This window comes from Anaeromyxobacter sp. K, from assembly GCF_000020805.1.
GTDB lineage: Bacteria > Myxococcota > Myxococcia > Myxococcales > Anaeromyxobacteraceae > Anaeromyxobacter > Anaeromyxobacter dehalogenans.
In genome coordinates this window covers 728,232-956,076 of sequence record NC_011145.1, presented here as the reverse complement: position 1 = coordinate 956,076, position 227,845 = coordinate 728,232, and the positions used below count along the sequence as shown (strand labels likewise).

The 227,845-nt window shown below is 74.6% G+C and carries 195 protein-coding genes, 1 tRNA gene, 1 pseudogene and 2 CRISPR repeat arrays (2 of these 199 only partly in view); of the genes and pseudogenes, 87 read left to right on the top strand and 110 right to left on the bottom strand.

Annotated features, from left to right (window positions below; translation table 11 throughout):
* Together ANAEK_RS04190 and aat are read left to right on the top strand one after the other, a co-directional pair.
* Positions 1–566, top strand: partial view of a hypothetical protein gene (locus ANAEK_RS04190; RefSeq protein ID WP_012524904.1) — the 3' portion only. 172 nt of this gene lie to the left of the window's left edge; the window shows 566 of its 738 coding nt (coding positions 173–738); its start codon lies beyond the left edge, outside the window; it ends in the stop codon at positions 564–566.
* A 130-nt stretch (positions 567–696) separates the two neighbouring features.
* Entirely contained in the window at positions 697–1,398 is a 702-nt protein-coding gene (gene aat, locus ANAEK_RS04185) for a leucyl/phenylalanyl-tRNA--protein transferase (protein WP_012524903.1), read from the top strand.
* 21 nt (positions 1,399–1,419) lie between these two features.
* Here the strand turns inward: aat and ANAEK_RS04180 are convergent, their stop codons facing one another.
* The gene (locus tag ANAEK_RS04180; protein ID WP_012524902.1) at positions 1,420–3,375 is read right to left on the bottom strand and encodes a prolyl oligopeptidase family serine peptidase; all 1,956 of its coding nucleotides are present in this window, start codon (positions 3,373–3,375) and stop codon (positions 1,420–1,422) included.
* Positions 3,376–3,505: 130 nt separating this feature from the next.
* Between ANAEK_RS04180 and ANAEK_RS04175 the strand changes: the two genes are divergently transcribed.
* Complete coding sequence (locus tag ANAEK_RS04175; protein ID WP_012524901.1) at positions 3,506–3,832, top strand: ATP-dependent Clp protease adaptor ClpS; 327 nt, start codon at positions 3,506–3,508, stop codon at positions 3,830–3,832.
* A gap of 2 nt (positions 3,833–3,834) precedes the next feature.
* On the top strand, positions 3,835–6,117 hold the full coding sequence (gene clpA / locus ANAEK_RS04170; RefSeq protein ID WP_012524900.1) for an ATP-dependent Clp protease ATP-binding subunit ClpA: 2,283 nt from the start codon (positions 3,835–3,837) through the stop codon (positions 6,115–6,117).
* Between the two features lie 180 nt (positions 6,118–6,297).
* On the opposite strand, the gene ANAEK_RS04165 is transcribed toward clpA, so the two are convergent.
* Positions 6,298–6,729: an Hsp20/alpha crystallin family protein gene (locus tag ANAEK_RS04165; protein WP_012524899.1), complete on the bottom strand. Its 432-nt coding sequence runs from the start codon at positions 6,727–6,729 to the stop codon at positions 6,298–6,300.
* Positions 6,730–6,940: 211 nt separating this feature from the next.
* On the opposite strand from ANAEK_RS04165, the gene hrpB reads away from it, so the two are divergent.
* The 5 genes from hrpB (at position 6,941) to ANAEK_RS04140 (ending at position 13,701) form a co-directional block, all read left to right on the top strand.
* Positions 6,941–9,523 (top strand): ATP-dependent helicase HrpB, encoded by a 2,583-nt coding sequence (gene hrpB / locus ANAEK_RS04160; RefSeq protein WP_012524898.1) that lies wholly within the window; start codon positions 6,941–6,943, stop codon positions 9,521–9,523.
* A 76-nt stretch (positions 9,524–9,599) separates the two neighbouring features.
* Complete coding sequence (locus ANAEK_RS04155; RefSeq protein ID WP_012524897.1) at positions 9,600–10,208, top strand: hypothetical protein; 609 nt, start codon at positions 9,600–9,602, stop codon at positions 10,206–10,208.
* A 92-nt stretch (positions 10,209–10,300) separates the two neighbouring features.
* A complete protein-coding gene (locus tag ANAEK_RS04150; RefSeq protein ID WP_012524896.1) occupies positions 10,301–10,873 on the top strand; it encodes a hypothetical protein in 573 nt (190 codons plus the stop codon).
* Positions 10,874–10,975: 102 nt separating this feature from the next.
* Complete coding sequence (gene ligD, locus ANAEK_RS04145; protein WP_198137458.1) at positions 10,976–12,955, top strand: DNA ligase D; 1,980 nt, start codon at positions 10,976–10,978, stop codon at positions 12,953–12,955.
* Positions 12,952–13,701, top strand: coding sequence for a DUF72 domain-containing protein (locus ANAEK_RS04140; protein WP_012524894.1), 750 nt, complete (start codon positions 12,952–12,954; stop codon positions 13,699–13,701). The genes ligD and ANAEK_RS04140 overlap by 4 nt, the downstream gene beginning before the upstream one ends.
* 19 nt (positions 13,702–13,720) lie before the next feature.
* Here the strand turns inward: ANAEK_RS04140 and odhB are convergent, their stop codons facing one another.
* Positions 13,721–15,031, bottom strand: coding sequence for a 2-oxoglutarate dehydrogenase complex dihydrolipoyllysine-residue succinyltransferase (gene odhB, locus ANAEK_RS04135; RefSeq protein WP_012524893.1), 1,311 nt, complete (start codon positions 15,029–15,031; stop codon positions 13,721–13,723).
* An 18-nt stretch (positions 15,032–15,049) separates the two neighbouring features.
* Positions 15,050–17,869 carry a 2-oxoglutarate dehydrogenase E1 component gene (locus ANAEK_RS04130; RefSeq protein ID WP_012524892.1) on the bottom strand — a complete coding sequence of 940 codons (2,820 nt, stop codon included), beginning with the start codon at positions 17,867–17,869 and terminating at the stop codon, positions 15,050–15,052.
* A gap of 58 nt (positions 17,870–17,927) precedes the next feature.
* On the opposite strand from ANAEK_RS04130, the gene ANAEK_RS04125 reads away from it, so the two are divergent.
* Complete coding sequence (locus tag ANAEK_RS04125) at positions 17,928–19,076, top strand: methyltransferase (RefSeq protein WP_012524891.1); 1,149 nt, start codon at positions 17,928–17,930, stop codon at positions 19,074–19,076.
* A gap of 88 nt (positions 19,077–19,164) precedes the next feature.
* Here the strand turns inward: ANAEK_RS04125 and ANAEK_RS04120 are convergent, their stop codons facing one another.
* On the bottom strand, positions 19,165–20,298 hold the full coding sequence (locus tag ANAEK_RS04120) for a hypothetical protein (protein ID WP_012524890.1): 1,134 nt from the start codon (positions 20,296–20,298) through the stop codon (positions 19,165–19,167).
* A 220-nt stretch (positions 20,299–20,518) separates the two neighbouring features.
* Here ANAEK_RS04120 and ANAEK_RS04115 point away from each other — a divergent pair, with 220 nt between their 5' ends.
* Complete coding sequence (locus ANAEK_RS04115; protein WP_083779867.1) at positions 20,519–21,838, top strand: hemolysin family protein; 1,320 nt, start codon at positions 20,519–20,521, stop codon at positions 21,836–21,838.
* A gap of 55 nt (positions 21,839–21,893) precedes the next feature.
* On the opposite strand, the gene ANAEK_RS04110 is transcribed toward ANAEK_RS04115, so the two are convergent.
* The 5 genes from ANAEK_RS04110 to ANAEK_RS04090 all read right to left on the bottom strand — a co-directional run bounded on the left by ANAEK_RS04110 (position 21,894) and on the right by ANAEK_RS04090 (position 26,823).
* Positions 21,894–22,919 (bottom strand): NAD-dependent epimerase/dehydratase family protein, encoded by a 1,026-nt coding sequence (locus tag ANAEK_RS04110; protein WP_012524888.1) that lies wholly within the window; start codon positions 22,917–22,919, stop codon positions 21,894–21,896.
* A gap of 43 nt (positions 22,920–22,962) precedes the next feature.
* Positions 22,963–23,331, bottom strand: a complete 369-nt coding sequence (locus tag ANAEK_RS04105; protein ID WP_012524887.1) for a response regulator — start codon at positions 23,329–23,331, stop codon at positions 22,963–22,965.
* 104 nt (positions 23,332–23,435) lie between these two features.
* Positions 23,436–23,975, bottom strand: a complete 540-nt coding sequence (locus tag ANAEK_RS04100; protein WP_012524886.1) for a hypothetical protein — start codon at positions 23,973–23,975, stop codon at positions 23,436–23,438.
* Between the two features lie 175 nt (positions 23,976–24,150).
* The gene (locus ANAEK_RS04095; RefSeq protein ID WP_012524885.1) at positions 24,151–26,010 is read right to left on the bottom strand and encodes a molecular chaperone DnaJ; all 1,860 of its coding nucleotides are present in this window, start codon (positions 26,008–26,010) and stop codon (positions 24,151–24,153) included.
* A 15-nt stretch (positions 26,011–26,025) separates the two neighbouring features.
* Positions 26,026–26,823, bottom strand: a complete 798-nt coding sequence (locus ANAEK_RS04090) for a prolipoprotein diacylglyceryl transferase (protein ID WP_012524884.1) — start codon at positions 26,821–26,823, stop codon at positions 26,026–26,028.
* A 134-nt stretch (positions 26,824–26,957) separates the two neighbouring features.
* On the opposite strand from ANAEK_RS04090, the gene ANAEK_RS04085 reads away from it, so the two are divergent.
* From ANAEK_RS04085 to ANAEK_RS04075, 3 genes are all read left to right on the top strand, one after another.
* On the top strand, positions 26,958–28,070 hold the full coding sequence (locus tag ANAEK_RS04085) for a phosphotransferase (RefSeq protein ID WP_012524883.1): 1,113 nt from the start codon (positions 26,958–26,960) through the stop codon (positions 28,068–28,070).
* Positions 28,067–28,576, top strand: coding sequence for an adenylyl-sulfate kinase (locus ANAEK_RS04080; RefSeq protein ID WP_012524882.1), 510 nt, complete (start codon positions 28,067–28,069; stop codon positions 28,574–28,576). The genes ANAEK_RS04085 and ANAEK_RS04080 overlap by 4 nt, the downstream gene beginning before the upstream one ends.
* Positions 28,577–28,642: 66 nt before the next feature.
* On the top strand, positions 28,643–30,454 hold the full coding sequence (locus tag ANAEK_RS04075; RefSeq protein WP_012524881.1) for a DUF294 nucleotidyltransferase-like domain-containing protein: 1,812 nt from the start codon (positions 28,643–28,645) through the stop codon (positions 30,452–30,454).
* A 561-nt stretch (positions 30,455–31,015) separates the two neighbouring features.
* On the opposite strand, the gene ANAEK_RS04070 is transcribed toward ANAEK_RS04075, so the two are convergent.
* Positions 31,016–31,873 carry an EAL domain-containing protein gene (locus tag ANAEK_RS04070; RefSeq protein ID WP_012524880.1) on the bottom strand — a complete coding sequence of 286 codons (858 nt, stop codon included), beginning with the start codon at positions 31,871–31,873 and terminating at the stop codon, positions 31,016–31,018.
* A gap of 114 nt (positions 31,874–31,987) precedes the next feature.
* Here ANAEK_RS04070 and ANAEK_RS04065 point away from each other — a divergent pair, with 114 nt between their 5' ends.
* Positions 31,988–32,608 (top strand): 3'-5' exonuclease, encoded by a 621-nt coding sequence (locus ANAEK_RS04065; RefSeq protein WP_012524879.1) that lies wholly within the window; start codon positions 31,988–31,990, stop codon positions 32,606–32,608.
* A gap of 20 nt (positions 32,609–32,628) precedes the next feature.
* On the opposite strand, the gene ANAEK_RS23115 is transcribed toward ANAEK_RS04065, so the two are convergent.
* The 4 genes from ANAEK_RS23115 to ANAEK_RS04050 all read right to left on the bottom strand — a co-directional run bounded on the left by ANAEK_RS23115 (position 32,629) and on the right by ANAEK_RS04050 (position 35,633).
* Entirely contained in the window at positions 32,629–32,766 is a 138-nt protein-coding gene (locus ANAEK_RS23115) for a hypothetical protein (protein WP_012524878.1), read from the bottom strand.
* 387 nt (positions 32,767–33,153) lie between these two features.
* Entirely contained in the window at positions 33,154–33,711 is a 558-nt protein-coding gene (locus ANAEK_RS04060; RefSeq protein WP_012524877.1) for a DUF3501 family protein, read from the bottom strand.
* A 19-nt stretch (positions 33,712–33,730) separates the two neighbouring features.
* Complete coding sequence (locus tag ANAEK_RS04055) at positions 33,731–35,098, bottom strand: heterodisulfide reductase-related iron-sulfur binding cluster (RefSeq protein ID WP_012524876.1); 1,368 nt, start codon at positions 35,096–35,098, stop codon at positions 33,731–33,733.
* Between the two features lie 115 nt (positions 35,099–35,213).
* Entirely contained in the window at positions 35,214–35,633 is a 420-nt protein-coding gene (locus tag ANAEK_RS04050) for a rubrerythrin family protein (RefSeq protein ID WP_012524875.1), read from the bottom strand.
* 260 nt (positions 35,634–35,893) lie between these two features.
* On the opposite strand from ANAEK_RS04050, the gene ANAEK_RS04045 reads away from it, so the two are divergent.
* Positions 35,894–36,220: a hypothetical protein gene (locus tag ANAEK_RS04045; protein ID WP_232288366.1), complete on the top strand. Its 327-nt coding sequence runs from the start codon at positions 35,894–35,896 to the stop codon at positions 36,218–36,220.
* A gap of 8 nt (positions 36,221–36,228) precedes the next feature.
* On the opposite strand, the gene ANAEK_RS22595 is transcribed toward ANAEK_RS04045, so the two are convergent.
* Genes ANAEK_RS22595 through ANAEK_RS04030 form a run of 3 tightly spaced genes read right to left on the bottom strand, consistent with a single transcriptional unit; the run spans position 36,229 to position 38,403 of the window.
* A complete protein-coding gene (locus tag ANAEK_RS22595; protein ID WP_232288365.1) occupies positions 36,229–36,873 on the bottom strand; it encodes a diacylglycerol kinase in 645 nt (214 codons plus the stop codon).
* Between the two features lie 46 nt (positions 36,874–36,919).
* On the bottom strand, positions 36,920–37,906 hold the full coding sequence (locus ANAEK_RS04035) for a dihydroorotate dehydrogenase-like protein (RefSeq protein ID WP_012524872.1): 987 nt from the start codon (positions 37,904–37,906) through the stop codon (positions 36,920–36,922).
* A 35-nt stretch (positions 37,907–37,941) separates the two neighbouring features.
* Positions 37,942–38,403, bottom strand: coding sequence for a universal stress protein (locus tag ANAEK_RS04030; RefSeq protein ID WP_012524871.1), 462 nt, complete (start codon positions 38,401–38,403; stop codon positions 37,942–37,944).
* A 117-nt stretch (positions 38,404–38,520) separates the two neighbouring features.
* On the opposite strand from ANAEK_RS04030, the gene rarD reads away from it, so the two are divergent.
* On the top strand, positions 38,521–39,426 hold the full coding sequence (gene rarD, locus ANAEK_RS04025; RefSeq protein ID WP_012524870.1) for an EamA family transporter RarD: 906 nt from the start codon (positions 38,521–38,523) through the stop codon (positions 39,424–39,426).
* Between the two features lie 125 nt (positions 39,427–39,551).
* Complete coding sequence (locus tag ANAEK_RS04020) at positions 39,552–40,628, top strand: 4Fe-4S binding protein (protein ID WP_012524869.1); 1,077 nt, start codon at positions 39,552–39,554, stop codon at positions 40,626–40,628.
* Here ANAEK_RS04020 and ANAEK_RS04015 read toward each other — a convergent pair.
* Positions 40,625–41,146, bottom strand: a complete 522-nt coding sequence (locus ANAEK_RS04015) for a hypothetical protein (protein ID WP_232288364.1) — start codon at positions 41,144–41,146, stop codon at positions 40,625–40,627. The genes ANAEK_RS04020 and ANAEK_RS04015 overlap by 4 nt on opposite strands.
* 153 nt (positions 41,147–41,299) lie before the next feature.
* Here ANAEK_RS04015 and ANAEK_RS04010 point away from each other — a divergent pair, with 153 nt between their 5' ends.
* The gene (locus tag ANAEK_RS04010) at positions 41,300–41,770 is read left to right on the top strand and encodes an aminoacyl-tRNA deacylase (RefSeq protein WP_012524867.1); all 471 of its coding nucleotides are present in this window, start codon (positions 41,300–41,302) and stop codon (positions 41,768–41,770) included.
* Positions 41,771–41,780: 10 nt separating this feature from the next.
* Here the strand turns inward: ANAEK_RS04010 and ANAEK_RS04005 are convergent, their stop codons facing one another.
* Both ANAEK_RS04005 and ANAEK_RS04000 read right to left on the bottom strand, forming a co-directional pair.
* Positions 41,781–42,260: a YbhB/YbcL family Raf kinase inhibitor-like protein gene (locus tag ANAEK_RS04005; protein ID WP_012524866.1), complete on the bottom strand. Its 480-nt coding sequence runs from the start codon at positions 42,258–42,260 to the stop codon at positions 41,781–41,783.
* Between the two features lie 31 nt (positions 42,261–42,291).
* On the bottom strand, positions 42,292–44,055 hold the full coding sequence (locus ANAEK_RS04000) for an ATP-binding protein (protein ID WP_012524865.1): 1,764 nt from the start codon (positions 44,053–44,055) through the stop codon (positions 42,292–42,294).
* Positions 44,056–44,211: 156 nt separating this feature from the next.
* Between ANAEK_RS04000 and ANAEK_RS03995 the strand changes: the two genes are divergently transcribed.
* The 9 genes from ANAEK_RS03995 to ANAEK_RS03955 all read left to right on the top strand — a co-directional run bounded on the left by ANAEK_RS03995 (position 44,212) and on the right by ANAEK_RS03955 (position 51,886).
* On the top strand, positions 44,212–44,715 hold the full coding sequence (locus ANAEK_RS03995) for a MarR family winged helix-turn-helix transcriptional regulator (protein WP_012524864.1): 504 nt from the start codon (positions 44,212–44,214) through the stop codon (positions 44,713–44,715).
* Positions 44,716–44,803: 88 nt separating this feature from the next.
* The gene (gene surE, locus ANAEK_RS03990) at positions 44,804–45,568 is read left to right on the top strand and encodes a 5'/3'-nucleotidase SurE (protein WP_012524863.1); all 765 of its coding nucleotides are present in this window, start codon (positions 44,804–44,806) and stop codon (positions 45,566–45,568) included.
* Entirely contained in the window at positions 45,565–46,449 is an 885-nt protein-coding gene (locus tag ANAEK_RS03985; protein WP_012524862.1) for a M23 family metallopeptidase, read from the top strand. Before surE ends, ANAEK_RS03985 begins: the two co-directional genes overlap by 4 nt.
* Before the next feature lie 105 nt (positions 46,450–46,554).
* On the top strand, positions 46,555–47,073 hold the full coding sequence (locus tag ANAEK_RS03980; RefSeq protein WP_012524861.1) for an adenine phosphoribosyltransferase: 519 nt from the start codon (positions 46,555–46,557) through the stop codon (positions 47,071–47,073).
* Between the two features lie 53 nt (positions 47,074–47,126).
* On the top strand, positions 47,127–47,993 hold the full coding sequence (locus tag ANAEK_RS03975; protein ID WP_012524860.1) for an MBL fold metallo-hydrolase: 867 nt from the start codon (positions 47,127–47,129) through the stop codon (positions 47,991–47,993).
* On the top strand, positions 47,990–49,222 hold the full coding sequence (locus ANAEK_RS03970; RefSeq protein WP_012524859.1) for a glycosyltransferase family 2 protein: 1,233 nt from the start codon (positions 47,990–47,992) through the stop codon (positions 49,220–49,222). Before ANAEK_RS03975 ends, ANAEK_RS03970 begins: the two co-directional genes overlap by 4 nt.
* A 28-nt stretch (positions 49,223–49,250) precedes the next feature.
* Positions 49,251–49,958 (top strand): oxidoreductase, encoded by a 708-nt coding sequence (locus tag ANAEK_RS03965; RefSeq protein ID WP_012524858.1) that lies wholly within the window; start codon positions 49,251–49,253, stop codon positions 49,956–49,958.
* Between the two features lie 18 nt (positions 49,959–49,976).
* Positions 49,977–51,071 (top strand): AI-2E family transporter, encoded by a 1,095-nt coding sequence (locus ANAEK_RS03960; RefSeq protein ID WP_012524857.1) that lies wholly within the window; start codon positions 49,977–49,979, stop codon positions 51,069–51,071.
* Positions 51,072–51,187: 116 nt separating this feature from the next.
* On the top strand, positions 51,188–51,886 hold the full coding sequence (locus ANAEK_RS03955; protein WP_012524856.1) for a hypothetical protein: 699 nt from the start codon (positions 51,188–51,190) through the stop codon (positions 51,884–51,886).
* Positions 51,887–51,910: 24 nt separating this feature from the next.
* Here ANAEK_RS03955 and ANAEK_RS03950 read toward each other — a convergent pair whose 3' ends face one another.
* The gene (locus ANAEK_RS03950; RefSeq protein WP_012524855.1) at positions 51,911–53,572 is read right to left on the bottom strand and encodes an HNH endonuclease signature motif containing protein; all 1,662 of its coding nucleotides are present in this window, start codon (positions 53,570–53,572) and stop codon (positions 51,911–51,913) included.
* A 337-nt stretch (positions 53,573–53,909) separates the two neighbouring features.
* On the opposite strand from ANAEK_RS03950, the gene ANAEK_RS03945 reads away from it, so the two are divergent.
* Both ANAEK_RS03945 and ANAEK_RS03940 read left to right on the top strand, forming a co-directional pair.
* Entirely contained in the window at positions 53,910–54,125 is a 216-nt protein-coding gene (locus ANAEK_RS03945; RefSeq protein ID WP_012524854.1) for a hypothetical protein, read from the top strand.
* 124 nt (positions 54,126–54,249) lie between these two features.
* Entirely contained in the window at positions 54,250–54,441 is a 192-nt protein-coding gene (locus ANAEK_RS03940; protein ID WP_012524853.1) for a hypothetical protein, read from the top strand.
* Positions 54,442–54,528: 87 nt separating this feature from the next.
* On the opposite strand, the gene ANAEK_RS03935 is transcribed toward ANAEK_RS03940, so the two are convergent.
* From ANAEK_RS03935 to ANAEK_RS03865, 15 genes are all read right to left on the bottom strand, one after another.
* Positions 54,529–55,377 (bottom strand): sigma-70 family RNA polymerase sigma factor, encoded by an 849-nt coding sequence (locus tag ANAEK_RS03935; RefSeq protein ID WP_012524852.1) that lies wholly within the window; start codon positions 55,375–55,377, stop codon positions 54,529–54,531.
* On the bottom strand, positions 55,374–55,922 hold the full coding sequence (locus ANAEK_RS03930) for a hypothetical protein (RefSeq protein ID WP_012524851.1): 549 nt from the start codon (positions 55,920–55,922) through the stop codon (positions 55,374–55,376). The genes ANAEK_RS03935 and ANAEK_RS03930 overlap by 4 nt, the downstream gene beginning before the upstream one ends.
* A 295-nt stretch (positions 55,923–56,217) precedes the next feature.
* Positions 56,218–57,040: direct repeats of the CRISPR family, unit length 29 nt; unit sequence GGGTCGATCCCCGCGCACGCGGGGAAGCC.
* Positions 57,041–57,083: 43 nt separating this feature from the next.
* Positions 57,084–57,863: an IS21-like element ISAnsp4 family helper ATPase IstB gene (istB, locus tag ANAEK_RS03925; RefSeq protein ID WP_012524850.1), complete on the bottom strand. Its 780-nt coding sequence runs from the start codon at positions 57,861–57,863 to the stop codon at positions 57,084–57,086.
* Positions 57,860–59,092: an IS21-like element ISAnsp4 family transposase gene (gene istA / locus ANAEK_RS03920; protein WP_012524849.1), complete on the bottom strand. Its 1,233-nt coding sequence runs from the start codon at positions 59,090–59,092 to the stop codon at positions 57,860–57,862. The genes istB and istA overlap by 4 nt, the downstream gene beginning before the upstream one ends.
* Positions 59,093–59,211: 119 nt before the next feature.
* Positions 59,212–63,279: direct repeats of the CRISPR family, unit length 29 nt; unit sequence GGGTCGATCCCCGCGCACGCGGGGAAGCC.
* A gap of 64 nt (positions 63,280–63,343) precedes the next feature.
* Positions 63,344–63,673: a type I-E CRISPR-associated endoribonuclease Cas2e gene (gene cas2e / locus ANAEK_RS03915; RefSeq protein WP_012524848.1), complete on the bottom strand. Its 330-nt coding sequence runs from the start codon at positions 63,671–63,673 to the stop codon at positions 63,344–63,346.
* On the bottom strand, positions 63,645–64,529 hold the full coding sequence (gene cas1e, locus ANAEK_RS03910; protein ID WP_012524847.1) for a type I-E CRISPR-associated endonuclease Cas1e: 885 nt from the start codon (positions 64,527–64,529) through the stop codon (positions 63,645–63,647). Before cas1e ends, cas2e begins: the two co-directional genes overlap by 29 nt.
* Positions 64,530–64,532: 3 nt before the next feature.
* On the bottom strand, positions 64,533–65,237 hold the full coding sequence (locus tag ANAEK_RS03905; protein WP_232288363.1) for a type I-E CRISPR-associated protein Cas6/Cse3/CasE: 705 nt from the start codon (positions 65,235–65,237) through the stop codon (positions 64,533–64,535).
* A gap of 16 nt (positions 65,238–65,253) precedes the next feature.
* Positions 65,254–65,994: a type I-E CRISPR-associated protein Cas5/CasD gene (gene cas5e / locus ANAEK_RS03900; RefSeq protein ID WP_012524845.1), complete on the bottom strand. Its 741-nt coding sequence runs from the start codon at positions 65,992–65,994 to the stop codon at positions 65,254–65,256.
* Positions 65,994–67,223, bottom strand: coding sequence for a type I-E CRISPR-associated protein Cas7/Cse4/CasC (gene cas7e / locus ANAEK_RS03895; protein ID WP_232288362.1), 1,230 nt, complete (start codon positions 67,221–67,223; stop codon positions 65,994–65,996). Before cas7e ends, cas5e begins: the two co-directional genes overlap by 1 nt.
* A gap of 25 nt (positions 67,224–67,248) precedes the next feature.
* Positions 67,249–67,722, bottom strand: coding sequence for a type I-E CRISPR-associated protein Cse2/CasB (gene casB, locus ANAEK_RS03890; RefSeq protein ID WP_232288361.1), 474 nt, complete (start codon positions 67,720–67,722; stop codon positions 67,249–67,251).
* A gap of 49 nt (positions 67,723–67,771) precedes the next feature.
* On the bottom strand, positions 67,772–69,370 hold the full coding sequence (gene casA / locus ANAEK_RS03885; protein WP_232288360.1) for a type I-E CRISPR-associated protein Cse1/CasA: 1,599 nt from the start codon (positions 69,368–69,370) through the stop codon (positions 67,772–67,774).
* 13 nt (positions 69,371–69,383) lie between these two features.
* Positions 69,384–72,050 carry a CRISPR-associated helicase/endonuclease Cas3 gene (locus ANAEK_RS03880; RefSeq protein WP_012524841.1) on the bottom strand — a complete coding sequence of 889 codons (2,667 nt, stop codon included), beginning with the start codon at positions 72,048–72,050 and terminating at the stop codon, positions 69,384–69,386.
* A 114-nt stretch (positions 72,051–72,164) separates the two neighbouring features.
* Positions 72,165–72,578, bottom strand: a complete 414-nt coding sequence (locus ANAEK_RS03875; protein ID WP_012524840.1) for a thioesterase family protein — start codon at positions 72,576–72,578, stop codon at positions 72,165–72,167.
* Positions 72,579–72,629: 51 nt separating this feature from the next.
* Positions 72,630–72,878 carry an Lrp/AsnC ligand binding domain-containing protein gene (locus ANAEK_RS03870; protein ID WP_011419797.1) on the bottom strand — a complete coding sequence of 83 codons (249 nt, stop codon included), beginning with the start codon at positions 72,876–72,878 and terminating at the stop codon, positions 72,630–72,632.
* 81 nt (positions 72,879–72,959) lie between these two features.
* A complete protein-coding gene (locus ANAEK_RS03865) occupies positions 72,960–73,796 on the bottom strand; it encodes a DNA-3-methyladenine glycosylase (protein ID WP_232288359.1) in 837 nt (278 codons plus the stop codon).
* 250 nt (positions 73,797–74,046) lie between these two features.
* Between ANAEK_RS03865 and ANAEK_RS03860 the strand changes: the two genes are divergently transcribed.
* Positions 74,047–75,273, top strand: coding sequence for a BamA/TamA family outer membrane protein (locus ANAEK_RS03860; protein WP_012524839.1), 1,227 nt, complete (start codon positions 74,047–74,049; stop codon positions 75,271–75,273).
* A 95-nt stretch (positions 75,274–75,368) separates the two neighbouring features.
* Here the strand turns inward: ANAEK_RS03860 and secA are convergent, their stop codons facing one another.
* Entirely contained in the window at positions 75,369–78,206 is a 2,838-nt protein-coding gene (gene secA / locus ANAEK_RS03855; protein ID WP_198137457.1) for a preprotein translocase subunit SecA, read from the bottom strand.
* A gap of 260 nt (positions 78,207–78,466) precedes the next feature.
* Between secA and ANAEK_RS03850 the strand changes: the two genes are divergently transcribed.
* Positions 78,467–79,153, top strand: a complete 687-nt coding sequence (locus tag ANAEK_RS03850) for a CHAP domain-containing protein (RefSeq protein WP_012524837.1) — start codon at positions 78,467–78,469, stop codon at positions 79,151–79,153.
* A gap of 94 nt (positions 79,154–79,247) precedes the next feature.
* Here ANAEK_RS03850 and ANAEK_RS03845 read toward each other — a convergent pair whose 3' ends face one another.
* From ANAEK_RS03845 to ANAEK_RS03830, 4 genes are all read right to left on the bottom strand, one after another.
* Entirely contained in the window at positions 79,248–80,165 is a 918-nt protein-coding gene (locus ANAEK_RS03845; protein WP_012524836.1) for a M23 family metallopeptidase, read from the bottom strand.
* A 194-nt stretch (positions 80,166–80,359) separates the two neighbouring features.
* Complete coding sequence (locus ANAEK_RS03840; RefSeq protein WP_012524835.1) at positions 80,360–81,202, bottom strand: Stp1/IreP family PP2C-type Ser/Thr phosphatase; 843 nt, start codon at positions 81,200–81,202, stop codon at positions 80,360–80,362.
* A gap of 97 nt (positions 81,203–81,299) precedes the next feature.
* Positions 81,300–83,120, bottom strand: coding sequence for a DNA repair protein RecN (recN, locus tag ANAEK_RS03835; protein WP_012524834.1), 1,821 nt, complete (start codon positions 83,118–83,120; stop codon positions 81,300–81,302).
* Between the two features lie 69 nt (positions 83,121–83,189).
* Positions 83,190–84,029: an NAD(+)/NADH kinase gene (locus tag ANAEK_RS03830; protein ID WP_232288358.1), complete on the bottom strand. Its 840-nt coding sequence runs from the start codon at positions 84,027–84,029 to the stop codon at positions 83,190–83,192.
* A gap of 24 nt (positions 84,030–84,053) precedes the next feature.
* Here ANAEK_RS03830 and ANAEK_RS03825 point away from each other — a divergent pair, with 24 nt between their 5' ends.
* Positions 84,054–85,367 carry a replication-associated recombination protein A gene (locus tag ANAEK_RS03825; RefSeq protein ID WP_012524832.1) on the top strand — a complete coding sequence of 438 codons (1,314 nt, stop codon included), beginning with the start codon at positions 84,054–84,056 and terminating at the stop codon, positions 85,365–85,367.
* A gap of 34 nt (positions 85,368–85,401) precedes the next feature.
* On the top strand, positions 85,402–86,043 hold the full coding sequence (locus ANAEK_RS03820) for a YqiA/YcfP family alpha/beta fold hydrolase (RefSeq protein WP_012524831.1): 642 nt from the start codon (positions 85,402–85,404) through the stop codon (positions 86,041–86,043).
* 179 nt (positions 86,044–86,222) lie between these two features.
* On the opposite strand, the gene ANAEK_RS03815 is transcribed toward ANAEK_RS03820, so the two are convergent.
* A complete protein-coding gene (locus ANAEK_RS03815) occupies positions 86,223–86,864 on the bottom strand; it encodes a hypothetical protein (RefSeq protein ID WP_012524830.1) in 642 nt (213 codons plus the stop codon).
* A gap of 72 nt (positions 86,865–86,936) precedes the next feature.
* On the opposite strand from ANAEK_RS03815, the gene priA reads away from it, so the two are divergent.
* The 3 genes from priA to def all read left to right on the top strand — a co-directional run bounded on the left by priA (position 86,937) and on the right by def (position 92,754).
* Positions 86,937–89,147 carry a primosomal protein N' gene (priA, locus tag ANAEK_RS03810; protein ID WP_012524829.1) on the top strand — a complete coding sequence of 737 codons (2,211 nt, stop codon included), beginning with the start codon at positions 86,937–86,939 and terminating at the stop codon, positions 89,145–89,147.
* Positions 89,148–89,774: 627 nt separating this feature from the next.
* Entirely contained in the window at positions 89,775–92,102 is a 2,328-nt protein-coding gene (locus tag ANAEK_RS22590) for a DUF4388 domain-containing protein (RefSeq protein WP_232288357.1), read from the top strand.
* A gap of 94 nt (positions 92,103–92,196) precedes the next feature.
* A complete protein-coding gene (gene def / locus ANAEK_RS03795) occupies positions 92,197–92,754 on the top strand; it encodes a peptide deformylase (protein ID WP_012524828.1) in 558 nt (185 codons plus the stop codon).
* Positions 92,755–92,841: 87 nt separating this feature from the next.
* Here the strand turns inward: def and ANAEK_RS03790 are convergent, their stop codons facing one another.
* From ANAEK_RS03790 to hisD, 15 genes and pseudogenes are all read right to left on the bottom strand, one after another.
* Positions 92,842–93,486: a GPR1/FUN34/YaaH family transporter gene (locus tag ANAEK_RS03790; RefSeq protein WP_012524827.1), complete on the bottom strand. Its 645-nt coding sequence runs from the start codon at positions 93,484–93,486 to the stop codon at positions 92,842–92,844.
* 332 nt (positions 93,487–93,818) lie between these two features.
* Positions 93,819–94,580 carry a ribonuclease HI family protein gene (locus ANAEK_RS23595; RefSeq protein ID WP_012524826.1) on the bottom strand — a complete coding sequence of 254 codons (762 nt, stop codon included), beginning with the start codon at positions 94,578–94,580 and terminating at the stop codon, positions 93,819–93,821.
* A gap of 2 nt (positions 94,581–94,582) precedes the next feature.
* Positions 94,583–95,326: a zinc ribbon domain-containing protein gene (locus ANAEK_RS03780; protein WP_012524825.1), complete on the bottom strand. Its 744-nt coding sequence runs from the start codon at positions 95,324–95,326 to the stop codon at positions 94,583–94,585.
* A gap of 36 nt (positions 95,327–95,362) precedes the next feature.
* Positions 95,363–95,435 (bottom strand) — tRNA-Ile (locus ANAEK_RS03775).
* A gap of 53 nt (positions 95,436–95,488) precedes the next feature.
* Positions 95,489–97,906: an RNA polymerase sigma factor RpoD gene (gene rpoD / locus ANAEK_RS03770; protein ID WP_012524824.1), complete on the bottom strand. Its 2,418-nt coding sequence runs from the start codon at positions 97,904–97,906 to the stop codon at positions 95,489–95,491.
* The gene (gene dnaG / locus ANAEK_RS03765; protein WP_012524823.1) at positions 97,903–99,846 is read right to left on the bottom strand and encodes a DNA primase; all 1,944 of its coding nucleotides are present in this window, start codon (positions 99,844–99,846) and stop codon (positions 97,903–97,905) included. Before dnaG ends, rpoD begins: the two co-directional genes overlap by 4 nt.
* A gap of 33 nt (positions 99,847–99,879) precedes the next feature.
* Positions 99,880–100,329: a GatB/YqeY domain-containing protein gene (locus ANAEK_RS03760; RefSeq protein WP_012524822.1), complete on the bottom strand. Its 450-nt coding sequence runs from the start codon at positions 100,327–100,329 to the stop codon at positions 99,880–99,882.
* Between the two features lie 14 nt (positions 100,330–100,343).
* Entirely contained in the window at positions 100,344–100,538 is a 195-nt protein-coding gene (rpsU, locus tag ANAEK_RS03755; protein WP_012524821.1) for a 30S ribosomal protein S21, read from the bottom strand.
* Positions 100,539–100,665: 127 nt separating this feature from the next.
* Entirely contained in the window at positions 100,666–100,998 is a 333-nt protein-coding gene (gene hisE / locus ANAEK_RS03750; RefSeq protein WP_012524820.1) for a phosphoribosyl-ATP diphosphatase, read from the bottom strand.
* 32 nt (positions 100,999–101,030) lie between these two features.
* Positions 101,031–101,270 (bottom strand): annotated as a pseudogene (gene hisI, locus ANAEK_RS23110) (phosphoribosyl-AMP cyclohydrolase); the annotation flags it as partial.
* 68 nt (positions 101,271–101,338) lie between these two features.
* Positions 101,339–102,103 (bottom strand): imidazole glycerol phosphate synthase subunit HisF, encoded by a 765-nt coding sequence (gene hisF / locus ANAEK_RS03745; protein WP_012524819.1) that lies wholly within the window; start codon positions 102,101–102,103, stop codon positions 101,339–101,341.
* An 18-nt stretch (positions 102,104–102,121) separates the two neighbouring features.
* Positions 102,122–102,838: a 1-(5-phosphoribosyl)-5-[(5-phosphoribosylamino)methylideneamino]imidazole-4-carboxamide isomerase gene (gene hisA, locus ANAEK_RS03740; protein ID WP_012524818.1), complete on the bottom strand. Its 717-nt coding sequence runs from the start codon at positions 102,836–102,838 to the stop codon at positions 102,122–102,124.
* A 9-nt stretch (positions 102,839–102,847) separates the two neighbouring features.
* A complete protein-coding gene (gene hisH / locus ANAEK_RS03735; RefSeq protein ID WP_012524817.1) occupies positions 102,848–103,462 on the bottom strand; it encodes an imidazole glycerol phosphate synthase subunit HisH in 615 nt (204 codons plus the stop codon).
* Complete coding sequence (gene hisB, locus ANAEK_RS03730; RefSeq protein ID WP_012524816.1) at positions 103,459–104,085, bottom strand: imidazoleglycerol-phosphate dehydratase HisB; 627 nt, start codon at positions 104,083–104,085, stop codon at positions 103,459–103,461. The genes hisH and hisB overlap by 4 nt, the downstream gene beginning before the upstream one ends.
* The gene (hisD, locus tag ANAEK_RS03725; protein ID WP_012524815.1) at positions 104,082–105,482 is read right to left on the bottom strand and encodes a histidinol dehydrogenase; all 1,401 of its coding nucleotides are present in this window, start codon (positions 105,480–105,482) and stop codon (positions 104,082–104,084) included. The genes hisB and hisD overlap by 4 nt, the downstream gene beginning before the upstream one ends.
* Before the next feature lie 274 nt (positions 105,483–105,756).
* Here hisD and ANAEK_RS03720 point away from each other — a divergent pair, with 274 nt between their 5' ends.
* Both ANAEK_RS03720 and ANAEK_RS03715 read left to right on the top strand, forming a co-directional pair.
* Positions 105,757–106,287, top strand: a complete 531-nt coding sequence (locus tag ANAEK_RS03720) for a response regulator transcription factor (protein WP_012524814.1) — start codon at positions 105,757–105,759, stop codon at positions 106,285–106,287.
* Between the two features lie 60 nt (positions 106,288–106,347).
* Entirely contained in the window at positions 106,348–107,466 is a 1,119-nt protein-coding gene (locus ANAEK_RS03715; protein WP_012524813.1) for a VIT1/CCC1 family protein, read from the top strand.
* Positions 107,467–107,571: 105 nt separating this feature from the next.
* Here ANAEK_RS03715 and ANAEK_RS03710 read toward each other — a convergent pair whose 3' ends face one another.
* The gene (locus ANAEK_RS03710) at positions 107,572–108,888 is read right to left on the bottom strand and encodes a flavohemoglobin expression-modulating QEGLA motif protein (protein ID WP_012524812.1); all 1,317 of its coding nucleotides are present in this window, start codon (positions 108,886–108,888) and stop codon (positions 107,572–107,574) included.
* A gap of 139 nt (positions 108,889–109,027) precedes the next feature.
* On the opposite strand from ANAEK_RS03710, the gene ANAEK_RS03705 reads away from it, so the two are divergent.
* The 11 genes from ANAEK_RS03705 (at position 109,028) to ANAEK_RS03655 (ending at position 117,109) form a co-directional block, all read left to right on the top strand.
* Positions 109,028–109,465, top strand: coding sequence for a hypothetical protein (locus ANAEK_RS03705; protein ID WP_012524811.1), 438 nt, complete (start codon positions 109,028–109,030; stop codon positions 109,463–109,465).
* Between the two features lie 10 nt (positions 109,466–109,475).
* Positions 109,476–109,832 carry a hypothetical protein gene (locus ANAEK_RS03700; protein ID WP_012524810.1) on the top strand — a complete coding sequence of 119 codons (357 nt, stop codon included), beginning with the start codon at positions 109,476–109,478 and terminating at the stop codon, positions 109,830–109,832.
* A 9-nt stretch (positions 109,833–109,841) separates the two neighbouring features.
* Positions 109,842–110,561: a secretion protein gene (locus tag ANAEK_RS03695; protein WP_012524809.1), complete on the top strand. Its 720-nt coding sequence runs from the start codon at positions 109,842–109,844 to the stop codon at positions 110,559–110,561.
* Positions 110,558–110,884, top strand: coding sequence for a hypothetical protein (locus ANAEK_RS03690; RefSeq protein ID WP_012524808.1), 327 nt, complete (start codon positions 110,558–110,560; stop codon positions 110,882–110,884). The genes ANAEK_RS03695 and ANAEK_RS03690 overlap by 4 nt, the downstream gene beginning before the upstream one ends.
* Positions 110,885–111,007: 123 nt before the next feature.
* Positions 111,008–111,982, top strand: coding sequence for a FliM/FliN family flagellar motor switch protein (locus tag ANAEK_RS03685; RefSeq protein ID WP_012524807.1), 975 nt, complete (start codon positions 111,008–111,010; stop codon positions 111,980–111,982).
* Positions 111,979–112,338 carry a flagellar biosynthetic protein FliO gene (locus ANAEK_RS03680; protein ID WP_012524806.1) on the top strand — a complete coding sequence of 120 codons (360 nt, stop codon included), beginning with the start codon at positions 111,979–111,981 and terminating at the stop codon, positions 112,336–112,338. Before ANAEK_RS03685 ends, ANAEK_RS03680 begins: the two co-directional genes overlap by 4 nt.
* Complete coding sequence (sctR, locus tag ANAEK_RS03675; protein WP_012524805.1) at positions 112,335–113,012, top strand: type III secretion system export apparatus subunit SctR; 678 nt, start codon at positions 112,335–112,337, stop codon at positions 113,010–113,012. Before ANAEK_RS03680 ends, sctR begins: the two co-directional genes overlap by 4 nt.
* Positions 113,013–113,017: 5 nt before the next feature.
* Positions 113,018–113,284, top strand: a complete 267-nt coding sequence (gene sctS / locus ANAEK_RS03670) for a type III secretion system export apparatus subunit SctS (protein WP_012524804.1) — start codon at positions 113,018–113,020, stop codon at positions 113,282–113,284.
* Positions 113,281–114,057, top strand: a complete 777-nt coding sequence (locus ANAEK_RS03665; RefSeq protein ID WP_012524803.1) for a flagellar biosynthetic protein FliR — start codon at positions 113,281–113,283, stop codon at positions 114,055–114,057. Before sctS ends, ANAEK_RS03665 begins: the two co-directional genes overlap by 4 nt.
* Positions 114,054–115,085, top strand: a complete 1,032-nt coding sequence (locus ANAEK_RS03660) for an EscU/YscU/HrcU family type III secretion system export apparatus switch protein (RefSeq protein ID WP_012524802.1) — start codon at positions 114,054–114,056, stop codon at positions 115,083–115,085. Before ANAEK_RS03665 ends, ANAEK_RS03660 begins: the two co-directional genes overlap by 4 nt.
* Complete coding sequence (locus ANAEK_RS03655) at positions 115,082–117,109, top strand: flagellar biosynthesis protein FlhA (protein ID WP_012524801.1); 2,028 nt, start codon at positions 115,082–115,084, stop codon at positions 117,107–117,109. Before ANAEK_RS03660 ends, ANAEK_RS03655 begins: the two co-directional genes overlap by 4 nt.
* A gap of 69 nt (positions 117,110–117,178) precedes the next feature.
* Here the strand turns inward: ANAEK_RS03655 and ANAEK_RS03650 are convergent, their stop codons facing one another.
* The 8 genes from ANAEK_RS03650 to ANAEK_RS03615 form a co-directional block, all read right to left on the bottom strand.
* The gene (locus ANAEK_RS03650) at positions 117,179–117,526 is read right to left on the bottom strand and encodes an HU family DNA-binding protein (RefSeq protein WP_012524800.1); all 348 of its coding nucleotides are present in this window, start codon (positions 117,524–117,526) and stop codon (positions 117,179–117,181) included.
* Between the two features lie 145 nt (positions 117,527–117,671).
* Positions 117,672–118,991, bottom strand: a complete 1,320-nt coding sequence (locus ANAEK_RS03645) for a YhjD/YihY/BrkB family envelope integrity protein (RefSeq protein ID WP_012524799.1) — start codon at positions 118,989–118,991, stop codon at positions 117,672–117,674.
* An 8-nt stretch (positions 118,992–118,999) separates the two neighbouring features.
* Positions 119,000–121,582 (bottom strand): Rne/Rng family ribonuclease, encoded by a 2,583-nt coding sequence (locus ANAEK_RS03640; RefSeq protein WP_012524798.1) that lies wholly within the window; start codon positions 121,580–121,582, stop codon positions 119,000–119,002.
* A gap of 186 nt (positions 121,583–121,768) precedes the next feature.
* Positions 121,769–124,465 (bottom strand): TIGR03960 family B12-binding radical SAM protein, encoded by a 2,697-nt coding sequence (locus ANAEK_RS03635; RefSeq protein WP_012524797.1) that lies wholly within the window; start codon positions 124,463–124,465, stop codon positions 121,769–121,771.
* A 168-nt stretch (positions 124,466–124,633) separates the two neighbouring features.
* Entirely contained in the window at positions 124,634–124,915 is a 282-nt protein-coding gene (locus tag ANAEK_RS03630) for an acylphosphatase (protein WP_012524796.1), read from the bottom strand.
* Positions 124,916–124,920: 5 nt separating this feature from the next.
* Positions 124,921–126,984, bottom strand: coding sequence for an NAD-dependent DNA ligase LigA (gene ligA, locus ANAEK_RS03625; protein WP_012524795.1), 2,064 nt, complete (start codon positions 126,982–126,984; stop codon positions 124,921–124,923).
* 81 nt (positions 126,985–127,065) lie between these two features.
* Positions 127,066–127,587 carry a prepilin-type N-terminal cleavage/methylation domain-containing protein gene (locus ANAEK_RS03620; protein ID WP_012524794.1) on the bottom strand — a complete coding sequence of 174 codons (522 nt, stop codon included), beginning with the start codon at positions 127,585–127,587 and terminating at the stop codon, positions 127,066–127,068.
* Positions 127,584–129,062 (bottom strand): hypothetical protein, encoded by a 1,479-nt coding sequence (locus tag ANAEK_RS03615; protein ID WP_012524793.1) that lies wholly within the window; start codon positions 129,060–129,062, stop codon positions 127,584–127,586. The genes ANAEK_RS03620 and ANAEK_RS03615 overlap by 4 nt, the downstream gene beginning before the upstream one ends.
* 253 nt (positions 129,063–129,315) lie before the next feature.
* Here ANAEK_RS03615 and rho point away from each other — a divergent pair, with 253 nt between their 5' ends.
* The 16 genes from rho (at position 129,316) to gspN (ending at position 146,940) form a co-directional block, all read left to right on the top strand.
* A complete protein-coding gene (rho, locus tag ANAEK_RS03610; protein ID WP_041450427.1) occupies positions 129,316–130,629 on the top strand; it encodes a transcription termination factor Rho in 1,314 nt (437 codons plus the stop codon).
* 142 nt (positions 130,630–130,771) lie between these two features.
* Positions 130,772–131,134 (top strand): 50S ribosomal protein L31, encoded by a 363-nt coding sequence (gene rpmE, locus ANAEK_RS03605; RefSeq protein WP_012524791.1) that lies wholly within the window; start codon positions 130,772–130,774, stop codon positions 131,132–131,134.
* Between the two features lie 148 nt (positions 131,135–131,282).
* Complete coding sequence (locus ANAEK_RS03600) at positions 131,283–131,486, top strand: hypothetical protein (RefSeq protein ID WP_012524790.1); 204 nt, start codon at positions 131,283–131,285, stop codon at positions 131,484–131,486.
* A 36-nt stretch (positions 131,487–131,522) separates the two neighbouring features.
* The gene (locus ANAEK_RS03595; RefSeq protein ID WP_012524789.1) at positions 131,523–132,950 is read left to right on the top strand and encodes a sigma-54 dependent transcriptional regulator; all 1,428 of its coding nucleotides are present in this window, start codon (positions 131,523–131,525) and stop codon (positions 132,948–132,950) included.
* A 186-nt stretch (positions 132,951–133,136) separates the two neighbouring features.
* Positions 133,137–134,120: a type II secretion system protein GspC gene (gene gspC / locus ANAEK_RS03590; protein WP_012524788.1), complete on the top strand. Its 984-nt coding sequence runs from the start codon at positions 133,137–133,139 to the stop codon at positions 134,118–134,120.
* Between the two features lie 19 nt (positions 134,121–134,139).
* Positions 134,140–136,854 carry a type II secretion system secretin GspD gene (gene gspD / locus ANAEK_RS03585; protein ID WP_012524787.1) on the top strand — a complete coding sequence of 905 codons (2,715 nt, stop codon included), beginning with the start codon at positions 134,140–134,142 and terminating at the stop codon, positions 136,852–136,854.
* 33 nt (positions 136,855–136,887) lie between these two features.
* Positions 136,888–138,687 carry a type II secretion system ATPase GspE gene (gspE, locus tag ANAEK_RS03580; protein WP_012524786.1) on the top strand — a complete coding sequence of 600 codons (1,800 nt, stop codon included), beginning with the start codon at positions 136,888–136,890 and terminating at the stop codon, positions 138,685–138,687.
* Between the two features lie 31 nt (positions 138,688–138,718).
* The gene (gene gspF / locus ANAEK_RS03575) at positions 138,719–139,948 is read left to right on the top strand and encodes a type II secretion system inner membrane protein GspF (protein WP_012524785.1); all 1,230 of its coding nucleotides are present in this window, start codon (positions 138,719–138,721) and stop codon (positions 139,946–139,948) included.
* Between the two features lie 2 nt (positions 139,949–139,950).
* Positions 139,951–140,364, top strand: a complete 414-nt coding sequence (gspG, locus tag ANAEK_RS03570; RefSeq protein WP_012524784.1) for a type II secretion system major pseudopilin GspG — start codon at positions 139,951–139,953, stop codon at positions 140,362–140,364.
* 10 nt (positions 140,365–140,374) lie between these two features.
* Positions 140,375–140,986, top strand: a complete 612-nt coding sequence (locus ANAEK_RS03565) for a type II secretion system protein (protein ID WP_012524783.1) — start codon at positions 140,375–140,377, stop codon at positions 140,984–140,986.
* Positions 140,983–141,609 carry a prepilin-type N-terminal cleavage/methylation domain-containing protein gene (locus tag ANAEK_RS03560; RefSeq protein WP_012524782.1) on the top strand — a complete coding sequence of 209 codons (627 nt, stop codon included), beginning with the start codon at positions 140,983–140,985 and terminating at the stop codon, positions 141,607–141,609. The genes ANAEK_RS03565 and ANAEK_RS03560 overlap by 4 nt, the downstream gene beginning before the upstream one ends.
* Positions 141,606–142,268 (top strand): type II secretion system protein J, encoded by a 663-nt coding sequence (locus ANAEK_RS03555; RefSeq protein WP_012524781.1) that lies wholly within the window; start codon positions 141,606–141,608, stop codon positions 142,266–142,268. Before ANAEK_RS03560 ends, ANAEK_RS03555 begins: the two co-directional genes overlap by 4 nt.
* Complete coding sequence (locus tag ANAEK_RS03550; RefSeq protein WP_041454023.1) at positions 142,268–143,722, top strand: type II secretion system protein GspK; 1,455 nt, start codon at positions 142,268–142,270, stop codon at positions 143,720–143,722. Before ANAEK_RS03555 ends, ANAEK_RS03550 begins: the two co-directional genes overlap by 1 nt.
* Positions 143,723–143,726: 4 nt before the next feature.
* Positions 143,727–145,364: a pilus assembly protein PilM gene (pilM, locus tag ANAEK_RS03545; protein ID WP_012524779.1), complete on the top strand. Its 1,638-nt coding sequence runs from the start codon at positions 143,727–143,729 to the stop codon at positions 145,362–145,364.
* A gap of 1 nt (position 145,365) precedes the next feature.
* Complete coding sequence (gene gspM / locus ANAEK_RS03540) at positions 145,366–145,923, top strand: type II secretion system protein GspM (RefSeq protein ID WP_012524778.1); 558 nt, start codon at positions 145,366–145,368, stop codon at positions 145,921–145,923.
* Between the two features lie 3 nt (positions 145,924–145,926).
* Entirely contained in the window at positions 145,927–146,940 is a 1,014-nt protein-coding gene (gene gspN, locus ANAEK_RS03535; RefSeq protein ID WP_012524777.1) for a type II secretion system protein GspN, read from the top strand.
* Between the two features lie 28 nt (positions 146,941–146,968).
* On the opposite strand, the gene ANAEK_RS03530 is transcribed toward gspN, so the two are convergent.
* The gene (locus ANAEK_RS03530; RefSeq protein ID WP_012524776.1) at positions 146,969–149,452 is read right to left on the bottom strand and encodes a methyl-accepting chemotaxis protein; all 2,484 of its coding nucleotides are present in this window, start codon (positions 149,450–149,452) and stop codon (positions 146,969–146,971) included.
* A 199-nt stretch (positions 149,453–149,651) separates the two neighbouring features.
* Between ANAEK_RS03530 and smc the strand changes: the two genes are divergently transcribed.
* The 4 genes from smc to ANAEK_RS03510 all read left to right on the top strand — a co-directional run bounded on the left by smc (position 149,652) and on the right by ANAEK_RS03510 (position 156,204).
* A complete protein-coding gene (gene smc / locus ANAEK_RS03525) occupies positions 149,652–153,251 on the top strand; it encodes a chromosome segregation protein SMC (RefSeq protein WP_012524775.1) in 3,600 nt (1,199 codons plus the stop codon).
* Between the two features lie 218 nt (positions 153,252–153,469).
* Positions 153,470–154,879: a signal recognition particle-docking protein FtsY gene (gene ftsY, locus ANAEK_RS03520; RefSeq protein ID WP_012524774.1), complete on the top strand. Its 1,410-nt coding sequence runs from the start codon at positions 153,470–153,472 to the stop codon at positions 154,877–154,879.
* A complete protein-coding gene (locus ANAEK_RS03515; protein ID WP_012524773.1) occupies positions 154,876–155,571 on the top strand; it encodes an HAD family hydrolase in 696 nt (231 codons plus the stop codon). Before ftsY ends, ANAEK_RS03515 begins: the two co-directional genes overlap by 4 nt.
* 93 nt (positions 155,572–155,664) lie before the next feature.
* Complete coding sequence (locus ANAEK_RS03510; RefSeq protein WP_012524772.1) at positions 155,665–156,204, top strand: GNAT family N-acetyltransferase; 540 nt, start codon at positions 155,665–155,667, stop codon at positions 156,202–156,204.
* Positions 156,205–156,290: 86 nt separating this feature from the next.
* On the opposite strand, the gene ANAEK_RS03505 is transcribed toward ANAEK_RS03510, so the two are convergent.
* The 8 genes from ANAEK_RS03505 to ANAEK_RS03470 all read right to left on the bottom strand — a co-directional run bounded on the left by ANAEK_RS03505 (position 156,291) and on the right by ANAEK_RS03470 (position 164,575).
* Positions 156,291–157,796: a cellulose synthase family protein gene (locus ANAEK_RS03505; RefSeq protein WP_012524771.1), complete on the bottom strand. Its 1,506-nt coding sequence runs from the start codon at positions 157,794–157,796 to the stop codon at positions 156,291–156,293.
* Between the two features lie 318 nt (positions 157,797–158,114).
* Positions 158,115–159,428, bottom strand: a complete 1,314-nt coding sequence (locus ANAEK_RS03500; protein ID WP_012524770.1) for a S41 family peptidase — start codon at positions 159,426–159,428, stop codon at positions 158,115–158,117.
* 42 nt (positions 159,429–159,470) lie between these two features.
* Positions 159,471–160,592, bottom strand: coding sequence for a murein hydrolase activator EnvC (locus ANAEK_RS03495; RefSeq protein ID WP_012524769.1), 1,122 nt, complete (start codon positions 160,590–160,592; stop codon positions 159,471–159,473).
* A 9-nt stretch (positions 160,593–160,601) separates the two neighbouring features.
* On the bottom strand, positions 160,602–161,486 hold the full coding sequence (locus ANAEK_RS03490) for an ABC transporter permease (RefSeq protein ID WP_012524768.1): 885 nt from the start codon (positions 161,484–161,486) through the stop codon (positions 160,602–160,604).
* A 3-nt stretch (positions 161,487–161,489) separates the two neighbouring features.
* A complete protein-coding gene (gene ftsE, locus ANAEK_RS03485; protein WP_012524767.1) occupies positions 161,490–162,194 on the bottom strand; it encodes a cell division ATP-binding protein FtsE in 705 nt (234 codons plus the stop codon).
* A 40-nt stretch (positions 162,195–162,234) separates the two neighbouring features.
* A complete protein-coding gene (locus ANAEK_RS03480) occupies positions 162,235–162,780 on the bottom strand; it encodes a hypothetical protein (RefSeq protein WP_011419724.1) in 546 nt (181 codons plus the stop codon).
* Between the two features lie 95 nt (positions 162,781–162,875).
* Complete coding sequence (murI, locus tag ANAEK_RS03475; RefSeq protein ID WP_012524766.1) at positions 162,876–163,655, bottom strand: glutamate racemase; 780 nt, start codon at positions 163,653–163,655, stop codon at positions 162,876–162,878.
* Between the two features lie 119 nt (positions 163,656–163,774).
* Positions 163,775–164,575, bottom strand: coding sequence for a hypothetical protein (locus ANAEK_RS03470; protein ID WP_012524765.1), 801 nt, complete (start codon positions 164,573–164,575; stop codon positions 163,775–163,777).
* A 322-nt stretch (positions 164,576–164,897) separates the two neighbouring features.
* Here ANAEK_RS03470 and ANAEK_RS03465 point away from each other — a divergent pair, with 322 nt between their 5' ends.
* From ANAEK_RS03465 to ANAEK_RS03430, 8 genes are all read left to right on the top strand, one after another.
* Complete coding sequence (locus ANAEK_RS03465; RefSeq protein WP_011419721.1) at positions 164,898–165,641, top strand: MotA/TolQ/ExbB proton channel family protein; 744 nt, start codon at positions 164,898–164,900, stop codon at positions 165,639–165,641.
* Between the two features lie 16 nt (positions 165,642–165,657).
* On the top strand, positions 165,658–166,110 hold the full coding sequence (tolR, locus tag ANAEK_RS03460; protein ID WP_011419720.1) for a protein TolR: 453 nt from the start codon (positions 165,658–165,660) through the stop codon (positions 166,108–166,110).
* Positions 166,107–166,877, top strand: a complete 771-nt coding sequence (locus ANAEK_RS03455) for an energy transducer TonB (RefSeq protein ID WP_012524763.1) — start codon at positions 166,107–166,109, stop codon at positions 166,875–166,877. The genes tolR and ANAEK_RS03455 overlap by 4 nt, the downstream gene beginning before the upstream one ends.
* Before the next feature lie 16 nt (positions 166,878–166,893).
* A complete protein-coding gene (locus tag ANAEK_RS03450) occupies positions 166,894–168,198 on the top strand; it encodes a protein TolB (RefSeq protein WP_012524762.1) in 1,305 nt (434 codons plus the stop codon).
* Positions 168,199–168,209: 11 nt separating this feature from the next.
* On the top strand, positions 168,210–169,127 hold the full coding sequence (locus ANAEK_RS03445) for a Ppx/GppA phosphatase family protein (protein WP_012524761.1): 918 nt from the start codon (positions 168,210–168,212) through the stop codon (positions 169,125–169,127).
* On the top strand, positions 169,108–169,770 hold the full coding sequence (locus tag ANAEK_RS03440) for a class I SAM-dependent methyltransferase (protein ID WP_232288356.1): 663 nt from the start codon (positions 169,108–169,110) through the stop codon (positions 169,768–169,770). The genes ANAEK_RS03445 and ANAEK_RS03440 overlap by 20 nt, the downstream gene beginning before the upstream one ends.
* A 335-nt stretch (positions 169,771–170,105) precedes the next feature.
* Positions 170,106–170,966, top strand: coding sequence for a C-GCAxxG-C-C family (seleno)protein (locus ANAEK_RS03435; RefSeq protein ID WP_012524759.1), 861 nt, complete (start codon positions 170,106–170,108; stop codon positions 170,964–170,966).
* Positions 170,967–171,086: 120 nt separating this feature from the next.
* On the top strand, positions 171,087–171,740 hold the full coding sequence (locus ANAEK_RS03430; protein WP_012524758.1) for an HAD-IB family phosphatase: 654 nt from the start codon (positions 171,087–171,089) through the stop codon (positions 171,738–171,740).
* A gap of 981 nt (positions 171,741–172,721) precedes the next feature.
* Here the strand turns inward: ANAEK_RS03430 and ANAEK_RS03425 are convergent.
* From ANAEK_RS03425 to ANAEK_RS03335, 19 genes are all read right to left on the bottom strand, one after another.
* On the bottom strand, positions 172,722–175,796 hold the full coding sequence (locus ANAEK_RS03425) for an outer membrane protein assembly factor (protein WP_012524757.1): 3,075 nt from the start codon (positions 175,794–175,796) through the stop codon (positions 172,722–172,724).
* Positions 175,793–179,719: a translocation/assembly module TamB gene (locus ANAEK_RS03420; RefSeq protein WP_012524756.1), complete on the bottom strand. Its 3,927-nt coding sequence runs from the start codon at positions 179,717–179,719 to the stop codon at positions 175,793–175,795. Before ANAEK_RS03420 ends, ANAEK_RS03425 begins: the two co-directional genes overlap by 4 nt.
* A gap of 137 nt (positions 179,720–179,856) precedes the next feature.
* Positions 179,857–180,777 (bottom strand): ExeA family protein, encoded by a 921-nt coding sequence (locus tag ANAEK_RS03415; protein WP_012524755.1) that lies wholly within the window; start codon positions 180,775–180,777, stop codon positions 179,857–179,859.
* A gap of 8 nt (positions 180,778–180,785) precedes the next feature.
* Entirely contained in the window at positions 180,786–183,437 is a 2,652-nt protein-coding gene (locus ANAEK_RS03410; protein ID WP_012524754.1) for a tetratricopeptide repeat protein, read from the bottom strand.
* A 220-nt stretch (positions 183,438–183,657) separates the two neighbouring features.
* Positions 183,658–185,040 carry an acetyl-CoA carboxylase biotin carboxylase subunit gene (accC, locus tag ANAEK_RS03405; RefSeq protein WP_012524753.1) on the bottom strand — a complete coding sequence of 461 codons (1,383 nt, stop codon included), beginning with the start codon at positions 185,038–185,040 and terminating at the stop codon, positions 183,658–183,660.
* A 16-nt stretch (positions 185,041–185,056) separates the two neighbouring features.
* Complete coding sequence (gene accB, locus ANAEK_RS03400; protein WP_012524752.1) at positions 185,057–185,596, bottom strand: acetyl-CoA carboxylase biotin carboxyl carrier protein; 540 nt, start codon at positions 185,594–185,596, stop codon at positions 185,057–185,059.
* A gap of 53 nt (positions 185,597–185,649) precedes the next feature.
* Positions 185,650–186,222 carry an elongation factor P gene (efp, locus tag ANAEK_RS03395; protein ID WP_012524751.1) on the bottom strand — a complete coding sequence of 191 codons (573 nt, stop codon included), beginning with the start codon at positions 186,220–186,222 and terminating at the stop codon, positions 185,650–185,652.
* A gap of 96 nt (positions 186,223–186,318) precedes the next feature.
* On the bottom strand, positions 186,319–186,678 hold the full coding sequence (locus tag ANAEK_RS03390) for a hypothetical protein (RefSeq protein ID WP_012524750.1): 360 nt from the start codon (positions 186,676–186,678) through the stop codon (positions 186,319–186,321).
* Positions 186,679–186,805: 127 nt separating this feature from the next.
* Positions 186,806–187,459 (bottom strand): hypothetical protein, encoded by a 654-nt coding sequence (locus tag ANAEK_RS03385; protein WP_012524749.1) that lies wholly within the window; start codon positions 187,457–187,459, stop codon positions 186,806–186,808.
* A 9-nt stretch (positions 187,460–187,468) separates the two neighbouring features.
* Positions 187,469–190,132 (bottom strand): type IV pilus secretin family protein, encoded by a 2,664-nt coding sequence (gene pilQ, locus ANAEK_RS03380; protein WP_012524748.1) that lies wholly within the window; start codon positions 190,130–190,132, stop codon positions 187,469–187,471.
* Positions 190,129–190,662 carry a pilus assembly protein PilP gene (locus ANAEK_RS03375; RefSeq protein WP_012524747.1) on the bottom strand — a complete coding sequence of 178 codons (534 nt, stop codon included), beginning with the start codon at positions 190,660–190,662 and terminating at the stop codon, positions 190,129–190,131. The genes pilQ and ANAEK_RS03375 overlap by 4 nt, the downstream gene beginning before the upstream one ends.
* Entirely contained in the window at positions 190,659–191,288 is a 630-nt protein-coding gene (locus tag ANAEK_RS03370; protein WP_012524746.1) for a type 4a pilus biogenesis protein PilO, read from the bottom strand. The genes ANAEK_RS03375 and ANAEK_RS03370 overlap by 4 nt, the downstream gene beginning before the upstream one ends.
* An 8-nt stretch (positions 191,289–191,296) precedes the next feature.
* Positions 191,297–191,878 (bottom strand): PilN domain-containing protein, encoded by a 582-nt coding sequence (locus tag ANAEK_RS03365; protein ID WP_012524745.1) that lies wholly within the window; start codon positions 191,876–191,878, stop codon positions 191,297–191,299.
* Between the two features lie 2 nt (positions 191,879–191,880).
* Positions 191,881–192,939, bottom strand: coding sequence for a type IV pilus assembly protein PilM (gene pilM, locus ANAEK_RS03360; RefSeq protein WP_012524744.1), 1,059 nt, complete (start codon positions 192,937–192,939; stop codon positions 191,881–191,883).
* 99 nt (positions 192,940–193,038) lie between these two features.
* Positions 193,039–193,308 carry a helix-turn-helix transcriptional regulator gene (locus ANAEK_RS03355; protein WP_012524743.1) on the bottom strand — a complete coding sequence of 90 codons (270 nt, stop codon included), beginning with the start codon at positions 193,306–193,308 and terminating at the stop codon, positions 193,039–193,041.
* A gap of 183 nt (positions 193,309–193,491) precedes the next feature.
* A complete protein-coding gene (locus ANAEK_RS03350; RefSeq protein WP_012524742.1) occupies positions 193,492–194,865 on the bottom strand; it encodes a sigma-54 dependent transcriptional regulator in 1,374 nt (457 codons plus the stop codon).
* Positions 194,866–194,874: 9 nt separating this feature from the next.
* Positions 194,875–195,996: a sensor histidine kinase gene (locus ANAEK_RS03345; RefSeq protein ID WP_012524741.1), complete on the bottom strand. Its 1,122-nt coding sequence runs from the start codon at positions 195,994–195,996 to the stop codon at positions 194,875–194,877.
* Between the two features lie 3 nt (positions 195,997–195,999).
* Complete coding sequence (locus tag ANAEK_RS03340; RefSeq protein WP_012524740.1) at positions 196,000–196,899, bottom strand: A24 family peptidase; 900 nt, start codon at positions 196,897–196,899, stop codon at positions 196,000–196,002.
* Between the two features lie 2 nt (positions 196,900–196,901).
* A complete protein-coding gene (locus ANAEK_RS03335; protein ID WP_012524739.1) occupies positions 196,902–197,858 on the bottom strand; it encodes an ABC transporter ATP-binding protein in 957 nt (318 codons plus the stop codon).
* Between the two features lie 259 nt (positions 197,859–198,117).
* On the opposite strand from ANAEK_RS03335, the gene ANAEK_RS03330 reads away from it, so the two are divergent.
* From ANAEK_RS03330 to ANAEK_RS03290, 9 genes are all read left to right on the top strand, one after another.
* Positions 198,118–198,690: a type IV pilin protein gene (locus tag ANAEK_RS03330; protein ID WP_012524738.1), complete on the top strand. Its 573-nt coding sequence runs from the start codon at positions 198,118–198,120 to the stop codon at positions 198,688–198,690.
* Positions 198,691–198,765: 75 nt separating this feature from the next.
* The gene (locus ANAEK_RS03325; protein ID WP_012524737.1) at positions 198,766–199,686 is read left to right on the top strand and encodes a hypothetical protein; all 921 of its coding nucleotides are present in this window, start codon (positions 198,766–198,768) and stop codon (positions 199,684–199,686) included.
* The gene (locus ANAEK_RS03320) at positions 199,683–200,444 is read left to right on the top strand and encodes an ABC transporter permease (protein ID WP_012524736.1); all 762 of its coding nucleotides are present in this window, start codon (positions 199,683–199,685) and stop codon (positions 200,442–200,444) included. Before ANAEK_RS03325 ends, ANAEK_RS03320 begins: the two co-directional genes overlap by 4 nt.
* An 8-nt stretch (positions 200,445–200,452) precedes the next feature.
* On the top strand, positions 200,453–202,153 hold the full coding sequence (locus tag ANAEK_RS03315) for a tetratricopeptide repeat protein (RefSeq protein WP_012524735.1): 1,701 nt from the start codon (positions 200,453–200,455) through the stop codon (positions 202,151–202,153).
* 184 nt (positions 202,154–202,337) lie between these two features.
* Positions 202,338–202,994: a prepilin-type N-terminal cleavage/methylation domain-containing protein gene (locus ANAEK_RS03310; RefSeq protein WP_012524734.1), complete on the top strand. Its 657-nt coding sequence runs from the start codon at positions 202,338–202,340 to the stop codon at positions 202,992–202,994.
* Positions 202,991–203,593: a hypothetical protein gene (locus ANAEK_RS03305; RefSeq protein WP_012524733.1), complete on the top strand. Its 603-nt coding sequence runs from the start codon at positions 202,991–202,993 to the stop codon at positions 203,591–203,593. Before ANAEK_RS03310 ends, ANAEK_RS03305 begins: the two co-directional genes overlap by 4 nt.
* A 4-nt stretch (positions 203,594–203,597) precedes the next feature.
* The gene (locus ANAEK_RS03300) at positions 203,598–204,869 is read left to right on the top strand and encodes a prepilin-type N-terminal cleavage/methylation domain-containing protein (RefSeq protein WP_012524732.1); all 1,272 of its coding nucleotides are present in this window, start codon (positions 203,598–203,600) and stop codon (positions 204,867–204,869) included.
* A 12-nt stretch (positions 204,870–204,881) separates the two neighbouring features.
* Entirely contained in the window at positions 204,882–205,385 is a 504-nt protein-coding gene (locus ANAEK_RS03295) for a type II secretion system protein (RefSeq protein ID WP_012524731.1), read from the top strand.
* Positions 205,386–205,395: 10 nt separating this feature from the next.
* Positions 205,396–210,564 (top strand): pilus assembly protein PilY, encoded by a 5,169-nt coding sequence (locus ANAEK_RS03290; RefSeq protein WP_012524730.1) that lies wholly within the window; start codon positions 205,396–205,398, stop codon positions 210,562–210,564.
* An 18-nt stretch (positions 210,565–210,582) separates the two neighbouring features.
* On the opposite strand, the gene ANAEK_RS03285 is transcribed toward ANAEK_RS03290, so the two are convergent.
* From ANAEK_RS03285 to ANAEK_RS03215, 15 genes are all read right to left on the bottom strand, one after another.
* On the bottom strand, positions 210,583–211,965 hold the full coding sequence (locus ANAEK_RS03285; protein ID WP_012524729.1) for a sigma-54 dependent transcriptional regulator: 1,383 nt from the start codon (positions 211,963–211,965) through the stop codon (positions 210,583–210,585).
* A 12-nt stretch (positions 211,966–211,977) separates the two neighbouring features.
* Positions 211,978–213,555, bottom strand: a complete 1,578-nt coding sequence (locus ANAEK_RS03280; RefSeq protein ID WP_012524728.1) for an ATP-binding protein — start codon at positions 213,553–213,555, stop codon at positions 211,978–211,980.
* Between the two features lie 10 nt (positions 213,556–213,565).
* The gene (locus ANAEK_RS03275) at positions 213,566–214,819 is read right to left on the bottom strand and encodes a type II secretion system F family protein (RefSeq protein ID WP_012524727.1); all 1,254 of its coding nucleotides are present in this window, start codon (positions 214,817–214,819) and stop codon (positions 213,566–213,568) included.
* A 68-nt stretch (positions 214,820–214,887) separates the two neighbouring features.
* On the bottom strand, positions 214,888–215,988 hold the full coding sequence (locus ANAEK_RS03270; protein ID WP_012524726.1) for a type IV pilus twitching motility protein PilT: 1,101 nt from the start codon (positions 215,986–215,988) through the stop codon (positions 214,888–214,890).
* Positions 215,989–216,001: 13 nt separating this feature from the next.
* A complete protein-coding gene (pilB, locus tag ANAEK_RS03265) occupies positions 216,002–217,708 on the bottom strand; it encodes a type IV-A pilus assembly ATPase PilB (RefSeq protein WP_012524725.1) in 1,707 nt (568 codons plus the stop codon).
* A 182-nt stretch (positions 217,709–217,890) separates the two neighbouring features.
* On the bottom strand, positions 217,891–218,862 hold the full coding sequence (gene ribF / locus ANAEK_RS03260; protein WP_012524724.1) for a riboflavin biosynthesis protein RibF: 972 nt from the start codon (positions 218,860–218,862) through the stop codon (positions 217,891–217,893).
* Between the two features lie 73 nt (positions 218,863–218,935).
* Complete coding sequence (locus ANAEK_RS03255) at positions 218,936–219,340, bottom strand: cytidine deaminase (protein WP_012524723.1); 405 nt, start codon at positions 219,338–219,340, stop codon at positions 218,936–218,938.
* Positions 219,341–219,344: 4 nt separating this feature from the next.
* Positions 219,345–219,698: a PilZ domain-containing protein gene (locus ANAEK_RS03250; protein WP_012524722.1), complete on the bottom strand. Its 354-nt coding sequence runs from the start codon at positions 219,696–219,698 to the stop codon at positions 219,345–219,347.
* A gap of 47 nt (positions 219,699–219,745) precedes the next feature.
* Positions 219,746–220,594 (bottom strand): purine-nucleoside phosphorylase, encoded by an 849-nt coding sequence (locus tag ANAEK_RS03245; protein WP_012524721.1) that lies wholly within the window; start codon positions 220,592–220,594, stop codon positions 219,746–219,748.
* Complete coding sequence (locus ANAEK_RS03240) at positions 220,591–221,898, bottom strand: thymidine phosphorylase (protein WP_012524720.1); 1,308 nt, start codon at positions 221,896–221,898, stop codon at positions 220,591–220,593. Before ANAEK_RS03240 ends, ANAEK_RS03245 begins: the two co-directional genes overlap by 4 nt.
* Before the next feature lie 94 nt (positions 221,899–221,992).
* Entirely contained in the window at positions 221,993–222,376 is a 384-nt protein-coding gene (locus tag ANAEK_RS03235) for a PleD family two-component system response regulator (RefSeq protein WP_011419675.1), read from the bottom strand.
* A gap of 35 nt (positions 222,377–222,411) precedes the next feature.
* Positions 222,412–223,914 carry a CheR family methyltransferase gene (locus ANAEK_RS03230; RefSeq protein WP_012524719.1) on the bottom strand — a complete coding sequence of 501 codons (1,503 nt, stop codon included), beginning with the start codon at positions 223,912–223,914 and terminating at the stop codon, positions 222,412–222,414.
* Positions 223,911–224,936, bottom strand: coding sequence for a chemotaxis-specific protein-glutamate methyltransferase CheB (gene cheB, locus ANAEK_RS03225; protein ID WP_012524718.1), 1,026 nt, complete (start codon positions 224,934–224,936; stop codon positions 223,911–223,913). The genes ANAEK_RS03230 and cheB overlap by 4 nt, the downstream gene beginning before the upstream one ends.
* Positions 224,933–227,203: a hybrid sensor histidine kinase/response regulator gene (locus ANAEK_RS03220; RefSeq protein WP_012524717.1), complete on the bottom strand. Its 2,271-nt coding sequence runs from the start codon at positions 227,201–227,203 to the stop codon at positions 224,933–224,935. The genes cheB and ANAEK_RS03220 overlap by 4 nt, the downstream gene beginning before the upstream one ends.
* Positions 227,204–227,233: 30 nt before the next feature.
* On the bottom strand, positions 227,234–227,845 hold the 3' end of the coding sequence (locus tag ANAEK_RS03215) for a methyl-accepting chemotaxis protein (protein ID WP_012524716.1). The gene runs 648 nt beyond the window's last position; only the last 612 of its 1,260 coding nucleotides appear in the window; the start codon falls outside the window, past its right edge; the stop codon is at positions 227,234–227,236.

Sequence of the window (227,845 nt, the reverse complement as noted above, 5' to 3'; positions counted from 1 at the left end):
AGGCGCAGCCCGCGCCGCCGCCGGCGGCGAGCGGGACCGGGGTGGCGCCCTCGTCGTCGGCGCCGTCCTCGGCGAGCTCGGGCGCGGCCCCGTCGTCGTCTTCCTCCGCGACGTCGGGCAACAACACGCCCGGCGGAGCGGCGTCGCAGCAGGTGGTCGTGAACCCGCCGCAGGGGACGGGCTCCGGCGACCAGCCGCCCAGCACCACGGTGGTGAACCCTCCGCCCGCGTACGGCAGCCCGGTGGTGGTGGACCGGTACACCCGCGAGCGCCGGAACCCGCTCGCCACCATCGTCACCGACGCCGCGTACGGCGGCGTGGGCGGGCTCCTGGTCGGCACCGGCGTGGCGCTCGTGAACGACTGGGACCACTGGGAGCGGGACCTGTCGATGGGGGCCGGGATCGGCATCATCGTGGGCGCCGCGTTCGGCGCGGTCCACGCCACCCTGGACGCGCGCGAGGACAGCGAGGTGCGCCGCCCGGTGGCGTTCGACGGGCTGGGGAGCCCGGCGCGCGATCCGGTGATCAAGACGCCGCCCACGGTGGCGTTCTCCGGCCGGTTCTGATCCCACGCGGCTGCGCCCTCGCCCCGCGGCGGAGCCGTCGGGGCCCCACCCTGCTCCGCGAGGCCCGTGACCTCGCGGCGCGCCTGCCGGCGCGGCGCACGCGGGGCCGCGGCTCGCATACAATCCCGGCGTGCCCATCTTCCGCCTGCCCCGCGAGCCCGCGTTCCCGGACCCCGCGCTCGCCGAGCCCGACGGGCTGCTGGCGGTGGGCGGCGACCTCGAGCCGGAGCGGCTCCTCACCGCCTACGCCGAGGGGATCTTCCCTTGGTTCGACGCGGAGAGCCCCATCCTCTGGTGGTCGCCGGATCCGCGGCTGGTGCTCGACCCCGCCGCGCTGCACGTGCCCCGCTCGCTGCAGCGGACGCTGCGGCGCGGCGCCTACCGCGTGAGCGCCGACGAGGCGTTCGAGCGGGTCATCCGCCGCTGCGCCGAGCGGGACCGCCCCGGCCAGCAGGGCACCTGGATCACCGGCGAGATGGTCGACGCGTACGTGCGCCTGCACCGCTTGGGCGTCGCCCACTCCTTCGAGGCGTGGGAGGGCGACGCGCTCGCCGGCGGGCTGTACGGCGTCTCGCTGGGCGCGGCGTTCTTCGGCGAGTCGATGTTCGCCGACGCGCCGGACGCGTCCAAGGTCGCGTTCGTTCGCTCCGTCGAGTGGCTCCGGTCGGCGGGCGTCGAGCTGGTGGACTGCCAGGTCCGCACCGAGCACCTGGTCCGCTTCGGCGCGCGCGAGATCCCGCGCGCCGAGTTCCTGGCCCGGCTCGCCCGCGCGCTGGAGCAGCCCACGCTGCGCGGGCGGTGGCAGCTCGGCGGGGCGGGCCCCCCGTCCTAGGCAGCGCGCCGCGCCGCGCGCTCAGCGCGCCCCGGCCCCCGCCGCGGCGGCGGGCCGCGCGCCGCCCAGCATCCGCTGCAGGAACGCCACCGTGACCGCGTCGGCGTGGTCGCGGTTCTCCTTCTTCTTGAAGCCGTGCCCCTCGTCGAGCGCGACGAGGTACCAGACCTCCTGCCCGTTCGCGCGGACCGCCCGGACGATCTGCTCGGCCTCGGAGCGCGGGACGCGCGGGTCGTTCGCGCCCTGGATGACGAGCAGCGGCACGCGGATGGCGCCGGCCCGGCCCAGCGGCGAGATCCGCTCCTGGACCGCGCGCACCTCCGGCACGCGCTCGTCGCCGTACTCGGCGCGGCGCAGGTCGCGCCGGTACGCCTGGGTGCTCTCGAGGAAGCTCGGCAGCGAGGAGATGCCCACCACGTCCACGCCGGCCCTCGCCAGGCCCGGAAACAGCGTGAGCGTCGCGAGCACCATGTAGCCGCCGTAGGAGCCGCCCCACACCACCGCGCGCGAGGCGTCGAGGTCGGGCCGCGAGGCGATGAACTGGAACGTGGCCGGGACGTCCTTCAGCGCCTCCTCGCGGCGCACCCCGTCGTCGAGCGCGAGCCAGTCCTTCCCGTAGCCGGCGGAGCCGCGCACGTTCGGCTGGAGCACCGCCACGCCCAGCTCCGCCACCAGGAACTGCACCATGGGGCTGAACGCCGGCCGGTGCTGGCCCTCCGGGCCGCCATGCCAGTTCACGACCACCGGCACCCGCCCGCCGCCGCGCGGCCGGTACAGCAGCGCCGGCACCTCCGCGCCGCCGGCGCTCGGGTAGCGGACCAGCTCCGGCTCCACGAACCCGGCCGGATCGAGCCCGCCGACCTCCGAGCGCGTCCAGCGCACCGCCTTCCCGCCGCGGAGCTCGACCGTCCAGGCGTCCCAGGGCGAGGTGGCGCTCACCAGCCCGACCGCGAGGAGGTCGCTCCGCCCGGAGGGGAACCGGAGCGTCGCGACGCCCCGGCCCGGGAGCGCCACGCCGCGCAGCCGGCCGGTGCGCGGGTCCACCACGTGGAGCAGCGAGACGCCGTCCGCGTTGGCGGTGAAGGCCACGGTGCCGTCGCGCGCCACCACCACCTGCTCGACGTCCCAGGCCACCCCGGGCGCGACCGGGCGCGGCGCGGCCTCCGGGTGCCCGAGGTCCACGCGGACCAGCGCCGCATACCCGGCGCCGCGGTCGGTGATGGCGTACGCGTGCCTGCCGTCGGCGGAGAACGCGGCCCCGCCCACCGAGCCCTTGCCGGCGAGCAGCGGCGTCCGCGCGCCGGTCGCGAGATCCACCAGCTCGAGGTCGGCGTCGGAGGCGGCGCGATACCGGCGGACCAGCAGCCGGCGCCCGTCGCGCGAGAAGTCGAGCGGCGACCAGCTCCCCTCCGCCTCCACGACGCGCCGCGCGGCGCCGGGTCGATCGGCCTCGGCCACGTACACGTCCGCGTCCTTGCCGTTGCGGCCCGTCCCCGAGTACGCGAGGCGCCGGCCGTCCGGCGAGACCACCAGGTCCGAGTGGCGGCTCCGGCCGTCGGTGAGCAGCTCCGAGCGGCCGGTGCGCCGGTCCAGGCGGTAGAGCTGGAAGAACTCGCCGCCGCCCTGGTCCTGCAGGTAGAGCAGGCTCTCCGGCCGGCCCGGCAGGAACGCGGCGTCGGACACCGGCTCGTCGCCGAACGTGAGCTGCTCGCGCATGCCCAGCGGCGCCCGCACGAGGTGGAGCTGGGCGGTGCTGCCGAAGCGCGTGGTCACCAGCATGGCCCGGCCGTCCGGCGACACGTCGCGGAGGACCGCGGCGCGCGCGTTCTCGTACTGCTCGAGGCGGGCGGACACCTCCGGGGGGACCTCGGGGACGCCGAGCTGGAGCAGGTTGGGGCGGCCCGGGACCGGGGCGAGGTCGAGCGGGGCGGCCACGGCGCCGGCCGCGGCGAGGCATGCGAGGAGGAGGGCGTGCATTCCCCACCTCTAGGCGAGGCCGGGGAAGAAGGCGAGCAGCCGGCTCGGTCCTGCGGGGGAGCCCCGGGCCCGCGCGCAGGGGGCCTGCGGGTGCGCGCCGGGTCCGCCGGACGCATTAGAATGGACGGCCATGGCTGAACGAACCCGTCCCGGGGGCGATACCGAGGTCGTCGTCCCCAAGACGCGCGCGGAGCGGGAGACGAAGCGCCCGCCGCTGTACAGGGTGCTGCTGCACAACGATCATTACACGACGCAGGAGTTCGTCGATTTCGTCCTGATGACGGTCTTCAACCACGACCCGGAGTCCGCCCACCGGATCATGCTCCACGTTCACATGCACGGGGTGGGGGTCGCCGGTATCTATCCCTACGAGATCGCCGAGACGAAGGCGCGGAAGACGATGGACCTGGCGCGCGAGGCGGAATACCCGCTGCTCGTGACGATCGAGCCGGAGTAGCGATGGTGACGGTGTCCAAGGAGCTGCAGCAGACCCTCCAGGCCGCGGTGGGCGAGGCCCGCCGCCGGCGCCACGAGTACGTGACGCTGGAGCACCTGCTCCACGCCATGACCAAGGACAAGGTCGCGTCCGAGGTGCTGCTCGCCTGCGGCGCCGACCTGAAGCTGCTCGAGCGCGAGCTGGAGGAGTACCTCGACCGGACGCTCGAGTCGGTGGCCGCCGGCCAGGATCCCGAGCAGACCGCCGCGTTCCAGCGGGTGCTCCAGCGCGCCGCCTGGCACGTGCAGGGGTCGGGCCGCACCGAGCTGAACGCGGGCGACGTGCTCGTCGCCATCACGCGCGAGCGCGGCTCGCACGCGGTCTACCTGCTCGAGAAGCAGGGCGTCCGCCGCCTCGACATCCTCCAGTACATCTCCCACGGCGTGAGCAAGGACGGCGAGGACTCGCCGGGCGGCGCCGAGGGCGAGGGCGACGGCGACGAGGGCGCCCCGCGCCCGGTGAAGGATCCGTTCCGCACGTTCACGGTGAACCTGGTCGAGCGCGCCGCGCAGGGCCAGATCGACCCGCTCATCGGCCGCGACGCCGAGATCGAGCGGACCATCCAGGTGCTCTGCCGCCGCCGCAAGAACAACCCGGTGTTCGTGGGCGAGCCGGGCGTGGGCAAGACCGCCATCGTGGAGGGGCTGGCGCTCCGCATCCACGAGAAGAAGGTCCCGGCGGTGCTGGAGAAGGCGGCGATCTACTCGCTCGACATGGGCGCGCTGCTCGCCGGCACCAAGTTCCGCGGCGAGTTCGAGCAGCGGCTGAAGGGCGTCATCGCCGGGGTGAAGAAGACCCCCAACGCGATCCTGTTCATCGACGAGATCCACACCATCGTCGGCGCCGGCGCCACCACCGGCTCCTCGATGGACGCGTCGAACCTCCTCAAGCCGGCGCTCGCCTCCGGCGAGCTGCGCTGCATCGGCTCGACCACGTTCCACGACTACAAGCAGACGTTCGAGCGCGACCACGCGCTCGCCCGCCGCTTCCAGAAGATCGAGGTGCACGAGCCGTCGGTCGAGGACACGGTCAAGATCCTGCGCGGCCTGAAGAAGGTCTACGAGGAGCACCACGGCGTGGAGTACACGCCGCGCGCGCTCCGGGCCGCCGCCGAGCTGTCGGCGAAGCACATCAACGACCGGCAGCTGCCGGACAAGGCCATCGACGTGCTCGACGAGGCCGGCGCGCGCGACCGGATGCGCCCGGAGGCCCGGCGGCACCGCCGCATCACCGGCCGCGACGTGGAGCGGGTGGTCGCGAAGATCGCCAAGATCCCCGAGCGCACCGTCTCGGCGGACGACCAGGCGCAGCTCCGCAGCCTCGTGCCCGAGCTGCGGAAGGTCATCTACGGGCAGGACCAGGCCATCGACGCCATCGCCAGCGCCATCAAGCTCTCGCGCTCGGGCCTCGCGTCGCCCGAGAAGCCCATCGGCAGCTTCCTGTTCTCCGGGCCCACCGGGGTGGGCAAGACCGAGCTGGCGAAGCAGCTCGCCCGCATCCTCGGGGTCGAGTTCCTGCGCTTCGACATGACCGAGTACCAGGAGAAGCACACCGTCTCCCGGCTCATCGGCGCGCCCCCGGGCTACGTGGGCTTCGACCAGGGCGGCCTGCTCACCGACGCGATCCGCAAGACGCCGTACGCGGTGCTGCTGCTCGACGAGATCGAGAAGGCCCACCCGGACATCTACAACCTGCTGCTCCAGGTGATGGATCACGCCACGCTCACCGACAACAACGGGCGCAAGGCCGACTTCCGCCACGTGGTGCTGGTGATGACCACCAACGCCGGCGCGCACGAGCTGGCCGCCCGCCGCGTCGGCTTCGGGACCGACCAGTCGGATCCGGGCAACGCCCGCAACGCCATCGAGCGCACCTTCACGCCCGAGTTCCGCAACCGGCTCGACGCGTGGGTGGCGTTCGACTCCCTCGCCCCCGAGGTGATCCTGCGGGTGGTGGACAAGATGGTGAAGGAGCTGGAGGGGCAGCTCGCGGAGAAGAAGGTCCGCATCGAGCTCACCGCCGAGGGCCGGGCCTGGCTCGCCGAGCACGGCTTCGACCGCAAGATGGGCGCCCGCCCCATGGCGCGGCTCATCCAGAACGAGCTGAAGAAGCCGCTCGCCGAGCGGATCCTGTTCGGCGACCTCGCCGCCGGCGGCACGGTCCGCGTGGACGTGGACGCGGAGGGCGCGAAGCTGGTGCTGACGGTCGCCGCCCCGGCGCCGAAGCCGGTGCCCGAGCCGGCGTAGCGCCGCCATCCGACTCCGTCCGCTCGCCCCGAGCGTGGCGCGGGCCACCGGGCCCGCGCGGAGTCGAGGGACGCTCACGGCAAGCGGGCCACCCCGCTCGCAGCGAAGCCGCAAGACGCAACAGCCCCTGCCGTCACCGCGACGGCAGGGGCTTCGTGCTTCCGGAGGCTCGGGCCAGCGCTACTTCACCTGCACCGCGATGGTCCGCGGCTTCGCCTCGTCGCGCTTCGGCAGCGTGACGGTCAGGACGCCGGCGTCGTAGCGCGCCTCGACGCGCGCGCCGTCCACGGTCTTCGGGAGCGTGAACGCCCGGAAGAAGGTGCCGAAGCGCCGCTCGCTCCGGTGCAGGGTCGCGCCGTCGGCGAGCGCGGGCTGCTTGCGGTCGGCCTGCACGGTGAGCGTGTCGTTCTCGATGTCGAGCTTGATGGCCGCCGGGTCGAGGCCCGGCAGGTCGAGCACCACCTGGAAGCCGGCCTCGGTCTCGACGATGTCCGCGCTGGGCGCCAGGCCGTAGCCCCGGGCGCCGGGCTGGGTGATGTCGTTCATGAGCCGGCTCACCTCGGCAGAGAGCGCGGCGAAGCCGGGATCGGGGTTCCTGAGCAGGGTCAGCATGGTCGTGTCCTCCTCGCGCGGACGGATCGCGGCCGCGCGCTGGTACGTGGTGGTCGGAATGGCCCGGGCGTGCGGCGGCGGGGCTCGGAACTCGGTGCGCCGCCTCGCGCCCTCGCCCATTCACGTAAGTCCGCGCCCGGAGCTGTCAAGCGCGCCCCCCGGCGCCCCCGGAACGGTTCTCCTCCTCCCCGCGCCGGGTTAGAAGGGGCCGGTGCAGCCGCTCCCCATCGACCCGCTCCTCCCCGAGGTGATCGCGGCGCTCCGCGCCGGCCCGTCGCTCGTGATCGAGGCGCCCCCCGGCGCGGGGAAGACCACCCGCGTGCCGCGCGCGGTGCACGAGGCCGGGCTGGCCGGCGCGGGCGAGGTGGTGGTGCTCGAGCCCCGGCGGCTCGCGGCCCGCATGGCCGCCCGGCGGGTGGCCGAGGAGCTGGGCGAGCGGCCGGGGGAGACGGTCGGCTACCAGGTGCGCTTCGACGAGGTGGCCGGCCCGCGCACCCGCATCCGCTACGTGACCGAGGGGCTGCTCACGCGGCGGCTCCTGTCCGAGCCCGCGCTCCCCGGCGTGGGCGCGGTGGTCCTCGACGAGCTGCACGAGCGGCACCTGCAGGGCGACCTGGCGCTCGCGTTCCTGCGGCGGCTGCAGCGCACCACCCGCCCCGACCTGAAGCTGGTGGCCATGTCGGCGACGCTCGACGCCGGGCCCGTGGCGGCGTTCCTGGGCGCGCCGGCGCTCCGCTCCGAGGGGCGCCGCTTCGAGGTCGCGGTGGAGCACCTCTCGCCGGAGGAGGCGGCCGCGCCGGACCTGCGGCTCGAGGAGCGGGTGGCGCGGGCGGTGCGCCGGCTGCACCGCGAGGGCGTCGACGGGGACGTGCTCGTGTTCCTGCCCGGCGCGGCCGAGATCCGGCGCGCGAGAGAGGCGCTGGCGGCCTGGGCCGCGACCGCCGACGTGGACGTGCTGCCGCTGCACGGCGACCTGCCGCCGGACGAGCAGGATCGCGCCGTCCGGCCCGGGCCGCGCCCGAAGGTGATCCTCTCCACCAACGTGGCCGAGACCTCGATCACCATCGACGGCGTGGTGGCGGTGGTGGACTCGGGCCTGGCCCGCATCGCCTCGCACTCGCCCTGGTCCGGCCTGCCCACGCTCGAGGTGAAGAAGATCAGCCGCGCCTCGGCGGCGCAGCGGGCCGGGCGCGCCGGCCGCACGCGGCCCGGGCGCGCGGTGCGGCTCTACACGCGGCACGACCACGACGCCCGGCCGGAGTTCGAGGTCCCGGAGGTCCTGCGCGAGGACCTGTCGGAGACGCTGCTGGCGCTGGCCGGCCTGGGGGCGGCCGCGGACCTCGAGTGGCTGGAGCCGCCGCCCGCCCCCGCGCTCGAGGCGGCGCGCGCGCTGCTCGCGGACCTCGGCGCGGTGGACGCCGCCGGCGCGCCCACCGCGGCCGGCCGCGCCATGCTCCGCTTCCCGCTCCACCCGCGGCTCGGGCGGCTGCTGGTGGAGGCGGCCGCGCGCGGCGTGCCGGACGACGGCGCGGTGCTCGCGGCGCTGCTCGGCGAGCGCGACCTGCGCGAGCGCCGCGCGCTGGAGGGGTCGGCGCTCCCGCCCACCGGCCCGTCCGACCTGCTCGAGCTGGCGCAGGCGTTCGAGGAGGCGGCCCGGGCGCGCTTCGATCCCGACCGGCTGCGGCGCATGGGCGTGAGCCCGGGCGCGGCGCAGGCGGTGGAGCGGAGCCGCCGCCAGCTCCAGCGGCTGGCCCGGTCGCTGCCGCGCGCCGCCCCCCCGCCCGCCCCCGGCGACGCGCCGGCCCGCGAGGCGGCGCTGCTGCGCGCCACGCTGGCCGCCTACCCGGATCGCGTGGCGCGCCGGCGCGCGCCGGGCTCGGACGAGGTGGTGCTGGTCGGCGGCGGGAGCGCCCGGCTCGACCCGGCCAGCGTCGTGCGCGAGGCGCCGCTGCTGGTGGCGGTGGACGCGGAGGCGCGGCGGGGCGACCGGCGCGCGCCGGGCGCGCGGGCGGCCGAGGCGCGGGTGCGGCTCGCCAGCGCGGTGACGCAGGAGCTGCTGCTCGACCTGTTCCCGGAGGCGCTCCGCTACGACGAGGCGGTCCAGTGGAACGCGCAGGCCGAGCGGATCGAGGTGGCCGAGCGGCTGCTCTACCGCGACCTCGTGCTGGAGGAGGCGCGCGCGGCGCGGCCGGATCCCGACGCCGTCGCGGACGCGCTCGCCGCGCAGGCGCTGGCGCGGGGCGCGCGGACGTTCGCGCCGGAGGGCGCGCTCGACGCGCTGGTGGCGCGGATGGCGTTCGCGGCGGAGCACGCGCCGGAGGCGGGCCTGGCCGCGCCGGGCGAGGCGGAGCTGGCCGCCGCGCTGCGCGAGGCGGCGCGCGGCCGGCGGAGCTTCGCGGAGCTGCGCGAGGCGGATCTCCCCGGCGCGCTGCTCGGCCGGCTCGAGCCGCGGGCGCGGGCGGCGCTGGAGCGGCTGGCGCCGGAGCGGGTGACGCTGCCGGGCGGGCGGACCGTCCGGATCCACTACGAGGCCGGCAAGCCGCCCTGGATCGAGAGCCGCCTGCAGGACTTCTTCGGCCTCGCGCAGGGCCCCGCCGCGGCGGGGGGACGCGTCCCGCTGGTCCTGCACCTGCTCGCGCCGAACCAGCGCGCGGTGCAGGTCACCACCGATCTGGCCGGCTTCTGGGATCGCCACTACCCGGCGCTCCGGCGCGAGCTCTCGCGGCGCTACCCGCGCCACGCCTGGCCCGAGGACCCGCGGACCGCCGCGCCCCCGGCCCCGCGACGGCGCTGATCCGGCGACCAGGGACCCGGTCCGACCGGGCTGGGCTCCTTCCCCTCGGTGAATACGCCGCGGTAAGCTCCGCCGCATGCGCACCCACCTGCCCGCCGCCGCCGCCGCCCTCCTCGCGCTCTCCTGCGCGGGCATGGGCACGAAGCCGCTCCCCCTCTCGCCGCTCCCCCAGGGCACGATCCCGGTGGACTACGCGCCCACCGGCGAGGTGCTGACCCGTGGTGAGAGCACCTCGTTCAACGCCTGGCAGGTGGTGGGCCCGCGGGTGCAGATGAGCCGCCGCGCCGACGGGAGCTGGGCCGGGACGCTGGTCGGCCGCAACTACATCCTGAAGCCGGGCGCCGACGGCAGCCTGACCGCGCCGGGCGCGGACCTGCACTTCGTGCGGTGGGGCGAGGAGCTCGCCGTGCTCGGGAACCTCGGCGACCTGCGCGTGCGCGTGCGCTTCCACCCGGGCCCCGGCGTGCCGACGGTGCGCGGCAAGACGTGCCAGTTCCGCGGGAACCTGGTGGACTGCCGCGAGAAGGAGTCGCGCGAGATGCCCGGCATCCGGCTGCACGGCGAGGCGGCGAACCTGGACGCGCCGGTGATGCCGCAGCTCGGGCTGGCGCTGCTCTCGATCATGTACATCGAGGGCGTCAGCGCGCCGTCGGAGCACCTCCAGGTCCGCGACCCGAACCCGTAGCGCACGTCCCCGCGGTGGCGGCTGCGCCACGCCGCCGCCGATCCGGCGGGCGGGCTTCCGCGGAGTGAAAACGGCGAGGTAAGCTCGCGGGCATGCGCCCATCCGTCGCCGCCGCCGCCGCCGCCGCGCTCGCGCTCTCCTGCGCCGGCGCCTCCACCCAGCCGCTCTCGCTCTCCCCGACGCCGCCCGGCGAGCCGCCGGAGGAGTACGTGCCCACCGGCGAGATCCAGACCCGGGGAGAGAGCACCTCGTTCAACGCCTGGCGCGTGGTGGGACCGCGGGTGAACATGACGCGGCGGCCGGACGGCACCTGGGCCGGCACGCTGGTCGGCCGCAACTACATCCTCAAGCCGGGGGCCGACGGACGCCTGACCGCCCCGGGCGCGGACCTGCACTTCCTCCGCTGGGGCAAGGAGCTGGCGGTGCTCGGGAACCTCGGCGACCTCAAGATCCGCCTGCGCTTCCGGCCCGGCCCCGGCCTTCCCGGGCCCGGCGGCAAGGTGTGCCGGTTCAACGGCAACCTGATCGACTGCCGCCTGGAGGAGGCCCGGGCCCAGCCCGGCGTGCGGCTGCGCGGCGAGGCGGCCGACCTCGACCAGCCGGTCATGCCTCAGCTCGGGCTGGCGCTCATCGCCATCACGTACCTCAGCCCGATCGACGGCTGACGCTCCGGCGCGGCGGCGCGCCCCTGGATGCCGGCCCGCCCCGCCGGCGCCCGCCGGGGGCGCCGCTTGCCCCGCCACGCCGGGGGTGGTGAGCTTTCCCGCGTGGCCCGCGCGCCCGTCCCGACCTACCGCGCCCAGCTCGCGACGCTCGTCGCGGCGCCGCCGGCGGGCGGCGGCTGGGTCCACGAGACGAAGTACGACGGCTACCGGATCGGCTGCGCGCTGGAGGGCGGGCGCGCCACGCTCTGGAGCCGGCGCGGCAACGACTGGACCGCGCAGTTCCCCGAGGTGGCGCGGGCGGCCGAGGCGCTGCCGGCGCGGAGCGCGCTCCTCGACGGCGAGGTGGCGGCGGTGCTGCCCGGCGGCCGGACCAGCTTCCAGGCGCTCCAGCAGGCGTTCTCCGGCGGCCGCCGCTCGCTCGCCTACTTCGTGTTCGATCTGCTCTGGCTGGACGGCGAGGACCTGTCCGGGCGGCCGCTGCGCGAGCGCAAGGACGCCCTGCGCCGGCTCCTCGGCGCGCGCGGCGCCGTGCTCCGGTACGCGCCGCACGTGGAGGCGCCCGGCGCCGAGGTGCTCCGCGAGGCGTGCCGCCTCGGCCTGGAGGGGATCGTCTCGAAGCGCGCCGACGCGCCCTACCGGCCCGGGCGGAACACCACCTGGACGAAGGCGAAGTGCCTCGCGCGCCAGGAGCTGGTGATCGGCGGGTTCACCGATCCCGAGGGCAGCCGCCAGGGCATCGGGGCGCTGCTGGTGGGCTTCCACGAGGGCGGCGCGCTGCGCTTCGCCGGGAAGGTCGGCACCGGCTTCACCCAGGCGTCGGCGCGGGCGCTGCGCGCGCGCCTCGACCGCCTGGAGCGCGCCGACCCGCCGTTCACGCCGCGGCCGCCCGGCGCGCTCGGGCGGATCGCGCACTGGGTGCGGCCGGAGCTGGTGGCCGAGGTGGCGTTCACCGAGTGGACCGACGACGGGAAGGTGCGCCACCCGTCGTTCCAGGGGCTGCGCGAGGACAAGCGCGCCGCGGACGTGGTGCGCGAGGTCCCCGGCGCCGGCGCGCCACCGGCGCCGCCGGCCCCACCGGCGCCTGCGCCCGCGCCGACCGCCGCGGGTCGCGCCCGGCGCCGCGCGGCGGCGGGCGCCGCCGGCGAGGTGGTGATAGGCGGCGTCCGGCTCTCGCACCCGGAGCGCACCATGTTCCCGGGCGAGGGGCGGGCCGCGCTCACGAAGGCCGACGTGGCCCGGTACTACGACGCGGTGGCCGGCGCGATGGTGCCGCACCTGCGCGGCCGCCCGCTCACCCTGTTCCACTGCCCGGAGGGCATCACCGGCGCGTGCCGCTTCATGAAGCACTCGAAGACCTGGGCGCCGCCCGCCGTGCGTCGGATCCGCATCCAGGAGAAGACCAAGGTGGGCGAGTACCTGATCGCCGACGATCGCGCCGCGCTGCTCGCGCTCGTGCAGATGGACGTCCTCGAGCTGCACACCTGGAACTCGACGGTGGAGGCGCTGGAGCAGCCGGACCGGATCGTGCTCGACCTCGACCCGGGACCGGAGGTCCCGTGGCGCGAGGTGGTGCGCGCGGCGCGGCTGCTGCGCTCGGCGCTGGAGGCGCTGGGCCTCGCCGCGTTCGTGAAGACCACCGGCGGCGCGGGGCTGCACGTGGTGACGCCGCTGGTGCCGCGGCGGCGCTGGGAGGACTGCCTCGCGTTCGCGCGCGGGCTCGCCGCCACGGTGGCGCGCCACGAGCCGCGCGCGTTCACGGTGGCGTTCGCGCGCGCCGGGCGCGAGCGGAGGATCCTCCTCGACTACCTGCGGAACAACCGGACCAACACCTCGGTGGCCGCGTTCTCGCTGCGCGCGCGGCCGGGCGCGCCCGCCTCGGTGCCGGTGGCCTGGGACGAGCTGGGGCCGCGGCTGCGACCGGAGCGCCTGGACGCGCGGACCGTCCCGCGACGGCTGGCGCGGCTCGGCGCGGATCCGTGGGCCGGCTGGGCGCGCGCCGCCCGGCCGCTCGGCGACGCGCACCTCGCCGCGGTGGGCGCCGCGCCGGTGGACGAGCCGGCGCGGGGCGGGGGGCGGCGGTGATCCGGGTCGGCACGAGCGGCTTCCAGTACCGCCACTGGCGCGGCGTGCTCTACCCGGACGACCTCCCGGCCCGCGCCTGGCTCCCGCGCTACGCCGCCCTGTTCGACACGGTCGAGCTGAACGCCACGTTCTACCGGCTCCCCACGGCCGAGGCGGCGGCGCGCTGGCGGGCGGTGGTGCCGGCCCGGTTCCGCTTCGCGGTGAAGGGCTCGCGCTACCTCACGCACATGAAGCGGCTGCTCGACACCGAGCGCGGGCTGGACCGCTTCTTCGCGCCGCTCGCGCCGCTCGGGCCGAAGCTCGGGCCGGTCCTGTGGCAGCTCCCGCCCGGCATGAAGCCGGACCTGGAGCGGCTGGACCGCTTCCTCTCGCGCCTGCCGCCGGGGCGGCACGCGCTGGAGGTGCGGGACGCGCGCTGGTACGTCGAGGAGGCCTGCGCGGTGCTGGACGCGCACGGCGCCGCGTTCTGCGAGCACGACCTCCTGCCGAGCCCTCCCCCCCGCCCGACCGGCGGCTGGCGCTACCTTCGCTTCCACGGCACCACCGGCAGGTACCACGGCCGCTACGGGCGCGAGGCGCTGGCGCCGGTGGCGCGCGACCTGCTCGGCTGGTCGGCGCGCGGGCGCGCCGCGTGGATCTACTTCAACAACGACCTGCACGGCGACGCCGTGCGCGACGCGCTCGCGCTGCTCGACCTCGTCGGACAGGGCCGGCCCGCGGCCGACGCGACGCTCCACGCGACGTGACGCCGCGCGGGTGCGCGCGTCACACCTCCAGCAGCATCCGCTCCGGATCCTCGATGCACTCCTTCACCTTCACGAGGAACGAGACCGCCTCGCGGCCGTCCACCAGCCGGTGATCGTACGAGAGCGCCAGGTACATCATCGGGCGGACCACCACCTGGTCGTCGGCGTCCACCACCGCGCGCTTCTGGATCTTGTGCAGGCCGAGGATGCCCGACTGCGGCGGGTTGATGATGGGCGTCGAGAGCATCGAGCCGTAGATGCCGCCGTTCGAGATGGTGAACGTGCCGCCGGCGAGGTCCTCCATGGTGATGCGGTTCTCCTTCGCCTTCTTCGCCAGCTCGCCGATGGTCGCCTCGACCTCGGCGAAGGAGAGCGCGTCCGCGTCGCGGATCACCGGGACCACCAGGCCCTTGCCGCCGCCCACCGCCACGCCGACGTCGTAGTGGTCCTTGTAGACGATGCTGTCGCCGCGGATCTCGCCGTTCACGCCGGGGTAGGCGCGCAGCGCCTCGATCGACGCCTTCACGAAGAACGACATGAAGCCGAGCTTCACGCCGTGCTTCTTCAGGAACGCCTCGCCGTGCTGCTCGCGGAGCGCGAGCACGCGCGACATGTCCACCTCGTTGAAGGTGGTGAGCAGCGCCGCGGTGTGCTGCGCCTCGACCAGCCGGCGCGCCACCGTGCGGCGCAGCGGGGTCATGGCGACCACGCGCTCGCGCGGGCCGGCCACGACCGGGGCCGCGGGTGCGGGTGCGGGGGCGGCCGGGCGCGCCTCGAGCGCGCGGGCCACGTCGTCCCTGCGGATCTGCCCGCCGGCGGCGATCGCCTCCACCTGCCCGGCCGTGACGCCCAGCTCGGCCATCCTGCGGCGCGCCGAGGGCGACGCGCGGAACCCGCCGGCGGCAGGCGCGGGGGCGGCCGGCGGCGGCGCGGCGGGCGCGGGCGCCGGGGCGGCGGCCCGGGCCGGTGCGGGAGCGACGGGTGCGGGTGCGGGAGCCGGGGCCGGAGCGCCGTCGCCGCGGGCGGCGGGGACGGTGCCTCCGGGCACCGGGCCGGAGCCGAACGGCGAGGCCCCCGCGGCCTGGGCGGCGCCGCCCTCGTCCAGCTCGGCGATCACCTCGCCGATGGCGACGGTCTCGCCGGACTGCCGGAGCACCTTCCGCAGCACGCCGGCGGCGGGCGCCGGGACCGCCACGGTGGCCTTCTCGCTCTCCACCTCCACCACGGGCTCGTCGGCCTGGACCGGCTCGCCCTCCTTCTTGAGCCACGTGCCGATGGTGGCCGTCTGCACGGATTCGCCGATGTTCGGGACCTTGAGCTGGATGGACATGGTGTTCTTCCGGGTGGATCAGTGCTCGTGCGCGGCGGCGCGCGTGTCGGTGCGGTGGATGCGGGGGACGGGGTCCCCGAGCGCCTCGGCCACGAGCTGCTGCTGCTCCAGCTTGTGGCGCGTGGCGGAGCCGGACGCCGGGCTGGCCGACGGCGGGCGAGAGACGAGGTCGAGCCGCGACGGCAGCCGCGGCGAGAGGTGCAGGTCCACGTAGTCCCAGGCGCCCATGTTGGACGGCTCCTCCTGCGCCCAGACCATCTCGGCGCCGGGCCGGAACGCGGCGATGGCGTCGAGGATGTCGTCCGCGTGCAGCGGGTAGAGCTGCTCCAGCCGGATCAGCGCCACGTGCCGCGCGCCCTGCGCCTCGCGGGCGGCCGCGAGGTCGAAGTAGAGCTTGCCCGAGCACAGCACCACGCGGGTGATCTCGCTCGGGTCTGCGACGGGATCCGCGATCACCGGGCGGAAGCGCGCCTCGGCGAGCTCGCCGAGCGGCGACACGGCCTTCGGGTGCCGCAGCAGGCTCTTCGGCGACATGACCACCAGCGGCTTGCGCCAGGGCGAGTACACCTGGCGTCGCAGCGCGTGGAAGTACTGCGCGGGCGTGGTGACGTTCACCACGTACCAGTTGTCGTCCACCGACAGCTCGAGGAAGCGCTCCAGCCGCGCCGAGGAGTGCTCCGGCCCCTGCCCCTCCATGCCGTGGGGCAGGAGCAGCGCGAGGCCGGAGAGCCGGTTCCACTTCGCCTCGCCCGACGAGAGGAACTGGTCGATGATCACCTGCGCCGCGTTCACGAAGTCGCCGAACTGCGCCTCCCACAGCGTGAGCGCGTCCGGCATCTCCAGGCTGTAGCCGTACTCGTAGCCGAGCGCGGCGGCCTCGGAGAGGAGGCTGTCGCGGATCTCCACCGCGCCCTGCCCCTCGCGCAGGTGCGAGAGCGGCGAGTAGGGCGTGCCGGTCTGGTGGTCGTACAGCACCGCGTGGCGGTGGCTGAACGTGCCGCGGCGGCTGTCCTGGCCCACCAGGCGCACGCGGCGGCCCTCCAGCGCCAGCGTGGCGAACGCGAGCGCCTCGGCGGTGGCCCAGTCCAGCGGCCGCGCGCCCCGGCCCATCTCGGCGCGCGCCTCGAGCACCTTGGCGAGCTTCGGGTGCACGTGGAAGCCCTGCGGCACCTGGGTGAGCCCGGCCGCGGCCTGGGCGAGCACCGCCTCGGCCACCCCGGTCTCCGGCTCCGGGCCGGTGATCGCGCCGCCCTTGATGCCGGCCCAGAAGCCGCCTGCCTCCTGCGCGCCCGGCTGCACCGCGATCTGCGCCGACGCCTGGTAGGCCGCGTCGAGGCGGGCGCGGTACTCGGCCGCCATCGCGTCCACCTCGGCCCGCGTGACCGAGCCCTCGCGCTCCAGCGCCTCGGCGTAGAGCTGCCGGAGCGTGGGGCGCTTCGAGATGGCGCGGTACATCACCGGCTGCGTGAACGACGGCTCGTCGCCCTCGTTGTGCCCGTGGCGGCGGTAGGCCCACAGGTCGATGACCACGTCGCGGTGGAAGCGCTGGCGGAAGTCGGCGGCGAGCAGCACCGCCTGCGCCACCGCCTCCAGGTCCTCCCCGTTCACGTGGATGATGGGGATCTGGAGCATCCGGGCCGGGCCGGTGCAGTAGGTGGTGGAGCGCGCGTCGCGCGGCGAGGTGGTGAAGCCCACCTGGTTGTTCACGATGACGTGGATGGTGCCGCCCACGCCGTAGGCCTCGAGCTGCGACATGTTGAGCGCCTCGGCCACGATGCCCTGGCCGGCGAACGCCGCGTCCCCGTGCACCAGCACCGGCAGGGAGCGGACGCGCTCGAAGTCGTGGTAGCGGTCCTGCTTGGCGCGCACGCGCCCCTGCACCACCGTGTCGATCCACTCGAGGTGGCTCGGGTTGAACGCGAGCGACAGGTGCACGAGCACGCCGTCCGGCGTCTCGCGGTCGGTCGAGTGGCCGAGGTGGTACTTCACGTCGCCGCCGGTCGCGTTGACGATGGCGTTGTCGCGGAACTCGGCGAAGATCTGGCGCAGCGGCTTGCCGACCACGTTCGCGAGCACGTTGAGGCGCCCGCGGTGCGCCATGCCGATCACCACGTTGCGGACGCCGTGGCCGACGGCCCGGTCCACCAGGAACTCGAGCAGCGCCACGAAGCCCTCGGCGCCCTCCACGCTGAAGCGCTTCGCGCCCAGGAACTTCGTCCCCAGGAACTGCTCCAGGCTCTCCGCCTCGACGATCTTGCGGAGCAGGAGCTTCTTCACGTCCGGCGCGAGCGAGAGCCGGTTCCTGGTGCGCTCCATCCGCTGCTCGAGCCAGCCGCGCAGGTCCTGGTCGTGCATGTGGGCGAGCTCGACGCCCAGGGTCCGGCAGTAGGTCTCCTCCAGCCGCGCCACCAGGTCGCGCAGCGTGCGATCGCCGCGGCCGTCCGCGTCGGCGCAGGGCCGGTCGAGGTCCGCCGGCCCGAGGCCGAACGCGTCCAGCGCGAACGGCTCGGCGGGGCGGACCAGGCCGAGCGGGTCGAGGTTGGCGCGGAGGTGCCCGTACTCCCGGTACGCCTGCACCAGCCGGTCCACCTTCGCCTGGAACGCCGCGTCGCCGCCCGCGCCCGCCGAGGGCTGCGGGCCGGCGGCGCCGTCCGGCCGGCGCCGGGGAAAGGACGCGGGCGCGGGGGCGGCGCCCGGCGCGGCGGGCAAGCCCTCGAAATACGTGCGCCAGGATCCGTCCACCGACCTGGGATCGGCGAGCCACGCGTAGTAGAGGTCTTCGGCGAAGGAGAGGCTGGGCGCGCTGGGCAGCGCCTGGGGTTCCGGCGGCGATGACATGGCGCGCTCTTCTTAATCCAGACACCCCCCGCCTGGCCGCTCAACCGCACGCGATCCGATGACGCGCACCGAACCGACCGCCGGGACGCCGCCCCGGGAGCTGGTGTGGCGGGATGCCACCGGGGAGCACAGGGCGCGCTGGGCGTCCGGCGCGGCGCCCGCGCCCGCCCGCCTCGGCACGGCCGGCGACGCCACCCGCGCCGGCGAGGCGCTGGCCCGGGCGCGGCGCGGCGAGGGGCTGGTCTACGCCGGCGACTACCACAACGCGCGCCAGCTCCTCGCGGCCATGGGCCGGCGCCTCGAGCACCCTGCGCCCAGGGGCGCAGGCCTGGGGGCGGCCTTCCGCGCGGAGCGGGAGCGGATGCGCCTCGAGCACGAGGTGCTGGCCCGGCTGCTCGTGCCGGTCGAGCCAGGGTGGCGGATCGCCCTGCGGCGCGCGCCGGACGTGGCCGCGGCCTGCGCCGAGGCGCTGGGGCCGCCGCCGGACGGGCCCGCGCTGCTGCCGCTGCGGGAGCTGCTCGGGCTGGTCGCCGCGCACGAGTGGCGGCGGCGCGGGGTGGAGGTCCCGGCGCTCGGGGCGCGGGTGCACCCGTTTCACGGAGTGTACGCACCCATTCGGGGCGAGTACGTGGACCTGGTCGCGTCGGCGGCCGCGGAGCGGCCGCTGGATGGCCAGCGCGCCTTCGACGTCGGGACCGGCACCGGGGTGCTCGCGATGGTGCTGGCCCGGGCGGGCGCCCGGGTGATCGCCACCGATCTCGAGCCGCGCGCGGTGGCCTGCGCCCGGGAGAACGCGGCCCGGCTCGGGCTGGCCGGACAGGTCGAGGTGGTGGAGGCGGACCTGTTCCCGGAGGGCCTGGCGGACGTGGTCGTGTGCAACCCGCCCTGGATCCCGGGCCCGGCGCACGGCCCGCTGGAGCGGGCGGTCTACGATCCGGGCGGCGCGTTCCTCGAGCGGCTGGTGCGCGGGCTCCCGGCGCACCTCGCCCCGGGCGGCGAGGCGTGGATCGTCCTCTCCGACCTGGCCGAGCGGCTCGGGCTCCGCCCGCCGGGCGAGGTCGAGCGGCTGGCGCGCGCGGCCGGGCTCGAGGTGGTGGACGTCCGCGAGGCGCGCCCGGCGCACCCGCGCTCGCGCGACCGCGCCGACCCGCTGCACGCGGCGCGCGCCGCCGAGGTGACGCGGCTCCACCGGCTGCGCCGGGGCTGAAGAGGAAAGACCCCCTCCTCCCGCTCCCTGGCGCGGGAGGAGGGGGAGCGGCGGACGCACCCGCGCGGCCCGCCCGCCGCCAGCCCTGCTACGCCGGAGGCCCCGGCGCGATCGCGGCCGCCGCCGGATCCACCATCGGTGACATGGGCGGCGCGCGACGGAGCACGAGCGGCGCCGGGCGCGCGGCGGCGGCGTCGAGGCGCCGCAGCACCTCGTCCACGGTCCGGCGCGGCGTGGGCCGCACCTCCGGCCCATAGCCGAGCCGCAGCAGGAGCTGCGGCATGCCCGGATCGCCCACCGCCTCGCGGAGCGGCCCGCGCAGCGCGTCCTGCTCGATCGGCTGGTTGAAGAAGGCGGCGGTGAGGCCGGCCGCGGTGGCGCGCAGCAGGATGCGCTGGAGCGCGATCCCGGCGACCATCCACTCGGCGAGGCCGTCGTGCGCGGTGGAGAGCACGAGCAGCGACTTCGAGGCGAGCGCGCGGCGCCGGTCGCGCTCGGCCTCGGCGCGGGCCGGGTTGGAGAGCCGGGCCACCAGCGGCTGAAGGCGGGCGGCGGCGTCGCTCATGCCCACCGCGTACGCCGGCATCCCGTCGCGGCGGCCGTTGCCGCTCGGGTGGATCCAGCCGGCCAGCTCGGCGCGGAAGCGCGGGTTGGTCCACTGGCGGCGATCGCCCTCCGCCACCAGCTCGGCCACCGCGCGGCGCTGGTGCGCCTCCACCGGCCGCAGCCAGGCACCCTCCCCGCGCGCCTCGCGCAGCAGCCGCGTGACCAGCCCCTCCGGCGGCTCGCGCCCGTCGAGCGGCAGCCGGTTGGTGCGGCGGCGCGGGATGGCCTGGAACAGCTCCTCGTCCTCCGGCGACAGCGCGCGCTGCTCCTCCAGGCGCACGCGGGCCACCAGCCCGTCGCGCCGGTGCGTGCCGATGATCTCCGCCGAGGTGGCGTGGCCGAAGTGCGCCGCGGCGAGCCGCAGGTTCGCGAGCGCAGCGCCGCAGGCCATCACCAGCTCGCGGCCGTCCGGATCCACCTCCGGCAGCGCGCGCGCGCCGTCGGCGTGGATGCCGACCTCGCCGCCGCGCACCTCGAACCACCACGGCTGCGTGTTGTGGCGCGACGGCGCGAGCACGGCGTACGCGAGGAGGAAGCGGAGTCGCTCGGCGGGGCCGCCCCATGACGGGAAGGCCCGCGGATCCGGCGCGGGGAGCGCCTGCGCATCGACGAACATGGGTCCCTCCCGAGCCTCGGGCACACGGGGCAGCGGCGCTGCGGGAGCGTTTCAGGTAAACCTCTCCTTCGCACGCCGGGAGTCCCCGCCCGGGCGGACCCCTGCCGCGTGCGCGGCTGCGCGCAGGCGCGGCCACGCACGCGAGCGGCGGCGGCCCCGGGGCGGCCACCCGGGGAGGGAACGCCACCTGTACGACACGGCCGTCGAGCTCCTGATCGTCCTGGCCCTCGTGGTCGCGAACGGCGTGTTCGCCGGCGCGGAGATCGCGGTCATCGCGATGCGCAAGACGCGGCTCGCCCAGCTGGTCGAGCAGGGGCGCGCCGCCGCCGGCGCGGTGCTCCGGCTGCGCGACGCCCCCGAGCGCTTCCTCGCCACGGTCCAGGTCGGCATCACCGTCATCGGCGCCAGCGCCGCGGCGTTCGGCGGCGCGTCGATCGCCGGCCGCCTCGCCCCGGTCCTCGAGCGGATCCCGCCGCTCGCGCCGTACGCGCACCAGCTCTCGCTGGCGCTCGTGGTCGCGCTCGTGTCCTTCCTGTCGCTGGTGCTGGGCGAGCTGGTGCCGAAGTCGCTCGCGCTCCGCGCCCCCGAGCGCTACGCGCTCCTGGTGGGCCGGCCGCTGCTCGGCCTCTCCCACCTGGTCCGCCCGGTCGTGTGGCTGCTGACCGCCTCGTCCAACCTGCTGCTGCGCCCGTTCGGCGACCGCACCACGTTCGCGGAGGCGCGGCTGTCCGCCGAGGAGCTGGAGCAGCTCGTGGACGAGGCCGGCCGCGCCGGCGCGCTCGACGCGCCCACCGCGGAGATCGCCTCGCGCGCGCTCGCGTTCCGCGACCTCACCGCCGGCGACGTGATGGTCCCGCGCAGCCGGGTGAAGGCGCTGCCCGCCGACGCGGACCAGGAGGACCTGAAGCGGCTGCTGCTCGAGGAGGGCCGCGCCCGCATGCCGGTGTACGACGGCACGCTCGACGACGTGATCGGCTACGTGATGGCGAAGGACCTCGCCGCCATGGCCTGGGAGCGCGAGCTCATCGTGCTCGCCGATCTGGTGCGGCCGGTGCACTTCGTGCCCGAGGGCGCCAAGGCGGTGCACGTGCTCCGCGACATGCAGCGGCGGCGCTCGCAGATCGCGGTGGTGGTGGACGAGCACGGCGGCATGGCCGGGATCCTCACGCTGGAGGACCTGGTCGAGGAGCTGGTCGGCGACATCCTGGGCGAGGCCGAGGAGCCGCAGCCGCTGTTCGAGGTCGAGCCCGGCGGCGCCGCGGTGGTGCGCGGCGACGCGCCCATCCGCGAGGTGAACCGCGCCCTCCACATCGACCTGCCCGAGGGCGAGGGGTACACCACGGTGGCCGGCCTGGTCATCGCGGTGGCCGGCGCGATGCCGGAGCGCGGCGCGCGCCTTCGGCTCGCGGACGGCACCGAGGCCGAGGTGGTGGAGGCCACGCCGCGGGTGGTGCGGCGGGTGCGGCTCGTGCCGCCGCCGCCCGGCGAGGCCGGCGCGGGCGCGAGCGAGGGGAACGGCGCGGCCGGGCCGGAGGCGTGACCCGCGCCCGCGGAGCAGCCGAGGACGTGACCCGCGACACGGAGGGGTTCGCGGCTCACGGCCTGTCGTTCTCGTTCAGCGCCTTCAGCTCGGGCGTGTCCGGCCGCAGGCGGCCGGTGGCGATGGCCCAGCGGTAGGTGTCGCGGACCATCTCCTCGAACGGGCGGACGCGGTAGCCGAGCTCGCGCTCCGCCTTCGCCGACGACGCGAACGTGTACAGCGCGCTGGCGCGGACGAGGCCCCGGCTCGTCCGCGGCCGCCGTCCGGCCGCGCGCGCCGCCAGCTCCTGCACCGCGGCGAACCCGAGCGCCAGCGGCACCGGCACGCGCGGCGGGGGCGGGACGCCGGCGATGGCGCAGGCGCGCCGGATCATCTCCGACATGGCGAGGTTGTGGCCGGCGAGCACGTACGCCTCGCCGGGGCGCCCGCGCTCCAGGGCGGCCACGTGCCCCTCCGCGACGTCGCGCACGTCGCAGAAGGACGCGCCGCCCTCCACGTAGGCGGGGATGCGGCGCCGCGCGAACGCGAGCAGGATCGACGCCGACGAGCCGTGGACGTCGCCCGGCCCGAGCACGTAGGCCGGGCGGACCACCACCAGCGCCAGGCCCCGCGCGGCGAGCGCCCGCGCGGCCCGCTCACCCCGGAGCTTCGAGACGAAGTAGGGCATCCCGAGCGCCTCGGCGTTGCCGGCGCTGGCCTCGTCGGCCACCTCGGGCGCGGCGGTGCCGCCCATCACCGCCGTGGACGAGGTGAGCACGGCGCGCGACACCCCCGCGTCCAGCGCGGCGCCCAGCACCGACTCGACGGCGCGCACGTTGACCGCCTCGAGCGCCGCCTCCAGCCCCGGCCCGAAGCCCACCACGCCCGCCGAGTGGACCACCGCGTCGCGGCCCGCCAGCGCCGCGCGCAGCGCCGCCCGGTCGTCCAGCTCGCCGCGCGCCACCTCCGCGCCGGCCGCCTCCAGCGCGGCCGCGTCGCTGGAGGCGCGGGCGTACAGCCGCACCGAGTGCCCGCGCGCGAGCAGGGCGCGCGCCACCGCGCCGCCCACCAGGCCCGTACCGCCGGTGACGAGGACGTTCACCGGGCCGGTCTACCCCGGCCCCGCGGCCGCGACAAGGACCCGGTCACCGGCGCCGCGCGTGGCGGGCCACCGTCTCGAGGAGCTGCTCCAGCTCGAACGGCTTCGTGAGGTAGCCGTCCGCCACCGGCACCGGGAGCTGCGCCGAGGGCAGCGCGGCGGTCATGAGCACCACCGGCAGGTCCCGCAGCGAAGGGTCGCCGCGGACGGCCTCCAGGAACTGGGCGCCGTTCATCACCGGCATGACGAGGTCGAGCACGACGAGGTCCGGCCGCCCGGACCGGCGGAGCCACTCCAGGCCCGCCACGCCGTTCTCCACCGTCGCGACGGCGTAGCCCTCCGCGTCGAGGCACTCGGCCACGCTCTCGCGGATGGCGTCGTCGTCCTCGACGAGCAGGATGCTGCGACCGTTCACGGGATCCCCCACACCGGCCGTTCTAGCACCCCGGCCGCCGGCGCGGCAGTCGCCCGGCCTGCTCCGCCCCGCCTGTGCCCGGGCGGAGGTCCTGGCGGTGGGGGCTAGATGGTGAGCGACGAGGGCGCCTGGAAGATGGGCGGCGCGGGCGTCGCCGGGACGGGCGGGTGGCCCGGCGGGAGGCGCCGGTCCGGCGGATCCAGCGCCGGCGCCGGGCGGGAGGCGTCGGCGGAGGCGCAGCCGTAGGCCTCGCGCACGTGGGCCACCAGGGCATCGAGGTGCGCGATCGCTCCGCCGCGCCCACCGCGCAGCGCATGGCGCAGCTCGGCCGCGAGCTGCGGGTCCTCGAGCATCTTCGCCGAGGTCATGTTCTCGCAGACGTAGTCGGGCGTGAGGCAGGCCCGCGCCATGGCGACGTGCCAGTCCGCCCAGCTGTGCGGCTCGCAGTTCCCGCCGCGCACCCGCCCCAGCACCGGCAGCGCGAGGGCCCCGAGCACCGCCAGCCCGGCGAACGCGACCACGCTCGCCCGCGCGGTGCGCGCGAGCCGGGACGGCCGCCGGGCCTGCGGCACGGCGATCCCGCAGTTCGGGCAGGCGCTCGCGCCGGCATCGAGGGTCGAGGCGCACAGGGTGCAGGTCTTCATCGGAGCCTCCGCGGCGGGCGGTCGCACCCGCTCCCTCCGATGTAAGCAATGCCCGGCGCCGCTGCCGTGGCCGCCCGCCCCCCCGTCGGGCAATTGCCGGCCGCACCCGCCCACCCGCCCTGCGTCCTTGGGGGCAGCAGCCCGGCGCCGGCCGGCCCGCGCCCCACCTTCGCCGTCAGCGCCGGAAGCGGCGCTCGATCCGCGAGCGCAGCAGCTCGAGCAGCTCCTCCGCGGTGGTGCCCGCCCCCGCGGCGACCGCGAGGCGGAGCGGACCGCGCCCGCGCACCCGCGCGCCCTTGCCGAGCGGACCGCCGTCGGCCAGCACCTGCACCGCCGCCGGCGCGAGGTCCACCTCGCACGGCCCCAGGTACAGCTCGGCGAAGCGGCGCCGCAGCCGCTCGGCGGTGAGCGCCTCCGCCTCGGCGGGCAAGAGCTGGAAGCCGATGGCGGTGCCGGCGAGCGCGGCGGTGACCTCCGCCACCAGGCCGAGCCGGAGCGCGTGCGGGGCGAGCGCCTCGAGCCCGTCCACCTCGCCGTACCGCCAGTAGCTGCGCAGCACCGCCCCGCACGCGGCGCAGGCGATGCCGTGCAGCGCGTCGAGACCGCGGGTGCGATACAGGTGGCGCGCCGGCCCGCGCGCGCGGCAGCGCGGGCAGGTCTCCTCGGGCCCGAGCGCGGCGAGCACCGCCCGCGCCACCTCCGCCACCGCCGGCCGGTCGAGCGCGATGCGGACGCCCGCCGCGAGGTCGGCCGCGGCGAGCTGCACGCCCGCGTGGACCTCGCCCCCGCCCTCTCGCGCGCCCACCATGAGGTGCCTCGGGAGCCGCGCGAGCATGCGCCCCAGGTCCGGCGCCCCGGGCCACCCGGCGCGCAGCGCGTCCCAGCGCGCCTCCAGCGCCGCGGCCGTGGCCATCGCCTCCGGCACGCGCCGGCCGCCCTCCTCCGCGAAGAACGCGAGGCAGGTGAGGGCCACCTCCCACGGCGCCGCGCGCGCCGCGTCCTCCAGCGCCCGCGCCAGCGCGCGCGCCTCCGCGCTCGCGCTCCGCCGCTCCAGCCGCGCCGCGCCCTGGCGCACCAGCGCGCTCTCGCCCAGCGGGTCGAACGCGCGGCGCGCGCCGGTGGGCCCCCGCCGCTCGATGCCGTCCATGGCCTTCCTCCTCGCGCGCGACAGCTCCGCCGCCGCGGCCGCCGCCCGCGACAGGCGCGCCCGGGCGTCGGCGCGCGCCGCCTCCGCGTCGGCGGCCAGCTCGGCGCGCGTCTCCTCCACCAGGTCGCCGCCCGCGGCGCGCCGGCGCTCCGCCTCGGCGCGGAGCCGCTCGGTGTCGCTGGCGCGCAGCCGGTCGCGCTCGCGCGCGAGGGACGCGGCGATGCGCCGGAGCGTCTCGATGCGCCGCTCGATGCGCGCGAGCCGCTCGGCCTCGTCGATCCCCTCCACCACCTCGCCGGCGCCGAGCCGCTCCGCGATCACCTGCAGGCCGGCGAGGTCGCCGCGCGCGTAGGCCGCGTTCACGTGGGCCATGAGCCCGGAGCGCCGCGCCTCCTCGCCGGCGTCGCGGGCGAGGTCGGGGTGGAGGAGCCGCGCCAGCCGCCGGTAGAGCCGCTTCAGCGCGGCGGCCTCGTCCTCGAGCGGCTCGAGCTCGCCGCCCTCGCCGGCGCCGGCCGGCGCGCGCCCGCCCGCGTCCCACGGGTCGCCGCCCGGGGGCGGCGGCGCCGCGGCCCGCCGGCGATCGCGCCGCGGCGGCTCCGGCGGCGCGCCCGAGCGGAGCCGCTCGGCGAGCGCGGCGAGCCCGTCCTCCAGCGCCTGGAGCGTCCGCACCAGCCGCTCCGCGGCCGCCAGCTCCGCGAACGCGTCGCCCAGCGCGCGCTCCCAGCGGTGCGCGAACGCCGCCAGCTCCGCCGAGCACGCCTCCAGCTCGCGATCCAGCGCGCCGATGTCGTCGAGCAGCGCCCGCAGCCGGGCCTCGGCCGCGTCGGCTGGTCCGGGGGGCGGGGCGGGGAGCCGGGCGAGCCCGAGCGCTCGCTCGCGAGGGGACATGCGCCCCCGGTTCTATCACCGGCGGCCGACGCCGGTGGAGACCCGGACCCGCTCCTCGTCGGACGTCCGCCGCGTGAAGCCCCACACCGCGTACGCGACGAGCGCCACCGCGAAGTACTGCGCGAACGTGAGGCCGAGGTGGCGCGCGTCGGCGTAGGACACGTCGGTCGCGCGCAGGAAGTCGAGCAGGAACCGCCCGATCCCGTAGACGAGCGCGAGCAGCGGGAGCAGCCGGCCGCGCAGCACGTCGCGGCGGTGCAGCGCCCACAGCACCGCCCCGAGCGCCAGCAGCAGGATGGCCTCGTAGAGCCCGAGGTCGTGGCGGGGGCCGTCCGGGAACCGGACCGCGAGGAAGAAGTCGGTGAGCCGGCCCGGGTGATCGTGCACCGTGAAGCAGCCCACCCGCGCGATCCCCCAGCCCGGCGCCACGCCCAGCGCGAACGCGTCGGCGTAGGAGGTGAAGCGCACGCGCTTGCGCCGGAAGTAGACCGCCGCGGCGATCATGCCGCCGGCGAGGCCGCCCATCGACGAGAGGCCCTCCCAGAACTTGAAGATGCGCAGCGGGTCCTGCAGCTCCTCCGGGTGGTAGAAGAACAGGTGTGCGAGGTGCCCGACCACCACGCCGGCCAGCACCCCCACCACCGCGAAGTCGAGGATGACCTGCGGGTCCTTGCCGAGCTGCTTCGCGCCGCGCGCGGAGAGCTGGACGGCGGCGAGGATCCCGAGCGCGGAGAGCACGCCGAAGGACTGGAGGGTGAACGGGCCGAGCGAGGCGCTGGGGAGCTCGAACCAGGGGATGATCGCGAGGGGCATCGGCGCAGCTTTACCTCCCGGACGGCCGGCGGTCCACGCGAAACCCAGCCCTCCGCGGCACCCCGCCGCGACCCGGCGGTCGCCGGCCCCGGCCCGCCCGCGCGGGCCTATCCTCGGGGCGGAGGAGGTGGGCCATGGCCCCGACCATCCCGGGCGCGGAGGCGCTGGGCGCGCTCGCCGCCGCGCTGTTCCCGGGCGGCGCGGTCTCGCGGATCGAGCCGCTCGGCCCGGACGCGGGCGGCGACAAGGCGGTCGGCTACGGCCGCCCGCTGCGCGTGACGGTGCGACTGCCCGGCGGCGGCGAGCGGCGCTTCGTGTTCCGCACGCAGGCGCCGAACGAGTTCGGCCACGACCGGCGCGCCGACCGCGCCGAAGGTGCGCTGCTCGCGTACGACCTGTTCGACCGCTTCCCGCGCCACGTGCGCGCGCTCGACGTGGGGGCGATCGCCGGCGACGGGCGGCTCGTGTCGCTGGGCGGCGCGGGCGAGTTCTGGCTCGCCACCGACTGGGCCGACGGGACGCTCTACGCCGACGACCTCCGGCGCGTGGCCGCGCACGGGGCCGGGCCGCTCGACCAGGCCCGGGCCGACGCGCTGGTGGACTACCTGGTGCGCCTGCACGCGGAGCGGCTCGACGACCCGGCGGCGTGGCGGCGCGCGGTGCGCGACCTCCTCGGCCACGGCGAGGGGATCTTCGGCCTGGTGGACGCGTACCCGGCGGACGTGCCGGCCGCCCCGCCGGCGCGGCTCCGGGCGCTCGAGGAGCGGTGCCTCGCCGCGCGCTGGGCGCTCCGCGCGCGGGCCGGCCGGCTCGCGCGGACGCACGGCGACTTCCACCCGTTCAACGTGGTGTTCCGCCCGCCGGGCCCGGGCGAGGACGGCACCGGCTTCACGCTGCTCGACGCCTCCCGCGGCGGGGCCGGCGACCCGGCCGACGACGTGGTCGCGCTCACCGTGAACTACCCGTTCTTCGCGCTGGGCCACCCCGGCGCCTGGGCGGGGGGGCTGCGCGCCCTGTGGCGGCGCGCCTGGGAGCGCTACCTCGCCGCGACCGGCGACCGCGCCGTGCTGGAGACCGCGCCGGCGTACCTGGCCTGGCGCGCGCTGGTGCTCGCCTGCCCGCGCTTCTACCCGCACCTCCCGGCACCGGCGCGCGACGGGCTCCTCGGGCTGGCGGAGCGGACGCTCGACGCCGGGCGGCTCGAGCCCGGCGACGCGGACGCCCTGTTCGCGGAGGAGGGCGCATGAGCGGCGCGGTGGTGTGGGTGACCGGGCTCCCCTCCTCCGGCAAGAGCACCTTCGGCCGGGCGCTGGTGGCGCGCGTGCGCGCGGCGGACCGGCCGGCGGTGCTGATCGACGGCGACGCGGTGCGGGCCGCCCTCTCGCCGGCGCCGGGCTACGACCCGGCCGCGCGCGCGGCGTTCTACGAGACGCTGGGGAACCTGGCGCTCCTGCTCGCGGGCGAGGGGCTGGTGGTGGTGGTGGCCGCGACCGCCGCCCGGCGCGTGTTCCGCGACCGCGTCCGGATCCGGGCGCCGCGGTTCGTGGAGGTCTGGATCGACGCGACGCCGGAGGCCTCCGCGGCCCGGGATCCCAAGGGGCTCTGGGCGCGGGCGCGCGCGGGCGGCGCGCCGGAGCTGCCGGGCAGCGGCGCGCCCTACGAGCCGCCGCGCGCGCCGGAGGTGGTGGCGCGGGGCGGCGGCGAGGACCGGGAGGCGCTCGCCGCCGCGGCGGCGCTGCTCGAGGACGGGTGAGTCCCCCGGAAGCCGCAGCGCCGGCCGGCGCGCGGGGCGGGCGTGCCGCTCTGCTATCCTCGCCGGATGGCCGCCCTCGATCCGGTCGCGTTCGTCCGCGGGACCCCGCCGTTCGACGCGCTGCCGGCGGACGCGTTCCGCGACGCCGCGCGCGCGCTCGAGATCGTGTTCTTCCCGACCGGCACGCGCGTCCTGGAGCGCGGCGGCACGCCGTCCGAGCACCTGTACGTCATCCGCAAGGGCGCGGTGCGGCTCGAGCGCGAGGGCCAGACGCTCCAGCTCCTGGAGGAGGGCGAGGTGTTCGGGTTCACCTCGCTCATCTCCGGCAAGGCGACGCTCGACGTGACCGTCGAGGAGGACCTGCTCGCGTACCGGCTGCCGCGCCAGGAGTTCCAGGCGCTCCTCGCCTACGGGCCGTTCGCCGGTCACTTCGCGTCCGGGCTGGCCGAGCGGCTCCGGAACAGCCTGGAGCGCTCGCAGGTGGCGAGCTTCCAGCCCGACCTGGCCGTCCCGGTCTCGACCCTGCTGCGCGGGCCGGCGGTGCGGATCGCGCCGGCGGCGACGGTGGGCGAGGCGGCGCGGGTGATGGCGGAGCGCGGGGTGGGCTCGCTCATCGTGGACTCGGAGCCGCCCGGGATCGTGACCGACCGTGACTTCCGCTCCCGGGTGCTGGCGCAGGGGCGCGGGCCGGAGACGCCGGTCGTCGACGTGTACACCGCGCCGCTCCGGACGGTGGGCGGCGACGTGCCGGTGTACGAGGCGTGGCGCATCCTGCTCGACTCGGGCGTGCACCACCTGCCCATCACCCGGAACGGCGGCGAGATCGCCGGCGTGCTCACCGCGACCGACCTGCTGAAGTGCACCGCGTCCGGGCCGGTGGCGGTGATGAAGCGGCTGGAGCGGCTGGGCGGCCGCGACGCCTTGCCCGGCTACGGGACCAAGGTGAGCGAGATGGTCTCGGCGCTGTTCGCGGGCGGGCTCGAGCCGACGGTGATCGGCGGGTTCGTGGCGCGGCTGAACGAGACGCTGGCCGGCCGGATCCTGCGCTGGGCCGAGGACGACCTCGGTCCGCCGCCCTGCCCGTACGGCTGGCTGGTGTTCGGCTCCGAGGGGCGCAAGGAGCAGATGATCCTCACCGACCAGGACAACGCGCTCGCCTGGCGCGACGACACGCCGGAGGCGCGGACCTACTTCGCGGCCATGGCGGAGAAGGCGAACGCGGACCTGGTGGCGGCCGGGTTCCCGCGCTGCCCGGGCGGCTACATGGCGACGCGGTGGCAGGGCTCGCTGGCCGAGTGGGAGGAGCGCTTCCGCGCCTGGCTCGACCGGCCGACGCCGCAGGCGCTCCTCGAGGCGTCGATCTTCTTCGACTTCCGGGTGGCGCAGGGCGCGCTCGACCCCGAGCCGCTGGAGGCGATCGTGCGCCGGGCGCGGAACGCCCGCACGTTCCTCGCCGCGATGGCGAAGAGCGCGCTCACCTTCCACGCGCCGGGCGGGCTGATGCTGCGGCTGCGCAGCGAGTCCTCCAAGTTCGACCTGAAGCTGAAGGGCGTGAGCCCGATCGTGTTCCTGGCGCGCGTCTACGGCCTGGAGGCGGGCGCCCGCACCTCCAACACGCTGGAGCGGCTCGCCGCCTCGGTGAAGGCCGGGCTCATCGAGCAGGACACCTGCGACACGCTCTCCGAGGCGTACCGCTACATCCTGCGGCTGCGCCTGCGCGAGCAGCTCCGGACCATCTCGGAGGGGAAGATCCCGTCGAACGTGGTGTCGATGTCCGACCTGTCCTCGATCGAGCGGAGCCGCCTGCGCGACGCGTTCCGCGCGATCGAGGTCTGGCAGGAGCGGGCGTCCTACCACTACCGGACGGACCTCTTCTGACGGGGCTGCGCCCCGCCCCGCCGAGCGGAGCTCGTCGGGGCCCCACCCGGCCACGCGGGGCCCGTGACCTCGCGCGCCCGCGTTCGCGGGCTCGCGCGAGGTCCCCGCGGGCGCGGCTGCGCCGCGCGTCCGGGGCTGCGCCCCGCCCCGCCGAGCGGAGCTCGTCGGGGCCCCACCCGGCCACGCGGGGCCCGTGACCTCGCGCGCCCGCGTTCGCGGGCTCGCGCGAGGTCCCCTCGGGCGCGGCTGCGCCGCGCGTCCGGGGCTGCGCCCCGCCCCGCCGAGCGGAGCTCGTCGGGGCCCCACCCGGCCACGCGGGGCCCGTGACCTCGCGCGCCCGCGTTCGCGGGCTCGCGCGAGGTCCCCGCGGGCGCGGCTGCGCCGCGCGTCCGGGGCTGCGCCCCGCCCCGCCGAGCGGAGCTCGTCGGGGCCCCACCCGGCCACGCGGGGCCCGTGACCTCGCGCGCCCGCGTTCGCGGGCTCGCGCGAGGTCCCCTCGGGCGCGGCTGCGCCGCGCGTCCGGCGCCGCGCCCCGGCTGATCTCGCCGCGCTGCGCTCCGCCTACCGCCCGGCCACCCGTGCGCGGTCCTTGAACAGGAAGCCCTGCACCAGGTCGAACCCGAGGTCGCGCGCCAGCACGAACTCGGCGGTGGTCTCGACGCCCTCGAGCACCGTGTGCGCGCCGACCTCGCGCGCCATCCGCGTGAGCGCCTGCACCAGCGCGCGGTAGCGCGGGTTCTCGAAGCGCGGGATGAGCGAGCGGTCGAACTTCAGCACCTCGGCCTCGGTCATCGCCTCGAAGGAGAGCAGGCCGTCCACGGCGCCGACGTCGTCGAGCGCGACGGTGACGTGGCGCGAGCGGAGCGACGAGAGCATGTCGCGCGCGGCGAGCGCCTCGGTGCGGGCCAGCGCCTCGGTCACCTCCACCACCACCTTGTTCTGCGCCGAGCCGAACAGCGCCAGGAACGGGTTCTGGTGGCGATCGCCGGCGCGGGTCCACGAGTCGGGGTCGAGGTTCACGAACACCGGCGCGCGCGGCGCGTGCTCGACCTGGTGCAGCTTCAGCGTCAGCTCGGCGCGGAGCAGGAGCGCCGGCTCGTCGCGCAGCAGCGGGAACACGCGATCCGGCGGGATGGGCCGGCCGCTGCGGTGGCGGAAGCGGGCCAGCGCCTCGAACGCGACGGTGCGCCCGGTGCGGCAGTGCACGATGGCCTGGTACTCGGTCCAGAAGCGCCCGTCGTCGAGCACGCGGCGGATCTCGTCCAGGTCGAGCGGCCGCGGCAGGCGCGGGCGCGTCTCGACGGCGTGGAGGTCGAAGGGGATCGGGGCGGCCGGGGTGGGATCCACCTCCGGCGGGACGAGACCGTGGAGCTCTGCCTCGACGCCCTCCGGACCGTACTGCCAGGCGACGGCGCTCATCGGCGGATCCCCCGCGCGATGTCCCGGCCCGGGGCGGCCAGGAAGGTGTGCGAAGCTAGGGTGTGGTAGGTGACGTCGTGCAAGCGCCTACATGCTGCCACCCGATAGCGCCTCATGCTAGGAAACGACCGCGTGTTCTGGCCCTCCCCTTCGTGGGACACCGTCGTCTACTGGGCCCTCGACCTGGAAACAGGCGGCCTGGACCCCCGCCGGGACGCGATCCTGGCCGTGGGAATGGTGCCCGTGCGCCTGGGCAGCGTCCGTCTGGGTGAGTCGTTCTCGACCCTGATCCGGCCCGAGGCGACCGCCGCCATCGACCCTGGCTCGATCCGCGCGCACCAGCTCGTCCCGCACGACGTGGCGTCGGCGCCCTCGCTCGACTCGGTGCTGGCGGACGTGGACGTGCGGGCGCGCGAGGGCGCGCTCCTGGTGCACCAGGCGTCGCTCGACGTGGCGTTCCTGAAGCGCGCCTACCAGCGCTGCGGGCGGCGCTGGCCGGACCCGCCGGTGGTCGACACCGTGGCGCTGCTCATCAAGGCCGCGAAGCGACAGCGGTTCGTCGACCCGGACGCGCCGGCCATCGAGCCGGAGCTGAACCTGCTCGCGGCCCGGCGCCGGCGCGGGCTCCCCGACTACGGCCAGCACGACGCGCTGACCGACGCGGTCGCCACCGCGGAGCTGTTCCTGGTGCTCCGGCGCCAGCTCGCGGCGCGGACCCTGCGCGACCTCCGCTGAGGAGGCGACGCGCCGCGCGGCTACAGGCCGAGGAGGCCCGCCGCGAGGAGCGCCACCGCGACGGCGGCCGTGAGCCAGCCGCTCCAGCGGTGGTCGAGCGTCTCGGGGCGGGCGAGCGCGACGGCCTGGGCGCGGGGGATGCGGGGAGCGCGGGGCATCGGATTCCTCCGGGCGGCGCGCAGCGCGCCGCCTCGGATCCTCGTAACGGCCGCGCGTCCGCTCGGCAACGCGACGGGCGCGCGGCCGGCCTCGAGCGCCGGGCGCAGCCGCGGGATCGGACCGCTCCCGGGCAGCCAGCGCGGCCCCTCGGGCCCGGCCCGCCGGAAGCCTCGCGACGGCGGATGGTGCGAGCGCATCGGTCCCCCCCCGCTCGCGCCCTCCCCGACGATCCCGGCGCGAACCTGGCCATGTTGCGTCGCCGAGGCTGTGGGCGGAACTCGCACGACGGGGGGACATGCAGGCGGGTGTGGCCTGCGGCCGCGCACGCCTGGTCGGCCCGGCGCCGGGCGCGCGGGGCGGGAGGCCCGGGGACGCGACGTCTGGCCTCAGTCCGCCTTCAGGTCGGCCGCGAGCGCCTCGCGCTGCGCCTCGTCGAGGCGGGTCTCCACGCTGAAGGCCGGCAGGTCGCACCCGACCGCGACCGGCGCCTCGCCCCGCACGTCGAACTTCAGGTACTGCACCGAGGAGAGCCGGTCGGTGCCGACCTGCCGCGGGTCGTAGGTGGCGCGCACCTTCTCGCCGGAGGGGAGGAGCAGGTACAGGTGCTCCGGGAGCTGCAGCCACTCGCGCAGCCGCCGGTCGCGCTCCTCCGGCTCGGCGATCTCGATGAGCAGCGACACGCCCAGCTCGCCCGGGCCGCCCAGCAGCTCGTTGTACGTGTCGAGCTCGTGCCGGACGTCCTCGTCGCGCGTGATCCGCTCGGCGCGCACCATCTCCTGGATCTGGTAGCGGACGGTGGCGGTGTTCTCGAACAGGAACGTGAGCACGCCGCCCACGTGCACGCGCCGCCGGGCCTTGGCCTGCAGCACCGCGGCGCGGACCTCCTCGCGCGACCGCTCGTAGGTGGACGGGTCGAGGATCTCCTCGCGCCGGACCTTCCTCATCGCTCGCCTCCTTCGCTCCTCATCGCTCGCCTCCCTCGCGCTTCGGCCCGAACCCCTCGCCGCGGTACGCCCGCGCCAGCAGGGTGATCGGGTGCAGTGGCTTCTTGCCCGCGTGCTGCTGGAACTGCACGGCCGCGAGCGGGCAATCGGTGGCCCACACCTCGGCCTCGGCGGCCTTCATCCCGTCGAACGCCTTCTTGCCCACGCGCTGCGAGGGCTCGAAGCCCTCCACCGTCATCGCGAACGTGCCGTCGTGCCCGCAGCACTCCATCACGGTGGACGCCACGGTGACGCCCGGGATCTTCCGCAGCAGGTCGCGCCCCTTGAAGCCGATCCCCTGCGCGCGCAGGTGGCAGGGCGCGTGGTACGCCACCTTGCCGCCCGGGGGCACCGACGCGAAGCTCGCGTCGAAGCGCGGCTCGTTGCGGATCGACCAGAGGTACTCCGACACGTCCATCACCGCCGGCGCGAGCTTCTCGGCGCGGGCCCGGTCCTCGCCCTCGAGCAGGTGCGGCCACTCGCGGCGCATCATCATCGAGCAGGTGGGGTTCACCACCAGCACCTTCGCGCCCTTCTCGACGTACGGCAGCAGGAGCTCGAGGTCGCGGTGCGCCCAGCGGCGGAGCGACTCGAGGTCTCCCGTCTCCCAGGCCGGCATCCCGCAGCACAGCAGCCCCTTCACGACCCGCACGTCCACGCCGTTGCGCTTCAGCACGTAGAGCGCGTCCTTGCCGAGGTCCGGCTCGTTGTGCTGCACGAAGCAGGTCTGGAACAGCACCGCCTCGCCGCCCGGCTCGGCCTGGACGTGCCCGTGCTTCTCGGCCCAGGCGTCGAACGGCTCGGCGGCGAACTCCGGCAGGAGCTTGTCGCGGTGCACGCCGACCACCTTCTCCATCAGCACGCGCAGCGGCCGGGTGCGGTTCGCGACGTTCGCCATGCCGAGCGACAGGCGCGCCAGCTTGCCGGCGGCGTCCGGGTCGTTCAGCACGCGCTGGCGCAAGGTGGGCGCCTTCCCGCGCCGGTTCACCCCGCGGTAGCGGTGGACCAGCTTCGGGAAGTCGAGCTGGAACTCGTGCCCGTCACGCGGGGTGTACGGGCACTGCACCTCGCACAGCTTGCACTGGAAGCACGCGTCCATCACCTCGCGGGTCTCGGCCTCGGTGACGCGGGTGACCTCGCCGTCGTGCCGGTCGTCCACGAAGGAGAACAGCTTCGGGAAGCTGTCGCAGTACTTGAAGCACATGCGGCAGCCGTTGCAGATCTCGAACGCGCGCAGCACCTCGCCGTCGAGCGCGGCGCGGTCCCAGTAGCGCTCCTCGGTGGGATCGTAGGAGAGGCCCGGGGTGGGCTTGAAGGAGACGGTCTTTTCCTGCGTCGGCGTGCTCATGGCGCGGAGTCTCCCGCGGGATCGGTGGGGACGAAACGACCCGATGCACTCCCCAATGGGGGCGCATCGGGTCGTCGCAGCGGGATCGCCGGCGGGGCCGGCGAATCCGGCGCGGCTAGCTGATGGTCTTCAGCATCTTGTCGAAGCGGCCGGCGTGCGACTTCTCGGCCTTCGCCAGCGTCTCGAACCAGTCGGCGACCTCCGCGAAGCCCTCCTCGCGCGCCGTCTTCGCCATGCCCGGGTACATGTCGGTGTACTCGTGGGTCTCGCCGGCGATGGCGGCCTTGAGGTTCGCCACGCTGTCGCCGATCGGGAGGCCGGTGGCGGGATCGCCGACCGGCTTCAGGAAGTCCATGTGGCCGTGCGCGTGGCCGGTCTCGCCCTCGGCGGTGTCGCGGAAGTTGGCGGCGACCTCGGGGTAGCCCTCCACGTCGGCGATCTTCGCGAAGTACAGGTAGCGGCGGTTGGCCTGCGACTCACCCGCGAACGCGTCCTTCAGGTTCTGCTCGGTCTTGCTTCCCTTCAGCTGGGCCATGTCACTTCTCCTTTTTCGGGTGAGGGTGATCGATCCGTGCTCGGGCGGAGCCGCGATCTCCGGGCGGGCACGCGGCGTGCCCGCCGGGAGCACCGGCGCTCGGGCCGTCGCTCGTTGCGGTGGGGGAGTGGTAGCGACGACGGGGCCGGATTCATAGACCCTGTGGGGGCCGTGCGGCGCGTCGCGCCATTCACGGTTCGTCAACCCGTCACGCAGAGCGCGGGCCCCGGCCCGCCCGCGCGCTGCGGGGAGGCTCGCCGGTGAGCACCGTCGGTGCGGAGGGCACCATGGCGGATCCCGACGAGCGCCAGCGCGACCGCGAGCTGCGCCTGCGGCGCGAGCAGGAGCTGAAGGACCTCGAGACCGAGAACACCCACGGCGAGCGGCCGCTCGAGGGGCTGTCGTCCGCGCCCACCACGTGGACGCAGGACCAGGACGACCGCGAGGCCGAGCGCGTGCACGGCGACGACGAGCCGGAGGCGCAGGCCCGATCGCTGGCGCAGATCCCGCCCGCGCCCGACGATCGCCGGCTGCCGGCGCGGACGGACCCGCCGCAGGCGGATCGCGAGGAGCCGGACCCGAGCTGAACGCCGCCTCAGCGGGCGGCGGCGCGCCGGCGGGCGGCGTCGGCGGCGAGCGCGAGGAGCAGCGCGGCGGCCGCCGTGCCGGCCTGCGCCTCGGCCGCGCGCGCGAGCGGCACGAGCCCGGCGAGGCCCCCCAGCGCGAGCGCGGCCCGGACGCCGCGGCCGCCCGGCAGCGGCCCGGGGAGCAGGCCGGCGGCGGCGGCGGTGCCGAGCGCGCCGGCGGCCGCGGGCGCGAGCGCGCCGGCGCGCGCCCACAGCGCCGGCCAGGCGGGCGGGAGGATGGCGAGGAACGCGAGCACGCTCCCCGCCGCGAGCGCCAGCACCGCGCCGGCGGCGGCGTCCTTCGCGATCCGCGCCCCCTCGCTCCGGCCCGGCGAGGCGAGGTCCACCGCCGCCTCCAGCGCCGAGTTGGCCGCCTCCGCCGCCGGGACGAGCGCCACGAGCGCCAGCAGCAGGGCCCGCTCGACCGGCGAGAGGGGCGCGGCGGCCGCGAAGGCCGCGGCGAGCACGCCGAGCGCGAGGTGGATGCGGAGGTTGCGGTCGCGCAGCGCGGTCTCGGCGAGGCCGGTCCAGGCGAAGCCGAAGCTGGCGGCGAGCCCGTGCTGGCCGCGGGCGGCGGGCGGCGGGGGCGCGGGGTGGGGCTCGCGGGCGCGCATGATCGCGCGCATGGTGCCACGGACGCGGGGCCGGGCGCGAGCGCGGCTAGATGTTCTGGGAGAGGATGAGGTGCACGTACTGGGCGCGCTCGTAGGCGCCCGGGTCCTGCGCCGCGCGCTGCGAGAGCAGCCCCCGGATCTCGTCCACGGTGCCGGTGCCGCGGCGGTCCAGCCAGTCGTCGACGCCGGCCACGATCTTGCCGAGCTGCGGGATCCCGTGCCGCACCAGCGCCGAGGCGACCTGCACCACCTGCGCGCCGGCGAGGAGCTGCTTCACCGCGCCGAGCCCGTCGTGCACGCCGGTGGTGGCGGCGAGGTGCGCGCGGACGCGGCCGTGCAGGATGCCGATCCAGCGCAGCGGGACCAGCGCCTCGGCCGGCGTGGAGAGCGACATGGTGGGCACCGCGGCCATGCGCTCCAGCGAGAGGTCGGGCTGGAGGAAGCGGTTGAACAGGACGATCCCGTTCACGCCGAGCGCGTCGAGCCGCGCGCAGAAGTGGGCGAGCGCGGTGAAGTAGGGCGAGAGCTTCACCGCCACCGGGATCGTCACCGCGTCGCGCACCGCCGAGACCGCCTCGAGGTAGCGCGCCTCCACCTCGGCCGCGCTCACCGCCGGGTCCGCCTCCACCGCGTACAGGTTCAGCTCCAGCGCGTCGGCGCCGGCCTGCTCGATGTCCCGGGCGAACTCGGTCCAGCCGCCCGCGGCCGAGCCGTTCAGGCTGGCGATGACCGGGATCTCCAGCGCGCGCTTGGCCCGCTCGACGAGCGAGAGGTACTCGTGCGGCCCGACCCGCTGCGGCGGGAAGTGCGCGCGCACGTCGGGGCTCGCCCAGGCGGCGCCGTCCAGCGCGGCCGCGATGGTCGCGCCGGCCCCCTCGAGCTGCTCCTCGAACAGCGAGCGGAGCACCACCGCGCCCGCGCCGTGCGCCTCCGCCGCCTGGAGGTTCTCCAGCCGGTTCGACAGGGCGGACGCGGCGAGCACGACCGGGCTCGGCAGGGCGAGCCCCATGTACTCGGTGACGAGGTCGGCCATGCGTCTCCCCGGGCGGCGCCGTCCGCCGCCCTGCCCTACTTCGCCGGGCCCTGCGGGTGCACCGTGACCACCGGGCAGCGCGCGCGGCGCACCACGCGCTCCGCGACGGAGCCCATCAGCGCGTGCTCCAGGCCGGTGCGCCCGTGCGTCCCGAGCACCAGCACGTCGGCGCGCTGGTCCGCCGCCCAGGCCACGATCTCGGCGGCCGGCTCGCCCACCGCGGTGGCGGTGTCCACCGCCGGCGCGCCGAGCGCCTCGGCCTCCCGGCGCCACTCGTCGAGGTGCCGCTTCGCCTGCTCCGCCAGGTCCTGCATCATCTTCGGGCTGGCCACCACCGAGCCGTCGGGGAACGTGTAGCCGGGCACCGGGTAGGCGTGGAGGAGCGTGAGCGAGCCCGCGTTCCGGCGGGCCAGGTCGGCGGCGACCTCCATCGCCGCGCGCGAGGCGTCGGAGAAGTCGATGGGGCAGCAGATCCGCTTCCAGTCGGCGTTCGGCATCGCGTCCCCTCTTTCCCGGAGGTCCGGAGGGGATCCTAACCTCGGCGCCGCCTTGCGGACAGGCCGGAGGGGGGAATCGGGTGCGCCTCGGCGCGCAGGGCTTTAGGATGCCGCCCCGTGGAATCCCGGTCCCGAGGCCTCGCCTACGCGCTCGCCGCCTACCTGCTGTGGGGCGCCTTTCCCCTGTACTTCAAGGCGCTGCACGGCGTCCCGGCCCCCGAGATCCTGGCCCACCGGGTGCTGTGGTCGGTGGTCCTGCTCGCCGGGATCGTCCTGCTGGGCGGGCGGTCCGGCCAGCTCCGCGACGCGCTCCGGCCCGGCCGGCGCGGCGTGCTCGCCGTGACCGCGGTGCTCATCGCGGCGAACTGGCTCATCTACATCTGGGCGGTGAACGCCGGCCGCGTGCTGGAGGCGAGCCTCGGGTACTTCGTGAACCCGCTCGTCAACGTGCTGCTCGGCATGGCGTTCCTGCGCGAGCGCCTCTCGCGCGTGCAGGCGCTCGCGGTGGCGCTGGCCGGCGCCGGCGTGGCGGTGCTGGTGGTGCGGCTCGGGACCGTGCCCTGGCTGCCGCTCAGCCTCGCGCTGTCGTTCGGCCTCTACGGCCTGCTTCGCAAGCGCGCCGGCATCGATCCCATCGGCGGCCTGCTGGCCGAGACCGCGCTGCTCGCCCCGGTGGCGCTCGCCTACCTGGTGCTGCGCGGGACCGGCGGCGAGGGCGCGTTCGGCCACGGCGCATGGCGCACCGCGCTCCTGGTGGCGGCGGGCCCGGTCACCACCGTCCCGCTGGTCTGGTTCGCGATCGGCGTCCGGAGCCTGCGCCTCTCGACCATGGGGCTGGTCCAGTACATCACGCCGACGATCCAGTTCCTGATGGCCGTGGCGCTGTTCCGGGAGCCGTTCACCCGCACGCACGCGATCGCCTTCGGGTGCATCTGGGTCTCGCTCGCGGCGTACACCTGGGACGCGCTCGCGCGCGTCCGGCGGGTGGAGGCAGCGGCCGCGGGGGCGGCCCGCGCCGCCTGAGGCCGCGATCCGGGCGCGGGAATCCGGCCGGGGCGCCGGGCGTTGCACCGGCCGAGCCCCCGCCCGATGGTGCTGCCGGGGCCCGCGAGGTAGGTTCGCGCCGCCCCCGCACCGCAAGGCTCCCCGTGAACCCGAAGCTCGACGTCCTCCCCACCGCGCTCCCCACCCCGCCTCCGCCCCCGCCCGCCGCCGAGCGCGGCGAGCGCTGGACCAACCCGTGGCGCAGCCTCCCCCGGGTCCGGTGGGCGGTGCAGCTGACCTACCTCGCCTTCCTCCTGCTGGTCGGCTGGCAGTTCATGCGCTTCTACGACGCCGTCCGCGGCGGCGGGCCCATCGACGTGGCGCGCCCGCCGTCGGTGGAGGCGTTCCTCCCCATCGCCGCGCTCGTGTCGCTGAAGCGCTTCGTGCTCACGCGCTACTGGGACGAGATCCACCCGGCCGGCCTCACCATCCTGCTCGCGGCGCTCGCGACGGCGTTCGTGGCGCGCAAGGCGTTCTGCTCCTGGGTGTGCCCGGTGGGAACGATCTCGCGCGCGTTCGAGTGGCTGGGGCGCAAGCTCCTGTGGCGCCGCGGCTGGCCGAGCGTGCCCCGCTGGCTGGACCTGCCGCTCGCGTCGCTGAAGTACCTCCTGCTCGGCTTCTTCGTCTGGACGGTGTTCGTCCAGATGCCGCTCGCCGCCATCGAGGGCTTCATGCAGGCGCCCTACAACGTCGTCGCCGACGCGAAGATGCTGGAGCTGCTCCTCCACCCCTCGACGACCTTCCTCACCGTCGTCGGCGTCCTCGCGCTCCTGTCGCTGGTGGTGAAGCACTTCTGGTGCCGGTACCTGTGTCCGTACGGCGCCCTGCTCGGCGTGGTGAGCTGGCTCTCGCCGGTGTCGGTGCGCCGGGACCCCGAGGCCTGCAACGACTGCCGCGCCTGCACCCGCGCCTGCCCGAACGAGATCCAGGTCCACACCAAGCTCCGCGTGCTCTCCACCGAGTGCACCGGCTGCATGTCGTGCGTCGCGGCGTGCACCACGCGCGACTGCCTGGGCGTGACGCGCAAGGGCGCGCGGACGCTCTCGCCGTGGCTCGTCCCGGCGCTGACGCTCGGGGTGATGATCGGGTTCTGGGCGATCGCCGCGGCGACCGGGTTCTGGCGGACGATCGTGCCGCCCGAGGCGTTCCGCTGGGCGTACCGGGTGATGGGGATCGGCTAGCCGCGCGAGCCCGGCGCGCGAGGCGCGGCGGCGCGCCGCCGGCTGCCCAGCCCGTGCGCGGCCGCGGAGACCGCCACCACCGCCGCCAGGGCGAGCCCCCAGCCGACCGCCACCACCCACGCCGGCCGCCCGAACAGCATCGGGAACCCGACCAGCCAGGCGAGCGCCGAGAGCGAGGACGCGGCCGCGGTGCGCGCCAGCCCGAACACCGAGACGCCGCGCCGGGCCAGCACCTCCACCGCGAGCACGCCGCCCGCGACCAGCGCCGACAGGCCGGGGCCGATGAGCAGCAGGTACAGCCCGACGAGCGCCTCGCCCGAGGTGCGCGGCACGAGCGCCTGCGCCGCGAGCGCCAGGGCGATCGCGGCCGCCGCCCCCGCCGCCCCGCCGGCGGCGCGCTGGGCGAACGCCCGCCCGCCCGCCGTGCGGACGCCGGCGAGCACCGCCGCCGCCACGGCGGCGGCGAGGACCAGCAGCACGGGCGCGAACGCGCCGGCGGGATCGGCGGGCGGGGGCACCGGCGGACTGTAGCCCATCCCGGCGCCGCGCCGCGGCAGGATGTCGCAGCGCGGCCGGGCGCCTGGCCCACCGGTGGGGTTCCACCTGGGCGCCTCCCGCCCGAGCGGCGGGCTGGATATGGGTCAGCGCGTACGAACAACAAGGAGGGCGCCATGATCCCCGAGCGCATCGACCGGTACCTGCGCGCGCACCACCCCGGCTGCGCGCACACCATCCACCTGCGCGCGGTGGCGGCGCAGCGCCTCGCCGCCGCGGAGCACGTGAGCGGGACGCGGGTCGCGAAGACGGTGGTGGTGAGCCTCGACGGCGACATGGCGCTCGCGGTGGTGGGCGCGGATCGCGTGGTGGACCTCGACGTGCTGCGGAGCGTGAGCGGCGCGGCGCAGGCCGGGTTCGTGCCGGAGACGGCGTTCGCGAACCGCTTCGAGCCGTGCGAGGCCGGCGCGGAGCCGCCGCTCGGCGTGTTCGGGCTGCCCATCTACGTGGACGCGGCGCTGGCGCAGCAGCCCTGGATCGTGATGCGCGGGGGCACGCACGAGGACGCGGTCCGCCTGCGCACCGACGAGTGGCTGCGCGAGGAGCACGCCACGGTGGTGGACGAGCTGGGCCGGGTGCGGATGTAGCGTCGGCGGGTCAGCGCCCGCGCTTCTGGTACGTGCCCATGAGCTGGGCCTGCTCGAGCACGTGCCCGCGGATCGCCTCGAGCACGCGCGCGCGGGTGGGGCGGCCCAGGTCGCCGAGCGGCGCGTCGAGCGCGTAGAGCGTGAAGAAGTAGCGGTGCCGGCCGATGGGCGGGCAGGGCCCGCCGTAGCCGGTGCGCTTCCAGTCGTTCAGCCCCTCGCGCGTCCCGGGCGGCAGCGCCTCGGGCGCGACGCCCTCCGGCAGGCCGGGGGTGGCCGGCGGCAGGTCGTGGAGGATCCAGTGCGACCACACCGTGCGCGGTGCGGCCGGATCCGGCGCGTCGGGATCGTCCACCACCAGCGCCAGCGCGCGCGCCGCGGCGGGCACGCCGGAGAAGCGGAGCGGCGGCGAGAGGTCCTCGCCCTCGCAGGTGTGGCGCGCGGGGATCTCGGCCCCGGCGGCGAACGCGGTCGAGTCGATGGCGAGCGGCACGCGGCCTCCTCCCTGCCGGCGGCGGGCGCCGTCAGCCGCGGTCGAGGGGCAGCTCGACCGTGAAGGTGGCGCCCCGGGACGGGGCGCTGTCCAGGCGCACCGTCCCGCCGTGCGCGTCCACCAGCTTGCGCACGATCCAGAGCCCGAGCCCGAGCCCCGGGTACTGCCGGGCCGGGGCGGCGCGCTCGAAGCGCTCGAAGATGCGGGCCTGGTGCTCGGGCGCGATGCCGATCCCCTGGTCGGCGATCTCCAGCACGGCCCGCCCCTCGCCGGCCCGCACCGCCACCCGCACCTCGCCGCCCCGCCCGTACTTCATGGCGTTCGAGAGCAGGTTCGTGATCACCTGGTCCAGGCGCTGGACGTCCACCGTGCACGGCACCGGCGCCGGCGCGTCCAGCACGAGCGGACAGTCCGCCTCCTCCGCCTCGTCGCCCGCGCGCGCCACCGCGTCGCGCGCGAGCTGGGCGAGGTCGGCCGGCTCGGGCTGGAGCTGGATCCGGCCCGCCGAGATGCGCGAGACGTCGAGGAGCAGGTCGGAGAGGCGCGCCAGCCGCTCGGCCTGCCGCGCCACCTTGCGCAGGCGGCCGTCGAGCGCGCTGCCCCGCTCGGCGCGCACGTCGCGCGCCAGCAGGTCCACCGCGAGGCGCAGGTTGCCGAGCGGGCCGCGCAGCTCGTGCGAGGCGACGTGCAGGAACTCCTCCCGCGCCTCGGCCCCGCGCTGCACCTCCCGGAACAGGCGCGCGTGCGCGAGCGCCAGCGCCGTGCGCCGCGCCACGTCGGCGAGCAGCGCCAGGTCGGCGGGGCCGCGGCAGCGGGAGGGATCCGCGCTCGCCGCGACGAGCGCGCCCAGGCTCCGGCCCTGCACCGACAGGCCCGCCGCCGCCACCGTCATCGGCCGGGGGTCCCCCTCGCGCGGCCCGACCACGAGCGGCGCGCCGCCGGACACCACCGCCTCGAGCCCGGCCTGCCGCTCCGCGACGAGCGCCAGGGCGCGCGGCCCCAGCCCGGCCGCATCGGCCTGCGCCACCGGCACGAGCGCGCCCCCGGCGTCCGGGAGCAGCACCGCCGCGAACTCGCACATCGTCGGCACGGCGGTCCGGACCACGCCGTCGAGCAGCTCCGCCTCGTCGAGGCGGTCCGCGAGCAGCGCCGCGAGCGCGTCCAGGAACGCGAGCCGCTGCTGCGCCGCCACCGCCGCGGCGCGCGCCACCCGCTCCGCGATCAGCAGCCGGGCCCGGTCGAGCGCCTGCGCCGCCTGGGCGGCGAGCGCCTCGGCGAAGGCGCGCGCCTCCGGCGTGAACGCCTGCTCGTCCTCGAACGAGACCGCGAGCACGCCGATGACGCGGTCGCGCACGCGGAGCGGCAGCGCGGCGAGGGCGCCCCGCGAGCCCACCTGCCGGCGCAGCTCGGCCACCAGCGGATAGCGCGCGGCGAGCTCGGCGTCGCTCTCCACCAGCACCGGCGCCGCGCTCCGCCACGCGTCCGTGGCCGGGGTGTGGTCGAGCCTGCCCGCGGCGTGCGCCACCGGCTCCGGCACGCCGGCGGACCGGAGCACGTCCAGCAGTCCGCCCGGCCCCGGCACGAGCAGGAAGCCGTGGGCGCCCCCCAGCGCCGCGATGCCCTCCCGCAGCGCCACCTCGGCCACCTCGTCCGGCGTGCGCGCGCCGGACAGGGCCGCGGTGGCGGCCTGCAGGCGCGCGATCCGCGCCGCCGCCGCCTCCGCGATCCGGCGGGCGGCGCGCTCGGACTCCCACGCCTCCGGCGCGGCCGGCTGCGGTGACTCCCGACGATCCATTGGTGCGCTCCCCCGACGAGCACCCGGTCGTCGCATTCGACACCACCCTTCTGAGGACCACAAGGCGACATGGAGCCCGGTGCGGCTGCGCCAAACGGGTGATTCGGGTGCGACTTTCGGCTTGGACGAACGCCCCGGACGGGACAGACTGACGCCATGGGTGGGAAGCCGCAGAAGGACGGCGCCGAGGCACGCGGCGCCGGGCAGCGTGATCGGCCGGACGGGGCCGACCTCGGACCGGTGCTCGAGTTCATGGGCGCGCTGTGGAGCATGGACCACGCGCTGCAGTCCGCGTCGAAGCGGATGGAGGCGCGCCACGGGGTGACCGGGCCGCAGCGGCTGGTGATCCGGATCGTCGGCCGCTACCCCGGCATCTCGGCGGGCGAGCTCGCCGCGATCCTCCACCTGCACCCGAGCACGCTCACCGGCGTGCTGAAGCGGCTCGCCGGGCGCGGGCTGCTCGAGCGCGTGGCGGATCCCGGCGACGCGCGGCGCGTGCTCCTCCGGCTCACGCGGCGCGGGCGCGAGGTGAACGCGCTGAAGGGCGGCACCGTCGAGCACGCGGTGCGCCGTGCGCTCGCGCAGGTCGAGCCTCGCACCGTGAGCGCCGCGCGGGCGCTCGCCGGCGCCATCGCGGCGGAGCTCGATCGCCTGGGCTGATCGCGGCGCCGCAGGCGGCGACGCGCTCCGACGAGATCGCGGGACGCCTCGCCTGGCGGCCCGCGGCGATGGTGGTAGATTCTCGCGCGTGCGGGTCCTGCTCTCGAACGACGACGGCGTCCACGCGGCCGGCCTGAAGGCCCTCGCCGACGCGTTCCACGGTGACGAGGTCTGGGTGGTGGCGCCGGACCGCGAGCAGTCCGCCTCGTCGCACGCCATCTCGCTCCACCGGCCGCTCCGGCTGCTCGAGGTCGCGCCGCGCTGGTACGCCGTGGACGGGACGCCCACCGACGCGGTGTACATGGGGCTCAACCTGGTGCTGCGCGACGCCCGCCCGGACGTGGTGGTCTCGGGCGTCAACCACGGCCCGAACCTCGGCAACGACGTGCTGTACTCCGGCACGGTGGCGGCGGCGATGGAGGGCGCGCTGCTGGGCGTGAACGCGGTCGCGGTGTCGCTCGCCGCGCCGCCCCCGCACGACTTCGGCGAGGCGGCCCGGTTCGCCGCGGCGCTCGCGCGGCAGGTGGTGGCCCGGCCGCCGCCCGCGCCCGTGCTCCTCAACGTGAACGTCCCGCCCGGCCCGGTGCGCGGCTACCGCTTCGCGCGGCTCGGCCGGCGCACCTACGGCAACGAGGTGGTGGAGAAGACCGATCCTCGCGGCCGCAAGTACTACTGGATCGGCGGCGAGGGGCGCGTCCACAACGAGGACATCCCCGGCTCCGACTGCAACACGGTGCTGCTGGAGCGGCTCGCGGCGGTGACGCCGCTCCACCTCGACGGCACGCACGATCCGATGTTCCAGGAGCTGCGCAGCTGGACCGTGCCCGGCTACGAGAAGGAGCCGGCCCCGTGATCCGCCGGGCGGCACTCGCCGCCGCGGCGCTCGCGCTCCTCACCGGCTGCCCCGCGAAGCCGCCGGTGATCCGCCCCTCGCCGCCCGCGGCCCGGCCCCTGCCCATCCCGCTCCAGGCGCCGGCCGGCCACGACGAGCCGGCGCTGGCCGGGATCGTCCACGTGGTGCGGCGGGGCGAGACGCTGTACCGGATCGCCCGCGCGTACGGGATCGACCCGGCCGACCTGATGGAGACGAACGGCATCGCCGATCCGCGCAACGTGGCCGTCGGGACGGAGCTGTTCGTGCCCGGCGCGAGCGCGCCCGCCGAGGTGACGCCCTACCCCGGCCCCATGCCCGCCGGCCCCGCTCCCGCGGCGACGTCCACGGCGAGGCCCTCCCCGGCCGTCGCGTCCGCCGCGCCCGCGCCCGCGCCCGCCGCGGCGCGGGGCGCCGCCCCCGGCCGCGCCGAGATCGTGGCCGCCCCGCCGCGCGACGCCGACGACGGGCCGCCGGTCGTCCGCCAGGGCGCCCCGTCGCGCCTCGGCTGGCCGCTCAAGGGCGTGCTGTACGGGCGCTACGGCGTCCGCGCCGGCCAGCGGCACGACGGCATCGACATCGCGGCGCCGGAGGGGACGCCGGTGCTGGCCGCGGCGGACGGCAGCGTCATCTACGCCGGCGAGCAGGCCGGCTACGGCGCGGTGGTGATCCTGCGCCACGACGGCGGGCTGGTGACGCTGTACGCGCACAACTCCGAGGTGCTGGTGAAGGAGGGCGCGCGGGTCGATCGCGGGCAGCCCATCGCGCGCGTGGGCCAGACCGGCCGGACCACCGGCCCGCACCTGCACTTCGAGGTGCGGGAGGGGACGCGGCCGCGCAACCCGCTGCTCTTCCTCCCTTGAGCGCACGCGAGCCCATCCCCTCCCGTCGCCGCGGCGTCGGCTCGGTCCGGGCGCTGATTCACGCGCTCTGATGGCAGCGCGGATCCCGTGGTAAGGTGCGCCCCCATGATGGACGCCGTCCGCGCCAGGATCCGCGACGTTCCCGACTTCCCGAAGAAGGGGATCGTCTTCAAGGACATCACCCCGGTCCTCTCGGATCCGCACACCTTCCGCGAGGTGATCGACGCGTTCGTCGAGCGCTGGAAGGGCGAGCGCGTCGACAAGGTGATCGGGATCGAGTCGCGGGGCTTCATCTTCGCGGCGCCCATCGCCTACGCGCTCGGCGCCGGCTTCACCATCGTGCGCAAGCCGGGGAAGCTGCCCTGGGAGACCATCCGCGAGGTCTACGCGCTGGAGTACGGCGAGGGCGCGCTGGAGCTGCACATCGACGCCATCGGGCCCGGCGACCGGGTGCTGGTGGTGGACGACGTGCTCGCCACCGGCGGCACCGCCGGCGCGGCGGGCCGGCTGGTGGTCCGGCAGGGCGCGGAGCTGCTCGGCTACGCGTTCCTGGCCGAGCTCTCCTTCCTGAACGGCGCGCGGCAGCTCGGGCACGCCAAGGTCCACTCCCTCCTGACGTTCTGATCGCGACGCGGGCCGCGCGTGCCCGCCCGCGGCCGCGCGCTTATGATCGCGGCGTGACCGCGCCCGCGCACCGCACGCTCAAGTTCCTCGGCACCGCCGGCGCGCGCTTCGCCGTGTCCACCCAGCTCCGCCACTCCGGCGGGCTGGTCTGGTCGCTCGACGGCGCCACGATCTGGGTGGACCCCGGCCCCGGCGCGCTGGTCCGCGCGCTCTCCTCCCGGCCGAAGATCGATCCCGCCAAGGTGGACGCGCTGGTGATCACGCACCGGCACCTCGATCACGCCGGCGACGCCACCGCCGTGGTGGAGGCCATGACGCGGGGCGGGTTCTCGCCGCGCGGCACCCTGCTCGCGCCGCGCGACGCGCTCGAGACCGAGCCGGTGGTGTTCCGCTACGCGCAGGCGTTCCCGGCGCGCGTCGGCCAGCTCGCGCCCGGCGTGCGGCACGCGCTCGCGCCCGGGGTGACGCTCGAGACGCCGGTCGCGCACGACCACGGCGTCGAGACGTACGGCTACCTGCTCTCCGCGCCCGGCCTCCGCGCGGGCCACGTGGTGGACACGTTCTGGATGGACGCGCTGCCGGAGGCGTACGCCGGGGTGGATCTCCTGCTGGTGAACACCACCCGCCTGCGCGGGGGCGACCGCCGCTACCTGCACCTCGGCGCGGACGACGCGGAGCGGCTGGTGGCGGCGGTGCGACCGCGCCTGGCGGTGCTCACGCACCTCGGGATGCAGCTCCCGCCGCGGACGGCGGACGCCGCCGCGCTCGAGATCTCGCGGCGCACCGGGGTGCCCACCCTGGCGGCGCGGGACGGCTGGCTGCTCGACCTCGACGACCTCCCCGCCGCCGCCGCGCGCGCCGGGTCCCGCGCGCCGGCGGCGGATGCCGGGACGGCCCCGGAGGGCGGGCCCGCCGCGTGAGCGCGCTCGTGCTCGCGCTCGCGGCGCTGGCGCTCGCGGGGTGGGCGCGGGTGGCGTGGAGCGGCCTCCGCAGCGATCGCGCGCTGGCCCGGCTCGAGGACCTCCCCGCGCCGCGCTCGGTGCCGCGCGTCTCGGTGGTCGTCCCTTGCCGCGACGAGGCCCCGCACGTCGAGCGGGCGGTGCGCTCGCTGCTGGCGCAGGACCTGCCCGGCCTCGAGGTGGTGGCGGTGGACGACCGCTCCCGCGACGAGACCGGCGCCATCCTCGACCGGCTCGCCGCCGCCGAGCCCCGCCTCGCGGTCGTGCACGTGCGCGAGCTGCCCGCCGGCTGGCTGGGGAAGAACCACGCCTGCGCCGCCGGGGCGCGGCGCGCGCGGGGAGAGTGGCTGCTATTCACGGATGGTGACGTGGTGTTCGGGCCGGGGGCGCTGCGCCGGGCCGTCGGCCACGCCGAGGCGCTCGGGCTGGGCCACCTCGCCGCGGCGCCGCGCTTCGTCGCCCCCGGGGCGCTGGAGCGCGCGTTCGTGGCCGCGTTCGCCGCGTTCGCGGCCGGGGCGTTCCGGGTGTGGGAGCTGCCGCGCGCCGGGACGCGCGGGTTCGCCGGGGTGGGCGCGTTCAACCTGGTCCGGCGCGACGCGTACGAGGCGGTGGGCGGGCACGCGCGGCTGCGGCTCGAGGTGGTGGACGACGTGAAGCTCGGGCTCCTGCTGCGCCGCAGCGGCGTGCCGCAGGGGCTGGTGAACGGCGGCGCGCTCGTGTCGGTCCGCTGGCAGCACGGCTTCGTCCCGTCGGTGCTCGGGCTGGTGAAGAACGCGTTCGCCGGCGCGGAGTACCGGGTGGCCCGAGCGCTGGGCGTGGCGCTCTGGGCCGTGTTCCTGGGCGCGGCGCCGCTCGCCCTCGCGCTCGCCGCGCACGGCGGCGCGGCCCGGGCGCTCGGCGGGCTCGCGCTCGCCGTGTCGGTGGGCGTGCTCGGGGTCACCGCGCGCCGGGTGGCGGGCGGGGGCGGCGCCGAGGGGCTGCTCATGCCGCCCTGCACCGTGCTCCTCGGGGCGGTGCTCCTCGCCAGCGCCGCCGCGGCCGCCTGGCGCGGGGGCGTGGTGTGGCGCGGCACCTTCTACCCGCTGGCGGCGCTGCGGCAGGGCTGCCTGCGGTGCGCGGACCTCCCCGAGGCCGGTGCGGCCGGCTGGCCGGACGCCCCGGCCGAGCGGGCGCGGCGGAGCGCGCCGTGACGCGGCTTCGGTGATAGGTTTCGCGCGAATGCTCGGCCCGACCATCTACACCGAGGCGTCCGTGCTCGCCGCCTGGGACGAGACGGCGCCGTTCCGCGGCATCCGCCTGGCGCTGCCGCCCGCGCTGGCGCGCGCCCACCGCGCGCCCGGACAGGTGGTGAAGGTCCGGACGGCGGCCGGCGAGGGCTTCTTCGCGCTGGCGAGCGCGCCGTCCCCCGACGCCGTGGTGGACCTGCTGGTGAAGCGCGGCGGCAAGGTGGCCGACGCGGCCATCGCCGCGGCCGCCCCCGGCGCGACGCTCGCCGTCACCGAGCCGTTCGGGAAGGGGTTCCCGGTCGAGGAGGCCGCCGGGCGCGACGTGCTCCTGTTCGCGGCCGGGTCCGGCATCGCCCCGATCCGCGCGGTGGTGCAGCACGTGCTCGCGCACCGCGACGGCTTCCGGCGGGTGACGCTGTTCTACGGCCAGCGCCACGGCGCCGAGTTCGCCTACCGCGCCGAGCACCTCGCCTGGGAGCGCGGCGGGGTCCGGCTGGTGCTCTGCCCCTCCGGCGAGGACGACGCCTGGCCCGGCGTGCGCGGCCGGGTGCAGGAGGTGGCGCGCGCGCTCGCGTTCGGCGGCACGCCGCCGGAGGAGACGGTCGCGTTCGTGAGCGGGATGACCGCCATGGTGGACGACGTGCGCCGGGTCCTCGCGGGCGCCGGCATCCCGCCGCAGCGCGTGTTCGCGAACTTCTGAAGCACCGAGGAGGTGTCGGTGACCGCGACGCCCGACAGCGACCTGCACGCCCGCCGCCTGCTGCTCGCCCTGCTGGCCATGACGCTCCTCCTCGCCGGCTGGATGGTGAGGCCGTTCTGGGTGGCGTTCTTCCTGGCCGCGGTGCTGACCGCCGCGCTCCGCCACTGGATGGAGTGGCTGTCGGCGCGCCTCCGCGGGCGCCGCGCGCTCGCCGCCGGGCTGCTCACGGTGGGCGTGCTGCTCGCGGGGGTCATCCCGGTCGCCGCGCTCGGCGCGGTGCTGATCCGCGAGGCGGTGGACGGGATCCAGTGGCTGCGCAGCGCCCTGCAGAGCGAGGGGGTCTGGGGGCTGGTGAGCCGCCTGCCGGGGCCGATCGAGGACCTCGCCCACCGCGCCGTCGCCGCGCTCGGCGATCCGCAGCGCCAGCTCCAGCAGCTCGCCGGACAGGGCGGGCAGGCCGCCGCGGCGGTGGGCGGGGTGCTCGCCGCCACCGGCACGTTCGTGCTGCAGACGGCGATGATGCTCATCGCGCTGTTCTTCTTCCTGGTGGACGGGCAGCGGCTCATCGCCTGGGTGGACGCGCGCGTGCCGCTGCGGGCCGGCCAGTTCCGGACGCTGGTGGAGGACTTCCGGCGCACCACGCTGTCGGTGGTGGCCGCGACCGCCGCCACCGCCGGGATCCAGACCGTGACCGCGCTCGCCGGCTACTTCATCGCGCGCGCGCCCAACCCGATCTTCCTGGCGGTCCTCACCCTGCTGGTGGCGCTCATCCCCGCGGTCGGCGCGACCGCCATGGTGCTGGTGGTGGCGGCGCTGCAGTTCGCCACCGGCCACACCGTGTCCGGGATCTTCCTCGCGGTCTGGGGCGCGGCGGTGGTGTCGCTCGTGGACAACGTGGCGCGCCCCTACCTGCTGAAGGGCGGGATGGCGCTGCACGGCGGCGTGGTGTTCTTCGCGCTGCTCGGCGGCCTCGCCGCGTTCGGCGGCATCGGGCTCATCCTCGGCCCGCTCGTGGCGACGTTCCTGGTGACGGTGCTGAACATGTACCGCCGCGAGTTCGGGAAGCCCTCCCAGGCGGACGAGCCCGCCGGCGCGCCGCCCGGCGCCGCCTGACGAGGGCCGCCGCTCGCACACCCGCCGCCCGGCGCGCACCTCTCGGCACCCGGCGCGACGCACGGCCCCGCCCGCCCCGTTCCCGTGAACGCGGGACGCGGCTAGAGTGCGCCGCCATGAACCCGATCCGCCTCGCCCTGGCGCTCGCCCTGGCGCTGCCCCTGCTCCCGCAGCCGGCCCGCGCGCAGGTCCGCGCCCAGCTCCGCATCGACCTGCCCATCTCCCCCCGCCTGGTGGTGATCCAGCCCGGCGTCCAGGTGGTGCCCGAGTACCAGGACGAGGTGTTCCACCAGGGCGGATGGTACTGGCTGCGCCGCGAGGACCGCTGGTACCGCGCGCAGTCGCCGCGCGCCGCGTTCGTGATGGTGGAGCCGCGCGTCGTGCCGCGCGTGCTCGTGACGCTCGCGCCCGGCCGCTACCGGAACTGGCAGCCCGTGCAGGCGGCGCCCCCGCCTCCGCCGCCGCCCCCGCAGTACCGCCCCGCGCCTCCGCCGCCGCCCCCTCCGCCGCCGCGCCATGCGCCCCAGAACGTGGTGCGGGTGAAGGAGCTGAACGCCGGCTACGTGCGCGCGCGCGTCATCTACGCGAAGGAGGTCCGCGCCTCCGAGGGCCGGATCGGCCGCATCGCGCGCGACGACGAGTGGAAGCGCGGCATGCGCAAGCACGGCGGCGGCCGCATCGACGCCGACGATCTCGAGGCCGACGTGATCTACGCGAAGGAGATCAACGCCGACTGGATCGACGCCGAGGTGATCCACGCCAAGGAGCTCCGGCTCGGCGAGGGCGAGGACGAGCGCGACGACTGGCGTCGGTGAGCGCCGCCCCGGCGCCCGGGCCGCTCAGACGCTGCGCATCCCGGTGAACGGCACGCCGCCGAGGAGCCAGGTGAGCCCGTCCGGCGCGCGCCCGAAGACGGTCAGGTGGCCGGCGTGGACGCAGCGGAGGTGGTGGAACGCACAGAGCGCCACCTGGTTCTCCGCCTCGTCCCCGCCGCCGTGCGAGCGGAACAGCACGTGGTGCGAGTGGGCGGCGCGGTGGCTGCAGCCCGGGACCTGGCACCAGCCCAGGTCTCGCTCCCGCACCCGCTGTGAGCGGCTCGAGGTGCGCTTCAGGACATCGCCCCACTGCCCCAGGAAGTGCGCGGCCAGCACGGCGAGGCAGCTTCCGGCCGGTACGAGGCGGCCGACCCGCTTCCGGACCGTCTCCAGCGCCGCCGCGACGAGCACCGCCACCCGCCGGGGCAGCGGGACCGAGACCTTTCGCTGCGCACGCAGCTGCCGCTCCCGCTGGCCCTCGACCGCGCGCCGGAGCGCGACGCAGGTCATCGCCTTCGCCCGCGGGATCCACGACGCGAGCTCGTCCTCGGGCAGCCGCGCCAGGATCCGGCGCCGCTCGTAGGAGACGCCCTGCCGGCGCGCCTCGCGCAGCCCCGCCGACCTCGCCAGCCGCTCCTCGTGCTCCGCCCGCTGCTCCACCGCGCGCGCCGGCAGGCGCAGCCGTTCCTCGACGTAGTGCCGGAAGCTGGCGAACCCGAGGCGCAGGTGCATGCCGCTCCGGCGGACCGCGTATGCGCACGCGCCGATGACGTCCTCGAGCGTGGCGCGCGCCGCCGCGAGCTCGCGGAGGCTCCGGTCGATCTCCGGCGCCGTCGCGCCCTCGTCGAAGCGCACGTCCGGCGCCGGCCAGTCCTCCACGGGCGGAAGCAGCGGCCAGCGCTCCGGCTCCGCCTCGAGCGCGGCGCGCCGGGAGCGCTCGCCCGCCACGGCTCCCCGGAACTCCGAACCGAGCACCCGAGCGCCGTCGTGATCGCCGTCCGGCGAGAACTCCGCCAGGTACTCCTGCGCCAGCGCCTCCAGCCGCTCGGCCCGGGTCGAGCCCGGCATCACCCGCCCGGCGGCCTCCAGCGCGGCGTCCACCACGATCCGCTCGGTCTCGGGCAGCTGCGTGCGCAGGGTCAGCCACGCCTCGTTTTCCTCCTCCGGGCCGCTGCGCCCCTCCCGCCGGACCGCCGCTTCCAGCTCCCGCACCGTCTGCCCGGCCGCGCGCTCCACCCAGAACGCCTCCGCGTCGCCGGTCGCCACCGCGAGCACCGTCTCCGCGGCGCGCAGCCCGACGCGTCCCGACCGCAGCGCCTCGTGCAGGCGCGGCCGTGTGCCCAGCCCGTCCCCGAGCCGCGCCAGGCCCTCCGCCGCGCGCTTGCCGATCCCGAGGACCTCGCGCGCGTAGTCATCCAGGTGGTAGCCCAGCGCCGCGAGCCGCTCGCCGCGGCGGAGCGCCGCCAGCCCCTCCGCGATCGCGACGTCGATCGCGCCGCGGCCGCGGGAGGCCCACGCCAGGATCTGCTCACACTCGTCCGCCTCCGGCTCGCCGCCACGGAACCAGCGGTCCAGCTCCGCGCGGCTGTACGGCAGCAGCTCGCGGAGCGCCAGGAGCGCGTGCTCCGCCGTGGCGGTGCCCGGCACGTCGGCGGCCCCGAGGCCGGCGATGGGAGCGGCGTCCATGCGCGAACCATCGCACGCGCGTCTGACACTATCCGTGAACCCGGAAGGAGCGTGCGCGCAGGGTCACCGAGCGGCGCCGGCGCTCGCCCCCGCTCCGCCGAGCACGGCTGACCACCGAGACGCTCGCCCGGAACCCCGCTGCTCGGCGAAGGGGCAAGCCGGTCATCTCCGTGCTGCGCCTGACGAAGACGTGGGCGGAACGTTCCGTGCCATTCGGTGTGGAATTCGGTGCGGGGCACCCCGTTCGACCCTTAAGATCACGGTGCCGCCCCTCGCCTGCGCGCCGCTCGCTCGCCCGTGTCGTGGCGCGACGCGAACCCGTGGACCGAGGTGCCGCATGCCATCGAGCTACTCCGAGCTGAAGGTTCGGACCCATGTCGTCGGCATCGAGCGGCTCGAGCCGCTCCGGTGGCGCGTCAGCGTGGACGGACGGCGGCTGTTCACGTTCTGCTCGGAGTCGCGCGCCCGGAGCGCCGGGCGCCTGGAGGCGCACCGCCTGGACCTCGCGAAGCGCGAGCGGCTCGATCCGCGGACGCGCCGGTCGGGGCCGTGACCCCCGGGACGACCCGTCGGGCGGCCGGGTAGCGCACGGCGAGCCGCCCGTGCCCACATTCAAGGCGACCGGAGCCGCCGCCGGAGCACGCCCGCTCCCGACCCGGCCGGCCGGGAGAGAGCCCATGGACGCCCAGTCGCAGACCCCAGCCTCGCTCGTCCACTTCTACGACACGCGCACGCACGCCATCGCGTGCGGAGAGCACGGTCCGGATCGCCGATCCACCAAGCATCCGCGGCAGGTGACGTGCCAGTCCTGCGTCGCCCTGTTCGACGCGCCCCGCGCGCTCGCCGACGACGCCGGCGCAGTCTCGTGATCCGGTGGGGCGCGCGCGCCGCCCGCCGCGCCGCCCCGAGCCGACGCGGGCAGGACACCGTGAGACCCGTGCGAGCCCACAGGCACGCTACGAGAGGTGGCGGAGCTTGTCCGGGTTGCGCACGGCGTAGATCCCCACCACCCGCCCGTCGCCGATCTCGATCGCCAGGGTCTCGACGCCCTCCGGGCCGTGCACCACGAAGCCCGGCATGCCGTTGATCCATGCGGGCTGGTAGGACCTCGCACCCGGGAAGGCGGGGTGCTTCACGATCTTCTCGAGGAACCGCACGATGGCGGCCCGGCCCTCGAGCGGCTGGAGCACCGCCGCGCGCTTGCCGCCGCCGTCCGCGTAGAACACCGCGTCCTCCGCGAGCAGCCGCGAGAGCGTCCCGAGGTCGCCGCTCGCCAGCGCCGCCTGGAACGCGTCGGCGAGCCGCCGCGCCTCCTCGTCGGACGCGCGGAAGCGTGGCCTCGCCTCGCGCACGTGCCCGCGCGCGCGGGCCGCGAGCTGGCGGACCGCGGGCTCGGAGCGCTCCAGCACGCCGGCCACGTCGGCGAAGCCCATGTCGAACACGTCGTGGAGCAGGAACGCGGCGCGCTCCAGCGGCGAGAGGCGCTGCAAGGTGACGAGCAGCGCGATCGAGAGGTCGTGCGCCAGCCCCGTGCCCTCCGCCTCCACCAGCGGCTCCGGCAGCCACGTCCCCACGTACTCCTCCCGCTGGGCGCGCGAGGACTTCAGACGGTCGAGGCAGAGCCGCGTGACGGTGCGGATGAGGTACGCGCGCGGCGACTCGACCCCGTCGCGCGCCGCGCCGTTCCAGCGCAGGAACGCGTCCTGCACCACGTCCTCCGCCTCGGCCACCGAGCCGAGCATCCGGTAGGCGACCTGCACCAGGTCGGCCCGGTGCGGCTCGAAGCCGCTCGCCGCGTCGGTCACGCCGCCGCCCCCCGCACCACCGCGACCGGCAGGTCGCCCACGTGCACGCGCTGGCACGACTTGCCGTGGCCCATCGCGTACTTCAGCGTCGGGTAGAGCCGGCCCGCATTGATCGCGAACGCCAGCGACACGAGCGCGCGCGGACCCCAGCGCCCCACGATCTCCTCGCGCAGCCCGTCCGCCTCGGGCGCGTGCGCGAGCACCGCGCGTGCGTAGCGGACGCCCAGCCGCACGTCCTCCGGCATCCGCGCCAGGTCGTTCGAGAGCACCGCCTGGAGCACGTCAGCCGGGACGCCGTGCTCGAGCGCCATCGTGACCCCGAGCTGCGTGCAGGGCCCGCAGTCCTCGCTCGCCGTGACGACGATGCCGACGCAGGAGTGCACCGCCACCGGCACGTCGCGCTTGTAGTACCCGAGCTTCGCCGCCCGCATGAACATGCGGAACGCCTTGAAGTCGGTGTCCAGCAGCTCGCGGACGTAGCCCGCGTCGTACCCGTACTTCGCCTCGAACGCGGAGAGTTGCCTCCGGATCAGCCACTTCAGCATGTGTCGTCTCCCGTTCCGTCGATCTACCGGGAAGACGAGCGGGGAGCGCGTGGTGTGACATGGCGACGGCGGCGAACGTGGCTCGCTTGGGGGCACCCCGTGCGCATCCGGGTGACGGTGCAGGAAGGGCGGCGGGTGGCCTCTCGGTTGCTGGCGCTGGATGGGACGGAGCGCCGTCGCGGGGACGCGCGCGTGCGGGTGGTCGGCCTTCGTCCGGCGCTGCCGAAAGTGAGTCGCGGGCGGAGCGCGCACGCATCTGCCGCGGGGGCGGAGCTTCGTCCCCCGCCCCCGGCGCCGGTTCATGCCCGTGTGCGCGGGGAAGCCGCGACCGAGGACGAGGCGGGCACCTCCACCGCGGGTCGATCCCCGCGCACGCGGGGAAGCCCCGATGCCGAGGAGGAAGACCTCCTCGTGCGTGGGTCGATCCCCGCGCACGCGGGGAAGCTTGGTTCTCCGCGAACGACGGCTGGCTCCACGGGGGTCGATCCCCGCGCACGCGGGGAAGCCAAACACGGGAGCGACGATCCTGTGCTTGCGCGGGGTCGATCCCCGCGCACGCGGGGAAGCCCGGGATGAGCCTCAGACCGGCGTACATGGTCGGGGTCGATCCCCGCGCACGCGGGGGAAGCCCAGGTCTTCCTGCCGCAGAACGTCGACGTGGTGGGTCGATCCCCGCGCACGCGGGGAAGCCCCCAGGACCGACGACCGCGAGAACATCACCGGGGGTCGATCCCCGCGCACGCGGGGAAGCCCGCGACCGGCTGCGCGAGGTGGCGCCGCTCGCGGGTCGATCCCCGCGCACGCGGGGAAGCCGTGCTGCGCATCGTCGGCCTCGTGCTGTGGCCGGGTCGATCCCCGCGCACGCGGGGAAGCCCGGCACTGGCACTGGAACAGCCACTTCCCGGTGGGTCGATCCCCGCGCACGCGGGGAAGCCCGCGCTCGGCCAGCGCCTCGAGCCGGACCTCGGGGTCGATCCCCGCGCACGCGGGGAAGCCCGACGCGGGGCGCGCGGTGAAGGTCGGGGGTCGGGTCGATCCCCGCGCACGCGGGGAAGCCAGAGAGACGATCCCGGCGGGCGAGCGGACCGAGGGTCGATCCCTGTCAAACGACAGGAAGATCTGACCCCGTTACGACACTAAAACTGACCCCCTCCCTCCCGGTCAGTTCGCCTTCTCGGCCCTACCCAGCAGGCCCGTCTTGCGCTTCTGCTTCAGTCGGTAGCTCTCGCCCTGGATCATCAGCGTGAAGCTGTGGTGCAGGAGCCGGTCGAGGATCGCGGCGGCGAGCACCTCGTCTCCGAACACGGTTCCCCACTGCGTCACGACCTGGTTCGTCGTCACGAGCATCGAACCCTTTTCGCACCGCCGCGCGACGAGCTGAAAGAACAGGTGCGCGCTGCGCTTCTCGAACGGCAGGTACCCGAGCTCGTCCACGATGAGGAGCTTCGGCTTCGTGTAGAACGCGAGCCGCTCGCCGAGCTGGCCGTCCGTCTCTGCCTTCGAGAGCGCGCCCAGAAGCGCCGTCGCGCTGGTGAAGAGGACGGCGTAGCCGGCCTCGACGGCGGCGCGGCCGAGCGCGATCGCGAGGTGAGTCTTGCCGACGCCCGGCGGGCCGAAGACGAGGACGTTCTCGGCCTGGGCGACGTAGCGGCCGACAGCGAGCTCCCGGACGAGCTTCTGGTCGACGCTCGGCTGGAACCTGAAGTCGAAGTCGTCGAGCGTCTTCACGGTCGGGAAGTGCGCGATCTGGATCCCCATCGCCACTCGCTTGCGCTGCTTGGCACCGACCTCCTCGCGCAGGATCGTGTCGAGGAAGTCCAGGTAGGTCGGCTCGCCGCGGGCGGCGCCGGAGAGGACCGCATCGAGCTGCTCGGCGATGCGGCCGAGCCGCAGACGACCGAGGTGCTCCAGCACGCGGGCGCGCACGATTTCGGTGCTCACGCAGCACCTCCGATCACGGCCGCGTAGTCGTCGAGGCTACGGCCCAGGGCCGCGAGCGGCTGCGCGAGCGGCACGACGTTCTCGACCGGCGTGCGCCGCCAGAGCCCCTCGAAGTGCGCGGGGTCGACGACGCGAGCGTGCGGCTCCTGGGACCTCGCGTGGACGGCGACGAGGTCCTGGCCGTGGTAGACGCGGACCTCGGTCGCGGTGACGAGCGCCTCGACGTGCTCGCGAACGAGCCGGTGCGGCACGCTGTAGCGAACAGTGTCGATGTCGATGAGCGCGTCGTTCGCGACGCGCCGCTGCAGGCGGCGCGCGTGGGTCGGCAGCGGCCTCGCCGGAAGCGGTCGCAGCGCCTGGCGCTCGTCGCGCTCGAACCGCTCTGCGGGGCGCTCGTGGGTCGTGCCGTGGACGCGCTGGTCGGCCGCAAGCTGCCAATCGGCGAGGTGCGCCTCGAGATGCGCGAACGACTCACACTGCCGGCCGGCGATGGCGCTGCGCTTCACGTACTTCACGCCGGACTCGGTCTTGCCCTTGGTGCGCGCCCGGTACGGCTGGCACGCGCGCGGCTGCACGTCCCAGTCGCGGCAGAAGGCGAGGTACGCCGGGTGGAACGTCACCGTCTGTGCGTCGCGGTTGCGCGCGGCGACCAGGCAGCGCGTGTTGTCGCCGAGGACCTCGGCGGGCACGCCGCCGAAGTGCCGGAACGCGGACGCGATGCCGTCGAGCCACTCCCCCTGGCGCTCGTGGAGGAACGCCTTCACGAACCCCCGGCGCGAGTAGCTGAGCACCGCGGCGAGGAAGTGCACCGTGACTCGCTCGCCGGCGATCGAGACCTTCCGCTCGCCGAACTCGATCTGCATCTGCCGGCCCGGCGCCGTCTCGAAGCGCACCGTCGCGAGGTCGGCCGCGCGCTGCTCGCGTCGCCGCCCCGCCACGGCGCGCTGCACGGTCCGGACGCTCGCCTCGACGCCTCGCGCCGCGAGCAGGTCCGCGACCACGACCGCGTTGCCCTCGGCGGTGCCGTCGAACAGCGCCACCGCCTCGGCCCGCGCCGTCTCGTCGAGGCGGCGCGCCGCGGGCCGCTCCTGGACCTCGGCTCCCGGCCCGCCGCGCAGGTAGCGGCGCACCGTGTTGCGCGCCAGACCCAGCTCGCGGGCGATGCGCTTGGCTCCCCAGCCTCGTCCCGCGAGCGCGCGCATCTCCCGGACCGCCTCCGCCTCGACCATCGGCACCTCCGCGCTCGGGGGTGCCACAGCCAGCACTTCTCTGCCCATCTCCGCCTCCGCGTTCGAGGAGGGAGGGGGGGTCAGAATTAGTGTCGCGAGGGGGTCAGTTATCCTGTCGCTCTACAATCCCCGCGCACGCGGGGAAGCCAGCGTCGCGTAGGGCGCGGCCTGCGTGCCGGGGGGTCGATCCCCGCGCACGCGGGGAAGCCAGGTACCAGTCCCGCCCCCGACCCGGAGGCGGGGGTCGATCCCCGCGCACGCGGGGAAGCCGCATCAGTCGCCAGGCCCTGGACCCCGCCAGCGGGTCGATCCCCGCGCACGCGGGGAAGCCAGCGATCTTCCGGCGCGTTGCCGACGTGGAAGGGGTCGATCCCCGCGCACGCGGGGAAGCCGCATCTGGAACGGCAGGGCCGCAGCGAGACCCAGGTCGATCCCCGCGCACGCGGGGAAGCCAGCTCGAGGAGCAGTTCACGCGCCTCGCAGTCGGGTCGATCCCCGCGCACGCGGGGAAGCCACCGGCCCGACCATCGCCGGCGGCGACAAGGAGGGTCGATCCCCGCGCACGCGGGGAAGCCACCTACACCGGCGGTCGCCTAGCACTCGATGTGGGTCGATCCCCGCGCACGCGGGGAAGCCTCGACGCGCCAGCGCGGTCCGGTCGGTTCGAGGGGTCGATCCCCGCGCACGCGGGGAAGCCTGAGTCGCCGGTAGCTCCTCGAGCTGGCCGTCGGGTCGATCCCCGCGCACGCGGGGAAGCCGGTGCCGCGATGAGCGCGTCCACGCCGCGCGGGGGTCGATCCCCGCGCACGCGGGGAAGCCCCGACCTCCCTCGCCACCGCCGCCGCCATCGGTGGTCGATCCCCGCGCACGCGGGGAAGCCCCCGAGCGCGCCAGCGACACGACGGCCATCGCGGGTCGATCCCCGCGCACGCGGGGAAGCCGCGGGGCCGGTGGGCCACGGCTTCCCGCCGAGGGGTCGATCCCCGCGCACGCGGGGAAGCCGTCGCCTACGGACCGGACCCGGACGGTCACTCGGGTCGATCCCCGCGCACGCGGGGAAGCCAGGTACCCGGCGACGGCGGCCGGCGCGGGCGCGGGTCGATCCCCGCGCACGCGGGGAAGCCAGCGCGTCCCTGACCACCCGGGCCGCCCGCACGGGTCGATCCCCGCGCACGCGGGGAAGCCCAGTACGACCGCGACGGCGAGGAGCGCTCGCACGGTCGATCCCCGCGCACGCGGGGAAGCCGGCTCGGTGTTCGCCGCGCGGTAGCGGAGCCCGGGTCGATCCCCGCGCACGCGGGGAAGCCCGCGGCAACGCGATCCTGGCGCTGTTCGGCGCGGGTCGATCCCCGCGCACGCGGGGAAGCCTGACCAAGCGCGGTGACGTGCTGGAGCTGCTCGGGTCGATCCCCGCGCACGCGGGGAAGCCACGCCCGCGGCGGCCGGGACGTCCGCCGGCAGGGGTCGATCCCCGCGCACGCGGGGAAGCCACCCCGCGGTCGCTGACCAGCTCCGCTCCCTCGGGTCGATCCCCGCGCACGCGGGGAAGCCACCGCGCGGCGGCGGCTCTCGTCCCTTCCCCTGGGTCGATCCCCGCGCACGCGGGGAAGCCCTGCGCGGGCTTTTCTTGGCCCCGTCCTTGGAGGGTCGATCCCCGCGCACGCGGGGAAGCCCGATCTCGACGCCATCCAGCTCGAGGACTCGGAGGTCGATCCCCGCGCACGCGGGGAAGCCGCGCGCGGTCACGAGAGCCTCCCGGGCTTCGGGGGTCGATCCCCGCGCACGCGGGGAAGCCATGCAGGCCTCGTCGTAGTAGTCGCCCCAGACGGGTCGATCCCCGCGCACGCGGGGAAGCCAGCCCGGCCGTCGTCAACCTGGTGGGCGCCGGGGGTCGATCCCCGCGCACGCGGGGAAGCCGGGCACCGGCCGGTGCCTGGACAGGGCGGGAAGGGTCGATCCCCGCGCACGCGGGGAAGCCGCGATCGAGAGCGCCTCGCGGACGAGGAGGACGGGTCGATCCCCGCGCACGCGGGGAAGCCGCGAACTCGACCTCGATCCCGTCCACCCTGAACGGTCGATCCCCGCGCACGCGGGGAAGCCCTCGGCGCCGTGGTGGGTTCGTTCGCGGGCGCGGGTCGATCCCCGCGCACGCGGGGAAGCCGGCATCGGTCGCCACCTTGCGCGAGCCCATGGGGGTCGATCCCCGCGCACGCGGGGAAGCCGAGAGCTGCACCAGGTCGCCGTTCTCGATGTCGGGTCGATCCCCGCGCACGCGGGGAAGCCTCGGTGCTGTTCAACGAGGTTTTGCCCAACCCGGGTCGATCCCCGCGCACGCGGGGAAGCCGCCGCGGCCGAGCGCGCCGCTCGAGCTGGAACGGGTCGATCCCCGCGCACGCGGGGAAGCCGGCTGGTACTGGCAGCCCATCACCCTCGGCGAGGGTCGATCCCCGCGCACGCGGGGAAGCCACACGCCCCTGGGACTAGAAGGGCTCCTCACCGGGTCGATCCCCGCGCACGCGGGGAAGCCAACGCTGCCTCCTCCGCGCCGGTCGCCCAGCCGGGTCGATCCCCGCGCACGCGGGGAAGCCCGTCATCGCGGCCGCGACGCCCGGGTCGGTGACCATCTCGGCGAGGGGTCGATCCCCGCGCACGCGGGGAAGCCGAGCGGTGCAAGGCGGTCGAGGACGACCCGACGGGTCGATCCCCGCGCACGCGGGGAAGCCCTCTGGTCCTCGATCTCGAGCGTGGCGAGGCAGGGTCGATCCCCGCGCACGCGGGGAAGCCCTCCACGCAGCGTCAACCCGAGGAGGCGAGATGGGTCGATCCCCGCGCACGCGGGGAAGCCCACCCGCCCGTCGTCCTCACGACCGCCGCGCCGGGTCGATCCCCGCGCACGCGGGGAAGCCGCCTCCACGCGCGCGCCGAGCTCGGGAGCCTGGGGTCGATCCCCGCGCACGCGGGGAAGCCGAACACCAGGCAGCGCCGGCGAAAGAGGTCCGGGGTCGATCCCCGCGCACGCGGGGAAGCCCCGCGAAGATCGGTCCCCAAGGCGAGATCCGGGGGTCGATCCCCGCGCACGCGGGGAAGCCTCCTGCGCACCGTGGTGCGACGTGCCCTGGACGGGTCGATCCCCGCGCACGCGGGGAAGCCCCGAGCGCCATCGGCGACAGGACCTTCGTGACGGGTCGATCCCCGCGCACGCGGGGAAGCCTTGATGTGGGCGTGCCCGCCCAGGTGCGTCGCGGGTCGATCCCCGCGCACGCGGGGAAGCCATGACGTAGGTATCCGCGGCGCCGGCCGGGGTGGGTCGATCCCCGCGCACGCGGGGAAGCCGCAGTAGCCGCGTGACGGAGCCGGCGTTGGAGGGGTCGATCCCCGCGCACGCGGGGAAGCCAACTTCTGGATGGCCGTCGCGCTGAACGCGGCGGGTCGATCCCCGCGCACGCGGGGAAGCCCATGACGCGCTCGACGTACCTCGGTGCAGCGGGGGTCGATCCCCGCGCACGCGGGGAAGCCACCTACGTCATCGGCTGGAATGGCGCCTACGTCGGTCGATCCCCGCGCACGCGGGGAAGCCCCCTTCGTCCCGCGGCTGAACCCCTCGAAGAGGGGTCGATCCCCGCGCACGCGGGGAAGCCACGCCCTCGAGGAGCGCGAGGAACTCGTCCACGGGTCGATCCCCGCGCACGCGGGGAAGCCTCGTCCGCGTCGAAGTCGCCGGCGACCCCGCTGGGTCGATCCCCGCGCACGCGGGGAAGCCGTCCCGGCCAGCCCACGGTCTGCCACTGCTGGAGGTCGATCCCCGCGCACGCGGGGAAGCCCAGGGCTCCGGCAAGTGGCGCGACCGAATCGCGGGTCGATCCCCGCGCACGCGGGGAAGCCAAGCGCGCGCTGCGGGAGCAGGCCCGGCGGGAGGGTCGATCCCCGCGCACGCGGGGAAGCCGCTCCCGCCGCGGGGTGCAGGTCGGCGAGCCGGGGTCGATCCCCGCGCACGCGGGGAAGCCGATGAGGAGCGAGTCGAAGGCGATCACCTACGGGGTCGATCCCCGCGCACGCGGGGAAGCCGAGCTCGAGACGGAGCAGTTCGGGGCGCCGCAGGGTCGATCCCCGCGCACGCGGGGAAGCCCGCGTGAACGGCCTCACGTCCCAGGAGGCGCAGGGTCGATCCCCGCGCACGCGGGGAAGCCTCTTACATGAATGGGTATAGCAGCCAGGCGCGTTCCCTGCGCGCCTGGGCTGCCTATTCGGTTGTCATGGAACGAGCGAGGGTGCGCCCGGTTCAGCCGGTACGTCGCGGCGCGCCAACACCAAGCCATCTGCGACCCAGAGGTCCCGCGGCGCATCGCCCAACACGAGCACGCGCTGCCCGCCGGGCGCGGCACCATCGGGCCACGTCATCACGACGGCTCCCTGGCTCGCGTGCCGATGCCAGCTCTCCAGCACAGTCCAGGTACGCTCGCGCACCGAGGCGGTCATCTCCGGTGCCGTGTAGACGCCAGCCGCAATCTCCAGCGCGACCGACGCAAGGAAGCCTCGAAAGCGATCCGGCACGTCACGGGTCACGATGACCGTCATCGGCATCGAACATCTCCTTGATGCGGTCGATCATCTCAGGAATGACGTCCTTCTGCCGTAGCAGGCGACCCGCAGCACGCCTCGCGGTGCGCTCGAGCGGTTGGCGGGGATCGCGCGCGCACTCGCGGACCGCCGAGAAGGCGGCCGGCAGGGCTATCGCCGAACGGAACAGGTCGGCGACGTCGAGCGCGAACGCATTCCCCGAGTCCTCGTGGATGAACCCGAGCTGCGGGACCGTCCCGGTCACCGCCACCGCGACGAGCGCGGCAGCTTCGACCGCGCTCGCCGCGTGGTTGATCGCCTGGTTCACCGGGTCGTTCTGCTCTGGGCGTTGCCGGTCATATCGCCGGCCCGACCATGGAACCCCGTACTGTTCGGCAAGGCGCCGGTAGATCTCGCGCATGCGGGCGCCCTCGATGCCGCGCAGGACGGTGATGTCTTCGTCGGGCAGAACCTCGCCGAAGCGCCAGGCGTACATGCGGCGGGCGACGCGGAGCCGGCCGTCCGCGGCGCTCGCCCACGCCGTCACCTGCCGCCGAGCGAGAGCGGACGCGTCCGGGCCGAACGGCATGCTCGCGTAGAATCGCGTGCCTTCCTCTCCGACGGCGACGAGGCCCGTCCCGTGGCGCGCGAGCAGCCGGAGCGCGTCATGGCTGACGGTGGTCCCCGGCTCGAGGAGGACGGCGGTGACCATCTGGAACGGGATGGCGTAGTCGCCAGCGGGCAGGCCAGCCCAGCCCACGGTGCGAAAGCGGAGCGTCCCGTCCTCCACGTACAGGTTGCCGCGCGACAGCCAGAGCAGTCCGTGCCGGTCGCCCTGGGGAATGCGCGCGGTCTCGAGCCCGAGCCTGCCCTTCAGCACGCGTCACTCCGGCGGCCGCAGCAGTAGCATCCCGAAGCCAAACCCTCGATGCCGCCCCACCCCGCGCGCGAGCAGCGCCGCGAACGCCTCGGGATCGGTGACGTCCAGCTCGCCCGAGAACACCGCCTCGGGCCGCTCACCGCCGATTGCCTTGCGCTCCGGACGATGGTCCCGACGAACGAGGTGGGCTCGCTGATGGCCGAGCACGCGCGCGGAAACTATCCGTGCACCTCCTCGCCGCCCGAGCTCGTCCGCCAGCCATTCCCGGTACACCGCCTCCCGCTCGACGGTCCCCTCCGTTCGCCAGCACCGCGCCAGGAACGCGTCCACCTCCGCGCCGGCCCGCCAGCGTGGACCGTCGCCCGACATGCGCACCACCGGGCAGCACCGCACCTCGAACCCTACCCGCTCGCCGGTCCGCCACTGCCCCGGCATGGGCTTCTCGTCGAACGCGTTCCAGTCGCACGTTCCGTACACGTCGGGCTGTGCGAACTGCTGGGCGTGGCGCTGCAGCTCGGCTGCCGCCCGCGTCGAGTAGGCTAGTACTGCCACCGACCGGCCGGAGCCGTCGCGAACCGCGAAAGGGGTGGGAGACTCGGGCCCGAACATCTCCCGAAGCTGACAGTGGAGCAGGTAGCCGAGGTCGGTACGCGGCGGAAGCCGGCGGCGACGGCCCAGCTCGTAGAGCCGGCCGGAATCGAAGCGCATGCGCAGCATACGAAGCTCAACGGACATTCGCGACCTCCGGAGGCATGACCGACGTCTGGTGGACGATGCGGCGACCCACGACGAGCTGGTTGGCCCAGTCGCGCTCGTCGGTGACCGGGAGCTCGCGCACCAGCGGATCGGCGGCTTCGCTCCCCGGGATCCACGCCGCGAGCGGCGCGGGCTCGCCGCCCTCCCAGCGGTCTTTGGAGACCCGCTCGAAACTGGCAAGCGCGGCGAGCAGCGACGGGATCTGCAGCCGGCCGGCCAGGATGGGAACCGACGGCAGGCACGCCTTGCGTCCGAGGAACAGCGGTCGTTCCGGCTCCCGCAGCGCGCGCTCCACCGCATCGAGACCCGGCGACTCGGCCGGCGGGTCGAGCGTCACGGCGAGCGTGTACACCGCGTCGGCCCAGTAGGCGCGATATCGGATGTGCGTCCCGTCGGAGAAGGCGCCGTCGCGTCCCTCGACCGCGCCTCGCGTTGTCCAGCCGCGCTCCAGAAACGGCTGGCCGAGCGCGACCGTCTGGAAGTCCACCAGCCGCTGGCCGGATCGATCGCGCCGCACCGCGATGCGCAGCCTGCGCTGCAGCGCCTCGAGCCTGTCGCAGTCCCGGTGATCGTATCCCAGCGCGTTCGCGATCAGGCCCGCGACCATGGAGAGCCCGGGGAAATCCCCCACCTCGCCGTGGTTGTCCACGGCGACCCCACCGAAGGCGAGAAGCGGCGCGTCGAATCGGAGGATGAGCGCGTCGAGCATCACCCGCCTCGCACCTGGTCGGCGACCCAGGTCGCCACCTCGGCCAGACTTGCGTTCGCCGGAGCGCGCAGCACATCGGCCAGGCCGTCAGCCGGACCGATGGCCGCCAGCCGCCGCTGGAAGGCTGGCCCGTACATGCGATCGAGGTCGGCCGAGTGCCGCGCGAGCGCGCGATACGCTGCGGCGACCGGGTCCGGCTGCCGTGGGCCGGTGACGACCGGTTCCAGGAACGCGTTCGCCAGCGTGCGCGGCTGCGCGTTTCCCGACTCGGCGAGCACCAGGTGAGCGTAGGCGTGCGGCGCCGTCGAGCCGAGCTTGGCGCCGGGAGAGACGGTCGCGACCAGCTTCACCATGCGCTCGGCGAGCTGGGCCGCGAGCTTTCGGTCCGCCTTCTCCCACGCCTTCCGATCTACGCCTTCGAGGTTCGAGACGAGCAGCGGCACGTCGATGACGACGTACCCGTAGAACAGGCCGGACGTGAGCTCGGCGTTGCCGATGTGTCCGCTGCCCTGCCCGTCCTCGGTCCGCGCCATCGGCAGGTCGTCCACCGCGGAGAAGTAGTCGGTCTCGGTCGCCTCCCCGTGAACGGTGAATGCATGCGCGACGTGCAACGCCGCGTCGCCCCGTGCGAGGATGTCGCTCGTCACCATCCGACCGAACATGGCGGCGTCGAGACCCGCGCCGAGGCGCAACTCGCGCAGGTTCTTGCGCCCGTCCGCCCCGAGGTGGTCCGAGACGGCCTTGGCGATCTTGGCGGGATCGGGCTTCTTGCGGCAGACCGTGCGGGCGAGCTCGAGCAGGTAGGCCACCTCGGGCCGGCCGAGCACGGTGATCTGGCCAGTCTGCAGCGTCGACTCGGTCTTGGCGTCCTTATCCTCCTCCTCCTCTTTCTCGTCGGCCCTGGCGTCCGCCTTCGCCGCCTTGGCGCTCTTTCCGAGCACCTCGCTCATGAGCGCCCGCGTGACCTCGCGCGCGAGCTCCGCCGGGACGCCCTCCCCCACGAGCGGCTGCACCACCAGCTCGTCGAAGGTGTAGCGCGAGCGGACCGACATCGGCTGCCCCAGCCCGGAGAGCGCGCCCTCGCCCTCGAACGTGCGCCAGTGTCGCTTCAGGCACTGTGAGGAGACCCGGGTCCGGGTCACGCCACCGAACGGAATCCGCTTGGCGAACCCCGCGTCGTCGCGGTTGAGGAGCGAGGCCGGGTAGGAGGTCAGCGTGTGGATCTGCACGAACCTGTTCATGGGTAGCCTCGGGTCAGTCCTGCGTGGAGCGCTGCTGGTAGAAGCTGCGCGCGAGCGAGCGGCGGGTCCGCTCGGCAGATGGTCCGCCGTCGTTGAGCACGAGAGCGGCCAGGTCGGTCCAGTCGAACTCAGCCGCCTTGGAGGCGAGGAACGCCGCGGCGGCCCGCACCTCGCGGAAGAGCTGCGGCCCCGAGGCGCGCAACAGCCGCTCGAAGCGGAGCTCGGAGAAGCCTGCCTCGGCGAGTGCGGCGCCGGCCCGGCAGCGCGGTGCGTGAAGGCCGGCCGTGAGCGCCATCCCGCACATGACCGCCGCCCAGCTCCGCTCCGCCTCTTCGCGGGCCTCACCTCCGGAGGGAAGCGCATCGTCGAGATACGCGGCCGCGAGTCTCCAGAAAGCCGGCGAGGCCGGATCCTCCGGAGCGAGCCGCCGCAGCGCAGCCACATCGCCGGGCGACGCAGCCGCGATCGCGCGCGCCAGGGCGTTCACCCGGCTCGAGAGCGTCCGCTCGTCGGAGCGCTGCGCAGAGGACTCCTCCTCAGGCTTCATGTCGTTCCTCCTTCTCCAGGTCGAATGCAACCTTCACGTGCTTTCGGGCCGAGCCTTCGAAGACCCGCTCGGCGGCGGCGATGGCGCGATAGCGACGCGCGATGGGTACGGGAGCCACCTCCAGCGCCGACTCCAGCTGCGCACGAGCCAGCTCGAGCACGGTCCTCGCCCAGTCGTTCCGGGCGCCGTCCACGTCGCGAGTGAGATCCGCCCAGAGGCGCTCGAAGAAGATCCGATCGACCTCGGCGTCGTGCGCGTCGAGCCACGGATCGGCGCGGCGGTCCTTGAACTTGAGATCGTCCGGCGCGCCCTGCAGGTACGCCAAGATCGCGGGCTTCAGCACGAGCCGCTGCACATCCGCGGCAAGCTGGACGCGCTCGCGCGCGAGCGCACCAAGGAGCGCGCGCCGCTCGTCGTCCGCGAGCCACGGCAGCACGTCTCCGGGAACCGGAAGGCGCCGCTCATGGTAGCCGCCGGTCTTGCCCATCCCCCGCGCGAGAACGGTGGCGACGAGCTCGACCTCCCGGTCTGCCCGGCGCGGGAGCTGCGTCGCACCGGGCTCGTACTCGTCCCCGAGCAGCCGCTGCAGCACGCGGTACGAGAAGCCCGCCTCGGTCGCGGTGAACGCCTTCCCCTCCGCCTTCTGGACCGGAGTCCATGGGTCCCCGGTGTTGCCCCGGAGATCGCCCGCGCTGATGCGCGCGGCCGCGGTTCCGGTGGTGTGCGCATCGATCCCGCCGTCGCTCACGTCCAGTCGGACGCGCCGGCAGACCTCGATGAAGAGCGGATCCAGCTCGCCGGGCGTGATCGCAGAATTCCCGTCCCACGGCTCGAGCCAGAGCAGCGAGATCCCTCCGTGCGCCTTGTACCCTCGGCCCGCCCGAATGGAGTCGCGAACCTCGAGGAGGACGGAGACGTCCCGCCGGAAGCGCGCGCCGAGCGCGTGGCCCGGCGCCAGACCAAGGCCCGGCCTACTCCCGGCGCCGCCGTTCATCCGCGCAATGCCGTAGTTCGCCCTTCCGGAAAAGCCCTGCATCGTCTGCAGCGAGACGAGCGCATACACCCAGTGCTCCGGCCGCGCGTTCGCGGCCCGCGCCGCCTTGACGTCGTGGTTCTTGGAGGTGACGAGCAGGTCCAGCTCGTCGGACCGTGCGAGCCGTGACTTGAAGGCGGCGAGCGTCCCCTCCGGCACGGGCGGTTGGAGGAATGCGGGGCGGGACACGTCCGGCACCACCAGCGTCCACGGCTCATGACGCCCCCTGGTGAGCGTCTCGAGCAGCTCGCGCCAGCGCGCCGCCTTGAGCTTCGGCGACCGATCTTCGCCGCGTTGCAGAGCGATCGCGGCGAGCTGGACCAGGAACGCGTGCCATGCGTGCTGCTGATGCGCCTGCAGCGCCGAGAAGCCCTCGACCTCGTCCTTCCCGAGCGCCTCAAGCACGCCGGGAAGGTCGAGGCGCCCGCGCGAGCCGTCGCCGCGCGCGATCCCGAGCAGCGGCTCGTCCAGCAAATCGTGAAGGGGCAGCGATCTCGTCGGTGGTTCGCCCCGCACGTCCCTCCCGCGTGCGCTCTTCGCGCGCTTCCCCGTCACCCCGCTCCTCGCCCTAGGCATCTGCGGCATCCTCCTCGTGCGCTGGGGCCGCGGCTGCTTCCGGGCGCAGGCCGAGCCGATCGTAGACGAATCGCTTCCCGCCGAACTGGAACCCTACGCAGGGGCCGGACACGTTCACCTCGCGTGGCACCTCGTCCGGCCCGGCCCCGCTGGCAAACCACGCCGGGATGCTCAACACCTCCACGCTCCCCGCGAACGGAGAAGGGATCCCGCCATCGAACCGGGCGATCCGGTCCCCCGCGCCGAGCCGGGTCTTCACCAGACCGTCGAACCCGGCCCCGAACGCCGCATCGCCGAGCGGCCGGTTCCAGTCGAAGACGTTCGTCGTCGCAAGGACCTGCTCGCCGAGGAGGGCTCCGGTGACGGCGCGCGCGTGGAGCGTCCAGCGCTCGCCTCCCCGCGCGACCACGCGGCCGAGCGCCTCGGGGTGGGTAGCGGCTTCGACGAAGGCCCGGTTGTTCGCCGGGATCTCGATCTCCGCGTGCTCGCCGACGAAGGACCACGTCGCCTGGAGGATGCGCAGATCGCGATACACCGTCCCGATACCCTGGGGACCGCGAGCGTCGCCACGAGCGGTGATGTACTTGCCGAGGTCCGGGTCGCACGGCACGAGCAAGGCTACCCGCGCGCGCTCGAAACCGGCAGGCCGCTTCCGGACTGCGTGGCGATGCAGCCGGCCGGCGCGCTGCAAGAGCACGTCGGCGGGGCAGAGGTCGGTCAGGAGGAGGTCCGCGTCGAGGTCCAGGCTCTGCTGGACCGTCTGCGTCGCCACGACTACCCGGCCGCCGGCGCCGGCTCGCTTCCCGAGCGCGGCCTCGATCGCCCGGTCGAGGCGTTCGCGATCCGGGGCGGCGTAGCGCGAGTGGTGCGGCGCAGCCTGGCCCTCGCACTCGAACAGGAGCGCCCGGTCGCGCGATCCCGCGCGCGCCTCGAGGTCGCGCTGCACCGCCAACGCCCCCTTGACCGTGTTCCGGATCACCAGCACCCGGCCACCCGCCCTGGCCGCGTCGAGCGCCATCCCCGCGATCGCACTCGCTTCGTCGAGAATGGGCACGGGCTCGATTGCGAGCGGCTTCGAGTCGGCCGGCCCTCCTGCGGGCCGAGGCTCGCGGTCCGCCAGCTCTGTCCCGGCGCCGCGGCAGGAGATACCGGGGTAGCGCATTTCCTCGCACGCAGCGAGAGGTGGCAGGCTCCCATCGGCGCTCGACCGGACGAACCGCTCGCGCGCCGCCGCCCCCAGGGTCGCCGACATGAGCAACGCGTGCCCTCCAGCGGCGAGGTGGCGCTCCAGCACTGTCTCGAGCAGCCGGTTCATGTAGGCGTCGGAGGCGTGCACCTCGTCGACGACGAGGAAATGGCGCAGGAGCGCCGCGGCGCGCAGGTGAGCGTGCTTCAGCGGGAGCGCGGAGAGGAGGATCTGGTCGATGGTGCCGACCACCACGGTGCCCGCGAGATAGCGCTTCCCGTGCTCCACCGCCCAGCCTCGCCACCGCATGCGCTCCTGCTCGTCGTCCGGCCAGCAGACGGCGAAGGGGGGTAGACGCGGGTCGCGCCCTCCCACCAGATCGTCAACTCGCAGGTAGCCCGGAACTGCCAGCACCACGGGCGGCCGCTCTCGCTCGTCCGGAAAGCAGCGCCGCATGGCGTCCACCAGCCGCCGGTGAATCTGCGTGGCCGATGTCCTGGTCGGGAGGGCGAAGTACATGCCGTCGACCCGCCCTTCGGCGAAGAGGCGAACGAAGCGCGCGACAGCGGCCTCGGTTTTGCCGGAGCCGGTCTCGGCCTCGAGGATGCTGAGGCCGCCCTCGGGGGCGACCGCCAAGTCGAGCACCGCCTGCTGGGCCGGACGTGGTCGCTCGACGTCGAACAGATCCGTGAACGCGGGCATCACGCCGCGGAGCGCGGCCCGTGCCGCCGACGGATCAACCCACAGTCGCCGGAGCACTTGCTGCGCGCGCTCGCGGGCGAACGGCATCCGATCCGCTTCCGGATCCGCGGCGTACGGGAAAGCCGCCTCGTCGGAACCGATCCAGTCGGCCAGAGTGACGAGGCCGCTAAACGCATGCTGGAACGGCGGCCGGTCCGGGAACGGCTCCGCCGGCTCGCGCCACGCTGGGTACCAGGAGCGCGCCGTCGTTGCCAGCGCGGCGATGCCGGCGATCGGGTCGCGGTCCTCCGTCGCGCGCCACAGCGCCGCGCGAGGTGGCCGGCTCGGGTTCCGCACGTTCTCTGGGGCGCCGTGATGTGCGAGCGCCGCCACGAGCAGGCGCGAGGCGCCCCATGCATCGATCTCGCGCAGGCCGAGCGCAGCGACCAGCGCGGCGCGCTCCGGGCTGGGGACCGCCAGGGCCCCGAAGAGCTCACCGACGTGGCCGGCGACGTCCGCGGGCGCCAGCGCTCCTTTCCGCTGGAATCCGTGGTTGAACTTTCCCGCGTCGTGGAGCGCTGCCAAGATGCAGAGTCGCGCCCGCTGCGGCGCCTCGAGGTCGCGCAGTCCGGCGAGGCGCGCCAGGCGAGACCGGATGACGGCGTCAGCGAGCAGTGCCTCCAGGCACGCTGCGACATCTGCGCAGTGAGCGACGAGCGGATGCCAACGCTCCACCGGGGATCCCGGTGTGCGTCGCAGCTTCCCCCACACTCCGGACGGCGCACCGTCCATGCACCCTCCCCGCCCCCGGAATGCGTGGAACGGCGAGTCGGGCCGATGTGACCGGCAGTGTTCCGCTGCGCCCGGGTCCGCACGGACCCGAGCGTCACCGCGCCGCCTCGCCCCCTACACCCGGTGCTTCTCGAACGCCGCCCGGATCTCCGGCGGGATGGGCGCCTTCGTCCAGCCGGGCACCTCGATGCAGCAGAGCACGATCGTGGAGCTCGCGGCCGCCTCGGCCTCGTTCGGCCGGAAGACGTCGTAGCGGATCGAGATCGAGTGCGCGCCGATGTGCAGCGTGGTGAGCTGGATCGTCACCGCGTCGCCGTGCTGGAGCGGCTTCTCGAAGTCGGTCTCGATGCGCACCACCGGCAGCGCGACCTTGAGCTGGTCGCCGAGATCCCAGAACGGGATCCCGACCTCGGCGGTGAAGAAGTCCTCGAGCGCGCGGTGGAAGAAGTCGTAGAAGCGCGGGAAGTACACGATCCCGGCGCGATCGACGTCGGGGTGGCGGACCGGCTGGCGGATGCGGAAGGCCATGGCTCCTCGTCTCCTCGTGTCCTGGCGCTGCGGGCGGCTGCGGGCGGTGCGTCAGGCGAGCGGCTTGAACGCGCGGAAGGCGAGCAGCGTCTCGGTGTCGCGGACGCCGGCCACCTTCTGGACCTGGTCGGGGATGAGATCTCCGAAGGCGTCGTACTCGGGGGCGTAGAGCTTCACGAGCAGGTCCCAGGTGCCGGTGACGGAGTGGACCTCGGACACGCCCTCGATCTCCATGAGCGCGTTCGCCACCTCCTCGATGCGGCCCAGCTCGCACTTCACCAGCACGAACGCTGCCTTCATGTCGCCTCCGGTCGAGTCCGATCTTCTACCATTTCCCCGGCCGGGCGGCGCCGCGCCGGCGGCATCCCGCGCGGGCGCGGGTCAGGGCCAGCTCGGCGCGTCCCCGTGCCAGTCGGCGGTCACCTCCAGCCACATGGCCAGCCCGGCCCACCGCCCGTACGGCGCGAACCACCGCCGCAGGGTGCGATCGGCGGGGGGCCGGCGTTTCCCCCGGAGGCGTGCGAGCTTGGGGCGCGTCCACGAGTCCAGCGCCAGGTGGTCGTGGCGGCCGAGCAGGCGGAGCAGGTGCTCGGTCGCGTAGGGGCCGAAGCCCTTCAGCTCCGAGATCCGGCGACCGAGCGCGTCGGTGTCGAGCGGGGAGCGGCGCAGCGCCTCGAGGTCGAGCGTCCCGTCCGCGGCGCCGCGCGCGAGCGCGAGCAGGAACGGCGCGCGGTACCCGGCGCGGATCTCGTCGCGGTAGAAGCGCTCGGTCCGCGCGGCCATGGCCTCGGCGGTGGGGAAGGCGCGGGTCGCGAGCGGTCCGGGCTCGCCGAGCGTCTCGCACAGGCGCGTCACCATGGAGCGGGTGAGCGCCCAGGAGCAGTTGGTGGTGCAGAGCGTCTTCACCGCGTCCTCGTACACGGTGGGTGACCGGAGCAGCCGACCCGCGCCGCGCGCCAGCGCCCAGCGCAGGTCGGGCAGGTCCCGCCCCTTCCCCGCGGCGCGCCGGCGCTCGAGGTCCGCCGCCAGCGCCTGGAACGGCGCGAGGTCCTCGTCGAGCGCCAGGCAGGCGCCGAGCAGCGCGCGCGCCTCCCGCGCCTCGGCGGCGCCGAGCCGCCCCTGCGCGAACGCGCGGAACGCGAGCCGGCCGGGCTCCCCCTCGGCCACCTCCGCGTACGCGACGCGTGCGCCGGAGAGCCGCAGGGGGCGCCCGAGCACGCGGCGGGCCTCGTCCCAGCGCCACGGCGGCAGGTCGTACCAGCCTGGCTCCGGACGGTGAGGACGAGGTCGAACGGCTCGGGCACTTGCATCGCTCACCCTGCGGGGGCCCATCCGGGCCCGCATCGTGGAACCGACCAGCGGTGCAGCTTCTACCATCGGAGGGACCGCCGAGGCGCCACGTCGAACGCGGCGTCCGCGGCGGAGATCGCGGCGCCGGGCCGGCGCCGGTGGTAGCCTCTCGCGGCCGATGCGCCTCGCCGCCCGCTCCTCGCTCGCCCTGCTGCTGCTGCTCACCGCCGCCCGCGCCGCCGCGGCCCCATCCCCCGCCCCTGCTCCCGGGCCCTCCCCCGGCGCCGCGGCGTCCGCCGAGGCCGCCGGCGCGAGCGCGTCCGACAACCCGCCGCCCGCCGCCGAGCCGGGGGAGCGCACCGCCGAGACCGCGGCGCACCCGGAGGGCCACGTGGCCGCCGCCGAGGCCCAGCGCCACGGCAACCGCTGGTTCGCGCTGCCGGTGCTGTTCTGGCTCCCCGAGACGCGGCTCGGCTTCGGCGCCACCGGCGGCCTGCACCTCGACTTGCGCGGCGCGCCCCGCCCCTCGAGCGTGTTCGTGGGCGCGGTCTACACGCTGGAGCGGCAGGGCTCGGTGGACGTCGCCGGCGAGATCTACCTGCCGAACGGCACGCTGCTGAGCGGCCGCACGCGCGTGGTCCACTTCCCGGACGTCTTCTACGGGATCGGCCCGCACACCACGAGCGAGGACCGCGAGAAGTTCACCCGCCGCGGCGCGGAGGCGGTGGTCACCGCCGAGCTGCCGGTGGTCCCGAACCTCCGCATCGGACCGCGGGTGGACCTGCGCGCCGAGGAGATCCAGGAGCGCGAGCCGGGCGGCCTGCTGGCGCGCGGCACGGTCGCGGGCTGGGACGGCTACACCGCGGCCGCCGCGGGCGCGAGCGCCACCTACGACACGCGCGACAACACGTTCTGGCCGATGCGCGGGACGGTGCTGCAGGCCTGGTACGTGTACGCGCCGGCGGCGCTGGGGCGGCGGCACGCCACCTTCGGCCGCGGCGTGGCGGAGGCGCGCCACTTCGTGCCGCTCGGCCACCGGCGCGTGCTGGGCCTGCACGCCTACGCCGAGGGCGCGCACGGCGAGCCGCCCTTCACGCTGCTGCCGAAGCTGGGCAGCACCCGGTTCCTGCGCGGGATCCGCGAGGGGCGCTACCGCGACCGCGTGGACTGGGTCACGCAGGCGGAGCTCCGCACGCCGGTGGTGGGCCGCCTGGGCGCGGCGGCGTTCGCCGCGGTGGGCGACGTGGCGCCCTCGCTGCGCGCGCTCACGCTGCAGTCGGTGAAGGCGTCCGGGGGGCTCGGCCTGCGCTGGAAGCTCACCGACGACGGCGCGAACATCCGCGTCGATCTCGCGGCGAGCCGGTTCGGCGTCGAGCTGTACGTGCTCGTGCTGGAGGCGTTCTAGCGGATCGTCCAGACCCGCTCACCCTGAGCGTCCCTCGACCTCGCGCCGCTGGCGCGGCGCTGCGCTCGGGATGAGCGGTCGGAGTCGAGGGGCCGCTAGACCGCGGCCTCGGTCGCGCCGTGGCACTTCTTGTACTTCTTGCCCGAGCCGCACGGGCAGGGGTCGTTGCGGCCGACCTTCGGGTGCTGGCGCACCACCGTCTCCTGCTTGGGCGCGGGCTTCGCGTCGCCGTCGCCGGCGGACTCGGCGTGGCTGGCGGTGATCCGCTGGAGCGCCTTGCGCTGCATGGCCAGGCGCTTCGCCTCGAGCTCCTCGGCGGTCTCCTGGCGGACGAGCTGCAGGCGGAGGAGGTTGCCGATGACCGCGCTCTTCACGCGCCAGGTCATCTGCACGAACATCTCGTAGCCCTCCTTCTTGTACTCCTGCTTCGGGTCCTTCTGGCCGTAGCCCCGCAGGCCGATGCCCTGGCGCAGGTGGTCCATCGAGAGCAGGTGGTCCTTCCACTGCTGGTCGATGGCCTGGAGGTACAGGTACTGCTCCCAGCGGCGCAGCACCGGGGTGCCCTCGGGGTCCTTCCCGAGTTCCTCCTCCTTCGCCCGGTACAGCTTCTCCACCACGTTGAAGACCTGCTCCTCGAGCGCGCGGCGCGCCTCCTGGGCGCGGCCGACCGGCGGCGTGAACTTCATCTCCACGCCGAACTGCTCGCGGATGTTCGCGGACAGGCCGTCGAGGTCCCAGTCGGCGACGCGGCTCGGGCAGCTCGCGCCGACCATCTCGACCACCAGGTCCTCCACGAGGTCGAGCATGTGCTCGCCCGCGTCGGCCCAGGTGAAGACCTGCTCGTGCCGGGTCTTCTTCTTGGTCTTGGGATCCTCCTCGTACTCGACCACCGGCACGCCCGCGCCGAAGCCCAGCACCATGCGCCGCAGCCGGTAGATCGACCGGCGCTGCTGGTTCATGACGTCGTCGTACTCGAGCAGGTTCTTGCGGATGTCGAAGTTGTGCGCCTCGACCTTCTTCTGCGCGCCCTCGATGGCCTTGGTGAGCCAGGGGTGCTCGATCTGCTCGCCGTCCTTCATGCCCATGCGGCCCATGAGCCCCTGGATCCGGTCGGACCCGAAGATGCGCATGAGCTCGTCCTCGAGGGACAGGTAGAAGATCGACGAGCCGGGGTCGCCCTGGCGGCCGGCGCGGCCGCGGAGCTGGTTGTCGATGCGCCGCGACTCGTGGCGCTCGGTGCCGACGATGTGCAGGCCGCCCAGCTTCACGACCTCTTCGTGCTCCGCGGTGGTCTGCGCCTTCAGCTTCTCCAGCGCGGCCTCGAGGCGCCGCCCCCAGTCGGCCTTGCGCTCGAGGAACGCCTGCTCCTCCTCGCCCTCCATGGGCGCGTCCGGCTCCGGGCCCACCTCGTGCTTCGCCATCATCTCGGCGTTGCCGCCCAGGATGATGTCGGTGCCGCGGCCGGCCATGTTGGTGGAGATGGTCACCGCGCCCTTGCGGCCGGCCTGCGCGACGATCTCCGCCTCGCGCTGGTGGTGCTTGGCGTTCAGGACGGCGTGGGGGACGCCGCGCCGCTTCAGCAGGGTCGAGACCACCTCGCTCTTCGCCACCGAGACGGTGCCGACCAGCACCGGCTGCCCGGTGCCGTGGCGCTGCTCGATCTCGGTGCAGAGCGCGTCGAACTTCTCGCCCTCGGTCTTGTAGACGACGTCCTCGGAGTCCTTGCGGACGTTCTTCTTGTTCGTCGGGATGACGACGACGTCGATGTTGTAGGTCTTGGCGAACTCCTCCGCCTCGGTGTCCGCGGTGCCGGTCATGCCCGCGAGCTTCGAGTACATGCGGAAGTAGTTCTGGAAGGAGATGGTGGCGAGCGTCTGGTTCTCCGCCTCGATCTTCACCCCCTCCTTCGCCTCGACCGCCTGGTGCAGGCCGTCCGACCAGCGCCGGCCGGGCATGAGGCGGCCGGTGAACTCGTCCACGATGAGGACCTCGCCGTCCTTCACGACGTAGTCCACCTCGTTCCGGTAGATGTGGTGGGCGCGGAGCGCCTGCTCGACGTGGTGGAGGGTCTCGATCTCCTCGGGCGCGTAGAGGTTCTGGACGGAGAGCTTCTTCTCCATCTTCTCCACGCCCGCGTCGGTCATCACGATGGTGCGGCTCTTCTCGTCCACCGTGAAGTCCTGGTCGCGGATCATCGACGGGATGACCCCGTTCACCCGCGCGTAGAGCTCGGACGACTCGTCCGACGGGCCCGAGATGATGAGCGGGGTGCGCGCCTCGTCGATGAGGATCGAGTCCACCTCGTCCACGATGGCGAAGTTCAGCTCGCCCTGGACGTAGTCCTGGAGCCTGAACTTCATGTTGTCGCGCAGGTAGTCGAAGCCGAACTCGTTGTTCTGCCCGTAGGTGATGTCCGAGCCGTAGGCCTCCTGGCGCTCGCGGTCGGTGAGGCCGTGGACGATGACGCCGGTGCGGAGCCCGCAGAAGCGATACAGGCGGCCCATCCACTCGGCGTCGCGCCGGGCCAGGTAGTCGTTCACGGTGACGACGTGCACGCCGCGCCCGGAGAGCGCGTTCAGCACGCACGGCAGCGTCGCGACCAGCGTCTTGCCCTCGCCGGTCTTCATCTCGGCGATCTTCCCGGAGTGGAGCACCGCGCCGCCGATGAGCTGCACGTCGAAGTGGCGCATGCCCAGCGCGCGGACCCCCGCCTCGCGCACCAGCGCGAACGCCTCCGGCATGAGGTCGTCGAGCGTGCGCCCGTTCTCGCGGACCTGCTGCTTCCACTCGGCGATCAGCCGGGGGAAGTCCTCGTCCCGGAGCGCCTTCATGCGCGGCTCCAGCTCGGCGACCCGCGCCACGAGCGGCCGGAGGCGCTTCAGCTCGCGCTCGTTCTTGGTGCCGAGGACCTTCTTCAGGACGTAGTTGAACATGATCTGCTCGAATCTCCGGTTGGCCCGGTCCCCGCGTGCGGGGGCGCGCACCTGTCCCCCTGACGAAACAGGCGCCCGCTCCGACGCGTTCCGTCGAGCGGGCGCCTCTTCCCTGGCGCGAGGTCACGCCGGACCCGGGCTCCAGGGGCCGCCGAGGCTACCTGCTTAGGTAACGCCGCGCCAGACGAAATCAAATGGGAGGCCCCACGCATGGTTGGCCGTCGTTTTGACAGCCGGAGGGGGCCCTCTACAGTGGCAGCGTGGCCCGCCTCGCCCCGCTTGCGCTCGCGGCGCTCGCGCTCGCCGCCTGCGCCGGACCGGCCCGGGTCGGCCGGCCCGATCCGGCGCGCGGCGGTGACGGCGACCTCGGCGAGCGCCTGGCCGAGCGGGCCGCGGCGCTCGTGGGCGAGCGCGGCGCGTTCCGGGCCGGCGGCGAGCGCTTCAACCCCGACTGCTCCGGCTTCGTCCAGGCGGTCTACCAGGCCGAGGGGATCCCGCTGCGCCGGCTCATGGCGCTCGCCTCGCCGCGCGAGACGTCCGGGGCCGCGGCCGCATACCAGGCGGTGCGCGCGTACGGCGTCGCCTTCGGCGGCGGCGGCCAGTGGCCCGCGCCCGGCGACCTGGTGTTCTTCCACGACACGTACGACCGCGATCGCGACGGGCGCGCCGACGACCCTTTCACGCACGTGGGCGTGGTGGAGCGCGTGCGCGGCGGGACGGTGGTGTTCCTGCACCGCGGCGGGCGCGCGGTGGTGCGGGCCGCGCTCACCCCGGGCCGGCCGGACGCGACGCTCGCGCCAGACGGCACCCGCCTCAACAGCCCGATCCGCGATCGGCGCCCGCCCCTGCGCGACGGCGCGACGCTCACCGGGCAGCTGTTCGCGGGCTACGGGCGCATCGACCCGGCGCGCGTGCCGCGCGACGTCGCGCGCGCCGCCGAGCGCTGAGGCACGGGCGCCGGCCCGCTCGCGGTTCGACGGGCTCGCCATCGGCGGATCCGGGGGGCTCACCACGGCCGCGCGCGAGCGCCGGCCGCCGGGATCACTCCAGGATGAACTTCCTCGGGTTCTCCGGGATGCCGTTCACGCGCACCTCGTAGTGCAGGTGCGGTCCGGTGGAGCGGCCGGTGTTGCCGACGGCGGCCACCTTGTCGCCGCGCTTCACGCGGTCGCCCAGGCGGACGAAGACCTCGGAGAGGTGGGCGTAGCGGGTCTTCACGCCGTAGCCGTGGTCGAGGACCAGCACCTTGCCGTACGCGCCCTCGGTGCCGGCGAACACCACCGTCCCGTCCGACGGCGTGTAGATGGGCTGGCCGTGCGGCGTGGCGATGTCGAGGCCCTGGTGCATCTTCCGCTCGGCCGTGTACGGGTCGATGCGGGTGCCGAAGTCGGAGGTCACCCAGCCGCGCGCCGGCCAGATCGACGGCGTGGAGGCGAGCAGCGAGCGCTGGTCGTCGAAGTACTCCTGCAGCTCGCGCAGGCTCTGCTCCTGGCGCGAGGCCTCGGTCTCGAGCGAGCCCAGCTTCCCGGGCAGCGCGGCGATGCTCGCCTCGGCGGCGGGGGCGGGCCCGGGGATTGACGGCTCGCCGTCGGCGTTGCCGACCGGCCCGATGGCGAGGTTCCGCTCCGGATCCTGGAGCTGCGTCACCGCGGTGCGGAGCTTCGCGTCGAAGCGCTCGACGCGGTCGAGCGTCGCCGAGATGTGGGCGACCTTCTCCTGGACCAGCAGGATCTGCGAGCGGAGCTGGGCGTTCTCCTCCTTGAGGACGCCGTTCTCCGAGGACGACCCGAGCAGGGAGAGGTAGTGACCGAGGGCGAGCAGCCCGACCAGCACGACGGCACCGCCGCCGTAAGCCGCCTTCTTCAGCCACTTCTGGGGGACGCGGAACTTGCGGATCGCCTGCGAGTGGTCGGAGACCACGATGACCGTGAACACCTGGGTCTTGGGCGGTACCGCCATCCGATCCACGCTCCGTTGGTCCCCAGGCATGCGCCCGAGAAGCTAGCGACGCGACGCCGCAGGATGAACGCCAGTCCCGGAGGTACGGGACCCCGAGGCAGACCGGTAACAGAGCCCGAAGTTGCCTGTCAAGAAAGGGTTTTGCCCACCTTACCCCAGCCCGGACCCGCACTCCGCGAGCGGGCGGGCAGGCGTCAGCCGGCCAGGATGGGCTCGCGGCCCGCCCGGATCACGATCACGGTGATGTTGTCGTCGCCGCCGCGATCGTTCGCGAGCTCGACCAGGCGCGCCGGCGACGCGTCGATGGGGCATTCGTCCACGATCTGGAGGATCTCGTCGTCGTCCACCAGGTTGGACAGGCCGTCGCAGCAGATCACCAGCCCGTCCCCGTCCTCGAGCTCGAGGCCCATGAGATCGACCTGGACCTGCGCCTCGAACCCCACCGATCGGGTGATGATGTTCTTGAAGCGGCTGTGCTTCGCCTCGTCGGCGCTGATGGTGCCGGCCTTGAGCTGCTCGTTGACGAGCGAGTGGTCCTCGGAGACCTGGTAGATGCGCCCCTCGCGCAGCAGGTAGCAGCGGCTGTCGCCCACGTGCGCCACGAACGCCACCCGGCCGTCGATGAGCGCCGCGGTGACGGTGGTCCCCATCCCGGCGAGCTCGGGAGCGTCCTGGGCCGTCTTGAAGATCCGCGCGCAGGCCGCCTCGACCGCGTCGCGGAGCAGGTCCGGGAGCCGGCTGTCCTCGACGCCGTTCGCCCCCTCGAACACCTCCGGCGCGCCGTCGCGCGCCGCGCGGATCGACTCCTGGATGGTCTCGACCGCGAGCCGGGACGCCGTGCCGCCGCCCGCGTGGCCGCCCATGCCGTCGGCGACCACGTAGAGCCCCAGCGCGGGATCGACCAGGAACGCGTCCTCGTTGTGATCGCGCCGCTGGCCGACGTCCGTGACGCCGTGGGCAGCGATCGTCAGGACAGGCGTGGCCGCCACGCGCGGAGCGTACCTTTCCGCAGACTGAGGGGTCAACGCGGTTGCCATCGTCTCGCCGAACGCCGCGGTCCGCGTTCGTGACCCCTCGACGGCCCGGTGCGACCACGCGGCGTCCCAGGATTCCCCGGTCGGCCGCGCGGGCGGCTCAGCCGGCCCGCGCCACCCGTCGCGCCGCGGCCCGGGCGGGCACCGCGCGCCGCCCGCGCTCGGCAGCCGCCGGCGGCGCGGCGGGCTGGCGTGCGGCCGCCATGAGGGCGGCCGCGTGCTCGAGCGCCGAGGGCGTCACGGTCACGCCCGCCATCATGCGGGCGACCTCCTGCCGCCGCCCCGCGTCGTCTCCGAGCAGCTCGACGCCGGTGTGCGTCCGCCCGCCCGCGACGCGCTTCTCGACGCGATGGTGCCGATCGGCGAACGCAGCCACCTGCGGCAGGTGCGTGATGCAGATCACCTGCCGGCCCTTCGAGACGTCGGAGAGCACGCGGCCCATGGCCTCGGCCACCGCGCCGCCGATGCCGGCGTCCACCTCGTCGAAGACGTACGTCGCCACCGGATCGCGGCGCGAGATGGTGCGCTTCACCGCGAGGAGCAGGCGCGAGAGCTCGCCGCCGGAGGCGATCCGGCCGAGCCCGCGCGGCGGCTCGCCCGGGTTCGGGGCGATGAGGATCTCGGCGCGCTCCGCGCCGGCCGGCCCGAGCAGCTTGCCGCCCACCTCGACCCCGGCCTCCGGCGGCAGCAGCGCCACCTCGAGCCGGCAGCGCCCCATGGCGAGCCCGGCGAGCTCGCGCCGCACCGCCTCCGCGAACGCCTGGGCCGCCTCCGCCCGCGCCCGGGAGAGCGCCGCGGCGAGGCGCACCGCCTCGCGGCCGCGCTGCTCGATCTCCGCCTGCACGACGGAGAGCCGCTCGCCGCCGCCCTGCAGCCGCGCCAGCTCCCCGCGCATCTGGTCGCGGCGCGCGATGGCGCCCTCCAGCGTGCCGCCGTGCTTGCGCGCGAGCGCCCGCAGCAGCTCGTGCCGGTCCTCCACCGACGCCAGCCGCTCCGGGTCGCCGCCCACCGCCTCGGCGTAGCGCCCCAGCTCGCGCCCGGCCTCCTCCAGCTCCACCGCCGCCGAGCGCAGCAGCCCGAGCGGCGCCTCCAGGCGGCGGTCGAGCAGCGACGCCTCGGCGAGCGCGCGCGCCGCCTGTCCCACCCGCTCCGAGGCGCTGCCCTCCTCGCCGTACGCCAGCGCCTCGGCGGCCCGCGCGGCCTCGCGCAGCTTCTCGGCCGAGGCGAGCACGCGCCGCTCGTCCTCGAGCGACTCCAGCTCGCCCGGCCTGGGATCGGCCGACTCCAGCTCGCGGAGCTGGAACGCGAGGTAGTCCGCCCGCCGCGCCCGCTCGCCCTCGTCCGCGGCGAGCGCTTCCCGCTCGCGGACGAGGGCGGCGAGCGCCGCGTGCGCGGCGCGGTACCGGAGGAGGGTCGGCTCCGCGCCGTTTTCCGAGATCGCGTCCAGGCCGGCGAACGCGTCGAGCAGCTCGAGGTGCACCGAGGGATCGAGCAGCGACACGTGCTCGTGCTGGCCGGAGATGTCCACCACGCCCCGCAGCGCCGTCTCCAGCATCGAGACGGTGCACAGGGCCCCGTTCACGAAGGCGCGCCCGCGGCCGCCGCGCGCCGCCACGCGCCGCACCAGGAGCTCGCAGCTCCCCGCGCCCGGCTCGGGCCGGATCGGGAGCCCGGCCGCGTCGAGGCGGCCGAACACCGGGTGCGCGGCGGGGAGCTCGAACAGCGCCTCGACCACCGCCTCGTCGGCGCCCTCGCGCAGCACGTCCGCGGTCATGCGGCCGCCCAGCACGAGGTGGAGCGCGTTCACCAGGATCGACTTGCCGGCGCCCGTCTCGCCGGTGAGCACGTTCAGCCCGGGGCCGAACCGGACCTCCACCGCGTCGACGACGGCGAGGCCGGAGATGCGCAGCGTCGTGAGCATGGGCCCATGATCCACGGGCCCCTGACACTGCGCAAATTTTCAGTGGTCGGCCCGTTCAGGGCCCGAGGCTCAGCGCTCGCCCCAGCGCAGCTTCGCGCGCAGGATCCCGAAGAAGTCGAGCGACTTGTTCCGCACCAGCAGCACGCGGTTGTACGACTGCTTCACCTGGACCCGGTCGCCGCGCTCGAGCTTCACGCCGCTCTGGCCGTCCAGCGTCATGAAGACCTCGCTGTCGTTCACCAGCAGGATCTCGATCTTCTCCTCGTCGGGCACCACCAGCGGCCGCTGCGTGAGCATGTGCGGGCAGATCGGCGCGATGATCACGCCGCGCATGGTCGGGTACATGATGGGCCCGTTCGCGGCCAGCGCGTAGGCGGTCGAGCCGGTGGGCGTCGCGACGATGATGCCGTCCGCCTTGTAGGTCGTGACGTACTCGCCGGAGCAGCGGGTGTCGAGCTCGACCATGCGCGACAGCGCGCCCTTCGCGATCACCACGTCGTTCAGCACCTCGGCGTCGAGCGCGCGCTCGGAGCTGCCGCCGCGGTGCAGGTGCACGCGCAGCTTCATGCGCTCGGACAGCGTGGCGCGCCCGGCCAGCACGTCGTCCATCGCCGCGTACATGCCGCTCTGCGGGACCTCGGTCATGAAGCCGAGGCTCCCCATGTTCACGCCGAGGATGGGCACCGGGCGGCCGTCGAGCAGGCCGGCGGCGTGGATGAGCGTGCCGTCGCCGCCGAGCACCACCACCAGGTCGGCGGACCGCGCCACCTCCGCCTCGTCGCGGAGCACCTCGACGCCCTTCCCCTCGAGGAACTGCCCCACGTACACCGCCGTCTCCGACGCCTCGGCGCTCGAGACCTTGTGCACGATCCCCACGCGCTTCGGCACGGGACACGGATGGCCGTCCATGCGGAGCATTATATAAGCGGTTTCATGGACCTCTTCGATCGCGCCGTCGCGGACGACCCGAGCGGCAAGCCGCTCGCCGAGCGGATGCGCCCACGCCGCCTGGAGGATTTCGCCGGCCAGGAGCACGTCCTGGGCCCCGGCACCGCGCTGCGGCGCTCCATCGAGGCGGACCAGGTGCCGTCGCTCATCCTGTGGGGCCCGCCGGGCACCGGGAAGACCACGCTGGCGCGCATCGTGGCGCAGCGCACCGGCGCGGACTTCGTGCCGTTCAGCGCGGTGCTGGGCGGGGTGAAGGAGATCCGCGAGATCGTGGCCGCGGCGCGCGACCGGCGCCGCATGCACCGCAAGCGCACCATCCTGTTCGTGGACGAGATCCACCGCTTCACCCGCGCGCAGCAGGACGCGTTCCTGCCGCACGTGGAGGACGGGACCATCACGCTCATCGGCGCCACAACCGAGAACCCGTCGTTCGAGGTGAACGCCGCGCTCCTGTCGCGCTGCCGCGTCGCGACGCTGCGGGCGCTCACCGAGGACGAGGTGGCGGCGCTGCTCGATCGCGCCGTGGCGGCGCCGGAGGGGCTGGCGGGCGCGGTCGCGCTCACGCCCGAGGCCCGCGACACCATCGCCCGCCTGAGCTACGGCGACGCGCGCAAGGCGCTGAACGCGCTCGAGGTGTCGGCCGCGGCGGTGCGGCTCGCCGGCCGCCCCGCGGTGGAGAAGGCCGACGCGGAGGAGGCGCTGCAGGCGCGCACCGTCAACTACGACAAGCAGGGCGAGGAGCACTACAACGTCGTCTCCGCGTTCATCAAGTCGCTGCGCGGCTCGGACCCGGACGCCGCCGTCTACTACATGGTCCGGATGCTGGAGGCGGGCGAGGACCCGCGCTTCGTGCTCCGGCGCATGGTGATCTTCGCGTCCGAGGACGTGGGCAACGCCGACCCGCAGGCGCTGCAGGTGGCGGTCTCCGCGCTGCAGGCGGTCGAGCTGGTGGGGCTGCCGGAGGGCGTGCTGCCCATGAGCCAGGCCGCCATCTACCTGGCGCTCGCGCCGAAGTCGAACACCGCCATCGCCGCCTACGGCAACGCGCGGCGCCTGGTGCGCGAGCGCGGGCCGCTGCCGGTGCCGCTCAAGCTCCGCAACGCGCCCACCAAGCTGATGGAGGGGCTCGGCTACGGCGGCGGCTACCGCTACCCGCACAACTTCGAGGGCCACTACGTGGCCGAGGAGTACCTGCCCGACGCGCTCCGCGGCGAGCAGGTGGTCCAGCTCTCCGAGAATGGCCTGGAGAAGGCGCTGGGCGAGCGGCTCCGGTCTCTGCGGGAGAAAGCCGGGAAGTAGGGCGGCGCGGCCCGTCCTCGGCTAGGCTGCCCCGATGCTCCTGTACCTGCACGGCTTCGCCTCAGGGCCCTCCTCGACCAAGGCCCGCGCGCTGGCCTCGCGCTTCGCCGACGCGGGCGTCCACCTGGAGACGCCGGATCTCACCCCAGGTGACGACGGCTTCGAGCGCTCCTCGCCGTCCTCCATGCTGGCGATCGCGGAGCGGCTGCTCGACGAGGCGGCGCCGCCGCACGCGATCATCGGCAGCTCGCTGGGCGGCTACCTCGCGGCGGTGGCGGCCTCGCGCGATCCCTCCATCGAGCGGCTGGTGCTGATGGCCCCGGCGTTCCGGCTGTTCGAGCGCTGGTCGCGCCGCCTCGGGCCGGCCGACCTCGAGGGCTGGCGCGCGCGGGGGCTCGAGGTGGACCACTTCGCCTCCGGCCGGAAGCGGCGCCTCGGGTGGCAGTTCTTCGAGGACGCGCAGGGCTGGCCGGCGTTCCCCGAGGTGCGGGTGCCCACGCTCTGCATCGCCGGCCGGCGCGACGAGACCATCCCGCTCGAGGACGTGGCCGCGTTCGTCGCGCGCACGCCGGGCGCGCGCCTCGTCGAGGTGGACGACGGGCACGAGCTGACGGCCTCGCTCGACCTCATCTTCGAGGAGGCGCGGGCGTTCCTGCGGCCGGTGACCGGACGCTAGCGGCCGGCGTCGTCGTGAGCAGGGAGGGGCCCCAGCCGCAAGGCTGGGGAGGGATGCAATCCCTCCCGCGGGGACCGCTCGCGCGCCCGCGCAGGCGGGCGCGAGCGGTCACGGGCCCCGCGGAGCCAGGGGTGGGGCCCCGCGAGCTCTGCTTGCGGGGCGGGGACGCCGTCCCCGTTCTACTTGTGCGCATGGACGCGCGCGAAGCGGGCCTCGTCGGTCGCGTGGCACTTCCGGCAGGACGCGAGGTCCGGGAGCACCAGCCCGGCGGCCACCGCCTTCGCCCGGTCGCGCATCACGCTCGCGGTCCAGTAGTCGCCGCCGTTCCCGTGGCAGCCCTCGCAGTCGAGCCCCTTCTGCGCGTGCGGTGAGGCGGACCACGACTCGAACTGCACCCGGTGGCACATCTTGCACTTCTGCGGGCCGACCTTGGCGTGCGCCGTCGCCGCGGGCGCGGGGGCGGGCGCCGGGGCGGGAGCGGCCTGCGCCGGCTCGGCGGGCTTCGCGGGCGCCGGGGCGGGCGCCGGTGCCGGCTTTGCGGTCTCGGCCGGGCGCGGCGCGGGCCGGGGCGGCGGCGTCACGGTCGGCGCGGCCGGCTGCTCTGCCGGACGGGGCGCCGGCGCAGGCTGGGCCTGCGGCGCGGGCTGCTCGGCGGGGGCAGGCGCGGGTGGCGTCACCTCCGGCGCGGGCGCCGCCGGCACGGCGGAGGGCGCGGGGGCGCTCGGGTACGCCGGCGCGGGCGCCTCCTTCTTGTCGGAGCAGGCGAGGACGGTGAGGACGCCCATCACCGCGACGGCGATGCGCAGATCGATGCGGGCCATGTGTTCCTCCGTGAGCGGGGGAGTGTAGCCGATGCACAGCGGAGAGGGGGGAGTGGCTGCTAGACTCCGCGCGTGCTCGTCGAGGTCGCCGTCGCCGCCGCGGTCCGCGGCACCTTCACCTACCGCGTGCCGTCGTCGCTCGCGGCGGAGGTGGCGCTCGGGCAGCGCGTGGCGGTGCCGTTCGGGAGGAGCCGGCGGGCGACGGGCTACGTGGTCGGCTTCCCCGCCGCGCCGCCCGAGGGGTTCGAGCTGCGCGACGTGGTCGAGGTCCTCGATCGGTTCCCGCCGTTCACGCCGAAGCTGGTGGAGCTGCTGCGGTGGGCCGAGGAGTACTACCTCGTGCCGCCCGGCGAGCTGCTGCGGGCCGCGCTGCCGCCCGGCCTGAACGCGCGCCGCGGGGCGCCGGCCCCGACGCGGCGCGGGGTGGAGTACGCCGCCCCGGCGGCCGACGCCGCCGCGTCGCTCGGCGCGCTGGGCCGCGCCGCCGCGCAGCGCGCGGTCCTCGAGTACCTGCTCGCCCGCGGACGGATCCCGGTGGAGGAGCTGCGCGCCGCGTTCCCGCGCGGGCGGCCCGCCCTCTCCGCGCTCGCGAAGCGCGGGCTGGTGACGCTCGAGACCGAGACGCCGGTCGCGACCGCGGGCGTGCTCCCCGCGAGCGCGGCCGCGCCGGCGGCGCTCACCCCCGCCCAGGCGGCGGCGCTGGCGGAGATCGACGCGGCCGCCGGCACGTTCCAGGCCTTCCTGCTCCACGGCGTCACCGGCTCGGGCAAGACCGAGGTCTACCTGCAGGCCATCGCCCGCGCGCGCGCCGCCGGGCGCGGCGCGCTGGTGCTGGTCCCGGAGATCGCGCTCACCCCGCAGCTCTCCGGCCGCTTCCGCGCGCGCTTCGGCGACGACGTGGCGCTGCTCCACTCCGGGCTGTCCGACGCCGAGCGCCACGCCGAGTGGCTGCGCCTCCGCCGCGGCGAGGCGCGGATCTGCGTCGGCGTGCGCAGCGCCATCTTCGCGCCGGTGCAGGACCTGGCGGTGCTGGTGGTGGACGAGGAGCACGACGGGAGCTTCAAGCAGGAGGACGGCCCGGCCTACCACGCGCGCGACCTCGCGGTGGTGCGCGCGAAGCGCGAGGACGCGGTGCTGATCCTGGGCTCCGCCACCCCCTCGCTCGAGACGCTGGAGAACGCGCGCCGCGGCCGGTACCGCAAGCTCGACCTGCCCGCCCGCATCGACGACCGGCCCATGCCGGACGTGGAGCTGGTGGACCTGTCGAAGCTGCGGCGCGCCGGCGTGAGCGGACTGCCCGGCCTGCTCTCGCCGCGGCTCGGCGCCGCACTGGAGGACACCCTCGCGGCCGGCCAGCAGGCCATCCTGTTCCTCAACCGCCGCGGCTACGAGACGCTGGTGGTCTGCGAGGTGTGCGGCGCCGAGGCCCGGTGCCCGGACTGCTCGGTGTCGCTCACCCACCACGCGCGCCGCGGCGTGCTCATGTGCCACTACTGCGGCCGGACGGAGCCGATGGGCGCGCGCTGCGCCGCGTGCGGCGGGGTGCGCTTCGGCGTGGGCGTCGGCACCGAGCAGGTGGAGGCGGCGGTGCGCTCGCTGCTGCCGCGCGCGCGGGTGGCGCGGCTCGATCGCGACGTGGTCTCGAGCGCCGACGACACCGCCGCGGTGCTGGCGCGGTTCGCGCGCCGGGACGCCGACGTGCTGGTGGGCACGCAGATGGTGACGAAGGGCCACGACTTCCCCGGCGTCACCCTGGTCGGCGTGGTGCTCGCCGACACCGCCCTGGCGCTGCCGGACTTCCGCGCCGCCGAGCGCACCTTCCAGCTCCTCACCCAGGTGGCCGGGCGCGCCGGGCGCGGGGCCGAGGCCGGGCGGGTGATCGTGCAGACGTTCAACCCCGCCACGCCGGCGGTCGCGCTCGCCGCCACCCACGACTACGCCGCGTTCGCGGAGGGTGAGCTGGAGCGGCGCCGCGCGTTCGGCTACCCGCCCTACGGGCGGATGATGGCGGCGCGGGTGGAGGGGACCGAGGACGGCGCGCGCCGCACCGCGGAGGCGCTGGCGCAGGCGGCCCGGCCGGCGCTCGCCGGCGAGGTGGCCATGCTCGGCCCGGCGCCGGCCGCCATCGAGCGGATCCGCGGGAAGAGCCGCTGGCACCTGCTGTTCCGCGCCCCCTCGCCGCCGCCGCTGTTCCGGGTCCACGCCGCGCTGGCGCGGGTGGCGCAGCGGCCTCCCGGCGGCGCCGCGATCCGCTTCGACATGGACCCGTACTCGATGTTGTAGGTCCGGCACGCACGCCCGCCGGCGGCGCGGCGGCGGCTTGGTCGCCCGGCGAGCCCGATCCATAATCCCCGCGCTTGCCCCGGATCCTCCTGGTCGACGACGACATCGCCGAGATATCGGCCGTGAAGCGCGTGCTCCTGCGCGCGGGGCACGCGCCGGCGCTCGCCACCAGCGCCGCCGACGCGCTCGCCGCGCTGGAGGGGGCCGCGCCCGACCTCGTCGTGCTCGCGGCCGCGTGCGACGGCGGCGAGGCGCTGGCGCTGGCGCGGCGCGTGGCGGAGGACGCGGCGACCGCCCACGTCCCGATGATCATCGTGGGCGAGGCCGACCCGCTGCCGCGCGGCGCGCGGCGCCTGCCGCGCCCCATCGACCCGGCGCAGCTGCAGGAGGAGGTCGCGGCCCGGCTCGGACCTGCGGCCGCCGCGCCCGCGCCGCGGTCCACGGCCCCGGCGGCGCCCGCGCGCCCCGCCCCGGCGGGCGCCGCGGGCGCGGATCCCGGCGCCGCCCGGCGCGCCGCCGCCGAGGCGCTGCGCGCGCGGGCCGAGGAGCTGCGCCGGAGCGGCGGCGGACCGGCCGTGCCGGCGCCGCCGCCCCGCGCCGGGGCGACCGCCGCACCGAAAGCCGGCCGTGCCGGGACCGGCCGCGCGCCCCGAGGTGCCGGCCGCGTCGCCGGCCGGGCGTGGCGCGCCGGAGCCCGCGCCGAAGCGGGCCGCCTCCGCCGCACCCGCGGGCCCGCGCGCGCCGGCCCGCGCCGGGCGCCCCGGCGCGACCCCGGCCGCCGGCGCGCGTGCGGCGTCCGGTCCCACGGACGGCCTCGACGCGCTCGCCCCGGCCGAAGCGCTCGCCGGCGCGCTGGCCGCCGGGCCGGCGACCGGGGGCGACCTCGGCCTCGCCGACGAGGACGGGCTGGACGCGCTGCTGCGCCGGCTCGAGGCGGGCGACGACGTCTCGGGGCCGGATGAGGCGTCGCCGCCGGACGCGGCCGACCGCGCCGTCCAGGCGCTGGCCGAGCTGTTCGACGACGCCCCCCTGCCCGCGCCGGCGCCGGCGCGCGCGCCGCCGTCCGCCGAGGCCCCCCGTCACCGCGAGCCGCCGCGCGCCGAGGCCGCGCCACCCCACGCCCCCGCCGCCGCCGCCCGTGCACCCACCGCCACTCCCGCCGCCGCGGCCGCCCGCGCACCCGCCGTCACTCCCGCCCCGGCCGCCGCGGCGCGCGCCGGGGCGCCCGCGCGACCGGGCGGCGAGCTCCGCGCGGCAGCGGACGCCGCGGCCGCTCGCGCCGCGGAGCGCGACGCCCGGGCCCGCGCCGAGGCCGAGCAGGAGGCGCTCCGCGCCCGCGGGGCGGAGGAGAAGGCCGCCGCCGAGGCCGAGGCCCGCCGCCGCGCCGAGGAGGAGCTGCAGCGCGTGCGCGCGCAGCTCGAGGACGAGCGGCGCAGCGCGGAGCAGCGCCTCGCCACGGTGATGGAGCGCGCCGCCGCCGAGGAGTCCGCGGCGGAGGAGCTGCGCCGCGTCGCGGAGGAGGACGCCCGGCGCCGGGCCGAGGAGGAGGAGGAGAAGCTCCGGGCCGCCATCGCGAGCGCGCGCGCCGAGATGGAGGGGCTGCGCCGCCGCGGCGAGGAGGAGGCGCGCCGCCGCGCCGAGGCGGAGGCCGAGCTGCGCCGCCTCGCCGAGCTGTCCCGCCCTCCGGCCGCCGTGCCGCCGCGGGCGCCCGCCGGGTTCCCGTTCCCACCGGCGCCGCCCGTGCCCGCGCCGGCGGAGCCGTTCCTGCCGAGCTTCGAGCCGCCCGCGCCGGCGGCCCCCGCCCCTCCCGACCCGGCCGAGGACGCCGCCCGCCGCCGCGTGGCCGCGCTCCGCGGCGCCGCCCCCGCCGCCCCCGCGCCCCGGCCCGCCGCCGCGCCCGCAGCCGACGACGACGCGGCGCCCGCGCCGCCGCCGGCCGAGCTGCGCGCCGGGACGCTCGCCGACCTCCCCGCGCCGCGCCTCCTCGCGCTCGCCGCCCGTGCTCGGCTCGCCGGCCGGCTCGACTTCCAGGGCGAGCTGGCGCGCTCGCTGTGGTTCGAGGACGGCCGCGTGGTGGGCGCCTCCAGCGCGGATCCCGCTGAGCGCGTCGAGGAGCTGGCGCTGCGCTTCGGCCTCGTCACCCGCGACCAGCACCGGCAGGTGGCGGCGGCCGCCGCGGCGCTGCCCACCCGCCGCGCCGCGCTGCTGCTGCTCGAGCGCGGCTTCCTGAAGCCGACCGAGCTCACCGGCCTCGCCCGGCGCCGCACCGAGGAGGTGGTCTCCGGCGTCTTCGCCGACGGCGCCGCCCGGTTCCGCTGGGTGGCGCAGGCGGTCCCGGCGGACGAGCGCACCGCGCTGGAGCGGGGCCCGCTGGCCCTCGCCGTGGAGGGGGTGCGCCGCCGCTGGCGCGCCGCCGAGGTGGAGGCGCTGCTGGGAGGGCCTGGCACGCTGCTCGGGCCGGCCGAGGACGCGCCGGACGAGGCGGAGCTCGGGCTCTCGGCCGAGGAGCGGCGCGTGGTGGCGCTCGCCGACGGCCTGCGCACGCTCGACGAGATCGTGCAGGAGAGCCCGCTCGACGGCCTCTCCACCCGCCAGGCGCTCGCGGCGCTGGTGGCGGTGGGCGCCCTGTCCGTGCGGCTGCTCCAGACCGGCCGGCCGGTGCCGGCCTCCGACGCGATCGATCTCGCCCGCGTCCGGGAGAAGCTCGATCAGGTCCGGCGCGCCGACTACTTCACCGTCCTGGGCGTGGGCCGACTCTGCACGCCGCACGAGGTGCGGGACGCGGCGGACCGGCTGGCCGCAGAGCTGCACCCGGAGCGCTTCGCGGCGCTGCGCGATCCCGCGGTCACCGAGGCGCTGCAGGAGATCCAGCAGGTGGTGCTCGACGCGCGCGACGTGCTGGCCGACGATCGGCTGCGCCAGGAGTACCTGCGCGGGCTCGGCGACGCCCGCTGATCGGGCGGGCGAGCGTCTCCCGGGGCCCCGATTCCGCGGGGATGCGCGGCGGCCCCTTCCCCGTTAGATGTGGGATCCGGTAGAAGGTGCTCGAATGGTTCGTGAAATCGTCATCTGGCCCGACCCCATCCTGAAGGAAGTCGCCCAGCCCGTGGACCGGGTGGACGACGGCATCCGCCGCCTGCTCGACGACATGGCCGAGACCATGTACGCGGCGGACGGCGTCGGCCTCGCCGCCCCCCAGATCGCGGTGAAGAAGCGCGTCATCGTGATCGACACGTCCCCCCGCCAGGAGGGGCAGACGCTCATCCACCTGGTGAACCCCGAGATCGTCCGCGGCGAGGGCGAGCTCACCTACACCGAGGGCTGCCTGTCGATCCCCGGCGAGGCGGAGGACGTGGACCGCTTCGCGCGCGTCTGGGTCCGGGCGCTCGACCGCCAGGGCAAGCCGTTCGAGCTGGAGGCGGAGGGGCTGCTCGCGGTGGCGCTGCAGCACGAGACCGACCACCTGAACGGCACCGTGTTCGTGGACCACCTCTCCAGCCTGAAGCGCGAGCTCATCCGCAAGCGGATGAAGAAGCTGAAGGCGCAGCGCGCCGCCGAGCCCGCCGCCGAGGTGAAGACCGCGGCGCGGCACGAGTCGGCGCTGTAGCGCGACCGGCGGCCCGCGCCGGAACGAGAGACGGCAGGCCCCGCGCGCGGGACCTGCCGTTCTCGCGTCTCGGGGGCGTGGCCCTGGCTACAGCTCGCCGATGGGCAGCACCTTCCGCCCGTAGACCTCGTTCAGGATCTGCGCCGCGCCCAGGTAGATGGCGCCCAGGCCGCAGGCGATGCCCTCGTACCCGGCGATGCGGGTGATGGTGGCGTTGCCGGTCGCGTCGCCCAGGCCGAGCAGGATGAACAGCACCACCAGCGCGAAGAAGACCAGCATGATGGTGCGGTTCATCTTGAGCGTCGCGATGAAGAGCACGATCGAGAACAGGCCCCAGATGAACAGGTAGGCGGCCATGGCGTTCTTGTCCGAGGCGTCGGCGATCCCGAAGCGCGGCATGACGATGAGCGCCACCAGCGAGATCCAGAAGAAGCCGTACGACGTGAACGCCACCATGCCGAACGTGTTCTTCTTCTTCCACTCCATCACGCCGGCGATGATCTGGGCGAGGCCGCCGTAGAACAGGCCCATCGCCAGGATCATGCTGCCGATGCCGATGACGCCGGCGTTGTGCAGGTTGAGCAGCACGGTGGTGAGCCCGAAGCCCATCAGCCCCAGCGGCGCGGGGTTCGCGGTGGTGTCCTTGATGACCGTCTCCGCCAGCGCCGCCGCCTGGCCGAGATCGATGCTGGGGATCTGGGGGATCGCCTTCGCCGTCTGCACGTCCTTCATTCCGTCGCCTCCGGGATCGGGTGGGTTCCGGAGCCCATAGCACGTGTTGCGCAATGACTTGAACGGCGGACGCACTTTTATGCGCAATCCACGTGACGCGCGTCAAATGAAATGGAAGGCTGCGGTCGACGTCTCGCCGCAGCGCACGGGATGCGCGCACGGGCTGCGGACGCGCCCCGGCGCGACGCGGGTTTCGCGCAGCCGGTGCGCCGCGGGCGCGATGGGGTGCGCGCGCGCGACCGCGCGCCGCGGGCGGCGCCGCGGGGCGCGAACGTGAACGGTAGGTGAACCGGGAGCGGCGCCCGCGCGCGGCGGGCGCCGCGTCGACGACGCTACAGCCGCTCGTCGATGGCGCGGTTCGACATCGCGTCCGCGAGCGTGTTCTCCTCGCGCGGCACGTGCCGGACCTGGATGCGGTCGAAGCCGGCGATGAGCGCGCGCGCCTCGTCGTGGAGCGGGCGGAGGTGGTCCGCCTTCACCGCGTAGTCGCCGGCGAGCTGCTTCACCATCAGCTCGGAGTCGGACAGCACCTCGAGCTCCTTGATGCCCATGGCCTTGGCGCGCTTCAGCCCGAGGATGAGCCCCATGTACTCGGCGACGTTGTTGGTGGAGTCGCCCAGGAACTTGCCGATCTTCGCCACGATGTGGCCGTCGGCGTTCACGATGACCGCGCCGGCGCCGGCCGGGCCGGGGTTGCCGCGCGCCGCGCCGTCGGTGAACAGGCGGGTGCACCGGGCCGCCTCGGCGGCGGCCGCGGCGTCGGCGGCGGCGCGCTCGGCCGCCTCGCGCTCGGCGCGCTCCTTCTTGCGCCGGTCGCGCTCCGCCTTGGAGAGGTCCATCGCCTCGTCGAGCTCGGCGGCCGCGCGCTGCGCCGCCTTCTCGACGTCGGACACCTTGCGGACCTTGATGCCCTTCGAGCCCGCGCCGGGGGCCGGCTCGCGCGCCTTCTCCGCCTCCTCCACCCGGTCGGCGGCGGCGGCGAGCAGCCGCCCGAGCGCGTCGCGGTCGTAGCCCGGGTACCGGGCGCGCGTCCGCGGGAGCTCCTCGTTGGCGGCGATGAAGCGGAGCAGCTCCGCGAGGACGGCCTTGGCCACGGCTAGGCCGGCGGCGGCGCCGGCGGGTTGACCGCCTCGGCCGCGTAGATGATGCGGTGGCAGTTCGGGCAGGTCTCGATCGAGTTCGCCCGCTGCAGGGTGATGGCGAGCTGGGGCGGGATGTGCCGGTGGCAGCCGTCGCAGGTCATGCCGATCACCTGCGCGACCGCCACGCCGGCCCGGCGCCGCTTGATGTTCTCGTACTTCGAGAGCAGCCCGGGGTCCACGCGCTTCACCGCCTCGGCGCGCCGGGCGTCGAGCTCGGCTAGGCGCTGCTGGGCGGCCGCCTGCCGCTCCTCGAGGCCCTTCAGCTCGGCCTCGTTCGCCTCCTCGCGCTCGGCCAGCGCGTCGGCCTTGCCCTCGAGCGTCTTCTGGAGCTCGCCGGCGCTCGCGACCAGCGCCTTGATCTGCTCGGACTGGCCGTCGTTCGTCTTCTTCGCGATGTCGATCTCGCGGGAGAGCGCGGCGTACTCGCGGGGCGTCCGGATCTCGCCCAGGCGGCCCTCCCACTTCTTGACCTTGTCCCGCTCCATCGCGAGGAGCGACTCGAGCTGCCGGCGCTCGCGCTCGTTCCCCTCGACGCGGGACTTTTCCTCGTCGTAGGCCCGCCGGGCCTCGGCGACCCGCTGGTCGATCTCGGCGCGCTTCGCCGGGAGGGTCTCCAGCTCAGCCCTGACCTCGTTCGAGTCGAGGTCGATCTGCTGCAACTCCTCCAGCGTCTTCAGCTTCTCACGCAGCGACGACAATGCCGTTCTCCCGTTCTCCCTGCTGGTTGCGACGAGTGGGCCCACCAGGATTCGAACCTGGATCGCATCGGTTATGAGCCGAGCGCTCTGACCGTTGAGCTATGGGCCCGAGGCCCCGGCAGGCACCCTCTATCATATTCGCGTCGCCCGAGACGGGGTCGATCAGCTCTCCACGAAGCTCTTGAGCCGCTTCGACCGCGACGGGTGGCGCAGCTTCCGCAGCGCCTTCGCCTCGATCTGGCGGATGCGCTCGCGTGTGACCTCGAAGTCCTGGCCGACCTCCTCGAGCGTGTGATCGCTCTTCTCGCCGATGCCGAACCGCATGCGGAGCACCTTCTCCTCGCGCGGGGTCAGCGTGGCGAGCACCTTCCTGGTCTGCTCGGCCAGGTTCATGTTGATGACCGCGTCCGACGGGGAGACCAGCGACTTGTCCTCGATGAAGTCCCCGAGGTGGCTGTCCTCCTCCTCGCCGATGGGCGTCTCGAGCGAGATGGGCTCCTTCGCGATCTTCAGGACCTTGCGGACCTTGTCGAGCGGGAGCTCCATCTTCTCGGCGATCTCCTCCGGCGTCGGCTCGCGCCCCAGCTCCTGCACCAGGTAGCGGCTGGTGCGGATGAGCTTGTTGATCGTCTCGATCATGTGGACCGGGATGCGGATGGTCCGCGCCTGGTCCGCGATGGCGCGGGTGATCGCCTGGCGGATCCACCAGGTGGCGTAGGTCGAGAACTTGTAGCCGCGCTTGTACTCGAACTTGTCGACCGCCTTCATGAGGCCGATGTTCCCCTCCTGGATCAGGTCGAGGAACTGCAGGCCGCGGTTCGTGTACTTCTTCGCGATCGAGACCACCAGGCGCAGGTTCGCCTCCACCAGCTCGGTCTTGGCGCGCTCCGCCTTCCGCTCGCCGTCGCCGATCATGCGGTAGGTCCGGCGCAGCTCCTCCACCGGCACCTCCGCCTCCTCCTGCACGCGCAGGATCTTGCGGCCGGCCGAGCGCAGCGTGCGGTCCAGCTCCTCCACCTCGTCGAGCGCGCAGCGGAGCTTCTTGGCGAGCTTCTTCCGCTCGGCCTCGTCCTCGCGCGTCTCGCGGAGCAGGCGCCGCAGGTCCTTCACCGGCACGCCGGTGCGGCGCTCGCAGTCGAAGAACTCGCGCTCCGCCTCCTCCACGCGCTTGATGAAGCTCTTCAGGCGCAGGACGATCCGGTCGATCTGCTTCTTGTTGAGCTGGATCGCCTCGAGGTTCTCCATCATCTCCGCCTCGATGGCGCGGATCTCGCCCTTCAGCTCCTTGCGCTTCACCTCGGAGAGCTTCTTGCCGCCCTGGAGCGTCTCGCGGACCTTGGCGACGTCGCGCTCCAGCTTGCGGATCCGGTCGATGTGCTTCAGCACGTGCTCGACCTTGCGCTCCTCCTCCTTCGGGATGCGGGGCTTCTCCGGCTCGGCGCCCTCGGCCGGCGCGGCGCCGTCGCCGGCCTCGGCCTCTGCGTCCCCCTGACCCTCCGGCGCCTCGGCGGCCTCGTCCAGCTCCTCCTCGGGCTCCTCCGCCTCGGCCTGCTGCTCGTCGCCGGCGTCCTTGATGATCTCGCGGACGCGGATCTTGCCCTTGCGGAGCCGCTCGCCCAGCTCGAGGATCTCGCGGATGGCGATCGACGACGAGAGCACCGCGCCGAGGATCTCCTTCTCGCCCTCCTCGATGCGCTTCGCGATCTCCACTTCGCCCTCGCGCGTGAGGAGGGAGACCGACCCCATCTTGCGCAGGTACATGCGCACCGGGTCGTTGGACTTGCCGTAGCCGGCGTCGTCCTCCTCCTCCTTCTCCTCCTCGGCGTCCGCCTTGGCCTCGGGCTCGGGCGGCTTGTCCGGGAGCTTCATCTTCTTCTCGGCGCCGTCCACGACCTCGATGTCGTGCTCGCCGAACATCGACATGACGTCGTCGATCTGGTCCGAGCCGATGTCCGACGGCAGCGCGTCGTTCACCTCGTCGTAGGTGAGGAAGCCCTTCTCGCGCCCGCGAGCCATGAGCTCCTTCACCTCGGACCGCTCGGTGATGTCGCTCATGTCGTCCTGCGGGAGCTCGTCGAGCTCGTCGTCGTCGTCGTCGCCGTCGTCGGCCTCGGCGCGCTCCGTCTCGGGCTCGGCCTCGTCGGCGGGGCGGCGGTGCTTGCCGGGGCGGCCCGCCGGGCGAGCGGGCTCGGCGGCCGCGGCCTCGGGCGCCTTCTTGCGGGCCTTCTCGGGCTTCTCGCCGGCCTTCTCGTGCCGGTCGGCCTTCTCGGCCTTCTCGTGCTTCTCGACCTTCTCCGGCTTCTCGCGGTCCGCCTTGGCGCGCTTGACCGGCGGCTTCGCCACCGCGCGCGCGGGCGCCCTGGGCGCGGGCTTGGCCTGGCGCTCTTCCTTGCGGCCGCCGGCCTTCGCCTTCTGCTTCGGCGCTGCCTTCTTCACGTGCTTCTTCGCGGCGTGGCCCTTCGTGGTCATCGGCTTCGGCTCCTTCGACGGCTCGGCGGCCCGGTGGTGCTCTTTCGTAACGTTTTTCGGCCGGGTGAGCCCGGCCAATGTATCCAGAATGCTTCGGAGCTTGCCTTTCATCCGGGACGTTCCAGCGAACGCAAGCGTCTCTGCAGGTCGCGGCGCTGGTTGATGAGGCGCTGGGCAGTCACGTCCAGCCCGTCCGCCGCGGCGCTGCCGGCCTTGGTGACCCGCCGCAGCGCCTCCCCGTACTCCTGGTCGAGGCGCTCCAGCGTCGCCTTGACCGCCGCCTTCCGGAGCTCGCGCTCCGCCTCCTCCGGCCTCGGCCGGCCGGGCCCCACCAGCGTGCGGAACCGCCGGGCGGTGGCCTCGTCGGCGCCGGAGGACAGCCGCGCCAGCGCGTCGTCGAGCGCGACCGGCCCGCGCACCAGGTCGCGGGCCAGGTCCGCCAGCGGCCCGGGCGGCAGGAGCTGCGGAAGGCGCTCCTCCTCCGCCACCGGCCCCAGATCGGGGAAGGCGGCCAGCAGCGCCAGCGCGTCCGCGGCCGGGCCGGGCAGCAGCACCCGCACCCTGGCGTGGGCGGGCGGCCCACCGCGCGCCGGCCCCGCGGACGGGGTGGGGCGGGATGGGGCGCCCGAGGGCCGCTCCGGGTGACCCGTCGGGGCGGGCGCCGGGACGCCCGGCCGCCGCCGCTCGGCGGACAGCTCGGTCCTGAGCGCGCCCGGGTCGAGGTCGAGCCGGCGCGCGATCATGTCCTCGAAGACGGAACGCGCGAGACCCTCCGGCATCATCCGCACGAACGGCTCGAGCTCGCGGACCGCGGCGAGCTTCCGCTCGAGCGCGGCCTCCCGCGGCCGGTCGCCGCACGCCCGCTCGACCGCCCGGTCCACCAGGAACTCCGAGAGGGGGACGGCGGCCGTCAGCAGCGCGTCCACCCCGGCGCGCCCGTTCGCGCGGGCGTACTCGTCGGGATCGCTCTTGCCCGCGGCGGACGGGAGCACCGCCACCTTGCCGGCCATGCCCGCCGGGAACAGCGCCTGCGCGGCCTTGGCCGGCGCGGCCAGGCCGGCCACGTCGCCGTCGAACAGGACGGTGACCTCGCGGCAGTCGCAGCGGGAGAGCAGCTCCACGTGCTCGGGGGTGAGGGCGGTGCCGCACACCGCCACCGCGCCGGTCACGCCCACCTGGTGCAGCCCGATCACGTCGAAGTAGCCCTCGACCAGCACCGCGCTGCGCGTCTTGCGGATGGTCTCGCGGGCCAGGTCGAGGCCGTAGAGCACCTTCGACTTCTTGTAGAGCGGGGTCTCGGGCGTGTTGATGTACTTCGCGCCCTGCTCGTCGCCGAGCGCGCGCCCGCCGAAGCCGATGACCTGCCCGTCCATGCCGGCGATGGGAAACATCAGGCGGTTGCGGAAGCGGTCGTACGTGCCGCCGCCGTCCCTCTCCCTCTCGATGACCAGCCCGGCGCGCTGCAGCGCCGCGACCCCGATGCCCTTCTCCTTCAGCCGCGGCGCGAGGTCGTTCCACGCGTCGGCCGCCACCCCCAGCCGGAAGCGCCGGACCGACTCCTCGGTGACGCCGCGCCGCTCGAGGTACGCCCGCGCCGGCGCGCCGAAGCGGCTGGCGAGCCGCGCCGCCCAGTAGCGCGCGGCGGCGTCGCTCGCGGCGAGGACCTCGTTGCGCTCCTTGCGCTTCGCCCTCGCCTCGGCCGAGTCCTCCTCGGCCGCCTCCGGGATCTCGACGCCGACCTCCTGCGCGAGCGCCCTGACCACCTCGGGAAACTCCTTCCCCTCGAGCCGCTGCAGGAACGTGAAGACGTCGCCGTACGCCCCGCAGCCGTAGCACTTGAAGTGCTTGTCCTCGGGGTAGACGTGAAAGCTCGGCGTCCGCTCCCCGTGGAAGATGCAGTTGCCCTTCCACGTCCTGCCCGATCGCTTCAGCTCCATGTGGCGGCCGATCACGGCCACCACGTCGACGCGCTCGCGGATCTGGTCGATGACCGCGTCGGGGATCAGGTTGCGCCTCCGCTGCCGCTCGCGGCACGCACGGCGCCCGGCCACCGCCGGGCGGCCGCGGCCGCCTCACCGCCCGGCCTACTTTCCGGCGAGGCGCGCCTTCACCATGTCGCTGACGGCCTTCCCCTCGGCCCGGCCCTGCACCTCGGGCAGGAGCGCCTTCATCACGGCGCCCATGTCCTTCGGCCCCTGCGCCCCGGTCGCCTGGACCGCCGCGTCCACCTTCGCGCGGAGCTCGTCCTCGGTGAGCTGGGCGGGGAGCCAGGCCTGGAGGATCCGGATCTCCGCCTCCTCCTTGTCGACCAGGTCCTGGCGGTTCCCGGCCCGGTACTGCTCGACCGAGTCGCGCCGGCGCTTGATCTCGGAGGCGATCACGCCCTGCACGCCCGCGTCGTCGAGCGGCTTCATCAGCTCGATCTCGCGGTACTTCACGGCGCTCTTCAGCATGCGGACCACGCTCAGCTTGAGCGTGTCCTTCTCGCGCATCGCGGACTTGAGGTCCGCGTCGAGCCGTTCCTTGAGCGCCATGGCGATGGCCCCGGCTAGAAGCCCTTGCGCATCTTCTTGAGCGCGCGCTTCTTGGCGGCGAGGGCCTTCTTCTTGCGCTTCACGCTCGGCTTCTCGTAGTGCTCGCGCTTGCGGATCTCCGAGAGGATGCCCGCCTTCTCGCACTGCTTCTTGAAGCGCTTCATGGCGTTCTCGAAGGACTCGCCATCCTTGACACGCACTCCGGTCATTCGTTCCTCGGTCTCGCTGATGAGGTAGGAGCTTTTGCTCGCCCTGAAACATGAGGAGCCGGACATCGCGGATGCCCGGCTCTCCACGCGGCTGAATCGCGGCTAATAGTGGAAAACCCCGCGACTGTCAAGGGTTTCCGGTCTTGGGGGCCGGGGGCTGCAGGTGCCGCCGCTCCAGCACGCCGTAGACCTCGGTCGGGGTCACGTCGGCCGACGCGAGCAGCACGTACAGGTGGTACAGCAGATCGGCCGCCTCGTGCGCCAGGTGGTCCTTCGTGTCCTTGCCGTCGAGGAGCGCCTGGTGCGCCTCGTTCACCTCGTAGGCTTCCTCGATGATCTTCCTGCGGATCCTGGCCGGCGCGGCGAGGAGCTTCTTGGTGTAGCTCTCGGCCGGCGCGGCGTCCGCGCGGCGCGACTCGATGGTGGCCCAGAGCTTCGCGAGGAAGCGTTCGTCTGCCATGGGATCTCCTCTCTCTCCGAGAAGCAGCTGCGCGTCCCGGTGTGACACGCCGGGCCGGTCTGGCGCACGACGTAGAGCACGGCGTCTCCGTCGCAGTCCAGCGCGATCGCGCGGATCTCCTGCACGTGGCCGCTCGTGTCGCCCTTGCGCCAGAGCGAGCGCCGGCTGCGGGACCAGTAGGTGGCGCGCCCGCCCTCGGCGGTGGCGACGAGCGCCTCGCGGTTCGCCCAGGCCAGCATCAGGACCGTGCCGTCCTCCTCCTGCGCGATCACCGGGACCAGGCCGCGGTCGTCGAACGCGACCCGGCCGAGCAGGCGGGCGAACGAGCGGGTGGGGCGGCTCACGGCCGCACCTCGATCCCGCGCGCCAGGAGGAAGGCCTTCGCCTCCTGCACGGTGTGCTTGCCGTCGTGGAAGATCGAGGCGGCCAGCGCCGCGTCGGCGATCTGGAGCCCCTCGGCGAGGTGCTCGAGCGTGCCCACGCCCCCGGAGGCGATCACCGGGATGGTGACGGCCGAGCAGACCTGCTCCAGCAGCTCGAGGTCGTAGCCGGCCTGCGTGCCGTCGCGATCCATCGAGGTGAGGAGCAGCTCGCCGGCGCCGCGCGCCGCCACCTCGCGCGCCCAGGCGATGCCCTCCACGCCGGTGGGCTTCGACCCGCCCGCCACGTAGACCTCCCACTCCTGGCGGCCGGCGCCGCGGGGCCGGCGCTTCACGTCGATCGCCACCACCAGCGCCTGCGCGCCGGCGATCCGCGAGAGCCGGTCCACCAGGTCCGGCGCCTTCACCGCCGAGGAGTTCACCGAGACCTTGTCGGCGCCGGCGTGCAGCAGCGCCACGAAGTCCTCCTCGCTGCGCACGCCGCCGCCCACCGTGAGCGGCGCGAACACGCGCGCGGCGGTGCGGGTGACGAGGTCGAGCAGCGTGCCGCGGTTCTCCTGCGTCGCGGCGATGTCGAGGTACGTGACCTCGTCGGCGCCCTGCGCGTCGTAGCGCGCGGCCGCCTCCACCGGATCGCCCGCGTCGCGCAGGTTCTGGAACTTGATCCCCTTGACCACGCGCCCGGCCTTCACGTCGAGGCAGGGGATGATGCGCTTCGCCGGCATGCGGTGCCCTTCCCTCTCCTACTCCGCCGCGGCGCGCACCGCCTCGGCGAGCGCGATCCGGCCCTCGTACAGCGCCTTGCCGACGATCACGCCGGCCAGCCCGGCGGCGCGGCAGGCGCGCACGTCGTCGAGGCCGGCCACGCCGCCCGAGGCGACCACCTGCACGCCGGCCTCGGCCTGCAGCCGCGCCGCGCCCTCGGCGTCCACCCCGGTGAACATGCCGTCGCGGCCGACGTCGGTGTACTCCACCAGCCCGACCCCGGCCTCCTTCACCCGGCGCGCCACCTCGGCCGCGCCGAGCCCGGTGCCCTCCAGCCAGCCGGCGATCTTCACCTCGCCGTTGCGCGCGTCGATGCCGCTGCGCACGCGCCCGGGGAAGCGGGCGCAGGCCTGGCGGACCAGGTCGAGCCGCTCCACCGCCGCGGTGCCGAGCACCACGTACCGCACGCCCAGCTCGAGCACCTTCTCGATGTCCGGCAGCGAGCGCAGCCCGCCGCCCAGCTCCACCTCGGCGCCCGGCACCGCGCAGATGGCGCGGACCGCGTCGAGGTTCACCGGCCAGCCGGCCTTCGCGCCGTCGAGGTCCACCACGTGGATCAGGCTCGCGCCGTCGCGCACCAGCTCGGCGGCCTTCTCGGCCGGATCGCGCGCGTACACGGTCTTGCGGGCGAAGTCGCCCTTCTCCAGCCGGACCACCTCGCCGCCGATGAGATCGATCGCTGGGATGACGAGCATGGCCCCCGCCTAGATGGAGACGAACCGCTCGAGCAGGGCCAGCCCCACGCGCTGGCTCTTCTCCGGGTGGAACTGCACCGCGAACAGGTTGCCGCGCTCCAGCGCCGCGCAGAAGTCGCGGCCGTGGCGCGTGAGCAGGGCCGCGCCGGGCGCCTCCGCGGGCGCGGCGTAGGAGTGCGCGTAGTAGACGTAGGCGCCGTCCATGGGCGCGAACAGCGCCGACCCGGGGGCCACCAGCCGCACCTTCGACCAGCCGATGTGCGGCAGCTTCACGCCGCCGGGCAGCCGCGCGATGCGGCCGTCCACCAGGCCGAGGCCGCGGGCCCCGCCCGCCTCCTCGCCCTCGGCGAACAGGATCTGCAGCCCGACGCAGATGCCCAGCACCGGCGTCCCGCGCTCGACCGCCTCCAGGAGCGCGCCGGCCACGCCGCTCCGGCGCATCGCCTCGGCGCAGGCGGGCATCGCGCCCTGCCCCGGCACCACCACCCGGTCGGCGCGGCGGACCGCGTCGGGATCGCGCGTGACCACCACCGCCGCGCCCACCTCGCGCAGCGCGTTCTCCACCGAGCGCAGGTTGCCGGCGCCGTAGTCCACCAGCGCGACGGTGCCGGCCGGGCGGCTCACAGCGTTCCCTTGGTGCTGGGCAGCGCGGTCCCCTCGCGCGCCGTCGCGGCGCGGAGCGCGCGCGCGGTCGCCTTGAAGATCGCCTCCACCACGTGGTGCAGGTTGCGGCCGTAGCGGACGTTCACGTGCACGCAGATGCGCGCGTGGTTCACGAGCGCCTGCAGGAAGTCCTGCGTCAGGTCCACGTCGTAGCCGCCGATGAACTTCTTGCCGCTCGGGAGCTTCGCGTTGAACGTGAGGTGCGGGCGGCCGGAGAGGTCCACCACCGCCTCCACCAGCGCCTCGTCGAGCGGCACCACCGCGTGCCCGTAGCGCGCCAGCCCGGCCTTGTCCTCGAGCGCCTGCCGCAGCGCCTCGCCCAGGCCGATGCCCACGTCCTCGACGGTGTGGTGCGCGTCCACCTGCAGGTCGCCCTTCGCCCGCACCGTGAGGGCCATGCCGCCGTGGCGCGAGATCTGGTCGAGCATGTGGTCGAAGAACGGGAGCCCGGTCGAGATCGCCGCCTCGCCCGGCTCGAGCCGGAGCTCCACCGCGACGTCGGTCTCCTTGGTCCGCCGCGCCACCGCCCCGCGGCGCGCGGCCGCACCCGCGCGCGGGGCCTTCACCGTGGCCCGCCGGCTCATCGACGCGCCCCCCCGGCCGCGGCGCGCGCGCGGGGCGCCCTCGACGCGACCTTCGCCTTCGCCGCCGCCGCCCGGCGGGGCCGCGCGGGCGCGCGCTTCGCGACCCGCACCTCCACCGCGCGCCAGTGCCCCTCCAGCCCCTCGGCCCGCGCCAGCGCCTCGACCGACGGCGCCAGCGCGGCGAGCGCCGCGGGCGTCAGGTCGAGCACGCTCATGCGGCGGCGGAACGTCGCCACCGAGAGCGGCGAGGCGAACCGGGCGGTGCCGGCGGTCGGGAGCACGTGGCTCGGGCCGGCCAGGTAGTCGCCCACCGCCTCCGGCGTGGAGCTGCCCACGAACACCGCGCCGGCGCGCGAGATCCGCTTCACGAGGCCGGCCGCGCCGCGGGCGTGCAGCGCCAGGTGCTCGGGCGCGAACGCGTCGGCGAGCCGCACCGCCTCGGAGAGGCCGCGCGTCACCACCACCGCGCCGCGCTCCTCGATCGAGCGACCGGCGATCTCCCGGCGCGGCAGATCGGCGAGCTGGCGCTCGACCGCCGTCAGCGCCGCCCGCGCCAGCGCGGCCGACGGCGTCACCAGCACCGACACGGCCCGCACGTCGTGCTCGGCTTGCGCGAGCAGGTCGCTCGCCACCTCGGCCGGATCCGCCGCCGCGTCGGCGAGCACCAGGATCTCGCTCGGCCCGGCGATCATGTCGATGTCCACGCGCCCGAACACCAGCCGCTTCGCGGCGGCCACGTACGCGTTGCCCGGCCCGCAGATCTTGTCCACCGCCGGAACCGTGGCGGTGCCGTACGCCAGCGCCGCCACCGCCTGCGCGCCGCCGACCTTGAACAGGCGCGCCACCCCGGCCACGTGGCAGGCGGCGAGCGTCCAGCGGTCCATCTCGCCGCTGCCCTTCACGCCGGGTGACGTGACGACGATCTCCCGGACGCCGGCCACGCGGGCCGGCACGGCGGTCATCAGCACCGAGGAGGGATAGCGGGCCGTCCCCCCCGGAACGTACAGGCCGACGCGCTCCAGCGGGCGGACGACCTGCGACAGCGTCGCACCCGCGGCGTCGCGACGGGCCGGCACCTGCGCGTCGGTCTCGCGGCGGTGGAAGTCGGCGATGCGCCGGGCGGCGAGCGAGAGCGCACGACGCGCCGCGGCGGGGAGGCCGCGGTACGCGGCGGCGAAGTCGGCCGGGCCGAGCGCCAGGCCGGCGGCGGAGCCCGGGTCCCAGGCGTCGTGGCGGCGGGTGTGCTCGAGCAGCGCCAGGTCGCCGCGGGCGCGGACGTCGGCCACGATGGCGGCGGCGGCCTCGCGCACCGGCGCCTCGTCCTCGTCCGACCCACGGGCGCAGACGCGGGCCCACGCTTCTTGGAAGCCAGGATCGCGGGAATCGAGCTTCAGCACGGCGGAACTCCTCGGGGAACCCGTTGGTATAGACGAAAAGGCCCTGGATGGCGAGGGTCGCGCCTGCCCCGGTCGGCCGCGACCTGCGGCGCACCTGACGGACGCATCGTCCGCATTGGCGCACGGCGTGTACGGGATTCCCCGGATAGCGAAGATCGGCGGATGGAATAGGCTCCGTTCTCGCAAATTCGCGCGAAGCCTTGGGGGGCCGCGAACGATGACCACCGTGCACGCGGGAGATCTCTCTCCCCGTGAAGTCGCTCCACCCGCTTCGATGCCTCCGCCGCCCGAGCGGCCGGAGATCTCCGCCCTCGCGACGGCCGCCCTCGACGCGGCGCTCGAGGCCATCCCCGCGCCGGCGGTGGTGGTCCGCGCGCCCGCCTCGATCCTGCTCGCGAACGCGCGCGCCCGGACGCTCCTCGCCACGGATCGCGAGCGGGTGATGGAGGTGCTCCGCGCGCCCCCGGCCGCCGACGCGCGCACGCCCGCCCGCTTCGCGGTCGAGGGCCACCCGGGCCACGCGCTGGTGGTCCTGCCGGACCTGGACGGCGACGCGCGCCATCGCGTGCAGGTGATCTCGCGACGCTGGGGGCTCACGCCGCGGCAGGCCGCCGTGCTGGCCCGCGTGGCGCAGGGCGACACGAACCGCACCGTGGCGTCGCGGCTCGGCTGCTCCGAGAAGACGATCGAGCTGCACGTGTCGGCGCTGCTCGCGAAGACCCGGTGCACCAGCCGCTCGCACCTGGTGGCGACGTTCTGGACCGACCCCTGCGACGCCGCGCGAGCCGCGGCCGCCCTGCGCTGACGGCGGTGGCGCGCCGGCCGGCTCCGCCTCCGGCGCCGGCCCTGCTACAGTCCGGCGCGCATGAACGTGCGCACCGACCTGTGGCTCCAGAACCTGCTCGACGAGCGCGACGGCGCCGCGCTGTACGAGGGGCTCGCCCGGCACGAGAAGGACCCCGCCCGCGCCGCGAGCTTCCGGGAGCTGGCCGCGGCGGAGCGGCGCCACGCGCAGGTCTGGGAGCGCAAGCTCCTCAAGGAAGGCGTGGCGGTCCCGCCGGACCGGCCCAGCTCGCGCGTGCGCGCGCTGGTGTGGCTGGCCAGGCGGCTGGGCAGCGCGGCGGTGCTGCCCATGGTCCTCGAGACCGAGGCCGGCGACGCCGACAAGTACGACCAGCAGGGCGGCGAGGCGACGGAGATCGCCGCCGAGGAGCGCGCGCACCGGCAGGTGCTGGCCGGCATGCACGGGCCGGACGCGCCGCAGGGCGCGCGGGCGCTCATCGGCGACCGCGAGCGGTGGCACCGCGGCGGCGGGCGGGCCGGGTCGATCCGGGCGGCGATCTTCGGGATGAACGACGGGCTCGTGTCCAACCTGTCGCTCATCCTCGGGGTGGCCGGGGCGGGCGTCGCGCCGGGCACCGTGCTCGTCACCGGGTTCGCCGGGCTGCTGGCGGGCGCGTTCTCGATGGCGGCGGGCGAGTACACCTCGGTCGCGAGCCAGCGCGACCTCCTCGCCCGGCAGATCGCGCTCGAGAAGCGCGAGATCGAGGAGGCCCCGGAGGAGGAGGCCGCCGAGCTCGCGCTCATCTTCAAGCAGAAGGGGCTCTCGACGGAGCAGGCGAGCCGCACCGCCGCCGAGATCCTGAAGAACCCGGAGAGCGCGCTCGACACGCTGGTGCGAGAGGAGCTGGGGCTCGACCCGGAGGACCTCGGCTCGCCCATGGGCGCGGCGGGCTCGTCCTTCGCGATGTTCTCGGTGGGCGCGCTCGTGCCCATCGTGCCGTTCCTGGTGACCTCCGGCACGCCGGCGGTGATCTCGAGCGCGATCCTGGCGGGCGGGATCCTGGCCGGCGTGGGCGGCGCGGTCGGGTTCCTCTCCGGCACGAGCGTGTGGCGATCCGCGCTGCGGATGGCGGGGCTCGCGGCGCTGGCGGCCGGGGTCACCTACGCGGTGGGGCGGATCTTCGGGGCCAGCATCACCTAGCGGGGCCCGTGACCTCGCGCGCCCGCATCCGCGGGCTCGCGCGAGATCCCGGCGGCCGCGCCTGACGCCGCGCGGCCGTCGGTCGCGACCGTGGCGCTGGCGCCGTCACTCGCCCAGATCGCCCTCGTCCGCGCCGGCGAGCCGCGCCGGCCCTTCCTCCGTGTCCGCCTCGCGCGCGCGCCCGGCCCCCTCGGCCGGCGGCCGCGTGCCGCGGCGGCGCGCGTAGTAGCGGGTCACCGAGGGCAGCGAGAAGCGGTTCATGGTCACGCTGTGCGTGGCGATCGCGTTCAGCCGGTCGATGTCGATGAACCACTCCGGCAGGTAGACCGGGCCGACGCAGATCCCCTCCTCCACCAGGTCCCGCACCAGCTCGGCGTCGTCCACGCTCATCTTGCCGGCGAGGAACGCGCGCACCAGGTCCACGTCGCGCTGCTCCAGCGCCGCGCGCAGGAAGTTGAACGTCCGGCAGTAGCCGCGCTGGTAGGCCGCGTCCTTCGTGAAGGGCGCGCCGCCCTCCAGCAGCCCGCCGCGGAAGACGCGCTCGCTCATGAGCGCCGCCTTCTCCGGCGGGAAGCGCGCCAGCAGGTACCGGTACACCTCGAGGAAGTCGGCGCCGCGCGCCGCCATGTCGATGGCGATCGTCCGCTCGCCGAGCTCGATGTAGCGCTCGTCGGTGATGTGGCCGGTGAGGAACTCGGCCACGATGCCGCCGCCCTCCTGCGACTCGGTGTGGCGGGGGAGGCCCACGCCCAGCACCGGCAGGTGCGGCTGCCGGTAGCCGTTCAGCGAGGTGAGCACGTGCCACAGCCCCTCGTGGTGCGCGAGCGCCCGCACCTGCCGCTCGGAGAAGCGCGCGCCCTTGCGGAGCGTGATGCTGGTGCCCCCCGCGGCGGCGTTGGCCGTCAGCCGGGTGCGGACCACGGCCTTCACGTGCCCGCCCAGCAGCGGGTTGCAGATCTCCGCCACGCGCGCCGCCGCCTGCTCGGCGTCGTGGACCAGCTCCTCGTCGCGCGCGCGCGGGCGCGAGGCCCACATGCGCGCGATGGCGAGGTTGTCCACGTTGTGGTCGGGGAAGCGGTCGCGCGGGTCGCCGTAGATGCGGCGGGAGAGCTCGTAGAAGCGCTTCGTCCCGCGCGCCGCGAGGAGCTGCGCCAGCGCGATGAACTCGTCGCACTTGCGGCGGAGCAGGTCCTCCACCGGGTTCTTGCCTCGCACCTGCCGGCGGATGGCGCGCAGCTCCTTGATCTTCTTCTCCGGCTCGAAGCCGAGCGGCGGGTACTCCGGCCTGGGCAGCTCGCGCGCGCCACCGCGGAAGAAGCGCTCGTGCACCGCGGGGTCCCAATTGATGGACCGCAGCACGCGGATGGGCCGCTGCGCGCGCAGGATCTCATCGCTGACGCGGCGGAACACGTCGGGCGGCACGCGCGGACGTTACCACGGTCCGCCGGCCGCCCGCCCCGGTCGCGCGCCGGCCGGCGCCCCGCGCCCGCCGCCCGCGCCGGCGGGCGCTTTCGCCGCGGCACGGCCGTTGCTGTGGGTCGCGCCGAGGAGGACGCACGCCATGAACCGAATCGAGTCGATCCACGTCGCACCGACCAGCACGCAGCGCGCGCTGCCCAGCCGCTTCGACGCCGCGCTGCGCGGCGCCGCCGAGGGGCTGGTCCGCGGGGTGGCCGCCACCGTCGAGCTCGCCGCGCCCATCGTCCCGGGCGGCACCATCCTGTCCGCCGCCATCCGCTCGGGCGCCGCGGCCGCCGGTGGATCGCCGCTCGGCGGCTCCCCGCTGGCCGGCGGGCTCACCGGGTCGCCCGGCGGCGGCGCCGGCGGCGACGTGCTCGACGCCACCCGCGCGCTGCAGCGCGAGGCCCAGACGTTCAACCTCCAGTACCTCCAGCTGCAGGAGCACATGCAGCGGGAGAGCCGCGAGTTCACCGCGGTGTCCAACGTGATGAAGGTCCGGCACGACAGCGCCCGGGCCGCCATCCAGAACATCCACTAGCGAGCGCGCCATGCCCGTCGCCCCGGTGGGCGCCGCCGCCCCGGCCCTCCCGGCCGCCGCGGTCGCGCCGCAGCAGAGCTTCGCGAAGACGCTCGAGGCGCGCAGCACCTCCGGCCCGGCCGCGCCGCCCGCGCGCGAGCCGCCGCGCCCGACCGCCGGCGCCGCCGCGCTCGCCGCGGTGGAGCGCGCCCAGGCCCGGCTCGAGGCGGTGCTCACCGCCGCCCGCTCCGGCCGGACGTTCACCGCCCAGGAGCTGCTCGGGCTCCAGGCCGAGGCGTACCGCACCGTCCAGACCGTGGACCTCGCCGCCAAGCTGGTCGAGCAGGGCGCCCAGGCCGTGAAGCAGGCGCTGAACACGCAGCTCTGAGGACCCGCCATGCGCCTCGCACCCCTCGCGCTCCCGCTCACCCTGGCGCTGGCCGGCTGCTCCGGCGAGGCGCTCCTGCACGGCCTCGACGAGCCGCAGGCGAACGACGTCCTCGTCGCGCTCGACGAGGGCGGGATCGCCGCGGAGAAGGCGCGCGAGGACGGCGCCGACGCCGGCTGGGAGGTGCGCGTCGCCCCGGCCGACGCCGTCCGCGCGCGGCGCGTGCTGGCCGAGCGCGATCTGCCCCGGCAGCGCCCGGCCGGCTTCGACGCCGTGCTCGCGAAGGGCTCGATGGTCCCGACGGCCACGGAGGAGCACGCGCTGTACCTCCACGCGCTCTCGGGCGAGCTCGCGCGCAGCATCGAGGCCATCGACGGCGTGGTGGGCGCCCGCGTGCACCTCGGCCTGCCGCAGGCGGATCCGTTCCGGCCGGGCGAGCGGCCCGCGCCGCGCGCCGCGGTGCTGGTGCGCTGCCGCGCGGCGGCCTGCGCCGCGGTGCGGGCGCTCGAGCCCGGGCTCCGGGCGCTGGTGGCCGGGGCCGCGGACGGGCTCGACGCCGCGGCGGTGTCGGTGGTCTTCGCGGAGGCGCCGCAGGCCAGCGCCCCGCCTCCGCCACCCCGCCGCGGGCGATCGCCGGTGCTGCTCGCGCTCGCGGCCGCGGCCGGCGCGGCGGCGATCGCGGTGGGCGGCGGCGCGGGGGTGCGCTGGCGCCGGGGGAAGCCGTCGTGACCGGTGCGGACCGGCGGCTCGCCGCCGCCGCCGCCGCGCTCGCGCCCGGGCGCGCGCAGGCGCTCCTCGCCCGCGGCCCGTCCCCCGCCGCCTCCGAGGAGGCCGCCCGCCTCGCCCGGCTCCCGGGCGGCGCGCGGCTGGACGCGCTCGCGGCCGCGGTCGAGCCCGCGCCGGGGGAGCGGCGCGCGCGTGCACGGGCCGTGGCCGCCGCCGAGCGCCCGCGGGTGGCCCGCCTGCTCGCCGACCTCGCCCTGGGTGGGGCTCCGCCGGCGGGCGTGGCCGGCGCCCTGGTGCGCCTCTGCCGGGAGCGGCTCGCCGGCTGACGGCGTCCGCGCCGCGGACCCCCCGCCTTCCCGGCGGACACGGGCTGACCGTCCCCCCGGGCGCAACCCCGCGCCGTCCCGGCTGATCGCGCCCTGGCACGCCGGGTGGAAATCCGGACGCGCATGGCGCTTCCGTTCGTCCTCCCCGCGGTCTCGCGCGGCCACGCAGAGCTGACGTCCGCGGCCCGCCGGCTCGGGGCCGAGGTCGCCGAGGCGGCGGCGGCCTCGCTCTCGGCCCTCGTCGGCGCCGAGGTGTCGGTGACCGGCCGCGCGGTGCCCGGCCGCGCGTGGCCCCGCCCCGCCGTCGCGCGGATCGCGCTCGACCTGCCGGCGCTGCCCGGCACCGCGATCCTGGAGGTCGAGCCGGCGCTGGTCGTACGCGTGGTGGACCGGATGGCCGGCGGAGACGGCGCGCCCGCGCCGGCGGCGTCGCTCACGCCGGTGGAGGCGACCGCGCTCGAGCTGCTCGCCCTCGCCGCGCTGGACGGCGCGTGCGGCGTCGCCGAGCTGGAGGAGCGGCTGTCGCCGCGCCTCGCCCGCGCCGACGCCGAGCCCGCGGGCGCGCTCGCCGTCGAACTGGAGGTCACGGCGGGACCGGCGCGGGGCCGCGCCCGCCTGCTGCTGCCGCCCGCGGCCGTTCGCGCGCTGCGCGGGCCGGCGGAGCTCGACCGGCAGCTCCCGGTGCCGGGCTCGGTGCGCCGCGGGCGCGCCGCGCTCACCGCGGCCGAGCTGGACGCGCTCGAGCCCGGTGACGTGCTGGTGGTGGACCCGCCCGCGGACGGGCGCGACGCGCTGGTCCTGCCGGGCGGGCTCCGGGCGCTCGGGCGGATCGACGGCGAAGGCTTCCACGTGGAGGAGACGGAGATGGCCGAACGGCATGCGCAGCTCCCGGTGACGCTCGAGGTCGAGCTGGCCCGGGTGGACGTCCCGCTCGCCGAGGTGGCGCGGCTCGAGCCCGGCTCGGTGCTCGCGCTGAACCTCGACCGCCGCGGGCTGGTGACCCTGCGCCTGGGCGAGCGCGCGGTCGCGCGGGGCGAGCTGGTGGACGTGGAGGGCGCGGTGGGCGTCCGCATCCTGTCGCTGGAGGTGGCGCCGTGACCGCCGGGCTCCGCGGCCTCCCCGCCCGGCCGGGCGCGCGCGCCGCCGCCGGGCTCGCCGCCGCCGGCGTGCTGCTGCTCCTCTCACGCGCCCCCGGAGACCTGGCCCCCACCGCCGCGCGCGGCGGGCTGGCCGCCTGCGCGGTGGGCGCGCTCGCCGTGCTGGCGCGCCGCCGCGGCGCCCCGGCGCGCCCCGCCCCGGCGCTGGTGATCGTGGCCCGCGCGCCGCTCTCGCGCGACGCCGGCCTGGCGCTGGTGGAGGTGGACGGGCGCCGGCTGCTGGTCGGGTTCGGGTCCGACCGGGTCGCGCTGCTCGACGGCGCGCCCGCGGCGACCGCCCCGGGAGACCGGCCGTGATCGCCGCCGCGCTCGCCGCCTCCGCCGGCCCGGTGGCCGACCGGCCCGCCGAGATGCTGGTGCTGCTCGCGCTGCTCGCGCTCGTGCCCGCGGCGCTGGTGATGCTCACCTCGTTCCTGAAGATCTCGGTGGTCCTGTCGATCGCGCGCTCGGCGCTGGGCGCGCCGCAGGTGCCGCCGAACACGGTGGTCACCGGCCTCGCGCTGGTGCTGACGATGCTGGTCATGGCGCCGGTGGCCGAGCGCGCGGCCGCCCTGGCGCGGCCCGCGCCCGGCGAGCGCGGCCTCGCGGCCTCGCTGGCGGCGCTCCAGCGCGGCGCCGGGCCGGTGAAGGCGTTCCTCGCGCGCTTCGCGCGGCCCGACGACCGGGCCGCGTTCCTCGACGTGGCGCGGCGGCTCCGCGCGCCGGACGCCGCCCCGCCGGCGGACGACGATCTGGCCGTGCTCGCGCCCGCGTTCGTGGTGTCCGAGCTGCGCCGGGCCTTCACCATCGGCTTCCTGGTGTTCGTGCCGTTCCTGGTGGTGGACCTGGTGATCTCGAACGTGCTGCTCGCGCTCGGCCTCACCCAGCTCTCGCCCACCTCGGTCGCGCTCCCGTTCAAGCTCCTCCTCTTCGTCGCCGTGGACGGGTGGAAGCTCCTCGCCCGCGCCCTGGCGCTCTCGTACGCAGGGTGATCGCGATGGATCCCGCCCTCCTCCACCTCGGCCGCGAGGCGCTCCTGCTCGTGCTGGTGCTCTCCGCCCCGCCGCTCGGCGCCGCGCTCCTCGTCGGCCTCGTCACCGGCGTGCTCCAGGCCGCCACGCAGGTCCAGGAGCAGACGCTGGGCGTGGTCCCGCGCCTCGTCGCGGTGGTGATCGTGCTCGCGATCACGGCGCCCTGGATCGGCGCCCGCGCGGTGCGGTTCGCCGCCGACTGCTTCGCCCTCGTGCCCCGGATCGCGCCGTGACCGAGCTCGGCCCGGAGCTCCTGCCGCGGCTCGCCGGCGCGCTGCTCCACGCGCTGCGGCTCGCGCCCGTGGTGATGCTCTCGCCGCTGCTGGGCGGCCCGATGGCCCCGCCGGTGGCGCGGGTGGGGCTCGCGCTCGGGCTGGGCGGCGCGGCGGCGCTCGCCGCGGGCGCGCCGGCCGCGCCGGCAGGGGCGATCGCCTTCGCGATCGCGGCCGCCCGCGAGGCGGCGCTCGGCCTCGCGCTGGGCCTGCTCGCGGCGGCGCCGGTGGAGGCGGCTCGCGCCGCTGGGCGCCTCGCCGACACCTTCCGCGGCGCCACCCTGAGCGAGCTCCACGTCGCGCCGGTCCGGCAGCGCGAGAGCGCCTCCGGCGACCTGCTGGCGCACTGGGTGGTGGTCCTGGCCGCGTGGGGCGGCGGCGATCGCCTGGTGCTCCGGGGGCTGCTGGCGAGCTTCGCGACGCTGCCCGCCGGGGCGCCGTTCCCGGCGGGCGCGGCCCGCGAGGTGGTCCTGCACGCGTCGGCGGAGCTGCTCGCGGCCGCGGTGGCGGTCGCGGCGCCCGCCGCCGCGGGGGTGCTCGCGGCCGACCTGGCCCTGTCGCTGGCGGCGCGCGTCGCGCCGCAGCTCGGACCGGTGAACGTGGCGCAGCCGGCGCGCGCCGCGCTCGGGCTGGCGCTGCTCGCGGCGGCCGCGAGCGCCGGCGCCGGGCGGCTGGTCTCGCTGGCCGCGCTCCCGGGCCAGCTGGTCGCCGTGCTCTCCGGGGGGCGGCCGTGAGCGGCAACCGCACCGAGCAGCCCACCCCGCGGCGGCTGCGCGAGGCGCGCCGGCGCGGCGAGGTGGCGGTCAGCCGCGAGCTCACCGGCGCCGCGGCGCTGGCGGGCGGGCTGGCCGCCCTGGCGGTCTCCGCGCCGGGCGCCACGGCCGAGCTCGGCGCCATGCTCCGCGCGGCGCTCGCCGCGGCGAATGGGGAGCCGGCGGGCCCGGCGGCCGCGCTCCAGGGCGCGGCGGCGGCGGTCCTGCGGCTCTCGCTCCCCGCCTGCGGCGCCGCCCTCGCGGCCGGCGCCGGGGCGGCGGCGCTGCAGGCGGGGCCCGGACTCTCCCTCGCCGCGCTCGCGCCGCGGCTCGAGCGGCTCGACCCGGCGCGCGGCCTGCGCCGCCTCCTCTCCGGCGCGCAGCTCGCCGCCGCGGCCCTGGGGCTCGCCAAGTCGGCGGTGCTGGCGGCGCTGGCCTGGGGCTGGCTCGCCGGCGCGGCGCCGTCCCTCGCCGCGCTCCCGCGGCTCGGCCCGGCCGCGCTCTGGCGCGCCCCGGCGGTCCTCGGCGGGCTGGCCTGGCGGCTCGCGGCCGCGTTCGCGGTGCTCGGCGCGCTCGACCTCGCCCTGGTGCGCCGCCGCCACCGGCGCGCCCTCATGATGACCCGCGACGAGGTGCGCCGCGAGCACCGGGAGGACGAGGGCGATCCGCTGCACCGCGCCGAGCGGCAGCGGCGCCACCGCGCCCTGCTCGAGGCGCCCGCGGTGGCGCGCGCCACGGTGGTGGTGGTGAACCCGACGCACCTCGCGGTGGCGCTGCACCACGACCGCCGGGGCGGCGGCGCGCCGCGCGTGGTCGCGAAGGGCGCGGGCGAGGCGGCGGCGCGCATCCGGTCCGCCGCGCGCCGGGCCGGCGTCCCGGTGGTCCGGGACGTCGCGCTCGCCCGCGCGCTGCACCGCCTCGCCGAGGTCGGCGACGAGATCCCCGAGGCGCTCTACGAGGCCGCCGCCGCGGTCCTCGCACACCTGTACGGCCTGGAGGCCCAGCCATGATCCCCGTCCACGCCCTGCTCTCGCGCCTGCGCTCCTCCGGCGAGGCCCTGTTCGCGCTCGCCGTGCTGGGACTGGTGCTGCTGCTCGTCACCCCGCTCGCGCCCGCCGTGCTCGACCTGCTGCTCGCCGCGAACCTGGCGGCGGCCGCCACGGTGCTGGTGGTGACGCTGTTCGCCCGGGACGCGCTCCGGTTCGCGAGCTTCCCGACCCTGCTCCTGCTGACCACCCTGTTCCGCCTCGCGCTCAACGTGAGCTCGACGCGCCTCGTGCTCTCGCGCGGCGAGGCCGGCCGGGTCATCGAGGCGTTCGGCCGGGTGGTGGTCCAGGGCAACACGGTGGTCGGCGCGGTGGTGTTCGCGATCCTCACGCTGGTGCAGCTCCTGGTGGTGGCGAAGGGCGCCGAGCGCGTCGCCGAGGTGGCGGCCCGCTTCACGCTCGACGCGCTCCCGGGCAAGCAGATGGCCATCGACGCCGACCTGCGCGCCGGGACGCTCGACGCGGTCGAGGCGCGGCGGCGGCGCCGGGCCCTGGAGCGGGAGAGCCAGCTCTACGGCGCGATGGACGGCGCGCTCAAGTTCGTGAAGGGAGACGCGATCGCGGGCGTCGCGATCGTGCTCGTCAACGTGGCGGGCGGCCTCGTGGCCGGCATGCTGCGCGGCATGACGGCGGCCGACGCCGCGCGCCGGTACGCGCTGCTCGCCATCGGCGACGGGCTCTCCTCGCAGATCCCCTCGCTGCTCGTCGCGGTCGCGGCCGGGATCGCGGTGACGCGGGTGGCGGGGGAGGAGGAGGGCGCGACGCTCGGCGGCGAGATCGGGCGCCAGCTCCTCGCCGAGCCCGCGCCGCTCGCGGCGGTGGCCGCGCTGCTCGGCGCGCTCGCGCTCGCGCCGGGGCTGCCGGCCGCGCCGTTCCTCGCCCTCGCCGCCGCGGGCGGCACGGCGGCCTGGTGGATCGCGCGGCGGGCGGCGCGCGCCCCGGCCCCGGCGACGCGGGCCTCGGCGGCGGGCGCGCCCGGCCCGTCCGGAGCGGACGCGGACGGCCCGGCGCCGCTCGCGCTGGAGCTGGCCGGCGATCTCCTCGCCGCGGCCGCCACGCCGGCCGGGCAGGAAGGGCTCGCGGCGCTCCGCGAGACGGTGTGGCGCACGCTCGGGGTCCGCGCCCCGCCCATCGCGCTCCGGCCGGCCCCGCTGCCGGCGGGCGGCCACCGCCTGCTCGTCGACGAGATCCCGGCCGGCGGCGGCACCGCGCCCGCCGGACAGGTCGTGGTCCTCGCCGCGCCCGACGAGCTGGCGCTCGCGGGCATCGAGGCCGCGGTCGAGCGCGATCCGCTCTCCGGAAGGCCGGTGTCGGTGATCGCGGAGGCGGACGCGCACCGCGCCCGCGCGCTGGGCGCGGTGCGCGGCCCGCTCGATCGCGCGCTCGCGGACGCCGCTGCGGCGCTGCTCCGCCACGCGTCGCACCTCGTCGGCGTGCAGGAGGTGCAGGCGCTCCTCGACGGGCTCGAGCCCGTCGTCCCCGCGCTGGTTCGCGAGGCGAGCCGACAGCTCCCGCCCGCGCTGCTCGCGGAGGTGCTGCGGCGCCTCGTCGAGGAGGGCGTCTCCATCCGGCCGCTGCGCACGATCCTGGAGGCGCTGCTCGAGGCGGGCGGCGCCGGGCGCGGACCTGCCGCGCTGGCGGAGTGCGCCCGGCGCGCGCTGCGCCGCCACCTGGCGCACGCGCACGCGGGCGAGGGCCCGCTCGCCGCGCTGCTGCTGGATCCGGCCGCGGAGCAGGTGCTCCGCGAGGGGCTCGCAGGCGACGCGCTCGCCATCGACCCGCGGGTGGCCGCGGAGCTGGTCGAACGCATCGGCGCGGAGGCGGAGCTTCAGGCGGCGCCGCCGGTGGTGCTGACCAGCGCCGACGTCCGACGGGCGCTCCGCACCCTGCTCGCGCCCCGGCTCCCGGCCGTCGCGGTGCTCGCCTACGACGAGCTGCCTCCCGAGCTCACGGTCCGGCCGCTCGGGCGCGTCGCGCTGCCGGCCTGAGGCCCGGAACGCAGCGCGGGGTCGCGGCCTCGCGGCCCGACCCCGCCACCACCGAGCAAAGCCGCGCGGTTACGCGCCCGCGGCGACCGGGGGTGTGCCCTGGCCCTCGCCTTCGGGCTGCGACGGCTTCGCCACCAGCTCCGGCCGGTTCACGCGGTCGCGCAGCTCCTTGCCGGTGCGGAACAGGATCCCGCGCTTCGGCTTCACCGGAATCACCTCTCCGGTCTTGGGGTTGCGCCCCTGGTAGCCGTCGTAGTGCTTGACGTGGAACGCGCCAAGCCCGCGGATCTCGATGTTCTCTCCCTTGCAGAGCGCGTCCTTCATCGAGTCGAAGATCGTCTCGATGGTGGCCTCGGCCTGCTTCTGGGTCACACCGCGCTTCACGACGAGGATGTTGATGAGATCCGACTTCAGCATCGGGACTCCGGCTCGCTGACGGCCCCCACCCTTGGAAAGCCGCTCGGGATGGGGAGAGCCTAGCCGAAGGCTCCGAAATCAGCAAGGGTTCCACGGGCATGCGCGTCTGGGTGGGCGGGACCCCGACCTGGGGATCCGCGCACGCTCACGCGCGTGCCGGGCCTGCGGCGGTCGGATCCACCTCTTCAGGGGCACCCGTTCCCGGGGCACGATGGCCGGCCTCGCGGGCGCGCTCCCGGTCGCACAGGTCCCGGAACGTGATCGCGTCGAGCTGCCCGGCGGCCTTCGATTCGAGATCCGTCAATATTTCCGAGAGGATGCCGCGCTCGTCCGGACGTGCCTCCCGCCCGGACACCGCCCGCCTCACGTCCAGGAGCGTGATCTTCTCCAGCGGGCGGGCGGGCACCAGGCCGCCGTCGGCCAGCGACACCACGATCGCCCTCTGCCTGAGGGCGGCCAGGGCCTCGCTCGCCTCCTCGGGGGTCGCCCCGAGCCGGGCGGCCACGTCGCCGGGGTCCGGCGCGTCCTCTCCGCGGTCGAACGCCTGCGCGACCAGGAGCAGGGTCCGGCCGGCCAGGATCTCGCGCGCGATGGCGGAGTCCGCGCGCGGCGCCGGGGACATGAGCGTCCGCGCGTACTGCACCACGTACGCGAGCCGGGCCCCGAACAGCACGATGGTCCAGGACACGAACAGCCAGAACAGGAAGATCGGGACCGCCGCCACCGAGCCGTAGATCGCGTGGTACTTGAAGATGCGCGCGACCACGAACGCGTAGCCCCACTTCGCGAGGTCCCAGGCCACGCCCGCCGCGACGCCGCCCACCACCGCGGCGCGGAGCTTCACGCGCGTGTTCGGGACGATCTGGTAGAGCGTCGCGAAGAACGCGCAGTTGAGCAGCGTGCCGCTCAGCACCACCAGCGCGCGCACGCCGGTGTTCGCGAGCAGCGTCTGCGTGTACGCGCCGAGCGTGGTCGAGGCGGCCAGCAGGAGCGGGCCGAGCGTGAGCCCGACCCAGTACGTGACCGCCTGCTGCGTGATGCTGCGCCGGCGGCGGATGCCCCAGACGTCGTTCACCGCGTGGTCCACGTTGGTGAACAGCGTCACCGCCGACCAGACCAGGAGCGCGCCGCCCACCACGCCCGCGCTGGTCGCGTGCGCGTTGCGGATGAAGCGGTCCAGGTACGGCTCGATGGACGAGCGGGCGCCCACCGCCAGGTTCTGGATGAGGAAGTCGTGGACGCGGCTGGAGATGGCGTCCATCCCGGTGAACGCCTGCACCACCGAGAACGCCACCACCAGCGCCGGCACCAGCGCGAACAGCGAGATGTAGGTGAGGGCCATCGCGCGCAGGCGCACGGTCTCGCCCTCCACCACGCGCAGCGCCAGCCGGAGCGCGGTGCTGGCGAAGCGGAGCTCGCGCTCCACCCTCGCCACCCCCGAGCCCTGGTCGAGGCGCGCCGGCACGGCCCGCCTCAGGCCTTCTCGCCGCCCTGGGGCGGGGCCTCGGGCGCGGCGCGCGGCTCACCGCCCTCGGGACGCTCGCCGCCGCGGTCGCCGCGCTGACCGCGCTCGCCTCGGTCGCTGCGCTCGCCGCCGCGGTCGTTCCGCTCGCCGCGTTCGCCGCGCTCGCCTCGGTCGCCGCGTTCGTTGCGATCACCGCGCTCGTTGCGGTCGTTTCGCTCGCCGCCCCGCTCGCCGCCGCGCCCGCCGCGCCGGTCGCGGCCGCGGCCGCGGTCGCGATCCCGTCCGCCGCCGCCCCCGCCCCCGCCACCGCCCCCGGAGCCGCCCCCGCCACCGCCGGAGCCACCGCCGGAGCCACTGCCGCCACCGCCGCCGCCGCCCTGCTCGGCGCGTTCCTGGCGGCCGTAGATGTCGAACTGCTCCTGGTGGTAGCCGGACTGCGGCTTCACCTGGATGGTCTTGTTGAAGCGATCCATCAGGTAGCGGAGCTCCTCGCGCTCCGCGCCCTGCAGGATGCGCGCGACCTCCGGGTGCGAGTTCACCACCAGCACCGGCTCCGGGAAGTGCGGCGCCTCGCGCCGGATCTCGCGGAAGATCTCGTAGGCGATCGTGATCTTGGACTTCACGTGCCCGCGGCCGTCGCAGTACGGGCACGGCTCGTTCATCACGCGCGTCACCGACTCGCGCACGCGCTTGCGCGTCATCTCGACGAGGCCGAGCTCGGAGATCTTGAGGACGTTGGTCTTGGCCTTGTCCCGCCCCAGCGCGTCCTGCAAGGCCTTGAAGACCTTGTCGCGGTTCTGGGGTTTGTCCATGTCGATGAAGTCGATGATGATGATGCCGCCGATGTTGCGCAGCCGCAGCTGGTAGACGATCTCCTTGGCGGCCTCGACGTTGATCTTGGTGATCGTCTCCTCGAGGTTCTTCTTGCCGACGTAGCGGCCCGAGTTGACGTCGATGGCGGTGAGCGCCTCCGCCTGGTCCATGATGATGTAGCCGCCGGACTTGAGCCACACCTTGCGCTGGGCCGCGCGCTTCAGCTCCTGCTCGATCCCGTACGCGTCGAAGATGGGCTCCTGGCCCTGGTACGACTCGATCTGCGACTCGAGGTGCGGCGCCTGATCGTGCACGAAGCGCAGGATGCGCTCGTACTCGTCGCGATCGTCGATGACGAGCTTGCCCACCTCGGCGGTGAACAGGTCGCGGGTGGCGCGCAGGATGAGGTCGAGGTCGCCGTGCAGCAGCGCGGGCGCCGAGACCTTGTCCTTGGTGCGGATGATCTCGTTCCACACCTGGATGAGGAAGCGGATGTCCGCCTCGAGCTTGGCCGCCTCGACGTTCTCGGCGACGGTCCGCACGATGAACCCGGTGCCCTCGGGGCGCATGCGGTCCACGATCTCGCGCAGCCGGCGGCGCTCGCCGTCCTTCTCGATCCGGCGCGAGATGCCGATGTGGTCCACCGTCGGCATGAACACGAGGTGCCGGCCCGGCAGCGAGATGTGGCTGGTGATGCGGGCGCCCTTCGTGCCGATGGGATCCTTCGCGACCTGGACGATGACCTCCTGGCCCTCCTTCAGCAGGTCCTGGATGTTCTTCGGCTCCTTGGTGCGCTTCTCCTCGCGGCCGTTCCGGCCGTTGCGCTCGCGCCCGTCGCGTCCCTCGCGCCCATCGCGACCCTCGCGGCCGTCGCGCCGGCCGCGCTCGTCGCGCCGGCGGTCACCGCGATCGCGCTCGCGGTCCCCGCGGGCCTCGCGCGCGGCGTCGCGCGCGGGCGCCTGGATGCGATCCTTCTCCGGCTGGGCCGGCGCGGCCGGGGCGGCCTCGGTCGCCGGGGTCTCCCCGGCCGCGAGCGCGGCCTCCGCCGGCGCGGTCTCGACGGCCGGCGCCGCGGGGTCGGTCGGCCCGGCGGGGGTCTCCGCCGCGGCCGGCGCGGCGGCGGTGGGCTCGGCCGCGGGCGCGTCGGCGAGCGGCGGCACCGGGAGCCCCGGGATCGCCGGCACCGGCGCCATGCCGATCTCCTGGGTCAGCGCGATGGGCGTGAGCGGCGCGGGCGGCGGCTCCGAGGCCGCAGGCTCGGCCTGCGCGCTCTCGACCGGGGCGGCCTCCGCGACCGGAGCAGGCTCCGTCGGAGCAGCCTCCACCGGCCCGGCCTCCCCGTGCGCGGCCTCCGGGGGCACGGCCGCCGGCGGAGCATCCACCGTCGGTGAAGTCTCGGCGCTCGCCGCAGCGGCGCCGGGCTCGGGGGCCGGCGCCGACCGCGCGCGGGCCTCCGCCTCCTCGGCCTCCTGCTCGCTCGGCACGTCGGTCACCTCGGCGCGGTGCTCGCCCTCGGTGAGCTCGAACTCCTCCGAGAAGTCCGGGTCCCCGTACACGTCGCCGACGTACAGGAACGCCGCCTTCTCCAGGCCGATGTCCACGAACGCGGCCTGCATGCCGGGGAGCACGCGGACCACCCTGCCCTTGTAGATGTTCCCGACGATCCCCTTCTCGCGCTTTCGCTCGAGGTAGTACTCGTGGATCGTCCCGTTCTCGACCAGCGCGACGCGCGTCTCGGCGCCTGCCGCGTTGATCACGAGGATGCTGTTGCCCGCCATGATGGTCCTCTCTCGCCCCGTTCAGACGCGGGGAGAGCGAGGCCCCATCCGGCGGGCCACGATCGCGAACGTCCCGGTGGAGCCGGGAGGGTCGGATCTGCTGTCGAGCTGGCGCTCAAAGCTTCGCGTCTCCTCGCGCCCGGCGGCCGCGTTTCGTGCGCGGCACCGGCGGGGCGCGTCGTACGTTCAGGCGTCGAGGTAGCGAGGCGCGCGGGGCTGGCTCGGCTCCGGCCGGCCAGGTCCGCTCCTCGCGAAGCTCACGCCTTCCTTCAAAACCTTCACTCCCCGGGGCGGCGTGCCGTCTTCTCCGAAGATCGCCGCCAGCACCTCGGCTGGCTTGGCACTCCCCGACGGATCCGCCCGCAAGCTGAACGCGACCGCCCCCGGGCCCTCGACCGCGAGGTGGGTCACGATGTCCTTCAAGTCTATCTCTCTTTGCTTCCGTGCCGCGACCTTCTGACCCCGCCCCTTTCCGCGGGGCCGGGGCGGCGCCGCGCGGGTGACGACCGACTGATCCGCGTCGCGGAAGGCGGCGACGCGCGCCTCGAGGACCGCCTCTCCCCAGGTTTCCCGAGGAAACTCGGCGCGGTAATGGACGGCTCGCTGCGCCTCGGAGATCGACGCAGCGTGCGGATCGAGCACGTGCGCCTCCTGCACCTTCAGCCCTTCCGGGAGCTCGGGGGCGAGCCGCGCCAGGACCTCCTGCGGGTCAACCGCCCCGAGGAGATCGAGATCGAGGTGCTCGCACAGGCTCTCCAGGCCGACCGGGAGCGCCGGGCCGAACGACACGCGCGGCTTCGGGTGGTAGCCCTGCGAGTACGCGACCGGCAGCCCGGCGCGCCGGATGGCGCGGAGCAGGGCGTGCATGGTCTCGAGGTGGGAGAGCGCCACCAGCCGCCCGAGCTTCGCGTAGCGGACGCGCACCACCGTGCGCGCCGGCGGGTCGGCCGGGCGCGGCGGGCGCGGGGGCTCGGGGACGTAGTCCTTCGCCTCGTACGTGCGGTTCTTCACGACGTCGTAGTCGCAGGCGCCGCACACGGTGCACGGCTCGAGCACGCAGTCCGGCACCTCGGCGAGGTTGCGCGCCGCCGCGAGCTGCTTCTGGAGGTAGGCCTTGGTGACGCCGCAGTCGATGCGGTCCCAGGGCAGCACCTCGTCGAGCCGGCGGCGCCGGTGCGCGAACCAGTCCAGCCCCACCCCGTGCTCGCGCTCGCACTCCGCGAACGCCTCGAGCCAGTTCCGCTCGTCGAACCACTCGGTCCAGCCGTCGAGGCGCTGGCCGCGGCGGTAGGCGGCGAGCACCGCGGTGCCCACGCGGCGATCGCCGAGCGCGAGCGCGCCCTCGATGGACGACTGCCGCGAGTCGTGCGGCTTGAACTGGATCGCGCCGTTCCGGCCGCCCAGCGCCACGGTGACGAGCGACTGGCGGCGCCGCGTCTCCTCCGGCGGGATCATCGGCTCCCACTGGAACGGCGTGAACGGCTTGGGCACGAAGGTCGACGCGCCGAGGTGGATGGCCGGCGAGCCCTCGCCCTTGGGCAGCACGCGCCGGGCGGCGGCGAGGCAGCGCTTCGCCAGCTCGGCGATGGCCACCACGTCCTCGTCGCGCTCCTCCGGGAGCCCGATCATGAAGTAGAGCTTCAGGAGCGACCAGCCGTTCCCGAAGATCGACTCGACCGCCCGGAGCAGGTCCTCCTCGCGGTTGCCCTTGTTGATCACCGCGCGCATGCGCTCGGTGGCGGCCTCCGGCGCGAGCGTGAACCCGGTCTTGCGGATGCGGGCGATCTTGGCGGCGAGCGCCTCGTTCATCGTCTCGGTGCGGAGCGAGGGCAGGCTCATCGCGATCCGCTCGCCCTCCCAGCGCGCCAGGAAGTCGTCGAGCAGCCCGTTCAGCGCGCCGTAGTCGCCCGACGAGAGCGACAGCAGCCCCACCTCCTCGTAGCCGGAGGCGCGCAGGCCGGTCTCGGCGAGCGCCAGCACCTGCTTCGGATCGCGCTGGCGGGTCGGGCGCGTGATCATGCCGACCTGGCAGAAGCGGCAGCCGCGGGTGCAGCCGCGCTGCAGCTCGATGGGGAGCCGGTCGTGCACGGTCTGCATGAACGGGACGAGCGGGCGGGTGTACGCGCTGGTCGGGAGCGCGTTCAGGTCCGGCATCACGCGGCGCTCGACCTTCTCGTAGCCCGGCAGGAGCGGCTCGATGGCCGCGAGCGTGCGCGAGACCGGGTCGTAGCGCGGCGCGAACAGCGAGGGCACGTAGACCCCCGGGATGCGCGCGAGGCGCCGGAGCAGCTCGGGGCGCGTGGCGCCGCCGCGGCGGAAGCCGCTCTCCGCGACCGCGTCCGCGACCTCCAGCGCGACCTCCTCGCCCTCGCCCACCGCGAACGCGTCGAAGAAGTCCGCCACCGGCTCCGGGTTGAACGCGCACGGCCCGCCGCCCAGCACCAGCGGATCCTCGTCGCCGCGCTCGCGCGCGAGCAGCGGGATGCCGGCGAGGTCCAGCATGGCGAGCGCGCTCGTGTAGGCGAGCTCGAACTGGAGCGTGATGCCGAGGACGTCGAACCCGCGCACCGCGGCCCGCGACTCGAGCGTGAACAGCGGGAGGCCGCGCGCGCGGAGCATGCCCTCCATGTCCGGCCACGGCAGGAACACGCGCTCGCACGCGATCTCCGGCCGGTCGTTGAGCAGGTGGTACAGCAGCCGGAAGCCCAGGTTCGACATCCCGACCTCGTAGGTGTCGGGGAACGCCAGGGCGAAGCGGACGCGGGCCGCGGAGAGGTCCTTCACCACCGCGCCGAACTCGGCGCCGACGTAGCGGGAGGGCTTCTGCGCCTGGAGGACGAGCTCGTCGAGCGCGGACGAGGAGAGCGCGAGGTCGGTCTTCATGTCCCTTCGGGCCGCGGGTTCGAACCGCGTGTCGCCCGCCGGCTGGAGGTGCGAACCGCCGGATCTGACGGCGGTTTCCTGCGGAGCCGGCCTGAATAGCACGGCCCGCGGCCCGGGTCGAGCCCGCAGCGCGCGGCCGCGGCACGCCCGCCCCGACCGAGCCCGGCCTCAGAACCGGATCTCGAAGGCGCCCAGGCAGCCGGCGGGCTCCACCCACTCCATCTCGACGCGATCCACCCGCGCGGCGGGCGGGCCCGCGTGGCACCAGCGGACGAGCGCGCCCACCGCGGCGCGATCGCCCTCGACCTCGGCCTCCACCCGGCCGTCGGGCAGGTTGCGGACCCAGCCCTCCACCCCCAGGCGACGCGCCTCGTCGGCCGTGGACTGGCGGAAGGCCACGCCCTGGACGCGGCCGGACACCACGATGCGCGCACGGACCCGATCGGCCATCGCCCTCACTCCTTCAGCAGGCGGACGAACTCCTCCTCGCCGGCGATCCGCACGCCCAGCGATCGCGCCTTCTCCAGCTTGGAGCCGGCGTCCTCCCCGGCCACCACCAGGTCGGTCTTGCGCGAGACGCTGCCCGACACCCTGCCGCCGCGCCGCTCGATCTCCGCCTTGGCGTCGTCGCGCGACATCGTCGAGAGCCCGCCGGTGAGCACCACCGTCTTGCCGGCGAACGGGCCGCGCGCCTCCACCACCTCGGCCTCGGGCGTCACCCCGGCGGCGAGGAGCCGCTCGACCACCCGCCGGTTCTGCGGCTCCTGCGTCCAGGCGCGGATCTCCGCGGCGGTCTCCGGGCCCACGTCGCGGACGCCCTTCAGCGCCTCCTCGTCCGCGTCCATGACGCGCGCGAGGCCGCCGAAGTGGCGCGCCAGCGTGGCCGCGGTCGCCTCGCCCACCTGCGGGATCCCGAGCGCGAACAGGAAGCGCCTGAGCGTCGTCTTGCGCGACCGCTCCAGCGCCGCGACCATGTTCTGCGCGCTCTTCTCCGGCAGCTCGCGCGCCGCCCCCGCGTCCTGCTCCTTGCGCGGGCGGCTGAACAGCTGCTGCCACACCTCGAACGGCACCGCGTACAGGTCGGCGAAGTCCTTCACCTGCCCGCGCTCCACCAGGCCGGCGGCGAGCTTCTCGCCCAGCCCCTCGATGTCGAGCGCGCGGCGCTGCGCGAAGTGGCAGAGCCGGCCGACGAGCTGGGCCGGGCACGCGGCGCCGGTGCAGCGGTAGACCTTCTCGCCCTCCTCGCGGACCACGCGCGCGCCGCACACCGGACACTCGGCCGGGAACCGGAACGGCTGCTCCGCGCCGGTCCGGCGCTCGGGGAGCGGCTTCACCACCTCCGGGATCACCTCGCCGGCGCGCCGCACCAGCACCCAGTCGCCCTCGAGGATGTCCTTGCGGCGCATCTCGTCCTCGTTGTGCAGCGTGGCGCGCGCGACCATCGCGCCGGAGAGGCGAACGGGGTCGAAGTCCACCACCGGCGTGAGCACGCCGGTGCGGCCCACCGAGGCCCAGATCCTGCGGATCCTCGTCGCCTCCTCCTGCGGCGGGTACTTGAAGGCGACGGCCCACCGCGGGAACTTCGAGGCCGCGCCCAGCCGCCGCCGCCAGTCGAGGTCGTCCACCTTCACCACGATGCCGTCGGTGTCGTAGGGCAGCTCGAACCGGCGCTCCGCCATGCGATCGCGGTAGGCGAGCACCTCGGCGAGGCCGCGGCAGCGGCGGTTCTCCGCGTTCGTCTCGAAGCCCCAGGCGGCGAGCTCCTCCAGCTTCTCCCAGTGCGTGCGCCACGGATCGTCGCCCGGCAGCAGCGCCTCGTAGGCGATGAAGGAGAGCGGGCGGCGGGCGGTGACGCGCCAGTCGAGCTGGCGCAGCGTCCCCGCGGCGGCGTTGCGCGGGTTCGCGAACGGCGCCTCGCCGGCGCGGACCAGCTGCCGGTTCATCGCCTCGAAGTGCTCCTTGAACAGCAGCACCTCCCCGCGGACCTCGACCCGCGGCGGCGGCCTCCCCTCCAGCGCGTGCGGCACGCCGCGGTTCGCGCCCAGCCCGCCCACCACGCGCAGGTTCGCGGTGACGTCCTCGCCGTTCACGCCGTCGCCTCGCGTGGAACCGCTCGTGAACGCGCCGTCGCGGTACACCAGCTCCACCGCGAGCCCGTCGAGCTTCGGCTCGACGACGTAGCCGACCGGCTCTCCGTCGGGCAGCCCGAGCAGGCGGCGCACCCGCGCGTCGAACTCCTGCAGCTCGTCGTCGCTCTGCACGTTGCCGAGCGAGAGCATGGGCTCGCGGTGCACCACCCGCTCGAAGCGCTCGGAGGGTGCGCCGGAGACCCGCTGCGTGGGCGAGTCCGCGGTGACGAGCTCCGGGTGGTCGGCCTCGAGCGCCTGCAGCTCGTGCATGAGCCGGTCGTACTCGGCGTCGGCGAGGAGCGGCTGATCGAGGACGTAGTAGGCGTGGTCCGCCGCGCGGATCCGGTCGCGCAGCTCGCGGGCACGCGCCGGAGCGTCGGCCTTCTTCATGGCGCGAAGGATGGCGCGGCGACGGGCCGCGGGCAACGAGGAATGCGGCCCCGCGACGGGCGCCCGGCGCGGGGCGGCCCGTCAGAACGTCTCGTACGACTCGGCGTACGAGGACTCGGCCTCGATGAGGCGGAACCCGCCGTCGATGAGCTTGAACGTCATGAGCGCCGTGCTGGGCGTGCCGTCGCCGTCGAGGTCGCCCACCGCCCGGACCTCGATGGTCGGGGGCTCCGCCCCGCGCTGCCCCCAGGCTTCCGCGCGGAACGAGTAGTACACGTTCCCCAGGATCTCCTGCCCGGCAGGGAAGATGACGTCCCAGCCGACCGCCCGGAAGTCGATGGGCCGCTTGCCGGTGGCCGACGGGAGCGGCGGCTGGAAGTCCGCCAGGATGTGCCCTGCCGGGAAGTTCCCGTTCTGGATGAACACCTCCATCGCTGCGGCCTTCACCCGGAGCATGAGCTCGTTGCGCTCCGACGCCTTGGCGCGGAGCGACGCCCGCACGGACAGCGGAATGGCGACGCTGGCGAGGATGCCGATGATCGCCACCACCGTCATGAGCTCGATGAGCGTGAACCCTGCGCTCGCGTGCCGGACCTTCTTCATGGAGCCCTCTCCTTCGCGCCCTCGTCGGCGCGGCGAACCTCGAGGCCGCCGCCGCCGATGTCGCGCACCTCGTTGCCGTGCGCGCGCTGCGCCGCCTTGAAGCGCTCCGCCTCCGCCGGATCGACGGTCACCCCACCGAGCGGGATCAGGATCTGCGCCCCGTTCCTGGCCCCGGGCAGCAGGACCATCCCCTGCGGCGCGCCCGGGAGCGTCCCGAGGCGCGAGACCACCTTCTGGCGGACGTGCCACCGATACCAACCGTGATACCCGCCCGCGGCCGCGAGCGCGAGCACGAGGAGCGCCCACAGCCCCCACGACCGCCGCGGCCTCGGCTCCGCCGACACCGCCAGCACCCGGGCCTGCACCGGCCGGGCGGGCGCCCGCGCCGCGGTGGCGGCCACGGCGCCGGCCGAGGCGATGCGCTGCGCGAGGTCGGAGAAGTCGATCGCCTCGCGCACGAGCGCGTTCCGGACGGCCTCCACGCCGGGGAGGAGGTCCGGCGGCGCGCCGGCGACGAGCCCGTTCACGCCGGCCAGCGTCGCGTCGATGTCGGCGAGCACCGCCTGCACCGCGGCCCCATCCACCTCGGTGCCGCCCGCCGGCGCCGAGGCGCGCGCCGAGGCGACGCGGAGGCGCATCACCGCCGCGGAGCGGATCGGGCCCGGGTCGAGCGCCATCGGCCCGTCCCCGAGCGCGGCGCGCTCGAGCTCGGACAGCGCGCCGGCGATCCCGGCGGCGAGCCCATCGAGCGCGTCGCCGGGGCGCGCGGCGCCGGACGCGGCCCGCTCCAGCGACGCCTGCGCGTCCGCCGCGGAGGCGGCCTGCGCGGGCCAGAGGACGCGCACGGCCGGCGGCGGCGGGACGTAGACGGTGCCACCCCCGCGCGGAGGCTCGGGCGGCGCCACTGACGTCGCCTCGGTGCGCGACGGCGCGGCGGGCACCGGCGGCCCGGCGGGGAACGCGTCGTCCAGGCTCACGTCGAACGAGAGGTCCGGCGGCGGGGCGATGGCCTTCCGCGCCAGCGGCGGCGGTCCCGCGGCCGGCGGAGGCGGCGGCGCGAGGGGAGGAGGCTTCACCGAGGGAGGAGGCGCGGGCGCGACGGCCGGCGCGGCGCCCTGGACCATCCGCTCGACGGCGCCCAGCACGCCCTCCGCCCGGCCGTCCCAGCGCGCCAGCTCCACGCCGAGCGCGCGCAGCGGCGCCTCGGCGGCGGCGTGCTCCGGCGCGAGCGCCGCCACCACGCGGAGCCCGTCGCGCTCGCGCAGCAGGCGCTCGATCGCGACCAGCGAGCCCTCCCCCTGGTACTCGATCACCACCAGCCCGCCCGGCCCGCGGCAAAGCGAGAGCGCCTGCGCCGCATCCGCGGCGATGCGCGGTCGCAGGCCGAGCCGGGCGGTGACGGGCGCCAGCAGCGTGACGGCGAACGCCTTCGACCCTGCGACGACCGCTTCGGTGGTTGGGCTGCTGCTCGGCATCGATCTCTTTCTCGGACGGCCCTGCGCGGACCGGGGGGATGTTAACCCGCCGGGGCATCTCACCTCATCGAGCGCTGGCCCCCGCGTTCATGGCACACGGGAGGTGCGACGAAGGCGCGGGTGTGCGGCGTTGACACCCTGAAACCGACCGCATACGTTTGCCGCCTCTCCTAGGCCTCGCCCAGAGACCGCCCGCAGCCTCCGCCGGCCACGCACGCTCCGCAGCGCGCGGCCCAGCTCCCCGAGAACCGACATGCCCGCAGCCGCACCGACCTCCACGTCGAGCACGTCCAGCCTCACCGAGCTCAAGCACATGAAGGTCGCGGAGCTCGCCAAGCTGGCGCGCGACCTCAACGTCGAGGCCGCCGGCGCGCTCAAGAAGCAGGACCTCATCTTCGCGATCCTCCAGGCACAGTCGAAGGCGGCGGAGGCGGCCAAGGAGGAGATGGAGGTCGGCGGCGAGGGCACGCTGGAGGTGCTGCCCGACGGCTTCGGCTTCCTGCGCAGCCCGGACTTCTCCTACCTGCCGGGCCCGGACGACATCTACGTCTCGCCCTCGCAGATCCGCCGCTTCAACCTGCGCACCGGCGACACGGTGCGCGGCACGGTGCGCCAGCCCAAGGAGGGCGAGCGCTACTTCGCGCTGCTCAAGGTCGACACCATCAACGGCGAGCCGCCCGAGGAGAACCAGGCCAAGGTCCTCTTCGACAACCTGACGCCGCTCTACCCGACGCAGCGGCTGACGCTCGAGCACGATCCCGCCGAGATGACCACGCGGGTGGTGGACCTGTTCGCGCCCATCGGCAAGGGGCAGCGCTGCCTGATCGTGTCGCCGCCGCGCGCCGGCAAGACGGTGCTCCTGCAGAACATCGCGCACGCCGTCACCACCAATCACCCTGAGTGTACCCTCATCGTGCTGCTCATCGACGAGCGGCCCGAGGAGGTCACCGACATGGAGCGGACGGTGCGGGGCGAGGTGGTCGCCTCCACCTTCGACGAGCCCGCCACCCGCCACGTGCAGGTCGCGGAGATGGTGATCGAGAAGGCCCGGCGGCTGGTCGAGCACAAGAAGGACGTGGTGATCCTGCTCGACTCCATCACCCGCCTCGCGCGCGCCTACAACTCGACCGTGCCGCCCTCCGGGAAGATCCTCTCCGGCGGCGTGGACTCGAACGCGCTGCACAAGCCGAAGCGCTTCTTCGGCGCGGCCCGCAACATCGAGGAGGGCGGCTCGCTCACCATCATCGGCACCGCGCTGGTGGACACCGGCAGCCGCATGGACGAGGTGATCTTCGAGGAGTTCAAGGGCACCGGGAACTCCGAGATCGTGCTCGACCGCAAGCTGATGGAGAAGCGCATCTTCCCCTGCATGGACATCGGGAAGAGCGGCACGCGCAAGGAGGAGCTGCTCCTCGCGGCCGACTGGCTCTCCAAGATCTACATCCTGCGCCAGACCATCCTGAACGGCCTCGACAACGTGGAGGCGATGAAGTTCATCCTGGACAAGTTCCGCCAGGTGAAGAACCACGACGAGTTCTTCAAGATGATGGTCGGCGGCGGCAAGTAGCGGCGGCTCGCCCGCAGGAGGGAGTCCCCGCCCGCGGCGCGCTCCGCTTGACCTATCCCCGCGATCCGACTAGATCCCGCGGTTCCACAACCGGGCCCGGACCATCGCCGATCGACGGCATGCAAGCGGCCCAGAGGCGAGCATGAAGGAAGGCATCCACCCCGACTACAAGGCGACGAAGGTCGTCTGCGCCTGCGGGAACGTCATCGAGACCCGCTCCGTCCGCGGCGACTTCCACATCGAGATCTGCGCCAGCTGCCACCCGTTCTTCACGGGCAAGCAGAAGATCATGGACACGGCGGGCCGCATCGAGCGCTTCAAGACGCGCTACGCCGCCACCCCGGCCAAGGCCGAGCCCGCCAAGAAGGCGCCCGCCGCCGAGCCGGCGAAGAAGGTCGAGGCCAAGGAGAACCGCGCCGCCAAGCGCGCCAAGGCCGGCAAGAGCAGCAAGAAGCCCGAGGCCGCCCCGGCCGCCGAGGCGCCCGCCGAGGCGAAGCCCGAGTAGCGCTCGAGCGATCCCTCAGGTCCCGAGGAGCGGCGCCGTCCGGCGCCGCTCTTCGCGTTTCGGGGGCCGTCCTCCTCCGGTCGGCGCTCGCCTCCGGGCGGCGGGCGGGCCCTTGCCCGGGCGGCGTGCGCGACCTACAGGTCGGATCATGGCCGAGCCGGCGCACCGCTCCAGACCGTCGCGGCAGGGGCTCACCGAGTACCTGCTGCTGGTCGCCGCGCTCGCGATCCTGGCCGCCGGCGCGGTGGCGCTCTTCTCCGCCGAGATCCGCGCCGCGCTCGGCACCCCGCCGGCGGCCCGCCCCGCGCCGGGCGCGACGCCGCCTTCCCCGCCACCCGCCGGCGGCGGCTGACGCCCGGGTAGCGCGGGACGGTATATCCTCCCGGTCGTGTCCCCACTGGTCCTGGTCGTCGACGACGAGAGCCCGAACCTCGAGTCGCTCGGCAAGATCTTCGAGCGCGAAGGCTGGCGCGTGGCGCTCGCCGCCTCCGGCCTCGCCGCGCTGGAGCTGCTCCGCCGCGAGCGCGCCGCGGTGGTGGTCACCGACCTGATGATGCCGGGCATGAGCGGCGACGAGCTGCTCCGCGCGGTGAAGGCGGTGTCGCCCGAGTCCGAGGTGGTGGTGATGACCGCCTACGGCACGGTCGAGGCGGCGGTCGCCGCCATGAAGCAGGGCGCCTACGACTTCATCACCAAGCCGGTGAAGCGCCACGCCATCGTGAAGACGGTGCGACAGGCGCTGGAGCGCGCGTCGCTCGTCGCCGAGAACCGCGCGCTGAAGGCGCGCCTGGCGGAGCTCGCGCCCGGCGGCGCGGGCGCGCTCCTGGGCGACGCGCCGGCGTTCCGCGCGACGCTGGAGATCCTGCGCCAGGCCGCGCCGACGCAGGCCACCGTGCTGCTGCTGGGCGAGAGCGGCACCGGCAAGGAGCTCGCCGCGCGGCTGGTGCACGACCTGTCCCCGCGCGCCGCCGGGCCGTTCGTGCCGATCCACTGCGCCGCCATCCCGGAGACGCTGCTCGAGTCCGAGCTGTTCGGGCACGAGAAGGGCGCGTTCACCGGCGCGGTGGCGCGCAAGGACGGGCGCTTCGAGCGCGCCCACGGTGGCACGCTGTTCCTCGACGAGATCGGCGAGATGTCCCCGGCGGTGCAGGTGAAGCTGCTCCGGTTCCTGCAGGACGGGGTCCTCGAGCGCGTGGGCGGGAACGAGCCGGTGCGCGTGGACGTGCGGGTGGTGGCCGCGACCAACAAGGACCTCGCCGCCGAGGTGAAGGCCGGCCGCTTCCGGGAGGACCTGTTCTACCGGCTCGACGTGGTGCGCGTCCGCCTCCCGCCGCTGCGCGAGCGGCGCGAGGACGTGCCGCTGCTCGCCATGGCCTTCCTGCGGCGGATGGCCGAGCGCAACGGGAAGCCGATCGCGGGCTTCACCCCGGGTGCGATGGCGGCGCTGGAGCGGTACGCCTGGCCGGGCAACGTGCGCGAGCTGCAGCACGCCATCGAGCGGGCGGTGGTGCTCACCCGCGCCGACGTCGTGGAGGTCGGCGACCTGCCGGAGGCGATCCGCGCCGCGGGACCCGCAATCCCGGAGCCCGCCGGCGCCGCCGCCGGGGCCCCGGTGCTCACCGTGCCGCTCGGCACGCCCATGGAGGAGATCGAGCGGCGGGTGATCCGCGAGACGCTGCGCCACACCCAGGGTGACAAGAACCTGGCGGCCCAGCTCCTCGGCATCGCGGCCCGGACCATCTACCGGAAGCTCGATCGCGACGAGGAGGGGCGCCTCCTCGGCCCGCCGGAGGGCGGCGGCGAGGGCGCGGAGTAGCCTGCCAATTTGGCGGCGGCGCGGGGCGCGCCGGGGCGGCCTTGCCAATTTGGCAGCGCGGTGGCCCACGCTCCCCTCGGGCGGGCACACCGGTCGGGATTTGCATGTGGTCACGGCATGTTGTGCATCGGCCAGGGCCCGTCTCCGTGGCACGACGGTTGCTCATCCCGGCCCCTGGCCGCTCCCATGCTCGACCTCTTCTTCCGCAAGTACGCCTGGACCGCGAACCTCGCGCTGCTGTTCGCGGCGGCCTGGCTCACGGCGAAGACCGTCAACACGCTCGTCGGCGCGGTGATCCGGCCGCGCCCGCAGGCGGAGCTCGCGCTGCCGCCTCCGGCGCCCGTGCGGCCCGTGCTGCCCGCCTCCATCGACGAGGCGCGGCTGTACCACCTCATCGGACGGGAGCCGCCGCAGCAGTCCACCGAGGCGACGCCCGCGGCGCCCGCCCGCCCGCAGAACTGCGCGGATCCCCGCGCAGAGCCGACCCGCTCCGACCTGCGGCTCGCGCTGGTGGCCGGCGTCGTCGCCGAGCAGCCGCGCTTCTCGCTCGCGACCATCTCCGACCTCTCCACGCGCGAGACGGTCGTGCTCGGGGTGGGCGACCGGATCCAGGGCGCCCAGCTGCTCGGCCTCGAGCGCGTCCGCGCCGGCGGCGACGTCACCGGGAACGCGTTCAAGGTGATCGCCGTGCTGTGCAACCGCGGCACGAAGGAGTACCTGGACTTCGAGGGCGGCGGGAGCGAGGCGCCGGACGCCGGCACCAACCTCGGCTACGCGTCGGTCCCGCGGCCCAGCCCGCGCCCCGGCGCGCCCGGGCCGATGGAGGGCGTGCGCGCGGTCTCGAAGGACAAGTACGAGATCGACCGCAAGGTCATCGACGGCACGCTCAACAACCTGAGCGCCATCTCCACCCAGGCCCGGATCGTCCCGTCGTTCAAGAACGGCGTGGCGAACGGGTTCAAGCTGTTCTCGATCCAGCCGGGCTCGCTCTACGCCTCGATCGGCATCGAGAACGGCGACGTCATCCAGCGCGTGAACGGGTACGAGCTCAACTCGCCCGAGAAGGCGCTCGAGCTGTACCAGAAGCTGCGCGACTCCGGGCACGTGACCATCGAGCTCGAGCGGCAGGGGCAGCCGATCCGCAAGGAGTACAACATCACCGGCCCGTGATCCCGGCCGAGGGAACGCCATGAAGAAGCTCCTCGCCACGACGTTGCTCGTCCCGGTGCTCGCCGCCGCGCAGGTCCCGCTGCGCCCGACCGACGACCCCGAGTCGCCGGCGCGGCAGCGCCCGCCCACCACCCGGCCCACCTCGCCGCCGACCGGCATCCCCACCACCCCGCCGCCCCCGGGGACGTCCATCGGTCCGGGCGGCGTGGCCCCGATCCAGCAGAACGGGGCGCGGCCGCCCTCGGCGCGGCCCACCTCCCCGGCCCCGCGCCCCGGCGGCGCGGCCACGCCCACCCCCGCGCCCGCGCGCGGCGGCGGCGGCGAGGCCGAGACCACGCTGCAGGCGGCGAGCGGCAAGTGCGTCCCGATGCAGGGGCGCTTCATGCTGACGTTCAACCGGGCCGAGGTGGTGGACGTGCTCGAGCAGGCCAGCCGCTGGACCTGCCGGAACTTCATCTACACGGAGGACGTGGCGCGCGGGAAGATCACGCTGCTCTCCAAGACGCCGGTCACCGCGGAGGAGGCGTACGCCGCGTTCCTGGCCGCGCTGAACGCGAACAACATCACGGTGTATCCGACGGGCCGGTACTGGCGCCTGGGCCGCGCCGCCGACAGCAAGAAGATGCCCATCCCGACGTACACCGACCCGGAGAGCGGCACGCCGGCGAGCGAGCAGGTCATCACCAAGGTGATCCGCCTGCAGTACGCCGACGCCGACCAGCTCCGCGGCGTGATGGGGAACTTCATCTCGCCGCAGGGCGCGGACATCCAGTCCATCCCCCCCTCGACGCTGGTCATCACCGACACCGGCCTCAACATCCGCCGCATCGAGAAGATGATCGAGGCGATCGACAAGGTCGGCGGCGGCGACCTGGTCCGCATCGTCCAGGTGCGCTACGCGTCCGCCAAGGACCTCGCCGACAAGGTGAACCAGATCTTCCAGGCGCAGGGCGGGCGGAGCCCGCGCCCGGCGCGGATCTCCAGCGGCCCGGCGCGACCCGGCGTCCCCACCACCCAGCCCGCGGGCGGCTCGGTCGAGGTCTCCGTCTACAAGGTCCTCCCCGACGACCGCACCAACAAGCTCATCGTCATCGCGGACGAGAAGAGCTTCCAGCAGATCATGGAGCTGGTGCAGCAGCTCGACGTGCCCACCAGCGCCGACGGCGGCGTCCACGTCCTGTTCCTCAAGAACGCGAACGCGGAGGAGCTCGCCACCACGCTCTCGAACCTGGCGCAGGGCCAGGCCAAGCGCACCACCACGCCCGGCGCGCCGACGCAGCCGGCCGCGCGACCGGTGGGCATGCCCGGGGCGCCCCCCGCCGCCGCGGCGGCGCCCACCCCGGCCGGCGACGTCACCGCCGAGCTGTTCTCGGGCGAGGTGAAGATCACCGCGGACAAGACGCAGAACGCGCTGCTCGTGCAGGCGAGCGGGGCCGACTTCTCCGCGGTCCAGCGGCTGGTGGAGAAGCTCGACCGGCCGCGGCGCCAGGTGTTCGTCGAGGCGGTGATCATGGAGGTGAACCTCAAGAACTCCATGGAGCTCGGCGTCAGCGCGCACGGCGCGATCCCCTACAAGTACAAGGGGGACACCGGCGTCATCCCGCTCTCGTCGCAGACCGGGCGCGTCAACTCGCTCGACATGTCGAGCGCCATCGCGCTGGGCGGGTTCCTCACCGGCTACACCGGCCCGATCTCCGCGGAGCTGAAGGACCTCGGCTTCGGCAACATCCCCAGCCTCGGCCTGCTCATCCAGGCGCTGCAGTCCAACTCCGACGTGAACGTGCTCTCCACGCCGCACCTGCTCGCCACCGACAACGAGGAGTCGGAGATCACGGTGGGCCAGAACGTGCCGTTCCAGTCCGGCTACGCGCCGTCCGGGCTGTCGAACCTGCTCTCCGGCTCGAGCGCGACGAGCACCGTCGGCTCCGCGCTCGGCACCCAGGGCCTGAGCTCGCTCTACGCGCCCATCCAGCGCCAGAACGTCGAGCTGAAGCTCAAGATCAAGCCGCAGATCAACGAAGGCGGGAACATCCGGCTCACCATCGAGGAGCAGACGGAGGAGATCGCGGAGAAGGACCCGCAGCTCGGCCCGACGACCGCCAAGCGCAGCGTGAAGACGCAGATCGTGGCGCGCGACCAGAGCACCATCGTCATCGGCGGGCTCATCCAGGACCGCGCCATCCGCAGCGTGTCCAAGATCCCGTTCCTCGGCAGCCTGCCCATCCTCGGCTGGCTGTTCCGCGACACCACCACGACCAAGCAGAAGGTGAACCTGCTGCTCTTCCTCACGCCGTACATCATCCGCGACGAGGCGGACTACCGGCGCATCTACGAGAAGAAGCGCGAGGAGCAGCAGCAGTTCATCGAGCAGTTCTACGGGCGGCAGCCGCGCTACGACGTGGACGTGGACTTCAGCCGCAAGACCGGCCCGTACTCGCGCCTCCGCCAGGGCGTCAGCCAGGAGACCTCGCGCATCGAGAACGGCGGCGACGGCGCGCCCGGCGAGCACCTCTCCGCCCCGCCCGCCGGCGGCCCGCCGCCCACCACGGTCGTTCCCGTGCCGCGGCCGCTCTCCCCCGCGCCCGCGCCCGAGCCGGAGTCCGCGCCCGAGGCCGCGCCACCGGCCACCCCACCGCCCGAGGGCACGCCCGAGCCCGTGGAGCGGCTCTCGCCGCAGCAGCCGCCGCCCGCCGCGGAGCCGGCCGCGCCCGGAGGGACCCCGCCGCAGGAATGAGCGGGGGCGGACCGTCCGTTTCACGGGATCCTCATGCCCAACGACGCACAGATCGATAACGCCCGGGCCGCCGTCCAGGGCGCCATCCCCGGGCTCGCCGCCTCGGCCGGGCTCGCCGGCCGTCCCATCGGCGAGATCCTCCGGCAGATCGCGGGGCTGGACCCGGCACGCCTCGAGGAGGCGCTCGCGCTGCAGCAGGGCGAGCAGGCGGGCCAGCGCCTCGGCGAGATCCTCGTCCGCCTGAGGGCGGTCACCGAGGAGGACGTGCTGCGCGCGCTCGCGGCCCAGCTCGACCTGCCGTTCGTCGAGCGCATCGACCCGGAGTCGGTGCCGGGCGACCTCGCGGCCAAGGTGCCGATCCACTTCGCCAAGCAGTCGAAGGTGCTGCCGCTCGGCACCGCCGGCGACGCGGTGCGGGTGGCGGTGGGCGACCCGCTCGACACCGCCGCGCAGGACTCGGTGTCCATGCTGCTCGGCGCCGCGGTGGCGCCGGAGGTGGCGCCGCCGCAGGTGGTGCTCGACGCCATCAACGCGGTGTACGACCGCGCCGCCGACGAGCACGACAAGCTCATGGAGGACCTCGAGACCGAGGACCTCGAGAGCGTCGCGCACGAGCTGCAGGAGCCGACCGACCTCCTGGAGGCGGACGACGAGGCGCCCATCATCCGCCTGGTCAACTCGCTCCTGTTCCGCGCGGTGAAGGAGCGCGCCAGCGACATCCACATCAACCCCGAGGAGAAGGACATCTCGGTGCGCTACCGGATCGACGGCGTGCTCCGCGAGGTGATCCGCCCTCCCAAGCGCTTCCAGGCGTCCATCGGCAGCCGCATCAAGATCATGGGCGGGCTGAACATCGCCGAGAAGCGGCTCCCGCAGGACGGCCGCATCCGCATCAAGATCGCCGGCAAGGACGTGGACATCCGCCTGTCCACCGTCCCCACCGCGCACGGCGAGCGCATCGTGATGCGCCTGCTCGACAAGTCCAACGTGGTGCTGGACCTGGCCGAGCTCGGCTTCGAGGACTGGCAGCTGAAGGTGATGGACACGCTCATCACCCGCTCGCACGGCATCGTGCTCGTCACCGGCCCGACCGGCTCCGGCAAGACCACCACGCTCTACGCGGCGCTCGCGAAGATCAACTCGCCCGACCTGAACATCCTCACCATCGAGGATCCGGTCGAGATCCCGCTGAAGGGCGTGGGGCAGGTGCAGATCAACCCGAAGATCGACCTGACCTTCGCGAGCGGGCTGCGCTCGTTCCTCCGGCAGGACCCGGACGTCATCATGGTCGGCGAGATCCGCGACCTGGAGACCGCCGAGATCGCGATCCAGGCCTCGCTCACCGGCCACCTGGTGCTCTCCACCGTGCACACCAACGACGCCGCCGGGGCCATCACGCGCCTGGTGGACATGGGCGTGCAGCCGTTCCTGGTGGCGTCCTCGCTGGTGGGCGTGCTGGCGCAGCGCCTGGTGCGCGTGCTCTGCCCGACCTGCAAGAAGCCGTACGTCCCCACCGCCGAGGAGCGCGACCTCGCCGGGCTCACGCCCGAGATCCTGCGCCAGGCCGGCGACCCGACCCACCTCTACAAGGCGGTGGGGTGCCCGGCCTGCAACCACACCGGCTACCAGGGCCGGACCGGCATCTACGAGCTGATGATGGTGGACGACGACGTCCGCCCGCTCATCCTCAAGTCGGTGGACGCCACCACCATCAAGCGCGCCGCCGTCGAGCGCGGGATGGTGACGCTCATGGAGCACGGCGCGTACAAGGTCGCGCGCGGCATCACCACCGCGGCCGAGGTGCTGTCGGTCACCGCGGAGGACATCCGGTGAGCGGCGCGCCGCGCGCCCACGGAGCCCCCTGATGCCGGTCTTCGAGTACAAGGCGTACGACGCCCAGGGCAAGGCGATCCAGGGCCTGCGCGAGGCGGACTCGCCGAAGGCGCTGCGCAGCGTGCTCCGCCGCGACGGCGTGTTCCTCACCGAGGTGCTGGGCGAGCAGCAGGTGAAGGCCCAGCAGGCGCGCGAGGTGAGCGTGCGCCGCTGGATGGTGGGCCGGGTCGGCCCGGTGAACCTCGCCATCGCCACCCGCCAGCTGTCGGTGCTGGTGGGTGCGGGCATCCCGCTGGTCGAGGCGCTGACCGCGCTGGTGGACCAGGTCGAGCACGAGCGCCTGAAGCGCGTGCTCGGCGACGTGAAGCAGCGCGTGAACGAGGGCGCGGCGCTGGCCGACGCGCTCGCCGCCCACCCGCGCGTGTTCTCGACGCTGTACGTGAACATGATCCGCGCCGGCGAGCACTCCGGCGCGCTCGAGGTGGTGCTGGTCCGGCTGGCCGACTTCACCGAGAGCCAGGCCCGGCTGCGCTCCAAGATCATGGGCACGATGGCCTACCCGGCCGCGATGATGGTGATCGGCTCGGTCATCCTGGGGGTGCTGTTCACCGTGGTGATCCCGAAGATCACGAAGATCTTCGAGGACACGAAGGCGCAGCTCCCCTGGAACACCCGGGCGCTCATCGCCGCCTCGCACTTCGTCGCCGACTACTGGTGGCTCCTGCTCGCGCTCGTCGTGCTCTCGATCTGGGGCTTCGTGCGGTGGCGGCGGACGCCGGCCGGGCGCGCCGCCTGGGATCGCGCGGCGCTGCGCTTCTGGATCTTCGGGCCGCTGACGCGGCAGATCGCCATCAGCCGCTTCGCCCGCACGCTCTCCACGCTGCTCCGCAGCGGCGTCCCGCTGCTCACCGCCATGGAGATCGTGAAGAACATCGTCGGCAACACGCGCCTCGCCGACGTGATCGACCAGGCCCGGGACGCGATCCGGGAGGGCGAGTCCATCGCCGCCCCGCTGAAGCGCTCGGGCGAGTTCCCGCCGCTCGTCTACCACATGGTGGCGATCGGCGAGCGCTCCGGCGCGCTCGAGGAGATGCTCGGCAACGTCGCCAAGGCGTACGAGGACCAGGTCGAGACGACGGTGAGCGCGCTCACCTCGCTGCTCGAGCCGCTCATGATCGTCGCCATGGGCGTGGTGGTCGCCTTCATCGTGTTCTCCGTCCTTCTTCCCATCCTCCAGATCAACAACCTCGCAGGAGGCTAGAGATGCACGCCCGCAACCGGCGCCGCGCACAGCGCGGCATGACCCTCATCGAGATCATGGTGGTGATCGTGATCCTCGGCCTCATCGCCTCCGCGGTGGCCGTGAACGTGGTCGGCCAGATGTCCAAGGCCCGCGTGGACACCGCCAAGAATGACGTCCGCAAGATCGCGGACGGCGTGGACACGTTCAAGGTGCTGAAGGGACGCTACCCGACCACCGAGGAGGGCCTGGGGATCCTCATCAAGGAGAACATCCTCAAGGCGAACAAGGACGGCACGCTGAAGGACCCGTGGGACAAGGAGTACGTCTACCTGTACCCGGGCCAGACGCACCAGGACGGCTACGACGTGAAGAGCTACGGCGCCGACGGCCAGCCCGGCGGCGAGGGCGAGAACGCCGACGTCGTGAACCCGTGAGCCCGGGCGCTTGGACCGCCGCCGCCGCCAGCGAGGGTTCACCCTCATCGAGCTGCTGATCGTGATCGGCGTGATCGGCCTGCTCGCGGCGATGGTCGTGCCCGCGGCGGAGTCGGCCACCGGCGCGAACGCGCGCAAGGCGGCGGGCGAGCTGTCCGGGGCGATGCGCTACCTGTACGACACGGCCGCGCTGCGGAACGCCACCTGCCGGATCGCGCTCGACCTGGGCGAGCGCACCTGGTGGGCGGAGTGCGCGCCCGGCGCGGTGGGCGTCTCGGACCCGGCGCGGCCGCAGGACGACGCGGCGCTGGCGAAGCGCTTCCCGGACGAGAAGGACGAGGAGGTCCGGCGGCTGCTGGCGCGCAGCACGTTCGGCAAGTTCGAGGATCGCCTCGTCGGCGAGCGCAAGCTGCCCGGCGCCACCGGGTTCGGGCCCGTCCACGTCGAGGGGCGGCGCGACGCCGTCGAGCAGGGGCTGGCCTACGTGTACTTCTTCCCGGGCGGCCAGGCCCAGCGCGCCTGGGTGCCGGTGGTGGACCGGTCGAACGTCTACACCGTGGTGACGGAGCCGTTCACGGGACGCACGCGCGTCGTGCCGGGCAAGGTGGAGGTGCGCGAGTGACGCCCGCCGCCGCCGGTCGGGGGACGTGCCGCGGCCGCCGCGCCGCCGGCTTCACGCTGCTCGAGGTGATGGTCGCGCTCGCGATCCTCGCCATGGGGCTCATGGCGCTCTCCGACGTGGTGGGCGGCGCGCTCCGCAACCACGCCCGCGCCGGCCGCCTGGACGTCGCCACGCTGCTGGCGCGCGGGAAGATGGTGGAGCTCGAGGAGGCGTTCGAGCGCAAGGGGTTCCGCGAGTTCGACGAGGAGGACGAGGGATCGTTCGAGCGCGAGGGCCATCCGGAGGTGCGCTGGAAGCTGGAGGTGCTCCGCCCGCGCGTGGAGCTCGGCCCGGAGCGCATCCTGCAGCTCCTCACCGGCACCGAGGGCGGCGATCTCTCGGCGCTGCTCGGCGGGGCGAGCGGGGGGAAGGACGCGCAAGGCGGCGGCCCCCAGACCGTCATGCCGGGCACCGCCGCGGTGGCGGGCACGCTCAACGCGCAGCTCACCGCCATGGGCGAGCAGATCAAGAAGGCGGTGCGCGAGGTGCGCCTCACCGTCGCGTGGCCCGAGGGCGCGCGGCAGGACTCCTTCACGGTGGTCACGCACCTGGTGGTGCTGGCGCCGACGGAGCCGGGCACGTGAGCGCGGGCCGCGCCGCCGCGGGCGGGTTCACGCTCCTCGAGGTGCTGATCGCCATGGCGATCACCGCCGCGGTGGGGGCGATGACGCTCGGCGCGTTCCACCAGGTGGACCGCGCCCAGGAGATCGCCCGCGCGCAGGGGGATCGCTACGCGGCGGCGCGCTCCGCGCTCACCCGCCTGGCGCGCGAGACCTCGATGGCGTTCCTGTCCGAGCACTACGACAAGAACCGCCTGCGCGAGCGCCCCACGCTGTTCCGCGGGCGCGAGGAGGGGCTGCTGTTCACCACGCAGGCGCACCGGCGGCTGCTCCGCGACGCGCGCGAGTCCGACGCGTCGGTGGTGGAGTACACGCTGGAGTCGGCCCCGGACGGCGGCGGGGAGCAGGCGCTGTTCCGGCGCGAGAAGGCGCGCGTGGACGAGGAGCCCGAGCGCGAGGGGCGCAAGGACGTCGTCGCCGACCACGTCACCGGGTTCCGGGTCCAGTACTGGGACGCGAAGAAGAAGGACTGGGTGCGCGAATGGAACACCCGGTCGGTGGAGCGCGCGAACGAGCTGCCCGCGCGCGTCCGCTTCGATCTCGAGGTGAAGCTCGCCGACGGGCGCACCGAGAAGTTCTCCACCGAGGCGCGGGTCGCGTTGACGCGGCCGCTGGACTTCTGATGCGCGCCCTCCGCCCCGGCCCACGACCCGCTCGCCCGCGCCCCCGCGGCGCCGCGCTCCTCGTCGTCATGGTGTCGCTCGCCATCCTCACGGCGCTCTCGGTGGACCTCGCCTACGAGACCCGCGTCCGGCTGCAGATCGCCGTGAACGGCCGCGACGAGCTCCGCGCCACCTACCTCGCGAAGAGCGCGGTGTCCTTCTCGCGCCTGGTGCTCGCGTTCCAGCAGCAGATCGATCAGGCGAGCGGCGCGGCCTGCCAGGCGATGGGCGCGCTCACCGGCGGGACGACCGCGGCCGCGGGCTCGGCGACCGCGGCCGGCACGGCCGGGACCGGCGGCGCGGGCGGCCAGGCCGCGGCGGCGTGTCCGCGCCCGCAGATCTGGGAGCTGGTCCCGGTCAGCTCGGGCCTGGTGCAGGCGCTGTTCGGCGAGGCCGGCCCGGCGGCGCGGGCGGCGGCCGCGGAGGGCGCGCCGCCGCAGGCCCGCTTCGGCGACTTCGAGGGCGGGTTCGACTCGAAGATCGAGGACGAGGGCCGCAAGGTGAACGTGCAGCTCGACGCGCTCCAGACCAGCGGCCTGCTCGGCCCGCAGGTGGAGGCGATCCTCCGCCTCGTCTGCGACGCCCGCTGGGATCCGCTGTTCGACCGCGAGGACGCGGAGGGACAGCGCTGGACGCGCAACGACCTCCTCCTGCACCTGCGCGACTGGGTGGACGACGACGAGGCGGGCTCCGCGCTCGCGGTGAGCTACCCCGGCGGCGACGGGTGCACGTTCGTGGTCCCCGCCAACCCGTTCGAGAAGGGCTTCTCCGACGAGAACCGCCCCTACGACCACGGCCGCGACCGCTACCGCGCCAAGAACGCGCGCTTCGACTCGCTCGCCGAGCTGAGCCTGGTCGCCGGGGTGAGCGACGCGTTCCTGGCGGCCTTCGGCGACAAGCTCACGGTCTACCTGCCGCGCGAGGCGAAGATCAACGTCAACACCTCGGAGCCCTCCGAGCAGATGCGCATCGCCTGGATGATGGCCGAGCCGGCGGCGCAGCCGCTCCTGCTCGACCCGGCGTTCCCGCAGAAGCTGCAGCGCGCGCTCTCGGACGTGCGCATGGGCGGGCTGATGGCGCTCACCCCGCCGCAGTTCGCCGCGGTGGTCGCGGCGCTGGGCGTCCCGGTGCGCGCCGACTACCTGGCGCAGAGCCCGAAGTCGCCGTTCACCGACCGCTCGGCGGCGTTCCGCATCCGCGCGTTCGGCAACGCCGGCGCCGTCAGCAAGACCATCGACGCGGTGGTCACCTTCGACCCGAACCAGAACCAGCCGGCCGGCACGGCGCCCATCGCGGGCGCCGCCGGCGCGGCGCCGACGCCCGGGACGCCCGACGCCGGAAACCCACTCACCACCGCGCTCCAGGGCCAGGCCGGGATCTCGTCCGGCCGCCTCATCCACTGGCGCGAGGAGTAGAGCCATGGCCCAGCACATCCTCGGCCTCGACCTGGGCGCGCACGCGGTGAAGGCCGTGCTCCTGGAGAGCACCTACCGCGGCTACGCCGTCCTCGACACGGCCAGCGCGCCGGTCCCGACGGCGGAGGGCGACGACGCGCCCCCGCTGCTGGCGCGGCAGGCGGCCGCCGTCCACCAGCTGCTCGGGGAGCGCGGGTGGCGGGTGGACGAGTCGGTGGTGGCGTTCCCCGGCTCGTCGGTGTCCTCGAACGTGGTGACGCTCCCGTTCACGGACGCGCGCCGCATCGAGCAGACCATCGGGTTCGAGGTGGAGGGGCAGATCCCGTTCGACCTCGCGACCGTGGCCTGGGACTGGCAGCCCCTCGGCGTGCGCGACGGCAAGACCGACCTGCTGGTGGGCGTGGTGCGCAGGGAGGAGCTGGGCGCGCTGCTCGCGGCGCTCGGCCACGGCGGCCTCGACCCGCGCGCGGTGATCCCCGCCGGCCCCGCCTACGCGGCGCTGCTGGCGGGCGGGGCGGTGGAGCCGCTCGCGGCGCCGCCGGAGGGGCCCGCGCCGGCGGAGGGCGTGCTCGACGTCGGCGCCGAGCGCACCAGCCTGTGCGTCACGGCGGCGGGCGCGTGCGAGGCGGCCCGGACGTTCGCGTTCGGCGGCGCGCACCTGGTCCGCGCGCTGGCGCGCGCGCTCGGGGTGCCCGAGGCGGACGCGGGCGCGCTGCTCGCGGGCGAGCTGGGCGGTCCCCCGCCGCCGCCGGAGCTGGCGGCGCTGGCGCGGGATCCGCGGGCCGCGGGGGCGCTCTCGGCCGCGCTGCAGCCGCTCGTGCGCGAGGTGCGCGCCACGCTGCGCGCCTGGCGCGCGCGGGTGGGGCCGCGCCGCCTGGAGCGCCTCTCGCTGGCGGGCGAGCTGGCCAGGCTGCCCGGGCTCCCGGAGCTCCTCGCGCCGGACGTGGACGGCGCGGTGGCGCCGCTCGCGCTGGCCGGTCCGGCCGCGGCCGCCGTCGCCGCCGATCGCGCCCCCGGGCTGGCGCTGGCGCTCGCGCTCGCGCTCCGCGGCCACCAGGGCGCGCGCGCGCCGCGCCTGAACCTGCGCCGCGGCGAGCTCGCGTACACCCGCGACTTCGAGCACCTCAAGGGCAAGCTGGCGCGGCTCGGCCTGTACGCGGCCGCCATCCTGGTGCTGGCCGTGGTGAGCGCCGGGGTGAAGGTGTTCGCGCTGTCGCGCCAGGAGGCCGCCCTGGACCGGGCGCTCTGCGACGCGGAGCAGAAGATCCTGGGCCGCTGCTACCCGAACTTCGAGGAGGCGCAGGCCATCCTGCGCGGGCGCGGCACCGCGGCGGCGGCGCTGCCGCGCGTCTCCGCCGTGGACGTCCTGGGCGAGCTGGCCGACAAGGTGCCCGCCGAGGTCCCGGTGCGGTTCGATCGCATCGAGATCACCCGCGACAAGCTGCACCTCGAGGGCACCACCGACGGCGCGGAGAGCGTGGACAAGGTGGTGGAGGGGCTGCGCGGCTCGCGCTGCTTCGGCGACGCCCGCTCCGGCTCCGCCCGCAAGCGCGCCTCCGACGGCAAGTTCGAGTTCTCCATCGACTCCGGGCTGACCTGCCTCGAGTCCGGCCCGCGCGACGTCGCGGGCGAGAGGGGCTGAGATGGACTTCCTCCGCAAGCTGCGCGCCGACGTGGCGGCCTGGATGGCGAAGCTCGCGCCCCGCGAGCGGGTGCTCGTCACGGTCGCGGCGCTGGGCGTGGCGCTGTTCGCGATCTGGCTGGTCTCGCTCTCCATCAGCCGCGGCATCTCCGCGCGCGAGGCGCGCATCGAGGACAAGACCAAGGTCCTCTCGCAGGTCGGCAAGCTGGCGGAGGGCTACCGGCGCCGCCAGGCGGAGCGGCAGGCGATCGAGTCGCGCCTGAAGGGGCCGCCGGTGCAGCTGCTCAGCCACATCTCGCAGGCCGGCACCGCGCTCGGCATCGAGGTCACCGACCTGCGCCCCACCACCACGCAGGGCGACCTCGAGGGCCTGCGCGAGGAGGCGGTGGAGGTCAGCATCGCGCGCGTGGACCTGGGCCGGCTCGCCCGGCTGATGCAGACCCTGGAGCGCGGCCCGGGCGTGGTGAAGGTGCGCCGCGTCCGCGTCACCACCCGCACCGACGACCCCGCGCTCGTGGACGCGACGGTGGTGGTCTCGACCTACCAGCTCAAGGCCTGACCGATGAAGCTCGACCTCGAACGCCTCCGGCTCCCCTCGATGCCGTGGCTCGCGCGCCTCCCGGGGATGTCGCGGGTGGACTGGAACGTGTGGCGACCGCGCGCCGGCTACGGCGCGTTCGCGCTGCTCGCGTTCGCGGTGGCGCTCCGCGCCACGTTCCCCTCCGAGGCGGTGCGCGAGCGGCTGATCCTGGAGGCGGGCGCGCGCGGCTGGCAGTTCGAGGCCGACGACATCGGCCCGGGCGGCCTGCTCGGCGTGACCGCGGAGGGCGTGCGGCTCGAGGACCACGCCTCGCACCAGTTCGCCATCGACCGGGTGAGCGCGTCGCTCCAGCTGCTGCCGCTGCTGCTGGGCCGGCAGGTGATGGACGTGGACGCGCTCGTCTACGAGGGCCGCGTGCGCGGCAGCACCGCCCTGAACGGCGCCGAGCGGCGCACGGTCCTGGCGCTCCAGGGGCTCGATCTGGCCCGGGCGGTCCCGCTGAAGGTCGCCACCGGCATGGACCTGCAGGGCGCGGTCTCGGGCTCGGTGGACGTCACCGTGCCGGAGGCGCCGGCGGGCCGGCCCACCGGCCGCATGCAGCTGGCGGTGTCCCGCGCCGGCGTGGCCGGGGGCCAGCTGCCCATCCCCGGCATGGCCACCGGCCTGCGCCTCCCGCGCGTCGGCCTCGGCGAGGTCGCCGCCAGCGTGAAGCTGGAGGGCGGCAAGGCGGCGGTGGAGCGGCTCGAGGCGAAGGGCGGCGACGTGGAGCTCGCCACCGACGGGCTGGCGGTGACCCTCGGGCCGCGCCTCGAGCACGCGGCGGTGTTCGGCAAGGCGACCGTGCGCATCCAGCCGGGCTTCTGGAGCGCGAGCGCGACCGCCGGCCTGCGGCCCATCGTGGAGGCGGCGCTCGCCTCGGCCCGCACGCCGGACGGCGCCTACCGGCTCCAGGTGGTGGGGACGCTCGGACACCCGCGGATCGTGCTGACGCCGGGGCAGGGCCGCGCGCCGATGGGCGGCGGCGACGAGGAGTAGCCGGGGCGGGCCCGCCCGCCTCCGCCCGCTAGACCTTGAAGCGCCCCACCCGCTCGGCCAGCGCGCGCGAGCGGGAGCCGAGCCGCTCGGCCAGGCCGGACAGCCCCTCCACCGCGCGCTCGTGGTCGCCGGCCGTCTGCGAGAGCGCCCGCAGCCCCTCGCGGACCCGGCGCGTGGCCGCGTTGTGGTGCTCCACCGCGCGCCCGATCTCCGCGAGCATCCGCTCCACGCGCCCCAGGCTCTCCAGCTGCTGCCGGCCCCGCGTGGACTGGTCCTCCAGCGCGCGCGCCACCTGGTCGGCCATCGCGTTCACGCTGCGCGACGCGGTGTTCACGCCGGCGGCGCTGCGGCCCACCAGCTGCACCGCGGCCGCGACCGCGCGAGAGCCCTCCGCCACCGACTCCACCAGCAGCGAGACCTCGTGCGTGGACTGTGCGTGCGAGCCGACCGCCGCCCGGATCGCGGCGGCGGTCTCGCGCCCCTGCGCGGTGGAGCGGCGGATCTCGCCGAGCGCCTCGAGCGAGTTGCGGGCCAGCTTCACGCCCTCGCCGGCGAGCGCGTCGCCGCGGTCGATGAGGGCGGCGGTGCCCTCCACGTCGTCGCGCACCGCGCGGACGATGTCGCCGATCGAGGTCGTCGAGCGGGCGATCTGCGCCGCCAGCTCGCGGATCTGCTCGGCCACCACCGCGAAGCCCTTGCCGTGCTCGCCCGCCTGCGAGGCGATGATGGAGGCGTTGAGCGACAGCAGGCTGGTGCGCCCGGCCACCTCCGAGATGAAGTCCACCACCTGGTCGATGTCGTCGGAGCGCCGCCCCAGCGCCGCCACGCGGCGGTGCGCGTCGGCCACCGCCGCGCGCAGCGCCTCGATCCCGTGCACCGTCTCCTCCACCACCCCGCCGGCCCCCTCGGCGACGTCGGCCACCATCCCGGCGGTGCGCTCGCTCTCCTCGGCGGCGCGCTCCAGCGTCCCGATCGACGACCGCACCGCCGAGAGCGTCCCGGCGGCATGGCCGGCGTGCTGCTCCAGCTCGGCGAGCGTGGCGTCGGCGTCGCGGCCCGCGTGCGCGAGCGACTCCACGTCGCGGAGCGCGACCGCCATGGCGCGCTCCAGCTCGGCCCCCTTGCGCCGCACCTCGTCCAGGCCGGACGCCATCTCGCCCACCTGCTGCGTGGTCGCCGAGACGTACTCCGACAGGCCGCCGACCCCGCGCGCCACCAGCGCGATCGAGCCCTCCATCGCCTCCACCGCGCCCTGCGCCGCCACCGCCCCGGCGTGCTGGTCCAGCGCGCCGGCCCGCACCCGCTCGCCGATGGCGCCCGCCTCGCGCGCGCCGGCCGAGACGCCCTCGCTCGCCGACTGGACGTCCACGACCAGCGCCTTCAACCCCTGCGCCATGCGCCGGAAGTCGGCGGCGAGCTGGCCCATCTCGTCGCGCGAGACCGAGGGCGGGCTGGCGGCGAGGTCGCCCGAGGCGATGCGGTCCGCGGCGCGGCCGAGCGTCCGGAACGGGAGCGTGATGGCGCTGGCGGCGAGCCACGCGAGCAGCGCGGTCGCCGCGTAGACCACCAGGGCGCTGACGGCGAGCGCGCCCCAGAACGCGCGCCGCCGCGCGCGCACCGGCTCCTCCGGGAGCCACGAGACCACGCGCCCGCCCGAGGCGGTGGCGCGCGACACGAGCCAGCCGCCCTCGACCCGGAGCGCGCCCGCGGCCGCGGCGGCCGCGCCCTCGAACGGGACCCGGCCCGCGCCGAAGCGCGCCACCACCGCGCCGCCCGGGCTGAGCACGGCCGAGGGCGTGCCGGTCACGAGCCAGAGGTGCTCCGCCAGCTCCGCGTCGCTCGCGGCCACGCCGGAGGCGACCGCGCTCTCCTGCGCGTGGGCGGCGGTGGCGACGTACTCGCGATCGATGTCGCCCCGGTAGCGGACGTAGCCGGTGGCGGCGAAGAGGAGCACGCAGATGGTGATGAGCCCGAGCGCGAGGATCAGGATCTTCCCGCGCACCGTGCCCTGGACGGCGACCTCGGCGTCCGGGCCGAGCCGCTCGAACACCTCGCCGGCGGCGGTGCCGGCGAGCGCGTAGCAGAGCATCGCCGCGAGCGAGGCGCTGGCGAAGCCCACCGCGGCGCCGGCCAGGCCGAGGTCGAGCGGGACGCCGCGCGCGCGGGCCAGGGCGGTGAGCACCACGGTGGCGAGCACGCCGGCGGCGAGCACCACCGCGGCGGTGTAGGCAGGCAGCCGGTGGCCGGTGGCGGCGGCGCGCAGCGCGAGCGGCGTCGGGATGGCGCCGGCGCGGCGGTGCGCGTCGTCGGCGGCGCGCAGCGGCCGCGACAGGGCCCAGACCGCCCCGCCCGCCGCGGCCCACTCCAGCACCACGCTCGCGAGGAGCGCCCACCGCAGCGCCTCGCGCTGCGGCGCGGAGAGCGGGAACGCCTGCGTCACCCACCACCCCAGCGCCGTGCCGAGCAGGATCATCGACGCGACGTTCCGGACCAGCCGCCAACCGAAGCGCATGTGACCCGGGAGTGTATCCCGGGGGCGCGCGCCGGCGCTGCCCCAGGGCGGCCATACACGTCAGGCAACGCAAGGTCGCGTTTCCCCATGGGAAACGGCCGCCGCCGCCCGGGCTGCGACGCGGCGGCCGGTGAAAACCCCCCATTGATCAAGGGCTTCGCTTGAACTCGCCCATGGGGTCGTGATATCGCGTTTCGCCATGCGCATCCGTCGCCTCGACATCGTCGGGTTCAAGTCCTTCATGGACAAGACCGTCATCGCCTTCGACGACGGGGTGACCGGCGTGGTGGGCCCGAACGGCTGCGGCAAGTCCAACGTGGCCGACTCGATCCGGTGGGTCCTCGGCGAGCAGTCGGCGCGCCACCTCCGCGGCCGGTCCATGGAGGACGTGATCTTCAACGGGTCGGAGTCGAAGCCCCCGCTCTCCATGGCGGAGGTGATGCTCACCTTCGTCAACGACCGGCCCAGCGAGCTGCCGCCGCAGTACCAGGGCTTCGGGGAGATCACCGTCGGCCGCCGGCTGTTCCGCACCGGCGAGTCCGAGTACCTGGTGAACGGCGTCCAGGCCCGGCTGCTGGACGTGAACGACATCTTCTTCGGCTCGGGCGTGGGCCGCACCGCCTACTCGATCATCGAGCAGGGCCGCATCGGCCAGATCGTCTCCGCCCGCCCCGAGGACCGGCGCGCCATCATCGAGGAGGCGGCCGGCATCACGAAGTACAAGAAGCGCCGCGAGGCGGCCGAGCGGAAGATGGAGGCCACGCAGCAGAACCTGCTGCGCGTCGCCGACATCGTCCAGGAGCTGGGCAAGCAGCTCGAGTCGCTCAACCGGCAGGCGCGCAAGGCGGAGAAGTACAAGGCGCTGCGCGGGCAGATCCGCGAGCTCGAGCTGCGCACCGCCGCGGCCCGCTACCTGGAGCTGACCGCCACCCGCCGCGCCGCCGAGGAGCGGCAGGCCGCGCTGAAGGCCGAGGAGGCCGAGCTGTCGGCCCGCCTCGCCGAGCTGGACGGCGCGCTCGAGCAGGACCGCGCCCTCGGCGGCGAGAGCGAGGCGCGGGTCGCCGACCTGGGCACCCGCGAGCACGCGCTGGAGAGCGCCGCGCGCGTCTCCGAGGTCTCGGTGGAGGCGGCGGCGCGCGAGCTCGACCAGATCGCGGAGCGCACCCGCGCGCAGGCGGCCGAGGTGGAGGCGCTGAAGGACCAGGCCGAGGCGCTCGCCGCCGAGCGCGAGACGCTGCTCCGGCAGCGCGACGACCTGCAGTCCCTCGTCACCACCGACGAGGGCCGCCTGGGCGAGGCCGAGGCCGCGCTGCGCGACGCCGGCCGCGAGCAGGGCGCGCTGCAGGCCGAGGCCGACCGCTCCCGGGCCGCCGCCGCCGCCGCGCTCTCCGAGGCCACCTCGCACCGCAGCCAGCTCGCGCAGATCGAGCGCCAGCGGCTCGACCTGCGCGGCCGCATCGAGCGCAACCGCGCCGAGGCCGACGACCTGGCGAAGCGCGCCGGCCAGCTCGACGAGGCGCGCGCGCGCCACGTGGAGAAGCTGGGCCACACCCGCCAGCTGAAGCTCCGCCTGGACGAGCAGCGGGGCGCGCAGGAGGAGCTGCTCGAGCGCACCCGCGCCGAGTTCATCCAGAACGAGGCGAAGCTCATCACGCTGCGCGAGGAGCTGGCCGAGAAGCGCTCCCGCCTGCAGAGCCTCCTCGAGATCGTCCGCAACTACGAGGGCTACGGCCGCGGCGTGCGGAGCCTGATGACCCGGGCCGGCCAGGACGAGCCGCGCGACCACGGCATCTTCGGGCTGGTGGCGGACGTGGTGTCCGCGCCGGAGGAGTACGAGAACGCCATCGAGGCGGTGCTGGGCGAGCGGCTCCAGTACGTCATCGTCGAGAGCCACTCCCAGGGCGTCGAGGCCATCGACTACCTGAAGACCGCGGCCGAGGGGCGCGCCTCGCTCATCCCGATGGCGCGCCTGCGCGAGGCGGGCGCGAGCGATCCCACCGAGGCCGACCGGGCGCAGCCCGGCTTCGTGGCGGTCTGCCTGGACGTGGTGACGTTCGACCCCTCGTACGAGAAGGTGGCCCGCTTCCTCCTCGGCGACGCGATCATCGTGCGCGACCTGCCCTCCGCGCTGGAGATCTGGCAGCAGAGCGCGGTGAAGCGGACGCTGGTCACGCTCGACGGCGAGGTGCTCGACCCCTACGGCGTCGTCACCGGCGGGCCGCTCGAGGGCGAGGGCCACGGCGCGCTGCAGCGGCGGCGCGAGGTGCAGGAGCTGGAGGAGACGGTCCGCGGCTTCGAGGCGGAGTTCTCGCTGGCGCAGGAGCGGCACCGGACCCTGCAGGCGCGGCTGCTCCAGCTCGAGGCGGCGCTGAAGTCGCTCGACAAGGACGGGCGCGAGAAGGAGCTGGCGCTCGTCGAGGAGGAGAAGGACCTCGCCCGCGTGGGCTCGGAGCTGGAGCGCGTGGCCGACCGCACCGGCCAGCTCGAGGCCGAGCGGAAGCAGCTCGAGGACGGGGTGGCCGGGCTGGTGCGCGAGGAGGAGGAGCACCGGGTCGCGGCGGCGACCGCCGAGGCCGAGCAGGGACGCGCCGAGGAGCGGGCCCGCGAGGCGGTGGCGGCGCTCGAGCACACCCGCGCCCGCGGCGACGTGCTCTCCGCCGAGCTGATGAACCTGAAGGTGAAGGCCGCCGCGGACGCCGAGCGTCGCGAGGGCATCGGCTCCGCGCTCAAGCGGATCGACGACACCCGGCGCGAGGTGGACGAGCGGCGCGGGCGGCTGTTCGCCGCGCTCTCCGAGGCGAACGCGCGCGCTGCGGAGCTGCGCGGACGGCTGGAGGGCACGCGGGTGGACCTGGGCCGGCTGGGCCAGGACCTGGCCGCGGTGCGCGAGGAGCTGGCGCGCGCGCGCGCGGCGCACGAGGGGCTGGTGGCCGCGTCGCGCGGCCGCGAGGCCGAGGCGCGCGAGCTGCGCGGCCGCGCCGAGGCGGTGCGGCAGGCCTGCGCCGAGGCGGCGCTGACCGCGCGCGAGCACGCGCTGGAGCTCTCGCACCTCGAGGAGCAGACCCGGGAGCGCTGCCAGGCCGAGCTGCGCTGGGAGGTGGGCCGCTTCCACCTGGAGAAGCCGCCCGGGGAGGCCGAGCGCGAGCGGCTGGACGAGCTCAAGGGGCAGGCCGAGCGGATGGGCGCCATCAACCTGACCGCCATCGAGGAGTACGACGAGCTGTCGAACCGGCACGCGTTCATGAGCGAGCAGCGCGCCGACCTGGAGCGGTCGCTCGCCGACCTCAAGGCGGCCATCGTCAAGATCAACCGCGCCAGCCGCGAGCGCTTCCAGGAGACGTTCGACCGGGTGAACGAGAAGTTCCAGCAGGTGTTCCCGCGCCTGTTCGCGGGCGGGCGCGCCGGCCTGGTGCTCACCGCCGCCGAGGGCGACGGCGAGCAGGGCGTGGAGATCTTCGCGCAGCCGCCCGGGAAGAAGCTCCAGAGCGTCAACCTGCTCTCCGGCGGCGAGAAGGCGCTCACGGCCGTCTCGCTCATCTTCGCCATCTTCCTCATCAAGCCCACCCCGTTCTGCCTGCTCGACGAGGTCGACGCGCCGCTCGACGACGCGAACGTGGGCCGCTACAACGAGATGGTGAAGGAGATGTCGAAGAACTCGCAGTTCATCCTGATCACCCACAACAAGCGGACCATGGAGATGGTGGACACGCTCTACGGGGTGACCATGGAGGAGCCGGGCGTCTCCAAGCTGGTCTCGGTGCGGCTCTCCGAGCGCACCCGCGAGGCCGCCGCGGCCTGAACGACGGTCTCGGGATCCGCGTCACCTCCGGTCTCGCGGCGCACGCCGGCGTCCGGGCGGGATGGGACGGGGCGGCGCCCCGCCCCACCCTGCACGCCGGGTCCCGTGCGCCGCCGCGGCCGTCTTCGCCGCGCGCCGCCGCGAATTGACACCCGCGCGCCGGGGGCCCTATATGCTCGGGCTCCCGCAGCATTTTCCTCGCCCGGAGCCCGCCCGCCGTGATCCCGCTCGCACTCACCGCGAACGACGCCGCCGCCGTCGCGATCGTCGTCGCCGTGCTCCTCCTCGTGGTGCTGGCCGCGCTGCGGCTCGCCCGGAAGCGGCGCGCCGCGCCCGAGGCGCCGCCGCGCGCGGCCCCGCCCGCCGCCCCGCCGACCGAGCGGCTCGCCCGCGGCGCCACCGAGGAGGAGGCCGCCGCGGCGCTCCGCCGGGCCGGCCGCGAGGCCCCGCGGCCCGTCGCGCCGCCGCCCCCGGCGCCGGCCGCCGGGCCCGCGGCGCCGGCCGAGGATCGCGAGGCGCTGGAGGCGCGCCGCAAGGAGGAGTACCGCCGCAAGAAGGAGGCGGAGCGCCTCGAGAAGGAGCGCCGGGTCGAGGAGCGCGCCGAGGAGGCGCGGCGCGCGCGCGAGGAGGCGGAGCGGCAGGCGCGCGAGGCCGAGGAGGCGAGGCGCCGGGCGGAGGAGGAGGCGCGGCGGCGCGCCGAGGCCGAGGCGGGCAAGACACTGGCGGCGGGCCTGGAGAAGACCCGCGGCGGCTTCATGGCGCGGCTGAACGCGCTGTTCGCCGGCGGCAAGGTGGTGGACGACGCGGTCCTCGCCGACCTCGAGGAGGTGCTGTTCACGGCGGACATCGGCGTGAAGACCGCCACGCGGCTGCTCGAGTCCGCCCGCGAGAAGGTCCGCCGCAAGGAGCTGTCGGATCCCGAGCGGCTGAAGGCGGCGCTGCGCGAGGAGATCGCGCGCATCCTCGACCTGGCCGGCACCGGCGGCGCGGCCGCGCCGCTCGCGGTGGGCGAGGCGCGCCCGTGGGTGGTGATGGTGGTGGGCGTGAACGGGTCGGGCAAGACGACCACGGTGGGCAAGCTCGCCGCGAAGCTGCAGGGCGCGGGGCACAAGGTGCTCCTCGGGGCCGGCGACACGTTCCGCGCCGCCGCGGGCGAGCAGCTCGAGGTCTGGGCCGAGCGCGTCTCGGCGCCCGTCGTCCGCGGCAAGGAGGGCGCGGACCCGGCCGCGGTCTGCTTCGAGGCGGTGCAGCGCGGCGCGCAGGAGGGCGTGGACGTGGTGCTCTGCGACACCGCCGGGCGCCTCCACACCAAGATGCCGCTCATGGAGGAGCTGAAGAAGGTGCAGCGGGTGATCGGCAAGGCCGCCGCGGGCGCGCCGCACGAGGTGCTGCTCGTGCTCGACGCCACCAACGGCCAGAACGCGATCGCCCAGGCGCGCCAGTTCCACGAGGCGCTGGGCGTGACCGGCATCGCGCTCACCAAGCTCGACGGCACCGCCAAGGGCGGGGTGATCATCGGGATCTGCGACGAGCTGCGGATCCCGGTACGCTACGTGGGCGTGGGCGAGCGGGTGGCCGACCTGAAGCCGTTCTCGCCGCGCGAGTTCGTGGAGGCGCTGTTCGAGTGAGGCGCGCCGCGGTCATCCTGTGGGACGTGGACGGGACGCTCATCTCGTGCGGGGGCGCCGGCCGGCGCGCGCTGGAGCGCGCGCTCGCGGAGCGCTGCGGCCCGATCGATGGCGCGCTGGGCGGCCTGCGGCTCGACGGCATGACCGATCGGCTGATCGTCCGCGAGGCGCTCGCGCTCCTCGCGCACCCGTACAGCGACGACGCCTGCGAGGGGGTGCTCGCGCGCTACCTCGAGCACCTCGCGGTGGAGATCCGCAACCCGGGGTACCAGGTGCTCCCCGGCGTGGAGGCGGCGCTCCGGTCGCTGCACGGGCGCGTGCCGCAGGGCCTCTGCACGGGGAACGTGGCGGCGGGGGCGCGGGTGAAGCTCGCCCACGGCGGCCTCGACGCCTGGTTCGACTGGGGCCCGGACGCGATCTGCGGGTTCGCGGCCGACGGCGAGGCGCGGGAGCACGTGGTCGCGGCGGCGGTGCGGCGGGCGTCGGCCCGGCTCGGGCGCACGCTCGACCCCGCCGAGGCGCTGGTGGTGGGGGACACGCCCCGCGACGTGGCCGCGGCCCACCTGGTGGGTTGCCCGGTGCTGGCGGTCGCGACCGGCCGCTACTCGGCCGCCGAGCTCGCCGCGAGCGGCGCCGACCAGGTGATCGCGTCGCTCGAGGACACGTCCGCGCTCCGTGCAGTGGCCGGCTGATCCCGGCGGCGCCGGACCTCGACGCGCCTTGACCCGCCGCTCCGCGCCGGGCTATGCCAGTCACCTCGACGCACCACGTCGACGGAGGTCCCCATGACACCGGTGCACGGAACCCAGGGCGCGGGCCCGGGCGATGAGCTCGCGCCGCTCGACGGACCGCGGCTGCGCGCGGTGGCCGCCACGCGCGCGCACGCCGCGCAGATCCAGTCCTGCTTCCAGGGCGCGCCGGACTACTTCGTGCGCACCGAGGGCGGGCCGGCCGGCGCGGACGCGGCGGAGCGGCTGCTGGCGGAGGCCGAGGCGGATCCGGAGCGCCGCGTCTACGCGCTCGTCCCGCACACGGGAGGGCCCGCCGTCGGGGTCCTCGACCTGTACCTGAACCACCCCGAGCCCGGCACCGCGCACGTGGGCCTGCTGCTGTTCCGCGAGGCGTGCCAGGGCCTCGGCTACGGCAAGGAGACCACCGCCGCGCTCGAGCACGTGCTGGCGCGCTCCGGCTTCCGCGCGCTGCGCCTGTCGGTGGGCGACGAGAACCCCGGCGCGCGCGCGTTCTGGGAGCGGCTCGGCTTCGCCGAGGTGGGCCGGCTCGACCGCGGCGTCGCGGTATTCGAGAAGCCGCTCGAGCCCGCCTAGCGCGGCCCGGCCACGGGGCCGGAAACGGAACGGGCGCCGCGAGATCGCGGCGCCCGTCGTGCTTCGCGGACCCGCCGGGCGGGCCGCTACTCCGGCGAGGGCTGCGGCGAGAGCACGCGGACCCAGCGCCCGACCCGGCCGCGAAGGCCCTCGTAGATGCTGGCCAGGCCGACGTAGCCGAAGCCCACCTGGAACAGCAGCAGGAACGGCAGCGAGTAGTAGACCTCGCGCTCGATCAGGTACATCACGCCGTAGGTCATGTAGGCCGCGAGCGCCAGCTCGACGATGGGCTGGAACGTGACCGCCGCCTTGTACCGCTTGCGCGTCACCGACTCGCCCGCCGAGGCGACGCCGTGCTTGGGCGTGCGGGTGAAGGCGGTCTCGTAGCCCATGAGCGCCTCGACCACCGCGCGCGCCTGGTTCACCGACAGGCCGATGCCGATCGCCATCACCATGGGCAGGTACTTGATCTGCTGCCAGGTGGTGCGGCCCTGCTCGCGCTGGCTCGCCGCGTAGAACGCCACCACGCTGAAGGTCGCGGCGGCGAAGAACGGGATGTCGAGGAACAGCACCTCGTACCAGCCGTGGGAGACGCGCACCACCACGGTGATCGGCAGCAGGATCGCCAGCGGGATCATCAGCAGGTAGGCGAGGTTCGCGGTGAGGTGCATCACCGCCTCGCGCTTCACCTCGCGCGGCAGATCCGCGTCGAGCAGCCGCGGCAGGACCTTGAGCGCGGTCTGGATCGAGCCCTTCGCCCAGCGGTGCTGCTGGCTCTTGAACGCGTTCATCTCCACCGGCAGCTCGGCCGGCGTGACGATCTGCGGCACGTAGACGAACTGCCAGCCCTTCATCTGCGTGCGGTAGGAGAGGTCCAGGTCCTCGGTGAGCGTGTCGTGCTGCCAGCCGCCGCCCGAGGCGATGGCCTCGCGCCGCCAGATCCCCGCGGTGCCGTTGAAGTTGAAGAAGCGGCCGGAGCGGTTGCGCGCGGTGTGCTCGATGACGAAGTGCCCGTCGAGCAGGATGGCCTGCACCTGGGTGAGCAGCGAGTAGCCGCGGTTCAGGTGGCCCCAGCGCGCCTGGACCATGCCGACCTTCGGGTCGGTGAAGAAGTCCACGGTACGCCGCAGGAAGTGCGGATCCGGGATGAAGTCCGCGTCGAACACCGCCACGAACTCGCCCTTGGCGGTCTTCAGCCCGTTCTCCAGCGCGCCCGCCTTGAAGCCGCTGCGGTCGGTGCGGTGGATGTAGACGATGTCGAGCCCCTCGGCCCGGACGCGATCCACGCAGGCGCGGGCGATGCCCTGGGTCTCGTCGGTCGAGTCGTCGAGGACCTGCACCTCGAGGAGCTCGCGCGGATAGTCGATCTTCGCGATGGCGCCGATGAGCCGCTCCGTCACGTACATCTCGTTGAAGATCGGGAGCTGGATGGTGACGCGCGGCAGCTGCTCGAACCGGTCCTTCGGCGTGGGGAGCCGGTACTTGTGCCGGTAGTACAGGTACGCCATCGCGTAGCGATGGGACCCGTAGATCGAGAGGATGCAGAGCAGCAGTGCGTACCCGACGACGACCGAGAGCTCGAGTGAAGTCATCTTGACGTGTGTGTGCGCCGGTGGGCGCCTCCGGAGAGGGCCGCGAATCGCAATCTGCGGGCCAGGGCGTCGCCCCTCCGTCTCCGGAAGGATTGGCGCGGACTATAGCCTTCCGTACCGCGAAGTCAATTCATGAAAAGGTGCGCACCGACAAGGGAAAACCACATCCGCCCGCCCCGCGCGGCGCGGCCCGCGAAAGGCGTGCAACCGCGCGTGGGTGCACGTTCTGCGTGCAGGGGCGACCCGGACCGCGACACCGCTGCCACGCCGGGCTCGGAGGACCGAGCCTGCACGCTCCGTGGATTCCCTACCCCGTGCTCACTGCCGCTTCGGGGCGATCGCGGTGCTCCGCGCGCCCGGGCCGCCCCGGAGGACGTCCGTCGCGCGCAGGTAGTCCAGCGCGGTCCGGAGCTGGAAGTCCTCGGGCATGGCGGGCGCCGGGACCGAGGCGGGCACCGGCGCCGCCTCGTTGCGGAGGTGCCGCTTGAGGTCGCGCTCCGCCGGCGCGGGCTGCGCCGGGGCCGCCGGGGCGGTCTCGGCGACCACCACGTCCGGGGAGATGCCCAGCTCCTGGATGGAGCGGTGGCTGGGCGTGTAGTACCGCGCCACGGTCAGCTTCAGGCCCGAGCCGTCCTCCAGCTCGATGATGGTCTGCACGGAGCCCTTGCCGTAGGTCTGCGTGCCCATCACCACCGCGCGCCCGTTGTCCTGGAGCGCGCCGGCCAGGATCTCGCTCGCGCTGGCGGTCCCGCGGTTCACCAGGACGATGATCGGGTAGCCCGGCTCGGTCCCCTTGGGCCGCGCCCGCTGCACCTCGACCTCGCGCCGGTCGCGCCCCTCGGTGCTGACGATGACGCCCTCGGCGAGGAACGCGTCCGCCACCCGCACCGCCTGGTCGAGCAGGCCGCCCGGGTTGTTGCGCAGGTCGAGCACCAGCCCGCGGATCTCGCCGCCCAGCGCGGCCCGCCCGTCGGCGAGCGCCCTCGCCAGCGCGCGGTCGGTGCGCTCCTGGAACGCCTTCACGCGCACGTACAGGTACCCGCGCCCGGCGTCGAGCACCCGCAGGTCCACGCTCTGGGTGCGGACCCGCTCGCGCACCAGCGTGAGCCGCTGCGGCGCCGTGAACCCGGCGCGATCGACCTCCAGCACCACCTGGGACCCGGGCGCGCCCTTCATGCGCCGGATCGCCCCGGACATCCCCAGCTCGCGCGTCGAGGCCCCGTCGATGGACAGGATCCGGTCGCCCGGCCGGAGCCCGGCGCGCTCGGCGGGGGACTCGGCCGTGGGCGACACCACGGTGAGCACGCCGTCCTCGAGCGCGACCTCCAGGCCGAGCCCGTCGAACTCGCCGGTCGTCTCGTCGCGGAGCTGCTCGAACACCTCCGGCCGCATGAACGCGGAGTGCGCGTCGAGCTTCGCCATCATCCCGTCGATGGCGCCGTACACCAGCTCCCGCTCGTCCACCGGCTCGAGGTACGAGCTCTCGACGTGGCCGAGCACGTCGGCGAACACGTCGAGCGCGCGGTAGGGCCGGGACGCGGCGCGGCGCGCCGCCGAGGCGGAGCGGTCCGCGACCAGGCCGGCGAAGAACGCGATCGCCAGGGCGGCGACGAGGGCGAGGCGGCGCATCATCGGGGCGAGTCTACCAGGGGGGCGGGATCGTCTCACGTGCCCTCACGGCGCGAGCCATGGCCGCGGGTCCACCGGACGCCCCTTCTCGCGCAGCTCGAAGTACAGGTACGGCCCCTTCAGCGAGCCGGTGTCGCCGACCGTCCCCAGCACGGCGCCGGCGGGCACGTCCTCGCCCATGGCGGTGCGCATCGAGGCGAGGTGGGCCACCAGCGTGTGGTAGCCGTCCCCGTGGTCCACGATGACGATGTTGCCGTAGCCCTTGAACCAGCCGGCGTGGACCACGCGCCCCGGCGCGACCGCACGGACCGGCGCGCCCGCCGGCGCGTCCACGTCGAGGCCGTTCTGCACGGTGACCGTGTTGAAGCGCGGGTTCACCACCTTGCCGAAGCCGACCGTCACGTGGCCGGCGACCGGCAGCGGCAGCCGGCCCCGGCGCGCGGCGAAGCCCTCGGGCAGCGCACCGCCGCTGCGCGGCGGCGGCAGCGTCGCGACGAACTCGGCGAGCCGGCGCTGCTGCACGACCGCCTCGGCCGCGGCGCGCTCGTGGAACCCGCGGGCGGTGCGCAGGGCCGCGAGCAGCGTCTCCCGCTCCTCGCGGAGCGCGGCGGCGTCCTCGCGCCGCTCCGCCGCCTCCTTCGCCAGGGCCGCGAGGCGCCCCGCCTCGCGCTGCCGGGCCGCGCGCGCCCGCTCGCGCGCGTCGCGCGCCGCGTCGGCCTCGGCGAGCAGCGCCACGTCGTGCGAGAGGATCCGCTCCATGAGCCAGCGGCGCTTCACCAGGTCCGCGAGCGACCGGCTGGAGCTCAGGACCTGCAGCTCCCCGGTGCGCCCGAGCCGCTCGCGCGCCGCCAGCCGCGGCCGCAGCTCGGCGAGCCGCGCCTGCATGCGCGCCTGCGCGGCCGCCTCCTCCTCCCGCGCCTGCGACAGCGCGGCCTCGGCCCCGGCCCGGGCGGCCTCGGCCCGGCGCGCCTCCGCGGCCGCCGCGGCGAGCGCCGCCTCCGACTCGGCCAGCGTGTCGAGCACCGAGCGCTCCTGCTGCGCCAGCATCCGCGCGGCGGCCTCCTCGGCGCGGCGCCGCACCTCGAGCGCGTCGAGCTGCGCGCGGGGGCCGCCGCCGGCGGCGAGCGCGAGCGCCAAGGCGATGCCGAGCGGAGCGGAGGGGACCACGGCTCGGCCTCACAGGCGGCGCAGCGTGCGCGCCACCGAGAGCGCGCTGCCGAGCAGGCCCACCGCGGCGCCGGCCGCGAGCAGGCCCAGGAGGAGCGCCGGGGGGAGCACGTCGCCGAGGCGGAGCGCGCGCGCCGCGTCCACCGCCGCGCGGAGCCGCGGCACGAGCGCCGCGTGCAGCGCCAGCAGCGCCCCCACCGCCAGCCCGCCGCCCAGCAGGCCCTGCAGCACCCCCTCGATCAGGAACGGCGCCGACACGAACGCGTCGGTGGCGCCCACCAGCTTCATGATCTCGATCTCGTCGCGGCGCGCGAACACCGCCAGCCGCAGCGTGTTCGAGACCAGCACCGCGGTGGCGAGCGCGAGCGCCGCGAACAGCGCCACCGCCGCGATCCGGGCGCGGCCGAGGAACCGCTCCAGCCGCTCCAGCCAGGCGGTGCCGTAGTCCACCTCGGCCACCCCCGGCAGCGCCCGCAGCCGCCCGGCCAGCCCGCGCGCCTCCGCGAGCGAGATCCCCGGCGCCGAGACCTCCACCGCGTCCGGCAGCACGCCCGGGCCCACGCCCTCCAGCACCCGGCCCTGCTCGCCCAGCTCGGCGGCGAGCCCGCGCAGCGCCTCGGCCCCGGTGACGGCCGTGACGGCGCGACCGGGCGCGACCGCCGCCGCCGCCTCGCGCACCGCCGCCAGGTCGGCGCCCTGCGCCAGGTACGCGGAGATGCGGACCTCGCCGGCCCAGGCCGCGAGCAGCCGCTCCGCGCCGCCGAGGGCCGCCGCGAGCAGCCCGATCGAGAACAGCGCCACGAAGATGGTCGCGATCCCCACCAGCGCCACGTAGGGCCCGCGCACCAGCGCCTCGACGGCGCGCCGCGTGAAGTAGACGGGGCGGAGCGGCACCGGTCAGCCCCCCGCCCCCGCGCCGGACCCCGGGGCGCGGCGGATCGAGTCGCCGTCCGAGACCAGGCGCCCGCGCTCCAGCAGCACCACCCGCCGCTTGTAGCGCTCGAGCAGCGAGCGGTCGTGCGTCGCGACCAGCACGGTCGTGCCGCGCGCGTTCGCGTCGGCGAGCAGCTGCATCACCTCGAGCGTGCGCTCCGGGTCGAGGTTGCCGGTGGGCTCGTCCGCCAGCAGCAGCGCCGGGGCCGGCGCGAGCGCGCGCGCGACCGCGACCCGCTGCTGCTCGCCGCCCGAGAGCGACGGCGGGAACTTCTCGGCCCGGTGCTCGAGGCCCACCGAGCGGAGCAGCTGCTTCACCCGCCGCCGGATCTCCTTGTCCGGCATGGCCTGCACCTCCAGCGGCAGGGCCACGTTCTCGGCCACCGTCCGCTGCGGCAGGAGCTTGAAGTCCTGGAACACCACCCCGATGTTGCGGCGCAGGTAGGGCACCGCGCGCGCGCCGATCTTCGCCACGTTCTTGCCGAACAGCAGGAGCTGCCCGCTGGTGGGCGCCTCGTCGCAGAACACCAGCTTCAGCAGGGTGGACTTGCCCGCGCCCGACGGTCCGGTGAGGAACACGAACTCGCCCTTGTCCAGCTCGAGCGTCACGTCCTGGAGCGCGGGCCCGTCGCCCGGGTACTCCTTGGTGACGTGGAACAGCTGGATCACGGACGCTCCCGGGCCGGCGTGGGGAGTGCCGGACGCGACGTCACTTCCGCTCGCCGAGATCCTCGGCGAGGTACGAGAGGATCACCTCGTCGAGGCTGCGCTCGCTGATCAGGTCCTCGCCGAACAGCGTCTCGGCGCCGTCGTTGCGGAGCGCCGGCGCGGGCTGCTGGCGCGCGGCGAGCACCTCCGGCGGGAGTTGGGCGCCGCGCGGCGCGGGCATCGTCATGCCGGGCTGGAGCCGGACCGTACGGCCGTCGGCCTCGATCTGCCCGGGCTGGAACGCCTGCGCCTGCTGCGCGCTCGCGGCGTCGATGTCGTCGTACACGCCGTTGATGAGGTTGCGCAGCATCTCCTTGTGCTGCTCCTCCATCAGCTCGCGCACCACCTGTGCCAGGTTCTCGGCGGCGACGATGTCGGCGTAGGAGGTCTTCTTCGAGGCGAGGATGTTCCCGCCCACGAACAGGTGCGTGATGATGTGGGGGTTGTCCAGGCCCGAGTCCTCGGTCTGGATGTGGTACATCTTCCCCTTGTGCTTGATGTTGTGGTTGAAGCCCACAACCATCTTCTTGCTGGCGTCGGCACCCATCGCGAGGCGGGACTGTACCGCCGGCGCCCCCCTGCCATCAAGCGCGCCCCGGTCGAAATCCCCTGACGCTGCGGTGGGCTAGCCGCGCCCGACGCTCACACGTCCACGTGCTCGGCCGACTCCACGGTGCGTCCGAGGAACCGGCCCGCCACGCCGAGGAAGCGCTCGGGCACGTCGGTCACGAGGAACCGGTGCACGCCGCTCCGGCCGGCCACCGCCGGGATCCGCGCGCGGACCTCCTCGGCGATCGCGTCGGCGCTGTCGACCAGCCGCACCTCGGGAAGCGCGCGGGCGATCGCCTCGCGGAGCAGCGGGTAGTGCGTGCAGCCCAGCACCAGCGTGTCGATGGCGGCGTCGCGCAGCGGGTCGAGGTACCGGCGGACCACCCCGCGCACCACCTCGTCGTCCGGATCCGTCCACCCCTCCTCCGCGAGCGGGACGAACAGCGGGCACGCCCGGGCCACCACCTCCGCGCCGGGGCGCTCGCGCAGGATCGCCGCCTGGTAGGCGCCGCTCGCCACGGTCCCCTGCGTGCCGATCACGCCGATGCGGCCGGTCCGGGAGGCCTTCGCCGCGACGCGGGCGCCGGGCTCCACCACGCCCAGCACCGGGACGGGCAACTCGGCGCGGAGCGCCGGCAGCGCCACCGCGGAGGCGGTGTTGCAGGCGACGACGAGCAGGTCGATCTCGCGGCGCGCCAGCACCCGCGCGTTGCGGAGCGAGTACTGGGTCACCGTCTCGGCGGACTTGGTGCCGTACGGCACGCGGGCCGTGTCGCCGAGGTAGACGGTGTCCGCGGAGGGGAGCGCTGCGAGGATGGCGCGCTGGACGGTGAGCCCGCCGACGCCGGAGTCGAAGATGCCGATGCGTGACACGGCGCGGAGTCTACTCCGGTCGCCCCCCGCGCGCTCGCCCGCCGTGCCGGCCCCCGGACGACGGAGCGCGGGCCCCGTCGCCAGGGCCCGCGCTCGAGGCGGCTCGGATCGGCGTGGGGCTACGGCAGCGTGGTGGCGGGGCCCTTCGGCGCGCGGCGGGCCGGCGGCGGGGCCGCGGTGCGGGCCGGGCAGTAGGAGGCGCTGTCCGCCAGCGCGACCGAGAGCGTCGAGATCGCGGCCGGGGTCACGTTGAAGTTGGTCGCGCTGCAGTTCGCCGCCGTCGGCACCCACGCGCCGCCCGAGAACACCGCCTCCTCGGTGCGGGTGAGCGTGAACGCGCCGGCCGGGAGGGTGAACACGATCCCGTTCGGATCGCCGCACGCGTACAGGGCCGGGTTCGGGCTGGTCTCGTCCACCTGGGCGGCGACCACCCCGGCGATGGCGTCGTAGACCGAGAAGAACATGTACGAGCCGGCGGTGCAGACGTTGGTGGGCGTGAAGGAGTACGCGAGGTCGAACGTGCCCTCGGCCGGCTGCACGCCCACCCGCGTGTCGCCGCAGTCGTACGGGGTCACGTTCCGCTCGTCGCGGAGCAGGATGGTCGAGCCGTCCGACGCGATCCCCTCCACCGTGACCAGGTGCGTCCCGGCCGGCACGTAGGTGATGGTCGCGCCGCCGTCGCTGCAGTTCCAGCCGCCGGACACGGGCCCCTGCACGCGCTGGTCGTTCATGTAGATGTCGACGTACGCGACGCCGGCGTCGCGGCAGCCGGTCTGCGCGCCGTTGGCGAGCAGGAAGCTCGGCCACTCGATGGTCATGGTCCGGTCGGCGTCCACGCAGGAGTAGCCGCCGTTGTCGGTGGACACGGTGCAGCCGGCGACCAGGGCGGAGGCGGCGAGCAGAAGGGCGAGGCGTCTCATCGGAAGGTCCTCCAGCGTGGGCTCCGGACCGCGATGGGGCCGGGCATCTCGAAAATGAGCAACGGACGTGCCATCCCCCTGACGGCCGAAGCGCCGGGATTATGCACGTGCGAGGGCGCGATCGAGGGGTGAACCCGGCGCACGGCCGTGGCGCCGGGACCACGGTTCGCGGGTGGGACATGTCGGTGCCGCCTCGGGAGGGGAAACGGCCCGCCGGGCGTTTACTGTCGAGCGCCCCGGATCCCGAGGAGAATGGGGGGTCGGGGAGAGGCGCAGCCGAGCGGGCGCGTCCATGCTAGAGAACCCCTTTCCCGACCTGCACATGACCGAACTCGCCCTCTCGCAGCTCCTGCCCTCCGCCGGCGTGCCCCTCGCGGCCGCGGGCGGCCTCAACTACCTCGAGATCGCCACCAACTCCGGGCCCGTCGGCATCGGCGTGCTGGCGCTCCTGCTCGGCGCCTCCGCGGTGTCGTGGGCCATCATCGTCAAGAAGTGGCTCCAGATCCGGCGCGCGCAGGACCAGTCGGTGAAGTTCCTCGAGACCTTCTGGCAGTCCAAGCGGCTCGACGCCATCTACCAGGCGGCGGAGTCGCTGGGCGCGTCGCCGCTGTCGCACGTGTTCCGGGCGGGCTACGTCGAGCTCTCGAAGGTGACGGCGCGCAAGAACGAGGGCGACCCGGGCGCCATGAGCGACCAGCTCGGCGGCATCGAGAACGTCGAGCGCGCGCTGAAGCGGGCCGCGGCCTCCGAGGTCACCGCGCTCGAGCGCCAGGTGCCGTTCCTGGGCACCACCGCCAGCGCCGCCCCGTTCGTCGGCCTGTTCGGCACGGTGTGGGGCATCATGCGCGCGTTCCACGAGATCTACCTGATGGGCAACGCGAACCTCGCCACCGTGGCGAAGCCCATCTCCGAGGCGCTCATCGCCACCGCCGTCGGCCTGTTCGCCGCCATCCCGGCGGTGGTCGCCTACAACTTCTTCCTGTCGAAGATCCGCGTGCTCGACAGCGAGATGACCAACTTCTCGAACGACTTCCTGAACATCGTTCGGCGGCACTTCTTCAGCTAGGGAGCGAGCCGTGGCGATGTCCTCCGGCGGCTCGGGCCGCCAGTCCCTCACCGAGATCAACGTCACGCCGCTCGTGGACGTGATGCTGGTGCTGCTCATCATCTTCATGGTGACCGCGCCGCTCATCCAGCAGGGCGTCGAGGTGAACCTGCCCGACGCGCGCGCCAAGGCGGTCGAGGCGCAGGAGCAGAAGCTCGTCCTCTCGATCAAGTCGGACAAGAGCCTGTGGCTCGGCACCACCGAGGACGCCGCCCACGTGCCCTACGACGAGCTCGAGGACAAGCTGCGCGCCAACTCGCGCGCGCAGAAGGAGCACGAGCTGTACCTCATGGCCGACAAGACGCTGCCCTACGGCTTCGTGGTGGACGTGATGGCCACCGTGCAGCGCGCCGGGATCGTGAACGTGGGGATGATCACCAACCCCGCGCCGGAGCGGGTGAAGCCCGAGCGGGAGGCCCGCAGGCGATGAGCATCCCGGTCGCGACCGCCCTCGGGCGGCGGGACAGGATGTGGCCGGCGGTGCTGGCCTCGCTGATGGTCCACGCCGGGCTCATCACCTGGGCGCTGGTGCGCCAGCAGGGCCCCGCCATCGACCTCGAGCAGAAGCCCATCGTGGCGAAGCTCGTGCGCCTCGGCGAGAAGCGGCCGGAGCAGTGGCTGCCGCGCAAGGAGACGCCGCCGGAGCCGGCCGCGGCCGAGCCCATGCCGGCGGTCGCGACCGCGCCGGCGGCCCCGACCCCCGCGCCGCCCGCGCCCGCCGCGCCGGTCCCCGGCGCGAAGCCCTCGCCGGTGCCGCCCGCGCCCCGGCCGCCCGCCCGCACCGGCCCGACCACGGCCGGGAGCAGCACCTCGGTCGCGTCGATGCTCTCGCGCGTGAAGCAGCAGGTCGAGCGCGAGCGCTGGGGCGACCCCGAGGGCGACCCGGCCGGCGACGCCTCCGAGGCCGGCGAGGGCGACCGCTACCTCGCGCTGGTGAAGCGGGCGCTGCAGGAGAACTACCGCGTCCCGGCCACCATCTCCGAGCGCGACCGCATGTACCTGAAGGGCACGGTGGTCCTCTGGATCGAGCCCGACGGGAACATCGCGCGCTGGCGCATCGAGAAGTCGTCCGGCAACGGCGCGTTCGACGACGCGCTGGAGCGGACCGTCCGACAGACCCGCCTCCCCCCTCCGCCCGACGCGCAGCGGCAGCTGTACCGCTCGACCGGGCTCGCCATCGTCTTCGAGATCGGCTGATCTCCCGGAGCCCGCCATGATCGTCCGCCGTGCCCTCGCCCTCGCCGCGCTCGCGCTGGCCGCCTCGCCTGCGCTCGCCGCCCAGGAGCGCCCCACCATCGTGGTCGGCTCGCCCGACTTCCGCCCGCTGCCCATCGCGGTGGCGGCGTTCCAGGGCGAGGGCGACGCCGGCGTCGCCGCGACCCAGACCGCGGAGGTGGTGCGCGCCGACCTGGTGCTGTCGGGCCTGTTCGACGTGCTCGACCCGCGGGGCTTCCTCGCCGATCCGTCGGAGGGCTTCGCGGCGCCGTCGATCCGGTTCGCGCGCTGGGCCGACGTGGGCGCGGACGGCCTCGCCAAGGCGCGCGTGCGCCGCGGCCCGGCCGGCCTGGAGGGCGAGCTCCACCTGTACGAGGTCCGCGCCGGGCGCGAGGTGCTGGTGAAGCTGCTGCGCGTGGACGGCGCCGACGCGCGCTCGCTCGCCCACCGGATGGCCGACGAGATCGTGCGCTACTACACGCGCGAGCCCGGCATCTTCGCGACGCGCATCGCCGCGATCCGCCGCGGCCGCGGCACCTGGGAGCTCGTGACGCAGGACATGGACGGCGGCAACCAGCAGGTCCTGCTGTCCGAGCGGAGCATCCTCATGTCGCCGGCGTGGCGCCCGGACGGCCGCGAGATCCTGGTCACCAGCTACCGGTCCGGCCGGCCGGAGCTGTGGGCCTACCGCTTCTCCGACCGCGCGTTCCGCCCGCTGGGCCGCCACCGCAACGCGTTCGGCGGCGTGTACTCGCCCGACGGCTCCCGCATCGCGTTCACCGTCAGCGAAGGCAACGTCACCGATCTCTGGGTGATGTCCGCCGACGGCGTCGGCGCGCGCAAGCTCACCAGCGACCCCGCCATCGACGTGTCGCCCACCTGGTCGCCCGACGGCCGCCGCATCGCGTTCGTCTCCGACCGCTCCGGCACCCCGCAGATCTACGTGATGGGCGCGGACGGCTCGGGCGCGCGGCGCCTGACGTTCCAGGGCAACTACAACCAGACGCCGCAGTGGAGCCCGCGCGGCGACCTGATCGCGTTCACGGCGCGCGACGAGCGCAAGGTGTTCGACGTGTTCGTGGTGTCGCCGGACTCGGGCGCCATCAACCGCATCACCCAGGACCAGGGGCGCACCAACGAGGAGCCGTCCTGGGCGCCGAACGGCCGGCTCATGATCTTCCGCACCGACCGGAACGGCGGGATCCAGCTGGTCGTGTCGGACGCGCGCGGCGACCGCCAGACGCCGGTGACGAGCGGCAAGACCGACCTGGCCGCGCCGGCCTGGGGCCCGCTGGCGCCGTAGGCGGGGACGGCATGGCCGGGCGGCTCGCCTCGATCGACGTCGGCACCAACACGGTGCTGCTGCTCGTGGCGGAGCGGCGCGGCGGCGCGCTCGCGCCGGTGCGGGAGCGCGCCGAGATCACCCGGCTCGGCCGCGGCGTGGACGCGACCGGACGCCTCGATCCGGCCGCCATCCGCGAGACCGTGGCCACGCTGGCGGCGTTCGCGGCGGAGGCCCGGGCGCTCGGCGCCGACGAGATCGCCTGCGTCGCCACCAGCGCCGCCCGCGACGCCGCGAACGGCGACGAGTTCTTCGAGGCGGCGCGCGCCGCCGCGGGGCTCTCGCCGCGGGTCATCTCCGGCGACGAGGAGGCGCGCCTGGTGTACGGCAGCGCCTTCCGCGACTTCGGCGCGGGCGGGCCGCTCGCGGTGCTCGACGTGGGCGGGGGCTCGACCGAGTTCATCGTGGGCGAGGGACCCGAGCCGCGCGCGCGCGTGAGCCTGCAGGTGGGCGCGGTCCGGCTCACCGAGCGGCACGTGCGCGCCGATCCGGTGCGGGCCGAGGAGCTCGCGGCGATGCGCGCAGGGGCGCGCGAGGCGCTCGCGCCGCTCGCCGCGCTGGGCGCCGGCGCCGGCGCGCGGCTGGTCGGCGTGGCGGGCACGGTGACCACCCTCTCGGCCGTGGCGCAGGCGCTGCCCGCCTACGACGCGGAGCGCGTGCACGGGGCGGAGCTCCGGCTCGACCAGGTGGAGCGGCTGCTCGCGCGCCTCGCGGCGCTGCCGGTGGCGGCGCGCGCGGCGCTGCCCGGGATGGAGCCGAAGCGGGCCGACGTGATCCTGGGCGGCGGCGTGGTGGTCGCGGAGGCGATGCGCCTCGCGGGGTTCGACCGGCTGACGGTCTCGGACCGCGGCGTGCGCTGGGGGCTGCTCTATGAGCTCGCCGGTCCGTGACGGCGCCGCCCGGCTCTACGCGGCGGTGGCCTTCGGGCCCGCCGCGGCGGTGTACGCCTTCCTGGTGGACCAGCCTGCGTGGCGCGAGGACTGCCGCGCGCTCGGCGCGCTGGTCCCGGGCCCGCGGGTGCTGGATCTCGGGATCGGCCCCGGCACCGGCGCGGTGGAGATGGCCCGTGCCGCGCCCGGCACGCGGCACGTCGGGCTGGACCGCTCCGCCTCCATGCTCCGGCGCGCCGCGCGGGCGGCGGGCGCCGGCGCGGTGACGCTCCCGCTGGTGCGCGGCGACGCGCTCCGGCTCCCGGTCCGCGACGGCGCCCTGGACGGTGCCACCGGCCACAGCGTCCTGTACCTGCTGCCCGATCCTGCGGCCGCGCTGGCGGAGCTCCACCGCGCGCTGCGGCCGGGTGGCCGCGTGGCGTTCCTCGAGCCGCGCCGCCAGGGCGCGCCGCTCGCCGCGACGCTGGCCGGCGGCCCGCGGTTCGCGGCCGCCATGCTCCTGTGGCGGGGGATGTCGCGACTTCACCGTCGGTACGACGAGGCGGAGCTCGCGTCGCTGCTCTCGCGCGCCGGCTTCGCGGGCGCGCGCGCCTGGCCGGTGCTCGGCGGCCACGGCGTGATGGCGACGGCCGAGCGCGCCTGACGCGCGGGCCCGCCGCCCGGCGCGACCTCGCGTTCCACCGCCACGGCGTTGCGCGCCGGCGCGCACGCGGCGCCCGGACGCACCGCGACCGCGGCGGAGGGTCGCGGCGCTGCGGCACGGGCGCGCAGCACGCGCGCCAACAGTGCGTTCCCACATGCACGACCTAGCGCCGCGCGCCGCGTCCGATCGTCGCGCGCGCGCATTCGACGCAGGGTACGCCGTCCCGGCTTGCGTACCATCGCCGCAACCCGGACAGAGCGCATCCACCCCCGCGCTTGCCCCCGGACGCGACCCGAGACACGGGCCGCTCCCAACCCCCCACGGAGGAATGGACGATGGAGAAGGAGAACCTCGGTCGGCGGCAAGTGCTCGCGGTCATCGGCGGCGCGCTTGCCCTCGGCGGCCTGCAGGCCTGCGGTGACGACAACGACGACGGGACGACCACGCCGCCCGAGCAGCCGGCGACGGGGCCGCAGGTCGCGGACTACCCGTACGACCAGCACATCGCCGCGACGTACCAGATCGATCCGGCCAAGGTCCGCGAGCTCGCGTACCAGGCGTACTACAACGGCGGCTGCTGCCACGGCGCGTTCAGCGGCCTCATCGACCACCTGAGCGAGACGGTGGGCCAGCCGTTCAACCTGATCCCCCGCACGTTCGGCCAGTTCGGCGCGGGCGGCATCGCCGGCTACGGCAGCATCTGCGGCTCGATCCTCGGCGGCATCCTCATCATCAACTCGATCGTCTCCAAGGCCGACGTCCGCACGAACATGCTGACCGACCTGATGCGCTGGTACGAGCGCGAGTCGTTCCCGAAGTACGTGCCGCAGACGATCGCGCCGAGCGAGGCGGGCAAGACCACGCTCGACTTCACGAACGTCGCCGCCCTGCAGGTGGTCCCGGGCTCGCACCTCTGCCACGCCTCGGTGTCCACCTGGTGCGCCGCCAACAAGGTCTCCACGAAGAGCGCGGACAAGCTCGCGCGCTGCTCGCGCCTGACGGCCGACGTGGCCGGCAAGGTGGCCGAGATGCTGAACGCGTACCTGTCCACCGGGACGTACGCGGGCCCGGCGGCCATCGACGACGCGTCGGCCGGCTGCCTCGGCTGCCACGGCCCGACCACCACGTTCGAGCCGGTGGCGTCGGGCATGTCCTGCACGTCCTGCCACTCCGACAAGACGACCGGGCACCCGTAGCCGTTCGTCGTCTCCGCACCAGAGGGCCCGGTCGCGCGCTCGCGGCCGGGCCCTTTCGCGTCTCGGCCGCCGCGGCCGGGTGGCGGCGGGCGCCCCGGCCTGATAAGAGACGCGTCCCGCATGCGCGCACCCTGGGCCATCGTCTGCGACTTCGACGGAACGGCGCTCACCGAGGACCTCGGCGATCAGGTCGCGTTCCACTTCGCCGGCGTGGACGCCTACCGCGCCGCGGAGGACCGTTACCGCGCCGGCGAGCTCGACTTCGGGCGCCTCCTGCAGGCCGTCTTCGGCCCGATCCGCGCGAGCCGCGCCGAGATCGCCGCGTTCGCCCGCGCGCGCGCCACCTGGCGCCCGGGGTTCGAGGACTTCCTCGACGCCTGCCGCCGCGGAGGCCGGCCGTTCCTGGTGGTCTCGTCCGGCCTCGACGCGTACATCGAGCCGGTGCTCGAGGGGCTGCCGCCGGCGCTGCGCGCGCACGTGGAGCTGCGCGCGAACCGCGCCGCCTGCGGCGAGGACGGGCTGCGCGTCGGCTTCCACGGCGCGGACTGCGGGTTCTGCGGCTTCTGCAAGGGCGACGTGGTGCGCGAGCTCCAGGCCGCCGGGCACAAGGTGGCGGTGTGCGGGGACGGCACCGGCGACCGCCACGCCGCCGACGCCGCCGACCACGTGTTCGCGCGCGCCGGCTCCTCGCTGGTGCGCTACTGCGCCGAGCAGGGCATCCGCCACGACGTGTTCGAGACGTTCGGCGAGGTCATGGCGCGGTTCCCGGCCTGACCTCGCCTGCCCTCCTGACGCTGTTTCCGGCGGGCGACGCATCCAGCGAGCCGTGTTCTGGGGATGGAGCGCGGGTCGCGCGGTGCGGGGGCGCCGCTTCCAGCGGGCCCTGTCCTGGAGCGGGGCCGCTAGGTCGGCGCTCCGGGCGTTCGCGGCGGTGCTCGCTCCGCAAGGCCCGGGACGTGGATGGATGGCCGGAACCGGGGCCGTGGGATCGCGCAGGCCGACGCACCGGACGGGCCAGCCGCGGGATCGGTTCCAGCGCCGGCTGCGCCGGTCCCTTCGCAGCGGCTGTCCACGGCGGTGCAGGTCTAAGATCCTGGGGACGTGCCGAACGCTTGCTGCGCTGCGCTCCGGCGCGAACGCCCGGATCGCCTCGGGGGCGGCCTGACGTGAATGGGAGGCGGTGGTGGGGACGCTGTCGCCGGGGGAAGTTCTCGGGGGAAGTTCTCGTACTGATCCCTCGAAGCCGCCCCCACGGACCCCGTCCGCAGCGCGGACGCCCTCGCCCGCGAACCGCGACTGTCAGCGCAGGCGCAGCCCGCCAGGATCACGGATCGTGCGCGTGGTCAGCCGGCGTGCGCGGCGAGCATGTCTGAGGCCGCGTGTCGCGAAGCGATAGCCGAGCCCGGCTGATCTGGGTCGCGTCGCGAGGCACACGATGGCGTCGCCGAGCCGGGCACACGAGGACCGAGCAGCGCAGGCGTGCCCCCAGGCACGTCGAGCAGCGCAGGGACGAGTCTGCCCGGCGCAGGCAGCCAGCGTGCGCCGCAGCAGCGAGCCAGATCGGCCGGTCTCGGCCCAGTGCGGCCGAGTTTGCGAGCGCGCCCAGGTGCATCGGACACCGTCCGCGCGCGTCCTACGAATGAAGTCCCGCGCCGAGCACTCCGCCTCCACGTCGCGAGAGCGGGCGAGGGCGGGAGCGCACACGAGGACCCGCACCAACTCCCCCCCGGCTTCGAGGAAGTACGGAGCGCCCGATCAGAACAGCCCGATGGTGAAGTGCAGCGCGAACAGGCGCTCGTTGATGCGCACGTCGCGGTCCAGGTTGAAGCCGAGGTCGAGCGCGGCGGGGCCGATGGGGGTGACGAACCGGAGGCCGGCGCCGGCGTTGGTGCGCAGGTCGAGCGCCTCGAACCGGTTCGGATCGAGCCAGAGGTTGCCGGCGTCCAGGAACAGGCCGAGCTCGACGGCGCGGGTGAGCCCGACGCGCAGCTCGGACTTGCCGAGCAGGTACGCCTCGCCGCCCTCCGAGACGGGCCGGTCGCCGGACGCGACGCGGCGGCCGCGCTCGGTGCAGCCGATCCCGGTGTACGAGGTGGCGCAGAGCTTCCCCTCGGCAGCCAGCGCGCCGCGCACGTCCTCCTGGATCATCTCCTCCTCGGCGAAGCCGCGCATGGTCGAGGCGCCGCCCAGGAAGAACCGGCGCGGGATGATGGTGCGCGACTCGCGATCCAGCGGGAACACGCGGCCGCCGCGCACCGAGACCGCGAGCACGGTGGATCCGCCCAGCGGCAGGTAGCCGGACAGCGTCCCCGACAGCTTCAGCAGGTTGCTGTGGACCTCCGAGCCGGGGAGCAGCCCGAACAGCGCGCGGCGGTCCGGCGCCCCGGGGACGCCCACGCCGAGCGAGTGCGCCCACTCGGCGACGCCGGCCGCGAACCAGCCGCGGTGCGGGTGGGCGGAGTTGTCCCGGAAATCGAGCGTGAAGGACGGCCGGACCGCGTGCAGCGTGGTGACGCCCTCGTCGAAGCGGAGCCGCTCCAGGTCGGCCTGGGTCAGCACGCCCACCACGTTGGTGCGGCGGATGTCGTCCACCTCCAGCTCGTACTGGAGCGAGGCGCCCACGCGCGAGGTGACTCCCACGTCCATGCCCGCCACGCCGGAGACGCGCCGCAGGTCGTAGGCGCGACGGTGCAGGATCTCCCCGATGAAGTCCGTCCGCAGGCCCACCGGCACCGGCAGCAGCCGCACCCGGGTCGAGCGCAGGCCGAGGTCGGCCCTTCCCTCCAGCCGGTCGTACCCCTCCTTGCCGGACAGGTCCGGGCCGAGGCCGCCCACGTCCACGAGGTAGTTCACCTTGCCGCGGGCGGTGAGCTCCACCGCGCGGCCGAACAAGTTCGGCCGCGAGTACTCGAGCACCGCGCGCGGGCCGTTCGCGATGGAGAACCCGAGCGACTGGGTGAGGGTGGCGTACGGGCGCTCGGACAGCTCGACCGCCAGGTCCTTCGTCTCGGCCACCAGCTCCGGCTCGTGCAGCTCCAGCTTCGCCGAGCGGAACACGCCCAGGCGCAGCAGCGCCGCCTGGCTTCGCGCCAGCGCCTCCGGGTCGAACGTCGCGCCCTCGCGCACCTCCAGCTCGTCGCGGATCACGTCCTCGCGCGTGCGCCGGTTGCCGGTGAGGAGCAGCCGCCCGATCCGGACCTTCGGGCCCGCGTCCACCACGAACCGCACCGTGGCCAGGTGGCGCTCGCGGTCCAGCTCCTCGCGCGCCTCGACGCGCGCGAACGCGTGGCCCGCCGTGTAGTAGCGGCGCAGGATCGCGAGCCGCGTCTCCTCCACCCGATCGAACGCGAGGGGGTCTCCCGGCGAGAGGCGGGTCTCGCGGGCCAGCTCGGGGAGCGGCACCGCGCCGGTGCCCTCGAACGCGATCGACTCCACGTGCGTGCGGGCGCCCTCGCGCAGCCGGAGCGTCACGTCGGCGATCCCGCGCTCCGCGTCGAGCGCCACCGCGCTGCCCAGGGCCACCGCGTCGAGCCAGCCCTCGGCCCGGTACCCCTCCACGATCAGCTCCAGCGCGCGATCCCAGGTGGCCTCGTCGAAGTAGTCGCGCGGGCGCAGGGCCGGGGGCGGCTCCGGCGGCGGACGCGCGCCCGGCACCGAGAGGATCAGGGCGCGGGCCTCGTCCGCGTCCGGCGAGCCGGGGGTCTCCGCGTCCTCCTCCAGGATGGCGAAGAGCCGGTCGCGGAGGTCGCGCTCGGTGCGCGCGGTCGCGCCCTCGAAGCGGATCCGGCCGAGCCGGTACCGGCGCCCCTCGTCCAGGTGGAACACGACGGCCAGCACGCCCGGCCCGCGCCGCTCCTCCGTCGTCACGGCCGCGCCGGCGAAGCCGCGCGCGCGGTAGAACGCGCGCAGCCGGTCGGCGGCCTGCTCGATGGCGGGCGCGTCCACCGGCTGGTCCGCCTCGAGCCCCAGCTGCCGCTCCAGCAGCGCGGGCCGGAACGCCGCGTTGCCGCGGAACGCGAACGCCATGCGTGGCCCGGCCTGCACCGGGACCTCCACCTCGGCCGCGCCGCCGCGGACGCGCACCACGGGCGCGTCCACCCGCGCCCGCCGGTACCCGGCGGCGCGCAGCCCGGCGCGGAGCGCCTGGACGTCCGCGTCGAGCGCGTCCGCGTCGAGCGCCGCGCCCTCGCGCGTGCGCAGGCGGCCGCGGAGCGCCTCGGCGGCCGGCCCGGGGCTGCCGGTGAGCCGCAGCGACGCGACGCGCGTGGCCGGCCCGGCGCGGACCTCGAGGAGCACGTCCACCGAGGTGTCGCCCTCGGCGCTGGCGCGCACCTGCGCGTCCCGGTGCCCGCGCCGGGAGAGTGCCGCGCGCACCCTCGCCGCCACCGCATCGAGGTCGGCGTCGTCGAACGTCTCGCCGGAGGCGAGCTTGGCCGCCGCCCGGATCGCGTCCGGGCCCAGCACCTCGGGCGCGTCGGTCCGCACCTCGACGCGCGCCACCCGGCGCACCGGGAGCGCCTCCACCACCAGCCGGACCCACTCGCCCGCGCCGCCGCCCGGCGGCGCCGCGGCGGGCTCGGCGCGGACGACCACGTTGCGGTACCGGCCGGTCTGGAACAGGCGCTGCACCGTGCGCCGCGCGTCGCGGACCGAGAGCGGCTCCCCGGGGGAGAGCGTCACCAGCGCCGACGCCTGCGCCAGGTCGTCGCCCGGCGGCAGCGCCAGGTCCACCGCCGCGACGCGGGGCGGCGGCGACGCGGCCGCGCCCGCGGGCTCGGCCGCCGCCGGCGACACCGCGAGCGCCAGGGCGGTTGCGAGGGCGGCGATCACTCGCGGTCCGTCCATTCCCAGCGCAGCTTCAGGTCCACGCCGTGATCGCCGGTCGAGACGTCGGGGTTGTCGCTGTCCCACTGGTACTGCACCGCCGTGTGCTCGCCCAGCCGCAGCTCCGCCTGCGCCTTGCGGCCGCGCGCGCCCGCGAGCGGCGCCTGGAAGCGGAGCCGCAGCCGATCGCGGAGCAGCCAGGACTCGAACTCGGCCCGCGGCTCCACCTGGCCGGTCGCCTCGGAGTAGGCGCTGGTGATGCGCATGCCGATGTCGCGGATGGGCCCGCCGCGCGGCAGGAACCGGCGCACCTGCTCGTCCAGGCCGGACGCGGAGAAGATCGCCTGCGCGGCCGCCGCGGTCGCCACGCCGCCCACGCCGGTGCCGGCGGCGGAGTCGCGGCGCGTGAAGCCGAGCGAGAGCAGCGTGACGATGTCCGGCTCCGGGAGCGGCGGGGCGCTGGTGAGCGTCACCCGCGGCTGCTCCAGCGGGCCGAACGCGTGCATGAACACCTGGTAGTCGCGCACCTGCGCGTCCCCGTTCACGTCGAGCACGATCTCGATCTTGTTCCGGTCCACCAGCTCCAGCACCGCGTGCGTGAGCGTGAACTCGTTGCCGCGGAACGCCGCGCGGCTGCCCTGGCTCATGGTGAGGCTGCCCACCAGGCCCGGCGACGCGAGCGTCCCGGTGAGCGTCAGGTCCCCGGCCACCGTCCCGCGCACCAGATCGTTCTCGATCCGCGCGTCACCGTCCACCACGAGCTGCAGGTCGAAGCGGAGCCACTCGCCCGCCTTGTCGTACGGCTTCGGCGGCGGCGGCGGCCGGCGGCGCAGCTCCAGCAGGCTGCCCTCGAGGTCGACGTCGGCGGTGTAGCGCGCGCGGATCACGCGCAGCCGGCCGGTGACGTCGGTCGCCTCCGGCGTCCCCTGCGCCTCGATCCGCCCGGACAGCGTCGCCGGCAGGTAGGACGGGAGCGCCACCGGCACCTCGTCGAGCGTCCCCTCCACCCGGAGGCGCGACGGCGCGAGCCGCGCCAGCTCCACCTCCCCCTTGAAGCGCGCGTGCCCGCCGTTCAGGAGCGCCCCGAGGTCCTCGAACAGGACCCGGTTCTGCGAGAACGCGAGCGGCCCGGTCATGTCGGAGAACACCAGGCCGGCGCCGCGCAGCTCGAACCCGCCGTCCGCGACGCGGCCCGAGCCGACCAGCACCGGCTGGTCGAACGTGCCGCCCATGTGCGCCTCGAGCGCGAGCTGGCCGTGCGCGCGCCGCACCACCGGCGACAGCGCGCCGGCCAGGCGCAGGTCGAGCGTCCCCGAGGCGCTCAGGTCCACCGCGCCGGGCGCCGCCGACCCGGACACGGTCAGCTCGGTGCTGGTGCCGCGCAGCGTGACGGGCGCGAGCTCGACCCGCTCGCCGCGCACCGCCAGCACCGCCGGCCCGGCGGCCTCGACCCTCACCTCGGCGAGCGCGATGGCGAGCTGGGGGAGGCGCACGCTGGCGCGGGCCTGCGCGAGGTCCTCGAGCTCCCCCGAGGCGCTCGCCTCCCCGCCCACGCGGACGCGCAGCCCCTGCGGCGCGCCGCCCGGCCAGAGCCGCGCGGCGTCCTCGAGGGCCACCGTGGCCCGCGCCTGGAACGGCAGGCGGCCCTGCAGCGCGATCTCCGCGGAGCCCGCCAGTCCCTCCGCGCCGCCGGTCAGCACGAGCTTGCGCTCCACCACCGTGCCGCCGGCCTGTACCGTGCCGAGCGCCACGCCGGCCACGCGCACCGCGTCGCCGTTCGCGGCGAAGCGCACGTCGGGGTGATCGAACGAGCCGGCCAGCGTGGCGCGCCCGCTCGCCGAGCCGGACCACTCGCCGCCGGGGAGGTCGAGCGCGGCGAGCGGCACGCCCGAGAATCCCACCTCGAGGTCCCAGGGGAACGGCGCGTCCATGCCCCAGGTGCCCTGGGCCCGCGCCACGCCGGTGCCGCGCCGCAGCTCGGCGCGCTCGAAGCGCGCGGTGCGACCCGCCTCGATGCGGCCCTGCGCGCGGCCGGAGTCGAACGCGCGGCCGAGCAGCGTGCCGGCGCCGAGCCGCGCGTCGAAGGACGCGTCGAGCGCGGTGGCCGGGCCGCGCGCGGTCCCGGTCGCCTCCACCTCCGCGTCGAGCGCGTCGCGCACGTACCGGGTGGAAGGGATCCACTCCATCACGGAGTCGAACAGGTCGCGGAGGCGCCCGCGCGCCTCCAGGCGCGAGGAGACGATCTGGGTGGGCGTGCGCGAGAGATCCACCACCGCCTCGCCGCGGTAGCGGGTCTCGCCGCGCGTCCCCTCGGCGCCCTGGAAGTGGAGCAGGAAGTCCCGGTACCGGAAGTCGGCCGCCACGTGACCGAGATCCACCTGGAGGAAGTGGAGCCCCTCGCCGCGGGCGCGCCCGGTGACCACCGGGTTCCCGTACGGCGCCGCGCCGACCTCCGCCTCGACCGCCAGCCGCCCGGCCCAGGGGATGCCGGCGAGCGGGCCGAGCGCGTCCAGGTCGGCCACGCCGCGGCAGCGCACGTGGAACCCGCGCGCGGAGTCGAAGTGGACGGCGGCGTCCGCGTCCACGGTCCCCTGCCCCACCGCCACGCGCGCGCCGTCCAGGAACAGGCCGCTGCGGTCCACGCGCACCGCCGACTCGATCCGGCCGCGCGCGAAGGAGACGATGCCCGGATCGCCGTGGGCCTGCGTGTACGGGCGGGTCAGCGCCTTGAAGTCGTGGAGCTCGGTGGCGAGCGTCCCGGCGAGCACCGGCGGCGAGAGCGTCCCGGTCACGCGCGCCTTGCCGTCGAGCCGGAGCGTGATCCAGGGCTGCTTCACCGTCAGGCGATCCAGGATCTCGGCGAGGTCGACGCGGTCGAGCTGCACCTCCGCCTCGACCGGCAGCCCGCGGGCGAGCGTCACCGTCCCGTGCGCCACCGCCTTGCCCCCGCCGGCCGCTGCGACCGCCAGCCGGTCCACCACCAGCGTCCGGCCCGACAGCCGCACCGCGGCCTCGGCGTCGCCGGGCACGAACCCGTCCACCCGCACGCCGCGCGTGCGCAGCGAGCCGGAGAGCTCCGGCGCGCGGGGCGCGCCGGAGATGCGCGCCTCCACCGTCGCGGTGCCCTCCACGTCCGCGTGCACGCCGGCCAGCGCGAGCAGCGCGTCCACCCTGCCCTCCGCGCGCGCGGTCAGGTCGAGCCTGGGCGCGCACAGGTCCTGCACGCGGCCCTGCAGCCCGAGCCGGGCCCCGCCCACCTCCGCCTCGATCCCGGCGATCTCGGCGACCGACAGGTCGAGGGCGACCTCGCCGCGGGCGCGCACCTGCGAGGCGCTCCACCGGCGGCCCACCGCGTCCACCCGGACCGGGCCGGCGGAGACGTCCACGCGGCTGCGGCGCGCCGGCGTGGCGAGCGACCGGAGCGTCCGCGCGGGCGGTCCGGAGCGGATCTCCAGCCGCTCCAGCGAGACGTGGCCGCCGTCGGGGAGCCCCAGCTCCACCGAGCCGCCCTCGACCTGCAGCTCGCGGATCTCGAAGCGGCCCAGCAGGTCCGGGGGGCAGCGGGCCGGTGCCCCGGTGCCGGGGGGCAGCGCCGCGACCAGGCGCGGGCGGACCAGGCGCAGCCGATCGAGGTGGACGCGGCGGCCGAGCGCCTGCACCAGCGCGAGGCGTGCCGTGATCGCGTCGGCCACGAACGCGGGCGCCGAGGGCGGGCCGAGGACCACGCCCTCCGCGTCCACCGCGAAGCCGAGCGGGTCGATGCGGCAGGCGGCGAAGGAGAGCGGCAGGCCGGTGGCGGCCCGCACCTTCTCGGCGGCCAGCGCGCAGATCCGGTCCCCGGCCCAGCGCGTGCGCAGGGCCGCCAGCGTCGCGAGCACGAGGCCCACGACCACCAGCAGGAACACCAGCGCGACGGTCCGCTTCTTCAAGGGGGCTCGATTCTCTCGCGCGGACGGCGCGGCGCCAAGGAACGCGTGGGCCGCGCCAGCGGCCCGTCCGCGCCGGCGGCGGCGCGGTGGGTGGGGGTGTGGGATCGCCGCGCCGGCACGGCGGCGGGCGGGCGGGGCTACTTGACGCCGAGCGACTCCAGGTACCGGTCGATCTCGGCGAGATCGAGGGCGCCGCCCTCGCGGCCGCCGCGGACGGCGGGCGCGCCCGGGACGGGCCGCGCGGGGGCCTCGATGCCGAGATCGCGCGCCACGCGATCGAGCAGCCGCTCGTCGATCTCGCGGGCGCGGGCCATGGCCCCCTCGAACAGCGCGTTGTCGCAGAGCGTGTTGATGAGGCGCGGCGTCCCGCCGGTGTGATCGTGGATCCGCTGGATGGCCGCGGGCGTGAAGGGCAGGCGCGGGGCGCCGGCCAGGCGCAGCCGGTGGCGCACGTACGCCTCGGTGGCCTCCGCGCTGAGCGGCTCGAGGCGGTACTTCAGCGCCACGCGCTGGGCGAGCGGCGGATCGAGGCGGAGGTTGTCCTCGATCTCCGGCAGCCCGAAGAACACGAAGGACAGGAGCTTGCGCTCCGGCACCTCCAGGTTCAACAGCCCGCGGAACTCCTCCATGATCTCGCGCGAGGCGAGCATCTGCGCCTCGTCGATGAGCACCACCGCCTTCTTGCCCGACTCGTAGATGCGGACCAGCCGCTGGTAGAGCTGCGCCAGCAGCGCGAGCTTCTCCTCGGCCGGGCTCTCCACCCCGAGCTGCAGCGCGATGCGCTTCAGCAGCCAGCTCGGCGTGATCCCGGAGTGGACGATGACGAGCAGCGCGGCCTCGTACTCGTCCTCCGGCAGGCTGTCGAGCATGCGCCGCGCGAGCGTGGTCTTGCCGGCGCCGATGTCGCCCACCAGCACCGCCAGCCCCTTCATGGCGCTCACCGCGTGGTTCAGGCGGAGGAGCGCCTGCGCGTGCTGGGCGGACGAGTAGTAGAAGCGCGAGACGGGCGCGTTGGAGAAGGGCTCCTGGGCCAGCTCGTAGAATTCGAGATAGTTCACGGGCAGTCCTACAGGTAGCCGATGTTCTTCTTCGGGCCGGGGGCGGGCGCCGCGGGGGCGGCGGTGCGGGCGGGGGCGCGCGCCTCTCCCGGCGGCGGCTTCCCGGGGCCGCCGCCGAGCGCGCGCACGCGCTCCGCGACGTCGCGGTACCCGGGATCCACCCGGTTCACCTTCTGGAGGTGGTGGAGGGCGGCCTCGGGGTCGCCCGCCTCCTGGTACGCGACGCCCAGGTCGTGGTGGAGCGCCTTGGCGGCGTCGCGCGTCAGCAGCTCGGACGCGAGCGCGCGCCGGAACGCCGCGATGGCCTCGCGCGGCTGGCCGCGGGAGAGCTGGCACACGCCGATCATCGACAGGCAGTCCACCTCGCGCTTGCGGTCGTTGCCGCGCAGCGCGGTCTCGAACTCCTTCACCGCGTCCTCGAGCAGCCCCATCTCCTTGTAGGCGATGCCGAGGTCGTAGTGGGTGGCGCTGTCCTCCGGCCGGACCGTCTGCTCGACGCCCTTCTTGAACTGGTTGAAGACGTCCTCGACCGAGTACTGGAAGCCGTCGTCGCCCGCCGGCGCGGGCGCGGCGCCCAGCTCCTCGGCGAGCTCGCGCGCGATGTCGAAGCTGTCGTCGGCCCCGGGCGGCGGCGTGAGCGCCGGCGTCTCGTGCACCGGTCCGTCGAGCGGCGGGTGCGTCCCGGCGGCGGCGTGCGGCGGCGGTGCGCGCCGGCGCTCGACCTCGGCCAGCCGCGCCTCCACGCCGCGGTGCCCCGGGTAGAACGCGGCCAGGTTCCGGAGCGCCTCGCGCGCGTCGTCGAGCAGGCCCTGCTGCAGGAAGAAGTCCGCCTCCTCGAGCTCGTCGGAGAGGTCGGCCTCCTCCTCGTCGTCCGCGGCGGCAGCGATCGGTGGCGCCGGTGGCGCTGGTGCCGCCGGCCTGGCCGGCGCGGGCGCGGAGGCGCGGGTGGGCGGAGGCGGAGGCGGCGGCGCCGGCGGCGTGATCACCGGCGCGGGCGGCGCCGCGAACGCGGGGCGCTCGGCGGAGACCTCGTCGGCCACCTCCTCCGACTCGGCCGACGTCGCCGCGGCGGCCTCGGCCAGCGCGTCGCCGGCCGCGTCCAGGGCGGGCTCGGGCGCGCCGATCTCGAGCGCGATGCCCTCCTCCTCGTCCGGCGCGGGCGCGGGCGCTCCGGCGGACCCGGCCGGCGGCTCGTCGTCCGGCACGACCTCGTCGTCGCCGGCGTGGCCCGCCGCCTCGAGCGCGAGCGCGTCGTCCTCGGGCGCAGGCTCGGGCTCGAGGAGCACCTCTTCCACCTCGTCCGGCTCGAGCGCGACCTCCTCGCTCGCGCCGGCGGCCGCGGCCAGCGCCGCGAGCTCCGGGTGCTCCGGCGCGATCTGCCGGAGCCGCGCCAGCGCCTCCCGTGCGCGGTCCCCCTCGCCGCGGCCGAGCAGCGCCCGCACCGCCGCGGCGCCGTGCTGCGCGGCCTCGGCGAGGCGCCCGGCCCCGTGGTGCAGCTCGCGCGCGCGCTCGTGCGCGTCGGGCGCCTCCGGATCGATCGCGAGCACCTTGCGCAGGTGCTCCAGCGCGCGGTCGTGCAGCCCGTACTTCACGTAGACGTCGGTCTCGGTGAGGAGCTTCGCGACCGCGTCCGGGCCGGACGCCGCGGGCGCCGGGCGCGCGCCGGGGGGCGGCCCGGGCGGCGGCGCGGCCGGGGCCGGCGGGCGCGGGGGCGGCGCCACGGCGGCCACCGCGGCCACGGCGCCGGGGACGGGCGTGCTCGAGGCCCCCGGACCGAGCGCGGCGCGCGCGTCCTCGTCGTCCGGCGCCAGCTCCTGCACCTTCCGCCAGGTGGCGCGCGCGTCGGCGGCGCGGCCGCGCTCCGCGTGGACGTGCGCGAGCTCCTTGTAGACCGAGAGCGTCTTCGACACCTGGCCGAGATCGCGGAACGCCTGCGCGAGCAGGTTCAGCGTCTCCACGTCCTTCGGATCCGCCTTGAAGCAGAGCTGCAGCTTCGCGAGGGCCCGCTTCGTGTCGCCCTTCGCGAGGTAGATGTGCGCGAGCTCGCGGGTCAGCCCGCGGTCGTCCGGCTCGAGCCCGGCGATGCGCTCGGCGACCTTGAGGTACTCGTCGGCGCGGCTGTGCTTGCGCAGGTGGTCGGCGGCGCGCCGGAACAGCTCGAGCGCCTGCGCGGCCTGGCCCGCCCGCGCGTGCAGCTCGCCGAGCTTGATGGCCGACGGGATGTTCTCGGGGTCGAGCTCCACCATGCGGCGGAGCACGTCGGTGAGCCGGGCCACGTCGCCGGAGCGCTCGTGCGCGGCGGCGGTGACCTGCAGCTGCCCCATCGCGTCGCTCATCAGGCCGAGCTGCTGGTAGAGCGCCGCGAGCCGCTCGTTCACCCGGACGTCGCCCGGGTCGAGCCGCACGATCTGCTTGTAGACCGCGACCGACTTCAGGAAGAAGCCCTGGTCCGCGTAGGTCTCCGCGACCTTGGTGAAGGCCTCGGCCGCGAGCCGGTCGTCGCCCTTCTTCTGGAACAGCTCGCCGACCTTGAGCAGGATCCGCACGTCGCGCGGGTCCTCGGCGAGGATCTTCTGGTACGCGGCGATGGCCTTGTCGAGCGCGCCCTTCTGAACGAACCGGGTCGCCTCCGCGATGATCTTGTTCTTGTCGACAGCCATCGGGCCGGGCGGTGCTCGCGGAGAGGCTCGCGCATCCGTGGGACGCGCGGTCGGCGCGCACCGCCGTCGACGCGGGCCAGGGGCTAGCTGCGAGGGTAATGGATGCCCGGGGGGCGGTCAAGACGCGAATCCCGCGAAGTGACGCGGGAATTTTCCCGTCTCGACCCCTCCGGACCGGCCGCCGTGAGGGGCCCGGCGGCCCCCGCGGCGGCGGCGAGGCCTACGCGCCCGCCACCTTGGAGGCGGGGGTCTCCTCCGGCGCGGGCGGGTTCAGGATCTGCTCGACGATGCGGGTGTCGTACTGCCCCGCCGTGAAGGCCGGGAAGGTGAGCACGCGCTTGTGGAAGGGGATGTTGGTCTTGATCCCCTCGATCACGTACTCGTTGAGCGCGCGCATGGCCCGGCGCAGCGCGATCTCCCGGTTCGCCCCGGTGACGATCAGCTTCGCCACCAGCGAGTCGTAGTACGGCTGCACCTTGTACTGCTCGTACGCCATGGTGTCGACGCGGACGCCATACCCGCCCGGCTGGTGGTAGCCGGTGATCCGCCCCGGCGACGGCGCGAACGTGACCGGGTCCTCCGCGTTGACGCGGCACTCGATGGAGTGCGCCTGCGGGACCACCGAGGCCTGCGAGCGCTCCAGCTTCTCGCCCGCCGCGAGCCGGATCTGCTCCCGCAGCAGGTCGAGCCCGTAGACCTGCTCGGTCACCGGGTGCTCCACCTGGATGCGGGTGTTCATCTCCATGAAGTAGTAGCGGCCCTTCTCGTCCATGAGGAACTCGATGGTCCCCACGTTGTTGTAGCCGATCTTCCTCATGGCCTTGAGGGCCACCTCGCCCATCTCCCGGCGCAGCTCCGGGGTGACGGCGGGCGACGGCGACTCCTCGATGAGCTTCTGGTGGCGGCGCTGGACCGAGCACTCGCGCTCGCCCAGGTGGATGATGTTGCCGTGCTCGTCGGCCACGATCTGCAGCTCGATGTGGCGCGGCATCTCGACGTAGCGCTCGAGGTACATCGAGCCGTCGCCGAACGCGGCGAGCGCCTCGGTGGACGCGGTCTCGAACAGCTGGCGGATCTGGCTCCGGTCGCGACAGATCTTCATGCCGCGCCCGCCGCCGCCCGCGGCCGCCTTCAGGATCACCGGGTAGCCGACCTGCTCGGCGATGCGCTCCGCCTCCTCGGCGTCTGCGAGCTTGCCCCGGGCGCCGGGCAGCAGCGGCAGGCCGGCCTGCTCCGCCGCCTCGCGGGCCGCCACCTTGTTGCCCATGAGGCGGATCATCTCCGGCCGCGGCCCGATGAACTTCAGGCCCATCTTCTCGACCATCGCCGCGAACTCGGCGTTCTCCGAGAGGAAGCCGTAGCCGGGGTGGAGGGCGTCGGCGCCGGTGACGTCGGCGGCGGCGAGCAGCGCGCGCGGGTTCAGGTAGCTGTCGCGCGACTGCGGCGGCCCGATGCAGATCGCCTCGTCGGCGAAGCGTACGTGGAGCGACTCGGCGTCCGCGGTGGAGTGGACCGCGACCGTGGCGACGCCGAGCTCCTTGCAGGCTCGGAGCACACGGAGCGCGATCTCGCCGCGGTTGGCGATGAGGACCTTCTTGAACATGCCGGCCTCTCCGGGCCTAGCCCGCGACGATGCGGAACAGCGGCTCGCCGAACTCCACCGGGGTGGCGTTCTGGACGTAGATCTCGGCGACGGTGCCGTCGGTCTCCGCCTCGATCTCGTTCATGAGCTTCATCGCCTCGACGATGCAGAGCGTCTGGCCCTTCTTCACCTTCTGGCCCACGTCCACGAACGGCGGCGAGTCGGGCGAGGGCGCCCGGTAGAACGTGCCCACGAACGGCGACTTCACCTCGACGCCCGGCTTGTCGGCCTTGGCCTCGGCCTTGGGCGCGCCGGCGGGCGCCGGCGCGGCGACCGGGGCGAGCGCCGCCGGGACCGGGGCGGCCACCGGCGCGGCGTGGAACACCGGCGCCGGCGCGGCGACGCCGCCGCGCCGGATCACGACCTTCTCCTCACCCTTGGCCCAGGCGATGTGCGTCACGTCGCTCTTCTCCACCAGGGCCACCAGCTTCTTCACGTCCTCCATGGTGAAGCCGGGCGTCGGGGCGGGCTCGGGGGTGCGCTCGGGCTGCTGCTGCTTCAGGGGACGGGTGGCCATGTGCGGAGCTCCTGGCGAGGGACGTGGAGGGGACGGAGGACGGCGGCGGCGACCTAGCCGGCGACGCGGGTCAGGTACTCGCCCGACCGCGTGTCGATGCGGAGCGTGTCGCCCTCGTTGATGAACAGCGGGACGTTCACCACGTAGCCCGTCTCGAGCTCGGCCGGCTTCGTCGCGCCGGAGACGGTGTCACCGCGGATGCCCGGATCGCACTTGACGACCTTGAGATCCATCGAGTTCGGCAGGGTCACCCCGATCGCCTTCCCGTTGAAGAACAGGATGTGCGTGGTGGTGTTGTCCTTGATGAAGTTCTTCGCGTCCCCCATCTGCTCCGCGGTGAGGAACGTCTGCTCGTAGTTCTTGTTGTCCATGAAGTTGTAGTGCTCGCCCTCGCGGTAGAGGAACTGCATCTCCCGCTCGTCGATGTCGGGCTTGCCCACCACGTCGCCGGACTTGAACGTCTTCTCGATGGTGCGGCCGGTCATCAGGTTCTTGATGCGCGTCCGCACGAACGCGGAGCCCTTGCCGGGCTTCACGTGCTGGAACTCGATGATCTCCCACGGCTCGCGGTCGATCTCGATCTTGAGACCGCGGCGGAACGCCGAGGTGTCGAGGGTCTCTGCCATTGGTTTCGATGCTCCTTCGAATGTCGGAAGTGGAAAGATGAGCCCCGCCGCATGGCGACGCCCGGCGCATCGCCCGGCGTGCGCTCGCCCGCGCGGCTACAGCTCGGACCTCAGCTTGGGGGCGGTGACGCGCAGCAGGTACCGGGCCTTGCCGAAGTTCCCGTCCGGCGCGAGCGCCATGACCATGAAGTACTCGGGGTTGACGACGCGTGCGACGGTGAGGATGCGGTCCGTGGAGAGCGAGAGCTCCGCCAGGCCGCCCGCCGCGTGGGTCTCGGACGCCTCCTGGGCGCTCCGGAACAGCCCGGAGTACTCGATGAGCAGGGACTTGAGGTCCACGTCGGCCTCGGCCTCGACGTGGCTGTCCACCTCGATGCCGTCCATGCCCATGAGCGTGCAGGCGACCGCACCATCGCAGCGCCGGCAGATCTCCTGCAAATGTTCGCGAAAGCCCATCGATCCTCGCCTCCACGGCCGAAAAGAGCCGTGATTTCAGGCCCCGGACCCGCGGAGACCGGCCCGTTCTAGCCCGCTGCCGCCGCGGGCGTCAAGGATGGGGGCGGACGCGGCGCGTCAGGCGCGGCTACGGCGTGGTCGCCGCCGGCGTGCAGGTGTACTCCGCCGTCTGGGCCGTGTTCGGGCAGACGTACGTGATCGTGTCGGTCGCGTTCGGGCAGGCGTAGCCGGGGAACGCGTCGTTGTGCACGTCCACCGGGAAGGTCACCCCGCCGACCTCGAACGAGTCGCCGCTCGCATAGTGCCCCGTGACCGTCAGCTCGACCTCGACGAGGCCGGTGGTCACGCCGGCGTTCGTCATGGCGGCGGACATCGGTGCGCTGATCGCCTCCGGAATGAGCCGGACCACGGGGGCGCTGGTGCTCTCCGCCCTCAGGATGCCGCTCGCCGGGAAGTCGTAGTTCGAGTAGCTGAAGAACGCGCTCCGGTAGCTGAGCCGGTACTTCTCCAGGTACGCGTCGTTCGTGTTGAGCCGGCCCGCCGACGGGTCCGAGTTGTCCGCCAGCTGGTTCGTCATCTCGACGAACAGCTCGAGGAAGTTGGTGCCACCCTCGAGGTACACGAACGGCTGCGAGGCCAGGTAGGCGCCGCACCCGCCGTCGGTCGCGCAGGTCTCCTCCGGGGGCGCGCACAGCGCCACCACCTGGATCGAGGCATTGTTGTCCACCGTGCAGGCGAGGGCCGCCGTGGCGAGGAGGAGGGTCGCGAGTCGCGTCTTCATGGCTGGCTCCTAGTTGCTCGCGGCCGCCGCGGCCGTCGCCGACTGCCGGTTCAGGATGCGCGGCGTGATGAAGATGAGCAGCTCGGTGTGATCGTCGGTGTTGGTGTCGCTCCGGAAGAAGAATCCGAGCAGCGGGATCTTGCTGAGGAACGGCACCGACGCAGTCTTCGAGGCCGTGGAGCGGGTGTAGATGCCGCCGATGACGGTGGTCTCGCCGTCCTTCACGAGCACCTCGGTCTCGGCCTCGCGCTTCGAGATGGAGGGCTGCCCGTTCGAGCCCGTCAGCGACGAGTTCGGCGCGTTGTTGGTCGCCTTGATCTTGAGGAGGATGGAGCCGTCGGCGGTGACGTGCGGCGTGACCTTCAGCTCCAGCTTCGCCTCGACGAAGGTGGTGTTCACGCCCGACGCGGAGGTCTGCGAGAACGGGATCGAGATGCCCTGCCCGATGGTCGCCTCCTTGTTGTCGATGGTGGCGATCTTGGGCGAGGAGATGGTCTTCACCACGCCGTTGTTCTCGAGCGCGGAGAGGCGCAGGTTCAGGTTGAACGCGCCGTTCGCCGAGCCGAGCACCAGGCCGATGCCGCCGCCGGAGCCCTGGCCGATGGCGGCCGGAAGGTTCACGGCGTAGTTCGGCGTGCTCGAGGTGCCCTGGTTCGGCGACTGGCCGGCCGCGCCGGCGCCCGAGACGTTGTTGGGGAAGGCGACGCCGGTGGGATTGCCGGTGGCCTGCGTGAAGGAGGCGTTGCCGCCCCACTGCACGCCGAGCTGCCGGTTGAAGTTGGACGAGGCCTCCACGATTCGGCTCTCGATGAGCACCTGCGGGATCTCGGTGTCGAGGTTCCGCACCAGCCCCTCGGCCCGGACCAGCGCCTCCGGGATGTCCTTCACGATGAGCACGTTCGTGCGCTCGTCGGTGGAGACCGAGCCGCGCTCGGAGAGCACGTCCTTCACCCGGCTCGCCACGTCGGCGGCGCGGGCGTAGTTGACCGGGATGATGCGGACCTTGAGCGGGATGAGCGGGATCCGGGCCTTCTCCGCCTCCGCCTTCGCCGCCTGCTCCTTGGCGATCGCCTCGAACTTCGCGATGCGGATCACGTTGCCCATCTCCTCCTTCCCGAGCCCCTTGGAGCGCAGGACCAGGTCGAGCGCCTGGTCCCAGGGCACGTTGCGGAGCGAGACGGTGACCTTCCCGGAGACGTCGTCGGCCACCACGATGTTCTTCTTCGACACGTCGGCGATGAGGCGCAGCAGGTTGCGGATCTCGATGTCGTGGAAGTCGAGCGTGATGCGCCGGCCGCTGTAGCCGCGCGCCTGGGGCGCGCCGGACGAGGCGTACGCCGGCGCCTCGGCGGCGAAGCCCGCCACCTTCGCGTCGGCGGCCTGGGCCTGCTCGGGCACGGCCGGCGCAGCGGCCTCGGCCGCGTCACCGCCCTCGGTGAAGGTCCAGGTGAGGCCGTCCCGCGTCTCGACCATCCGATCGGTGGCGGACCCGCGCAGCGTGGCCACGATGCGGACCTGCCCCGTCTGCGGCTGGTTGAAGGACGAGACCATGGCCACCGGCCCGTGGAAGGCGGTGGTGTCGAGCGAGCGCTCCATGGCGCGGGGCAGCTTCGCGCCATCGAGCGTCAGCACCACCGTGCGCGCGTCGGGGCGGGAGATCACGAACGGCGCCTTGCCGGCGATGTCGATGCGCGACCCGCCGCCCGCGCTGGCGAAGCGGACGTCGGCGATGCGGGCCAGGCCGGGATCCGACGTCGGCGCCGCGGGAGCGGCCGCCACGACAGGCTCGGCCCGGGGCGCCGGAGCGGCCTTGCGCGCCGGCTCGGCCGACGCCACCGAGGCTCCGGAGGTGACCACGGCCACGCCGCCGGCCACGCGCTTCACCTCGTACCTGGGCAGGGCGCCGGACGCGTCGAGCACCACGCGCACCTTGCCGGAATCGCGGCCGAACCGGACCTGCGAGAACGCACCGCGCACCTTGACCGGCGCGCGCGGCGCGCTGGCCACGCCGTGGACGTCGATGGCGAGGCGCGCCGGGTCGCGCAGCTCGAGGATCTCGAGGCGCCCCGCCTCGCCGTCCGTGGCGATGACGAGCTGGGCTCCGGCGGCGCGCACCCCGGTGATGCGGGTGGCGGTGCCGCCCGGGCCCTCGTCGACGCGGCGCGAGACCAGGTGACCGTCGCCCGAGGACGCAGGCGCGGCCGGCACGGACGCGGGCGGCGCCGCGGGAGCGGTTGCCGCCGGGGAGGACGCCGCCGCGGCGGCGGGGGCGCCCACGGCCTCGGCCTCGAGCACCCGAACGACCACGGCATCGCCGCGGGGCGCCACGTCGTAGCGGCGCGCGCCGTCGAGCGCGATGATCACGCGGCCGACCGCGCTCCGCTCGTCCTTGTACTGGGCGGTGCTCACCGCGAGCACGCCGGCCTTGCCGACCTGGATGGGCGAGCCCACCCCGGACACGTCGGCACCAGCCAGGTCCACGACCAGGCGCGGCGGATCCTGGAGCTTGAACACCGAGTAGGACGGGGCGCGCGAGCCGCGGATCTCGAGCTCGAGCGCGCCCTCGCGCTGCCCGACCTCGATCCCACGGATGACGTTCGGCTCGGCCGCGGTGGCTGCGCTGATCGCGCCCCACAGGAGCAGACCGACGATGGGCTTCAGGCGGGAAGTCATGGGAGCTGCTCCTCGAGGTTGAGCGCCGCTTCCTTGGGGAGGCGGAGCACCGTCTGGGTTCGATCACGGGTCCCATCGGCGCGCAGGGCGAACTCGGTCACGACGACCTCGCCGCTCCGGACGGCCGCGACCGTGCCGCCGTTCTTCCCGAGGCAAGCGCCGCGCCGTACCGCGTAGCCGACTCCGGACGGCGCCTCGACCATCGCGACCGGATCTTCGAGGCCGGTGATGACCGCGACGAGCTTGAGCTGGTCGAGCTCGTACTTGCCGAGCGGGGTCGCGCAACGGGTCTGGAGGCCGGGACCTGACTGGCTCACGTCCGCCAGGAAGCTCCGGAACGGATCGCGCTTGCCGACCGACGAGTAGACCCAGTCGTCTACCTTCGGAGCGGGGGCGGCGGCGGCCCCGTCGCCGGCGCTGGCCGGGGCCGCGGCGGGCTTCTTCGGAGCGGGGGCGCGCTTCGGCCCGGAGTCTCCGCAGGCTGCCAGGAGCGCGCAGACGAGGAGGGGCGCAATGCGGCGCGGGCTCACTTGGCGCCCCCCTTCTTCGGCGCTGCGGCTGCGGGCTTGGCCTCGACGAACATGAACGTCGTCGCGAGGAACTTGCCGTTCAGCAGCATCTTTCCGTTCACGTCCTTGGGCGCGTCCAGCACGATGTCGGTGACGTTCACGATGCGCTGCATCCGGCCGAGCGCGTCGAAGAACGTCGCGATCTCGTGGAAGCTGCCGGTGACCGACATCGGGATGGGAATGCGCGCGTAGAACCGCTCGGTGACGGCGGGCCGCGGTTCGATGGTCCCGATCTCCAGGCCCGCCTTCTGCGCGCGGTCCTGGAGGAGCTGCAGCAGCTCGTCGATCTTCTTGTCCTCGGGGAGCTCCGCGAGCGCCTGGCGCAGCCGCTCCTCGAGCAGCTCCTTCTCCCGCCGGAACTGGTTCAGGTTGTTCGCGATCGAGGTCTTCTCGATGTACTCGCGGTCCAGCCTGGCCTGATCGGTCTTCGCCCTCGCGATGCGCGTCTCCACCTCCGAGATCGACGGTCCGAAGGTGGCCGACATGGCGAAGTAGTTCAGCGCGGTGACGGCGATCACGATCGCGGCGACCGCTCCGACCTTCGCGGCGGTCGACGCCCTGGCGATGGCCTCGATGAGCTTTTCCATGGCGCGCCCTACTTCTTCCCGGGAGTCGGCGCCGCGATCGCAGGCGCGCCCGGATAGACGACGTTCGCGGAGAGCGCGAACTCCACCAGCCTGAAGGTCTTGTCCGTCTTCGCGCTCGTCTTCTTCAGCTCCACGTCCTTGAAGTACGTCGAGCCCTTCAGCGCGGTCATGAGCTCGGAGACCTCGTCGATGCTCGCAGCTATGCCGGTGAACGCGAGGGAGTCGCCCTTCTGCTCGAGCTTGGTGAGCCAGAGCCGCTTCGGCGTGAGCTGGGCGAGCTGATCGAGCATCTTGACCGGCCCGGTCCGGCCGGCCTTGAGCCGATCCAGCACCTCGAGCTTCTCGCGGAGCTGCGCCTGCTGCTCCTTGATGTCCTTCACCTCGCCGATGATCCGGTCGAGCTGGGCGATGTCGGCCCTGGTCCGCTTCAGCTGCGCCTCGCGCGTCGCGAGATCGGAGCCGCGCGACGCCGCCCAGAGATAGTTCCCGACGAGCCCACCGATGACGACGACCGCGAGCAGCACGAGCTGCTGCGTGCCGGCCTGCTTCTTCTTCGAGACCCGCGCCGGGAGGAGGTTTATCCGGATCATGGCTACTTGTCCCCGGAGCGGCGGAGCGCCAGGCCCACGCTGACGGCGGCGGAGGGCGCGGCGCCCAGGATCATCGCCGGATCGAACCTGCGGTTGTCGATCTCGATGTTCTTGAACGGGTTCAGCACCTCGACCGGCACGCCGGCGCGGGCCTCGATGACCCGGAACAGCGCGGGGATGCGCGCGGTCCCGCCGGACAGGTAGACGCGCGTGAGCGCCGCCCCGCCGGAGGTCGAGGCGTAGAAGTCGAGCGAGCGCTGGACCTCGCCGCCGAGCTGCTCGGCGACGCCCTGGATCACCCGCTCCACCTCCTGCGGGACCACCGCATCGGACTCGCCCTGGCCGCCGATCTTGAGCGCCTCCGCCTCCTCGTAGGAGATGTTCAGCTGCTTCTGGATCTCCTCGGTGAACGCGTTGCCGCCCATGGTGATGTCGCGCGTGAAGGTGGTGATCCCGTGCGACACCACGTTCACGTTCGTGACCGCGGCGCCCACGTTGATGAGCACCACCGTCTCGTCGGGCGCGCCGTCGTAGTTCACCTCGAACGCGTTCTGGACCGCGAACGCGTCCACGTCCACCACGGTCGCGGTCAGCCCTGCCTCCGCGCAGACCGAGGTGTAGTCGTTGATCATGTCCTTCTTGGCGGCGACCAGCAGGACGTCCATCTGCCCGGCGGCGTCGCCGTCGGGGGTCAGGATCTGCGTGTCGATGTTCACGTCCTTCACGTCGAAGGGGATGTACTGCTCCGCCTCCCACTGGATGGACTCGTCGAGCTCCTCCTGCGACATGCGCGGGAGCGAGATCTTCTTGATGATCACCGAGTGGCCGCGGACGCCGATGGCGACGTCCTTCACCTTCAGCTTCTGCTGGGCGATCACGTCCTGGATCGCCTGCACGATCGCGGACGAGTTCATGAGCGCCCCGTCCACGATGGCCTCGGGGGGGAGCGGCGCGGTGCCGAACGCCTGCAGCGCCCAGCCGCCCCGCTTCTCCTTCAGCTGGACCAGCTTCACGCTGGACGAGCCGATGTCGAGGCCGACGGCGAGCTTGCTCTTCGCCATGGCGATCCCTTCACGAGAGGCGCGGGCAACGGCACCCGCGCCCCGTCTCGAGCCGCTCCGCGTCGGGGCGCGCGCTCAGGGTGAACGTCGGGGCGGGGCTCACGCGAGGCGCCCTCCGGTGCTGGGGCCGAACACCTTGCGCCGGTCCGACGGCGTGAGGCCCAGCGCGAGGATGATCTTCCGCTTCGTGTCCACGCGGCACTCCAGGCCGTGCTCGATCCGGGTCACGGTGAGCGGCGAGACGCCTGCCTTGCGGGCGAGCTCGGCCTTCGTGAGGAGCTGCTCCTCTCGGAGCCGCTGCACGTTGTTGGGCGCGCGCCGCGAGGGCTTCGCGAGGGGCGTCCGTGCGCTGGGCGATCGGTCGGCCATGCGGGGGCCACGCTATGCGATCGCCCCCCGAAGGATCAAGAAAGGCGCCTGCGCGGATATCGGCGGTTGTAGGCGACCGAGCGCTAGCTGACGCGAAGTGATGCGTAGTTATGCGTCATACGGCGCGTGGAGGAGCGGGCGAGCGGCCGGTCGGCCGCTGCGGAGGGGCGGTTCGGTGGCGCGCTATCCGACCCCGTACTCCTTGATCTTGTAGAGGAGCGCCCCGTAGGAGAGCTCGAGCAGCTCAGCGGCGCGGGTGCGGTTGCCGCCGGTCCGCTCCAGCGCCGCGCGGATGAGCCGCTCCTCCAGCGCGCGCGTGGCACGCTTCACCGAGAGGGACCCCTCGGCGGCCTCGGCCGGCCCGGTCGCGGGGCGCGCGGTCGCGCGCACCGCCTCGGGCAGGTCCTCCTCGCGCAGCACCGGCCCGTCCGCGAGCACCACCGCCCGCTCCACCGCGTGCTCCAGCTCGCGCACGTTGCCGGGCCAGCCGTGGGCGAGCAGGGCCGCGCGAGCCTCGTCGGACAGCGCCAGCCCGGGCAGCTCCGGGCGGAGGTGGCGGAACCGGGCCAGGAAGTGGTCCAGCAGCGCGGGGACGTCCTCCCGCCGCTCCCGCAGCGGCGGGAGGCGCACCCCGACCACGTCGAGGCGCCAGTAGAGGTCCTCGCGGAACCGCCCCGCCGCCACCGCGGCGCGGAGATCGACCGCGGTCGCGGCGATGACGCGCACGTCCACGCGGCGGATGCGGGTGTCGCCCACCGGCCGCACCTCCTCCTCCTGGAGGAAGCGCAGCAGCTTCACCTGGAGCCCGAGCGGCAGCTCGCCGATCTCGTCCAGGAACAGCGTCCCGCCGTCCGCCTCGACCGCGAGCCCCTTCTTCGCCCGGATCGCGTCGGTGAAGGCGCCCTTCACGTGGCCGAACAGCTCGGACTCGATCAGCTCGGGGGGGATGGCCCCGCAGTTGACCGCCACGAACGGGAGCGCCGCCCGCGGGGAGAGCTGGTGGATGGCGCGCGCCACCAGCTCCTTCCCGGTGCCCGACTCGCCCTGCACCAGCACGGTGGTCTTCTGCTGCGCGATCTTGCGGATCTGCCGGGACACCTCGCGCATCGGCTCGGAGGTCCCCACCATGTGCTCCGGGCTGTACCCGGCCGACAGCTCGGTGCGCAGCCGGCGGTTCTCGCGCGCCAGCCGCTCGCGCTCCTCCGCCTTGCGGAGCACCAGCACCACCTCGTCCGGCTTGAACGGCTTCGAGAGGTAGTCGTAGGCGCCCGTCTTCATCGCCTCGATGGCCGCGTCGTGCGCGCCGTACGCGCTCATCACGATGACCATCAGCTCGGGCGCGGTGCGCTGGATCTCGCGGAGCAGCCCGAGCCCGCCCATCCCGGGCATGCGCACGTCCGTGAGCACGAGATCGTACTCGCGGACGGCCAGCTCCTTCAGCGCCTCCTCCCCGGTCGCGACGGCGCGCGGGTCGTAGCCGTGGTCCACCAGGATCACGGAGAGCAGGTGACGGATGGAGGCCTCGTCGTCCACGACGAGGACGTTTCGCAGGCCCACGGCGCGACTCTAGCACGGGGCGGCGGGCGGACCGCCGCGCCGCAGCCGCAGGCGGAACACCGCCCCGCCGCCCGGCGCGTTGGCGGCGGAGATGGCGCCGCCCATCGCCTCCATCAGCCGGTGGCTCACCGACAGGCCGAGGCCGGTTCCCGCGCCGGGCGGCTTGGTGGTGAAGAACGGATCGAAGACGCGCGGCAGGTCCTCCGGTCCGATGCCGGGCCCCTGGTCGGCGACGTCGATCTCCACGCGATCCTGCACCTCGCGCGCCGTCACGCGGAGCGTGCCGCGCCCCCCCATGGCGTCGCCCGCGTTCAGGAACAGGTTGAGCAACACCTGCGCGAGCCGCGCCTCGTCCGCGAGCACCGGCGGGAGGTCGGCCGGCAGGTCGAGCTCGGCGCGCACGTCCTTGAGCCGCGCCTGCACGCGCGCGAGCCGCAGCGCCGCGTCCACCGGCCCGGACAGCGCGATGGGGGCGACCGCCGGCGCCGACGGGCGCGCCAGCTCCAGGAGGTCGCGCACGATCGCGTCGATGCGCCCGGCCTCCACCGCGATCCGCGCCACCAGGTCGTCCGCCTGCGCCGCCTCGCCCGCGCGGATGCGGCCGCGCGCCAGCTCGGCGTAGCCCGCGATGGCGCCGAGCGGGTTGCCCACCTCATGGGCCACGCCCGACGCGAGCCGTCCCACCGCCGCGAGCTGCTCGGAGCGGAGCCAGGACGCGCGCGCCTCCGCGAGCGCGTGGTTCGCGCCCTCCAGCTCGTCGATCTTGGCCGCGAGGCGGGCGCGCTCCTCCGAGAGCGCCTCGGCCACGCGCTCGAAGGCCACCGCCGCGCGCGCGAGCGAGCGATCCTCCGGCTCGCCCGGCGGCGCGAGCACCGGCAGGCCGCCGCCGGCGTGGCCGAGCCTCCGCGCGGACGCGAGCAGCCGTTCCACGGGCCGGGCCACCGAGCGGCCGAGCAGCACCGCGCCCACGGCGATGGTCGCCGCCGCGGCGACGCCCGCCAGGAGCACCAGCGGCCCGGGGCCGAGCGCGCCCCGCGCCGCGGAGGGAACCCCCAGCGCGAGCAGGAGCGTCGCGCCCGCCGCCGCGGCGGCGACGAGATCGAGCAGGAGCACCAGGCCCACGCGCCGCATCGATCACCGGAAGATGCCGAGGGAGGGGACGCCGCGCACGATGAGGTCCCCCAGGTACAGCCACTCCAGCGCCCCGGCCGCCAGGAACGGGCCGAACGGGACCGCGTTCCGGGGCGGGATCCAGTCGTCCGCGCTGGCGAGCGCGGCCGGATCTCCCGGCACGGCCGCCGCGGGCGGCCCGGCGGCCTCGGCCGGCTGGCCGGGACCCGGCTGTCCCTTGCCGAGCGCGAGCAGCACCAGGCCCACCACGCTTCCCTGCACCGAGGCGAGCAGCACCACCGGGAGCAGCGCCGCCACGCCCATCCAGGCGCCGATCCCGGAGAGGAGCCAGACGTCGCCGAAGCCGAGCGCCTCCTTCCGCAGCACCTTCTCGCCCACGACCGACACCAGCGCGAAGGCGCCGAAGCCGACCGCGGCGCCGATCGCCGCCCCCTGCAGCGTCGCCGGCCCGAGGCCGGCCGCGGATGCGGCGAGGCCGGTGGCGATGAGCGGCCAGGTGAGCGCGTGCGGCAGGAGCCAGGTGTCGAGGTCGATGAACGCGAGCGCCACCAGGAGCGAGACCAGCACCAGCTCGCCCAGGGCGGCGACGGCGAGTCCGTGACGCGCCCACGCCAGCAGCGCCACGCCCGCGACGAGCGCCTCGACCAGCGGGTAGCGGGCGGAGATCCGCGCGCCGCAGCTCCGGCACCGCGCGCGCAGCGCGAGCCAGGACACCACCGGCACGTTGTCGTACCAGGCGATGGGCGTCCGGCAGCGCGGGCAGCGCGAGCCCGGCGAGACGATCGACTCGCCCGCGGGGACGCGCGCGATCACGACGTTGAGGAAGCTGCCCACCACGCCGCCGACCAGCGCCACCCAGGCCGCCACCAGGCCCGCGGGGACGCCGGGCGCCGCGGGATCCATGCCTAGGCGCCTCCGGCGGCTGCCGCCGGCTCCGCCTCCGCGCCGTGCACCTCGGCCAGGCGGCGGACGAAGAAGTCCTCGAGGGTGTCGCGGTGCGGGGTGAGCGCGATCACCTTGCCGCCCGCGCGCACCACCGCGCCCACCGCCGCGTCGGCGGCGAGCGCGTCGTCGAACACCGCCGTGAGGCGATCGCCGTCGGCGCGCAGGAGCTTCCCGCGCGACAGCGCCTCGCGGGCTGCGGCAGGAACCGCCGCGGTCAGCTCCACCGCGCGCACGTTCCCGGAGAGCAGCTCGTCGATGCGCCCGACGTCGCGCAGCTTGCCGCGCAGGATCACGCCGACCCGGTCGCACAGGCTCTCGACGTCCGGGAGGATGTGCGTGGAGAAGAACACGGTCTTGCCGCGGCGCTTCAGCTCGAGGATGAGGTCGCGCACGTCCTTTCGGCCCACCGGATCGAGCCCGCTCATGGGCTCGTCCAGCACCACCAGCGCCGGGTCGCCCACCAGCGCCTGCGCGATCCCGAGCCGCTGCTGCATGCCCTTCGAGTACTTCCGGATCTGGCGATCGGCGGCCGCGCTCAGCCCGACCAGCTCGAGCAGCTCGTCGCAGCGCCGGCCGCGCTCCGCGCCCGGGACGTCCGAGAGCTTCGCGAAGAAGCGCAGCGCCTCACGACCGGTCAGGAATTCGTAGTAGGCCGGGTGCTCCGGGAGATAGCCGATGCGCGCCTTGGCGCGCCGGCTGGGGATGGGATCGTCGAAGATCGAGGCGCGCCCGCTGGTCGGGTAGATGAGCCCCATCAGCATCTTGATGGTGGTGGTCTTGCCGGCGCCGTTCGGGCCGACGAACCCGAAGATCTCCCCGGGGGCGACCTCGAGATCCAGCGCGTCCACGGCGGTGACCTTGCGCGCGAGCAGGCCCACCTCGAACACCTTCGTCAGCTTCTCCGTCCTCAGGATCATCGCCGCGGATGATCGGCGGGGTCCTGGCCCCTGTCAAAGGGACGGGCGGCCGGCGCGGTGACGAAAAACGTCACCGGACCCGGGCCGGGCGCCGCGTTCCGTCACCCGGGGTCCCACCATGGCGCCTCGGATCGCGCGCTTGCGGACGCCTGGCCGCTGGCACCCCCGATGCTAGGCAACCCCTCCGCCGGGCGGCCATCACAGCCCGGTCCGCGCGGGCCGCGAGGCTCACACCGCGGCCCACATCTCCGGAGGTCTCATGAAGAAGGCTGCCAAGGGCTTCACCCTCATCGAGCTCATGATCGTCGTCGCGATCATCGGGATCCTCGCCGCGATCGCCATCCCGAACTTCCTGCGCTACCAGCTCCGCGCGAAGTTCAGCGAGCTCCGCGAGAACGTGAACGCGGTGTTCAAGTCGGAGGAGGCGCTGCGCCAGGGCGAGGCCTCGGCCGGCCAGTACCGGGCGGTCGCGCTGCTGCCCGCGGGTTGCACGAACGCCGGTGGCGTGGGCACCGCCAAGCACCCCTGGGCCGCGGCCGACCTCGCGGCCGCCGCGCAGATCGACTGGGTGGTCGAGGGCTCGACGTACGGCTGCTACACGACGGACGTCTCCGCCCCGGCCGTCCACCTGACGGTCTTCGCCAGCTCGGACATCGACGGCGACGGGACCGAGGGCTGCGTGTACCTCTACAAGGCCACGCTCGACTCCGCGGGGGGCATTGCCGCCACGGCCGCCGGCGTCGATCACTCGTGCCCGAACCAGGGAGTGGCCATCGCGCCGTTCGGCCCGCCCTGGGGCCAGCCGCAGATCGCGGCGGAGGGCGTGTTCTAGAGCGCCGCGGGTCGCGAACTTGTCAAGGGCAGCGCTCCCGGACTACATGGGGGCGCTGCCCTCTTTCATTTCCAGATGATCCTCGGTCGCCAGAAGGTCCTCGGTCTCGCGGCGCTGCTGCTCGGCGCGGGCGCCTGCGCGCTCGCCGCGCGGCTCCCGGTGGCGTCGCAGCGCGCGTACGAGCTCGGTGCGGCGCCGAGGAGTGCCGCGCTCCGCTGGGCCTCCTTCGGGCACCCGACGCTGGCGGCGAACCTCTGGTGGCTGCGCGCGGTGCAGTACATGGGTGACCCACGCGCCGACCAGCGCGGCTGGGAGAACCTCTTCCCGGCGCTCGACCTGGTGACCGACCTCGATCCGGCGCACGGGTATGCGTACCAGGTCGGCGGGAACATGCTCGCGTCCGCGGGGCGGGTCGGGGAGTCGAACCGGCTGCTCGAGAAGGGGATCGCGCACGTCCCGGATCGCTACCTCATCCCGTTCCAGCGCGCGGTGAACGCCTTCCTCTACGACGGCGACTATGCGCTGGCCGGCACGTGGTTCCGGCGCGCCGCTCAGGTGCCGGGCGCGCCTTCCGAACGGATGCTGCAGTACGCGGCCGCGATGTACGCGAAGGGCAGCGCGCACGACACGGGCGTCGCCCTGCTCCAAGATCTCCTTCGCTCGGCCGAGGACGAGGAGTCGCGGAAGGCCGTCCGGAAGCAGCTCCAGCAGGTGCTCCTCGAGCGCGACGCCTCCCGGCTGGAGCGGGCGGTTGCGGAGTGGCGTTCGCGCCACGGGTTCGCGCCCGTGGCCCTCCCGCAGCTCGTCCGCGACGCGCTGATCGCGGAGATCCCCGCCGATCCGTTCGGCGGCGTCTACTACCTCGCTCCGGACGGGCGCGTGCGATCGTCGGCCAGCGAGTACCGCTACGAGGCCCCCCTGAGCGCCGCCCAGCGCGCCGCGCTCATCGGCGCCGCCTCCGGCGCGGCGCGCGCGGCGACGGAGGGAGCCCAATGAGCAAGGTCCTGGCGATCGCGATCGTGTCCGTCCGCGAGGCGCTGCGGCGCCGGCTGCACGTCAACCTCCTCCTGTTCGCGATCCTCCTGGTGCTCGCCAGCCTGGTGGCGTCGTCGCTCACCGTCGGCCACGCGCACCGGATCGCGGCGGACCTCGGCCTGACGGCGATGGAGCTGATGGGCTCGCTCACGGCGGTGTTCCTGGGCGCGGGCTTCGTGGCGGGGGACGTCGAGCGACGGGTCGTCTACCCGGTGGTCGCGAAGCCGGTGGCCCGGACGGAGTACCTGCTCGGCAGGTATCTCGGCCTGGCCGCGACGCTCTGGCTGAACCTCGCCGCGATGGCGGCGACGCTGGCGGCGCTCCTGTCGCTGCAGGCCGGCTCGCTCGACGTGGTGAACGCGCAGCTGCTGTCCGCGTTCGCGATGCTCGGGGTGCAGTTCCTGGTGGTCGCCGCGATCTCGGTCGCGTTCTCGTCGTTCACCACGCCGACGCTCGCCGCCATCTTCGCGCTCGCGCTGACGCTCGCCGGCCACATGTCGAACGACCTCCGGACGCTGTGGCAGGGCGCCGGCGCCTCCGTCGGGCGCGTCGTCTGGTACGTCCTGCCGAACCTGTCGGCGCTCTCGCTCAACGAGCACGTGATCTACGGGACCCCGGTGCCGGCATCGGCCTGGCTCGCCTGCGCGTACGGCGTCCTGTACGCGGGGGCGATCCTCGCGGTCGCCGCCGCGGTGTTCGAGCGGCGCGACTTCCGGTAGGAGCTCCGTTGACCGCCACGCTCGAGCCTCCCGCCGGGAGCCGTCCGCGTCACTGGCAGGCGCTCGCGGCGATCGCCGCCCTGGGCGTCCTCGCGTACGCCAACTCGCTCGACGCGGCGTTCGTGTTCGACGACATCCGGGTGATCCGGAACGACCCTCGCCTGCGCGACCTCCTGTGGTGGCTCACGCCGGAGGGCTACCACTCGGCCCCGACCCGGGTCGCCGCCTACGTCAGCTTCGCGATCAACCACCGCCTGGGCGGCACGGCGCCGTTCGGCTTCCATGCGGTCAACCTGGCGGTGCACCTGGTCTCGTCCGCGCTGGTCTACGCGCTCGGCGTGCTCGCGTTCCGCACGCCCCGGCTCGCGCCCTCGGTGCTGGCGCCGCAGGCGCGCACCGTCGCGCTGGTCGCCGCCGCCATCTTCGTCGCACACCCGCTCCAGACGCAGGCCGTCACCTACGTCGTGCAGCGCATGACCTCGCTCGCCGCGATGTTCTACCTGCTCGCGGTGGTCGCCTACCTGGCCTGGCGGCTCGGGGGCGTGTCCGGTGGGGGTCGCGGAAAGGGCGCGGTGGCGTACGGCGCCGCGGTGCTGGCCGCCTTCCTCGCCGTCCGGACGAAGGAGATCGCGATCACGCTCCCCGCCGCGATCCTGCTCTGCGAGGTGACGCTGTTCGAGCGGCCGCGCGTCCTCCCGGCGCTGCCGTTCTTCGCCGCCGCCGCGCTGATCCCGCTGTCGCTGGTGGGCCACGCCGGGCCATCCCCGGCCGCCCTGCTGGAGAGCGCCTCGTCGGCCACGCGCGTGCAGACCGAGCTGGGCCGGCTCGAGTACCTCGCGACGCAGCTGCCGGTCGTGGTGACCTACCTGTTCCTGCTCCTGCTCCCCATCGGCCAGAACATCGATCACGACTACCCGGTGTACCGGACGTTCCTCGCGCCCGAGGTCCTGTCCGCGGCGGTGGTGCTGGGCGCCATCGCCGCGACCGCCGCGTACGCGTACCTGCGCACCTCGGCGGGCAGCCGGCGTCCGCTCGACCCCGCGGCGCGCCTCGCGGGCGCCTGCGCCGCGTGGTGGTTCCTGACGCTCTCGGTCGAGTCGAGCGTGATCCCGATCGTGGACGTGATCAACGAGCACCGCGTGTACCTCCCGTCCGTCGGGTTCGCCGTCGCCGCGTCCATGGGCATCGCCGTGGCGGCCCGGAGGATCGCCGGGGTCGAGGTGGCGACGCGCGCCACCGCGCTGGCGGGGCTGGGGATCGCGCTGCTGCTGGCGGCCGCGACGGTGGCGCGCAATCGCGTGTGGGCGAGCGAGGTCACCCTGTGGGCGGACTCGGCCTCGAAGTCGCCCGACAAGATGCGGCCCAACCTGAACCTCGGCACCGCGCTCGTGGAGGCGGGCCGGCCGCGCGACGCCGAGGCCCCGCTGCGGCGCGCGGCCGCGCTGGATCCCGCGTCGGCACTCCCGCGCGTCCAGCTCGCGGGCGTGCTCCTCGGCCAGCGGCGGACGCAGGAGGCCGAGCAAGAGCTCCGCGAGGCGATCCGGCTGGCGCCGGCCGACCCGGAGGCGCTGTTCAACCTCGGCATGTTGCTCTCGCGCACCGGACGCGCCGAGGAGGCCAGGCCGCTGCTGGCGCGCTTCGTCGAGACCGCGCCCGCGTCCTACGCGGCCGCCCGGCGGATGGCCGCCGAGCGCCTCGCGCGGCCCTGACGCCGAACGCGACCGGTGCCCTGCGGGCCAGCAGGAGCTCCGCTGTCGCGGACCCGCGCACAGACAAACTTTGAACAACGCTTCACGGCTTGAAGTGCGGCGGCCGGCCGGGCCGGAAGAAATCCTCGCATTTCGGCAACTTGCGAACGGGCGCGACGGCCGGAACCTTGCTTGTCCTCGCCGCATGGACCGGAGAAGCCACGGCTTCACGCTCGTCGAGGCGGCGATCGTCATCGCCGTCATCGCCGCGCTGGCTGCGCTCGCGGGGTCGTCGTTCGCCGCGGCCAAGCGCAATGCAAACGCCGCCTCGGCCGCGTTCGATCTCGGCCTGCGGCTCCAGGCGCTCAAGACCCAGGCGCTCAACGAGCAACGAGACCTCGTGGCCGTCCTGGCCAACGCCGCCGACGGCTCCGGTGAGGGCTGTGGCTTCTTCTCCGAGCAGAACTGTGTCCGGCTGTTCGTGCTCGAGCCCGAGGCCGCGTGGACGCTCGCCGGGTTCGATCCGGCGAGCCCCGCCAGCCAGGCGGCCCTGGTCGACACGGTCGTCCTGCCGCAGGGGCAGTACCTGGATCTCGGCCAGGCGGGCGTGGCGGCCGACCCGCCCTTCGACCAGGTGAAGGTCTTCGATCCGGCCGTCGCCGTCGATGGACGCCTGGCGATCCGGTTCGGCGCGAGCGGCGAGGTGCGCCCCGTGTACGCAGGCGCGTCGCATCCGCGGCTGGGCGGGGTGGCGTTCGCGATGGCGACCTCCGCCGACCTGGGCGCCGGTCACCGCCGGAGGGTGGTCGTGTCCTTCCCGACCGGCATCGTCAAGACCGCGACGTACCAGGGGGCGCCATGACGCACGAACGGTCCGCAGGCATGCGCGGGGTCACGCTCATAGAGGCGATGATCTCGCTCACGCTCCTGCTCATCGGCATCCTCGGGATGATGCGCCTCCAGCTCGTCGGCATCACGTCCAACCAGGGCGCGCGCGCGAACGGCACGGCCCAGGAGCTGGCGCGCGAGCTCGCAGCGGGGCTGGAGCGGCTCGATCCGTCGCTCGATGCGCTCCTGGTCGCAGACACCATCTCCGACGCGCCCCCGAACAGCTTCGGGGATCCGCTGGACGCCTCGGGAAACCTCGCCACCTCCGGCTGGCGCGACTGGGACGACGCGTACCTCACCAGCACGACGTCCGGCTATCCGTCGCTCAAGGTCGTGGGCGTCCGGCCGGACTCCGCGCTGGAGGCCGATCCCCTCGACCCCTCCAAGCCGCTCTACCGGCGGCGCTGGTCGATCTGGCAGGTCGCCACCTCCAACACGGCGTCGGGCGTCCGGCTCGCGGCCGTATCCGTCGTCTATCGCGAGCGAACCATCACGCGGCCGCGGGTCGTCACGCTGTACGTCCAGATCCCGAACCTGGGCGCCTCGACCGTCAACGCTTCCGCCTACCGGTGAACGCATGACTCGCTCCCGCCGCGGCTTCACCCTCATCGAGCTCATGATCGCGACCGGCGTGGCCGCCATCGTGCTGACCGCCGTGATCGCCGCGTCCAGCTCGCAGCAGCGCGCGTTCTTCGGCGGCCAGAAGCAGCGCGCCACGCAGGGAAACGCCCGCGCCGCGCTGCTCTACCTCGAGCAGAAGCTCCCGCTCGCCGGCTGGGGACTCGACGGCTCGCTCGCGCTCGACTTCCAGTTCTATGAGCCCGGCTTCTGCCCCACGGAGATGACCTGCCCGGTCGAGCGGGACAGCGTCTCCGACGCCGACGAGCTCGTGTTCTACGCCCGCAACCCGGCGTACTGGGTACCGGCGGAGGGGCAAGCCGGCGCGCTGCGCGGGAACGCCTGGACCTTCGTCGCGCTGCCCGACGCAACGCACGCCACCCTGGCGGCCCGCGCCGGCGACGACTTCCTCAGGGGACAGATCCTCCAGGTCGTCTGCCCGGGCGAGCTCCGCTACGCCTACTTCACCGTCAAGACCCGCACGCCGGTCACTTCCGCGGGGAACGTCGACGTGGAGCTCGAGGACGTGGTCCTGGCCGATCCGTTCCGCCGCCAGGACGTCGCGGCCGGCATGGCCGGGTGCCGCACGTTCCTGGTGGATCGCTATCGCTTCCACGTGCGGCCGGTGGCGAGCGCCGACGGCACGTTCGACCCCTACCTGGTGCTGGATCGCGGCCTGGACGTCGCGGGCGCCGCGGACGGCTCCCCGGACGGCGCGGTGAACGAGAAGGACGAGGTGATCGTGGCGGAGGGGATCGAGGCGTTCCAGGTCGCCTACGTGTTCGCGAACCCGGCGATCGCCCCCGCCGGCGCGACCGCCGGGACGGCGATCGCGCTCGGGGAAGCAAACGACGATCAGAGCGTGCTCACGGACGGCGCCATCGTACCGACCAAGTTCGCCGGGTCGGCGACGGCCACCACGAAGGCCGCGTACACGCCCTCCAGCTTCTACTCGTATCGGTACTCGGATCCCATCCGGCAGACGAAGCACCAGGCGAACATCCGAGCCGTGCGGATCGCGATGGTCGCCCGGTCGCCGCAGCCGGATCCTTCGGCCCGCGCGACCTTCGCCGTCGATTCGTCCTTCGCGCTGCTGAACCAGTCCGGCGCGCCGGACTGGGTGACGAGCGCGCCGAAGATCGCGAACGGCACGGATGGCTTCCAGCGCACGCGGGTCGAGGCCGTCGTGAACCTTCCCAACATGACCGTCCGGTCCATCACCGGTTTCTAGCGCGAGGCTGGCATGTCCCTCTCACGTCCTCTGCCCCGCCGCGCGAGCGGCTCCACGCTCATCCTCACGGTGATCCTGCTGATGGTGCTGGCGGTGATCGGCGTGGCCGCGGTCTCGCTCGGCTCGCAGGAGCGCATCAACGCGTCCGGCAAGACCCAGCGCGACCAGCTGTACGCGTGTGCCGCGGCGGCTCGCCTGCAGATCTGGGCCGAGCTGGCCCGCTACGGCCGCGGCTATCTGGAGTCCGGCAACGTGGCGGGGTCCGTGACCCTGCCCGACGGCACGGTGCTCACCGCGCCCTCGCACTACGACAGCGCCGCGGACGTGACCGTCAGCTCGGTCGTGCTCAAGAACACCGTGACGACGGCGTCCGCCCCGACCGCCACCGATCTCACCAACTCGTTCAACTTCATGCAGGGCCTGAACACCGCGACCGGCTACACGGTGGTCGCGAAGTGCAAGGACCGGCGCGGCCGCCCGCTCGAGGTCGAGTTCGTGACGGCCATCATCCTGTAGGAGGCGGACCATGCGCACCCGCAAGCCCACCGCGATCGCCCTCCGCGCCGCCGGCCTCGCCGCCCTGACGCTGCTGCTCTCCCCCGGCGACACCCGCTCGCAGACCACCTGCGGCGACGACGCCGCGCGCAACCTGATGGTCTCGAGCCTGATGGACACCTGGCTCAACCCGCCCGCGGGCGAGGACCAGCAGTTCATCACGCGCGAGGACACCACCTTCCCGAACATCATGTTCCTGCTGGACACCTCCGGCTCGATGCAGCGCCTCCCGCCCGACGGCCCCGGGTCGCTCGGCGGCTCGAGCCAGGCGTGCACCGCGGACTCGCAGTGCCCGGCGCGGTACACCTGCACCAGCGGGCACTGCAAGCCCGCCCTCCCCGCCGGCGCCCTCATCGACAACCCGGCCAGCAGCACCCAGCAGACCGCCGCCTTCACCGCGCCGCGCGTGGTGGGGTGCGACGACGACCCGATCTTCAACGCCACGCCGAACGTGGGCGACAACCCGATGCTGGCGTCGATCCCCACCCGCCGCTTCTACACGCCCTGCGGCACCGCCGCGACGGTGTCGGTCGGCAGCCCGTACGCCGGTCACGCCAGCGTGGTCACGGGCGGCGTGGACTACGCGCGCGAGTACATCAACTGTCCGTACTACACGTCGTCCAACAACCAGCAGACCGGCGGGCTCGGCTTCGATCCGGACTTCTACGCCCAGTCGCCGAGCGGGACCGAGACCACCGCGAACGGAAAGCCGGCGTTCTTCGGCCGCGACCTCGTGTTCCACGACGCCAACTACGTCCCGGTGGTCACGGGCGAGTGGAACTACGAGAGGACGAACCTGGATTTCCGGACCAACTTCGGAAACGGCTGGACCGACAACGCGGTGTTCCCGGTCCGCCGGTCGAACAACGACGCCGCGACCATCGCCGAGTTCTGCGCGACGCAGGGGACCACGCCCCAGGGCCTGCGCAGCCGCGCCGAGATCTGCCAGTCCTGCCTCGAGAAGAAGGGCTGGTACTACGACGGGGTCATCCTCGAGGACACCAACGGCGATCGGTTCCCGTCCATCTGGTACACGGGCAACTACCTCAACTTCTTCCCGCCCAAGTTCCTGGTGGCGCGCAAGACCGTCAAGGACGTGATCGCGAAGCGCAGCCGGATCCGCATGGCGCTCGCGACCTTCGATTATCCGAACGGCTGGACGCTCCAGAAGGACTTCAACCCGACCTGCCAGATGGAGTTCAACACCACCTCCAACTTCGACAGCAACCGGGCCGCGTTCGTGACCGCGGTGAACGCGGTCACCAGCTTCCAGAGCGGCACGCCGCTCGCCATGTCGCTGTTCGACGTGGGCCGCTACTACCACTCGCCGGGGCTCCCCTGGTTCGGGTCGAGCTGGGAGAAGAACAACTCGTCCTACGAGTCCTCGTCGAACGACAACCAGTACTCGATCTGCTACCTGTGCCAGACCTCGTCGGTGGTCGTCCTCACCGACGGCGAGCCGTCGCCCGGCAGCGGGCTGACGCCGAACGACGGCGATCGGCTCCCCTCCGGCGGCACCACGCTCGCCGACACCACCAGCGGCAAGTACGCGGGCGCGGCCTCCACCGGCATCAAGGACATCACCTCCACCGACTGCCCGCAGTGCGCGAACTTCAGCGGCACGGCCGCATGGAAGGACAGCCTCGCCAAGGTCGCCTGGTACATGCACAACATGGACCTGCGCGACAACGCCGAGAGCACCTGGGACTGCAAGAAGAACGGCGGGAAGCAGGTCCTCGACACGTACACGGTCGGCTTCGCCACCAGCCAGCTCCCGGACGCGAAGACCATCCTGCACGCGGCCGCCGAGGCGGGCGGCGGCAAGTTCGTCCCGGCCGAGAACCCGCAGACCCTCGCCGAGGGGCTCACCTACATCCTGGAGAAGATCAACGAGCGCGCCACCTCCTTCTCGGTCGCGACCGTCTCCACCCTCCAGACCACGTCCGGCCGCGCGGTGATCGTGCCGCGCTTCGAGCCGAAGAACGGGACCAGCCGCTGGCGCGGCCACGTGCTCCGCTTCGATCTCTACAGCGAGTTCGTGAACGCCTGCGACGCGAAGCTCGACGGCACCGGGACCGGCGACCTCGACTGCGACGGCTCGTGCACCAGCGTGTTCCTCCAGGACAAGTCCAGGACCACCGGGCAGCCGGGCGACTTCATCACCGAGGACGGCGCCGGCAACTTCGTGAAGTCCGACCCCGGCACCACGCCGGTGTGCTCGCAGGCCCCGAAGTGCGCCAGCGTGGCCGGGAAGAGCTGCTCGGTGGCGAGCAGCGCGCCGGCCAACCCGTGGTGGGACGCGGGCGCCCTGCTGGCCGGCACCGGCACCTCGCAGAAGTGGAAGTCGCGCCGCGTGTACACGGTGGTGGACGACACCGGCGACGGCAAGATCGACGGGAGCGATCGCGTGATCCGGCTCGAGGCGACCGACACCGCCGCCACGGCGATCATGCCGTACCTCGGGCTCGGCGGCGGGACCGTGTGCAACGCGCTCGCGACCGAGTTCCAGAACGCGGGCGCGTCGACCTTCGCCGCGAGCGTGCAGGGCTCCACGGTCGACGCGCGCACCGCCTGCACCAAGGCCTTCATCCGCCTCGTGCTCGGCGCCGACCTCTTCAACTCGATGAAGCGCACGTCATACCCGCCGTCCTCCATGGACGACCTGTGGGACCGCGACTGGATGCTCGGGGACGTCTTCCACTCGTCGCCGGTGGTGGTCGACCCGCCGCTCCCCCGCGACGGCGTGATCTGCCCGAACGGCCTCTCGAACCAGTGCCTGCAGTCGCTCTGGGACACCCCCACCAAGAACGGGAAGGACGCGTACGACGGCTACGCGAAGAGCACGACCTACAAGGACCGGACCAAGCTCGTGCTGGTGGGCGCGAACGACGGCCTCCTCCACGCGTTCCACGCGGGCGAGTGGCACGGGAACCCGACGCCGGGGACGCGCAACACCGTCGCCGACGACCCGTCCACCACCGCGCTGGACGAGTCGCTGCCGCCGTTCAACGGCTACTACGACCGCGGCACCGGCGAGGAGCTGTGGGCCTTCCTGCCGCCCGACATGCTCGCGAAGCTGCGCCTGCTCATCGAGCCGAAGCACCAGTTCTTCGTCGACGGCACCGCCATGGTGCGCGACGTCTGGGTCGACGGCACCGGGAACTCGGTGGGGACCGGGATCCGGAACGACATCAAGGAGGCGGGCGAGTACCACACGGTGGCGGTGGTCGGCGAGCGGCGCGGCGGCACGCACTACTTCGCGCTGGACGTGACCGACGCGACCGGAAGCACGGACGTGCCGGCGTTCCTCTGGATCTACCCGCAGCCGAACGATCCCGAGACGCTGGACTTCGCCGAGAGCTACGACGACTTCCTGCCGCGCGCTCCACCCATCGGCCCGGTGCGGCTCGAGGCCGATTCCGCCACGGGGGCCGCCACCGCCGACACGCCACGGATGAGCGTGGGGACGGGCGAGGTCGCCTACCACGAGCGCTGGGTCGTCTTCCTGAACGGCGGGTTCGACCCGCAGTACGTCCGCGGCCGCGGCGTCCACATGGTGGACGTCTGGACCGGCAAGGAGGTCTTCGACTTCTCCTACGACGCGAGCCACGCGGTGAAGCAGTACCTCCGCTTCCCGGTCCCGGCGGTGGTGGGCATGGTCGGCTGGGGCGGCGGCGCCCGGCGCGCCTCCGGCGAAACCAACGACTACTTCTTCGACACGGCCACCTTCGGCGACGCCGGCGGCCAGCTCTGGGCGCTGCGCTTCCACCGCCCCGGCAAGATCGGCACGAGCGGCAAGGTGGAGAACTGGTACGGCGGACGGATCTTCCAGATGGGCACGGAGAACCAGGACTGCCGGTTCTGCGGCGGCCAGCCGTTCTTCTACATGACCGCCAACATCCCCCTGCCCTCCAACGGCGCCTACCGCGTCTTCGCGGGCACCGGCGACCGGTACAACCTGCTCGACAAGGACGGCGGCACCTGCGGCCCGGACAACATCCGCGCCTGCGTCCTGCGCGGCTGCAAGGTCGAGATGCCGCTGGACGCGACGGCGACGGATCCCATGGGCGGCAACCTGTTCGAGAGCTACGGCCTCGGCGGGATCAAGCGAGGCCTCTCGCACTCCACCTGCGGGACGAGCACCAACGTCCTCACCGCCAGCGGCAGCGAGACGGCGGGCCCCGGCTGTGCGGCCGCGGGCGCGACGGTGGTGAGCGCGCGGGCCCAGATCAAGATCTGGTGCCCGCAGCCGAGCAGCACGACCGCGGTGCCGACCACCGAGAAGAAGATGACCGCCAGCTGCACGTTCAACGCGGACGGCTACGACTGCCGGCCCGGCATCGAGACCCGCGGCGCCGAGCTCCCCCTCGCGGGCCAGATCAGCCGGGGCAACTTCTTCTACTCGCTGCTCGTGTTCGACGAGACCGGCCCGCGCGCGCCGTTCGACAGCGCGACGGCGGCGGCGACGTACGACGGCGCGCGCCTGTGGCTCAACCAGACCGGCGTCGACGCATCCTACGGCTTCTCCGGGTCGGCGAGCAGCGGGCTCGTCACCATCTCGGCGAAGGCCACGAACCCGAGCCCGCTCGCGGACGCGAGCTCGCCCGGCTGGGCGATCTACTACAACCAGGGGCCGACCGTGGCGGCGGACGGCTACACGTACAACGTGTACTGGGCCGACGAGCGGACGTCGTCGGGCACCTCCACCCTAGGCGACATCTACTGGAACACCGTGCAGCGCGCCTCCGGAACGATCGACGCCACCTCGTGCGTGCACGGCTCTGAGAAGCCGGTCTCGAAGTGCGGCACCACCGAAGCCCGGCGCATCGCGACGAAGTACGGCGCCAACATCGAGACCGGCGGGCTGCCGTCGCGGTTCAAGGACGAGAACGGCAACGTGGTCCGCTCGATGAAGGCCGCCCTGCTGGTCCCGACCCAGGCCGACCAGCCCACCGTCTTCGTCAACCAGGCCGGCCAGATCGCGGTGGGCCTCACCGCGGTGAACCCGGAGCGCGGCGCGACGAACGTCGGCATGACCGACCCGATCGATCCGACCATGGACTTCGGGTTCATGGAGGTGAGCGAGCCGCTGCACGCGTGCCGGCACGCGGCCACCTCCGACGCGGCCAGCTGCGATTGACGGAACGGGATCGCCGGCTCAGCGGCCGGCGATCCCGAACTTGGCCAGCCGGTACCGCAGCGAGCGGAAGCTGAGCGACAGCACGCGCGCGGCCTCCGTCTTCACGCCGCCGGTGCGCTCCAGGGCCTGTTCCAGCAGGGCGCGCTCGATCGCGTCCAGGTGCGCCTGGAGGTCGATCCCCGCCTCAGGAAGCGCGGGCGTCGCGCCGGCCGCGGGGGCCGGGGCGGCCCCGCGGAGCGCGTGCGGGAGGTCGCCCGGAAGGATCCGGCCCCCGTCGCAGAGCGTGAGCGCGCGCTCCACCACGTTCGCGAGCTCGCGCACGTTGCCCGGGTAGCCGTGGGCGAGCAGCAGGCGCTCCGCCTCCGGACTCAGCGCGGGTCGCGCCCGGCCCTGCTCCTCGGCGAAGCGGGCCAGGAAGTACTCGACGAACAGCGGCAGGTCCTCGCGCCGCTCGCGCAGGGCGGGCATGCGGAGCTGGATGACGTTCAGCCGGTAGTAGAGGTCCTCGCGGAACCGGCCCGCCCGGACCTCCTCGGCGAGGTCGCGGTTGGTGGCCGCCACGATGCGCGCGGAGAAGCCCAGGTCGGCGCTCCCGCCCACCCGGCGGAGCTTCCGCTCCTGGAGGGCCCGCAGCAGCTTGACCTGCACCGGCGGCGGCAGCTCGCCCACCTCGTCCAGGAACAGCGTCCCCGCCCCGGCGACCTCGAACAGCCCGGCCTTCGCCTCGGTCGCGCCGGTGAAGCTGCCCTTCTCGTGGCCGAACAGCTCGCTCTCGATCAGCCCCTCGGGGATCGCCCCGCAGTTGATGGCGACGAACGGCTGCCGATGCCCGGCGCGGGCGTGGATGGTGCGCGCCACCACCTCCTTGCCGGTCCCGCTCTCGCCGCTGATGAGCACGGTGGTGCGGGTTCGCGCCAGCTTCTCCACCAGGGCGCGGACCTCCTCGATGGCGGGCGACCGGCCGATGAGCTCGGCGTCCTGCCCGTCGTCGCCGCGCCGGCCCACCCGGTGCCGGAGGACCCGGTTCTCGGCGACGAGCCCGCGGTGCTCGAGCGCCTTCTCGATCACCAGCTTCAGCTCCTCGACCTTGAACGGCTTCAGCACGTAGTCGTACGCACCGAGCTTCATCGCCTGGATGGCGTTCTCGGTGGTGGCGAACGCGGTGAGGATGATCACCTCCGTCCCGGGCGCCTCGCGCTTGACCGCCTCGAGCAGCTGGATCCCGCTCTCCGCCCCCAGGCGCAGGTCGGAGAGGACGAGGTCGAGATCGCCCTCCGCGGCGCACGCGAGCGCGGCGCCGAGGCTCGCCGCCGCGACCACCTCGTGGCCCTGCTTGCGCAGCAGGATCTCGAGGAACTCGCGCATCGACTGCTCGTCGTCGACCACCAGGATCTTCGCCATGGCGCCCCGATCCTACCCCGTCTCCGTCGCGCGTGCGGGCCCGGGCAGGTGGACCGTGAACCGGGCGCCCTGGCCCGGGGCGGAGCGCACCTCGACCCGCCCTCCGTGCGCGTCCACGATCCGCTGCACCACTGCGAGTCCGAGGCCGGTTCCGCGCTCCTTGGTGGTGTGGAACGGGAGGAAGATGCGCTCCCGCTCCGCCGGCGGGATGCCCGGCCCGTCGTCCTCGACCGCGAACCAGGCGCCGCCGTCCTCGCCGCCGCACGCGACCGCGATGCGCCCCCCCCGCCCCCCGAGCGCCTGCGCCGCGTTGCGCAGCAGGTTCCAGACCACCTGCCGGATCTGGTCCGGGTCGCAGGCCGCCGGCGCCGGACCGATCTCGCGCGACAGGACCAGCCCGGCGGCGGCGGGATCGTTCGCGAACACCCGCAGCGCGTCGTCGAGCAGGCTGGCCAGGTCCACCGCGCCGGGCCGCAGCGGGGCCGGACGCGCGAAGCGGAGGAACTCGGTGACGAGCTCGTCCAGTCGCGCCGCCTCGCGGAGCACGATGTCGAGGAGCCGCCGCTCGTCGCCGCCGAGCGGCGCCTGCGCCCGCAGCAGCTCCACCGATCCCGCCATCGAGGCGAGCGGGTTGCGCAGCTCGTGGGCGAGCCCGGCCGCGACGCGTCCCAGGTCCGCCAGCCGCTCGCTGCGCTGGAAGGCCTGCTCCATGGCCCGAAGCCGCGTGAGGTCCTGGAAGATGGCGGCCGACCCGATCTCCGCGCCGGCCCGTCCCATCAGCGGGAAGACCGTGTAGCCCAGGGTGAGCCGCTCGCCCCGGGCGTTCACCCACTCGATCTCGTCGCGGCCGGTGCCGGCCTGGAGCGGCAGCACCTCGCGGATGGGCCGTCCGAGCGCGCGCGCCAGCGGGATGCCGGTCACCTGCTCGGCCGCGACGTTCAGGAAGGTCACGCGCTCGGCGCGGTCGGCCGTCACCAGCCCGCTGGTCAGCGACTGCACGATCGACTCGTGCAGCGCCGTGATGGCCTCGAGGTCGCCCTCGCGCTCCGCCAGGCGCTCGCCGGTGCTGCGGAGCAGCTCGGCGAGATAGGACGCGAGCGCCGCGGTGACCACGAACGCGCCGCCATGCGCGAACACGGTCACGACCGGCGCCGAGCCGGGCCGCCAGGTGGCGGCGAGCATGACGACGTACCCGAGCAGCGCCATGCCCGCGGCGGCGATGGCGCCGCGGCGGTACAGCAGGATCGCGCCGTTCACGACCGCCAGCGAGAACATGAAGACGAACACGCTCTCGACGCCGCCGGTGAGCGCCCCCACCGCCGACGCGATCGCCACGTCGAGCGCGATCTGCGCGTACGCGACCGCCACCAGGCCGGCGTTTCGGCGCAGCGCCACGGCGAACAGCAGCGAGCCCGCGTACGTGGCGGCGACGACGCCGTACAGCGGCGCGAGGTACGACCCCGCCTCCCCGCCGACCTGCCAGCCGACCAGGGCCGTGCCGCCGAGCAGCACGGTCACGGTCACCAGGCGGAAGAAGGTGAGCCAGACGAGCTTTCGGTGCAGCCCCGGCTCTGCCCCGGATCCGCTCATCCGTCCCTGGCTACTTGATGGTCCCGGCGATGTTGAAGATCGGCATGTACATCGCGATCATGAAGAAGCCCACCGTGCCGCCCAGGAACACCATCATCAGCGGCTCGATCATGCTGGTGAGCGCGCCGACCGCGACGTCCACCTCGTCGTCGTAGAAGTCGGCGATCTTGTTGAGCATGGCGTCCATGGCGCCCGTCGCCTCGCCCACGCCGATCATCTGCACGACCATCGCAGGGAACACCTTCGTCTCGGCGAGCGGGCCGGCGATGTTCTTGCCCTCGGAGATCTTGGCGCGGACGTACAGGATGCCCTTCTCGATGGTCCGGTTGCCCGCCGACTTCGCGACGATCTCGAGCGCGTCGAGGATCGGCACGCCCGAGGACAGCATCGTGCCGAGCGTGCGCGTGAAGCGCGCCACCGCCACCTTGCGGACGAGCGGCCCGAACACCGGCATCTTGAGCACCGTGTCGTGCCAGATCTCCTGCCCGCGGCCTTTCCGTGTCGCCGTCTTGAACGCCACGAACAGCGCGACCGGCACGCCGACGTAGACGAACCAGTAGTTCCGGAACCCGTGCGAGATGTCGATGAGGAACTGCGTCGGCGCCGGCATGGCGCCGCCGAAGTCCTTGAACATCTTCTCGAACGTCGGAACCACGAACGCGATCAGGACCGCCACGACGCCGACCGCGACCGTGAGTACGATCGCCGGGTACACCATGGCGCCCTTCACCCGGCGGCTCAGCTTCTCGTTCTTCTCGATGTAGGCGCCGAGGCGCTGGAGGATGGTGTCGAGGATGCCGCCGATCTCGCCGGCGCGCACGAGCTGGACGAACAGCTCGTCGAAGACCTTGGGGTGCTCGCCGAGCGCGTCCGCGAAGGTCGAGCCGGACTCGACCTTGACCTTGACGGTCGAGAGGACCTTGCGGAACTCGGCGTTGTCCGCCTGGGTGGCGATGATGTCGAGGGCCTGCACCAGCGGGAGGCCGGCGTCGATCATCACCGAGAACTGGCGGGTGAAGACCAGGAGGTCCTTGGTCGTGACCCCGCCCATCCCGGGGATCTTGAGCTGGATCTCCTTGGGCTTGCGGCGGACCTTCTCCGGCTCGATGCCCATCTGCCGGAGGCGGGCCTGCACCGCGGCGGCGTCCTGTGCCTCCATCTCGCCGGAGCGCACCTCGCCCTGCCGGGTCTTGCCGGACCACTTCCACACCTTGGCCGGCGTGGCTGCCCGGGTCTTCACGTTCGCGGCTGCGGCCTGGGCCATGGTCTCCTCACGAAGCGACGGCTCCCGCATCCTAGCGCGGGGGTGGGATCGGGTCGAATCCGGGGCTGCTACCGCGCCGCACCTTGTGGCGGGCCGCGCAGCGCGGCGCCGCTCGCGATGATGTTCTTCAGCTCCTCCGCGTCGGAGGACCGGCCGAGCGCCTCCTCCAGCGTGATGAGGCGCTTCGCGAACGCCATCGCCAGGCTCTGGTTGAAGGTCTGCATGCCGAACTTGGCCTGGCCGACCTGCATCTGCGAGTAGACCTGGTGCACCTTGTCCTCGCGGATGAGGTTCCGGATCGCGGGGTTCGGGACCATCACCTCGATGATGAGCACGCGGCCGGGGCCGCCGGCCTTGGGCAGCAGGTTCTGGGTGAGCACGCCCTCCAGCACGAACGAGAGCTGCGCGCGGACCTGCGGCTGCTGGTAGGGCGGGAACACGTCCAGGATGCGGTTGATCGTCTGGACCGCGCTGTTGGTGTGCAGCGTCGCGAAGGCGAGGTGGCCGGTCTCGGAGATCACCAGCGCCGCCTCGATGGTCTCGAGGTCGCGCATCTCGCCGACGAGCACGACGTCGGGATCCTGGCGGAGGATGTACTTCAGCGCCTTCTTGAACGAGGCGGTGTCCGCCCCGACCTCGCGCTGGTTCACCACGCAGTTCTTGTGCGGGTGCAGGTACTCGATCGGATCCTCGATCGTGATGATGTGCTCGTGCCGGTCGGTGTTGATCTTGTCGATGATCGACGCGAGCGTGGTGGACTTGCCGGAGCCGGTGGGGCCCGTGACGAGCACCAGGCCGCGCGGCTTCTTGGCCAGCTCGGCCACGATGGGCGGCAGGCCCAGCTCCTGGAAGGTGAGGATCTTGAACGGGATGGTGCGGAACGCGCCGGCCACCGCGCCGCGCTGCATGAAGACGTTCGCGCGGAAGCGCGAGAGCCCCTTCACGCCGAAGGAGAGGTCGAGCTCGCTCTCCTCCTCGAACTTGTGCTTCTGCGCGTCGGTGAGGATCGAGTAGCAGAGCTGCTTCGTCTCCACCGGCGAGAGCGGCGGGGTCTTCAGCGGCACCAGCTTGCCGTCGATGCGGAGCTGGGGCGGGGAGCCGGTGGTGACGTGGAGGTCGGAGGCCCCCTTCTCGACCATCGCCTTCAGGAGCTGGTGCAGGTTCGCCAAGGTTGGCCGTCTCCTAGAACTTGTCCGGCGCGGTGTTGCCGACCGCCTCGGCGAGGCTGGTCATGCCGGTCTTCACCTTGTTGAGCGCGCTCATGCGCAGCGTGCGGAAGCCGAGGCGGATCGCCTCCTGCTTCAGCTCGGCGGCGGAGCAGCCCTGGATGACGAGCTCCTTCAGCCCGTCCCAGAGCGGCATCACCTCGTACACCGCCACGCGCCCCTTGTAGCCGCGGTCGTTGCAGGCCTTGCAGCCGCCCGGCTCGTACACCTGGAACGTGCCGATCTCCTCGGCGGGGAACCCCGCGTCGAGCAGCGCCTGCTCGTCCGGCGCCACCGCCTTGCGGCACTCGGGGCAGAGCCGGCGGCAGAGCCGCTGCGCCACGATCGCGTTCAGGGACGCGGTCACCAGGAACGGCTCGATGCCCATGTTGAGGAGGCGGGAGACGGTGCCGGGCGCGTCGTTGGTGTGCAGCGTCGAGAGCACGAGGTGCCCGGTGAGCGCGGCCTTCACGCCGATCTCGGCGGTCTCGAAGTCGCGGATCTCGCCGACCATGATGATGTCGGGGTCCTGCCGCAGGAAGCTGCGCAGCGCGGCCGCGAAGTTGAGGCCGATGTCCTCGTGCATCTGGACCTGGTTGATGCCGAAGAAGTTGAACTCCACCGGGTCCTCGGCGGTGGAGATGTTCCAGGCGACCTCGTTCAGCTTGGAGAGCGCCGAGTAGAGCGTGGTGGTCTTGCCGGAGCCGGTCGGGCCGGTGACGAGGACCATGCCGTAGGGCCGGTCGATCGCCTCCATGAAGTCCTTGAGCTGCTGCTCCTCGAACCCGAGCTTGGTCATGTCGAGCTGCAGGTTCGACTTGTCGAGGAGGCGCATCACCACCTTCTCGCCGAACAGCGTCGGGCAGATGGAGACGCGGAAGTCCATCTCCTTGCCCTTGCCCAGCTTCAGCTTGATGCGCCCGTCCTGCGGCAGCCGGCGCTCGGAGATGTCGAGCTCCGACATGATCTTGAGGCGCGAGATGATGGCGTTCCGCAGCTTCATGGGCGGCTTCATCACCTCGTACAGCACGCCGTCGATGCGGAAGCGGACGCGGAAGTCCTTCTCGTAGGGCTCGACGTGGATGTCCGAGGCCCCCTTCTTGATCGCGTCGAGCAGGATGAGGTTCACCAGCTTGACGACCGGCGCCTCCTCCGCGCTCTTCTCGAGGTCGACGACGTTCATGTCGTCGCCGTCGGCCTCGATGATCGCGACCTCCGAGTCGTCGAAGCCCTGCATCACCTCGTCGAGGTCGGGCCCCTTCTCCGCGTAGTACTTCTCGATCGCCTCGCGGATCGCCTGCTCGGAGGCGACCACCACCTCGACGTTGTAGCCGGTGAGGAACTTGACGTCGTCGATGGCGAAGATGTTGGACGGGTCGCTCATCGCCACGATGAGCGAGGAGCCGGCGCGGTTCACCGGGATGACCTGGTGCTTCTCCGCGGCCGCCTTCGGGACGAGCTTCAGCACCTCGTCGTCGATGTCGAAGTCCTTCAGCGAGATCGCCGGAACGCCGTACTGCTTCGAGAGGAAGCCGGTGAGATCGCTCTCGGCGATGGCGCCCTGCTTCACCAGCAGCGAGCCAATGCGCCCTCCGGTCTTGCGCTGCTCGTCCTGGGCCTTCTGCAGCTGCTGCAGGGAGATGAGGTTCTCCCGCACCAGCAGTTCGCCGAGCCGTCCGGACATGTCGTCTTAGCCCTCGTTGCCTTCGCCGGAGCGCGGCGGGATCCGCGCGGGGAGCCCAGCGACCTTAACAGGCGGTTCCTGCGAGGGTCAAGGAACGGGCCAGGTCGAAGCCCGCGATTTGCAAGGAGAAAGCGACACGGTCCCTACATCGGACCCGCCCGTCGCCGGGCGCGCGGGGCGCCTCAGCCGGCGAGCACGCGGTGCGCCGCCTCGACGTCCCGGGCGATCTGCGCGCGCAGCGCCTCCACCGACGGGAAGCGCTGCTCGTCGCGCAGGCGGGCCAGGAACGCGAGCCGGATGGGCGTGCCGTAGAGGTCCCGGCCGTCGAAGCCGAACAGGTGCGCCTCGGCGACCGCCGCCGCGCCCGACTCCACGGTGGGTTTCACGCCCACGTTGCACACGCCGCCGTGCACCGCCGCGCCGGACAGGCCGGTCTCGCGGTGGGCGCCGCCCAGCTCCGCGCGGACCACGTAGACGCCGTTCGCGGGCAGCAGGCCGGTGGTCGCCACGTTCGCGGTGGGGAACCCGAAGCCGCGCCCGCGCCCCGCCCCGCGCGCCACCTCGCCGTCGAGGTCGTAGGGACGGGTGAGGAGCTGCGCGGCCGCCTCCACGTTCCCCTCGCGCAGGAACTCGCGGACCTTCGTGGACGACACCACCAGGCCGTCGACGGTGACCGGGTCCACCACGTGGAGCGAGATGCCGTGGCGCTCCAGCAGCGGGCGGAGCGCGTCCACCCGGGCGCGGTCGCGGCCGGCGGTGAAGTCCCAGCCCACCACCACGTCCGCGACCTCGAGCCTGCCGGCCAGGTCGCGCGCCGCGAACTCGGCCGCGGGCGTGCCGGCGTAGCCGAGGTCGAACGGCTGGACCACCGCCGCGTCGAGCCCGAGCCCGGCGAGCAGCTCGAGCTTGCGCGGCAGCGGCGTGATCACCCGCGGGGCGAGCTGCGGCCGGAGCACGCGGACCGGGTGCGGCTCGAAGGTGAGCACGCCGGCGCTGCGCCCGCGCGAGGCGGCCCAGGCGCGCGCCACCTCGGCGAGCTTCTGGTGCCCGAGGTGGACGCCGTCGAAGTTCCCGATCGCGACCGCGCCGCCGCGGAGCACGCCGGCGGCGGCAGCCTGCTCCAGGGAGCGGAAGACCTGCACGCCGCCGTTCATAGGTCCGGGACCCCCCGGCGTCAATCGCACGCGCGTGCGGCCGTTCGCCCGCGCCGGCGACCCGGACGACCGCCTACAGGAACCGGCGCCCGAACGCGCTCGGCAGCAGCGCGCCGAGGGTGGTCTCGACCCGGGCGCCGCGGGCGCCGGCGAGGACCACCGGGAGGTCCGGCCCGCCGAACTCGGCGAGCGTCTGGAGGCAGGCGCCGCAGGGCGGCGTCGGCGGGCTGGTGCCGCTCGCCACCGCCACCGCGTCCAGGCGGCGGGCGCCCGCGGCGACCGCGGCCGCGACCGCGGCGCGCTCGGCGCAGACGGTCAGGCCGTAGCTCGCGTTCTCGACGTTGCACCCTGCGTGAACGGCCCCGCCGGCGCGCACCGCCGCGCCCACCCGGAAGCGCGAGTACGGGGCGTAGGCCCGGCCCCGCGCGGCGCGGGCGGCGCGGACGAGCTCGTCGTGGGACCGGTCCGGCGGCGGCATGCGCTCAGGCCTGCTGGAGGAAGCGCGCGATGGCGAGCTCCGCGTCGAGCGGGATCTCCACGAAGCGCAGGTGCGTTCCGAAGCGCTCGTCCTCGCGCGTGACCCCCAGCACCTCCGCGACGGCGCGGATCTCGCCGCCGTGGCCGGGCAGGATGAACCGCAGCTCGAACCGGCTGCCCTCCGGCGGGTGGAGGCCGTCGAAGTACACGCCGCCCAGTGCCAGGTTGCCCCGGCGCGGCTCGAACGATCCGCCCAGCGCGGCGTCGCGCACCAGCAGCTCCAGCGGCACCCGGCCGCTGTCGCGTCGATCCGCCTCCGGCGTCACCGCCGGTCCACCTGCCGTGTTCGGCTCACGCATGCGCGCCACCTCGGGATCCCGAGGCTAGCAGCGCCCGGGGGGCGCCATCAACGCCCGGCCCGTGCGAGGAACGCCGACACCAGCGCCCCGAGCTGGTCCCGGACGCGGTCCGCGGTCGCGGCCACCTCCGCGTGCGTGAGGGGCTTCCGCACCAGCCCGGCCGCGTGGTTCGTCACCACCGAGAGCCCGGCCACCGGCACGCCCATGTGGCGCGCCACGATCACCTCCGGGACGGTGGACATGCCCACCAGGTCCGCGCCGAGCGCCCTCAGCATGCGCACCTCGGCGGGCGTCTCGTACGAGGGCCCGAGCATGCAGGCGTACACGCCGCGGCCGAGCGGGAGCCCGAGCTCCGCCGCGGTCGCGTCGAGCAGCGCGCCCAGCCGCTCGTCGTAGGCCTCGGACATGTCCGGGAAGCGCGGCCCGAGCCGGTCCAGGTTCTCGCCGACGAGCGGGTTCTGGCCGGAGAGGTTCAGGTGATCCGTGATGCGCACCAGCTCACCGGGGCCGAGCGCCGGGTTCACGCCGCCCGCCGCGTTGGTGACGAGCAGCGCGCGGATGCCGAGGCCGCACAGCACGCGGGCGCCGAAGGCGACGTCCTCCGGCGACCAGCCTTCGTACGCGTGCACCCGCCCCTGCATGGCCGCGATGGGCACCGGGCCACCCTCCGCGTCCAGCTCGCCCAGCACCAGCCGCCCGGGGTGGCCGACCACCTTGGCGACCGGAAACCCCGGGATGCGCTCGTAGGGGATCACCACGGGGTGCTGCAGGCGCTCGGCGAAGGCGGACAGGCCGGAGCCCAGGATGACGCCGGCGACCGGCGCGGCCTCGGCCTGGCCGCGCACCCAGGCGAGCGCGTAGGAGAGCCGGGTGGAGAGATCGGCGCGCCGGGTCATGCCAGCCTCTCGAGGAACAGGGGCGCGGCCGGCGGTGCGGCCGGGCCGATGCGGTACGCGCCCGCGAGCCGGGCGGCGATGCGCTCGCGCGGCTCGCTCCGCGGGCCGTGGTGGACGACGCAGAGCGGCTCGCCCCGCTCGACGCGGTCGCCCAGCTTGCGCTCGACGAGGATGCCCACCGCCGGGTCGACCGGGTCCTCCACCCGGGCGCGCCCGGCGCCGAGCGCGACCGCGGCGAGCCCCACCGCCTCGGTGTCCACCGCCTGCACGAAGCCCGCGGCGGGAGCGGGCACGGGGTAGGTGCCGGCGGCGCGCGGCAGGAGCGACGGGTCTCGGATGACGGCCGGGTCGCCGCCCTGCGCGGCCACGATCTCCTCCAGCTTGGCGAGCCCGCGCCCGTCGGCGATGGCCTGCTCCACCGCGGCGCGCGCTGCGGAGAGCTCCGGCGCGACCCCGCCGGCGAGGAGCATCTCGGCCGTGAGCTCGACCGTGATGGCCCGCAGGTCCGCGGGCCCGCCCCCGCGGAGGAGCTCGAGCACCTCCGCGACCTCCAGCGCGTTCCCCACCGCGCGGCCGAGCGGCTGGTCCATCCCGGTGAGCAGCGCCGTGACGCGCTTGCCCATGCCGCGCCCGATGGCCGCGAGCGTGCGCGCCAGCGCCCGCGCGTCCTCCGGCCGCTTCATGAACGCGCCCGAGCCGACCTTCACGTCCAGCACCAGCGCGTCGATCCCCTCGGCCAGCTTCTTCGACATGATCGACGCGGCGATGAGCGGGATCGACTCCACCGTGGCGGTCACGTCGCGCAGCGCGTACAGCTTGCGGTCCGCCGGCGCGAGGCGGGCGGTCTGGCCGACGAGGCAGGCGCCCACGTCGCGCACCAGCGCCCGGAAGCGCTCCGCCGGCAGGTCCACCCGGAACCCCGGGATCGCCTCCAGCTTGTCGAGCGTGCCGCCGGTGTGGCCCAGGCCGCGCCCGGAGATCATCGGCACCTTCACGCCGCACGCGGCCGCGAGCGGCGCGAGCGCGAGCGAGACCTTGTCGCCCACGCCGCCGGTGGAGTGCTTGTCCACCTTGGCGCCCGGGAGGTCCGAGAGATCGAGCACGTCGCCGGAGCGGAGCATCGCCTCGGTGAGCGCGCGCACCTCCGCGTCGTCCATGCCGCGGAAGAACACCGCCATGCAGAACGCCGCCATCTGGTAGTCGGGCACCTCGCCGCGGGTGAATCCGTCCACCAGCGCGGCGATGGCGTCCGCGGGCAGGGCCCGGCCGTCGCGCTTCGCGTGGATGATCTCGTAGGCGCGCAAGCGGCCCTCCCGGCGCCCGGCGGCGGCGCGTGTTCCCGAGCCTAGCCCAGCGCGCGGCGCCGCGCGACGGCGGAGGCGGGGCCCGGGCGGGCGTTCACCAGATGATCGACTCCACCAGCTCGTCCACCATGTCCCCGAGCCGCTCGATGCCGTGCGACTTGGACAGGAAGCCGTCGGCGCCGGCCTGCTCGGCGATGGGCTCGAGCTCCTCGTCGGTCTTCGAGCTGAACAGGATGATGGGGATCTTCTCGGTGTGGAAGTCCTGCTTCAGCACCCGCACGATGTCCTTGCCCGAGATGTCCGGCATCATGAGGTCGGTGAGGATCACCTCGGGCTGGAACCCGTCGAGCTGCGCCTGGAACTCGAGCAGGTTCGAGGCGGCCGCGACGCGGTAGCCGCGGTCCTCGAGCACGGCCTTCTCCATCTCGAGCGTGATCGCCGAGTCGTCGAGCAGGAGGATGCGCTTCTTCTCGGCCATGTCGATTCGCCTCCCGCCGGGAGCTCCGCGCCGCCCTACAGGGCGGCGAGCGCGTACTCGGCCGCGCGCGCGAACGCGCTGCCGTCCTCGGGGATGTCCGGATAGTACCCCAGGAACGCCTGCGCCCGCCCGTCCGGCCGGCGACGGTACGCCTCCAGCGCGTTGCGGTATGCCAGCCGGGCGCGGACCACGTCGCGCTGTGCCTCGCGGCAGCGGCCCAGGTAGTAGTGGCCGAGCGCGAGATCGGGGTCGAGGAACAGCGCGCGCGCGAGCTCCAGCGCGGCCTCCTCGGCGTCGCCGCCCGAGAGCAGGTGGATGCCGTAGAACAGGTGCGCCTCGGCGCTGAGCGGCTCGAGCGCCAGCGCGGCCTGGTAGCTGGCGCGGGCGCGGTCGGGCTGGCGCAGCACGCCGTACAGGTTCGCGAGCGTGAGCCGCGCGGCCAGGTCGTCGCCGCCCTTCTCCAGCAGCCGCTCCAGCAGCTCGCGCGCGGCGCCGAAGCGGCCGTCGGCGAACAGCGCCACCGCGGCGTCGAGGTACTCCTGCGGCGCGAGGGGCAGCGGCTCGGGGTCCGGCGCGGGCGCGGAGGGACGCGCGGCGGGCGGCGGCACCAGCGAGAGGTGGCGCACCGGCGGCGGCGCCGCCGGCATCTGCACCAGGTGCGGGCGGGACGGCGGCGCGAGCGGGACGGACGGGCCGGCGCGGGTGGGCGCCTCGGGGCGGCGGTACAGGAACGCGCCGGAGACCTCGGTGAGCTCGAAGCCGTCGAACAGCCGGAACAGCGACTCCGAGTAGCCGAGGAACAGGTACCCGCCCGGCGCGAGCGCCTCGTGGAACTGCGCCAGCACCGCCTGCGTGGTGGGCGTGTCGAAGTAGATGATGACGTTCCGGCAGAACACGACGTCCCAGCCGCCCTCGGCCGGGCGCGGGAACGCGGACGACACCAGGTTGTGCGGGCGGATCGCGCGCAGGTACCGCCGGAGGCCGGAGCGCACGTGGAACGCGTCGCCGTCGCGATCGAAGTGCCGGCCGAGGTAGTGCGCGGGGATCTCGCGCACGCGCCGCGGGTCGTAGGCGCCGCGCGCCGCGAACGCGACCGCCTCGGGGTTCACGTCGGTGGCGAGGATCTCGACGTCGTCCGGGCTCGCCCCGGCGTCGGCGGCGGCCATGGCGATCGAGTACGGCTCCTCGCCGGTGGCGCAGCCGGCCGACCAGATGGCGACGCGCCGCCCGCCGGAGCGCGCGCGCTCGAGCAGGCCCGGCAGGATCGCGTCGAGCGCCCGGAACTGCCGCTCGTCGCGGAAGAAGCTGGTCTTGCCCACCGTGACGAGCGGGAGCAGGCGCCGCAGCTCCTCGTCGCCGGCGTCGGAGCGGAGCAGCGCCAGGTACGCGCCGGAGTCCGCGACGGCGGCCAGGCCCTCGAGGCGCGCCGCCACCGCGATGCGCAGCGCGGAGTGGCCCTCGCGCCGCACGTGGAGCCCGACCCGCTCCTTGAGCAGCGCGGCCAGCTCCAGCAGGTGGTCGGACGCGATCGGCTTCACCGCGTCAGCTCCCGGAGCGCGCGCGGGATCTCGTCGACGGGCAGCACCCGGTCCACCGCCCCGAGCTCCACCGCGGCGCGCGCCATCCCGAACACCGCGCTGGTGGCCTCGTCCTGCGCCAGCGTGGGGCCACCCGCGTCCTTGATGACCCGCAGCCCCTCGGCGCCGTCCCGGCCCATGCCGGTGAGCAGCACGCCGCAGCAGCGCCGCCCGTACTGCCGCGCCGCGGAGGTGAAGAGCGGCGTCACCGACGGGCGGAACGTGTCCACCGGCGGCGCCTCGGAGAGCCGCGCCACGCCCTCGCCGAGGACCAGGTGCCGGCCGGTGGGCGCGATGAGCACGCGCCCGGGCCGCAGCGGCTCGCCGTCGCGGGCCTCGCGCACGTCGAGGCGCGACTCCTGCGCGAGCCAGCCGGCGAGCCCGGCGGTGAAGCCGTCGGCGATGTGCTGGACCACGGCGATCGGCGCGGGGAAGTCGGGCGGCAGGCCGCGGAGCACCGCCGCGAGGGCGCGGGGGCCGCCCAGCGAGGCGCCGATCACCACCACCTCCACCCGGGCGCCGTGCGCCGGCGCGGCGTCGCGGCGCTCCCGCAGGCCGCGCAGGTGGCGGATCACCTTCACGCCGGCGAGCAGCCGCAGCCGCGAGCGGATGAGCCGCCCGTACTCGCCCAGGTCGGCGGTGGCCGACGGCTTCTCCAGGATGTCGAGCGCGCCCAGCGAGAGGGCGCGGAAGCCCGCCGCCTCGGTGGGGTTCGCGGTGAGCACGAGGATGGGCGTGGGCGTCTCCGCCATGATCCGCGCGATGCCCGAGTAGCCGTCGGCGTCGGGCATGTGCAGGTCCATGGTGACGACGTCCGGCCGCAGCGCGCGGGCCATGGCCGCCGCCGCGTCGCCGTCCGCCGCCACCGCCGCCACCTCGAAGCCGGGCTCGCCCGCGACCACGCGCGCGAGCAGCTCGCGGAACAGCTCCGAGTCGTCGGCGACCAGCACGCGGATGGGCCGGTCCCCCGCGGCCAGGCTCACGTGGGGACCCCGCACAGCCGCTCGAGCGTGACCGCGAGGCTCTCCGCGTCGAGCTCGCCCTTCACCAGGTAGGCGTCGGCGCCGGCGTCCACGCCCCGCCGCCGCTCCTCGGGCGCGGAGAGCGAGGACATGATCACGATGGGCAGCTTCACGAACCGCGGCGTCGCCTTGACCCGCCGGGTCAGGTCGATGCCGTCGAGTACCGGCATCTGCACGTCGGTGACGAGCAGGTGGTACTGGCCGTTCTGCAGCCGCGCCCAGCCGTCCTCGCCGTCCACCGCCTCGTCCACCTCGTGGCCGAGCGAGCGGAGCAGCGCGGCCTCGGCCTCGCGCGCGATGGCGCTGTCGTCCACCAGCAGGATCCGGAGCCGGCGGCGATCGCGCCCGCGGGTCATGGCCGGCGAGGCGAGCCGGCGGGCGGCGTTCACCAGGTCCGGCGTGGAGAGCAGCACCGCCACGCGCCCGTCCTCCAGCGCAGCCGCGCCGGTGACGAAGCGCATGCCCTTCAGGAACGCGCCCGGGGCCTTCACCGCCACCTCGCGCTCGCCGTGCAGGCCGTCCACCACCACCGCGGCCCCCTCGGACCCGTGGCTCACGTACACGACCATGGGCCGCTGCGCGCGGGGGCCGCCGTTCAGCGACAGCAGCGGCCCGAGCGCCACCACCGGCATGAGCCGGTTGCGGTAGCGCACCGCGCGGATGCCGGCCACCTCGGTGCTGTCCTTGGGGTCGAGCCGGCCCACGCTGTCCACGTCCACCGCCGGGACGCCGTAGACGTCGTCGTCGATCCGGACCAGCAGGACCTTCATCAGCGACAGCGACTGCGGCATGCGCAGCGTGAAGCGCGTGCCCTTGCCCGGGCTCGACTCCACCGTCACCGATCCGCCCAGCGCCGTGACGCGCTTGCGGACCACGTCGAGCCCCACCCCGCGCCCGCTGGTCTCGCCGGCCTGCTCTCGGGTGGAGAAGCCGGGGGTGAAGATGAGGTCGAGCGCCGCGCGGGACGAGAGGCTCGCGGCCTGCTGCTCGCCGATGAGCCCCTTGCGCAGGGCCGCGGCGCGCACCGCCGCCGGGGTGATGCCGCGCCCGTCGTCGTCCACCGTCACCGCGAGCAGGTCGCCGTCGGTCCGCGCCGAGATGGTGATGCGCCCCACCCGCGGCTTCCCGGCCGCCTCGCGCTCGTCCGGCGCCTCGACGCCGTGATCGACCGAGTTGCGCACCAGGTGGACGAGCGGGTCGTTCAGCGAGAGCAGGATGGACTTGTCCACCCCCGTCTCCGCGCCGCGCACCACGCACTCGACCTCCTTCGCCTGCTCGTGCGCCATGTCGCGCACCGCCCGCGGGAAGCCGGCCAGCACGCCGGAGAGCGGGATGAGGCGGGCCTCGCCGATCCGCTCGGAGAGCTGGCCGAGCTGCGCGTGCGCGCTCGAGGCGGCCTCGGAGTGGACGCGCGCGAAGCGGAAGGTGTCGGAGCGGAGCAGGTGGACGTCGCCCTCGATCTGCTCGACCAGCTTGGCGGTGCGGGGGTCGCGCACGCGCTCGGCGAGCGCCACCACGCGGTCGGAGATCCGCGCCCAGCGGGCGAACAGGCCCACGAGGTCCTTGGAGCGGCGCATCGCGCGCGCGCCCTCGACCATCACGTCGCCGGCCAGGGCGGCGATCTCGTCCAGCCGGTCCACGTCCACGCGGATGGACGCGGCGGGCTTGTCCCCGCGCAGCTCGGCGCGCGGCGCCTCCTCGGCGTGCGGGGCCGCGGCGGGGGGGGCCGCGGCGGACGGAGCGGGCGGGGCGGCCTCCGCCTCGGCCGGCGCCGCGGACGGGGCGGCCGGCGGCGCGGCGGATGCGGGCGCGGGCGCGGCGGGGGCGGCCGCGGTGGCCTCTGGCGCAGGCGCCCCGGAGATGAGCGCGCGCATCCGCTCGGCCAGCGCGGTCGCGGCGGCGCCGCCGTCGGCGGGCGCGTCGAGCATGGGCAGGATCGTGTCGCACGCGCCGAGCAGCGCGTCGATCCGCTCGCCCGGGCGCTCCGCCGGGAGCGCCTTCAGCAGGTCCTCCGCCGCGTGCACCACGGTGGAGATCCCCGCGAAGCCCATCATGCGGGCCTCGCCCTTCAGCGTGTGGAGCTCGCGGGCCAGCTCCTCGCGCACCTCGGGCGTCGCGGCGCCGCGCTCGATCTCGAGCAGCGCCGCCGAGATCTTCTCCACGCGGTCCGCGGTGGTCTCGCGGAAGCGCGGGAGCAGCTTCTGGCGGATCTCTTCGGAGATGCCCATGGCGGCGGCGGTCTGCGGGGCGCCCCGCGGCTACTCGACCTTGAAGCGCTTCACCAGCTCCGCGAGCCGCTCGGCCAGCTTGGTCAGCTCGGAGGCGGCGCCGGTGGCCTGCTTCGACCCGGTCTGCGCCTGCCGCGTGACCTCCTCGATCTCCGACATGGACTGCACCACCTGCTCGGTGGCGGTCCGCTGCTGCTGGGTGGCGAGGTGGATGACGCGGGCCGCGTCGCTGGTCTCCTGGATCCCGGAGAGGATCCCGGAGACGCTCGTCATGGCGTTGCCGCCGAGCTGCTCGCCCTCGGCCGCCATCCGCTTGTTGCCGTCCGACGCCTCCTTGGCGGCGTGCGTGGCCTCGCGGATCTCGGTGATGAGGTTCTTGATCTCCTTGGTGGACTCCATCACGTTCTCGGCGAGCCGCCGCATCTCCGCCGCCACGATGGAGAACCCGCGCCCGGCCTCGCCCGCCTTGGCGCCCTCCAGCGCCGCGTTCAGCGCGAGCAGGTCGGAGCGATCGGCGATCTCGTCGATCACCTCCACCACCGTGCCGATGCGCTCCACGCGCTTCGACAGCTTGGCGATGGCGTCGTCCACCTCGACCGCGTTGTGCCGCACCTTCTCCATCGAGGACATGAACGACTTGAT

Excerpts from the sequence above, each read along its gene's own strand:
- ANAEK_RS04000 (WP_012524865.1), bottom strand. The coding sequence starts at position 44,055 with ATGGATCGTCGGGAGTCACCGCAGCCGGCCGCGCCGGAGGCGTGGGAG.
- ANAEK_RS03295 (WP_012524731.1), top strand. The coding sequence starts at position 204,882 with ATGTCCCTCTCACGTCCTCTGCCCCGCCGCGCGAGCGGCTCCACGCTC.
- efp (WP_012524751.1), bottom strand. The coding sequence starts at position 186,222 with ATGGCAGAGACCCTCGACACCTCGGCGTTCCGCCGCGGTCTCAAGATC.
- ANAEK_RS03365 (WP_012524745.1), bottom strand. The coding sequence starts at position 191,878 with ATGATCCGGATAAACCTCCTCCCGGCGCGGGTCTCGAAGAAGAAGCAG.
- ANAEK_RS03815 (WP_012524830.1), bottom strand. The coding sequence starts at position 86,864 with ATGGCCCGCATCGATCTGCGCATCGCCGTCGCGGTGATGGGCGTCCTC.
- ANAEK_RS03965 (WP_012524858.1), top strand. The coding sequence starts at position 49,251 with ATGCTCGGCCCGACCATCTACACCGAGGCGTCCGTGCTCGCCGCCTGG.
- ANAEK_RS03220 (WP_012524717.1), bottom strand. The coding sequence starts at position 227,203 with ATGGGCATCTCCGAAGAGATCCGCCAGAAGCTGCTCCCGCGCTTCCGC.
- istA (WP_012524849.1), bottom strand. The coding sequence starts at position 59,092 with ATGGTCGAGGCGGAGGCGGTCCGGGAGATGCGCGCGCTCGCGGGACGA.
- ANAEK_RS03440 (WP_232288356.1), top strand. The coding sequence starts at position 169,108 with ATGAGCTCGCCGGTCCGTGACGGCGCCGCCCGGCTCTACGCGGCGGTG.
- ANAEK_RS03940 (WP_012524853.1), top strand. The coding sequence starts at position 54,250 with ATGGACGCCCAGTCGCAGACCCCAGCCTCGCTCGTCCACTTCTACGAC.
- ANAEK_RS03530 (WP_012524776.1), bottom strand. The coding sequence starts at position 149,452 with ATGCGCTTCGGTTGGCGGCTGGTCCGGAACGTCGCGTCGATGATCCTG.
- ANAEK_RS04175 (WP_012524901.1), top strand. The coding sequence starts at position 3,506 with ATGGCTGAACGAACCCGTCCCGGGGGCGATACCGAGGTCGTCGTCCCC.
- ANAEK_RS03630 (WP_012524796.1), bottom strand. The coding sequence starts at position 124,915 with ATGGCCGATCGGGTCCGTGCGCGCATCGTGGTGTCCGGCCGCGTCCAG.
- ANAEK_RS03820 (WP_012524831.1), top strand. The coding sequence starts at position 85,402 with ATGCTCCTGTACCTGCACGGCTTCGCCTCAGGGCCCTCCTCGACCAAG.
- ANAEK_RS04075 (WP_012524881.1), top strand. The coding sequence starts at position 28,643 with ATGGCCGCCCTCGATCCGGTCGCGTTCGTCCGCGGGACCCCGCCGTTC.
- ANAEK_RS03305 (WP_012524733.1), top strand. The coding sequence starts at position 202,991 with ATGACGCACGAACGGTCCGCAGGCATGCGCGGGGTCACGCTCATAGAG.
- ANAEK_RS04035 (WP_012524872.1), bottom strand. The coding sequence starts at position 37,906 with ATGGCCGACCTCGTCACCGAGTACATGGGGCTCGCCCTGCCGAGCCCG.
- ANAEK_RS04130 (WP_012524892.1), bottom strand. The coding sequence starts at position 17,869 with ATGTCATCGCCGCCGGAACCCCAGGCGCTGCCCAGCGCGCCCAGCCTC.
- ANAEK_RS03685 (WP_012524807.1), top strand. The coding sequence starts at position 111,008 with ATGGCGCTTCCGTTCGTCCTCCCCGCGGTCTCGCGCGGCCACGCAGAG.
- ANAEK_RS03845 (WP_012524836.1), bottom strand. The coding sequence starts at position 80,165 with ATGGCGGTACCGCCCAAGACCCAGGTGTTCACGGTCATCGTGGTCTCC.
- hisB (WP_012524816.1), bottom strand. The coding sequence starts at position 104,085 with ATGAGCCGGCGGGCCACGGTGAAGGCCCCGCGCGCGGGTGCGGCCGCG.
- recN (WP_012524834.1), bottom strand. The coding sequence starts at position 83,120 with ATGCTCACGACGCTGCGCATCTCCGGCCTCGCCGTCGTCGACGCGGTG.
- smc (WP_012524775.1), top strand. The coding sequence starts at position 149,652 with ATGCGCATCCGTCGCCTCGACATCGTCGGGTTCAAGTCCTTCATGGAC.
- ANAEK_RS03335 (WP_012524739.1), bottom strand. The coding sequence starts at position 197,858 with ATGATCCTGAGGACGGAGAAGCTGACGAAGGTGTTCGAGGTGGGCCTG.
- ANAEK_RS03930 (WP_012524851.1), bottom strand. The coding sequence starts at position 55,922 with ATGCTGAAGTGGCTGATCCGGAGGCAACTCTCCGCGTTCGAGGCGAAG.
- ANAEK_RS03465 (WP_011419721.1), top strand. The coding sequence starts at position 164,898 with ATGACCGAACTCGCCCTCTCGCAGCTCCTGCCCTCCGCCGGCGTGCCC.
- pilM (WP_012524744.1), bottom strand. The coding sequence starts at position 192,939 with ATGGCGAAGAGCAAGCTCGCCGTCGGCCTCGACATCGGCTCGTCCAGC.
- gspF (WP_012524785.1), top strand. The coding sequence starts at position 138,719 with ATGCCGGTCTTCGAGTACAAGGCGTACGACGCCCAGGGCAAGGCGATC.
- ANAEK_RS22595 (WP_232288365.1), bottom strand. The coding sequence starts at position 36,873 with ATGCGCGCCCGCGAGCCCCACCCCGCGCCCCCGCCGCCCGCCGCCCGC.
- gspG (WP_012524784.1), top strand. The coding sequence starts at position 139,951 with ATGCACGCCCGCAACCGGCGCCGCGCACAGCGCGGCATGACCCTCATC.
- ANAEK_RS03330 (WP_012524738.1), top strand. The coding sequence starts at position 198,118 with ATGAAGAAGGCTGCCAAGGGCTTCACCCTCATCGAGCTCATGATCGTC.
- ANAEK_RS03290 (WP_012524730.1), top strand. The coding sequence starts at position 205,396 with ATGCGCACCCGCAAGCCCACCGCGATCGCCCTCCGCGCCGCCGGCCTC.
- ANAEK_RS03720 (WP_012524814.1), top strand. The coding sequence starts at position 105,757 with ATGCCTCCGCCGCCCGAGCGGCCGGAGATCTCCGCCCTCGCGACGGCC.
- ANAEK_RS03510 (WP_012524772.1), top strand. The coding sequence starts at position 155,665 with ATGACACCGGTGCACGGAACCCAGGGCGCGGGCCCGGGCGATGAGCTC.
- pilB (WP_012524725.1), bottom strand. The coding sequence starts at position 217,708 with ATGTCCGGACGGCTCGGCGAACTGCTGGTGCGGGAGAACCTCATCTCC.
- ANAEK_RS03995 (WP_012524864.1), top strand. The coding sequence starts at position 44,212 with ATGGGTGGGAAGCCGCAGAAGGACGGCGCCGAGGCACGCGGCGCCGGG.
- ANAEK_RS03860 (WP_012524839.1), top strand. The coding sequence starts at position 74,047 with ATGCGCCTCGCCGCCCGCTCCTCGCTCGCCCTGCTGCTGCTGCTCACC.
- pilM (WP_012524779.1), top strand. The coding sequence starts at position 143,727 with ATGGCCCAGCACATCCTCGGCCTCGACCTGGGCGCGCACGCGGTGAAG.
- ANAEK_RS03275 (WP_012524727.1), bottom strand. The coding sequence starts at position 214,819 with ATGGCCCAGGCCGCAGCCGCGAACGTGAAGACCCGGGCAGCCACGCCG.
- ANAEK_RS03905 (WP_232288363.1), bottom strand. The coding sequence starts at position 65,237 with ATGCGCTTCGATTCCGGCCGGCTCTACGAGCTGGGCCGTCGCCGCCGG.
- ANAEK_RS04080 (WP_012524882.1), top strand. The coding sequence starts at position 28,067 with ATGAGCGGCGCGGTGGTGTGGGTGACCGGGCTCCCCTCCTCCGGCAAG.
- ANAEK_RS04070 (WP_012524880.1), bottom strand. The coding sequence starts at position 31,873 with ATGAGCGCCGTCGCCTGGCAGTACGGTCCGGAGGGCGTCGAGGCAGAG.
- ANAEK_RS04165 (WP_012524899.1), bottom strand. The coding sequence starts at position 6,729 with ATGCTGACCCTGCTCAGGAACCCCGATCCCGGCTTCGCCGCGCTCTCT.
- ANAEK_RS03355 (WP_012524743.1), bottom strand. The coding sequence starts at position 193,308 with ATGGCCGACCGATCGCCCAGCGCACGGACGCCCCTCGCGAAGCCCTCG.
- pilQ (WP_012524748.1), bottom strand. The coding sequence starts at position 190,132 with ATGACTTCCCGCCTGAAGCCCATCGTCGGTCTGCTCCTGTGGGGCGCG.
- ANAEK_RS03445 (WP_012524761.1), top strand. The coding sequence starts at position 168,210 with ATGGCCGGGCGGCTCGCCTCGATCGACGTCGGCACCAACACGGTGCTG.
- ANAEK_RS04150 (WP_012524896.1), top strand. The coding sequence starts at position 10,301 with ATGCGCCCATCCGTCGCCGCCGCCGCCGCCGCCGCGCTCGCGCTCTCC.
- ANAEK_RS03250 (WP_012524722.1), bottom strand. The coding sequence starts at position 219,698 with ATGCGTGAGCCGAACACGGCAGGTGGACCGGCGGTGACGCCGGAGGCG.
- ANAEK_RS04120 (WP_012524890.1), bottom strand. The coding sequence starts at position 20,298 with ATGTTCGTCGATGCGCAGGCGCTCCCCGCGCCGGATCCGCGGGCCTTC.
- ANAEK_RS03880 (WP_012524841.1), bottom strand. The coding sequence starts at position 72,050 with ATGGACGGTGCGCCGTCCGGAGTGTGGGGGAAGCTGCGACGCACACCG.
- gspE (WP_012524786.1), top strand. The coding sequence starts at position 136,888 with ATGCCCAACGACGCACAGATCGATAACGCCCGGGCCGCCGTCCAGGGC.
- ANAEK_RS03255 (WP_012524723.1), bottom strand. The coding sequence starts at position 219,340 with ATGCCGCCGCCGGACCGGTCCCACGACGAGCTCGTCCGCGCCGCCCGC.
- ANAEK_RS04180 (WP_012524902.1), bottom strand. The coding sequence starts at position 3,375 with ATGCACGCCCTCCTCCTCGCATGCCTCGCCGCGGCCGGCGCCGTGGCC.
- ANAEK_RS03310 (WP_012524734.1), top strand. The coding sequence starts at position 202,338 with ATGGACCGGAGAAGCCACGGCTTCACGCTCGTCGAGGCGGCGATCGTC.
- ANAEK_RS03705 (WP_012524811.1), top strand. The coding sequence starts at position 109,028 with ATGAACCGAATCGAGTCGATCCACGTCGCACCGACCAGCACGCAGCGC.
- tolR (WP_011419720.1), top strand. The coding sequence starts at position 165,658 with ATGTCCTCCGGCGGCTCGGGCCGCCAGTCCCTCACCGAGATCAACGTC.
- rpmE (WP_012524791.1), top strand. The coding sequence starts at position 130,772 with ATGAAGGAAGGCATCCACCCCGACTACAAGGCGACGAAGGTCGTCTGC.
- accB (WP_012524752.1), bottom strand. The coding sequence starts at position 185,596 with ATGGCCACCCGTCCCCTGAAGCAGCAGCAGCCCGAGCGCACCCCCGAG.
- ANAEK_RS03875 (WP_012524840.1), bottom strand. The coding sequence starts at position 72,578 with ATGGCCTTCCGCATCCGCCAGCCGGTCCGCCACCCCGACGTCGATCGC.
- ANAEK_RS04095 (WP_012524885.1), bottom strand. The coding sequence starts at position 26,010 with ATGTCCCCTCGCGAGCGAGCGCTCGGGCTCGCCCGGCTCCCCGCCCCG.
- gspN (WP_012524777.1), top strand. The coding sequence starts at position 145,927 with ATGAAGCTCGACCTCGAACGCCTCCGGCTCCCCTCGATGCCGTGGCTC.
- ANAEK_RS04050 (WP_012524875.1), bottom strand. The coding sequence starts at position 35,633 with ATGGCCCAGCTGAAGGGAAGCAAGACCGAGCAGAACCTGAAGGACGCG.
- ANAEK_RS03950 (WP_012524855.1), bottom strand. The coding sequence starts at position 53,572 with ATGGACGCCGCTCCCATCGCCGGCCTCGGGGCCGCCGACGTGCCGGGC.
- ANAEK_RS03790 (WP_012524827.1), bottom strand. The coding sequence starts at position 93,486 with ATGAAGGACGTGCAGACGGCGAAGGCGATCCCCCAGATCCCCAGCATC.
- ANAEK_RS04085 (WP_012524883.1), top strand. The coding sequence starts at position 26,958 with ATGGCCCCGACCATCCCGGGCGCGGAGGCGCTGGGCGCGCTCGCCGCC.
- ANAEK_RS03300 (WP_012524732.1), top strand. The coding sequence starts at position 203,598 with ATGACTCGCTCCCGCCGCGGCTTCACCCTCATCGAGCTCATGATCGCG.
- ANAEK_RS03650 (WP_012524800.1), bottom strand. The coding sequence starts at position 117,526 with ATGCTGAAGTCGGATCTCATCAACATCCTCGTCGTGAAGCGCGGTGTG.
- ANAEK_RS03435 (WP_012524759.1), top strand. The coding sequence starts at position 170,106 with ATGGAGAAGGAGAACCTCGGTCGGCGGCAAGTGCTCGCGGTCATCGGC.
- ANAEK_RS03320 (WP_012524736.1), top strand. The coding sequence starts at position 199,683 with ATGAGCAAGGTCCTGGCGATCGCGATCGTGTCCGTCCGCGAGGCGCTG.
- hisE (WP_012524820.1), bottom strand. The coding sequence starts at position 100,998 with ATGGCAGACGAACGCTTCCTCGCGAAGCTCTGGGCCACCATCGAGTCG.
- ANAEK_RS04065 (WP_012524879.1), top strand. The coding sequence starts at position 31,988 with ATGCTAGGAAACGACCGCGTGTTCTGGCCCTCCCCTTCGTGGGACACC.
- ANAEK_RS03715 (WP_012524813.1), top strand. The coding sequence starts at position 106,348 with ATGAACGTGCGCACCGACCTGTGGCTCCAGAACCTGCTCGACGAGCGC.
- secA (WP_198137457.1), bottom strand. The coding sequence starts at position 78,206 with ATGTTCAACTACGTCCTGAAGAAGGTCCTCGGCACCAAGAACGAGCGC.
- ANAEK_RS04090 (WP_012524884.1), bottom strand. The coding sequence starts at position 26,823 with ATGCCCCTCGCGATCATCCCCTGGTTCGAGCTCCCCAGCGCCTCGCTC.
- ANAEK_RS23115 (WP_012524878.1), bottom strand. The coding sequence starts at position 32,766 with ATGCCCCGCGCTCCCCGCATCCCCCGCGCCCAGGCCGTCGCGCTCGCC.
- ANAEK_RS03340 (WP_012524740.1), bottom strand. The coding sequence starts at position 196,899 with ATGGATCCCGCGGCGCCCGGCGTCCCCGCGGGCCTGGTGGCGGCCTGG.
- ANAEK_RS03370 (WP_012524746.1), bottom strand. The coding sequence starts at position 191,288 with ATGGAAAAGCTCATCGAGGCCATCGCCAGGGCGTCGACCGCCGCGAAG.
- rpoD (WP_012524824.1), bottom strand. The coding sequence starts at position 97,906 with ATGAAAGGCAAGCTCCGAAGCATTCTGGATACATTGGCCGGGCTCACC.
- ANAEK_RS04155 (WP_012524897.1), top strand. The coding sequence starts at position 9,600 with ATGCGCACCCACCTGCCCGCCGCCGCCGCCGCCCTCCTCGCGCTCTCC.
- ANAEK_RS04125 (WP_012524891.1), top strand. The coding sequence starts at position 17,928 with ATGACGCGCACCGAACCGACCGCCGGGACGCCGCCCCGGGAGCTGGTG.
- hisF (WP_012524819.1), bottom strand. The coding sequence starts at position 102,103 with ATGCCGGCGAAGCGCATCATCCCCTGCCTCGACGTGAAGGCCGGGCGC.
- ANAEK_RS03245 (WP_012524721.1), bottom strand. The coding sequence starts at position 220,594 with ATGACCCGGCGCGCCGATCTCTCCACCCGGCTCTCCTACGCGCTCGCC.
- ANAEK_RS03450 (WP_012524762.1), top strand. The coding sequence starts at position 166,894 with ATGATCGTCCGCCGTGCCCTCGCCCTCGCCGCGCTCGCGCTGGCCGCC.
- rpsU (WP_012524821.1), bottom strand. The coding sequence starts at position 100,538 with ATGACCGGAGTGCGTGTCAAGGATGGCGAGTCCTTCGAGAACGCCATG.
- ANAEK_RS03655 (WP_012524801.1), top strand. The coding sequence starts at position 115,082 with ATGATCCCCGTCCACGCCCTGCTCTCGCGCCTGCGCTCCTCCGGCGAG.
- ANAEK_RS03870 (WP_011419797.1), bottom strand. The coding sequence starts at position 72,878 with ATGAAGGCAGCGTTCGTGCTGGTGAAGTGCGAGCTGGGCCGCATCGAG.
- cas2e (WP_012524848.1), bottom strand. The coding sequence starts at position 63,673 with ATGCCGATGACGGTCATCGTGACCCGTGACGTGCCGGATCGCTTTCGA.
- ANAEK_RS03410 (WP_012524754.1), bottom strand. The coding sequence starts at position 183,437 with ATGGCTGTCGACAAGAACAAGATCATCGCGGAGGCGACCCGGTTCGTT.
- ANAEK_RS03840 (WP_012524835.1), bottom strand. The coding sequence starts at position 81,202 with ATGGCAACCGCGTTGACCCCTCAGTCTGCGGAAAGGTACGCTCCGCGC.
- ANAEK_RS04060 (WP_012524877.1), bottom strand. The coding sequence starts at position 33,711 with ATGAGGAAGGTCCGGCGCGAGGAGATCCTCGACCCGTCCACCTACGAG.
- ANAEK_RS03635 (WP_012524797.1), bottom strand. The coding sequence starts at position 124,465 with ATGAAGACCGACCTCGCGCTCTCCTCGTCCGCGCTCGACGAGCTCGTC.
- ANAEK_RS03825 (WP_012524832.1), top strand. The coding sequence starts at position 84,054 with ATGGACCTCTTCGATCGCGCCGTCGCGGACGACCCGAGCGGCAAGCCG.
- clpA (WP_012524900.1), top strand. The coding sequence starts at position 3,835 with ATGGTGACGGTGTCCAAGGAGCTGCAGCAGACCCTCCAGGCCGCGGTG.
- ANAEK_RS03695 (WP_012524809.1), top strand. The coding sequence starts at position 109,842 with ATGCGCCTCGCACCCCTCGCGCTCCCGCTCACCCTGGCGCTGGCCGGC.
- ANAEK_RS03235 (WP_011419675.1), bottom strand. The coding sequence starts at position 222,376 with ATGGCCGAGAAGAAGCGCATCCTCCTGCTCGACGACTCGGCGATCACG.
- ANAEK_RS04100 (WP_012524886.1), bottom strand. The coding sequence starts at position 23,975 with ATGAAGACCTGCACCCTGTGCGCCTCGACCCTCGATGCCGGCGCGAGC.
- gspC (WP_012524788.1), top strand. The coding sequence starts at position 133,137 with ATGCTCGACCTCTTCTTCCGCAAGTACGCCTGGACCGCGAACCTCGCG.
- def (WP_012524828.1), top strand. The coding sequence starts at position 92,197 with ATGGTTCGTGAAATCGTCATCTGGCCCGACCCCATCCTGAAGGAAGTC.
- ANAEK_RS03980 (WP_012524861.1), top strand. The coding sequence starts at position 46,555 with ATGATGGACGCCGTCCGCGCCAGGATCCGCGACGTTCCCGACTTCCCG.
- ANAEK_RS03480 (WP_011419724.1), bottom strand. The coding sequence starts at position 162,780 with ATGGGTGCCGACGCCAGCAAGAAGATGGTTGTGGGCTTCAACCACAAC.
- ANAEK_RS04055 (WP_012524876.1), bottom strand. The coding sequence starts at position 35,098 with ATGAGCACGCCGACGCAGGAAAAGACCGTCTCCTTCAAGCCCACCCCG.
- gspD (WP_012524787.1), top strand. The coding sequence starts at position 134,140 with ATGAAGAAGCTCCTCGCCACGACGTTGCTCGTCCCGGTGCTCGCCGCC.
- hisA (WP_012524818.1), bottom strand. The coding sequence starts at position 102,838 with ATGCTCGTCATCCCAGCGATCGATCTCATCGGCGGCGAGGTGGTCCGG.
- ANAEK_RS03385 (WP_012524749.1), bottom strand. The coding sequence starts at position 187,459 with ATGAAGACGCGACTCGCGACCCTCCTCCTCGCCACGGCGGCCCTCGCC.
- ANAEK_RS03285 (WP_012524729.1), bottom strand. The coding sequence starts at position 211,965 with ATGGCGAAGATCCTGGTGGTCGACGACGAGCAGTCGATGCGCGAGTTC.
- ANAEK_RS03390 (WP_012524750.1), bottom strand. The coding sequence starts at position 186,678 with ATGGGCTTTCGCGAACATTTGCAGGAGATCTGCCGGCGCTGCGATGGT.
- ANAEK_RS03945 (WP_012524854.1), top strand. The coding sequence starts at position 53,910 with ATGCCATCGAGCTACTCCGAGCTGAAGGTTCGGACCCATGTCGTCGGC.
- ANAEK_RS03955 (WP_012524856.1), top strand. The coding sequence starts at position 51,188 with ATGAACCCGATCCGCCTCGCCCTGGCGCTCGCCCTGGCGCTGCCCCTG.
- ligA (WP_012524795.1), bottom strand. The coding sequence starts at position 126,984 with ATGAAGAAGGCCGACGCTCCGGCGCGTGCCCGCGAGCTGCGCGACCGG.
- ANAEK_RS03830 (WP_232288358.1), bottom strand. The coding sequence starts at position 84,029 with ATGGACGGCCATCCGTGTCCCGTGCCGAAGCGCGTGGGGATCGTGCAC.
- gspM (WP_012524778.1), top strand. The coding sequence starts at position 145,366 with ATGGACTTCCTCCGCAAGCTGCGCGCCGACGTGGCGGCCTGGATGGCG.
- ANAEK_RS03550 (WP_041454023.1), top strand. The coding sequence starts at position 142,268 with ATGCGCGCCCTCCGCCCCGGCCCACGACCCGCTCGCCCGCGCCCCCGC.
- ANAEK_RS03640 (WP_012524798.1), bottom strand. The coding sequence starts at position 121,582 with ATGGCGGGCAACAGCATCCTCGTGATCAACGCGGCAGGCGCCGAGACG.
- ANAEK_RS03505 (WP_012524771.1), bottom strand. The coding sequence starts at position 157,796 with ATGACTTCACTCGAGCTCTCGGTCGTCGTCGGGTACGCACTGCTGCTC.
- ANAEK_RS03760 (WP_012524822.1), bottom strand. The coding sequence starts at position 100,329 with ATGGCGCTCAAGGAACGGCTCGACGCGGACCTCAAGTCCGCGATGCGC.
- ANAEK_RS03345 (WP_012524741.1), bottom strand. The coding sequence starts at position 195,996 with ATGCGGCGCGTGGGCCTGGTGCTCCTGCTCGATCTCGTCGCCGCCGCG.
- ANAEK_RS03280 (WP_012524728.1), bottom strand. The coding sequence starts at position 213,555 with ATGAGCGGATCCGGGGCAGAGCCGGGGCTGCACCGAAAGCTCGTCTGG.
- ANAEK_RS03500 (WP_012524770.1), bottom strand. The coding sequence starts at position 159,428 with ATGATGCGCCGCCTCGCCCTCGTCGCCGCCCTGGCGATCGCGTTCTTC.
- ANAEK_RS03620 (WP_012524794.1), bottom strand. The coding sequence starts at position 127,587 with ATGAAGAAGGTCCGGCACGCGAGCGCAGGGTTCACGCTCATCGAGCTC.
- rho (WP_041450427.1), top strand. The coding sequence starts at position 129,316 with ATGCCCGCAGCCGCACCGACCTCCACGTCGAGCACGTCCAGCCTCACC.
- ANAEK_RS03700 (WP_012524810.1), top strand. The coding sequence starts at position 109,476 with ATGCCCGTCGCCCCGGTGGGCGCCGCCGCCCCGGCCCTCCCGGCCGCC.
- odhB (WP_012524893.1), bottom strand. The coding sequence starts at position 15,031 with ATGTCCATCCAGCTCAAGGTCCCGAACATCGGCGAATCCGTGCAGACG.
- ANAEK_RS03430 (WP_012524758.1), top strand. The coding sequence starts at position 171,087 with ATGCGCGCACCCTGGGCCATCGTCTGCGACTTCGACGGAACGGCGCTC.
- ribF (WP_012524724.1), bottom strand. The coding sequence starts at position 218,862 with ATGAACGGCGGCGTGCAGGTCTTCCGCTCCCTGGAGCAGGCTGCCGCC.
- cas5e (WP_012524845.1), bottom strand. The coding sequence starts at position 65,994 with ATGCTCGACGCGCTCATCCTCCGATTCGACGCGCCGCTTCTCGCCTTC.
- ANAEK_RS03600 (WP_012524790.1), top strand. The coding sequence starts at position 131,283 with ATGGCCGAGCCGGCGCACCGCTCCAGACCGTCGCGGCAGGGGCTCACC.
- ANAEK_RS03455 (WP_012524763.1), top strand. The coding sequence starts at position 166,107 with ATGAGCATCCCGGTCGCGACCGCCCTCGGGCGGCGGGACAGGATGTGG.
- ANAEK_RS04030 (WP_012524871.1), bottom strand. The coding sequence starts at position 38,403 with ATGCCGAACGCCGACTGGAAGCGGATCTGCTGCCCCATCGACTTCTCC.
- sctS (WP_012524804.1), top strand. The coding sequence starts at position 113,018 with ATGGATCCCGCCCTCCTCCACCTCGGCCGCGAGGCGCTCCTGCTCGTG.
- ANAEK_RS03325 (WP_012524737.1), top strand. The coding sequence starts at position 198,766 with ATGATCCTCGGTCGCCAGAAGGTCCTCGGTCTCGCGGCGCTGCTGCTC.
- accC (WP_012524753.1), bottom strand. The coding sequence starts at position 185,040 with ATGTTCAAGAAGGTCCTCATCGCCAACCGCGGCGAGATCGCGCTCCGT.
- ANAEK_RS04010 (WP_012524867.1), top strand. The coding sequence starts at position 41,300 with ATGATCCCCGAGCGCATCGACCGGTACCTGCGCGCGCACCACCCCGGC.
- ANAEK_RS03470 (WP_012524765.1), bottom strand. The coding sequence starts at position 164,575 with ATGAGACGCCTCGCCCTTCTGCTCGCCGCCTCCGCCCTGGTCGCCGGC.
- ANAEK_RS03615 (WP_012524793.1), bottom strand. The coding sequence starts at position 129,062 with ATGCCGAGCAGCAGCCCAACCACCGAAGCGGTCGTCGCAGGGTCGAAG.